General features: G+C 63.1%; 139 protein-coding genes and 2 pseudogenes. 75 read left to right on the top strand and 66 right to left on the bottom strand.

Annotated elements, in window-relative coordinates; all coding sequences use genetic code 11:
* Positions 1 to 1,652 (top strand): annotated as a pseudogene (locus tag QM672_RS09955) (vitamin B12-dependent ribonucleotide reductase); the annotation flags it as partial.
* Between the two features lie 180 nt (positions 1,653 to 1,832).
* Here QM672_RS09955 and QM672_RS09960 read toward each other — a convergent pair.
* A complete protein-coding gene (locus QM672_RS09960) occupies positions 1,833 to 2,855 on the bottom strand; it encodes an LLM class flavin-dependent oxidoreductase (protein ID WP_415082287.1) in 1,023 nt (340 codons plus the stop codon).
* 298 nt (positions 2,856 to 3,153) lie between these two features.
* Positions 3,154 to 3,807 carry a glutathione S-transferase family protein gene (locus tag QM672_RS09965; protein WP_311935101.1) on the bottom strand — a complete coding sequence of 218 codons (654 nt, stop codon included), beginning with the start codon at positions 3,805 to 3,807 and terminating at the stop codon, positions 3,154 to 3,156.
* A gap of 738 nt (positions 3,808 to 4,545) precedes the next feature.
* On the opposite strand from QM672_RS09965, the gene QM672_RS09970 reads away from it, so the two are divergent.
* Positions 4,546 to 4,890 (top strand): DMT family transporter, encoded by a 345-nt coding sequence (locus QM672_RS09970; protein ID WP_311935103.1) that lies wholly within the window; start codon positions 4,546 to 4,548, stop codon positions 4,888 to 4,890.
* A 78-nt stretch (positions 4,891 to 4,968) separates the two neighbouring features.
* Here the strand turns inward: QM672_RS09970 and QM672_RS09975 are convergent, their stop codons facing one another.
* The 3 genes from QM672_RS09975 to QM672_RS09985 all read right to left on the bottom strand — a co-directional run bounded on the left by QM672_RS09975 (position 4,969) and on the right by QM672_RS09985 (position 7,350).
* Positions 4,969 to 5,787, bottom strand: coding sequence for an enoyl-CoA hydratase (locus QM672_RS09975; RefSeq protein WP_415082290.1), 819 nt, complete (start codon positions 5,785 to 5,787; stop codon positions 4,969 to 4,971).
* A 71-nt stretch (positions 5,788 to 5,858) separates the two neighbouring features.
* Positions 5,859 to 6,545: a class I SAM-dependent methyltransferase gene (locus QM672_RS09980; protein WP_415082291.1), complete on the bottom strand. Its 687-nt coding sequence runs from the start codon at positions 6,543 to 6,545 to the stop codon at positions 5,859 to 5,861.
* A 388-nt stretch (positions 6,546 to 6,933) separates the two neighbouring features.
* Positions 6,934 to 7,350, bottom strand: a complete 417-nt coding sequence (locus tag QM672_RS09985; RefSeq protein WP_311935109.1) for a DUF2000 domain-containing protein — start codon at positions 7,348 to 7,350, stop codon at positions 6,934 to 6,936.
* A gap of 128 nt (positions 7,351 to 7,478) precedes the next feature.
* Here QM672_RS09985 and QM672_RS09990 point away from each other — a divergent pair, with 128 nt between their 5' ends.
* On the top strand, positions 7,479 to 7,961 hold the full coding sequence (locus tag QM672_RS09990) for an Lrp/AsnC family transcriptional regulator (RefSeq protein ID WP_415082293.1): 483 nt from the start codon (positions 7,479 to 7,481) through the stop codon (positions 7,959 to 7,961).
* Positions 7,962 to 8,027: 66 nt separating this feature from the next.
* On the opposite strand, the gene QM672_RS09995 is transcribed toward QM672_RS09990, so the two are convergent.
* The 10 genes from QM672_RS09995 to QM672_RS10040 form a co-directional block, all read right to left on the bottom strand.
* On the bottom strand, positions 8,028 to 8,372 hold the full coding sequence (locus QM672_RS09995) for a RidA family protein (protein WP_311935112.1): 345 nt from the start codon (positions 8,370 to 8,372) through the stop codon (positions 8,028 to 8,030).
* 25 nt (positions 8,373 to 8,397) lie between these two features.
* Positions 8,398 to 10,182, bottom strand: a complete 1,785-nt coding sequence (locus QM672_RS10000) for an alanine racemase (RefSeq protein ID WP_415082296.1) — start codon at positions 10,180 to 10,182, stop codon at positions 8,398 to 8,400.
* A gap of 4 nt (positions 10,183 to 10,186) precedes the next feature.
* A complete protein-coding gene (locus QM672_RS10005; RefSeq protein WP_367623073.1) occupies positions 10,187 to 11,434 on the bottom strand; it encodes a D-amino acid dehydrogenase in 1,248 nt (415 codons plus the stop codon).
* An 89-nt stretch (positions 11,435 to 11,523) separates the two neighbouring features.
* The gene (locus tag QM672_RS10010; protein WP_311935120.1) at positions 11,524 to 12,540 is read right to left on the bottom strand and encodes a C45 family peptidase; all 1,017 of its coding nucleotides are present in this window, start codon (positions 12,538 to 12,540) and stop codon (positions 11,524 to 11,526) included.
* An 8-nt stretch (positions 12,541 to 12,548) separates the two neighbouring features.
* Entirely contained in the window at positions 12,549 to 14,003 is a 1,455-nt protein-coding gene (locus QM672_RS10015) for a biotin carboxylase (protein WP_415082298.1), read from the bottom strand.
* A gap of 90 nt (positions 14,004 to 14,093) precedes the next feature.
* On the bottom strand, positions 14,094 to 15,539 hold the full coding sequence (locus QM672_RS10020; protein WP_415082299.1) for an aldehyde dehydrogenase family protein: 1,446 nt from the start codon (positions 15,537 to 15,539) through the stop codon (positions 14,094 to 14,096).
* Positions 15,540 to 15,547: 8 nt separating this feature from the next.
* Complete coding sequence (locus tag QM672_RS10025; RefSeq protein ID WP_415082300.1) at positions 15,548 to 17,170, bottom strand: 5-guanidino-2-oxopentanoate decarboxylase; 1,623 nt, start codon at positions 17,168 to 17,170, stop codon at positions 15,548 to 15,550.
* Positions 17,171 to 17,279: 109 nt separating this feature from the next.
* Entirely contained in the window at positions 17,280 to 18,239 is a 960-nt protein-coding gene (gene speB, locus QM672_RS10030; protein WP_415082302.1) for an agmatinase, read from the bottom strand.
* Positions 18,240 to 18,344: 105 nt separating this feature from the next.
* Positions 18,345 to 19,226 (bottom strand): universal stress protein, encoded by an 882-nt coding sequence (locus QM672_RS10035; RefSeq protein WP_394308323.1) that lies wholly within the window; start codon positions 19,224 to 19,226, stop codon positions 18,345 to 18,347.
* Entirely contained in the window at positions 19,223 to 20,719 is a 1,497-nt protein-coding gene (locus QM672_RS10040; protein ID WP_415082304.1) for an APC family permease, read from the bottom strand. The genes QM672_RS10035 and QM672_RS10040 overlap by 4 nt, the downstream gene beginning before the upstream one ends.
* Positions 20,720 to 20,976: 257 nt before the next feature.
* Between QM672_RS10040 and QM672_RS10045 the strand changes: the two genes are divergently transcribed.
* Positions 20,977 to 21,534, top strand: a complete 558-nt coding sequence (locus tag QM672_RS10045; protein ID WP_311935134.1) for an Lrp/AsnC family transcriptional regulator — start codon at positions 20,977 to 20,979, stop codon at positions 21,532 to 21,534.
* 21 nt (positions 21,535 to 21,555) lie between these two features.
* On the top strand, positions 21,556 to 22,473 hold the full coding sequence (locus QM672_RS10050) for a carbon-nitrogen hydrolase family protein (protein WP_415082309.1): 918 nt from the start codon (positions 21,556 to 21,558) through the stop codon (positions 22,471 to 22,473).
* Between the two features lie 5 nt (positions 22,474 to 22,478).
* Here the strand turns inward: QM672_RS10050 and QM672_RS10055 are convergent, their stop codons facing one another.
* On the bottom strand, positions 22,479 to 23,312 hold the full coding sequence (locus QM672_RS10055) for an aldo/keto reductase (protein WP_415082311.1): 834 nt from the start codon (positions 23,310 to 23,312) through the stop codon (positions 22,479 to 22,481).
* 498 nt (positions 23,313 to 23,810) lie between these two features.
* On the opposite strand from QM672_RS10055, the gene QM672_RS10060 reads away from it, so the two are divergent.
* A complete protein-coding gene (locus tag QM672_RS10060) occupies positions 23,811 to 24,119 on the top strand; it encodes a hypothetical protein (protein WP_068295966.1) in 309 nt (102 codons plus the stop codon).
* 173 nt (positions 24,120 to 24,292) lie between these two features.
* Complete coding sequence (locus QM672_RS10065) at positions 24,293 to 25,048, top strand: 2OG-Fe(II) oxygenase (RefSeq protein WP_311935141.1); 756 nt, start codon at positions 24,293 to 24,295, stop codon at positions 25,046 to 25,048.
* Positions 25,049 to 25,095: 47 nt separating this feature from the next.
* Here the strand turns inward: QM672_RS10065 and QM672_RS10070 are convergent, their stop codons facing one another.
* Both QM672_RS10070 and QM672_RS10075 read right to left on the bottom strand, forming a co-directional pair.
* On the bottom strand, positions 25,096 to 26,373 hold the full coding sequence (locus tag QM672_RS10070; RefSeq protein ID WP_394308316.1) for a polysaccharide biosynthesis/export family protein: 1,278 nt from the start codon (positions 26,371 to 26,373) through the stop codon (positions 25,096 to 25,098).
* Positions 26,374 to 26,532: 159 nt separating this feature from the next.
* A complete protein-coding gene (locus QM672_RS10075; RefSeq protein ID WP_311935145.1) occupies positions 26,533 to 27,636 on the bottom strand; it encodes a glycosyltransferase in 1,104 nt (367 codons plus the stop codon).
* Positions 27,637 to 28,581: 945 nt separating this feature from the next.
* Here QM672_RS10075 and QM672_RS10080 point away from each other — a divergent pair.
* The 4 genes from QM672_RS10080 (at position 28,582) to QM672_RS10095 (ending at position 33,945) form a co-directional block, all read left to right on the top strand.
* Positions 28,582 to 29,193 (top strand): sugar transferase, encoded by a 612-nt coding sequence (locus QM672_RS10080; RefSeq protein ID WP_376717656.1) that lies wholly within the window; start codon positions 28,582 to 28,584, stop codon positions 29,191 to 29,193.
* 164 nt (positions 29,194 to 29,357) lie between these two features.
* Positions 29,358 to 30,515 carry a glycosyltransferase family 1 protein gene (locus tag QM672_RS10085; protein WP_311935154.1) on the top strand — a complete coding sequence of 386 codons (1,158 nt, stop codon included), beginning with the start codon at positions 29,358 to 29,360 and terminating at the stop codon, positions 30,513 to 30,515.
* 341 nt (positions 30,516 to 30,856) lie between these two features.
* On the top strand, positions 30,857 to 32,551 hold the full coding sequence (locus tag QM672_RS10090; protein WP_415082315.1) for a cellulose synthase operon protein YhjQ/BcsQ: 1,695 nt from the start codon (positions 30,857 to 30,859) through the stop codon (positions 32,549 to 32,551).
* 671 nt (positions 32,552 to 33,222) lie between these two features.
* Complete coding sequence (locus QM672_RS10095) at positions 33,223 to 33,945, top strand: response regulator transcription factor (protein ID WP_311935158.1); 723 nt, start codon at positions 33,223 to 33,225, stop codon at positions 33,943 to 33,945.
* A 158-nt stretch (positions 33,946 to 34,103) separates the two neighbouring features.
* On the opposite strand, the gene QM672_RS10100 is transcribed toward QM672_RS10095, so the two are convergent.
* From QM672_RS10100 to QM672_RS10110, 3 genes are all read right to left on the bottom strand, one after another.
* A complete protein-coding gene (locus QM672_RS10100; protein WP_415082317.1) occupies positions 34,104 to 35,054 on the bottom strand; it encodes a diguanylate cyclase domain-containing protein in 951 nt (316 codons plus the stop codon).
* A 20-nt stretch (positions 35,055 to 35,074) separates the two neighbouring features.
* Positions 35,075 to 40,228 carry a PAS domain S-box protein gene (locus QM672_RS10105; RefSeq protein WP_415082319.1) on the bottom strand — a complete coding sequence of 1,718 codons (5,154 nt, stop codon included), beginning with the start codon at positions 40,226 to 40,228 and terminating at the stop codon, positions 35,075 to 35,077.
* A gap of 192 nt (positions 40,229 to 40,420) precedes the next feature.
* Entirely contained in the window at positions 40,421 to 41,578 is a 1,158-nt protein-coding gene (locus QM672_RS10110; RefSeq protein ID WP_415082321.1) for a helix-turn-helix domain-containing protein, read from the bottom strand.
* Between the two features lie 600 nt (positions 41,579 to 42,178).
* On the opposite strand from QM672_RS10110, the gene QM672_RS10115 reads away from it, so the two are divergent.
* Positions 42,179 to 42,967: a response regulator transcription factor gene (locus QM672_RS10115; protein WP_311935165.1), complete on the top strand. Its 789-nt coding sequence runs from the start codon at positions 42,179 to 42,181 to the stop codon at positions 42,965 to 42,967.
* Between the two features lie 223 nt (positions 42,968 to 43,190).
* Complete coding sequence (locus tag QM672_RS10120; protein ID WP_367623084.1) at positions 43,191 to 45,413, top strand: EAL domain-containing protein; 2,223 nt, start codon at positions 43,191 to 43,193, stop codon at positions 45,411 to 45,413.
* Positions 45,414 to 45,778: 365 nt separating this feature from the next.
* Here the strand turns inward: QM672_RS10120 and QM672_RS10125 are convergent, their stop codons facing one another.
* The 5 genes from QM672_RS10125 to QM672_RS10145 form a co-directional block, all read right to left on the bottom strand.
* Positions 45,779 to 46,483, bottom strand: coding sequence for a response regulator transcription factor (locus tag QM672_RS10125; RefSeq protein ID WP_311935170.1), 705 nt, complete (start codon positions 46,481 to 46,483; stop codon positions 45,779 to 45,781).
* Between the two features lie 873 nt (positions 46,484 to 47,356).
* Complete coding sequence (locus QM672_RS10130) at positions 47,357 to 48,409, bottom strand: dienelactone hydrolase family protein (protein ID WP_415082324.1); 1,053 nt, start codon at positions 48,407 to 48,409, stop codon at positions 47,357 to 47,359.
* A 62-nt stretch (positions 48,410 to 48,471) separates the two neighbouring features.
* The gene (locus QM672_RS10135; protein ID WP_415082464.1) at positions 48,472 to 50,928 is read right to left on the bottom strand and encodes a condensation domain-containing protein; all 2,457 of its coding nucleotides are present in this window, start codon (positions 50,926 to 50,928) and stop codon (positions 48,472 to 48,474) included.
* Between the two features lie 5 nt (positions 50,929 to 50,933).
* The gene (locus tag QM672_RS10140; protein ID WP_415082326.1) at positions 50,934 to 58,988 is read right to left on the bottom strand and encodes an amino acid adenylation domain-containing protein; all 8,055 of its coding nucleotides are present in this window, start codon (positions 58,986 to 58,988) and stop codon (positions 50,934 to 50,936) included.
* Entirely contained in the window at positions 58,985 to 60,877 is a 1,893-nt protein-coding gene (locus QM672_RS10145) for an amino acid adenylation domain-containing protein (RefSeq protein ID WP_415082466.1), read from the bottom strand. Before QM672_RS10145 ends, QM672_RS10140 begins: the two co-directional genes overlap by 4 nt.
* 758 nt (positions 60,878 to 61,635) lie before the next feature.
* On the opposite strand from QM672_RS10145, the gene QM672_RS10150 reads away from it, so the two are divergent.
* Entirely contained in the window at positions 61,636 to 62,400 is a 765-nt protein-coding gene (locus QM672_RS10150; protein ID WP_415082328.1) for a 4'-phosphopantetheinyl transferase family protein, read from the top strand.
* 223 nt (positions 62,401 to 62,623) lie between these two features.
* Here QM672_RS10150 and QM672_RS10155 read toward each other — a convergent pair whose 3' ends face one another.
* Together QM672_RS10155 and QM672_RS10160 are read right to left on the bottom strand one after the other, a co-directional pair.
* Positions 62,624 to 63,262: an acyl-homoserine-lactone synthase gene (locus QM672_RS10155; RefSeq protein WP_311935179.1), complete on the bottom strand. Its 639-nt coding sequence runs from the start codon at positions 63,260 to 63,262 to the stop codon at positions 62,624 to 62,626.
* A gap of 76 nt (positions 63,263 to 63,338) precedes the next feature.
* On the bottom strand, positions 63,339 to 64,073 hold the full coding sequence (locus tag QM672_RS10160; RefSeq protein ID WP_082980089.1) for a LuxR family transcriptional regulator: 735 nt from the start codon (positions 64,071 to 64,073) through the stop codon (positions 63,339 to 63,341).
* 346 nt (positions 64,074 to 64,419) lie between these two features.
* Between QM672_RS10160 and QM672_RS10165 the strand changes: the two genes are divergently transcribed.
* From QM672_RS10165 to QM672_RS10175, 3 genes are all read left to right on the top strand, one after another.
* The gene (locus QM672_RS10165) at positions 64,420 to 64,587 is read left to right on the top strand and encodes a hypothetical protein (RefSeq protein ID WP_156771738.1); all 168 of its coding nucleotides are present in this window, start codon (positions 64,420 to 64,422) and stop codon (positions 64,585 to 64,587) included.
* Positions 64,588 to 65,436: 849 nt separating this feature from the next.
* The gene (locus tag QM672_RS10170; protein ID WP_367623090.1) at positions 65,437 to 66,048 is read left to right on the top strand and encodes a LuxR C-terminal-related transcriptional regulator; all 612 of its coding nucleotides are present in this window, start codon (positions 65,437 to 65,439) and stop codon (positions 66,046 to 66,048) included.
* A 170-nt stretch (positions 66,049 to 66,218) separates the two neighbouring features.
* A complete protein-coding gene (locus tag QM672_RS10175) occupies positions 66,219 to 67,127 on the top strand; it encodes a homocysteine S-methyltransferase family protein (protein WP_415082331.1) in 909 nt (302 codons plus the stop codon).
* Positions 67,128 to 67,191: 64 nt separating this feature from the next.
* Here QM672_RS10175 and QM672_RS10180 read toward each other — a convergent pair whose 3' ends face one another.
* The 5 genes from QM672_RS10180 to QM672_RS10200 form a co-directional block, all read right to left on the bottom strand.
* Positions 67,192 to 67,785, bottom strand: a complete 594-nt coding sequence (locus tag QM672_RS10180; protein ID WP_415082333.1) for a hypothetical protein — start codon at positions 67,783 to 67,785, stop codon at positions 67,192 to 67,194.
* A gap of 146 nt (positions 67,786 to 67,931) precedes the next feature.
* Positions 67,932 to 68,846: an efflux RND transporter periplasmic adaptor subunit gene (locus QM672_RS10185; protein ID WP_367623093.1), complete on the bottom strand. Its 915-nt coding sequence runs from the start codon at positions 68,844 to 68,846 to the stop codon at positions 67,932 to 67,934.
* Positions 68,843 to 69,052 (bottom strand): DUF1656 domain-containing protein, encoded by a 210-nt coding sequence (locus tag QM672_RS10190; protein WP_068295920.1) that lies wholly within the window; start codon positions 69,050 to 69,052, stop codon positions 68,843 to 68,845. The genes QM672_RS10185 and QM672_RS10190 overlap by 4 nt, the downstream gene beginning before the upstream one ends.
* Entirely contained in the window at positions 69,049 to 71,142 is a 2,094-nt protein-coding gene (locus QM672_RS10195) for an FUSC family protein (protein ID WP_415082336.1), read from the bottom strand. The genes QM672_RS10190 and QM672_RS10195 overlap by 4 nt, the downstream gene beginning before the upstream one ends.
* Positions 71,139 to 71,594 carry a MarR family winged helix-turn-helix transcriptional regulator gene (locus tag QM672_RS10200; RefSeq protein WP_311935193.1) on the bottom strand — a complete coding sequence of 152 codons (456 nt, stop codon included), beginning with the start codon at positions 71,592 to 71,594 and terminating at the stop codon, positions 71,139 to 71,141. The genes QM672_RS10195 and QM672_RS10200 overlap by 4 nt, the downstream gene beginning before the upstream one ends.
* Positions 71,595 to 71,729: 135 nt before the next feature.
* Here QM672_RS10200 and QM672_RS10205 point away from each other — a divergent pair, with 135 nt between their 5' ends.
* From QM672_RS10205 to QM672_RS10250, 10 genes are all read left to right on the top strand, one after another.
* Positions 71,730 to 72,425: a helix-turn-helix transcriptional regulator gene (locus QM672_RS10205; protein ID WP_311935195.1), complete on the top strand. Its 696-nt coding sequence runs from the start codon at positions 71,730 to 71,732 to the stop codon at positions 72,423 to 72,425.
* A 67-nt stretch (positions 72,426 to 72,492) separates the two neighbouring features.
* Positions 72,493 to 73,785 (top strand): SDR family oxidoreductase, encoded by a 1,293-nt coding sequence (locus tag QM672_RS10210; protein WP_415082339.1) that lies wholly within the window; start codon positions 72,493 to 72,495, stop codon positions 73,783 to 73,785.
* A complete protein-coding gene (locus tag QM672_RS10215; protein ID WP_394308292.1) occupies positions 73,782 to 74,255 on the top strand; it encodes a DUF2269 family protein in 474 nt (157 codons plus the stop codon). Before QM672_RS10210 ends, QM672_RS10215 begins: the two co-directional genes overlap by 4 nt.
* 82 nt (positions 74,256 to 74,337) lie before the next feature.
* Entirely contained in the window at positions 74,338 to 75,249 is a 912-nt protein-coding gene (gene panE / locus QM672_RS10220) for a 2-dehydropantoate 2-reductase (RefSeq protein WP_415082341.1), read from the top strand.
* 111 nt (positions 75,250 to 75,360) lie between these two features.
* Positions 75,361 to 77,514: a hydantoinase/oxoprolinase family protein gene (locus QM672_RS10225; protein WP_415082343.1), complete on the top strand. Its 2,154-nt coding sequence runs from the start codon at positions 75,361 to 75,363 to the stop codon at positions 77,512 to 77,514.
* A 179-nt stretch (positions 77,515 to 77,693) separates the two neighbouring features.
* On the top strand, positions 77,694 to 79,889 hold the full coding sequence (locus QM672_RS10230) for a hydantoinase B/oxoprolinase family protein (protein WP_415082345.1): 2,196 nt from the start codon (positions 77,694 to 77,696) through the stop codon (positions 79,887 to 79,889).
* Positions 79,890 to 79,896: 7 nt separating this feature from the next.
* Complete coding sequence (locus tag QM672_RS10235; RefSeq protein ID WP_415082347.1) at positions 79,897 to 80,403, top strand: acetone carboxylase subunit gamma; 507 nt, start codon at positions 79,897 to 79,899, stop codon at positions 80,401 to 80,403.
* A complete protein-coding gene (betC, locus tag QM672_RS10240; RefSeq protein WP_311935207.1) occupies positions 80,400 to 81,914 on the top strand; it encodes a choline-sulfatase in 1,515 nt (504 codons plus the stop codon). The genes QM672_RS10235 and betC overlap by 4 nt, the downstream gene beginning before the upstream one ends.
* Before the next feature lie 9 nt (positions 81,915 to 81,923).
* A complete protein-coding gene (locus QM672_RS10245; RefSeq protein ID WP_415082350.1) occupies positions 81,924 to 82,748 on the top strand; it encodes an SDR family NAD(P)-dependent oxidoreductase in 825 nt (274 codons plus the stop codon).
* A gap of 237 nt (positions 82,749 to 82,985) precedes the next feature.
* Positions 82,986 to 84,038, top strand: a complete 1,053-nt coding sequence (locus tag QM672_RS10250; protein ID WP_415082352.1) for a response regulator transcription factor — start codon at positions 82,986 to 82,988, stop codon at positions 84,036 to 84,038.
* Between the two features lie 230 nt (positions 84,039 to 84,268).
* Here the strand turns inward: QM672_RS10250 and QM672_RS10255 are convergent, their stop codons facing one another.
* From QM672_RS10255 to QM672_RS10270, 4 genes are all read right to left on the bottom strand, one after another.
* Entirely contained in the window at positions 84,269 to 84,904 is a 636-nt protein-coding gene (locus QM672_RS10255) for an NrsF family protein (RefSeq protein ID WP_415082354.1), read from the bottom strand.
* Entirely contained in the window at positions 84,901 to 85,446 is a 546-nt protein-coding gene (locus QM672_RS10260) for a sigma-70 family RNA polymerase sigma factor (protein ID WP_415082468.1), read from the bottom strand. The genes QM672_RS10255 and QM672_RS10260 overlap by 4 nt, the downstream gene beginning before the upstream one ends.
* A gap of 71 nt (positions 85,447 to 85,517) precedes the next feature.
* Positions 85,518 to 86,783, bottom strand: a complete 1,266-nt coding sequence (locus QM672_RS10265; protein ID WP_415082356.1) for a D-tagatose-bisphosphate aldolase, class II, non-catalytic subunit — start codon at positions 86,781 to 86,783, stop codon at positions 85,518 to 85,520.
* Between the two features lie 29 nt (positions 86,784 to 86,812).
* On the bottom strand, positions 86,813 to 87,817 hold the full coding sequence (locus tag QM672_RS10270; protein WP_415082470.1) for a LacI family DNA-binding transcriptional regulator: 1,005 nt from the start codon (positions 87,815 to 87,817) through the stop codon (positions 86,813 to 86,815).
* 463 nt (positions 87,818 to 88,280) lie between these two features.
* Here QM672_RS10270 and QM672_RS10275 point away from each other — a divergent pair, with 463 nt between their 5' ends.
* The 3 genes from QM672_RS10275 (at position 88,281) to QM672_RS10285 (ending at position 91,124) form a co-directional block, all read left to right on the top strand.
* Positions 88,281 to 89,258, top strand: a complete 978-nt coding sequence (locus tag QM672_RS10275) for an ABC transporter substrate-binding protein (RefSeq protein WP_068295883.1) — start codon at positions 88,281 to 88,283, stop codon at positions 89,256 to 89,258.
* Between the two features lie 88 nt (positions 89,259 to 89,346).
* Entirely contained in the window at positions 89,347 to 90,384 is a 1,038-nt protein-coding gene (locus QM672_RS10280; protein ID WP_415082358.1) for an ABC transporter permease subunit, read from the top strand.
* Positions 90,381 to 91,124: an ATP-binding cassette domain-containing protein gene (locus QM672_RS10285; protein ID WP_149251239.1), complete on the top strand. Its 744-nt coding sequence runs from the start codon at positions 90,381 to 90,383 to the stop codon at positions 91,122 to 91,124. The genes QM672_RS10280 and QM672_RS10285 overlap by 4 nt, the downstream gene beginning before the upstream one ends.
* A 226-nt stretch (positions 91,125 to 91,350) precedes the next feature.
* Here the strand turns inward: QM672_RS10285 and QM672_RS10290 are convergent, their stop codons facing one another.
* A complete protein-coding gene (locus QM672_RS10290; RefSeq protein WP_415082361.1) occupies positions 91,351 to 91,575 on the bottom strand; it encodes a hypothetical protein in 225 nt (74 codons plus the stop codon).
* Between the two features lie 365 nt (positions 91,576 to 91,940).
* Here QM672_RS10290 and QM672_RS10295 point away from each other — a divergent pair, with 365 nt between their 5' ends.
* The 3 genes from QM672_RS10295 to QM672_RS10305 are packed head-to-tail and all read left to right on the top strand — an operon-like array spanning position 91,941 to position 96,939.
* Positions 91,941 to 92,345, top strand: coding sequence for a FixH family protein (locus QM672_RS10295; protein ID WP_415082363.1), 405 nt, complete (start codon positions 91,941 to 91,943; stop codon positions 92,343 to 92,345).
* Positions 92,342 to 93,769, top strand: a complete 1,428-nt coding sequence (locus tag QM672_RS10300) for an efflux RND transporter periplasmic adaptor subunit (RefSeq protein WP_415082365.1) — start codon at positions 92,342 to 92,344, stop codon at positions 93,767 to 93,769. Before QM672_RS10295 ends, QM672_RS10300 begins: the two co-directional genes overlap by 4 nt.
* Positions 93,766 to 96,939: an efflux RND transporter permease subunit gene (locus QM672_RS10305; protein WP_415082367.1), complete on the top strand. Its 3,174-nt coding sequence runs from the start codon at positions 93,766 to 93,768 to the stop codon at positions 96,937 to 96,939. The genes QM672_RS10300 and QM672_RS10305 overlap by 4 nt, the downstream gene beginning before the upstream one ends.
* A 28-nt stretch (positions 96,940 to 96,967) precedes the next feature.
* On the opposite strand, the gene QM672_RS10310 is transcribed toward QM672_RS10305, so the two are convergent.
* A complete protein-coding gene (locus QM672_RS10310; protein ID WP_415082369.1) occupies positions 96,968 to 97,402 on the bottom strand; it encodes a MarR family winged helix-turn-helix transcriptional regulator in 435 nt (144 codons plus the stop codon).
* 107 nt (positions 97,403 to 97,509) lie between these two features.
* Here QM672_RS10310 and QM672_RS10315 point away from each other — a divergent pair, with 107 nt between their 5' ends.
* The 4 genes from QM672_RS10315 (at position 97,510) to maiA (ending at position 102,347) form a co-directional block, all read left to right on the top strand.
* Positions 97,510 to 98,853 (top strand): MFS transporter, encoded by a 1,344-nt coding sequence (locus QM672_RS10315; RefSeq protein WP_415082371.1) that lies wholly within the window; start codon positions 97,510 to 97,512, stop codon positions 98,851 to 98,853.
* Between the two features lie 52 nt (positions 98,854 to 98,905).
* Positions 98,906 to 100,264 carry a homogentisate 1,2-dioxygenase gene (gene hmgA / locus QM672_RS10320; RefSeq protein WP_415082373.1) on the top strand — a complete coding sequence of 453 codons (1,359 nt, stop codon included), beginning with the start codon at positions 98,906 to 98,908 and terminating at the stop codon, positions 100,262 to 100,264.
* Positions 100,264 to 101,571, top strand: a complete 1,308-nt coding sequence (gene fahA / locus QM672_RS10325) for a fumarylacetoacetase (protein ID WP_415082375.1) — start codon at positions 100,264 to 100,266, stop codon at positions 101,569 to 101,571. The genes hmgA and fahA overlap by 1 nt, the downstream gene beginning before the upstream one ends.
* A 140-nt stretch (positions 101,572 to 101,711) precedes the next feature.
* On the top strand, positions 101,712 to 102,347 hold the full coding sequence (maiA, locus tag QM672_RS10330; protein WP_415082377.1) for a maleylacetoacetate isomerase: 636 nt from the start codon (positions 101,712 to 101,714) through the stop codon (positions 102,345 to 102,347).
* 26 nt (positions 102,348 to 102,373) lie between these two features.
* Here maiA and QM672_RS10335 read toward each other — a convergent pair whose 3' ends face one another.
* Together QM672_RS10335 and QM672_RS10340 are read right to left on the bottom strand one after the other, a co-directional pair.
* A complete protein-coding gene (locus QM672_RS10335; RefSeq protein ID WP_415082379.1) occupies positions 102,374 to 103,639 on the bottom strand; it encodes an AGE family epimerase/isomerase in 1,266 nt (421 codons plus the stop codon).
* A gap of 51 nt (positions 103,640 to 103,690) precedes the next feature.
* Complete coding sequence (locus tag QM672_RS10340) at positions 103,691 to 103,948, bottom strand: hypothetical protein (protein ID WP_415082381.1); 258 nt, start codon at positions 103,946 to 103,948, stop codon at positions 103,691 to 103,693.
* Between QM672_RS10340 and QM672_RS10345 the strand changes: the two genes are divergently transcribed.
* Both QM672_RS10345 and QM672_RS10350 read left to right on the top strand, forming a co-directional pair.
* Positions 103,947 to 104,762 (top strand): phytanoyl-CoA dioxygenase, encoded by an 816-nt coding sequence (locus QM672_RS10345; protein WP_415082383.1) that lies wholly within the window; start codon positions 103,947 to 103,949, stop codon positions 104,760 to 104,762. The two genes, QM672_RS10340 and QM672_RS10345, sit on opposite strands and share 2 nt — an antisense overlap.
* Before the next feature lie 66 nt (positions 104,763 to 104,828).
* Positions 104,829 to 105,281 carry a GNAT family N-acetyltransferase gene (locus QM672_RS10350; protein ID WP_415082385.1) on the top strand — a complete coding sequence of 151 codons (453 nt, stop codon included), beginning with the start codon at positions 104,829 to 104,831 and terminating at the stop codon, positions 105,279 to 105,281.
* A 16-nt stretch (positions 105,282 to 105,297) separates the two neighbouring features.
* Here the strand turns inward: QM672_RS10350 and QM672_RS10355 are convergent, their stop codons facing one another.
* The 4 genes from QM672_RS10355 to QM672_RS10370 all read right to left on the bottom strand — a co-directional run bounded on the left by QM672_RS10355 (position 105,298) and on the right by QM672_RS10370 (position 109,360).
* Positions 105,298 to 105,798 (bottom strand): DUF523 domain-containing protein, encoded by a 501-nt coding sequence (locus QM672_RS10355; RefSeq protein ID WP_311935256.1) that lies wholly within the window; start codon positions 105,796 to 105,798, stop codon positions 105,298 to 105,300.
* A gap of 642 nt (positions 105,799 to 106,440) precedes the next feature.
* A complete protein-coding gene (eno, locus tag QM672_RS10360; protein ID WP_311935258.1) occupies positions 106,441 to 107,742 on the bottom strand; it encodes a phosphopyruvate hydratase in 1,302 nt (433 codons plus the stop codon).
* Entirely contained in the window at positions 107,739 to 108,752 is a 1,014-nt protein-coding gene (locus tag QM672_RS10365) for a phosphotransferase family protein (RefSeq protein WP_415082388.1), read from the bottom strand. Before QM672_RS10365 ends, eno begins: the two co-directional genes overlap by 4 nt.
* An 11-nt stretch (positions 108,753 to 108,763) precedes the next feature.
* Positions 108,764 to 109,360 (bottom strand): TetR/AcrR family transcriptional regulator, encoded by a 597-nt coding sequence (locus tag QM672_RS10370; RefSeq protein WP_415082390.1) that lies wholly within the window; start codon positions 109,358 to 109,360, stop codon positions 108,764 to 108,766.
* Between the two features lie 68 nt (positions 109,361 to 109,428).
* Between QM672_RS10370 and QM672_RS10375 the strand changes: the two genes are divergently transcribed.
* Both QM672_RS10375 and QM672_RS10380 read left to right on the top strand, forming a co-directional pair.
* Positions 109,429 to 109,857 (top strand): VOC family protein, encoded by a 429-nt coding sequence (locus QM672_RS10375; RefSeq protein ID WP_415082472.1) that lies wholly within the window; start codon positions 109,429 to 109,431, stop codon positions 109,855 to 109,857.
* A 153-nt stretch (positions 109,858 to 110,010) separates the two neighbouring features.
* Positions 110,011 to 110,538, top strand: a complete 528-nt coding sequence (locus QM672_RS10380) for a DUF1269 domain-containing protein (protein ID WP_311935263.1) — start codon at positions 110,011 to 110,013, stop codon at positions 110,536 to 110,538.
* Between the two features lie 84 nt (positions 110,539 to 110,622).
* Here QM672_RS10380 and QM672_RS10385 read toward each other — a convergent pair whose 3' ends face one another.
* Positions 110,623 to 111,162, bottom strand: a complete 540-nt coding sequence (locus tag QM672_RS10385) for a GNAT family N-acetyltransferase (protein ID WP_415082393.1) — start codon at positions 111,160 to 111,162, stop codon at positions 110,623 to 110,625.
* Between the two features lie 267 nt (positions 111,163 to 111,429).
* On the opposite strand from QM672_RS10385, the gene QM672_RS10390 reads away from it, so the two are divergent.
* Together QM672_RS10390 and QM672_RS10395 are read left to right on the top strand one after the other, a co-directional pair.
* Positions 111,430 to 112,485, top strand: a complete 1,056-nt coding sequence (locus QM672_RS10390; protein WP_415082395.1) for a hypothetical protein — start codon at positions 111,430 to 111,432, stop codon at positions 112,483 to 112,485.
* Positions 112,486 to 112,852: 367 nt separating this feature from the next.
* Complete coding sequence (locus QM672_RS10395; protein WP_311935268.1) at positions 112,853 to 113,674, top strand: DeoR/GlpR family DNA-binding transcription regulator; 822 nt, start codon at positions 112,853 to 112,855, stop codon at positions 113,672 to 113,674.
* Positions 113,675 to 113,728: 54 nt separating this feature from the next.
* On the opposite strand, the gene QM672_RS10400 is transcribed toward QM672_RS10395, so the two are convergent.
* A complete protein-coding gene (locus tag QM672_RS10400) occupies positions 113,729 to 114,664 on the bottom strand; it encodes a LysR family transcriptional regulator (RefSeq protein WP_415082397.1) in 936 nt (311 codons plus the stop codon).
* A 95-nt stretch (positions 114,665 to 114,759) separates the two neighbouring features.
* On the opposite strand from QM672_RS10400, the gene QM672_RS10405 reads away from it, so the two are divergent.
* From QM672_RS10405 to QM672_RS10415, 3 genes are all read left to right on the top strand, one after another.
* Positions 114,760 to 114,948 carry a hypothetical protein gene (locus QM672_RS10405; RefSeq protein WP_068295838.1) on the top strand — a complete coding sequence of 63 codons (189 nt, stop codon included), beginning with the start codon at positions 114,760 to 114,762 and terminating at the stop codon, positions 114,946 to 114,948.
* Between the two features lie 45 nt (positions 114,949 to 114,993).
* Entirely contained in the window at positions 114,994 to 115,404 is a 411-nt protein-coding gene (locus QM672_RS10410; protein ID WP_311935273.1) for a DoxX family protein, read from the top strand.
* 235 nt (positions 115,405 to 115,639) lie between these two features.
* A complete protein-coding gene (locus QM672_RS10415; RefSeq protein ID WP_415082400.1) occupies positions 115,640 to 116,239 on the top strand; it encodes a nitroreductase family protein in 600 nt (199 codons plus the stop codon).
* A gap of 112 nt (positions 116,240 to 116,351) precedes the next feature.
* On the opposite strand, the gene QM672_RS10420 is transcribed toward QM672_RS10415, so the two are convergent.
* From QM672_RS10420 to QM672_RS10435, 4 genes are all read right to left on the bottom strand, one after another.
* A complete protein-coding gene (locus tag QM672_RS10420; protein ID WP_415082401.1) occupies positions 116,352 to 117,527 on the bottom strand; it encodes a CaiB/BaiF CoA transferase family protein in 1,176 nt (391 codons plus the stop codon).
* A gap of 43 nt (positions 117,528 to 117,570) precedes the next feature.
* Positions 117,571 to 118,965: an amidase gene (locus tag QM672_RS10425; protein ID WP_415082403.1), complete on the bottom strand. Its 1,395-nt coding sequence runs from the start codon at positions 118,963 to 118,965 to the stop codon at positions 117,571 to 117,573.
* 108 nt (positions 118,966 to 119,073) lie between these two features.
* Positions 119,074 to 120,537, bottom strand: coding sequence for a cryptochrome/photolyase family protein (locus QM672_RS10430; RefSeq protein ID WP_415082405.1), 1,464 nt, complete (start codon positions 120,535 to 120,537; stop codon positions 119,074 to 119,076).
* 32 nt (positions 120,538 to 120,569) lie between these two features.
* Entirely contained in the window at positions 120,570 to 121,856 is a 1,287-nt protein-coding gene (locus QM672_RS10435) for a 3-phosphoshikimate 1-carboxyvinyltransferase (protein WP_311935281.1), read from the bottom strand.
* Positions 121,857 to 122,275: 419 nt separating this feature from the next.
* On the opposite strand from QM672_RS10435, the gene QM672_RS10440 reads away from it, so the two are divergent.
* Positions 122,276 to 123,511 (top strand): TCR/Tet family MFS transporter, encoded by a 1,236-nt coding sequence (locus tag QM672_RS10440; RefSeq protein ID WP_311935283.1) that lies wholly within the window; start codon positions 122,276 to 122,278, stop codon positions 123,509 to 123,511.
* A 29-nt stretch (positions 123,512 to 123,540) separates the two neighbouring features.
* Complete coding sequence (locus tag QM672_RS10445; RefSeq protein ID WP_415082408.1) at positions 123,541 to 124,095, top strand: lysozyme inhibitor LprI family protein; 555 nt, start codon at positions 123,541 to 123,543, stop codon at positions 124,093 to 124,095.
* A 22-nt stretch (positions 124,096 to 124,117) separates the two neighbouring features.
* Here the strand turns inward: QM672_RS10445 and QM672_RS10450 are convergent, their stop codons facing one another.
* Together QM672_RS10450 and QM672_RS10455 are read right to left on the bottom strand one after the other, a co-directional pair.
* A complete protein-coding gene (locus QM672_RS10450; protein WP_415082410.1) occupies positions 124,118 to 124,948 on the bottom strand; it encodes an alpha/beta fold hydrolase in 831 nt (276 codons plus the stop codon).
* A 153-nt stretch (positions 124,949 to 125,101) separates the two neighbouring features.
* Positions 125,102 to 126,631: a UxaA family hydrolase gene (locus tag QM672_RS10455; protein ID WP_415082412.1), complete on the bottom strand. Its 1,530-nt coding sequence runs from the start codon at positions 126,629 to 126,631 to the stop codon at positions 125,102 to 125,104.
* Between the two features lie 159 nt (positions 126,632 to 126,790).
* Between QM672_RS10455 and QM672_RS10460 the strand changes: the two genes are divergently transcribed.
* A complete protein-coding gene (locus QM672_RS10460; protein ID WP_415082414.1) occupies positions 126,791 to 127,654 on the top strand; it encodes a GntR family transcriptional regulator in 864 nt (287 codons plus the stop codon).
* 11 nt (positions 127,655 to 127,665) lie between these two features.
* Positions 127,666 to 128,718: an aldo/keto reductase gene (locus QM672_RS10465; RefSeq protein ID WP_394308226.1), complete on the top strand. Its 1,053-nt coding sequence runs from the start codon at positions 127,666 to 127,668 to the stop codon at positions 128,716 to 128,718.
* Positions 128,719 to 128,814: 96 nt separating this feature from the next.
* Here QM672_RS10465 and QM672_RS10470 read toward each other — a convergent pair whose 3' ends face one another.
* Both QM672_RS10470 and QM672_RS10475 read right to left on the bottom strand, forming a co-directional pair.
* Positions 128,815 to 129,720, bottom strand: coding sequence for an EamA family transporter (locus QM672_RS10470; RefSeq protein WP_415082416.1), 906 nt, complete (start codon positions 129,718 to 129,720; stop codon positions 128,815 to 128,817).
* Positions 129,717 to 130,376 (bottom strand): nitroreductase family protein, encoded by a 660-nt coding sequence (locus QM672_RS10475; RefSeq protein WP_415082418.1) that lies wholly within the window; start codon positions 130,374 to 130,376, stop codon positions 129,717 to 129,719. Before QM672_RS10475 ends, QM672_RS10470 begins: the two co-directional genes overlap by 4 nt.
* Before the next feature lie 122 nt (positions 130,377 to 130,498).
* Here QM672_RS10475 and QM672_RS10480 point away from each other — a divergent pair, with 122 nt between their 5' ends.
* Complete coding sequence (locus tag QM672_RS10480; RefSeq protein WP_415082420.1) at positions 130,499 to 131,470, top strand: LysR substrate-binding domain-containing protein; 972 nt, start codon at positions 130,499 to 130,501, stop codon at positions 131,468 to 131,470.
* The gene (locus QM672_RS10485; protein WP_367623131.1) at positions 131,467 to 132,066 is read left to right on the top strand and encodes a hypothetical protein; all 600 of its coding nucleotides are present in this window, start codon (positions 131,467 to 131,469) and stop codon (positions 132,064 to 132,066) included. Before QM672_RS10480 ends, QM672_RS10485 begins: the two co-directional genes overlap by 4 nt.
* A gap of 40 nt (positions 132,067 to 132,106) precedes the next feature.
* On the opposite strand, the gene QM672_RS10490 is transcribed toward QM672_RS10485, so the two are convergent.
* Positions 132,107 to 132,697, bottom strand: coding sequence for a hydrolase (locus QM672_RS10490; protein WP_311935304.1), 591 nt, complete (start codon positions 132,695 to 132,697; stop codon positions 132,107 to 132,109).
* 386 nt (positions 132,698 to 133,083) lie between these two features.
* Between QM672_RS10490 and QM672_RS10495 the strand changes: the two genes are divergently transcribed.
* The 7 genes from QM672_RS10495 to QM672_RS10525 all read left to right on the top strand — a co-directional run bounded on the left by QM672_RS10495 (position 133,084) and on the right by QM672_RS10525 (position 138,664).
* A complete protein-coding gene (locus tag QM672_RS10495) occupies positions 133,084 to 133,854 on the top strand; it encodes a GNAT family N-acetyltransferase (RefSeq protein ID WP_394308219.1) in 771 nt (256 codons plus the stop codon).
* A 171-nt stretch (positions 133,855 to 134,025) separates the two neighbouring features.
* A complete protein-coding gene (locus QM672_RS10500) occupies positions 134,026 to 134,328 on the top strand; it encodes a DUF2849 domain-containing protein (RefSeq protein WP_068289934.1) in 303 nt (100 codons plus the stop codon).
* Positions 134,328 to 135,995, top strand: a complete 1,668-nt coding sequence (locus QM672_RS10505; protein WP_415082423.1) for a nitrite/sulfite reductase — start codon at positions 134,328 to 134,330, stop codon at positions 135,993 to 135,995. The genes QM672_RS10500 and QM672_RS10505 overlap by 1 nt, the downstream gene beginning before the upstream one ends.
* Positions 135,979 to 136,746 (top strand): phosphoadenylyl-sulfate reductase, encoded by a 768-nt coding sequence (locus QM672_RS10510; protein WP_415082425.1) that lies wholly within the window; start codon positions 135,979 to 135,981, stop codon positions 136,744 to 136,746. The genes QM672_RS10505 and QM672_RS10510 overlap by 17 nt, the downstream gene beginning before the upstream one ends.
* 59 nt (positions 136,747 to 136,805) lie before the next feature.
* Positions 136,806 to 137,306: a DUF934 domain-containing protein gene (locus QM672_RS10515; RefSeq protein ID WP_367623134.1), complete on the top strand. Its 501-nt coding sequence runs from the start codon at positions 136,806 to 136,808 to the stop codon at positions 137,304 to 137,306.
* A gap of 112 nt (positions 137,307 to 137,418) precedes the next feature.
* Positions 137,419 to 137,769 (top strand): hypothetical protein, encoded by a 351-nt coding sequence (locus QM672_RS10520; RefSeq protein ID WP_311935319.1) that lies wholly within the window; start codon positions 137,419 to 137,421, stop codon positions 137,767 to 137,769.
* Positions 137,770 to 137,836: 67 nt separating this feature from the next.
* The gene (locus QM672_RS10525) at positions 137,837 to 138,664 is read left to right on the top strand and encodes a class I SAM-dependent methyltransferase (RefSeq protein ID WP_367623135.1); all 828 of its coding nucleotides are present in this window, start codon (positions 137,837 to 137,839) and stop codon (positions 138,662 to 138,664) included.
* A 29-nt stretch (positions 138,665 to 138,693) separates the two neighbouring features.
* Here the strand turns inward: QM672_RS10525 and QM672_RS10530 are convergent, their stop codons facing one another.
* The gene (locus QM672_RS10530) at positions 138,694 to 139,611 is read right to left on the bottom strand and encodes a LysR substrate-binding domain-containing protein (protein ID WP_415082428.1); all 918 of its coding nucleotides are present in this window, start codon (positions 139,609 to 139,611) and stop codon (positions 138,694 to 138,696) included.
* A 157-nt stretch (positions 139,612 to 139,768) separates the two neighbouring features.
* Here QM672_RS10530 and QM672_RS10535 point away from each other — a divergent pair, with 157 nt between their 5' ends.
* The gene (locus QM672_RS10535; RefSeq protein ID WP_415082430.1) at positions 139,769 to 141,193 is read left to right on the top strand and encodes an MFS transporter; all 1,425 of its coding nucleotides are present in this window, start codon (positions 139,769 to 139,771) and stop codon (positions 141,191 to 141,193) included.
* A gap of 32 nt (positions 141,194 to 141,225) precedes the next feature.
* On the opposite strand, the gene QM672_RS10540 is transcribed toward QM672_RS10535, so the two are convergent.
* A complete protein-coding gene (locus QM672_RS10540) occupies positions 141,226 to 144,624 on the bottom strand; it encodes a DUF3971 domain-containing protein (protein ID WP_415082432.1) in 3,399 nt (1,132 codons plus the stop codon).
* A gap of 319 nt (positions 144,625 to 144,943) precedes the next feature.
* On the opposite strand from QM672_RS10540, the gene QM672_RS10545 reads away from it, so the two are divergent.
* The 5 genes from QM672_RS10545 (at position 144,944) to QM672_RS10565 (ending at position 150,271) form a co-directional block, all read left to right on the top strand.
* Positions 144,944 to 145,414, top strand: a complete 471-nt coding sequence (locus QM672_RS10545; protein ID WP_311935333.1) for a peroxiredoxin — start codon at positions 144,944 to 144,946, stop codon at positions 145,412 to 145,414.
* Positions 145,415 to 145,536: 122 nt separating this feature from the next.
* Positions 145,537 to 147,639, top strand: coding sequence for a molybdopterin oxidoreductase family protein (locus QM672_RS10550; protein WP_311935335.1), 2,103 nt, complete (start codon positions 145,537 to 145,539; stop codon positions 147,637 to 147,639).
* A gap of 4 nt (positions 147,640 to 147,643) precedes the next feature.
* The gene (locus QM672_RS10555; protein WP_311935337.1) at positions 147,644 to 148,003 is read left to right on the top strand and encodes an MmcQ/YjbR family DNA-binding protein; all 360 of its coding nucleotides are present in this window, start codon (positions 147,644 to 147,646) and stop codon (positions 148,001 to 148,003) included.
* A 204-nt stretch (positions 148,004 to 148,207) separates the two neighbouring features.
* Positions 148,208 to 148,747: a formaldehyde-activating enzyme gene (fae, locus tag QM672_RS10560; RefSeq protein ID WP_311935339.1), complete on the top strand. Its 540-nt coding sequence runs from the start codon at positions 148,208 to 148,210 to the stop codon at positions 148,745 to 148,747.
* Positions 148,748 to 148,990: 243 nt separating this feature from the next.
* Complete coding sequence (locus QM672_RS10565; RefSeq protein WP_415082435.1) at positions 148,991 to 150,271, top strand: cystathionine gamma-synthase family protein; 1,281 nt, start codon at positions 148,991 to 148,993, stop codon at positions 150,269 to 150,271.
* Between the two features lie 7 nt (positions 150,272 to 150,278).
* On the opposite strand, the gene attM is transcribed toward QM672_RS10565, so the two are convergent.
* Positions 150,279 to 151,070, bottom strand: coding sequence for an AttM family quorum-quenching N-acyl homoserine lactonase (gene attM / locus QM672_RS10570; protein ID WP_415082437.1), 792 nt, complete (start codon positions 151,068 to 151,070; stop codon positions 150,279 to 150,281).
* A gap of 117 nt (positions 151,071 to 151,187) precedes the next feature.
* On the opposite strand from attM, the gene QM672_RS10575 reads away from it, so the two are divergent.
* On the top strand, positions 151,188 to 152,045 hold the full coding sequence (locus tag QM672_RS10575; protein ID WP_311935346.1) for a LysR family transcriptional regulator: 858 nt from the start codon (positions 151,188 to 151,190) through the stop codon (positions 152,043 to 152,045).
* Positions 152,046 to 152,123: 78 nt separating this feature from the next.
* Here the strand turns inward: QM672_RS10575 and QM672_RS10580 are convergent, their stop codons facing one another.
* Complete coding sequence (locus QM672_RS10580; protein ID WP_415082440.1) at positions 152,124 to 153,611, bottom strand: hypothetical protein; 1,488 nt, start codon at positions 153,609 to 153,611, stop codon at positions 152,124 to 152,126.
* Between the two features lie 211 nt (positions 153,612 to 153,822).
* Positions 153,823 to 155,328 carry a hypothetical protein gene (locus QM672_RS10585; protein ID WP_415082442.1) on the bottom strand — a complete coding sequence of 502 codons (1,506 nt, stop codon included), beginning with the start codon at positions 155,326 to 155,328 and terminating at the stop codon, positions 153,823 to 153,825.
* 194 nt (positions 155,329 to 155,522) lie between these two features.
* On the opposite strand from QM672_RS10585, the gene QM672_RS10590 reads away from it, so the two are divergent.
* A complete protein-coding gene (locus QM672_RS10590) occupies positions 155,523 to 157,103 on the top strand; it encodes an alkaline phosphatase D family protein (RefSeq protein ID WP_415082444.1) in 1,581 nt (526 codons plus the stop codon).
* Positions 157,104 to 157,307: 204 nt separating this feature from the next.
* Here the strand turns inward: QM672_RS10590 and QM672_RS10595 are convergent, their stop codons facing one another.
* From QM672_RS10595 to dctP, 5 genes and pseudogenes are all read right to left on the bottom strand, one after another.
* The gene (locus QM672_RS10595) at positions 157,308 to 158,825 is read right to left on the bottom strand and encodes a malonate--CoA ligase (RefSeq protein ID WP_415082446.1); all 1,518 of its coding nucleotides are present in this window, start codon (positions 158,823 to 158,825) and stop codon (positions 157,308 to 157,310) included.
* Between the two features lie 10 nt (positions 158,826 to 158,835).
* Complete coding sequence (locus QM672_RS10600) at positions 158,836 to 160,260, bottom strand: malonyl-CoA decarboxylase (RefSeq protein ID WP_415082448.1); 1,425 nt, start codon at positions 160,258 to 160,260, stop codon at positions 158,836 to 158,838.
* A 39-nt stretch (positions 160,261 to 160,299) separates the two neighbouring features.
* Positions 160,300 to 161,643 carry a TRAP transporter large permease gene (locus QM672_RS10605; protein ID WP_367623430.1) on the bottom strand — a complete coding sequence of 448 codons (1,344 nt, stop codon included), beginning with the start codon at positions 161,641 to 161,643 and terminating at the stop codon, positions 160,300 to 160,302.
* Between the two features lie 96 nt (positions 161,644 to 161,739).
* Positions 161,740 to 162,165 (bottom strand): annotated as a pseudogene (locus tag QM672_RS10610) (TRAP transporter small permease); the annotation flags it as partial.
* A gap of 90 nt (positions 162,166 to 162,255) precedes the next feature.
* Positions 162,256 to 163,296 carry a TRAP transporter substrate-binding protein DctP gene (gene dctP, locus QM672_RS10615; protein WP_415082450.1) on the bottom strand — a complete coding sequence of 347 codons (1,041 nt, stop codon included), beginning with the start codon at positions 163,294 to 163,296 and terminating at the stop codon, positions 162,256 to 162,258.
* Between the two features lie 161 nt (positions 163,297 to 163,457).
* Here dctP and QM672_RS10620 point away from each other — a divergent pair, with 161 nt between their 5' ends.
* The 8 genes from QM672_RS10620 to QM672_RS10655 all read left to right on the top strand — a co-directional run.
* Entirely contained in the window at positions 163,458 to 164,117 is a 660-nt protein-coding gene (locus QM672_RS10620) for a GntR family transcriptional regulator (RefSeq protein WP_311935360.1), read from the top strand.
* Between the two features lie 568 nt (positions 164,118 to 164,685).
* Positions 164,686 to 166,566 (top strand): autotransporter domain-containing protein, encoded by a 1,881-nt coding sequence (locus tag QM672_RS10625; protein WP_415082452.1) that lies wholly within the window; start codon positions 164,686 to 164,688, stop codon positions 166,564 to 166,566.
* Between the two features lie 163 nt (positions 166,567 to 166,729).
* Positions 166,730 to 167,464: a FadR/GntR family transcriptional regulator gene (locus QM672_RS10630; RefSeq protein WP_415082454.1), complete on the top strand. Its 735-nt coding sequence runs from the start codon at positions 166,730 to 166,732 to the stop codon at positions 167,462 to 167,464.
* Positions 167,461 to 168,312, top strand: coding sequence for an inositol monophosphatase family protein (locus QM672_RS10635; protein ID WP_415082456.1), 852 nt, complete (start codon positions 167,461 to 167,463; stop codon positions 168,310 to 168,312). Before QM672_RS10630 ends, QM672_RS10635 begins: the two co-directional genes overlap by 4 nt.
* Before the next feature lie 124 nt (positions 168,313 to 168,436).
* Positions 168,437 to 169,411, top strand: a complete 975-nt coding sequence (locus QM672_RS10640; RefSeq protein WP_415082458.1) for an MBL fold metallo-hydrolase — start codon at positions 168,437 to 168,439, stop codon at positions 169,409 to 169,411.
* A 33-nt stretch (positions 169,412 to 169,444) separates the two neighbouring features.
* Complete coding sequence (locus QM672_RS10645) at positions 169,445 to 169,909, top strand: tetratricopeptide repeat protein (RefSeq protein WP_415082460.1); 465 nt, start codon at positions 169,445 to 169,447, stop codon at positions 169,907 to 169,909.
* A 110-nt stretch (positions 169,910 to 170,019) separates the two neighbouring features.
* A complete protein-coding gene (locus tag QM672_RS10650) occupies positions 170,020 to 170,466 on the top strand; it encodes a DoxX family protein (protein ID WP_311935371.1) in 447 nt (148 codons plus the stop codon).
* A 226-nt stretch (positions 170,467 to 170,692) separates the two neighbouring features.
* The coding region (locus QM672_RS10655; protein WP_415082462.1) for a hypothetical protein at positions 170,693 to 170,894 on the top strand (202 nt) is incomplete at its 3' end.

Here is a 170,894-nt window from a genome sequence, read left to right on the forward strand (position 1 = left end):
AGTTCAAGAAGCTGGCCGGCGGCGGCTACTTCAAGATCATCAACCGCGCCGTGCCTGCGGCCTTGCGTACCCTCGGCTATTCGGAAGCGGACATCGCCGAGATCGAGGCCTATGCCGTCGGCCATGCCTCGCTGCGCCAGGCACCGGCGATCAACCACACCTCGCTGGCCGCCAAGGGCTTCACCGAGGAGAAGCTTGCCGTGGTCGAGAAGGCCCTCGCTTCGGCCTTCGACATCAAGTTCGTCTTCAACAAGTGGACGCTGGGCGAGGACTTCATCACCGGCAAGCTCGGCGTGCCGGCCGAGAAGCTCAACGAGCCGTCCTTCGACCTCCTCGCCCATCTCGGCTTCGCCAAGGCGGATATCGAGAAGGCCAACATCCATGTCTGCGGCGCCATGACCCTCGAAGGCGCGCCGCATCTTAGGGACGAGCACCTGCCGGTGTTCGATTGCGCCAATCCCTGCGGTCGCCTCGGCAAACGCTTCCTCTCGGTCGAAAGCCACATCCGCATGATGGCGGCGGCGCAGCCCTTCATCTCGGGCGCGATCTCCAAGACCATCAACATGCCCAACGATGCCACGGTCGAGGACTGCAAGGCCTCCTACATGCTGTCCTGGCGCCTGGCGCTGAAGGCCAACGCCCTCTATCGCGACGGCTCCAAGCTCTCCCAGCCACTGAACTCGCAGCTTCTGGCCGACGAGGACGAGGCCGATGCGGTGGAGGAACATCTCGAGCGTCCGGTGCCCGCCCGCGCGGCCCAGGTCGCCGAGAAGATCGTCGAGCGCATCATCGAGCGGGTGGAAGTGGCGCGCGAACGCGAGAAGATGCCCGATCGTCGCAAGGGCTACACCCAGAAGGCGGTGGTGGGCGGCCACAAGATCTATCTGCGTACCGGTGAATATGACGATGGTCGCCTCGGCGAGATCTTCATCGACATGCACAAGGAAGGGGCCTCCTTCCGCGCGATGATGAACAATTTCGCCATCGCCATCTCGCTCGGCCTGCAATATGGCGTGCCGCTGGAGGAATATGTCGAGGCCTTCACCTTCACGCGCTTCGAGCCCTCGGGCTTCGTGCAGGGCAACGACTCGATCAAGAACGCCACCTCCATCCTGGACTATGTGTTCCGCGAGCTCGCCATTTCCTATGTCGGCCGCTACGACCTCGCCCATGTCGTGCCGGACGAGGATGGCCATGCCACGCTCGGCCGCGGCGACGGCGAGAGCAAGGCCCCGGCCCAACCGGTGACCGTGCCGGTTTCGCGCGGCCTGGTCCGCTCCAAGACCGAGCGCTTCGTGGTGATGCCCGGCGGTGCCACGGCGGCTTCGAACACGCTCGCCCCGGTCTCCAGCGATGCCCGCGGCGCCATCACGGCGTTGTCGAGCGCCGTCAACACCGGTCGCGGTGTCGTGGCGGGACCGGGAGCCCAGACCATCGGCGCCACGGCGCTGAAGGAAGAGCCCGCGCTCGACGCCCTCGCCTGGGAAGCACCGGCCGCCCCCGCGGTCAAGCCGGCCTCCGAGCGGCGCAAGGAAGCCAAGCTGCGCGGTTATGAAGGCGAAGCCTGCCCCGAATGCGCCAACTTCACGCTGGTCCGTAACGGCACCTGCCTGAAATGCGACACCTGCGGCGGCACCACCGGCTGCAGCTGAGGATGGATGGAGAGTGTGCCACGGTGCGATGGATGTCCTTGAACATCCATCGCCGCTGACGAAGATGGCGTAATTTCAAAGCCTTGAGCAATTCGGATAATGCACCCGCCAAACCTGTTTAGCGGGTGCTTTTTTGGAACAACGCCCGATTGTGGCCCTTACAACAACGGCCTGTCCTGCTCACCGCCAGCCGAGCGCAGGCGCGACCTCGGTCAAGATCGTCTCGATGACATGGGCATTGTAGGCGACGCCGAGCTGGTTGGGGACGGTGAGGAGCAGCGTATCGGCCTCGGCGATCGCCTCGTCCTGCTTGAGCTGCTCGATGAGCACCTCGGGCTCCGCGGCATAGCTGCGTCCGAAGATCGCGCGCGTCCGCTCGTCGATGAAGCCGATCTGGTCCTCTCCATCGCCTCCCCGGCCAAAATACATCCGGTCCTCGTCATTCATCAGCGCGAAGATGCTGCGGCTGACGGAGACCCGGGGCTCGCGCGCATGGCCGGCCTCCTTCCACGCCGCCCGATAGGCGCGAATCTGCTTGGCCTGCTGGATATGGAAGGCCTCGCCCGTCTCGTCGTTCTTCAGAGTCGAACTCTGCAGGTTCATCCCGAGCCTGGCGGCCCAGACCGCGGTTGCATCCGATGAGGCGCCCCACCAGATCCGCTCGCGCAAGCCTTCCGAATGCGGCTCGAGGCGCAGCAGGCCCGGCGGATTGGGAAACATCGGCCGTGGATTGGGCTGCGCGAATCCTTCTCCACGCAGCAGGTTCAGAAAGACCTCGGCATGCTGGCGGCCCATGTCGGCATCGCTCTTGCCCTCCGCGGGCTGGTAACCGAAATAGCGCCAGCCATCGACCACCTGCTCGGGCGAGCCGCGGCTGATGCCGAGTTGCAGGCGCCCTCCTGCGATGAGATCGGCGGAACCGGCATCCTCGACCATGTAGAACGGGTTCTCGTAGCGCATGTCGATCACGGCGGTGCCGATCTCGATGCGCTTGGTCCGGGCACCGACGGCCGCCAGCAAGGGGAAAGGCGAAGCGAGCTGGCGCGCGAAGTGATGGACGCGAAAATAGGCGCCATCCGCCCCCAATTCCTCCGCCGCGACGGCCAAGTCGATCGACTGCAGCAACGTATCGGCAGCAGATCGCGTTTGCGATTGACTTGATGGTGTCCAGTGCCCGAACGAAAGAAAACCGATCTTCTTCATGCGAAATGTCTGCCTGCTGAATGCCCAGATGCGTCCGGCAGCGGGAAAAAGGGGCCGGCGCGTTTCAGATATAGGGACTCCAGATCCATTTCAGCAGCCCCCTACCCGAACCGGATGACCAGTCGGAGACCCGTAACGGCAAATGGGCCTCATCAAGAAGACAGACCTCATCCGGCGATCTCGAACCGGCTTTGCGCGCTGACGCTTTTTGCGATTTGGCGGAATCGCCGAGAATCGCAAAGACGCGTCGAACCAAAGAGTGAGAGCAAACGGCGTTTCCGTCTGAACGCGTTTTGCTCTAACGCTCCCACCCCTGATTGAACGGGAAACGCTCCGCCCAGAGGGCCGTCAGCCGGGGATCTGCATCCACCCGGCGTATTGTCTCCGCCAGACCGGGTGCGGCCTCATAGAAGCGCCGCCGCCCGGGCGACCAGCGTGAGGCCGTTGCCACATAGAGGTCGAGAACCGATAGATCCTCGCCGAGGAGATACTTTCCCGGACGCAATTGTGCCCCCATCAATTCCCAGCAGCGGGCGATGCGGTCGAACAAACGAGCCTTGAGGCCGGTGTGGTGCTCGGCGTGGTCGAGGATGCGAGAAGGATTATCGGCGACCCAATAGAGGGCATAGATGGCCGAAGACACGAAGGTCATCCAACGCAGGAACGTCGGCCGCGCCGGCTCGGTCAATGCCGGCGCTAGCCGTGCGTCGGGATAGCGATCGGCCAACCAGATCAGGATCGCGGCGCTTTCGCTTATCACCTCCCCCGTCGGCAGTGCCAGGGCCGGCACCTGCAGCATGGGATTGATAGGGGCGAGTTTGTCTGCCTCCTCTTGCCCTTCCCAGGGAGAACATTCCTGCACGCGATAAGGCAATTCGAGTAGGTCGAGAGCCGCCTCGATCGGAACGGATCCTGAGCCGGCTGCTCCATAGACGACGAATGCCTCGGTCACCGCTGTTCTCCTCCCAGGACACGCCCAAGCGCCGGCCAACAAACTCACATGGCCCGAATCAAGACTCAGGGTTCATGGACTCCGGAGTGCCTTCATTGAGAGGATTTGCCAATATCTTGGGCTCCAACGGAAGATATTCTGGGTTGTAAGCTCAAAAAAGGGGCATTTCCGGGCCAGTTTCTGCCCTTCTGACCTCGAGCTCTTTACATCCCCGGCCATCGCCGCCATGCTCAAAGGGTTCGCAACCCACGAAAGGAGGTGATCCAGTGTCTAACCTTACGAAGATCCTGGAAATTTGCGCTGGCTCAGCCAAGGTGGTCTCCGCCACTTGACGTTCCAGCTACCGAAAATCTGGATCATCCCCGGATGAAAGGGTGAGCGCTTCGGTGCTCCCGTCATCCGCAAGAACCGGCCGGCGCGCGAAGCAATTCGCGCGCCGGTGCCGTTTTAGAGCCTCGTTGCTCCCCTCGCTGACAACCCCAGGGCAAGATCGATGCGGCCTTCTTTGAGAGCGCGGGCATGCTGCCGCCACCTCGAAGCATCTTGTTCGCCGAGACGACGAGCTCACGCCCTCCTCCGCCTCTCGAACGGCACTCTCTCGGACGCATGGTCGCAGAACGGTTCCACGGCAGGGCCGATCCTTTACAGAAGAAGGCGCCTTGGCTATCGCAGGTCTCGCGGCCCTGCCCCGCGCTCCCCAACGCAGCGTCGGCGACGCACCTTTCCGAGGACCTCCCATTGAGCCCAGCCGTCACGACCTACGCAGCCCTGGTGATCGCCGTGGTTCTCGAAATCATCGCCACCTCGCTCCTCAAGGCCTCGGAGCAGTTCACCCGGTTGTGGCCGACGGTGATGATGGGGCTGTGCTATATGGCCGCCTTCTATTTCCTCTCCTATACGCTGCGCACCATGCCGGTCGGCATCGCCTACGCGCTATGGAGCGGCATCGGCATCGTGCTGATCTCGCTGGTCGGCTTCGTCGCCTTCAACCAGTCGCTCGACTTGCCGGCCATCATCGGCATCGGCCTGATTCTCGCCGGTGTGGTGATCATCAACCTGATGTCGAAATCGATCAGCCACTAGGGCGTTTTGAGATTTGGCGGAATCACCAAGAATCGCAATGCGTTTCCGTCTAGACGACGCGCTCTGCTCCCGGCGAGCTCAAGCGCCCCACCGTGCAGGCCGCTTCTCCAGGAAGGCCTCGACGCCCTCGGCAGCATCCTCCTCCATCATGTTCCGCGCCATCACCTCGCCGGCAAAGCCGTAGGCCTCGCCAAGCGCCATCTGGCGCTGGCGGTAGAACATCTGCTTGCCATAGCGCACCGCTGTGGGGCTCTTGGCCAGGATATCCGCCGTCTTGGCCGCAATGGCGGCATCGAGGTCTGCTTCGGCCACCGCCTGGTTGATCAGGCCCCAATCTGCCGCCGTTTCAGCATCGATGAAGCGGCCGGTCACCAGCATGTCGAAGGCGCGCTTGGCCGAGACATTGCGCGAGAGGGCAACCGCCGGCGTCGAGCAGAACAGCCCGACATTGATGCCGGAAACAGCAAAGCGCGCCGCCTGCGAAGCGATGGCGAGATCGCAACTCGCCACCAGCTGGCATCCCGCCGCCGTGGCAATGCCATGCACGCGGGCGATCACCGGCACAGACAGCGCCTGGATTGCCTGCATCACCCGGCTGCATTGCGCGAACAGGGCCTGATAATAATCGAGCCGACGGTTGGCATGCATCTGGCGCAGATCATGCCCGGCACAGAAGGCCTTGCCGTTCGCCGCCAGGACGACGCAGCGTATGGTGCGCTCACCAGCGATCGCGTCGAGTGCCTGCTGCAGCGCCTCCAGCATACCCCCGGAGAGCGCATTGAACTGCTGCGGCCGATTGAGGGTGAGAGTCGTCACCCCACCTTTGTCCTCTCGCAGCAGGATCGGCTCCGAGGGACGCTCCAACGGCGCGTTCTGGATCGAGGCGGCGACAGTCATGGCAACACTCCGCAACAGGGCGGCCAGTCTACGCGCTCGGCCGCCACGCCCGCAATGTCAGACTGGTTTTCTCAGGCCGGCTTGCGGATACGCAGAACGGTGAACAGGCGCGCGGGCGCCACTTCACGGCGCTCGAGCAGCTGCGCCTCGGGGCGGCTGGCCAGCCAGTCGGTCATCACCGCATAGGGGAAATAAGGCCGCCAGCCGAGCCAGCCGCCCGCGCCGATCAGCGCCTTCTCCGCCCGTACGCGCCAGCCGTCCTCGGCCGAGAAATGGTTGAGAATGATCATCTCGCCGCCCGGCCGGGTTACCCGCCACATTTCCTCGAGCACTTGCTGGGGCGAAGGCGCCACGCTGAGAAGATAGGGCGCCAGCACCACGTCGAAGCGGCCTTCCTGGAATTCCAGGGCCTGCGCGTCCATCACCCTGAGGGCCTTGACCTGGTCGAGCCCCTTGCGCTTGACCCGTTCGCGGGCGATGTCGAGCATGGGGCGGGCGAGATCGATGCCGAGGATGCGCAGATTATCCGGCATCAGCGCAAGCTCGAGGCCCGTGCCGACACCCGTGACCAGCACCTCGCCATTGTTGCCGGCGGCCTGGGCGACGGCCCGCGCCGCCGCCAGGCGCCCGGGATGGAACGGCCAATCGAAGAAGAGGTCGTAGAAACGAGCCCAACGATAATAGGTGCGTGCGTAGGACGGCTCCGCAGCCGTATTGCTGTCTCTCCCAGCCCATTCCATCGGGAAAAGCCCTTTCACCTTGCCGACCACGGCACCACCCGGCCCAGCCGAAAGGTGTTCATGATCTTTGGCGCAAAACGTGCTTCGTTGAAAACGACGCCTTGCCGCCCCCTTGTTTCGACGTCTCACCGATTAAGCCAAATCGCAAGACGCTTTCGCGGGTGATGACCGGTTCCGTCCGGCGCCCGCCTCCCGAGCCGAATGCCGATTTCCGAGGCATCCGAATGGCGCCTCCTGCACGACGGCATGGCACCTAGTCTGTTTACGCCCCTTTCTTTTCAAAATATGCCGCGGAGAGTCAAGGATTCGAATGCTCGCCCTGCCGATCCAATGTCGCAGCCCGGCCGATTATTGGAAAACTCGCGGAGTCATCTGCAGTTCCCTGTCGAGACTGCCGCCGCCCGGCTCAGCGCAGGAGCTTCAGCGATCCGGTCAGTGAGCGGATCCATTTCGTGGGACCCGCAAGGCCGAGGCCATCGACCTCCTCCTCGGCGAGATCTCGCGCGGGCATGGAGATGCCATAGTCGGCGAAGACATGCAGACTGCGGGCAAAGGCGGGAAAGGGCACCACTGCCCGTTCATCGGCGGCGGGCAATGCCTTGAGCATGATCGCGCGGATGGTTTCACCATCCGCCTGCAGCACCGGCACGGGCCGATTGGCGCTGACGTCGATGCGCCGCGCCTGACGGTCGGCGAGCTGGGTCGCCCCCAGCACCGGCATCCGGGCTCCGAGACCAACACAGACAGCACCGACAGTATTGGCAACCAGGCCAATCGGCAGAGCGGGGTTGACGATGATGGCCAGGCGAATGTCGTCGCTCACGGAAGTCTCCTCGCTGATCTCGAAGAGGCAGGGATAGCGCAATTCCGCCGACCAATTTCACCTTTCTGTTCTATATTTTTGATAATTTTGGTAGCTCGTACCCCATTTTCTATATCACCAGGTAGATCATGCCTCATCCTGACCTTGAACCCGCCGATACCCGAATCCTGACAGCCTTGCAGGAGGACGGGCGTCTCACCAATCAGGACCTGGCCGACAAGGTCGGACTCTCGACCTCGCCCTGCTGGCGACGCGTACGAAAATTGGAAGAGGACGGCGTCATCCAGGGCTACAAGGCCGTGCTGGACCGCCGCAGGCTTGGGCTCGGCGTGCTCGCCTTTATTCGCGTCAAGATCGACAGCCACAGCGAGGCGGAAGCCGAGGCCTTCTCCAACGAGGTCCTGCGGCTTGAGGAGGTCATAGCCTGCTATTCGATCGCCGGCGACGCCGACTTCCTGCTGCAGGTCGTAGCGACGGATCTCGACGCCTATGCGCAATTCGCCATGGCCACCGTACGCCGCCTGCCCCGCATCAAGGAAATGCAGACGACCTTCGTGCTCAAGGAAATCAAGCCGCTCCGTTCCCTGCCGGTCGGGCTGGCGGCACCTTGAAGCCTGCTTGTCTCATCCGGTTTGCAAGCCTCCCGCCGATGCCGGGCACGGGCGGGAGGAACTGCTTTAGACGACTGCGCTGACTTGAATCTCGACCAGCAGTTCGGGCGCGGCCAGGCGCGCTTCCACCGTGGCGCGCACCGGCAAATTGTCCTTGTCGACCCATTGGTCCCAGACTTCGTTCATCTGGTCGAAATGGGCGATGTCCCGCAGCCAGATGCTGGCGCTGATCAATTTGGACTTGGAGGTGCCGGCCTCGGCCAGCAGCGCGTCGATCTGGGCAAGAATGTCGCTAGTCTGGCCGACCGTATCGGCGGTCTCATCGCGGCCGGTGATGCCGGCGGTGGTGATGATACCGTTGACGATGACGGCCTCGCAGAACCGCTTGCCGGGGTGCAGACGCCTGATCATGGAAGTCTCCTGTTGGGATGAGCGTTCAGAGAATGGTCTTGCCGAAAGCCGAGAGGATGAAATTGGCGCATTCGGCACCGATGGTGGGGGGCAGATCGCTATCGATGCCCGAGACGCTGAGCGAGCGCAGCCGAGCGCTGAGCGCCGCCATTTCCATGGCCGAATGGGTCTCGCGCACAGTGATGCCGCCGATGCCGCCACTCCAATCCGACATGTCGGTGGCGGTCGGCGAGTAGCACAGGTGAAAGCCTCGCGTGCCGGCACAGGCAATGGCGATCGCCTCGCGCATGGCATGGCGCAGACCAACCGCGTCTATCTCTGCCATCGTGAAGATGCGCATACGCGAGGCCTTCAGCGCCTCAACCTCCAGCGGATCGGCTTCGCGCAGGCCGAGAAGAACCACGTTTTCCGCCGTGATATGAGGCGGCAGACGGGCGAGCAGATGCCGCAGCACCGCGTTCTCCGCAGGCTTTGCCTCCCCCACGTCCGGCATCATCGCCGCGTCGGAATCGATCCAGATCAGCCCCAGCGCATCGTAGCGGCGTCCGGCCGTCTCGATTAAGGGCATGATGTCGGCTCGCCTTGCGCCGGTGGACAGCACGATAGATGCCTGCGCTCCACCTGCCTCGAAACCGAGCCGCTCGATGCGTGCGGCGACATTATGGGCAGAAAGCACCGCGCCGCCGACCTCATCCGTTTCGACCGCATAACTCCGGCTCTGCCCCTGCTCCATCACGTCCCGCATCGGAACCTTCTCCACATATTCCGACGTCATCACCGTCAGCAGCGCACCATAGTTCAGCCGGAAGCTGACATCCTCGCCCACCTTGAGCGGCGGATCGGCCTCGGTGAGGTCGAGCACCAGATGGTCGCTGGAGGCCCCCAGCACCCTCACGCCGGCCCTAGTCGGCATCAGGCCCTCGGCGATGACATCCTCGCGCCCGATATTGGCGATGCCCCTCAGGCGGTCGCCCTCGTCGATGAAGACGGGTACGTTGCCGAAGGCGTCGATGCCGGATTTGCCGATCGGCATGGATGGCTTCACTTTCACTTCCAGCAATTCGCCGGTGAGTTCGAAGGCATCGCGATCGAGCGCCTCCCAGGGCTGTTCCAGGAAAGTGTCGCGGCCGCCCTGCAGGATGGCCTCGCCGATCCTCAGATTGTTGACGCCCGCCGGCATGCCGCCCGCCAGCAGCAAAGGCAATGAGGAGGAGTTGCCGCCCGACACCCAGTCGAGATGCCGTCCGGTGACGCTTTCGACCTTGTAGGCATGGGCCACCAGCTGGTCGAGATTCTCTTTGGTCGGAATGATGGCGCCGAAACAGGTGAGATTGGTGCCGACGCCGGCAATGCGTATGCCCGGCAATTCCATCACCGCTTCCACCGTCGGGATCAGGTCGCTCGGCCAGATCCCTTCCCGGAGATCGCCGAGATCCACCATCAGGATGACGTCGTGCACCCGCCCCAGCCGCTCGGCCACGCGCGAAATCTCGCGCATCAGCTGGAGTTCCGATTGCAGGCTGATGTCGACCGTGCGCACCAATTCCTCGACCCGCGAGGATGGCGGACTGCGCAGCAGCATGATCGGGCAATCGATGCCGGCATCGCGCAGGCGGCGAATGTTCTCGAAGCGCGACTCTGCAATGCCGGCCACGCCGCCGCGCAGCATGGCACGCGCCACCTGTGGCATGCCGCAGGTGCCCTTGGTCACGCCGAACGGCGTGATGCCTGCTTTGGCGCAGGTTTCGACGATGGTGCGGGCATTGTGCTCGATCCTGGCGAGATCGATGGCAATCTGAGGATCCGGCATCGCTTCAGTTCCGGTAGAGCAGGCCTGTGGTGTCGATCTCCGGGCGGCGCCCGGCGACAAGGTCTGCGGTGAGTTTTCCCGAGCCGCAGGCCATCGTCCAGCCGACATGGCCGTGGCCGGTATCGAGATAGAGATTGGCGTAGCGCGCCCGGCCATGCACCGGCACCGAACCCGGCATCATCGGCCTGAGGCCAGCCCAGAGCACGGCCTTGCTCTCGTCGATCGCGCCGGGAAAAAGATCGTGCGCCGTCTTGAACATGGTGGTGAAGTCAGCCGGCTTGTGGCTTCGGTCATAGCCGGCGAATTCGGCGGTGGAGGCGATACGCAGCCGGTTGCCGAGGCGCGAATAGGCGATCAGCCGGTCCTCGTCGACCCCGCCCATGGTCGGTCCCTTGTCGTCGTCGACCGGGATGGTGGCGGTATAGCCCTTCACCGGATAGACGGGCACGTCGATGCCGATCTTGCGGGCAAGCAGCGAGCTTTCGGGCCCGAGCGACACCACCACGGCATCGCAGGCCACCGGCCCCTGGTCGGTCAGCACGGCCTTCACCCGGTCGCCCTCGACATCGAGGCCGGTCACCGTGGTGTTGAAGCGGAATTGCACGCCATGCCGCTCACGCGCAAGTTCGGCAAGGCCGCGGGTGAACAGGCAGGAATCGCCGGTCTGGTCCATCGGCGAATAGACGCCGCCGGCGATCTGGTGCTTGACGGCGGCGAGGCCCGGCTCCAGCGCGACCAGGCGCTCCCTGTCGACGATCTCGATCTTCAGACCGCGTTCGGCGATGTAGCCCATATGCTTGGCGCCGGCCTCAAGGCTCTGCTGCGAACGATAGAAGTAGAGAATGCCCTTGCGCTTGTCGTCATAGGCAAGGCCCGTTTCGTCCTGCAGCACGTTGATGCATTCGCGGGCGTAGAAAGCGAGCCTGAGCTTCACTTCCGTGTTCGCATTGGCGCGGGCCTGCGTGCATTGCAGCAGGAAGCGCCAGGTCCAGGCCAGGAAATTCGGATCGAGGTTGAAACGGACCTTGATGCCCATGTCGGGCTTGTAGAGCGACTTGATGAAGGTCACGAGCGCGGCCGGCGACGCCCAGGCGGTCGAGTCGCCCGGCGATACAAGACCGGCATTGCTCTGGCTGGTCCCGCAGGCGACATCGGCATGCCGCTCGATCAGCGTGACTTCGTGGCCGTCCTTTGCCAGATACCAGGCCGCAGCCGTACCGACGACACCGCCCCCCAGAACGACAACCCTCATTACGCCTCCCCTACGGAGTTTTCCTCCGTATTATCAACTTATTATCGCACCAGGTGGATCTTATTCCTTATCCTTGGCAGGAGACGCGGTCAGCTCACAGTCCCCTGCTTGAAGGTCGGCGCGAAACCACCGGAATCGCCGTCATTGAAGCGAATGACGCGCGCCTCCTCCTGGAACTCGGCACAGGACTGCCGCCAGATCACCCCGGGCCAAACCAGTTCGACCGAAGCGTCCTGCGGCCGATAGAGCGCCGTATAGAGCGTGCCGTAGCCTCTGCCATACGAGGTCTGGTAGACGGGCGGGCGCAGGAAGCCGGCCAGGACGTTCTCGGTGCTCTGGTGTATGGCCAGCGCCTTCTCCAGCGCCGCCTCCCGTTCCACCGATTTGGTGGTCTGGGCATGGCGCGCCCATTCCACGCCATGCTGGTGGTTGGTGCTGACGCGCTTGGCCACCACCTCGGCCGGACGGTCGGGATTGACATAGACGGTGGCGTGATGACCTTCGCGATCGATCAGCGCCACCGAATAGGACATGTGCACCGGGATGCGCCGCAGCATCTCGATCGCCTCTGCGGTATCAGAGGCGAATTCCAGCACATAGCGCAGCACGATCGGAATACCGAAGCCCGGTCCTGCCGCGGTCCGCCCACCGAAGGAGAGCGAGACGGCAAGACCATCCTCGTTGATGCCGTCGAGCACGCCCCACAGGCAATCGACCACCGCCACCACCCGCTTGCCGTTGAGGCGGGTGGCGAGCCACGAGCCCTCCAGCAGGCGCGGGCTGTAGTCGTAATTGCGGATGAGTGCCGGTTCGGGATCGGTGATGATCGCTTGGGAGCAACCGCCGACATAAACAGGCGGGCACCACATCGACAGGAAGCGGGCTTCCAGGTCGCCGTCGCCTGCCGCAGACACGATCGCCTCATAGGCCGGCAGAAGCTCAGGCATATGGGCACGCATCGCCTTCAGGCTTGCCAGATAGGTCGGGCGAGCCCTGATGCCGTCCCGCATGAACCAGCGGCTATAGGCGTGCCAATGACGATCGAACAGCTGGCGCCATTTGGCACCCGGCTGGTCCTCGTCCACGGCTTCGAACAGGAGATCCATGATCGCGCTTACAGGATCTTGAAGGAGCCGGCCGACGGGGTGTCGTCGCGCTGGACTTCCGTCAGGGGTTTGGTGGCATAAAGCCGCTTGATGCCCTTGATCCAGTTCAGTGCCCGCTCGTTCAGGTCGAACTCGTCGTTCATCACCCTACCACGCGTGATGAGGATGCCGAGATCGGCGCCCTCATAGCGGTAATCGCCGGGTCCGGTGATGCGCAGGAAGAAGGCCTCCTGCTCGTTCTCGATCGCCTGGCGGTGATAGTCGAAGCGGTCATAGGAGACGCTGCCGTCGGGCGCCATGCGATAGATGCCCGACGAAGGCGCATGGGTGACGATATCGACGATGTTGTCGGTCGCCTTGATCACCACCTGCGACCAACTATCGATGAATTCCTTCTGCGCCCAGCGATTGTTCAGTTCCTCGACATCGATCTTGTACTTGATGCCGGAGAACTCCATCAGGTGGAACATGAACAGCGGGGCGTCGGCATAGGCGAAGGCGGCGTGGTTGGTCATCGAAGAGGCGCCGCAGATGCGCGGATTGAGCTCGCCCAGATAGACCTCGTTGTCCTTGATGTCGATCAGGAAATCGAGGTCGAAATAGCCGCGATAGCCTTCCTTCACCAGCTGGTTGCCGAAGCGATAGGCCATGTCGCGCGCCTTGGCGCGGATGGTCTCGGAGAAGGCGCCCGGGAAGATCTCGTTGCCGCACCAGCCGCCCTTGTAAGGCGTCAGCTCAGGCTGGCCGACGACTTCGGTGAGCAGTGGGCCGACCAGCGTGCCGGACTTGGTGGCGCAGGCCTCCATGGTCGCGCCACGGCACTTGATCCGCTTCATGATCTTGACCTCGTCCTCGGCCGAGATCTCCTTGGCATGCTTGTTGTAGTCGTCCTCGCTGGCGATGAAGAAGGTGGTGTGGCCGCTATCGCCGAAAGCGGTCTGCACGACGAGATCGGTGCCAATACCGGCTTTCTTGGCGGCAGCCAGCAGTTCTTCATAGCTCTTGGCGCCGGCCAGCGTATTGGGCACGGACGGCACCTTGGCCTTGTTGCCAATGCGCACGGTCTCCATCTTATTGTCGCAGCGCTGGCGCAGCGACGCCTTGGGGAACCAAACCTCGATGCCGAGGTCGTTGCAGATCTCCTCGGTCGTCTCGTCGAACATCAGGAAGGTTGCAACCGCGCGCCCGCCGCGGCGCTTGATGTAGTCGATCACTTCCTTGTGCTGAAGAAGATAGTTGTTGATGTCCTCGATACTTTCGAATTCAGCGTGAGGGATCTCGCTGGGAACGAAGACATTGGGGTGGCGTCCGTCGAAACAGTCGATATAGCTGATGAATTTGAAGTTTCTGACCCATTCATCAATGCCGATCAGGTTGAAATTCGTCGCCGATATGAAATAGATCGGCTGCTCGTTGCGATGCATGACAACGCGCAGATCGGCGACATTCCGAATGGTCTTCATTGCGAACCCCTTATGCTTTCCTGATCTTATCTTGTGCTTCTTCTTATGCTTTTTCTTCGGCATACAGTCAGAACCTAGCAAACTTGCTCGCTATCGTGTCAAGCGCGTCGTGACGTGCTTCACCTCCAGATAGGACGACATTCCCCAGGGCCCGAGCTCGCGCCCGATGCCGCTGGCCTTGAAGCCGCCCCAGGAGGTCTGCACGAAGATCGCCTGCGGACTGTTGATCCAGACATGCCCGGACTCGATCGCATCGGCGACGCGGTTGGCCTTGTCGAGGTCTTCGCTGACCACGGTGGCGACCAGGCCGAAATCGCTGTCATTGGCGAGTGCAATGGCTTCACTTTCACTGTCGAAGCTGCGCATGCACAAGACGGGACCGAAGATCTCCTCCCGCCAAAGCGGACTGTCGACGGGAACGTCCCCGAAGATGGTCGGCTCGACGAACCAGCCCTGATCCAATCCTGCCGGCTTGCCGCCACCCGTGAGCAGCTTCAATCCATCCGCCTTGCCACGCTCGATATAGGACAGCACCTTGTCATGCTGGGCCTTCATGGTGATCGGGCCGATCTGCGTCCCCTCGTCAAGCGGATCGCCCGGCTTGAGGGCACGCGCGGCCGCCACCACCGCCTCGATCAGCCTGGGCGCGATCGAGCGCTCGACCAGCAGGCGCGAAGTCGCCGAGCACATCTGGCCGGCATTGAAGAAGATGCCGCCCAGCACGCACTCCACCGCCTGGTCGAAATCGGCATCGTCGAAGACCACGATCGGCGACTTGCCCCCAAGTTCCAGGCTGACCGATTTGGTGCCGGGCGCCCCGGCCGCCATCACCCGGGCACCCACGGCATTGGAGCCTGTGAAGGAAATCTTCGCCACGCCGGGATGCACCGTCATCGGTGCCCCAACCCGCTCGCCGGTGCCCGTGATGATGTTGAGCACGCCGGGCGGCAGGCCGATCTCGGCGGCGATGACGCCAAGCTCGAGCTCGACCACCGGCGTGATCTCGGACGGCTTCAGCACCACGGTGCAACCGGCTGCCAGCGCGGGCGCCACCTTCCAGGAGGTCGTTACCAGCGGGAAATTCCAAGGCACGATCAGGCTGGCGATCCCGGCCGGCTCGCGGCACAGGCGCGCGCCGAAGGCTGCATCCGGTACGGGGACAGTTCGGTTCTGGCTGGCCTCGAGATCGGCAGCCAGTTCGGCGTAATAGGCAAAGGACGCGGCCGCATCCGCCATGTCGATGCGCGCCTCGCCGAGCGGCTTGCCATTGTTGCGCGAGGAGATGCGGGCAAGCTCCTCCGCCCTTTCGGTCAGCCTGCCGGCAATGGCCTTGAGATAGCGTCCCCGTTCACGACCCCCAGCGGCACGCCAGGCCGGGAAAGCTGCCTTCGCTGCTTCGACCGCCTTGGCGACATCGGCCGGGCCGGCAGCCGCGACCTGGTGATAAGCGGCCCCCCGATAGGGATCGAAGACCGGGATCTGCCCGGGCTCGACCGGATCCTGCCAGCGACCGTCGATGAAGAGCTGGTGCTGCATGGCCGGCCTCACTGGGCCAAGGCAAGGGCGAGCGGCGAGCCGGCCCGGATCTCGATCACCGTCGGCACCTGGCGGCCCGAGGAGGCGGCCAGTTCGCGCGTCAGTTCCTCGATGGTTTCAGGCAAAGCCGCGGCGCAGCCGAGCGCGCGGGACAGCCCGACGAAATCGGGCGTGAAGATGTCGACGCCGATCTGCGGGATGTCCCTGTCGGCCATGAAGGCCTTGATCTCGCCATAGGAGGTATTGTTCCAGATGATCACCACCGTGGCGATCTTCGCCTCCACGGCGCTCGCCATTTCCTGCAGCGAGAATTGCAGGCCGCCATCGCCGATCAGGCAGACTGAGGGCCGGTCGGGCGCACCGAGCTTGGCACCGAACGCGGCAGGCAGGCCGTAGCCGAGCGTGCCATAGCCGGTGGAGGAGTTGAAATAGGAGCGCGGCTGCGGTGCCTGGTAGAACTGGTTGACGGCATAGACCGGCTCGGTCTGGTCGCCGGCGACCACGGCTTGCGGCAGGGTGCGCGTCACGATGTCCATCAGCTTGCCGTGGGTCCGGCAGGCCGGCCACAGCCCCTCCTCGACCTTGGCGCGCACCGCGCTGGCACGCGCCTTGCCCTCGCCGGCCGGCCGTGCCTCGCCGAGCGCCGCGAGCAAGGCCGCAGTTGCCAGCTTGGCATCGGCGGCGATGGGCAGGTCGCAACGCAGTCCGGCGGCGAGCTGCAGCGGATCGATGTCGATGCGGATCAGCGGCCCGCCGAATTTGAGCGGCTGGGGTTCGGGATACATTTCCGTCTCGCCGAACTCGGTGCCGATGGCCAGGATCGCATCGCTGGCTGCGAGTTCGGCCAGGAGCGGAGCCATGCCGAGATTGCCGTTGAGGGCTAGCGGGTGGCCGGGCTCGAGGATGCCACGACCATTGATGGTGGTGAAGACGGGCGCGTCGAGCTTGCCGGCGATCGCCGCGATTTCAGCCGCCGCATCGGCGGCCCCACCGCCCGCCACGATCAGCGGCCGCTTGGCGGCCTTGAGAATGCCGGCCGCCTTCTCGATGGCGGCGCCGCTGGCGGCAGCCTTGGCCGGCAGGGGCCAGGCCTCACTCGACAGATGATCGGCGGGTGCGACGATGACGTCGAGAGGGATCTCGATATGCACGGGGCGCGGGCGCTGCGAATTGAACACGGTAAAGGCGCGTGCCATCACCTCGGGAAGCTGGTCGGGATCGAGCAGCGTATGGCTGAAGGCGGCGACGCCGGCCACCAAGTTGCGCTGGGAAGGCAGTTCATGCAACCGCCCCTGCCCCATCGCGAGCTGGTCGCGGGCATTAACCGCCGAGATGACCAGCATCGGCACCGAATCGGCATAGGCCTGGCCCATGGCGGTGGCGATATTGGTCATGCCCGGACCGGTGACGATGAAACACACGCCTGGCTTGCCCGTCACCCGGGCATAGCCGTCGGCCATGAAGCCGGCGCCCTGCTCGTGGCGCGGCGTGACGTGGCGGATCTTCGTGGCCGGCAGGCCGCGATAGAGTTCCACCGTATGCACGCCGGGTATGCCGAAGATCAGGTCGACGCCATAGGACTCCAGCAGCCTGACAAGGTATTCGCCCGTGGTGAGGGACTGGCCTGACATGTGATGTACCGTTTGCAAAAGCATTTTCCAGAAAAGTCGGCAGACTTTACGATCGAGAAAATGCGTCAAGACAGGGAGCTAGGAAGAATTGCGAACTCGCAATTCGCCCCTAGGCGTTGCGCCTCTGTACGCCCGGAAGCACGCAGAGCATTTCGAACAGGAGATTGGCCGCGGTGATCGCGGTGTTGCCAGCCGGATCATAGGGTGGCGACACTTCGACGAGGTCGCAGCCGACCAGGTTGAGGCCCCAGCAGCCGCGGATGATCTCGAGCGCCTGGATGGTGGTGAGGCCGCCGATTTCCGGCGTTCCCGTGCCAGGAGCGATCGAGGGATCGAGGCTGTCGATGTCGTAGGTCAGGTAGACCGGGCCGTTCCCGACCTGGGCGCGGACTTCCTCCATCAGCGGCGTCAGCGACTTGTGCCAGCACTCCTCGGCCTGTACCACGCGGAAGCCCTGCTCGCGCGGCCAGTCGAAATCGTCGGCGGCATAGCCGGTGCCGCGCACGCCGATCTGCACGCAACGCTTGGTATCGAGCACGCCTGCCTCGACCGCCCGGCGGAAGGGCGTGCCATGGGCGATCGCCTCGCCGAACATATGTTCGTTGATGTCGGCATGGGCATCGACATGGATCAGGCCGACGGGGCCGTATTTCTCAGCCATGGCCCTAAGGATCGGATAGCTCAGCGTGTGGTCACCGCCCAAGGTGAGCGGCCGACAGCCATTCTTGATGATCCCCCGATAGGCATCGGTGATGATGTCGACGCATTTGGGCAGGTTGAAGGTATCGATGGCGACGTCGCCGATGTCGGCCACCTGCAGGCTGTCGAACGGGGCGGCCCGGGTCGCCATGTTGTAGGGGCGGATCATGCAGGATTCGGTACGGATCTGCCGCGGCCCGAAGCGCGTGCCCGGCCGGTTCGAGGTCCCGATATCCATGGGGATGCCGACGAAACAGGCGTCCAGCCCGTCCGTGGTCGGCTGGGTCGGCAGCCGCATCATGGTGGCGGGGCCGCCGAAGCGCGGCATCTCGTTTCCACCGAGCGGCTGGTTGAAGGATTTGGCTGTCATGACTTCCTCCGATGGAGCCGGCGCTCGCCACTCCCGCGACCGCCCGCATCCTGAACTTCGAGTAACTGGGAACAAGGCCCCCAGTTTCTGGTAGCCGGTAATCCCCTACTCGTCCACGCGCGGCAGGATGAGGCAGGGCACCGGGGAATTATGCGCGATCTTGCTGGAATTTGAGCCGAGGAACACCCGCATCACGGGCCCGAGGCTGCTCGACCCCACGACCAGCAATTCGGCATTCGCCCAAAGCAGCGAATCGAAGGCGGCCTTCCAGTTCTTGCCGTCGCCGATCTCCCCCGAAATCGCGACGGGACCGTCCCAATGTTCGAGAACGGCAGCCTGTGCGGCGCTCGCCTGTTCGCGCAGGGTGTTGGAGACGATGTTCTCGGCATCATAGCCTGCCCCGGTCGGATACATCTGCTTGTCACGCACCACCAACGTCACCAGGCGCAGGGGAACGCCGAGCAATTGGGCCAGGTCGGCACTGCGCCGCGCCAGCCCCGGCGAGGTGGTGCTGCCGGCAAAGGCGCAGCTCAGCCGCCGCACCTGTGTTCTCGCATCGGCCGAATAGCCCCTCGGCGCCACGGCAACCGGCAGATGGGCCGAGCGCAGCACATCGGTTGTCACATGTCCTTCCCCGAAACGCCCCAACGGGGCGGCACGGGTCGACCCCAGCACCAGGCAATCGGCATCGATGTCGGAAGCGACCTGCAACAGGCCTTCACGCGCCGACGGGGCAGAGACGATGACGAATTCGGCCTGCACGTCGGGAGGCAGGCTCGCTCTGGCTTTCTCCTGCGCCTTGGTAGCATGCTGGTGCAGGAAACTGCCGTATTCGCCATCCACGCGGGCCGGCGACGGCGGACCCCAGGTGTCGGGCGTGACGGTACATACGACCAGGGAGGCGCCGCAGGAACGCGACAGCACCGCACCGAGGGCGAGCGCCTCGCGCCCGCCCTGATCGGCGGAAAGGCCAACCAGATATTTCATTGGGCTGCCTCGCCGACTGCGTTGTCAGAAGCCTCCAGCCGCGAATGGCGGGCCGAATAGGTGAAGTATAGCAGCGCGGCGATGGCGATCCAGACGCCGGTAATGGCGAAGACGATGCCGCTCAGCCTCAGGATGAGATAGATGCAGGCGATGATCGAGAGGATCGGCAGGACCGGACCGAACGGAACCCGGTAGCCGCGCTGCATGTCGGGCTGGGTATAGCGCAGGATGAGCACGCCGGCCGAGACCACGGTGAAGGCGACCAGCGTGCCCATGCTGGTGAGATCCCATAGCAGGCCGGCCGGGACGAAGGCCGCGATCAGCGCAACGAAGACCGAGACGATGATGGTGCAGGCGACCGGGGTCATGGTGCGTGGGTTCACGTCATGAAAGATGGCCGGCAGCATACCGTCGCGAGACACCGCGAACAGGATGCGCGACTGGCCATAGAGCACGATCAGCGTGACCGAGAAGATCGAGATCACCGCGCCGGCCGCCAGGAGATTGGCGGGCCAGGCTGCACCGGTGATGTTCTGGAGGATGGTGGCAAGGCCCGCCTCCTGCCCGCCGAACTGGCTGGCAGGCTGCACGCCGAGGGCAGCAACGGCCACCAGCACATAGAAGCTGGTGACGATCACCAGGGCCGAAATGATGGCGAGCGGCAGGTTGCGCTTGGGATTGACCACTTCCTCGCCCGCCGTCGACACCGCGTCGAGGCCCACGAAGGTGAAGAAGATCGAGGCCGCAGCCGCCTGCACGCCGTTGAAGCCCTTCTCCCCGAAGAAGGGCGTGAAATTGGCGGCGTTGAAGGCACTGCCGGCAATCACGATGAACAGCGTCAGCACCGCCAGCTTGATCAGCACCATGATGGCGTTGGTGCGCGCCGATTCCTTGGAACCGCGCAGCAGCAGTAGGCAGCACAGAGCCACCAGGATCACTGCCGGCAGGTTGATCAGGCCTGAACCATCACCGAAGAAGGCCATGGCGAAGGGGTTGTCGCTATCGGGAAGGGTGATCGGTCCCTTGGTCATCCAACCCGGCAGCACGATGCCCGTCAGGTTGCTCAGGAGCTTTTCGACATATTCGGCCCAGCCGACCGCCACCGCTGCGGCGGAGATGCCATACTCCAGTACCAGGCAAGCCGCCACGAAGAAGGCAACGCCCTCGCCCAGCGTGGCGTAGGCGTAGGAATAGGAGGAGCCGGAGACCGGGATCATCGAGCTCATCTCGGCGTAGCACAGCGCCGACAGCCCCGCCGTGACGGCTGCGATGACGAAGGAGATCACCACCGCCGGGCCGGCCACGGGCACCTGCTCGCTCAGCACGAAGAAAATGCCGGTACCGATCGTGGCACCCACGCCGAACATGGTGAGTTGGAACAAAGTAATGGAACGGCCGAGATGACCGTGGCCATCGCCGCTGTCGGCGGTATCGGCGACCAATCGACTGACTGGCTTCTTGCGGGTGAGCCGCTCGATGAGGGATGACGCCATGCTTTCACTTCCCCTGGATTGCCCTTGCGGTGCCTTCTTATTGTGCGCCAGTGTAGCTCCCGGCCCAGCAAAAGTGCTGCCAAATTTCCGTCACATTTCAACACTTGCTGCTGCCGGAGCATGGCGACACGCAAGTTTGTGCCGCTCGGGGCCCGCGCTCCGTCTTGACGAGATCACCCGCAAGGTATCCTCATGCCGCCTTGAAAGCGGGCCCGCCGGAATCGCGGCGAGAGGTCGAGCGGCAGGGAGCGAAGCATATGAAAGACGATGATGGCTCGATCCGGCTCGACCAGGTCGACCTGCGCATCCTGGCGCGTCTGCAGGCGGATGCCCGCGCCACCAACCAGGAACTGGCCGATGCGGTGGGCCTGTCGCCCAGCCCGTGCCTCCAGCGTGTCAAACGCCTCGAAAAGGCCGGTGTGATCTCAAGCTACCATGCCAGCATCGACATCGCCAAAGTCTGCCGGCATGTCGACGTCATCGCCGCCGTGACCTTGAACAGTCATGGCCTCGACGACTTTCTCACCTTCGAAAAGATGGTGATGGGCATGCGCTATGTGGTGGAATGCACCAAGGTGAGCGGCCCGATCGACTATCTGGTACGCTTCGTCTGCCCCGATATCGGTTCCTACCAGATGCTGTCCGATGAATTGCTGAAGCTCGGGCCCAAGATCGGCAATCTGTCGAGCTATATCGTGCTGAAATCGACCAAACCCTTCAAAGGCGTGGCCCTCGACGATCTCGTCGCTCCACAGCCGCGTTCCATGCTCCGCTTGGATTCCGCCGCGAAAACGGCTACCCGGCAAGTGGAGTGAACCCATGAGAACCGGAAAAACATGTCAGGCCTTCACCCCGAGGTGAACGACGCACCGGCACCGCCTCCACGGCGGGACAATTCCCGTTTCCTGATCGCCGGCATCCAGATGCCCGTGCCGGTCACCGGCCAGAACATCGCGGCGATGGCGGCGCAACTGGAAAAGACAATGGCGCTCTATCCCGGCGTCGACATGGTGGTGTTCAGCGAGCTTGCCGCGCATGGACCGCTGCATGCCTGCGCTTCAGCCGATCCCCTGGCCGACGAGGCCATCTTCCAGGCGCTGGCTGCCAAGCATCGCATCTGGATCATTCCGGGCAGCGTCTTCGTCGAGCGCGACGGCAAGACCTTCAACCATGCCGTGGTGATCAATCCTGCCGGCGAGATCGTCGGGCGCTACGACAAGATGTTTCCCTTCATGCCGTTCGAGGCCGGTGTCACCGGGGGCAGCGAGTTCCTGGTCTTCGACGTGCCCGAGGTCGGTCGTTTCGGCCTGTCGATCTGCTACGATATCTGGTTCCCGGAGACCACGCGCACCTTGACCTCGGCGGGCGTCGAGGTGCTGATCCACCCGGTGCTGACCGGTACCACCGATCGCCAGGCCGAGCTTGCCATCGTCCAGGCTACCGCGGTGATGTTCTCCTGCTACGTCTTCGACGTGAACGGCCTGGATGGCGGCGGTGTCGGCCGCTCGCTCGTCGTCGATCCGACCGGTGTGGTGCTGCATCAATGCGGCCAGGCCACCGAGATCTTCCCGATCAATATCGATCTCGGCCTGGTCAGGCAGGTCCGGGCCGAGGGGGCCAATGGTCTCGGGCAGGTCCTGAAGTCCTTCCGCGACAAGAATGTCGTGCTGTCGACCTATGCCGACAATGGAAGCTCGGCCTATCTCGACAGCCTCGGTCCCCTGGTTCCGATGCGCAAGCGCGACTGGTCCTGACCGGCTCAGAGCATCTCCAGACCCTGCTTGCGGCGTGGTGGCGGGAAGGCCGCATCGAGGCTGGCGCGATCGGCATCGCTCAGCTTGATCGCCAGCGATCCTAGATTCTCCTTCACCCGTTCGGGATGACGGCTCTTGGGAATGGCGACGATCCCGGGTTTGTCGAGTACCCAGGCGAGCGCGATCTGTGCGGGGGTGGCGCCATGGTCGCGCGCGATCGCGTCCAGCACCCGGTGCCTGGCCAGTGCTCCCTGCTCGATGGGAGAATAGGCCATGATCGGCATGGACCGCTCGCGGCAATAGCCCGTCAGGTCATATTCGATTCCGCGCCGCGTCAGATTATAGAGCACCTGGTTGGCCTGGCAGTCCGGGCTGATCGCTTCGATCTCCTGCATATCGTCGACGTCGAAATTGGAAACGCCCCAGCGCAGGATCTTGCCGGCCTGCTTCAGGTCCTCGAAGGCCGCAATCGTCTCTTCGAGCGGCGTCGAGCTGCGCCAATGCAGGAGATAGAGATCGATGCGGTCGGTGCCCAGCCGCTTGAGGCTCTCCTCGCAGGCGCGAACCGCCTGGCGGCGGCCAGCATTCGAAGGCAGGACCTTGGAGACGAGATAGGTCTGATCGCGCCGTCCCGCGATTGCCTGGCCGACCACCTGTTCGGCACCGCCGCTACCATACATTTCGGCGGTATCGATCAGGCCGATGCCGAGATCGAGCCCGGCACGCAAGGCGGCGACCTCGGCTCCGGCCTCCCGCCTCGCCTCGCCCATGCCCCAGGTGCCGAGCCCGAATACGGGCACGGCGGAACCATCCGGCAGCCTGGTGGTGGAAATCGTCATGGTCTTACTCCTCGTAGCGGCACCAGGAACACTGCGGTCCCTGCCGCAGCGACGATCCTATCGTCCGCTCCGCCGGATTTCGACCCTTGCCCGCCGATCACCGTCCAAGATAGGAAAATCGATGTAAAAATCGGCGCTTACCCTCCCATCTCGCCTCGACACCGCCGGTTTCCCATACCTCTTTGCGGTAGATGAGGAGGAAAAAAGGGGTGACGGAAAGGCCATGCCGGCGATAGGAACCGACAGGCTAAGACAGCCGTTAAACTCCTGCCGGCCTCTCCTTACGTCATCCGGCACTGTGACGGCAGCATGACAGCTACGTCTCCTAGCCGCATGGTGGAATGGATTGCTACTTTCGGCCGAGGCGAAAAACGTATTTCCCGCACCACCCCAAAAATACCCCGCAAATTTGCCGGTCTGCATTTTGAGATCGATTTCATTAAGTTGTCTGGGAGCAATCTACCTTCCATTTGAACGACCCCAGTGAGCTAGGCATCCATGAAAGAGCCGAAAGACCCGGCCATCGCAGCGGCACTCGAATATGAGTTCGCGACGCATGACGCGATGGCCAATCTCAGGGACCGTAGATCCCCGGCAAAGGTCAAGGCCTGCCTCCGCTGGGCCGACGCCCTGTTGCAACTCGAAGCCCTACCCGAATCCGACCATCGCCGCGCCGGCGATTTCCTGGCCATGCGTGGCAAGATTCCGATCGAGGCCCGCAGGATCATCACCGATGCCATGGTGCGCCTGGACGCGGCCGCCATGGCAGCCGAGTGCCGCTTCGCCAAGACACAGACCAAGCACTGATCCCGACACGTCCGAACGTCTCCGAACCGCACCGCGCGCCCTTGCACGCGGTGTCGTCATGTTTGATGGCCTATGGTGGAGTATAGAGGCAGGCAGCAGAGATCGGAATGTCGGTTCGGCCGGGCCGACCTAAAGTCATCGTGAACCCATCATGATGACGAAAGGACAAGCCCATGTCCGGCCTGCCACGCCCCCAGCCTGCTTCCCTGCCTGTTCCCAACGCCTATGGTGTCGACCGGGTCGCGGCCTATGATTGGCAGGGGCTGACCCGCGAACTCGATGATTATGGCTGCACCGTGCTGGATGGCCTGCTTTCGCCGGAGGAATGCCGGGGCATCGCCGATCTCTATGCGCGGGAGACGCATTTCCGCAGCCATGTCCATATGGCGAGGCACGGCTTCGGCCGCGGCGAATACCGCTATTTCGCCTATCCCCTACCGGCGCTGATCGGCGAGCTCAGAACCGCACTCTATCCGCATCTTGCCGCAACCGCCAACGCCTGGAACCGGCGCATGGGAATTGAGGCAGGCTATCCGGCCGCACATGCCGATTTTCTAAAGGCCTGCCACGCAGCCGGTCAGAACCGCCCGACCCCGTTGCTGCTGCAATATGGGCCCGGAGACTTCAATTGTCTCCACCAGGATCTGTATGGCGACCTGGCCTTTCCGATCCAGGTTGCCATTCTCCTCTCTGAGCCCGGCCGCGATTTCACCGGTGGCGAATTCGTCCTCACCGAACAGCGGCCTCGCATGCAGAGCCGGGTCGAGGTCGTGCCCCTGCGCCAGGGCGATGCCGTCGCCTTCGCCGTGCATAACCGGCCGGTCCAGGGCAGCAGAGGGTCCTATCGCGTCAATCTGCGCCACGGCGTCAGCCGCGTTCGCTCGGGACAGAGGCACACATTGGGCCTCATCTTCCACGATGCCCGATAAGACGGCACCGGGAAGGCGGCATGCTCCGCCTTCCCGGTGCCTGGCAATCAAGGTTGCGCCGAAGCGGAAGAGCGCGGCACGATCTCCTGGCCGTTGGGTGCTGCGCCGATGCGATCCACTCTCACCACGTCGCCGGGATAGACCGGGTCGGCTTCATTCGCCTCGATCGTCTGCGTCTTGTCTCCGACCCGCCGGATGATGGCAAAGGTCAGCTTGCTGTTGATGTTGCCGATCTGGGAGACGACAGCCTGCGGCGCCTGCACCTCGGCGTTGTAGATGAGCCCCTGCGTCGTCGTCGTCTTCTCGGCATTCACCGAGATCTTGCTGCGGACGTCCGAGATCTCGGTCAGAATGTCGTTGCGCCGCTTGTTGTGCAGGTCGACGACATCGCGTTCGGCCTTCGAGATATCCTGCTGCGCACGCAAGATCAGCAGATCGATATCCAGGCGGTTGCTTTCGAATTGCGAGACGTTCTGATCCAGCGCCAGTTTGCGCGAGGCGACAGCCAAACCCTTGGACACCAGGCCATTGACGTTATCCAGTTCCTGCTTGGCCAAGTCGAGCTGGCGCTCCAGGGACTGGCTCTTGGCCTTGAGAGATTCGACCTCCGAGCCGAGCAGCTTCTTGGTCTGGTTGATCGCATCCTCCTGTGAGCGCAATGCCTGCTTGCGTGCCTCAAACAGGAGTTGCTCCTCCTTCATCATCTGGGCGATCTGCGGCGTGTCGGCCTGGCTCATCAGCTCCTTGGGGAAGGTTATGGTGTCGCTATCCCGCAATTCGGCATCGAGGCGCGCCTCGCGCGCCAGCAGCCCCAGCCGTTCCACCGCCAGGGTCCGCAGATCGCCGCGATTGACCAGGCTTTCACGCTGGAAGCTGAGAAGCCCGAAATCGGAGACACGCAGCACACCCCCCGCCGTACTGATGGCCTGGAGTACGGTGAGGCCGGGCTTATAGGGATATTGGCCGGGCGTGGTCACCATGCCCAAGATGTAGAAGGGCCGGTAGGTCGACACTTCCACCGAGGCATCCGGCCGATTGGAAAGGCCGATGCTGGCCTGCAGCTTCTCGCCGATCAGGACAGACAGGTCGCCCGTGCTCTTGCCGGCCGCCGGAACCTCGCCGATGAGCGGCAGGGATACGTTGCCGGACGCGCCCACGACGAATTCGCCTGTCAACGCAGCCCATTCATGCACCTCGCTCGAGGAAGCGCGCCAGTCATAGACCCTGATCTTGAGCTTGTCTTCCGGCCCGAGCAGATAGGGCTCGGCCAGCGCCGTCGTCGCGATCCCCATCGTGGCAACCACTGCGGTCAGCAGGCCTGTCACCAGGCGACGCAGGCTTGCACGTCGTGATTTGCGGCAAAACGAGGCCCTGTGAAATGCTGAGAAACTCATGGGTTTCAATACCGTCCTTCAATGAACGGGCCTTACGGGAAGGCCTGATCCGGTCTGCTTTGAAATAACGCAGTGATGCTCTCACATCGACTATGCCTGCGTGCTTTTTTCATGCACGCGCCGCTCGACATAGGCGCGCATTTTTTCAGTGAAGACTTCCTTGCCGAAACCCGCCGCATGGGCCGTAATCGCCGAGGGGTCGATATCCGTCTTTTCCAGGCGCTCGATCGCATCAATGATGGCTTCCACGCTCTGGGTTTGAAAGAACACCCCGGTCCTGTCGGCAATCACGGTTTCCGTCGCCCCTCCCCGCCCATAGGCGATCACAGGACGCCCGCTGGCCATGGCCTCCACCGGCACGATGCCGAAATCCTCCTCGCCCGGGAACACCAGAGCCCGGCAACGGGCATAATGATGCTGCAGCGCGCTGAAGGGCTGCGGCCCCAGGACCGAGACGGTCGGCCCCGCCATGGCCTTGACCTTGGCGAACATCTCGCCGCCGCCGATGATGACGAGTTTCCTGCCGGTTCGGTTGAAGGCCTCCACCGCCAGGTCCGGCCGCTTGTAGCTGACCAGTTCACCCACCATCAGATAATAGTCTTCGAGTTCGGACGTCTCGACGGGGCGAAACGCCGCCGTATCGACGGGCGGGAATATGACATCTGAATCGCGTCGATAATAAGACTGGACGCGGCGAGCCACGGTCTTCGAATTCGAGACGAAATGATCAACGCGTGACGCAGAGGCTGCATCCCAGTTGCGAATATAATGCGCGATCGGGGGCATCATCATGCGAGTCAGGAAGCCACTACGCTCGCGGTAGTCGTGGAACATGTTCCAGATATAGCGCATGGGCGAATGGCAATAGCAGATATGAACTGCATCCGCCGGCGGAACGATGCCCTTCGCAGGCCCGGATTCGCTGCTGATCACCAGATCGTAGCCGCGAAGGTCGAGATTCTCGAGGGCCATCGGCATCAGGGGCAAATAGGACTTGTAGAGGCGATGGGCGGCTGGCAAGCGGCTGATGAAGGACGTCGATACCTTATGGCGTCGGATCACCGGCGACACGGCGTCGGGCCGATAGACATGGGTGAAGATGTCGGCCTGCGGGAAAAGCTCGCAAAGCGCCTCGATGACCTTTTCGCCGCCGCGCATGCCGACGAACCAGTAATGTACGATTGCAACTCGCATTGCACCAATTCTTCCTGCGGGCCCCAAGTCGAATGCCCAATTCAAAGCACAAATACAGTTTTCGCAGCTCGCACCAAAGCATTCGGGCGTACGACGAAGGGGGTAATCCGCCCCATCCCGCCGGAGCGCGAAACGCCCGGCAAACTGCGACGGGGTGACCGCAAGCTTTGCGGATTAGCACATGCGGGCCGGCCACGATGTGCGTTCTAGCACACATCCCGCCTGGGTGGGCTATTCGGCCATTTTTGGCCTGAAACCCGCCAAATTCCTAGCGAGTCCCCGCGAGATTGCGCTTTCGATACTATCCTTTCTCTCCCTTTGAAGGCGCCTCCCATGACGATGATGCTCTCCCGGCGGTGCCGAAAGCGGGGCGATCCTATTCGAGAGTCTAGGATAGGCTACCCATACACTCCCCGAGGATAGGGAAAAATACGGCGGAGAAGCAGAAAATTAAGCCAGCCAACCTTCCAAAGAGATAGACCTAACCCGTTTCTGCGATGCAGCATCCCCCTTCACCTACCTCCTAAACGGTATGGATTTAATCAAACTCTATCCTTTTTGGATAGGGGTATGCCTCTAACTCAACGCAACGGTAGGTACTAACCCCCCCAAATTCCAACAGCCCTAATCCTTGATTTCCAACACGAAATTCAGCAATTCAGGATCAATAAATTCATCCAAATCAAAACACGCTTCGGCTTGTGTTTACAAACGCCGGCAAAAACTTCCAAACGCCGCACCAAGCCCGATTTTGTTTTGGTTGCCGCAGCGCAACATGCTGAACGGCAACTCCACCCGGGATGAATAACATAGCGTAACGCAGCACTCTGACCGAGGCGAGAGATGGAAAACTTGGCTAGCTCGAACAGTCTTAGCCGTATACCCGGCAAAGACGATGCTTCCTTGTTCAAATCAAACAAGCAAAGAAGCGGCCTATCCCTTGAAATGGCAAAGGGAGGCAAGCGCGTGCTCGACATTGTCACTGCCTCGGCCGCACTCGTCTTCCTGCTGCCACTTTTCATGCTGCTGCTCGGCGTGCTGCTCGTCCTTCAGGGCCGGCCTATCTTCATTCGGCACAACCGCGTTGGTCGTGGCGGCGCACTCTTTCCGTGCCTCAAGTTCCGCTCGATGGTGACGAACTCGGACGAGGTGCTGCGCGAGCATCTGGCCGCCAATAGTGCGGCCCGCCAAGAATGGGAAGAGACCCACAAGCTCAAGAACGATCCGCGCATCACCCCGCTCGGCCAGTTCCTGCGAAAGTCCAGCATCGATGAGCTGCCCCAGCTCCTCAACGTCATCCGTGGTGACATGAGCCTCGTTGGTCCCCGGCCGATCGTCCGCGACGAAATGGTGCGCTATGGCGCCCATATCGAGGACTATCTCAAGGTGCGGCCCGGTCTCACCGGCCTGTGGCAGGTCAGCGGCCGCAGCGATGTGTCCTATCAGCATCGTGTCAGCCTCGATGTCCGCTATGTGCGCGAATGGAGCCTGTGGAGCGACATCGTCATCATCCTGAAGACGATCCCGGCCGTGTTGCGTCCCTCCGGCTCCTATTGAGCTTGGTTCAAGAGTCGGCCGCAGTTCAAGCGATCGAGTAACTGTCAGCCTTGCGCCCGAAGCACCACCGACTTCGGGCGTCTTTTTTTGACCGCTGTGGCTTGTTCAGCCGACGCCTCGCACGCTGGTCCTCAGGTCGCTTGCATCGAAAGGGAAGGCCTGCGATGAACGTCGACACATTGCCGCAATCGAGCGCGATTGACCCGGCTCCCGCCTCACGAGCTCTTTCGGCAACCATGATCGATCCGCTTTCCTTTGCGATCAACGGGCGCTTCCTCACCCAACCGGTCACCGGCGTGCAGCGCTATGCGCGGGAAATCACTGCCCATCTCGACGAACTCCTGCATCAGCAAGGAGGGCAGGCCAGCCTCTATCTGCCGGACAGCAGTGACGTTCCCGCCTACCGCGCCATCCAGGCCAGACGATCCCAACGCTTGCGCGGGCATTTTTGGGAGCAGATGGAACTGCCCCTGCTCGATCGCCGCTTCCTGCTGAATTTATGCAATCTGGGACCGGTCGCCCGCAGCAGGCAGGTCGTCTGCATCCATGATGCCAATGTCGCCAACATGCCGACGAGCTACAGCCGGGCCTTTCGTGCCGTTTACGGGACGCTCCTGCCCCTGCTGGTTCGGCGCGCCGCCGCGATTACCACCGTCTCGCATTTCTCGGCGGGAGAGCTTGCCCGTCATCTGCCGATCGCCCGCGAAGATATCGTCGTTCTGCCCAATGGCCACGAGCATGTCTTTCGCTGGAACGCATCCCGCTCCTCGATTCGCACCAAGCACCGGTTCGAACGGCCCTATGTCTTCATCATCGGCAGCCGCGCCCGCCACAAGAATGTCGCGATGGTGCTCGATCTCGCCCAAGCCCTCGACGAGCGCGGCATCGACATTGTCGTGACTGGCGGCCAATCCAGCATTTTTGCCGCGGAAGAACACCGGGCCCCCGCGCCGAACGTACGTTTCATGGGCTTCGTCGATGATGACGACCTGGCAGCCCTGCTGCAGGGCGCGTTGTGCCTGCTGTTTCCCTCCTTCACCGAGGGTTTCGGCCTGCCGATCGTCGAGGCAATGGCGCTCGGCTGTCCCGTGATCTCATCCGATCAGGCCAGCATGCCGGAGGTGTGCGGCGATGCGGCATTGCTGGCGCCGCCCGACCAACCTGCTGCTTGGCTCCGCCATATCGAGAGTCTGGCCGGCTCAGATACCTTGCGTTCCACGTTCTCCGAACGAGGGCGCAAGCGCGTCGAGGCCTATTCATGGCGGAAATCGGCCCAAGGTTATCTCGACCTCATCCGCGAGAGGCGGTCCGGAAAAGCATGACGTATTCCTGGAAGTCATGCCGTCGCCACAACATGTTTCCACCGTATGATTTGAGCTTGGCTTGCCGCGAACGGGGGTGAGCCAAACCTTCCACCATCATGACCAATAGTATTGCGAGCCAAGCATTGCGACTTGCCTTCCCTAACTCTATAAGCGCGATATTCGACCTGAACTCTGCATTGCCTGCGCGGAACCGGCCGCGCGGCAGCGCACTGCCTCCAGGCTTTCCGCAATGTGACATGTTCGAGCGCGCTCGAACCGGATCGTTGGGATTGCCCGCGATCCCGTCGTTCCAATGTCGCCCTGTTCATGGATTTTGTTGAAGGTTCGAGGCCGCTGACATGCTCTATCTCAGGCCGCTGAATGATCAGCCCACGAGTTTCGGCTTGCGCGACATTCTCGTCGAGATCATGCGCTATGCCCGCGGCCTGGTGCTGTGGTTCATCCTCTGCGTCTTCGCCGCGATCATCTACATCGTCAGCACCCCGCCGGAATATTACGCAGCCTCCTTCGTGATTCTGGAGCCCAGAAGCTCCTTCTCAAGTTCCCAGGGGGTGGATCCCGGCCTTCTGCAGACCAATCTCGACAATTCGCAGATCGAGAGCCAGATTCAGATCGTGAAATCCGAACGGGTTCTGCGCCTGGTGTTCCAAACGCTGAATCTGCAGAACGATCCCGAATTCGTCGGCCCGCTGCCGGCCCAGGGCGTGACGCCGGATCTGGTCAAACGCCATGATGCAGCGGCCTTCACCACTTTCAGCGACCGCGTCACGGTACGTCGAATCGGGCAATCCCTGGTGCTCGAGATCGGCTATCGCTCGAAATCCGCCGCCAAGGCCGCCTCGATCGCCAATTCGATCACCGCCGCCTTCATCCGCGACCAGATCGATGCCAGGTCTCTGTCCATGCAGCGCAACAATGAATGGCTGCAAGGGCGCATCGACGAGATCAAGGGACAGCAACAGGCCATCGAGGAAGCGGTACGCAAGGGTGTCCTGCCTGATCGCCAGTTCTCCGCCTCCGACGCCCGTATCATCAGTTCTGCCGCCGAGCCCCTTTCGAAAGCCTATCCGCAGACGAAACTGATTCTGCTGCTGGCGGCTTCCTTCTCCCTGCTGACGGGTCTCGGTGCGGTCAGTATTTTTCACACGCTCAACCGCACGCTGCGCGCCAAGCGGCATGTGCAGCGCGAGCTCGGTCTCAATTGCATCGGCATCATCCCCTTTGCGACCGACGAGCGCGGCTCCGGCCTGCCGCACACCCTTGCAGACCTCCGCCGTGATCTCGCCAAGCTGCCGAAAACGCTGGTTGCCGCGATTAAATCGCTGCGGCTATTCAGGCGGCGCCGAACCGATTCGGATGACAACCACTTCGCCTATGCCACCTCGAAGGCGGGCATGCTCTCCCCCTTCGCCGAAAGTCTCAGAGCCGTGCGCACGGCGATCATGGGCAAGGAGCAGAGTTCCGGCGCGCGAGTCATCGGCATTGCATCGTGTCTGCCCCATGAAGGCAAGTCCACCATCGCCGCCAACCTGGCCCATCTGTTCGCCGCGAGCGGCCGCCACACCATGCTGATCGACTGCGATCTGCGCGACGACGCACTAAGCCGTCACTACGCCCCGGATGCCCGTTATGGCCTGAGCGAAGTTTTGCAACAGCGTGGCAAGCAGATCACCGCCTCCGCGATCAATCTGGTTCCTCGTCTCGACTTCATTCCCGCGAACAGGGCTGGCGGCTCGGTCGATATCGATCTCTTCATCGGTTCATCCGTCATGCAGGAACAGCTCAACGCGCTGAACGCCTATGATTGCGTCATCGTCGATCTGCCTGCCATGAGCCTGTCTTCCGACGTCAAGGCAGTGGCACCGCTCCTTGATACGATGATCTTCGTCATCGAGGCGGGCCGCACCACCAGCGACGACGTGACCGAGGCGCTCGATACCTTGCAGCAGGCCAATGGCAAGGTGATGGGCGCCGTGCTCAACAAGGTGCCGAGGCGCGACTGGCCGGTGCTCCTACGCCGCCCGCGCGCCTGACCTGGCACACCGGGGTCTATCGGGGCCGCTCCCTCAGCGTTCGCCTTTCATCAATTCAGGGATGCTGCTTCGCCGTCCTTACGATCCAGGCCAGCTTCCCTCTCGGGGGAGCCTGCTCGTACGACCGAGGCAGCAGGAAACCAACCCGCTCGCCGTTTGGCCGATGGCTACTGGTTGCGACGCCATTTGCCATCGCAACCGAGCCAATCGGCTTTCCCATTTACCCCAACGTTCGCCTCGGTTCATTTCGGGGTACCGCCTTTGAGTTAGAGAGTACCTAAATCGGTCCCGACTTTCACTCGCTTCCTATCAACATTGCTAGATTGAATCAGAGCAGAGCTTGCAACATTCTGCAGATGCTCATGATGGCATTGCAGTGCTCTAGACCAAGGAAATACCAGAGTGAATCGTCGAGGTGGCGGCAATTCACAAGTCTTTCCTTCGCGGAACATCCTGGTTTTGTCAGGCATGACCAACGGACATCGGTCGAATTCATGATCCAGGGGACGCGTTCTTCATTCTGTCATCCCTGACAGTAGCTGTCTGTTTCCTGGCCGGAATTCAGTCTTACCTTATCCGTTTATATGTTGTGTGAAGTGTCCGAATTGCAATCTACAGATCTATCTCCCTCGGTGCCCTTGAGGCAGCTTGGTCAATCATATGGCCCCACCATGGTAGTAAACAGTCCACCAGGACAAATCGCCCTTATAAACCATAGGACATTACAGCGCGACTGCATCAGCCGTGTCCTGGCGGTAGAGTTTCCTGAACGAAAAATTTTGCCATTCGCCCGTCTGGACGAATGGAATGCTGTTGCCGATGAGCATGAGGAAGTCTCGCTCGTCATCATCTGCGAGGGTGACGATCCGAGTGATCTGACCTTGCTGGCCGCAGCAACCGGGCATATGCCCTCAGCCGCAATCATCATTCTATCGGACTCCGAGGATCCAGCCAGTATCTTCCGGGCTCTCGACCTCGGTGTGAAAGGCTACATTCCCAGCACGCTCGGTGCAGAGGTGGCCATCGAGGCAACACGCCTGGTCATCGCGGGCGGCGTCTTTGTGCCCGCCGCCAGTCTGATCCGGGCGGCGACCGAACCTGCCCTCGTCCGCCAGGAGCAGCCCGGCCGGAACTACCCGCGCATCTCCCCCCGGCAATTGTCGATCATTGCCGCGGTCAGTCGCGGCAAGTCCAATGCCGCCATTGCGACGGAGCTCAATCTGCGCGAAAGCACGGTCAAGGTTCACATCCGCAACATCATGAAGAAACTAAAGGTGAAGAGCCGGACGGCAATTGCCCACAAATCGCGTGATATTCTGCGCGCTGAAGGCTATGAGCTCAATAGTGCTTCGGACATGCAGCGCCTCACCTTGGACATCGCACGGTCTTCCTGACAGGCAGCCGCTTTTCTTCGCCCCGTCGGGCCAGAGAGGGGCATCCGGCGGCGGAACTCGATGATCACTGTTCCGTCCGCCATCAGAGCCGCAGGCTTTTGGCGGCGGGCTCTCCCCTACTCTCGCCGTGCTGGTGGTACCGGTTACCCGGTACTGCCTCACAGCGGCTTTCCTGGTGGCTTACTTGTTCCACCCTGTCCCACGGGAAGGAAGAGGCCTTCCTTCTGCCCCTGCCAGACCAGCACCCGGTTGCGGCCCTGCTGCTTGGCCCGATACAGCAACTTGTCGGCCCAGCCCAGCAATGCGGCAGGCTTGTCCGTCTGCGACACGAACGCCACCACTCCGCCGCAGCTGATGGTTACCGCTTCGGCAGTACGTGACCTGGCATGCGGCAGATCGAGATCGAGCACCGCCTGCCTCAGTCTCTCCAGCAGTGGCTCCAATTCATGCAGTCCCGGCAGCAGCATCACGAATTCCTCGCCGCCATACCGGGCGACGACGTCATAGGGGCGGCCGGCGGCCCGCGCGAGGGCCTGGGCAACCTGCCTCAGCGCTTCGTCGCCGGCGCCATGACCGTAATGGTCGTTATATTCCTTGAAATGATCGACATCGATCATGGCCACGCTGAGCGGATCGCCGGAGCGGACGGCATGCCGCCAGGCCAGCTCGAACGCCTTGTCGAAATAGCGCCGGTTCGCGATTCCGGTCAGGCCGTCCTTTTCCGACAGGCGCTCCAGTTCATTGCGTTGCGCCACCAATTTGAGATGGTTGCGCACGCGGGCCCTGACGATGGCGGGACTGATCGGTTTGAAGACATAGTCGGCAGCGCCCAGCGAAAGCCCGCGTTCTTCGTCCTGTTCATCCGTAAGGGCAGTGATGAAGATCACTGCGATATTGGCGGTCTGGGGCTCGGAACGCAGTCGACGCAAAACCTCGTAGCCGTCCATACCCGGCATTGAGACATCAAGCAGGATCAAGTCGATGCTTCGTTCGTCCTGTGCACGCTGCAGAGCGCTCGGCCCATCCTTCGCCAGGAGTATTCGACATTCACGCTGCAGCAGCTCCGCCAGTATCGTCCGATTGATCCGGTCATCGTCGACGATCAGCACCGTCTGCGGAAAAGCATCGCTCACTCTTGAGATCTTTCAAACACCCGTTGTTCCAGATCGGCGTTCAATTGCTGCAATAGGGTTTCTGCCTCGACCAGTTCAAGTTCCTCGAAATGGCCCAGGATCGCTCTTGCTCTTTCGGCCTCGACGGTTCCGGAGAGCTCGGCGATAACCTCATCCAGAATGGCATAAGCGGCATAGTCACCGCTTTGCAACAAGGGTTTTGCGGCTGCGATGAGGTCAAGAACCTTGCGCAGGCCGCCCCTCACTGGCCCTGACCCTCCAGCCGTAGCTTGTGCGGCAACACGATCGAGCTGGCTGAGCAGCAATGCGAGGTCATCCCGGAACGCGGGAAGAAGAAGCCGGACCTCATCGACGTCCCCACCGCGAGAAATCTCCTCGATATCAGCTGCTGCCGCACACAACTCATGGGCATCCAGATAGGAAGCAGCCCCCCTGACGGCATGCGCGAGCGCCGCAACGGCTGCGGCATCCCCTCGCAGTGCCGCCTGATCAAGCTGCGCGGGAGCCGCCCTGAAATCGCGAACGAACCCTTGGAGCAGGCGCTGCAATCGCTCGCGGCTATTGCCCAGGCGTTTCTGGGCCGCGGATAGATCCACCCCGCTCATTGACGCGAAAATATCCCCCGAAACACGCCCTTCCGCCATGTCTGGCGTCTCGTTTTCGGCATCCTGTGCGAGGGAGGGCGCAGGGAGCAATTCCATCAATGTCCTATAGAGAGCCAATTCGTCGATCGGCTTGGTCAGATGCGCGTTCATGCCTGCCGCGAGACTGGCTTCACGATCCTTGGTAAGGGCCTGAGCGGTCAGGGCAATCAGGGGCAGGGAAGCCCAGCGCTCTTGTGCGCGAATCCTGCGTGTGGCCGTCAGACCATCCATTTCAGGCATGTGGACGTCCATCAGGACAGCGTCGTAGGCCGCCGCTTCCAGCTTGTCCAGAGCGTCCCGGCCATTCACCGCCGTGTCCACATGCATGCCAGCCAATTGCAGGAAGTCGCCGACGACCTCCCGATTGAAGGCATTGTCGTCCACGACCAGAATACGCCGGCCCGCGAGTGCCGCCAGGATCTCGTCCTGCGCCTGCGGCGGCAAGATCTCGCCCGCTTCCTCGCCAAGAACGACAGGGGGCCCATTCGCGGCATCGTGAAAGACCCCGACGATGGTGTTGAACATCACCGACACGGTGACCGGCTTGACGAGCACACCGTGCAGACCGAGCTGCTCGGCTCGTCGAAGCACCTCTTCACGACCATAGGCCGTCACCATCAGAACGGCCGGCGTGCTCTTGAGCCTTGCATCGGTCTTGATCCGCGCTGCGGTTTCCAGGCCGTCCATGCCGGGCATGCGCCAATCCATCAGAACGACTTCGAAGGACCGTCCCTCTTCGCGGGCCTGGCTCAGCGCCGCCAACGCGGCCTTGCCGGAATCGACGACATGGCTCTCCATGCCGAAATCATGCACCATCCCTGCCAATGTTTCGCGGGCACTGGCATTGTCATCGACGATCAGGACCCTTTTGCCCTTCAATTCCCCCGAACGCAGGGTCCCATCATGGGAGGCAGCGCGCCGCGGTGACCTGAGCTCGACCGTGAAATAGAAGGTGCTGCCCTTGCCCAGCGTGCTCGATACCCAGATCTGCCCATCCATGCCTTCGACGAGGCGCTTGCAGATGGCCAGTCCCAGGCCGGTTCCGCCATATTTACGCGAGACGTGCCTCTCCGCCTGGGCGAAAGCCTGGAACAGGCCGGCGACCTGATCGGCGCCGAGGCCGATCCCCGTATCCTGCACGGCAAATTGCAGCCGGACGGCGTTTGAGGCAGCCGCCTGCTTGGCGTCGACCGACACCACGATCTCGCCCTTGTGGGTGAATTTGACGGCATTGTTCACCAGATTGATCAGCACCTGGCCGAGCCGGAGCGAGTCACCGACGAGGCGCGATGGCACATCCGGCGCCACCGCATAGATGATCTCGATGCCTTTCTCCTCGGCTTTCATGGCCGTCACGGCGGCGACTGATTCAAGCACGGCCTCCAGCCTGAATTCGCTTTCCTCCAACTCGAGCTTGCCGGCTTCGATCTTCGAGTAGTCGAGAATATCGTTGAGGATGGAGGTCAGCGTTTGCGCCGATGCGCTGATCTTATCGAGATAGTTGCGCTGCTTGGGGTCCCGCTCGGCCTGCAGTGCCAGCCGGGTCATGCCGAGCACCGTATTCATGGGCGTGCGGATTTCGTGGCTCATCACTGCCAGGAACTCGCCCTTGGCCGCCTGGGCGGCTTCTGCGGCCTTGCGAGCCTGGATCAGAGCCTGGGCCGTGCGCCGCTCCTCGGTGACATCCTGGTTGATGCCCAGAGCGCGCAGTACCGAGCCGTCATCGGCACGAAAGACCTCGGCCTGGCCTCGAATATGCCGGATGGCGCCATCGGGGTGCACGATTCTGAATTCGCTTTCGAACGTTCCCGTCCTGGCGATGGCCTCCTGCCATTGTGTCAGCACGCGGTCGACGTCGTCGGGATGGAGCAACGAAAGCCAGCGCTCGAGGCTACCGTCGAAAGCGTCGTGCTCCAGCCCGTAGAGGACATACATCTGGTCATCCCAGATATATTTCTGGTCCTGGGCGTTCATGTCCCATATGCCGACGCCGCCGACCTTGATCGCAAGCTCCATACGCTCCTTGAGGGCGACGATGAGATCCTCGGCCTGCTTGCGGGCGGTGATATCCTGCATGACACCATCCCAGATCACCGTGCCATCGGCCTGGTAGCGGGGAGCGGAACGGCAATGGAGCCAGAGAATCCGGCCGTCCCGCGTGCGAGATCTGAACTGGCAGTCGAAGACGCTGCCGCGCGAGAGCGAATCTTCGAGTAATGCGTTGTAGCGAGGCAGATCGTCTTCATGGATCGTTTGAACGAAGGCCCCTCGCCGTTCCATGATCTCGCTGGCCGGCACGCCGGTCAGTGCCAGGATACCGGCGCTCACATAGGGCAACGACAATTTTCCATCGGGCGTCTGCACCAGGCGATAGACGGCCCCATGCGGCAGGTTGTCGACAAGGGAGCTGAGCTGGGCTTCCAGCTCCTTGCTCTCCGTGATGTCGCGCATGAGCCAGATGGCGTGATCGCCAACCTGGGTTGCAGCCACTTCCGCCAGGCGCGGCGCTCCGCCCCTGCGAAAAAAGCCGTATTGCCCGGTGCGATAGGTCCGGCCGGCCCGATCAGTGCTCGAATCGGAGACAAGAGCCTCAAATAGATCGCGACCGAAAAGCCGCGACCACGCATCGGGAATCGACAGTTCTTGCCTATCGTACCCGGTGAGTTCTTCGGCAGCACGGTTGACCAGGATCCGGTCATCGGTCACGAAAGCGGCTCCGATCGGCAGGTTTTCCATCATCTCGGACAACCACCGAACACGCGCCGACAATTCCATTTCGATCTGCTTGCGCGCCGTAATGTCGGTGTGGGTTCCGATGATGCGCAGAGGCGAACCATCCTCATCGCGCTCGATGGCCTTGCCACGATCGAGAATCGTGCGCCAGGATCCGTCCTTGGCCCGCATGCGCAGCTCAATGACGAAGTCCGGAGCCTCGCCGCTTATGTGCCGTTCCACCGCTGCCCAGCTCGCCTGCAGGTCATCCGGATGGATGCGATCGATGAATTCTTTGAGCGTAGGCCCGATTTCGTTCTCGGCATGCCCCAGCATTGCCTTCCATTGCCGGGAGTAGAAGACATTCCCGGTGCGCAGGTCCCAATCCCACAATCCGTCGCCTGCACCATTGAGCGCGAATTCCCAGCGCGCCTCGCTATGGCGCAAAGCCGTCTCGGTGGCGCGGACATCCGTCATGTCACGGGAAACGCCGATCAAGCCGATCACGTCGCCCTTCTCGTCGCGCCTTGGAACCTTGGTCACGAAGAAATGGCGCCTGGTGCCGTTGACGACGAAGGTTTCCTCCATGGTCACGACCTTGCCGCGCGCCATGATCTCCCGATCGGTCCGCAGGATACGGGTTGCATTTTCCGGATCGATCACGGCCGTAAGATCCCGCTCCAGAATTTCGGACGCAGGCCGTCCCAGGAAACGGGCCGTCGCCTGGTTGAGCATCACGAAGCGGCCTTCCAGATCCTTCAGGAAAATGGCATCCGTGGTGCCATCGAAAACCGTCTGCAGCAGATCGGTGGTCTTGCGCAGTTCGGCCGTGCGCTCCGCAACCCTGATCTCGAGCTCGGCGTTGTGCCTGCGGTTGGCATTCTCGGCCTCGACCCGCTCGCTGATGTCGCGCACGGTGGCAAAGAAGGTCTTCCGGGCCTGATAGAGATGGCACGAAAGCCGAACCTCGACCGGAAAAACCGAACCATCCTTGCGGCGATGCCTGGCATAGAGTGTCGTCGCGACGCCCGGCTCGGCCTCGGCCCACACGCTCCTCGCCCATGCCAGGTCGAAATCCTCGACGATGTCGGGCACCGACATCCGCAGGAGCTCTTCCCTGGTGAAACCGGTGCTGAGGGTTACGTGATGGTTGACGTCGAGGAATCTTCCCTGATCGTCATGGACGAAGAAATCGTCAGCCACATGTTCCAGCAGCAAGCTGAAACGATTGTCGCCAAGGCGCTTTTCGGTTTCGATCCGCTTGCCGTCGCGCTGCATCTCGCTCCCGCTGAGGAAGAGCAGCTTCACATCATGCTCGATCTCGTTCCGGAAACGGATGAGCAGGCGCTGGTAGGCTGACGAGAACCCCGCCTCACCTTGCTTTTGAACCATCAGCGTGCCGAAGACCTCTCCCTTCGGTCCACGGATCGACGCGCCGAGGAAAGCCTGCCCTGCCGCTATGTCGATGACGGTCCCTGCTCGTCGGCTTTCCCGATCGGAACCGTCTGGTGCGTGTTCGCCGGCTCCGCGTGCAACCGCGATGCTGAAACGCTGCAGAGCAATCTGGCTTGCCGTCGAACCGGCTCGATGTGCCTGGCCCGGCCCGTGGCTGACAGCGATGATCTCGCCACCTTCGCCGATCCCTCGCATGACAAAGGCAGCCGCGTGCTCCAGAAGACCAACCAAGATATCGGCGGCAGCGGCCCATCCTTCGAGAACAGCGGCAGGAATGGCCAGCTTGCTCTCGTCCGCGCTATCTCCTTGCCGATCGTTGCTTCGCCTGTTCGAAGACATGCCTGCTTCCCTTTGAAACGCACTGCGCAGAGAAGCTGCCCATCACGCGAGGCACGGCGTCAGGGCCAATCGATCACGACATCGAGCCATCGCCATCCGGAGCAAAACGCCTTCAAGCCTGAATGCGCCTTGCTCCACCCCCCTGTGTGGACGCATCCTTTTCCAGGCGGCTGCATCAAATCGCAAAATGTTTCAGCTTCCCAAGGCCCTGAGCCAACGCTCGAACGACGGCAGGCCGTCTGCGTCCCGGGTTCCCTCCTTCATCAGACGGCTCGGCGCGGGCGCGCTGCGAGCTTGGCGAGGACTGTAGCTGAACTCCCGGCTGAAAGCGCGGCTGAAATCGGCTGCGGAGGCAAATCCGAAACTCTCGGCAATCTCAGCAATCAGGCGACGATCCGAGGGATCGCTGAGGGCAGCATGGGCAGCAAGCAGGCGTTGCTTCTGGATATAGTGAACCACACCGCCGCTCGGCTCGAACAATTGGTAGAGATGGGTCCGTGATATGCCGAGTTCCCGGCACAGCAGCTCAGGGGTAATGGCGGTCGTCTGCAGATTGCTGCGGATGAAGCGCCGGGCACGTTCCATGGGTGCCACCGTTCCCTGCTTGGTGGCCACCATCGCCCGCTCTTCGGTGGAAGCCACGCAAGCCAGGATCATATCCCTGGTGGCATTGACCACGCCGAGCAGGTCATCCTTGCTGAACTCGCTCAGCCGTGCCTCCACGCTGTCAACATGACTGACCAGCAGGCCAGCAAGGTTGCGCGACAAAATCCGGTTGTTGTTGGCATCGAGCACCGCAGTGGAATCGGCAAAAAGATCACGAGGCAAATACAGCGCCAGGCTCTGCGATTCGAGCATCCTGCCCCGGAAAGCGTGGCCCAGGGAACGGATCTCGACCGTTCCCGGCTGGCTCTCGGCGACACGCCCACCGACTTCGGTCCAGGCTTTTCCCTCGCGCCGGAAGATGATCACCCAGTGGTCGACGAGACTGGAACGAAGCTTGGCCGCGGAACGATGGTAGCTGTGGGCAGCCGCCTTCTGCTGCACAACCAACATGCCACCGAGATTCCAGGCGACCTGACGTGCGGCAAACCCCTCCTGCACCGTTACGCCGTCGGGCAACGTCAGATCGGCAAGCGGCGCATTGAGCACCTGCCAGGCATCGAACTGCTCGCCAGGTGGCAATTCCTCGGTCGAAAAAATCAGGGGCGTCAGCGCGGGAGGTGGCGGTGGACCGTCACTTTGCGATGAACTGGGCTGCCGCGACCAACGACGGCGCTCCCTGCCGGAACGCGACGCCTGGGCTCCTGAAGCCGGCTGCTGATCGTTGCGGGACGCGCCATCGTCCATTCTGCTTTCCTCGCTTTCGCGGCAGGCTCACCCAAAAGCGGGAGCTCACATACTTTGCCGACGGCGCCTCGAGGTGGCGGCCGCACTTGTTATTATGAACAACAACGGAAATCTTCAAAAGAGACTTTTCAGCACGCTTCGCCCACCCTCCTTTACCTTATGCACAAGTGAATTGCCGCATCCAGCCTGTTGCCCGAGGCTGCATGTCGCACGGTAAGGTTGCGTCTTGCCCAAGGGATATTTCATAAAATCATACCGCTCTGACTGACAGATCATAGAAATTCTTATCGATTATACGGAAGCGCAAATCCGTCGCAAACTCCGCCCGCCCCCTCGCCGCAGTCACTGATGGTGCAGGCGAACGGGAGGTAGATATACGGCAAAAGAGCTCGAATCCTCGATCTCCTATTCCGCACCAGCACTGGCAAGGCGTAGGGGGCTCCTACGCCGTTGGAGTCACTTCTCTACCAAGTCCGAGCCTGATTGCCTCGGAATTTGTACTCACTGCTATGTCTGCGGACTCCAAGCTAACGACCAAATCATCGATCTCGCATAACTTGCCCCTTAGTCAGCATAGTACCAACACGTTGCGGATTGAACATGAACATCGCCCTCACAGACGCTTCCACCATCCTCGACAGGCGGCGGCCCCTGCAGTACCAGCGCGACAGGCGGGTCTTCGACGAGCGCGGTGTCGAAGCTCCTTCCGTCCGCAAGGACAAGGACGTCGCGGCAGAAAAAGCCACGATCAGCATTATCAACGACAACACCTTCACGCGCGACTGCTTGACCCGCTGCCTGGGCGATGCCGTCAGCGAATTTGAAGTCCGTGCCTATGGGAGCATCCGCGAATGGCAGGATGCAGCGGCCAAAACCGCTGCACCGATCATCCTGCTGTGCGCCACTGGGCGCCAGGCAACCGAAGCCGCGCTTCACCAGGGCCTGGATAGCATTCTGCAGGCGGCAGCCGACGCCAGGGTGATCGTGATCTCCGATGTCGAGGATCCCTCCGGCATGGTCGCTGCGTTGGAACGGGGCGCCAAGGGCTATGTCCCGATGAGCCTGGATCTCGACGTGACCATCGGCGCCGTCAATCTCGTCAATGTCGGCGGCACGTTCATTCCCGCCAGCAGCCTGCTTTCCGCGCGGAGCGCCAGTTCGCCTGCTGCGGAAACCAAACCGCAGAGGCGTGCCTCTGCTTTGCTGACCGAACGGCAGCTGACCGTGCTCGAAAATCTTCGCAAGGGTGATCCGAACAAAGTCATCGCTCACAAACTCAACATGAGCGAATGCACGGTGAAAGTTCACGTTCGAAACATGATGAAAAAGATACAGGCTCGCAACAGAACCGAACTCGTCTGCATGACCAGCGAGCTCTTTCAGTCATGAAAACGCGATCAAGACCTGACAACTGCCGACATTGAAAGTCTCGAATAGCCTGACAAACACTGCTCTGACCTCGGATTCTGATACGCCCAATGCCAATCACCGATGAAGTCTTAACAAGACCGCTGGAGTGCTATAGCATTATTGGCTACCTGGATTTCGTTGTCTGCTGCACCGAGATGCTCCAATGATCGTCAGGCATGACAAGGGCACATTGGGAACAAGCATGCCACTTACGCGTGACAGAGGTATTCACCTCCTCGGACGCTCTGTTCAGGAGAGCGATAAGGCGGTAGCGGTCCTCAATGCCAGGCGCGAAATCGTTTGGATCAACCCCAGCTTCAAAAAGATGCTCGGATATCAATCCGAGGACGTGATCGGCCGTCCGCTGGTTTCAGTGCTCGTCAGCAAGGCCACCCCTTCGGCGACTCGTCTCAGCCTCGAGCGCCTCGTCAATGCCAAGCGAGGCGGCCTGGAGGAAATCAACGGTCACGACAAGTTCGGCAATGAAATCACGCTGCTGATCTATACCGATCATATTCGCGACATCGATGAGAACGTCACGGAGACGATCGTCACCATTCACAGCAATACCCCTGCACGCATGATCCAGACACTCCAGAACACGGTGCTGGAGGAACTGGTATCCGGCGCTTCGCTGGAGAACGTATCGGAATTCATCTGCAAGAAAGCGGAGTTCATCACGCGGGACGTCATCTCGACCATTCTGAGGGTGGATCAGAACGGCCTGCTGCATCCCCTCGCCGCCCCGAGCCTGCCCCAATATTATTCGGACGCTCTGGACGGGATCGCAATCGGTCCCAGCGTCGGCTCGTGCGGGACGGCGGCCTATTTCGGCGAACCCGTGCTCGTCGACGATATCGAGACCAATCCGCTTTGGGCGCCCTACAAGGGCCTGGCGCTGCCCTTGGGCCTGCGTGCCTGCTGGTCCGTTCCCATCAAGCTGCGGGATGGTCGGGTTGCCGGCACTTTCGCCTTCTACTTCCGCGAAAAGCGAGGCCCCAGCTATCTGCACGAGGAGATCGTCTCGGCCTGTGTCCATCTCTGCGCCCTGGCGATCGAGCAACATGAGGCCAAGGAGCACATCAATCGCCTTGCCTATTTCGACATGCTGACGGGCCTGCCCAATCGCCGGCAGATCTACCAAAAGGCCGGCCAGACGATCGCAGAAGCCAGCGAGAAGCAAGGCAAGATGGCGCTGCTGCGCCTCGACATCAAGCGCTTCAAGGACATCAACGATACCTTCGGCCATTCCACGGCCGACCAGATCCTCGGCCAGATCGCCACCCGCCTGCAGAACCAGCTTCGGCCCATCGACATTGTCGGGCGCTTCGGTGGCGATGTCTTCGTGATCATCCTGCCCGACGCCGACAGCGCCTATGCCACAATGGTCGCCAGGAAGCTCGTTGACGCTGTCGCCAAACCCTTTGCGATTGCGGATCTGCTGCTGCCGATCTCCATCAGCATCGGCATCAGCCTTTATCCCGACAACGGCACCGATGTCGAAACGCTGTTGAAACGAGCCGATTCCGCCGCCTGCAAGGGCAAGGCAGCCGGGCACGAAGCCGTTTTCCTGTATGAGCATGAGGTTGTCGACGGCGCGCAGGAGCGGGTGATCCTCGGTGCGGCCTTGCGCGAAGCAGTCTCGCAGGAGCAACTACGCTTGCTCTATCAGCCCCAAGTCAATCTCGCGGACGGCACTCTACACGGTGTCGAAGCTCTCATCCGTTGGGCACATCCCGTCCTGGGCGACATTTCCACCAGCCGTTTCATCATGATTGCCGAGCAGATCGGCCTGATCGATGAAATCGGGATCTGGGCTCTCAGCGAGGCCTGCCGCCAGATGGCTGTCTGGCGCGCTGCCGGCCACCACATCCCGGCGATTTCGGTCAATCTGTCCCCCTTGCATTTCCGCAACCGAAATCTGCCGGACGTGGTGGCCCATCTGATGCGCCAATACGATATTCCCAAGCATACTTTGATGCTCGAGATCACCGAGGGCGTGATGATGGACGATCATCCGACCACCCTGGCAACCATCGCCGCCATCCAGGCGCTCGGCGTCGGGTTGTCGATGGATGATTTCGGTACAGGCTATTCAAGCCTGAGCCGCTTGACGCATATCCCTTTCTCCGAGCTGAAGATCGATCGTAGCTTCATCGAGGGAATGGTAACCGACCCCAGTGCGCTTGCCGTGGTGACGGCAATCAACAGCATTGGCCAGAGCCTCAACATCGCGGTCGTCGCGGAAGGCGTGGAAACCGAAATGCAGCAGCAAATGCTGCAGGAACTGGGTTGCGAAATCGCCCAGGGATATTTGCTAAGTCATCCCTTGAAAGCCGCCGATCTCGAAGTCTGGCTGCAGGACAGGCAAGGCGGTGCGCCGCCCGCTTCGCGACGGATGAAAACAGAGACCCTGCCCGCATAACTTCGCCCGCATAACTTGGACCGCATAACTTGGCCGGTCCGAGTTGTCCGGCCGTGAGAAGTCGAACCTTCAGACCGGCGACTGATGCGGAACTGCTCGGCCACCGAGATGCCGTCCCCTCCCGCCGCAAGCCTTCCCGATCCGAGTTGGTGCACCGCGCACGCTTCTTATCAGGGCTGGTAACCCGTACATCAAAACAAATCCGCCCCGATGCCTTTACGGCATCGGGGCGGTGTATCGACGTCGGCGCCTGGAACAAAGCGCGCTCATGACCGAACGCGAATTTGCTCCAGCTCTTTGGTTTGACGCGTCCTTACGATTCTTGACGACTCCATCAAATCACAAAACACGATAGGCGCCGCATCTCAGAACAGCTCATTGGTCAAGAAAGCAATCTCGGTGCGATTGCGTGCCTTGATTTTACGCATGATGTTACGGACATGCACCTTGACGGTGCACTCTCCCATATTGAGCTTGTAGGCAATGAGCTTGTTCGACTCGCCTTGGCGCAAGCGATCGATCACCTCGAGCTGCCTTTGCGTAAAGACGGTCTGACGGGAACGACCGCTGGTCTCGCCTTCCTCATTCGCCTGGACGCTTTGAGACCGCGACGACAGCAGGCCACTAGCCGGAACAAAAGTACCGCCAGCACGCACCAGTCGAATGGCGGCAATCGCAACATCGAGATTGGAGCTCATCGCGATATAGCCTTTCGCGCCCCGTTCCAAAGCAGCCACAATCTCCGTCGGTTCCTCATAGTCGGAAACAAGGATGACCCGGGCTTCCGGCGCCGTCTGGATGACTAGATCCAGATCGCGCCGTATGGCCGTGTCCGTGGCCTTCCGTCCCGTCGCGCAGAGAAGGACGATCGGCATGGTCACAGCCGCGCCGGCTGCTTCCCAATCCGCGATACGCGAATATCCTTCCGTAACGAAATTTCCCTCACTCGCAGCAAGACAACGCATCAGACAGCTGCGCGACAGAGCATTCTCATCAATGATGACGATCCGGGTTTGCAAATCCTGGTCGAGTTTGCCAGAAGCGGAGTCATCTTGAAGGCTGTCTTCCATACATCCCTCCCTCCTAAGCTCAACTACAGAGGAAGATGACTTCAACGGCAGCACTGAACCTACCGCAAATGGCATCAAAGCTTGGCTACTCGCGGAATAATCAGTCACAGTCTCAATCTCCAAACAAGTCATCCGACAAATACCACGCGCGTGCTTGAAAAAGCAGCACCATGGCAGTCAATATTCTGGCAACCAGCGCACTCAATTCTGAGCATTTTTATTCTATGCTTGGATTAGAATAACCATATGCCGCCAATCAACGCAGCAACAGTCAAGCATAGTTTTTCAAGCTACTTACTACTATGTATCGGCCTCTTTGTAAACTCCATAAGAATGCCAAGTAGCACATGGAGTTTTGTATGATGCGTTACGTTAGACCCCAGGCTCCGTGACACCGACGTGATACTTTTAGGAGGCCAATCCGTCCAAAGTACGGCGTCGACGTATTAGCTCGCCTTATGCCGTTAGGGAAGCACTGTGTTACCTATCGAACAGGTATAATTGCACTCCTCACCAACAACAGATTCCTGCTTGTCGAAGGCACAGCACCAAGCATACGAACGGGCTCGATCTACGGAGCCGCGTCGCACACCATTGAGAAACGCTCTTTCCTTTCAACAGGTTAGAAGAAAAACCTTCCAGAATCGCCGCAGGAGCTTCCAGGCTTTGCTCGTTTGATTGCCCCCGCCAACCACAGACTTTGGGGAATATGATATCCTCCATTTCCGACATCGGCGCGCCTGCCGTCGACAGCAGAGGCGCCCTCGGACCGGAATATGTCGCTTCGTGGCGATTTCGTGACCCGCGAACGCGAACTGCGAATCACATCCGCGCATCGATCGTGGCCCCGGCGAGGTATGGCTGGCCGCTCTCTCATTGCGTCACCTCCATCACCGGTGCCTTGGCGAATACAATCTTGACGCGACTATCCCGTGAAGCGATGAGCTTGCCGAGATCGGAATTTTCACCGGCGACATACTGGTCCAGAAAGGCGCCGGCATAAGTGTTCACGGCCGCAACCGTGTTTCTGGCGCTCGGCAACAGGGACGCCATCCGCGCCAGGAACGACCGTTGGGAGACGTCGACGAAGCTCTGGTGCCGACTCCCCGCCATGACGAGGAAATATCCGCCATATCGTTCCATATTGGCCAGAACATGCGTGTAGTCTTCGTCCGTCAATTTGGACGTCATGCGCAGCACGGTATCGCTCGAATTGAGGTCGGCTGCCGTCGGCAACGGGCTATCGTCACTGATTTCGAGAAAAGGCCGGCTCAAGCCGAGCCTGCCGACATCCCCGAACAACCAGCCATCGAGATTGACTGCCGCCTTGAAACGCGGGTCCTGCCTGCTGGTTTCCGCGGCGACCGCACCACCAAACGAATAGCCCATGATGCCGATCCGCTCGAAATCGAGCCTCCTCAGCACGGAGGCGACATCGCCGTCCTCAGCACAGGGGGCAGCTGCCCGCAGGATGTCGAGGACGATGCTATTGTCCTTGGCAAAGGCACCGGCTTTGAGGTTGACGGCCGCCCGGGTGCGCACGAATGCCTCCTCGCCCGAAAAATCGACGAACTGCCTGTAGGCTTCGGGATCTTTCTGATCGACTCCGATCACCACATAGCCGCGGTGAACCAGGGCGTCGATCTGGTTCATATGGCCCTCGACACTGCCCCCCCAGCCGGCATTGAAGAATATGACGGGCGATAGAGGCATAGCCCCGGCGCCGGCGCCGGCGACCTGCTTGGCATACCAGGCTCTGACAGCAAGGCGACCGGCGACACCGCTCGGCAGAGCGGCGGATTTGTCGCCACACAACCCCGACAATGGCACCAGCGTAACTGCAACCTCGGGATCGCCGGCCCGCGCGAGGCTTGCGACACCGAGACCGACCGCGAGCAATACCGCCCCAAGGCAAAGCACTCCCACGAGCCCCTTTCTTCTGCTCGACCATACCGGCGATCGGATGAGAGAGGCTGGCATGGAGATCCTCAGCGGCCTGAGAACTGTTTGAGTGTTGCGTTGATGACGTCGCCGATCGTCCTGGAGGCCGTGCGGCGAATAAGCTCCTCATGGGTCGCTGCCACCGAAACCATGGTGACGCCCTTCGATGTCAGGGCATTCCAACCCATGGTCCTGTCGAGGAAATAGCCGAGCGGCATGTTCTCGTTGTGGAAGGCGAGGATCGGCATGGGAAGCGGCGTGCCGCCTTCGTCTCTGCCGGCCTCGACCACCCAATGGCCGATCCGTGCATCGTCATCCGGCCCATCCTCGAACGATTTCCGGCCGAACACCGCTTTCAGGAAGAGGCGAATGCGCCTCAAGGCGTGTCGGCGCTGTTCCGCACCACCGACGAGGCAACGAGCATAGTAGAGCCCTGACTGGATCTGATAGGAGTATCGTCCCAGCATTCCCTTCAGCCGCGACTGACGCTTCGAATAGCCGGGAGCCCAGGCATCGAGCGTCACGAACAGTTCGATTGTGTGCCCCCTCTCGATCAAACGCCGGGCGACGGCGACATTGAGCCGAGCCGCGGCGCAAAAGCCGAGCAGGATGTAGGGGCCGTGCGGGCGCACTTCTTCGATGATGCGCACGCAGTGTTCCACCATCTCCGCCCGGCTGGTTTCCGCGCCTCCCTCGACGAAGGCCGGCAACGGGACCGAAATGAAGGGCTGATCCTCCCCCAGATGGTTGACCAGCTCCTGGTAAATGAAGGTGTCGTGCAAAGCGAAGATGGGCGTGCTCGCGCCATGCGGCTGCATGACCACGGCCCCCTTCGCCTCCGTGATAACGGGCCCGCCCAGAAGTTTGGCCAACTCGCCGATGGTGGGGTGGCTGTGCAATTCGTCAAAGGAAATGCGTTTGCCGAAGACCTTCTCGACCCGCGAAAGCATGCGGAACGCCGAGAGTGAATGCCCGCCAAGCGCGAAGAAATTGTCCTTCAAATTGAGGATCGGTACCTTGAGGATGTTGACCCAGATGTCCGCAAGCTCGGCTTCCACGCGCACATGACCATCGGGAAGCCCGGGTGCGCGCGCAGATGCCAGCTGCGGGGCAGGCGCGCGAACGGGCGCCGGGCTGGCCCCCTCGCCCACCGGCCGGTCCAGATCGGCAACGAGGCCGTCGATCAGGTCCTGCAACTGGGCGAGATACCCCTCCACCGTCTCCTTGTTATAGAGCGAGGTGTCGTATTCGCAGGACATGCGCCAGCCATCGGGGCGCTCGACGAAGAAGAAGTTCAGATCATAAAGCGCGCCCGGCGAAACGGACGGCATGTCGATCAGGCTGAGTTCCGGGCGCTCATCGGTGGGTATGAACGAACGCTGGCAGATCAGGTTGACGGAGAATAGCGGATTGCGACCGGGCTCGCGCACCGGTTTGGCAATAGCGATGATGTCTTCGATCGGCATATGCTGGTTGAGCAGCGCGCCCTCGATGACGTCATGCATATGGGCCAGCAATTGCCGGAAGCTCGGATTTCCAGTGATCCTGCTGCGCAGGGGCACGGTATTGATGAAGGGGCCGACAATGTTGTTGAGCTCGACCCGATCTCGCCCGGCGATTTGCGTGCCGACCGTAATGTCCTCGGAGCCGCTGTGGCGATGCAGGAGACACATCAACGCGGCTGCCCCGACCATGAAGAACGTGCAGCCCTCCACCGTTGCCAGGGCGGACATCGCATCGGTCAATGTGCGGGGCAACTGACGCCCCACAATGAGCGCCGGCGCAGCCCCCGTTCCCCCGCGCGGCTTGTCGGAAAAAAGATCGAAGCGCTTGAATCCGGCCAGTTGCGAGGTCCAATAAGCCCGCTCGTTTTTGAGCGCGTCCGCTTTCATCCATTCGCTCTGCCACGCCGCGAAGTCGGCATATTGCAGAGGAAGATCGGCCAGTTTGGGCGCGCGCTGCCGCAGCCGGGCCTGGTAGAACTCCATCATGTCACGCGCGATGATCCCCACCGACCAGCCGTCACAGGCGATGTGGTGGACGGTAACCAGGATGATGTGCTCCTCGGCCCCGACTTTCAGCAGGGTCGCACGAAGATTGGGCACCCGCGTAAGGTCGAAAGGCTTGCGTGCCTCGATCTGGCTGATGCGCTCTCTTTCCTCGTGACGGCTCGCTTCCGGCAGCAAGGTCAGATCGATGACCGGAAGCTGGATCGATGCGTCGGGATGAACGAGTTGCTCGGGCTCTCCATCGACGTCGCGATAGCTGGTGCGCAAGATCTCGTGACGGTCGATCACCGCATTCAGCGCCTGCTGGAGCACGGCGACGTCGAGCCGGCCGCGCAAGCGCCAACGCACTGCAACGTTCAGCGCCGGGTCTTCCGGGGTGATCTGGTCCAGGATCCAGAAGCGGGCCTGGGCCAGCGAACAAGGAAAGGCATAGAGGTCCGTGTCGGCCTCCTGGGCGCCGATACCGATGTCGTTGCCTGTTTCAGAACCTGCCATCGGCTTCACCGTTCCGGAGACTGCAGAGCGCTGGCGGCAACACGGCGGCTGCTCCTGGCAACACGAACGAGCTGCGGGAGCTCGGAAGGTTCCGCGGCCGGCGACACCCCCGCGAGCGTGGCTGCCGCCTTGGCGATACTGCGCTGCTGCAGCAGGGTCTTGGCCGACAGGTTCAGCCCGGCCTGGTTCGCACGCGCCACGATCTGGAAGATATGGATCGAATCCGCGCCAAGCATGAGCAGATCGTCCGCCACACTGATTCTCCCCTGTCCAAGAACCTCGGCACAAATGTCCGCCAGGATCGTTTCGGCTTGATTGCCGGGCGCGACATAAGTGCCCGACAACTCGTTCGCGGATGTCTCGCTCGGCTTGGGCAGGGAACGGCGGTCGAGCTTGCCACTCGACCCACGCGGCATGGCGTCAAGGCGGACCCACTGGCTGGGTATCATATAATCAGGCAGGTCCCGGCCGAGGGCATTGCGAAGAGCCTCGATGCTGGGTGCGCTGGAGGCAGGCGCCTCGTAATAGGCCACGAGCCTGGGATCCCCTGGATTGTCTTCGCGCAGGATCACCGCATTGACGTCGAGGCCAGCCTTGCCGAGCGCGGCCTCGATCTCGCCGAGCTCGATGCGAAAGCCTCGCAGCTTCACCTGATGGTCGTTGCGCCCCAGAAGCTGAAGGCGGCCACCCGGCATGAGGCGGGCGAGATCTCCCGTACGATAGAGCCGCGCGCCGGGCGTGCCCGAAACACTGTCCGCAATGAACTTTTCGGCAGTCAGGTCGGGCCGGTGGAAATAGCCGCGGGCGACGCCGTCGCCGCCGATATGGAGTTCGCCCACCACGCCGAGCGGCTGCACGCGATCGAACTTGTCGAGCACGTGGAACTGCGTGTTGGCGATGGGGTGGCCGACCGTGATCGGATCCGGGCCCGGACGGATATGGGCGACCGACGACCAGATCGTCGTCTCGGTCGGTCCATACATGTTCCACAGCTCGCCATCATTCTGGACCAATTGATCCGCCAGGCTGCGCGGCATCGCTTCGCCGCCGCAGAGCATCTTCAGCTTCGGCGAAGGCTTGAAACCGGATTCCAGCAGGATCACCCAGGTGATCGGCGTTGCCTGCATCACGGTGGCGCCGCAGCCTTCCAGACGCTTGAGCAGGGCCTGGCCATCGGCCGTCTCGCTCTGGGGTGCGATGACCACGCTGCCCCCGCAAGCCAGCGGCAGATAGAGCTCGAGCGCTGCGATGTCGAAGGAGATCGTGGTGACGGCCAGCAGCCGGTCTTCGGCGGTGAAGCCCGGCACCTGGCGCATCGAGGCCAGGAAATTGGCGACGCAGCCATGCGTCACTTCGACTCCTTTGGGCTTGCCCGTCGAGCCGGAAGTGAAGATGACATAGGCGAGATCCTCGCCGGTCGCCCTGGCCACCGATGCGGGCAAGGGCTGGCGTGCAGCAATCGCGTCACGGTCGCGATCGACCAGGACCGTCACGGCCGCCGCAGCCGAAGCAATGTCTTCATAGGCTGCCTGGGTCACCACGGCGGCGACTTCAGCTTCAGCCAGAATGCCATTGAGCCGGGCTGTCGGGTGATTGGTCGCGAGCGGAACATAGGCACAGCCTGCCTTCAGCACGGCCAGCAGTGAGACGAGCATGTCCAGCGAGCGATCGACCAGCACGGCAATGCGTGCGCCCTTGCCAAGACCGCGATCATGCAAATGCGCAGCGAGCTGGCCGGCGCGCCGGTCGAGTTCGCCATAGGTGAGTTGCTGATCCTCGAAGAGCGCGGCGATGCCCCCCGGATTGGCCACTGACTGGGCTTCGATCAGACCATGAATGGTGAGCAGGTTCGGATCGGAAGGCGCAGGCAAGGACGGTCCGGCCAGGGTGGCCGGCACATCGCCGGCGGCCAGCAATGGCAAACGCTCGATCGGCGTGGTCACGTCATCGGCGATCGCCTGCAGCAAGGCACGGTAATGCCCCAGCCAGCGGCGGACCGTCGCCTCGTCGAAGAGATCGGCATTGTAGTCGCAATCGATGCGCAAGCCGTTGGCGGATTCCGTCACATTCGCAAAGAGATCGAAGGTGGAGAAGCGCTTGGGGTTGGGAACGACTTCGGTCGTCAGCCCCGGAAACGCCAAGTCTCCGCCCAGGCGCTCCACGTTGAACTGGACTTCGGCGAGCGGCAGCCGGCTGGCATCGCGCGGGAGCGTCAGCTTGCGCAGGATCGTGCCGAGCGTGCAGCTGCGATGGTCATAGGCCTCCAGCACGCTCTGCTTGGTGACGGCCAGAAAATCGGCAAAGCTCATGCCGTCCTGCCAGCTCGCATGCAGCGGCAGCAGATTGACGCAATGGCCGACCAGTGCCCTGTCGTCCTCGATCAGCGATTGGCCAGCGGCCGGTATGCCGACCACCACTTCATTCTGGCCGGCAAGACGGCCCATCAGGATCTCGAAGGCAGCGAGCAAGGTAGCAAACAAGGTGCTGCCGCGTTTGGCTCCGGCCTTGCGGACCGCCTCATAGAGCGGCCTTTCGATGGCGAACTGGACCGATCCACCGTTGAAGGTCTTGATCGGCGGCCGCGCGCGATCACAGGGCAGCTCGAGAGGCGGCGGCGCGGTGCGGAACTGCCCGACCCAATAGGCTTCGTCATCAGCCACTTCCTGCACGGTCTGGGCGTAGCTGCTGAAGGGGAGCGGTTCGGCCAGTACGGGCTGGCTGTTCTCGACTTTGGCTCGATAGAATTCCGAGAGTTCGCCGATCAGCACATTGATCGACCAGCCGTCGCAGATGATGTGATGGGCGGTAAAGACGAGGACGTGCCGATCCGGCGAGAGCCGAACCAGTTCGCCGCGCACCAGCGGGCCGCCGACCAGGTCGAAAGCTCTCCTGGCATCCTGTTCGATCCGCATCTTCAGCGCCTGTTGCGGCGAGGCCTCCCGGGAAACATCCACCAGCGGCAGCTCCAGACGAAGCTCAGGTGCAAAGCTCATGCGGGTGCCGGTCGTATCGAAATGGATACGCAGCGCATCGTGTCGCGCAATGACGTCGTTGAGCGATGCGCGCAGGGCTTGCGTGTCGAGGGCTCCCTCGAAACTCAGGCTGATGGATTCGTTGAAGGCACAGGAGGCCTCGTCGCCGAGCTGCGCCGAGAGCCAGACCTCGGTTTGGGAAGCGGTCGGTGCAATGGGACCGGTCGGTGAGGCCATTTTGGCTGCCGCTCCGGTCTTGCCGTCGCCGCCCGCAAGCGGAGGGCCACCGGGCAGCATGCCGTCGGCCTGCATGGCTTCGATGCTCTCGCGGAAAGCGTGCACGATCCGAGCGACATCCTCGTCCGTATGCTCGGTGGTCAGGAAGCAGGGGAAGCCCTCATGCACATAGATGCCGCGGGCGCGCAGATGATAGTAGAGCAGGCTGCCAAAGCGGTAGTCATGGCTCGGATTGATGTAGAATAGGCTGCCAAAGCTCGGGACCGGCAGGGACAGGCCGCACGCGGCGAAACAACCAGACAGCTGTTCGGCCAGGCGCCCCATGCGGGCCGAAACCTCCTCCTGCAAGGCCGGCCCCCTGGCCTTCAGATGCTCGAGCACCGCCTCGAGCGCGGCCAGGACCAGCGGATGGCGCACGAAGGTGCCGGCAAAGAAGGTGACCCCGACTTCCGGATAGGACTCGTCGCCATAGCGCCAGTCGCCGCCGTCGAGCGCGTCCATGAAGCTGGCCTTACCGGCCAGCACGCCCACGGGCAGCCCGCCGCCGACCACCTTGCCGTAGCAGGCGAGATCGGCCTTGATGTCGAACAGGTGCTGCATGCCCGCTGGGTGCATGCGGAAGCCCGTGACCACCTCGTCGAACACCAGCGCAGTGCCGGACGCTTCGGTCACGGCGCGAACCTGCTTGAGGAATTCGACCGGGCGCAGGTCCGGGCGGCGGCTCTGTACCGGCTCGACCACCACGGCGGCGAGTTCTTCCGCATGCTCGCGGATCCAGGCCAGAGCCTCCTCGGAGCCGTATTCCAGCACGGTGACGTTCTCGACCGACTGCGGCGGAATACCCGGTGCCACCGGCAAAGTGCGATGTTCGCCCTGACGGACCTGCCCCCTGACCAGCACTTCGTCGAACTGGCCGTGATAGTCGCCGGCGAACATGACGACGCGCTTGCGCCCAGTGACCGTACGCGCCACCCGCATGGCTGCCATCACCGCTTCCGAGCCGGTGTTGCAGAAGGTGGCGCGCTCATTGCCGGTCATCTCGCAGAAGAGAGCCGCAACCTTGCCCGCCCTTGCGGATTGCGGGCCGATGGCGAAGCCTTCCTGCAACTGTCTGTCGACCGCCTCGACCACGAAATCCGGGGCATGGCCGAACATCGTCTGGCCATAGCCATTGACCAGATCGATATATTCGTTGCCGTCGACGTCCCAGATCCGCGAACCCTTCGAGCGGGCCGCGATCACGGGATAGACCATCTCCTTCCAGTCGGGATTGAAGCCGGAGGCTGCGCGTGGGTCGGCCAGGACGTTGCGATAATCCTGCGTCAGCTGCTTGGAGCCGGGGCTGCGGGCATTCCAGAGCGAGGTAAGCGCCTCGATATGGCTGCGCTGGCGGGCATCGAGCCCCTGATCCTGCGACTTCTGGCTGTTCTTGTAGACGGCGAAGCGCGACGGCAATTCCTTGACCGGGGCCGCATCTGCCTGGGGTGCTGCGGCAGGCTGCGGGGCGGCCGTGGCCTGAAGCGCAGGCGTCGGGGAAGGAACCACGGGGGATGCCATCACGGCCTGGACAGCCGGAGCCTGCAATACCGCCCCACCACGCAGCACTTCGAGTTGCTGCTGCATCAGATGCGCCATGACCTGAAGCTGGTCGCGCATCAAGCCCTCCACGCCAGCTCCCGTACCGGCAAGCGGCAACGCAGTCGAAAGGAGAGGCGCAGATTGGCCAACCGGCGAAACAACATTGGGAGCCGGTGCGGCGACCGGAGCCACTGCAACCGAAACCGGCGCCGGTGCAGGTGCGAATTTTTCGGGCGGCAACGCCGCTGCGACATGTTCCGTCAGGGCCTCGATGCTGCCGAGATCCCCCAACAGGGCGCGGAAGGTGATCTTGAGGCCGAACTTGTTCAGGAGCTCCTGGGCAGCCTGGGTCAGGAACAGGGAGTCGAAGCCCATTTCCAGGAAGGTCGTGCCGGGTTCGGCAGAGGCCACGTCCTCGCCGGACAGGTCGGCGAAGATCGAGATAATGGCGGCCTTGATGGTGTCGGTGCGGGCGGTCATATCGGACATCACGGTTTGCGCGGGGAGCGGCATTGCGAGGATTTCGGCAGGCGGCGTATTGGCAGGAAGCGCCGGTTCGGATCGCGGAGCGACCGGCGGACTGGCCACAGCCGCGGAAGCAGGCTGGCGCGTGGGCGGCTCTATCCAGTGGCGCGTGCGCTCGAAGGGATAGGTCGGCAGAGGCACTCTGCGCCGCGTCGCCTCGCTCGACTGCAAGGCCCAGTCGACGGCCACGCCGGCGGTCCACAACCGGCCCACAGCCTCCGCTACGGTATCCTGGTCGGGCCGCTCGCGTGCCGAGTCGGGCAGGCAGGAAACCACGGTCCGGCCCCGCGCCGCACCCTGCAGCGACAGCGTGGTCAAGGTGTTGCCGGCACCGACTTCAAGCAGGATCGCCGCCGTATCGCCGAGCAGAAGCGACAGGCCGTCGGCAAAGCGTACCGGCTCGCGGAAATGCCGCGCCCAATAGTCGGGCGATGTTGCAGCCTCAGCCGTGATCCATTGGCCCGTGACGCCGGAGACATAAGGAATGGCGGGCGCCCTCAGTCCGATCTTGCGCACCTCCTCGGTGAAGGGGGCGAGGATCGGGTCCATCATGGGGGAATGGAAGGCATGCGAGGTGTGGAGTCGGCGACTGACGACACCGCGTGCCTTCAGCTGCGCTTCCAGCGCATCGATGGCGTCGTCCGGCCCGGATGCGACACACAAGGCTGGGCCGTTGATGGCAGCGATGGCAAGATCGGCGCCGAGCAAAGGCACAAGCTCCGCCTCGGGCAGCCTCACCGCCAGCATCCCTCCCGGCGGAAGGTCCTGCATCAGGCGACCACGGGCGGCGACGAGCGGCAGCACCTCTTCGAGCGTAAAAACCCCGGCCAGGCAGGCTGCGACGAATTCGCCGACGCTGTGCCCGATCATCGCGCGCGGCACGATCCCCCGGGCGATCCACAAACGGGCCAATGCATACTCGACCGCGAAGATCGCAGGCTGGGCATAGCAGGTGGCAGCCAGCTGCTTGTGATCATCGGCCTCGCGCCTGCCGGGATAGAGCAGGTCCTTGAGATCGCGCTCCAGATGCGGCCGCAGGATCGCCGCACAACGGTCGATGTCGGCCCGGAAGCCTGGTTCGGCCTCGTAGAGACTACGCCCCATGTCGGGATATTGCGATCCCTGTCCGGGGAACATGAACACGACGCCAGGATCGCTGGCGGCCTTGAAGACACGCGCCGCCGGGTCGTTCAGGGCCGCGACGGCTGCCGGGATATCACTGGCAGCGGCGGACCAGCGATAGTCGAAAGCCTTGCGTCCGAGCTGCAGCGTGTGCGCGACATCCGAGAGTTCCAGCCCGGGATTGGCAGACAGGTATCCGGCCAGCGCCGAGCGGGCCTTGCCCAAAGCTGCTTCGCTGCGGGCCGACACAGTGAGGATCTCGACGCCCTTTGCCGCTGGACGCGGCGTCGGCATCGGCGCCTCTTCCAGCACCACATGCACATTGGTGCCACCGACGCCGAAGGCGCTGACGCCCGCCCGGCGCGGCTCCGGCCCCTCCTGCCAGTCCCTCAGCGCCGCATTGACGAAGAATGGGCTGTTTTCGATGTCGAGACGCGGATTGGGCTTCTTGAAGTGCAGGGTCGCCGGCAACTGGCGGTTTTCGAGGCTGAGCGCCGTCTTGATGAAACCGACCACGCCAGCAGCCGCGTCGAGGTGGCCGACATTGCTCTTGACCGACCCGATTGCGCAATACTGCCTGCCCGCGTCGCCCGTGGCGCGGAAAGCCTTGGTCAGGCCCGCAATCTCGATCGGGTCCCCGAGCGGCGTTGCGGTACCATGGCATTCGACATAGCTGATCGAGCGGGGATCGACCCCGGCATTGGCATGCGCCATCATGATGGCGGCCGCCTGGCCATCGGAGCTCGGCGCGGTGTAGCCGACTTTGGCCGAACCGTCATTGTTGACGCCGCTGCCGCGCACCACGGCATAGATATGATCGCCGTCGGCAAGCGCGTCCTCGAGCCGCTTCAGCAGCACGGCGCCGGCGCCGCTACCGAAGACGGTACCTCTGGCGTCGGCGTCGAAGGTGCGGCAATGGCCATCCTCCGACACCATGCCGCCTTCCTGGGTCAGATAGCCGCGCTTCTGCGGGAAGGTGATCGAAACGCCGCCGGCAATGACCATGTCGCTCTGGAACAGCAGCAATTGCTGGCAAGCCTGCGCGATCGCCATCAGCGAGGTCGAGCAAGCCGTGTTCAAGCTGAAGCTCGGTCCGTTCAGGTTGAATTTGTAGGACACTCGCGTCGCCAGAAATTCACGACTGGCGCCGAGCAGCATCGGATATTGCCCGACCTGGAAGGCATTGGTGAAATCCTCTGACACGTTGCGATTGCCGACAACGTGATGGAGGAAATAGGTGTTCATGCTGCAACCGGCGATGACGCCGATGCTGCCGGGATAGCTCGCCGGATCGTAGCCACCGTCCTCGAGCGCTTCCCAGGCGCATTCGAGGAAGATGCGATGCTGCGGGTCAGTCAGTTCTGCCTCGCGCGGATACATGCCGAAGAACTCGGCGTCGAAAAACTCGACATCGGGCAGGATCGGCCGCGCCCGCACGAAATTGGGCGCCCGCCGAATGTCGGGCCCGTACGTATCTTCGAGCTCACTGTCCTCGAAACGGGTGATCGATTCCACGCCGTTGCGCAGATTCTGCCAGAATTCACCGACGGAGCGGGCACCGGGAAAGCGGCCCGCCATGCCGATCACCGCAATGGCGTTGAGTGGAGGGTCGGGGATGGAGCTCACCTTGCCGCTCCCATCTGGCGCTGGCGCATGCGCTGGAGCGCCTCGGCCTGCTGGCGGGCGCGCAGATTCTCCGGCCTGGCGGCCGGGCTCGCGGCAGGCGCGGAACTCGAGCGGATGAAATTGGCGAGAGCCGTGATGGTGGGACGCTCGAACACGTCGCTCAAACGAAGCTCAGGATGGATACTCTCCTGGATTTCGTTGAGAACAGTCAGGATCTGCAGCGAACTTCCACCCTGATCGAAGAAATTGATCTTGGTGCTGACGTCGGGCACGGACAGAACCCGCGACCAGATGGCCGCAATCTTCTGTTCAATCTCGTCGCGCGCCTCCGGCACGATCGGGCTGGCCACGAAAGTCGGGCTGGGCAGCGCTTTGCGGTCGAGCTTGCCATTCTCGGTCATCGGCAATTCGCCGAGGTCGACGAAGGCGAAGGGAAGCATGTAGTCCGGCAAGGTCTGGGCCAGATGTGCCTTCAGGGTGGCGGCATCGGCCGACGTGGCCGAAGGCACGATATAGGCGACCAGCTTCGCCTCCCCGGGGCCATCCGTGCGAGCGATCACGGCACAAGCCGTTACGGCAGGATGGCGCATGAGCTGGTTTTCGATTTCACCCGTCTCGATGCGGAAGCCGCGGATCTTCACCTGGTGATCGCCGCGCCCGAGATATTCGAGGTCACCGTCCGCCGTACGCCGGACGAGATCGCCGGTCTTGTACAGCTTCTCGGCTGCCTGACCTTCCGAGGGCTGCCAGTCGATGAAACGCTCCGCCGTCAGCTCGGGACGGTTCAGATAGCCCAGGCACACCCCCGCCCCGCCGACATAGATCTCGCCTTCCTCGCCCACCGGGACAGGCCTGCGGTTCTCGTCGAGCACATGGATGGTCAGATCGGGGATCGGCACGCCGATCAGGCTTGCCCGGTTGCTGTCGAGCTCGGCTGCAGACACGGGACGATAGGTAACGAACACGGTGGTTTCCGTGATGCCGTACATGTTGATGATGCGTGGCTTGGCATCGCCGTAGCGGTTGAACCACGGCCGCAGCATCTGGAACTCGAGGGCTTCGCCGCCGAGGATCACGTAGCGCAGGGCCAGGGCCGAGGCCTCTGGGCGGCGGCGCTCCACCTCGATCAAAGTGCGGAAAGCGGATGGCGTCTGGTTGAGCACGGTCACCTGCTCTCGAACGAGCAGGTCGAGGAAATCCTCAGGCGAGCGGCTGACGCGATGGGGCACCACCACCACGCGCCCGCCATAGACCAGCGCTCCCCAGATCTCCCACACGGAGAAGTCGAAGGCATGCGAATGGAAGAACGTCCACACATCCTGCGGGCCGAAGCCGAACCAGTGGTCGGTTGCGTGGAACAGCCGCACGACGTTATGGTGGGTCAGCCGGCATCCCTTCGGGCGGCCGGTGGAGCCCGACGTATAGATGACGTAGATGAGCGATTGGGGATCGATGGCGATGTCCGGATTCGTGACCGGTTCAGTGCCGAGGCTATCGGCGTCCTGATCCAGCAGAATCATCGGCAGATCGCTCGGCGGCAGCGTCGGGCGGCCGCTGGCCGTGGTCACGAATGCCAGGGGCCGGGCATCCTCCAGCGTGAAGGTCAGGCGCTCGCGCGGATAGCTCGGATCGAGCGGCAAATAGGCAGCACCCGATTTCATGATGCCCAGCATGCCCACGACCATGTCGATCGACCGCTCCAGGCCGATGGCGACCAACGTGTTGGGCTTCACGCCCATCTTGAGCAGGCGATGAGCGAGCTGGTTGGCGCGCGCGTTCAACTCACCGAAGGTGATCGAAACGCCGTCACAGGTCACCGCAAGGCTGTCGGGGCGAAGCGCGGCCTGCTCGCTGATCAATTGATGGACGGAAAGGTTGGTTTGAAACATACTCACGGAGCCCCCATGCAAAATCGTGTATAGTGCCCCGGAGGATCGTTCCGCCGCAGGCCGTGCCGCCAAGCCGCCGTTGCCGACGCCTGCAGCACCGATGTGATATCCATTGCTTTCCTTCGGCCCGTCGGGACGGCCAGAGGTGCCGAGCTTACGATTGCGCGCGAACCGGAATATCCCGGCTTTCGGACGCTTCGTGTGCGTTTTCACACATTCCCCAGCAAACCAGTCCCATAATTGCGCCGAACATTCCCAGATCAGCTATTGCCTTTCTCATTCCAGATATGCGTGAGAAATACTTCAATATCGACATAAACATATGTTTCGAAAACATGCGTGAATTTACCGTGAAACGAAAAAATCTTCGCACGTAGATTTAAAAAACTACAAAGCACACTACATTCTACGAAGGAATTATTGAGGTGGTATACCTCTTTCGCTCTCTTGACGCCGAAAAACCAAAATGACCTTTGCGGAAACCAAGAAAACAGTTGAAGCTCAATGCAGACCCAAAGAACCCATCCAGCGAAACACTGCGATTATTGTAGAGTTTGAAGATCACGGCCTCAATTCGGGAAATTGAATGCCCTCCCCCCACCCGATAGGCAAAATCGGACCAAAAGGAGTAGGCTCCATCGATCCCGGAGACTCACGCCCCTACCCCGATAGCCGTAAGGCACAGGGCTGAAGGTGGGAGTGACGGCTCAAACGCCTCCGCCATCGCTCGACCCGGGAGAGGTTGCGCGCCGGCCTCGATGCTGATCGAGTGGAATCAGTCAACCGCCACGCCAGTTGAATCCAAGCTTTCGATGCCGCTTCCCCTGCTCACCCCCCCTACTCCACACGACGTTCATGTCTGGCAATGGAGCCTTGACGCCGACGAAGACGACTTCGAGCGCAACTGGCAGGTCTTGTCGGGGGAGGAGCGCGGTCGCGCTGACAAATTCCGCTTCGAGCGGCATCGTCGCCGCTTCGTGGCGGCGCGCGGAAGGCTTAGGCAAATTCTTGCCGACTATCTCGCGGTATCGCCGCAAGCGGTTGGTTTCGGCTATGGCGCCGAAGGCAAGCCCTTCTGCACAACCCAGCCTTCGGAATGGCGGATCTGCTTCAATCTGAGCCATAGCGAAAACACGGCCGCCCTCGCCGTCGCGAACGACTGCGAAATCGGCATCGACATCGAGCATATCCGCCCGATCGAGGACAGCATCGCATTGCAGGTATTTTCACCTGCCGAGCACACACAATTCGAGGCACTGCCAGCCGGCGTGCGGCAAGGCGTCTTCTTCGAGAATTGGGCGCGCAAGGAAGCGTGCCTGAAGGCGCTCGGCACGGGCTTTGCTCACCCGCCAACCCATTTCGAATTCGATCTTGCCATCCGGGGCGACACGGCACCCCGCTTCGTCGGTGGCGATCCCGACGAAGCGAAATGTTGGCGTATTCACGCTCTGAGATCCGCTATGAACCGCACTGGCTCGGTGGCAGCACGGCGCCTCGATTGGTCGATCGTCGAAATGGCTTGACGGACAGCATCAGCCACACTGCCGATACGCCAGACAAGCAGCATGCCGAGGGCTTGCGGCCCTTGGACGCCCTATGACACCTCAGAATGTGGCGCCGGCTCCTGGCGACGGCATCCAGCCCACATTCCCAAGGCGACGGGGATGAGCCCGGAGCCTTCCTGGCCTCGGGCATCGAAATTTGCGCTGCTCCAGCCAATTGGCTCGCAAACTCAACGATTGCGGCTTAAGCTGCAACCGCGTGGACTTGCGTTTCGGAACGCAGGACCGAACCTGTGATCTGGCCGGCTGCAGCGATCCCGGCGCGCATCTCCTCGCTGATCTCGAAGAGACCGGCATAGGTCATCACGCGGCCGATTCTGGTCGGCACACCAATGACGTCCGCCGGGCAGTTGGCCAGCTTGAAGATGCGGGCCATGCGGGCATCGTAGACAGACACCACGAAATCGATGCCAGCAAGCATGCCGACCTCGACGATGCCGCACAGCAGCTCCGTCGTCACCGAATGCAGGCGACGGTTGCCGTCATTGGCTAGGTCGGGGTCGATCGCGAAGCGGGAGCTTTCCCAAATGAGCGGGCTCTCCACAATTTCGCCATCCGGCAACAGTACTGAGAAGACATCGCGCAGCATATTCGGGCCGGTCGTCGGCAACAGGCGCAGACCACCTTCCACACGACCCGTGTATTGATTTCGCGATATCAAGTAGACAGGATCACAATCGTCGAAATAGTCTATCTCGCGACCGTTTGAAACATTAACGTCCCAATCAAGCCTGTCTTTAAAGACCCTCGCACGCATCTCGTAAAGTGCATCCAGGGTTTCGGTATGTAAATGACGTTCGTAACTTTGAATGACTTCAATCATCGAACAGACCCTCCGTCGGAATCTGCTCGAATTTATTGGTCACTTATTCCCTTAGAAATACGGCGTATTTGACGGGTTACCTCGATCCGAAAAAAATGCTCATATTCATTGCCTTGGCGACGGCATGAGTAACATTGGTTGCATTCAGTTTTGCTCGAGCCAGGTCGAGGTAAAACCGCACCGTCCGATCCGAAAGGGAGAGTATCGTCGCAGTTTCCGAGACCGTCTTGCCGCGGGCAACCCATTTCAGGCATTCGATCTCACGCGGAGAAAGATGGACTTCCTCTTCTTCAACCGCCTCCGTACGCAGGATGGCATTGTGGATATGGTAGGCCAAGACCTGGAAGTCGCGCTGGAAGGCCCCCAACGTCTGATCCCATTCCTGATCGGAGACGTCGCTGGTGATGGTGAAGAGGGCGCGCTCGCCATGGCGGCCGCGGATAGGGAAGGTCAGGCCCTGACGCCCCAGCCCGAATTCGGCGGCCTCGCCGAAAAAGGCTCGGAGCTTCGACCCCTTCAGGTCGAATTTGCGCCAGTCAATGGGCAGGACGGCCGAAAACCCCTCCCTTAGAACCGGATCTATTCTAACGTAATTCTCGCTCTTATAGTGTTCAACCCAATCATCGGAGTAAGTAACGGCCAAATAGGGATCGTCACCATTAGAGCTAGGAATATTTACAGCAAAATAGGCCGCCGTACGCAGCCCGTAACTCTGAACAACACGATTCAGCATCCCTTTTACGTCACGAGACGTCGGTACACTGCCAATTTCATCGACAATATCATAATATATCTTGTCGAGCGCTCTCATATGCCGCCCCCTAAACCTCGGGGCGGTATGATAGTGCAAAACGTAGCGGGATGCTAGTTCCTAGATTACTTCTTGGGTGCCCGGCGGGATAGAATGAAGACTTGGATTATATACTTCGATGTCTCTTTAAATCTCGAAAGAAGAATGGCAGCACTCTGAGTTCATTTCAGTCCGATGCCAGTTAGTAACCAACCAACCAAGGTTGATCGGTTGAATATCTGTCAAGAAACGACAACCGTTTCAACCTTCGATACGACGATGTTTCGCCATTCCCGCGAACGGTGGGGTCGAACCGATGATAAACAAGGGTCACGACGCAATGCCTAAAGTTCAACAAGGTCAATCGATGGTCACCATCGATGACGACACCGGCACGATCACCATCGATCTGGTGGCTTATGGGCCGGTGCGAATCGTGATGACGGCCGATGGCGACATCGAGGTCGAGGGACGCAGCATCCTGAACACGGCTCATTGGACGAGTTTTGGCAACGAGCTTCCCAAGCGGGCCTGAAAGTCGCCGCCGGAAACCTGGCTGAGATCGACACACTCTGCTGAATGACATGAAGCCCGGGCGGTCATGCTGCCGCGGGTTTCCGTCATGTCTTGATCTGCAGGGCACCGCCAAGGATGCCCACGTGGCAGGTCCCTCCTATGGTCATCGGCAAGGCCGCCATGCGCGGATATGTGTGGCCAGCGTCGCTCCTCGATGATTTCCAAGGGCAGCGCGACGCCATCGTCTTTCCGCAAACATCCAATCCCGCCGGCACTCTATCCACGAGGACACCCCAAACCGAGCTTCTGGGCTTGGCTCATCGCGCTCTATTGCTCCTGCCCCAAGCGCTGTCACATACCCGCATAGGCGCAATGCTATCGACAGATAGCAATCTCATGGCTTCCATGTTGCGGATACGGCACCACCACGCTTGCAGTGCCTAGAGGCGCGCCCGGCATGGCTGCGCCGACTTGCCGATCGCGCGCATGGGCCGCATGGCCTGAAGGCAATGTGCGAAATCGCACATCGCAGCCCTGCGCCATGGTGTTTCTCACTGAGAGGATGGGTGTCCACCCATCGTGTTGAGGAAGAGTGTCGAATCCAAGTCATGCCGCGCCAATTCCACGCGCCACGACGCCGGCGTATTGAATATTTCCCCAAAAAGGAAACTGTCTCCGCCTTGGATTGCGAGAATATGGAAGTTTGACATTTCGCTGAAAGTCCTTGCCTATTTCGCGATTGAAGGAGGGGAAGCAGGTGAGATCGATCGGTGAAAGTGGCCTGACACACGAGGGAGAGCGTTACTTGAAGATCCCCGTTTGTGTAATCGACAAGCGAGCCTTCTGGCGCGATTGTCTGACGATGTGCTTGACGGCCTCTTCCGCAAACCTTGCTGCCGTCGGCTATGACACCATCGATGATTGGCTGACAGCCTCCACGCATGCCCCTTCGACGATCATCCTGCTATGCGCCACCAGCGAGGAAGGCACGGCCCGAGCCATACAGTCCGGGCTCGATCGCATTCTCTCCAGCGTGCCGGGCGCGCGCGTGGTCCTCCTATCCGATATCGACAATCCGGCGACGATGGTCTCCGCCTTGGAACGCGGGGCACGCGGCTTCGTAACCATGAGCCTCAGCCTGGAAGTGGCGATCGAGGCAATCCGCATCGTGAATGTCGGCGGCACCTTCGTTCCGGCCAGTGGCCTGTTGTCGGCACGCCAGGGCTTTACAGCCCAGCTCGATGGCCAACCGCCCGCTGTGGAGGGGCGGCCGCATTTCACCGAACGGCAGCTGGCAATCATCGCCTGCGTACGCAAGGGCGAGCCGAACAAGATCATCGCCCACAAGCTCAATATGACCGAAAGCACGGTCAAGGTTCACATCCGCAACATCATGCGCAAGATCAAGGCCAAGAACCGCACCGAAGTTGCGTTTCTGACCAACGAGTTGCTGCTTCCCAACGAAAACTCGAACGACTGAGACAGTCGCCGCAGCAGCGGATATGGAATGGGCTGGAACAGGATCGCTTCCTGGCGGTGCCGGCGCCTCGTCTTGCAAACGCAACTCCCCGGCCCTCCTCCTTCAGCGACGTCTTGTTCTCCTGATCGAGGATGGCTACTGGCTTGTCCATCATCGTTGGAGGACGTGACATGCCCGGAACCATCCGGATTCTCGACGGCGGCATGAGCCGGGAACTGCTTCGCCTCGGCGCCGAGCTGCGCCAACCCGAATGGTCCGCGCTCGCTTTGATGGAGGCTCCCGACATCGTCCGCCGGGTTCATGCCGAGTTCATCGAGGCTGGAGCCGAGGTGATCACCACCAACAGCTACGCCCTGGTCCCCTTCCATATCGGTGAGCAGCGCTTCCGCGAGCAGGGACCGGCCCTGATCGACCTCGCCGGCCGCCTCGCCCGGCAGGCCGCCGACAGCAATTCCGGCCGCAAGGTGCTGGTGGCAGGATCGCTGCCGCCGATCTTCGGCTCCTATGAACCCGAACGTTTCGATCCTTCCCGCGTCCAGGGCTATCTGGAAGTGCTGGTCGCCGGCCTCGCTCCCCACGCCGATGTCTGGCTCGGCGAAACCCTCAGCCTGATCGCCGAAGGCGAGGCCGTGCGCCAGGCCGCGGCCGCCACCGGCAAGCCATTCTGGGTCTCCTTCACCCTGGCCGACGAAGTGGGCGCCGAGGACGGCGAGCCGCAGTTGCGCTCCGGCGAAAGCGTGGCCGATGCCGCTGCCTGGGCGGCCGGATCAGGGGCCGAAGCGCTGCTCTTCAACTGCAGCCGCCCCGAGGTGATGGGCAAGGCCGTGCGCGTGGCTAGGGATGTCCTGCGCGAGCGGCAGTCCGATCTCGAAATCGGCGTCTATGCCAATGCCTTCGAAGAGCAGGAGGAGGACGGCGCCGCCAACGAAACCCTGCACGGCACGCGCGAGGATCTGACGGCAACGGCTTATTCCCGCTTTGCCTGCGACTGGGCTGAAGCTGGCGCCACCCTGATCGGCGGCTGTTGCGGCATCGGCGCCAGGCATATTCACGATCTCGCAGCGGCCTTAGGGCGCTGAACCTGGCGCCAGGAGCGACGGCTCGCAGGTCCCCGGTGGAAAGGTCCGCCGCAAAATCACCGGCTTACCCAGCTCGACCCAAGGCAATGGCCGATCCGGTAAAAGGCAGGACGAGATCGTACCCCTCTGGCGGCGGCGAGATCGGCACGGTCGCCGCGGTACCGAACTGGGTGATGCCGGCTCCGACTGCTTCGGCGAGATCGTAGCGCTTTCCTGCGAATTCGAATGGATGGCTTGCGATCAGGCGCGCCGAGAATACGTTGGTGCCAATGATGGCTGCGCTTGCTGCCGCAAGGGAAGTGGCGACCGTGGTGCCGACCACCAGGCTGGTGCGGCGGAAGGTGGCGATGCATTCGCCCTTCGCGAAGGAGGCCGGATCGGCAAAGCTCGCCGCCGGGGCGCGCTGCAGATACAGGGAGAATTCGCCGACCGGATCGAGCCCGAGCGAAAGCGCACCATTGTCGATCCCATCCGCCTTGAACGGCGTGGCGGCGAAGGTGAAATGAGCACTCGTCTCGGCCGGCTCGCCGGCGAACAGCGGCGCGTCGGCAAACGGCAAATGCAGGAAGTAGCCGTAATCCGCCAGCGCGCCGTCATGCGTGCGGTAGAAGCGCCCGGTGGCGTACCAGGCAAGTTCGGCTGTCAGGAGGGCGGTCATGAAGAGTCCTCTGCGCGAAAGGCACACGCCTCTATAGACCGGGAGCAAAACCCGTTCACGGCTGAACGCTTGTTTGCCCAGAATTTGGTTGCTCGAAGGATCGGGGGCGGCACCGCCTCAACGAGGAGATGCTGTCCCATTTTTCCTCAGGACTTACGCGTTCCGGCTGCCCCCCCGGCACTGGCCTGCGACGGCTTCGACTTGACGGTGACGGTCGCCGTCTGGCCCGCGACCAGGCGGAAGCCATCCGGCAACTTGTCGAGTGCCACGCGGATCGGCACGCGCTGAGCCAGGCGCACCCAGGAAAAGGTCGGGTTGATGTTGGCCAGGAGGTTCGAACCATCGCTGCGTTCGCGATCCTCGATACCGCCGGCAATGCTCTCGACATGGCCCGTGATGACTGCCGGCTGCCCCATCAGATGAATGTCGACAGGGTCTCCCACCGCGATCCGGGGCAGCTTGGTTTCTTCGAAATAACCTTCGACCCGCAATGAATCCGTGTCGAGCAGCGCCGTCACCGCCTTGCCGGCCGCGACATAGTCGCCGGGATTGAGGTTGAAATTGGTGATCACGCCATTGACCGGCGCCTTGATCTCCGAGCGTTCGAGATTGAGCTTGGCTACGGCCTGATTGGCGAGAGCCTGCTGGTAATTGGCGCTCGCGACGTCCTGGCTTGCCAGTGCCTGCTCGATCTTCTGCGCGGAGGCCACGTCCTTGCCCAGTTCGCTGTAGCGGACATAGTCGCGCCTTGCCTGTTCCAGCGTGGCCTTGGTGCCGGAGACGGCCGCATCGGCCTGCTGCAGGGCGAGTTCGAAGCGTTTGGGATCGATGCGGATCAGGACGTCGCCGCGATGGACTTCCTGATTGTCGCGGACCAGCACTTCACTGACCAGCCCGGACACGTCCGGCGTGATACCGACGATATCGGCCCGGACATGGCCGTCCCGGGTCCACGGGTCGTTCATGTAATAGTCCCACAGCCGCCAGCCGAAGCCGGCAGCGATGACGACGACGATCAGGGTGATGAGGACTCGCCCCAGCGAGGCAAAAAAGCGTTTCACGACACGAACCGTTGAAAAATGGAAAACAACCCGCTGAGCACGATCACGAACAGTGCGAGATCGAACAAGGAGCGGTGCCAGACCAGGCGATAGACGCCAGCCCTGGCCAATACAGAACGAAGCAGAAGATTGGCGATGATGGCGACGAGCGCGAGGATCATCAGGCTCGGTACATAGACGCCAAAGATATCGATGTCGGCGTTCACGATGCGAGCTCCAGTCTGGGAAGGACGGGCATGGCCACGGGGGCAGCCAGGTTTACGGGCGCCGGTGCGGCGGGAAAGAGGGCGCGCCGCAAACCGACGAGCGCCTGCACCGCGTTCCGACGCACGCTCGGCTCGACGCCCTGGGCGAAATCAGAGAGGGCCTCGTCGATGGCACCCAGCAACGAAGGCGGCGGATCGACCGCCCTGCCCGTCGCCGCCCGCGTGCCATAGAAGCGGGCAATGGCATCGAGCACTTGCTGCAGGCGCCGACGTTGCGCCGATGACAGCTTGCCGCGCAGCCTCTGCAGGTCGAGCACGTTGATGCCGACCCGCAGTTCCACCAGGAGATCGGCCGCCGCAACGTCCTCGCTGACACCCTGTGCCAGCCGCGGCACCAATTGACCGAGCCGATCGAAGACTCGGCCGGCGAAGGCCTCGGCATCGGCGTTGCGCCCACCGCGCGAGGTCGCGGCAATATCCGCCCAGCCGGCCTTGACCAGGCGCTTGGCGACCATGGCCGCCCCGAAGGGCCTGGTGGCCAGGGTCCAGACCAGGGCGAAGGCACCGCCGAGGATCGAGGCGACGGACGAGTTCATGAATGCCGCGAACTCGGCACTGTAATTGGCCTGCAGCCCGACGAAGGACGCCGTGTTCACCGCGAGCAGCATGGCGATCATGTTGAACTGCGGGCGCGACACCAGCGTCCCGACAAGGATGAAGGGCACGGCAAACATCACCACCAACCCGACATAATCATGGGCCAGCGGCAGCAGGGCGAAGAGGTACACCGCCGACAAGCCGACGCTGATGGTCATCCATATCGTGAAGCTGCGGATCTGGCTGACGGGATTGTCGATAGCGGCAAAGAAGGAGCAACCGACCGCCGTCATGATCACGCAGCCCGAACCCTCGCTCCAGCCGGTCCATATCCACATCAGGCCGGACAGGATGGTGGCGAGCGCCACGGAGCCGACCTGGAAGGCCAGCAGTGCATAATCATAGTGGCTGACCTTGCCGACGGTCCGACGCATGCGGAAGGTCGGGCGCCAGCGGCTGATACGGTCGCCGAGTTCGATCTGCCGCTGCAACTGGCGGCAATCTTCCCATAGATCGACCAGTTCCTTCATGCGCTCCAGAGTGCTCGACAGCACCAGGGCCGGCCATTGCGCCTCCTGGGCATCATCCGGGTCGACCTTCGGCTCCAGTGCGGCAATCGCGGCGAGCAATTGATCGGCCTCACCGCGTTCATTGCCCTCGCCCGAGCGCATCCAGTCGAGCAGGCGGGCACGCAAGGCCTCGATGCCGACGATCTCGCCGCCCGCCTCACGCAAGGCAGCCAAGCGGTCGTCCAGGGAAGACAGCAGAGGCAGCAGCAACGCCATGCGCCCCCGTAGCTCATGGGCGACGCGCACGGTGGCCTGGTTCGCGGTGTCGTAGCTGAGCTGGCTGATCAGCATGTCCATGGCGCGGATGTCGCTGGCCAGGCGCTGGCGTTCGAGCGTCGCGCCGGCTCCATTGTCGTCGGTCAGTACGGCGCTTGCCCAGGCTCCCGCATCGCGCAGCCACCCCTTGATCTGCTGCCCGAGCACCGGCCCGATCCGGGCCGGGAAGAACAGGGAATTCACCAGGGCGGCACAGACGATACCGAGCGTGATCTCTTCGGCGCGCGAAACAGCGACGTCGAAGATGGTCTCGGGCGCGCTGACGGCCGGCAACGCGATCAGGGGAAGCGTATAGCCTGCGAGCATGAAGACATAGCTGCGCGGCGTACGGTCCAGCAGGGAGACGAACAGGAAGACACCGGTCCACAGGCCGACCACGATGACGAACAATTCCGGCGCCGACGAGAAAATGGGCAGCAGCAGGATCGATCCGGAGGCGCCGATGAAGGTGCCGAGGGCCCGATAGAGCGCTTTCGACGTCGTGGCGCCAGCCAGGGGGTTGGCAACGACATAAACAGCCGCCATCGCCCAGTAGGGGCGCTCCAGCCCGGCAGCCAACGCGATATAGAGTGCCAGCATCGAGGCCGAAAAAGCCTTGAGCGAGAAGATCCAGTCCCGAACGGTTGGCAGGGTGAAGCCGGCGGTCATGTCGCCGCCTCCGCCTGTTGGCGGGCCGACGCCTCCTCGATGGCGCGGAACACCCGGAGCGTTGCCTCGATGTCGTCCTGCGAAAGATGACCGAGAATGCGGGTGCGCAAGCCGACGAGTTCCTGCTCGATCACGCTTGTCACTCGTTCGCCCTCGGCCGTGAGCCAGAGTGTCTTGGCCCGGCGATCCGCACCTTCGCGCCTCTCGATCAGGCCGCTGGCGCAAAGCTGGTCGAGCAGGCGCACCAGGGAAGCTCCTTCGATGCCGATCGCATCGGCGACCTCGGTCTGATTTACGCCGCCGCCCATGCGCTCGATCTGGATGAGCGGCACCGCCGCGGCGTCCGAGACGCCATGGGTCGCGACGATGTCATGCACCAGGCGGCGCCAATGGCGGCCGATCTGTTGGGTTTTGCCGGTCAATGCGAAGCGCAAGGCGTCAATCTTTTCCATGTCTAATAATTAGCATCCTAATTAAAAGCATGCAAATTATTTATTGCAACAGATATCGCCGCCAAAGAGAAAGCCTCCTGACATCATCTGTCAGTCAGGCGTATAGAATGATGGCTCCACGTCAGATGAGACGCCATGGCCAGAACGAGCCGCCTCCTCTCGCTCCTGCAGATCCTGCGCGGCAAGCGCCGTCCGGTGACGGCGGCTTCCCTGGCCGAGGAACTCGCCGTCTCAGAACGAACGCTCTATCGTGACATCGCCGAACTGGTCGCGCAGGGCGCTCCCATCCAAGGCGAAGCCGGCATCGGCTACATTCTGCGCCCCGGCCTGTTCCTGCCCCCTCTGATGCTCTCGGAAGACGAGACCGAGGCCATCGTGCTCGGCCTGCGCTATGTCGAACAGCGCGGCGACGACACGCTCGGCAAGGCGGCGCGCGAGGCACTTTCCAAGATCGAGGCGGTGTTGCCGCCCGCTGCGCAGGAAATCGCCCGCAACCCCGTCGCCCTGCCGGGCCCCAGCCGGAATGCCTTTCCCGACAACAAGGTCGCTATCGAGGTATTTCGCAGTGCCATCCGCGCCCAGGCCAAGCTTCGCATCGACTATGGAGACCTCAATGGCCAGGCGACCACCCGCGTGATCTGGCCGATCGCCATCGGCTTCATGAACGAGGCGCGCATGCTGGCCGCCTGGTGCGAGTTGCGTGAAGACTTTCGCCATTTCCGTACCGATCGCATCGCCGCAGCCAGCGAGATCGGCGAGCGCTATCCGGGGCGACGCAGCCAGCTGGTGAAGGCCTGGCGGGCCGTGATGGACCAAATCGCCAAGCGCTAGCCTCGCTGGCCGGTACCGGCTCTTCTTCTTCCTTGCCTCGCTCCGGCAAACCGGGCAAACGGCCCTCATGCGCATTCTCGTTCCAGGCGGCTACGGCTTGATCGGCTCGGCCATCGTTTCGGCCCTGCTCGCGGCCGGCCACGAGGTCACGGGTCTTGGTCGTTCCGTCGGCCAAGCGCGCCTGCGCGAACCCCGCGCGCGGTGGCTTCAGCACGATCTCCAGGACCTCGTCAGCGCCGAGGCCTGGCGTCCTCTCCTTGACGATGTCGATGCCGTGATCAATGCAGCGGGCGTGCTGCAAGACGGCCCCGGCGACGATGTCATGGTGACCCAGTCACTCGCCATGGTCGCGCTTTTCGAGGCCTGCGAGCAGGCCGGTGTAAAACGCTTCGTCCAGATCTCCGCCGTCGGCGCCTCGCCCGATGCCGCCACCGTGTTCATGCGCAGCAAGGGCATTGCCGACGAGGCGTTGGAAGGCTCGTCGCTCGACTGGACCATCCTGCGGCCCGGCCTGGTGCTGGGCTCGTCGGCCTATGGCGGCAGCGCCCTGCTCCACGCCCTGGCCAGCCTGCCCGGCTTCATTCCGCTGCCTCCAGCGCCATCGATCCGCAGTGTAGCGCTCGATGACGTCGCCGCAACGGCGCTGGCCGCGGTGGAAGCACGTCTGCCGCATCGGCGCATCTACGATCTCGTCGAGGACAGGGCTCATAGCCTCCAGGACATCGTCGCCGCGCTGCGGGCCAGGCTCGGCCTGCCTCCCGCCCGTTTTGCCCGCTGGCCCTTGTGGATCTTCCGGCTCGGCTTTCGCCTCGGCGATCTGGCGGGCCTGCTGGGCTGGCGTCCGCCGATGCGTTCGACCTCGCTTGACCAGATCCTGTCCGGCATCGACGGCGATCCGACACCCCTTGGAGCGGCAAACGGCCGCTCGCTCAAAGCCCTGCCGGAAATCCTCGAAGCCGTCGGTGGCACCGTGCGCGAACGCTGGTTCGCCCGCCTCTTCCTGCTCAAGCCGGTGATCATCGCGACACTGGGCTTGTTTTGGCTGCTTTCGGGCCTGATCGGCCTCTTTGCGGCAGATCAGGCCGAAGTCGTGTTGACGATACGGGGCTTTTCGCCCGCGATGGCGGCTCTCTTCGTGCTTGGCGGCGCCATCGTCGACATTCTTCTCGGCGCCGGCATATTCAGGCGACGAACCATGCCGGCCGCCGCGACGGGCATGATCGGCGTCACCCTGGCCTATCTCCTCGCCGGCAGCCTGTTCACGCCCGATCTCTGGCTCGACCCGCTCGGCCCCTTCCTCAAGACGCTGCCGGCAGCCGTTCTCGCTCTGGTCGCGCTCGCCATCAAGGATGCGCGATGACCTATGCCGACCTGCTCCTCTGGCTCCATGTCATCGGTGCCACCGTGCTTCTGGGCACCGGCGCGGGCATCGCCTTCTTCATGCTCGTCGCCCATCGCACCGACGATGCCCGGCTGATCGCCCATGTTGCCGGCACCGTGGTTACGGCGGACCTTCTGTTCACCGCCACTGCCGTCGTGCTGCAGCCCCTCACCGGCGCCTTGTTGGCCCAGGAGATCGGCTGGCCGTTGAGCTCGCCCTGGATCGTGCTGTCCCTGGGGCTCTACGTCTTCACAGGGCTGTTCTGGCTTCCGGTTGTGGTCATCCAGGTCAAAATGCGGAATCTTGCCAGAAAAGCCGTGCAAGAGAATTCCTCTCTGCCGCCAGACTATTACAGGCTTTTCCGCATCTGGTTTGCCTGCGGCTTTCCGGCCTTCATCGCCGTGCTCGCCATTCTCTGGCTGATGCTGACCAAGCCGCAATTCGGATAGTACAAGCCTGGCTTGCTTGTCTGCGAACCCGCAGAGACCTATACCCTCAGGCACGAATACGGCCACCAATGGCGGAGGGACCATGCGCATCCTGGTTGTCGGTGCCGGAGCGACAGGCGGCTATTTTGGCGGCCGGCTAATGCAAGCGGGCCGTGACGTCACCTTCCTGGTTCGCCCCGCGCGGGCGGAAAAGTTGCGGACGGAGGGCCTCAGGATCGTCAGCCCCTTCGGCAATGCCGAGCTGGCACCAAAGCTGGTTACCAGCGGCGGTATCGCCGAGCCCTACGACCTCGTGCTGCTTACCGTGAAGGCCTACGGGCTGGAGGCCGCGCTCGATGACATCGCACCCGCCATCGCTTCCGAAACGATGATCCTGCCGGTTCTCAACGGCATGCGCCACGTCGATGTCATCAAGGCCCGCTTCGGCGAAAAGGCGCTGCTCGGCGGCGTCTGCCTGATCGCCGCCACCGTCGACGACGAGGATCGCATCGTACAGCTCACGCCCATGCACAACCTCATCTATGGCGAGATGAGCGGCGAACGGTCCAAACGCATCGAGACGGTCGATGCGACCATGCAGGGGGCCGGCTTCAACGCCAGGCTTTCCGAGGATATCGAGCGCGACATGTGGGGCAAGTGGATCACGCTCGCCAGCCTGGGCGGCATCTGCTGCCTGATGCGCGGCTCGGTTGGCGAGATCGAGGCGGCACCCGGCGGCCTGGCCTTCGTGCTGCGCTTCTTCGACGAGGTGGTGAGCGTGGTGAAAGCCGTGGGTAAGCTGCCGGGCGAGCCCATCCTGAACATGGCACGCTCGATGCTGACCCAGAAGGGCTCGGCCATGGCTTCCTCCATGTATCGCGACCTGCAGAAGGGCGCGCCGATCGAGGCGGACCAGATCATCGGGGATCTGCTGGCGCGCGCGCAGAAGGCTGGAATGGAAACCCCATTGCTGTCAGCGGCTTATACAAATCTGGCGATCTGTCAGAACAGGTAGCCGAGAGCGAATATCGGCCGACGTCCGCCCGAATAGTGACCGCAGGCACATGGCGGATCGCGCCGTCCCCCGCCTAGCCTGTTCCCAACCTCATCTGGGACGGGAACAGCGATGACAACGGCAGGCGCGCAGACAATCGGCAATCCCATCGTCATCGGCATCGATGCCGGCGGCACCATGACCGACACCATCCTGGTCGACGGCAACGGCCACTTCAAGATCGGCAAGGCGGCGACCACGCCGCGCGATGAATCGGAAGGCTTCATTATCTCAGCCGCCGATGCGGCCGAGGCCTGGGGCATCTCGCTGGACGATCTGTTCTCCGGCATCGACGTGGTGCTCTACTCCGGCACCGGCATGCTCAACACCCTGCTTTCGCGCACGGGACGCAAGCTCGGCCTGATTACCACCAAGGGCCTGGAGGATATGATCCTGATGGGCCGCGGCCTGCAGGCCTGGGCCGACTATTCCTATGCCGATCGCCTGCATGCGATCACCCACCACCACCCGGATCCCCTGGTGCCGCGCCGGCGCACCCATGGCGTGACCGAGCGTGTCGACCAGTTCGGCGATATCATCATCCCGCTCTACGAGCACGAAGTCGTGGCGTCCGTACGCAAGCTGATCGCCGACAAGGTCGACGCCATCTGCATCATGACGGTGTTCTCCCACGTCAATCCCACGCACGAAAAGCGCATCGCCGAGATCGCCCGAGAGGAGATCGCCAAAGCGGGCGCCGAGATCCTGGTCTATACCAGCCATGAGGTGCGCCCCGTCATCCGCGAGCAGTCCCGTCTCAACTCGGTGCTGATCGAGGCCTATGCCACCTCGCGCGGGCGCAAGCAGTTGAAAGGTATCGAGGACATCTCGAAGAAGCACGGTTACCGCTATCGCGTGCAGACCCTGCTCTCCTTCGGCGGCCTCACCTCGATCGATCATCCCCGCCTGCACGAGACCATGATCTCCGGCCCGATCGGCGGCATTCTCGGTGCCGCCTATGTCGGCAAGTTGATCGGCAACGACTCGCTGATCTGCTCGGACATGGGCGGCACCTCTTTCGACATGGGGGTGATCACCCGCGGCCAGACCCGCATCGAGAACGAGCCGATCATGGATCGGTTCAAGCTCAACGTGCCGACGCTGCATCTCGATACCATCGGCGCCGGGGCCGGCATGATCCTCAAGGTCGACCCGCTGACCCGGAAGATCAGCCTCGGTCCCGAGAGCGCCGGTTCCGATCCCGGGCCGATCTGCTTCAATCGGGGCGGTACCCGCCCGACCATTGCCGATTGCGACGCCATCCTCGGCCGTCTCAACCCCGACTATTTCCTCGGCGGCAAGGTGAAGCTCGACGTCGAGAAGGCGACCAAGGCCTTCAAGGAGCAATGCGCCGACGTCCTCGGCGTGCCCCTGCATGAAGCCGCCGAGGGCATGATCCACATGCTGGAGGACGACGCCAACAACGCCTTGCGGCGCGTGATCTCCGGCCAGGGCATCCACCCTTCCGAATTCACTTTGCTCTCCTATGGCGGCTCGGGGCCACTGCACCTGGCCGGTTGCAGCCGCGGTATCGGCTTTCGCGACATCATCACCTTCCAGTTCGCCGCCGCCTTCTCGGCCTTTGGCTGCACCACGGCCGACTATATGCGCCGCCACTCGATCTCCACCCAGATCGACATTCCCAGTGCCGCCGGCGAGGACGAACTGGCCGCTCATGCCGCACGCATCTCAGGCGTCTGGAAGGAACTGCGGGAAGCCGCGATCGCAGAGATGGTGGCCGATGGCCATCCGCGCGAGAAGGTCCGCACCGTTCCCTTCCTGATGATGCGCTATACCGGCCAGCTCGAAGACGTCGAGGTCGCCGCCCCGCTCGACCAGGCCCAGACCGCCGACGACATGCGCCGGATCATCGAGGCCTTCGAAACCGTCTACGGCAAGATCAACCACCGGGTCTCGCGCTACGGCGCCGTCGGCTATTCGGTGATGGAGCTCGGCCTGATCGCCACCGCCGACAAGGTCAAGCCGGTGCTGGTCAAGCGCCTGCTCGGCGGCACCTATCCCGCTGCCGCGCATAAGGGCCGCCGCGAAGCCTATCTGGGCGGACGCTGGCACAAGGCGGATCTCTACGAGATGGACGATCTGCAGCCCGGCCACGAAGTGAAGGGCCCGGCAATCATCGAACACCCCGCCACCACCCTGGTGGTCCACCCCGGCGACAGCGTCTTCGTCGACGAATGGACCCTCCTGCATTACCGCCACGGCTGACGTCTCTACCCTCCCCTGGAGGGGGAGGGTCGGACCGAAGGTCCGGGGTGGGGTGAGAACCTCCACCCGTCGAGCAAGCAAGATCCATGCGGCATCTTGGATATGTCGCCCCGCCACCCCACCCCGAGGCTTCGCCTCGACCCTCCCCCTCCAGGGGGAGGGTGGAAGATGAGGACACCATGCTGGACCACGTGAAAGCCCACATGCCGCTTCGCGAAAGGATGCTCGAATCCGAGCGTCTGATGGAGGAGACCGGCTGCTATGACGGCATCACCGCACTGCAGCTGCGCAGGCAGGATCCGCTGAAATTCGAGACCCTCCACACCAAGCTGCGCGCCTTCTGTGTCTCCGCCCGTGAAATGGCGCGCCGCATCTCCGCCTCGCCCGGCGTGCGTGAGGTCGGCGAGATGGTGGTTGCCATCTACACGCCGGAGGGTGATGCCATCGCACTCTCCAACGGCATCATGGTGCATGTCCACACCATGAGCCGCTTCATCAAATGGATGATCCGCGAGGGTTACGAGGCCAATCCCGGCATCCGCCCGGGCGACATCTTCGCCAACAATGACGCCTTCATCGGCACGGTGCAGGTGCCCGACGTGATGGACGTAGTGCCGATCTTCCATTCCGGCGAACTGATCGGCTGGGCTGGCGCCGTCTGCCACGAGCTTGAAGCCGGCGGCATCACCCCCGGCGGCGACGTCTGCCTCGCGCAGGAGCGCTTCACGGAAGGCCTGTTCGTCTGCGCCGAAAAGATCGGCGAGAATGACGAGATCCGGCGCGACTACGTCATCCGCTGCGAGCGCAATCTGCGCATGCCGATCTACTGGGTGCTGGACGAGAAGGCCAAGGTCGCTTCCTGCATCGACATGCGCGAGAACCTCATCGCCCTCGTCGACGAGATCGGCCTCGACTACTGGAAGCAGATCTCCAAGGAATTCATCGAGGAAGGCCGGCTTTCGCAGCTGGCCCGCACGCGCCAGCTCACCGTGCCCGGCATCTATCGCGGCCACACCTTCTATGGCCATGTCACCGAGGGCAAGCCGGGCTTCCAGCCGCTGGCCGACCCCAACTGGCTCTACAACATCCCGGTGGAGATGGAGATCACCACCGAGGGCAAGATCAAGCTCGACTTCGAGGGCACTCAGCCCTGGGGCTATCATTCGATGAACTGCACGCCGGCCGGCATGGATGGCGGCATGTTCGTCACCCTCACCCAGCACATGAACTTCGAGGGGCTGGTGAATGACGGCGCCTGGCTCGCCACCGAGCTGAAGATCCCCAAGGGCACCTGGACCAATCCCGACAATGAGATGGTGGCGACGGCGACGTCCTGGGCCCTGCTGCTGCCCGCCTATGGCGTGTTCCAGCGCCTGCTCTCGCGCGGCTTCCTCGCCCGGGGCTTCATCGAGGAGGTGTTCGTCGGTCAGGTCAACTCCCCGATGATCGAGATGGGCGGCGAAAGCCAATACGGCACTTTGTTCGGCATGGCTCATTTCGAATGCGCCGCCGCCGGCTCCGGCGCTCTCGCCATCAAGGACGGGCTCGACACCGCCTATGTCGGCTGGAACCCCGAATCCGACATGGGCAATATCGAGATCTGGGAACAGAACATGCCGATGCTCTATATCGGCCGTTCGATCCTGCCCAACTCCGGAGGCGCCGGCAAATATCGCGGCGGCTGCGCCTTCATCTCGACCTGGCTGGTGAGCAAGTCCAACCATCTGCGCCTGGTCACCTCCGAGCATTCCTCGCGCGTCTTCGACAATGGCGGGCTGTGCGGCGGCTATCCCGCACCGACCTGCCAGATGCACCGGGCCGTGCGCGATACCAATCTCGCCGAGATCATCGCCGAGAAGCGGCCCCTGCCTCATACCATCGGCACCGACCCGGCCCATTCGGACCTGGAAAAACTGGTCGAGGGCCGGCACGTCACCGAGGAAGGCCCCTACATCACCGCGCCGCACAAGTCCGGCGATATCTTCACCCACTCCTATAATGGCGGCGGTGGTTACGGGGACGTACTGGAGCGCGATCCCGTCAAGACCACACAGGATGTGGAGAACGGCTTCCTCACCCCGGAGGCGGCCGAGCAGGTATTCGGCATCGTCATCCGAGAAGTCCCGCAGACGGATCGGCTGGAGGCCGATCTCACCGCCACCGCCGCCTTGCGCGAGAAGATGCGGGCCGAACGCATCACGACTTCAGTGCCTGTCTCGGCCTGGATCGCCGAGGAGGCCAAGCGTGTCGCCGCCTGCGACTTCGCGCCCGAGGTCGCCAAGATGCATGCCAATGCGATGAAGCTCTCGCCGCGCTTTGCCGCCGACTTCCGCAAGTTCTGGGGCCTCGACGCCTCCTTCACGGTTCACTACTGAGGTCAGCATGTCCAGCTATCCCAAGGAAACCATTCGCGAACTCGTTGCAGGTACCCTGCCCTGGCACCAGACCCGGCAGATCATGAGCGCCTACAAGGACGATGACCGTTTCCAGACCTATATCCAGGTCCTGCAGGAGCGGATGGCCTGGAAGGACCCGATCCTGCTGCCGATCGGCGACCACCTGTTCATCGCCGACACGCCGAATGGCCGTGTCACCAAATGCGAATGCGGCCAGGAGTTCGGGCATTACAAGAAGAACTGGAAGCTCGGCGCCCATATCCGCGTGCGGCGGACCAAGGAGGCCCTGCGCGAGATCTATCCCAATTCCGATATCCCCGATCCGGAATGGATGGAAATACGCGAATTCCTCTGCCAGTCTTGCGGCACCCTTCACGAGGTCGAGGCGGCCGCTCCCGGCTATCCCATCGTCCATGACTTCGAACCGGATCTGGAAGGCTTCTATCGCGACTGGCTCAGGCGCCCCCTCGAACCGGAGGGAGAGAGCCGGTGAGCAAGCGGCCCAATATTCTCATTCTGATGGCCGATCAGCTTGGCGCTCCGGCGCTCGGCGTCTACGGCCATCCGATCGTCAAGACCCCCAACCTCGACCGCATCGCCAAGGGCGGTGCGGTCTTTGACAATTTCTACTCCAACTTCCCCCTCTGCGCCCCCGCCCGCTTGGCCCTGATGACGGGACGGCTGTGCTCGAACATCCAGGCCTGGGACAATGCCGCGCAGATCCCGTCCGATGTTCCCACCTTTGCCCACTACCTGCGCGTGCTCGGCTACCGGACCTGCCTGTCCGGCAAGATGCATTTCATCGGGCCAGATCAGTTGCACGGCTTCGAAGAACGGGTGACGACCGATATCTGCCCGTCCGACTTCAACTGGACGGCCGACTGGGACGATCCCTGGCGGACCATGGACTGGTTCCACAACATGAAGAACGTCAGCGATGCCGGCATCGCCGAACGGGCCCTGCAGCAGGACTATGACGAGGAGGTCGCCCACAATGCCCGGCGCTGGCTGTTCGATCAGGCGCGCGATAGCGACGATCGCCCCTTCCTGCTCGTTGCCTCCTTCACCCATCCGCACGATCCCTATGTGACGCCGCAGCGCTTCTGGGACCTCTACGATCACGACAAGATCGACATGCCCTGCGTGCCCTTCATTCCGCCGGCCCAGCGGGACGCCCATTCCCGGCGCCTGTGGGAACAATATGATCGCGGCGAGTTCGGCGTCGGCGACGAACATGTGCGCACGGCACGCCATGCCTATTACGGCAGCGTGTCCTATCTCGACGAGCGTGTGGGCGAGGTGCTCGATGCGCTCGAACGCTCCGGGCAAGGCCGGGACACCATCGTGATCTTCCTCGCCGATCATGGCGACATGCTCGGCGAGCGCGGCCTTTGGTACAAGATGAGCTTCTACGACTGGTCGTCGCGCGTGCCGCTGCTCGTGGCCGGTCCTAACGTGCCGGCGGGCGCCCGCATCAAGGCGAATGCTTCGCTCGTCGATATCCTGCCGACCCTGGTCGAGATCGCCGCCGGCCCGGAATGGAACGATTACCCCGAGCGCCCCGACGGGCGCAGCCTGCTGTCCCTCCTAAGGCAGGATGCAGACGATCGCATCGCTGTCAGCGAATTGATGTCGGAAGGCGTGGCGGCCCCCTATGTGATGCTGCGCAAGGGCCGCTACAAATTCACCTATGTCGAGCACGATCCGCCCCAGCTCTTCGACATGAAAGCCGATCCGGACGAGATGCATGACCTTGCGGGAGATAGTGGTCATGCGGACGTGGTGCGAGACATGCTCGGCGAGGTCGAGCGCCGATGGGACATGCCGAGGCTCAAGCGGGAAATCATCGCCAGCCAGCGTCGGCGCCGCCTCGTCTACAAGGCACTGACCACCGGCAAGGTCACGCCCTGGGATTATCAGCCCTGGAGCGACGCATCGTTGCAATATTATCGCGGAACGAAGTCGTATCACGAGGCCGAGGCCCGTGAATTCATTCGGCCATAAGGAAAGACCATGACCAGCTTGAAAGGGCGTGCCGCCCTGATCACCGGCGGCCTCACCGGCCAGGGCCTTGCCATCGCCCAGGCTCTAGCTGGAGCCGGTGCCAATGTCGCGGTCGGTTCCTATATCGGCGAAGGCGCGCGCCAGGGCGATGCCGCCGCCTATCCCGCTGAGGCCGAGCTGCAGCGCGTACGCGCCATGCTCGAGGCCGAGGGCGTCAAGGTGCATGCCGGCCATCTCGACGTGCGCTCCAGCGAGGTCATCGACGCCTTCATCCAGGCCGCACAAGCCGCCTGCGGCCCCATCGACATCCTGGTGAATGCGGCCGGCACCACGGCCGAGCAGCCTGTCAGCGGTCATTCCGACGCGCTCTGGGAGAAGATCCTCGACACCAACCTCACCGGGGCCTTTCGCACCACACGCAGCCTCCTGCCGGGCATGATCGCGCGTGGCTGGGGGCGCATCATCAATATCGGTTCGACGGCCGCCAGTGTCGGCTGGAAGGACAACCCGGCCTATTGCGCCTCCAAGTCCGGCCTGCTGGGCCTGACGCGCTGCGTGGCACTGGAAGGGGCACCGCATGGTGTCACGGCCGTGATGATCTCGCCGACCTGGGTGGAGACCGAGCTGATGCGCCGCAACGTCGCCCAGGTCGCCGAACGCGAAGGCAAGAGAGAAAGCCTGGAAAGCGCCATGGCGCGGATTGCCGGCCAGAACCCGCAGCAGCGCATCATCCAACCCGGCGAAGTGGCTGGTCTCGCAGTCTTTCTCTGCAGCGAGGCTGCGAAGGGCATCACCGCCGAAAACATCCAGATCACCGGAGGCGCGCTCTGGTAGAGAGCTTCAGGGAACGCTACCCTCCCCTTCGGCTACGAGTTCGCCGGTCAATAAACGTATTGAATTGGCTCGGCCTTTGTCATTGCCGGGCTTGACCCGGCAATCCAGCCCCCTTCCGGTTATCGAAGTCGGGGCCGCTGGATGCCCGGGTCAAGCCCGGGCATGACAAAGGCAGCGTCTCACTTATTGTAAGATAACGCTTATAGCCGAGCGTCACTTCGGCGTGGAAGGCTGCGGATGAAATCGACCCTGATCGCCTCCGGCCTGCCGCTTGCTACCGTCAATGCCGCTATCGGAGAGGCCGCCCGGCTGGTGGGAACATCCGACTTCTATGCCGCCCTGCTCGCGGCCTTTCGTTCCCTGGTCTCGCACGACATCGCCACCATGGTGCGCTACTCGGCGGTCGGCCGGCCGAGCTTCCTCATGCATCACGGCTTCTCGGATGCCCTGGCCCGCCAATATGAGACGACCTTCCACGTCTTCGACCCGTTCCATCGCTATTGGGTGCAAACCGAACGGCCGGGCGTGGTCAGCCTCGACATGTTCCCGGCCACGGCAACCCGGCAGAGCCGCTATGTCCGCGAATTCCTGCAGGAATCCAGCATCACCGACGAACTCGGCTACTTCCTGCCTGCGATGGGACGGGCCAGCGTCGCCCTGTTTCTCGAACGCCGTATCGGCCGTTTCCTCGAGAGCGAGCGAGCGGCGATGGAGGATTTCTACCCCCTGTTCGCCGGGCTGGAGAGCGCGCATGTCAATGCCGTCCTCGCGGCCGCGATCGGGCGCGGCGCAGGCGGCGTCTCGCTGCCGCTGGCCATCATGCTGCGCGATCTCGAAGGCTGCGTCATTCACGCATCCGAGGCCTGGCGGGACTTGGAGAGCCGGAATACCAACCTGCGGCGCGCCGTCGAACGGCTGACGGCCGAGAATGCCGGCGAGGCTGTACTGGACGACGCCACCGTTCTGCACAGGACTCGGATCTCGCCGGCCCATAGTTCCGCGCCGGAGGGCTGGCTTTTCACGGTGGAGAAATCGGCGTCCTCTTCAACAGATTACGACCAGGCGATCATCTCCGAGCTCAATCCGACCCTCACGCCTCGGGAGATCGATATCGTCAAGCTGGTGCTCGAAGGACACCCCACCGCCACCATCGCCCAGCGTCTCAAGCTGCAGCGCGGCACGGTGAAGAACCACCGGCTGCGCATCTACGAAAAACTGGACATCACCTCGGAGCGCGAACTCTTCCTCACCTATATCCAGGCGCTGCAGCGGCATCGAGCGAACGGCTAGACGCTTCAGAAAAAGCCAGTCTTTACGACATGACAACCGTAAAACTCGAACCAAATCATCCGCTTCATGATGAGGCGGCGAGGCCACCCGGCGATGATTTCCGGCGAACTCCCTCGTCGTCGAGGACAGATTTTAAATCGAACCAAATTCAACAATATCAATATATTGCTTGAATGTTCGGAAGAATCACATCGCCGCGACGGCTACCGATGTCACGGCGTGATGCCCGCTTACCAGCGCAGCAGACGACGACCGGCGACATATCCGACGATAGTGACGATGGCGGTGGCCAGGCTGTACCAGGTGGCGACGAAAAGCGGGCTGTCATCCACGCAATGGCTGGCATAAAGGGTCGCCGCGATGCCGCTCGCAGCAAGACCCGCTACCGCCCCGGCCCTGCCGGGATTCTCCGGAGCACCCTGGCGCAGGGCGTAGAGAATGCAGGCCAGCGGCCCGAGCGCCAGCAAGGGTATCAGCATCAGGCAGTAACGGGCATTGACGCCAATCCAGCGCGCTCCCCAGCTCGCGGACGGCATGACCATCAATTCCACAGCGACTGCGGCGGCCAGGAGCAGGGGCGCAACGATCAAGGCAAGGCGCCATCCCCCTGATCCGGCACCCGGCCGGACCAGGCGCAGGATCAGGCCACCGGCCGAAACGGCCAGGGACGCCGTCACCACAAATTTGAACAGAAAGCGCCACGTCTCGGCGGCTGCAGCGATATCGGGACGGGGTCGGAACCCCACGAAGAAAAGCACGGCCGAAAAAGCCGTACCGACGATCACCGCCAACGCAAAAATCCTGCCGAGGGACCATCTGATCGGCGCATCCTCGGAAATGGCATTGATGAGATCGTCGGTCTTCACGACTGGTCACTCCGATAGAGCGCTGCGAGCTTCTTGAGGCCCCGATGCAGGGCGACGCGAACGGCTACCTCCGTCATCGACAGCCGTGCAGCCATCTCCCGGATGCTGACGCCACCGAGGGAGATGCCTTCCACGATGTCCCGCTGCGGTGGTTTCAGATGCGCCAGCATTTTCTCGGCCTCATGCTGTGACAGTCCTGATGCCGGCTCCTCCGCCTCGAGAACCTCGATCACGTCCTCGATCGGCACCATCACCTGCCGCCCCCTGCGGCGCATGGTATCGATCATCTTGTTGCGCACGATCGCCGACAACCAGGGACCGAGCGGGCGCGAGGAATCCCAGGTTCCGCGCTTGAGGTGAATGGCGAGCATCACTTCCTGGACGACATCCTCGATTTCCGCCGGCGGCGCGCCGAAGCGCTCGCAATAACGACGCGCCGTCCCGCGTAGATAGGGCGTCACAGCCTGCAGGAACCGCCGATAGGCCGGTGCATCCCCGGCGATCGACTGCCGCAACCATGTCGCCCACTCCTCTTCGCGCATGGGATTATGCACGCGCCATCCTCTCTACGGTCGGTCTCACGGCTTTGTTACTACCGAATACCGGCACCGACTCACTGTGCCGCTGTCGCCTCGGCATAATCATCCAGTACCGCGCGTATGGCCAGAGAGAGGCAGGTCGCCATGTCGAGCGGGCCTTCATGCCCCGTCACGGCTGGCACGAACTGATGCACCAGGGTCGGCGGCAAGGCGCGCCCCGCCAGCGCCTGCGACAAACGTGCCACAGCGGCGGCCGCGACCGGATGCGGCCAGTAATAGCGGATGCGGTCGCTGTAGCTGTAGTGGCGCAGCACATGCTGGCTGGCGGCATTGCCCGGATAATAACGTTGCCAGTAGCCGGGCTCGGCCAGCATCAGGGCTTCCATCGCCTTGGCCAGCGAGCGCTCGCCATAGGAGGCATCGAGTTCCCCGGCGATGAGATCGAGGCCATAGAGCGCCTCGCGCCAGGCAAAGGTCAGGCCGGGCCCGACCTTGAGGATGGCGAAGCCGTCGGCTACCAGCCTCGTCAGCTTCTCCCGCGGCTGGTAGTCGGTGGAATGGGCTTCGAACACGAGGGAAGGTTCGTTGTCCAGCACGCCAACGAGGTCACGGGCCTTGTCGGGCTGGTAGACCACCACCTCCTCATGCCCGAACTCGACGCCGGGCTGCACCACCAGGCCGATCACGCGGTCGAGCGCCGCCTCGACGCCTTGCTGGCGAAAGATGGTCCGGTGGGTTTCGATGGTCTGGCGCGCCGCGCCCGCGGCGGTCGGCTGCAGGCCGTCGAGCGCGTGCCAGGCGCCGCCCGGCACCGGCACTTCGGTGCCGATGATATAAACCGGCGGGGGCAGGCCGTTGTCGCGCGCGGTCTGTTCCGCCACCCGTGTGAGGCGGGCAGCGCGCCCGGCGGTGGTTTCGTCGTCGAGCGCCTCGGGCTCTCCCTTGCAGCCCATGCTGGCATCGAGATGGATCTTGCCGAAGCCCGCCGCGACATAGGCCGCCATCATCGCCTCGGCCTTGGCCATCGCCTCTTCCGCCTCGAACTGGCGCCAGGGATTGGGGCCGAGATGATCGCCGCCAAGGATCAGCTTGGCGGTATCATAGCCGGCCGCTTTCGCCTTCTCGAACACGAAACGCCTGAAATCGGCCGGCGTCATGCCAGTATAGCCGCCCTCCTGGTTCACCTGGTTGCAGGTCGCCTCGATCAGAACCTCGCGTCCGCGCTCGCGGCCATGGGCCAGCGTCGTCCCGATCACGTCCGGATGAGCCGAACAGATCGAAGCGATGCCCCGTGGCTTTCCGGAGCGCCGTGCGGGAGCCAGGTCGAGAAGGGTGGTCATGTCGGGTCTCCGTGAAATGAGGATCGCAATCAGGCCGAGGCCCGCATCATCAATTGGGCACCGAGCCGCAATTGCTGCTGCCCCTGTGAAGGTTCTTCGCCCTCGACCTGGGCGAGCAACAGTTCGACGCCGAGATTGCCGAGGCGGAAAAAGTCCTGCGCCACCGTGGTCAAGGGCGGACAGCCGAAGCGGCTATAGGGCTGATCGTCATGGCCGGCGACGCGCAACCGGCAATCGGCTTCGCGCCCGACCTTCAGGCCGCGCTGGAAGGCGGCGGCCATCACCCCCACGGCGATACGGTCATTGGCGCACAGCACCGTCGAGGTCGGAAACCCCGCTCCGTCGATCACCTGCAGGGCCTCGCCATAGGCGATTTCCTCGAAACGCCAGTCCGGCTTGCCTGCGACGGTGACGATCTCCGGCTGGAAGCCGAGCCGTTCCATTGCCTGGACATAGGCATTGCTGCGCTCGGCGGCATTGTGATTGACCGCAGGCATTTCAAAGAAGCAGGGGGGCGTCCCCGTGCGGCAGAGATAATCGGTGATCAGGCCGATGCTCTGCTCGTTGTCGGTGCCGACGAAGGGCGAGCCGTCCTGCAGCGAGGAATCGAGATAGACCACGGGAATATGGGCGCGCAGGGTCTCCATCCGCATCGCATCGGTATAGGCGCCGAGGGGGGCAATGATCGCTCCGGCAATCTTGAGCGACAGCAGCGTCTCCACCGAACGCGCCTCATGCAAGGCATCCCCTCGCGAGGAGAGCACCAGCACGAAGTAACCGTCCTGCGCGCAGCGTCGCTCGATGTGACGCACCATCTCCGAATAGAACATGTCGGAGGTATCGGGCACGATCACGCCGATGATCTTGGGCCGCTTTCGATTGAGGTTCACCGCAAACAGGTTCGGCCGATAGTCATATTTAGCCAGGGCTCGCTCGATGCGGGTGCGGATCGATTTGCGCACGCTGCCTGGGTCATTGAAATATTTCGACACGGTCGGCCGTGAAATGCCACTGAGCTCGGCGAACTCGGCCATGTTCCTGATCTTTCGCACCAACCGCCGCTCCCTGTCGCATTCAGTTCGCCTTTAATTTTTACACAGGCAAACAATTTTATTTTTTACATGCCATAAAATTGGTCACTCGGAATTTTCATCCGATCATTGCTTTCAAAAAATATATTATTCTAATTCAATATGATAATGCCAAAACCATTCCTCCAAACAAGGTTCGTTTTGTCAATTTTTCCATGCGCAATATCTTTAATTGACGCTCACAGCGCAAAACCATAGTCTGACAATTAATAAAAGACAAAAACAAATTCAGGGAGGGAGAAGACGAGGGCGTGCGGCGCGACTTTGCTCGCGTTTGCCGCAATCAAAATCCCTTTCCTCACCTTGATCGGCGGCCTTTCCCGCCATGACCGGCCGGCGACCTCCCGTCAGAAGAGGATCCGTGCCGGAGGGATCGATCCGACTTACGTCAAACCGAGGAAACGACATGAGGAAACTGCTTACGGCCCTTGCGGCTCTTGCCATCGGGGCCAGCGTGCTCGCTGCTCCGGCGCAGGCCCAGGACAAGAAATACACCATCGCCCTCATCCCGGGCCTGACCACCGACGCCTTCTATATCTCCATGCGCAAGGGCGCCGAGGCGGCCGCCAAGGTGGTGGGAGCCGAGCTCGTGTTCCAGGGCGCGCCTGACTTCAACCCGGTGACGCAGACGCCCGTGCTCGATGCCGTCATCGCGCGCAAGCCCGACGCCATCCTGATCGCACCGACGGACAAGGTTCAGCTCGTTCAGCCGCTGAAGAAGGCCGCCGATGCCGGCATTCCGGTGATCACCGTCGATACCTTCATCGGCACCGGCAAGTACCAGACCGGTGCGGGTGACGCCGACTTCCCGCTCTCCTATGTCGCCTCGGACAATATTCTGGGCGGACGCATCGCGGCCCGCGCCCTTGCCAAGGCCATCGACGAGAAGGGCAAGGTCTATGTCTCCAACGTGAAGCCGGGCATCTCGACCACGGATCAGCGCGAGGAAGGCTTCAAGGACGAGATGAAGAACTATCCCAACATCACTGTCCTTGAAACGCAATTCAACGACAACGATGCCAACAAGGCCGCTTCGCAGATGCAGTCGGTCTTCGCCCGTAATCCCGACCTCGCCGGCGTGTTCGGCGCCAATCTGTTCTCCGCCCTCGGTGCCGCCAACGGCGTGCAGCAGGCCGGCCAGAGCGGCAAGGTCCGCGTCGCCGCCTTCGACGCCCCGGCCACCATCGTCGACAACATCAAGTCCGGCCTGGTCGACATCGCCATCGCGCAGCATCCGGCGGAGATCGGCTATTTTGGCGTACTTTCCGCCTATGCCCATCTCACCGGCCAGTCGATCCCTGCCTCGATCGGCACGGGCTTCACCGTGATGGACAAGTCCAACGTCGACAAGCCGGAAGTGGCCGCCTTCATCTACAAGGAATGAGGCCTTCCTCGCATCTGCGCCGCCGGAGCCCTTGGAGCAGGACGCTCCGGCCCGGCGGCCTCTTCATGACCTCTCAACGGAGCGCCTGATGTCGGCAGCCCAATCCTCCCTCAGCCGGGCGCAGCCCGCGGCAGGACCTCATCCCATCCTTCTGCGCATCGCGGAGCTCAGGGCCTGGCTCTTCCTCGTCCTGCTCCTGGTTTTCTTCGAATGCTGGGCCAGGATCGCCTACGGCTCGACCTTCGTGTTCTCGGTCCCGACGCTGCAATCGATCTCGATCTATGCCGTCGCACCGCTTCTGCTGGCCCTCGGCTCGACCTTCGTGATCATTTCGGGCGGCATCGACCTCTCGATCGGCTTCATCATGGGACTGTCGGCGGTGGTGGCAGCCCACACGGCCAATCTCATGGGCGCCTCCATGCCGCCCTTCCCGGCCATGCTGGTCGGCATCGTGGCCGGCGTCGCCGTCGCCACCATCCCCGGCTACATCAACGGCCTGCTGATTTCGAAACTCAGGGTCCCTCCCTTCATCGGCACGCTCGGCATGTATGGCGTGGCGCGCGGCATCGCCTATCTGCTCGCCGGCGGCACCACGGTTCCGGTTTCGAACGCCTGGTTCGCGGCGCTCGGCAATGGCCGCCTCTACGGGGTGCCCATCGTGGTGATCGTGGCCGCCCTCTTCCTGATCGCCATGCATTATCTGCTTTCGCAGACGCGCTTCGGCCAGCATACCTACGCCATCGGCGCCAGCGAGCAGGCCGCGCTTCGGGCCGGCATTAATGTCTCCAGGCACACCCGCAAGCTCTATGTCCTGTCGGCCGTCTGCGCCGGCATCGGCGGCGTGCTCTATGCCGCCCGTTTCACTGCCGGCGCGGCGCAAGCCGGCGAACCGCTCCTGCTCGATTCGATCGCCGCCGTGGTGATCGGCGGCGCCAGCCTGTTCGGCGGCTCAGGCTCGATCTCGGGCACGCTGGCCGGGGCGCTCGTCATCGCCGTGATCCAGTTCGGCCTCGTCTACATCAATGTCGAGCCGTTCTGGCAATTCGTCTCGGTCGGCGTCGTCATCATCGTTTCCGTGCTGGTCGACCAGGCGCAGCGCAGCATCGCCGGAGGCCGCCGTTCATGAGCACCCAGCCCCTCCTCGACATACGCGACGTCTCCAAGCATTTCGGCGGCGTCACCGCCCTCAACGGCGTCTCACTGCAGCTCAATGCCGGCGAGGTCGTGGCTCTCGCCGGCGACAATGGCGCCGGCAAGTCGACACTGATCAAGACGATCTCCGGGGTCTACCAGGCCGATGGCGGCGAGATCCGCCTGAAGGGCGAGGTCGTAAAATTCGCGACGCCCGAAGCGGCGCGCGGCCACGGCATCGAGACGATCTACCAGGATCTCGCTCTGGCCGACAATCTCTCCATCGGCGCCAACATCTTCCTGGGACGCGAGCCGATGACCAAGGCCTTCGGTTTCCTCCCGGTGCTCGACCGCAAGAAGATGGCCGAGGCGGCGCAGGAGACCATGGCGCAGCTCGATTTCCACGTGACGCGCCTCGACGCTCCCGTCGGCAACTTCTCCGGCGGCCAGCGCCAGGCTGTCGCCATCGGCCGCGCCGTCTACTGGAACGCGCAGGTGCTGATCATGGACGAGCCGACCGCCGCTCTCGGCGTGCCCGAGCAGCGCAAGGTCGTTTCCCTGATCAAGACCCTCAAGGCCCAGGGCCGCGGCATCATCTTCATCTCGCATAATCTGCAGGACATCTTCGCGGTCTCCGACCGCATCGTGGTCCTGCGCCGCGGCACCCTGGCGGGCGAGCGCAAGATCGCCGAGACCAACCATGACGAGATCGTCAAGCTGATGGTGGGCGGCTAATACTACAGTTGCGTTTGCATAATGGGGCGCGAGACATGTGGAGTGTCAGCCTCCTGGCTGACATCTTACTTGTCGGCAAGCACTTCGTTTCAAGATGTCAGCCAGGAGGCTGACACTCCAAATCCCCTTCGAATAAAACCGCAACTATACTACTAAGAATGGCAGAGCGGGTCACCGACGAGAATGTGATCAGGGCAGGACTTCTCATTTCCCCCAGCCCGTGACATCACTCTGGCGTGACCTGCTGGCATCTCCTTTCCCGCATGCTCTCGATCGTCATGATCGCAAGCCTGCTGAGCGCTCCGATGGCGCCCTTCTCGGCTGCCATGGCGGCCGTGCCGTCGCACGCGGTGAGCCAGGCCGCCATGGCTTCCGACATGCCGTGCTGCCCTGAACAGAACCCCTCGCTGCCCGGAGGGCAGAAGTCCTGTCCGGTGGCGATCGTCTGCATGGCCAAATGCGCCCCCGGTGATCCGATCGCGATAATGGCCCAAGCACCTCTCTTCGAGACCGGCCGCCTCGCCCCACCCGGCAACGACCTGGACAGGACGCCCTTCATCACGGCGCCGCCGGACCGTCCTCCCCGCACCTGAATTCATCCGCGCCCCGTACTGGGGCAGTCCGTCCGGCGCCTTCGGGGCCGGACAGCATTAGCAGCCGTCAAACCTCCTCCAGAGCAAAGCGGGTCCACGCGAGAACGCCTGTCGATCCCGGCTTTCGCTCCGACGCGACCTTGCGTTCTTCGTCGATTACGGCGGATCGCAAAAGGCCTGGGAGACGTTCGTCGGCCAGGGATGAATCCGGAATATTTCAGACATGACGTCATTTGGCACCAACCGCATCACCCTTGCGGCAGTGATCGGCCTTTGCTGCGCAACCGCCTCCCCCGCGCGGGCCGATATCGCAGACTACGAATTTCAACTCGTCCAGCCCGAGATCAAGCTGAACGAGACATCGGAAATCGCCGTACGCCTCGTCGACAGGCACTCTGGCCAGCCTGTCCCCAACGCGGTGATTTTCGCCCAGCGCGTCGACATGGCGCCGGACGGCATGGCGGCGATGAAGGCCCCGATCGAAGCCATCGCATCCGATGAACCCGGCATCTATCGATTCAAGGCAAGGCTGAGCATGGAGGGCGGCTGGCGGCTGTCGCTCGCCGCCAAGGTCCAGGGCGAAACCGGAACGCTCGAAAGCAAGCTCGTCTTCAAGGCCGTGCCATGAACCGCGTCGGTCGAACAAGCCTCCTCCTCATCGCGATCGTCGCGGCAGGAACCGGCGGCTATTGGGCAGGCCGGCATGGCACGGCCCTTTCGGCTGCAGCTTGGCGGCAAATGCTCACACTGACCGGCGGGCCTTCGTCGCCCATGGCGACTGCGGCAGCAGGGCCGGTGATATATTATCGCGCGCCCGATGGATCTCCCGCCTATTCGGCAACGCCGGCGAGGACAGCCGATGGCCGCGACTTCCTCGCCGTCCACGTCGGCGAGGAGGTGAGCTTCGACGAGAAGCCCGCCGACGCCGCCCCGGCACCCGCCGTCGCAGCCCCCCGTCCCATCCTTTATTACCGCAACCCCATGGGCCTTGCGGACACGTCACCGGTTCCGAAGAAGGATTCCATGGGCATGGACTACATCCCCGTGCATGCCGGGGAAGAACCGGAAACGGGAACCGTCAAGGTCGCAGCAGGCAGGCAGCAGCAGACGGGCGTCCGTACCGAGATCGCGGCAATGCGCGCCCTCGTCCGGCCCGTGCGCGTCCCGGGCAGCGTGCAGCTCGACGAGCGTCGCATCAGCGTGGTCGCCACGCGATCGGACGCCTTCATCACCAAAGTCTCGGATGTGACGACGGGCGATCGGATCGCCAGGGGCCAACCTCTCCTTCAGCTCTACTCGCCCGAAATCGCTGCTGCCGGCGCCCAGTTCCTCACCGAGCTTGGCAATGGCGGGCGTGGCGGAACAGGCGGCGCACGGCAGCGGCTGGAAAATCTCGGCGTCCCCCAAGAGGCCATCGCCGAACTCGAACGAAACCGGAAGGTGCCGCCGGCAATGACATGGCGAGCCCAGCGAGATGGCATCGTGCTCCAGCGCAACGCGACCGAGGGCATGAAGGCCGCGCCCGGCGACATCCTCTTCCGCCTCGCCGACATCTCGACCGTGTGGGTGCTGGCCGATGTGCCCGAATATCAGCTCGGCGCTATCAGACCCGGAGCCCCTGCGACCGTCCGGATCCGCAGTCTGCCCGGCCGCGTCTTCGAGGGACGGATCGCGCTGATCTATCCCGAAGTGGTCAAGGAGACGCGCACCGCCAAGGTGCGGATCGAGTTGCAGAACCCGGAAGGCCTTCTGCTGCCGGACATGTATGCCGATGTCGACATTGCAACCGGCGATGCGAAGGAGGCGGTGACAGTCTCCGACAGCGCGGTGATCGACACCGGCACGCGTCAGACGGTCATCCTTGCCAAGGGAGACGGGCGTTTCGAGCCGCGAGAGGTCAAAGTCGGCGCCCAGGGCGGCGGCTTCGTCGAGATCCGCGACGGCGTTGCGGCCGGTGACCGCGTGGTGACGGCCGCAACCTTCCTCATCGACGCCGAAAGCAACCTCAAGGCCGCGCTGAACGGCATGACCAGTCCGGAGGCCACGCCATGATCGCCCGGCTGATCGCCTGGTCTGCACGCAACCTCGTGCTGATCCTCGTCGGCACCGTCTTTGCCGTGGCATCCGGGCTTTATGCCTTGAAGACGCTGCCCCTCGATGCCATTCCCGATCTCTCCGACGTCCAGGTCATCGTCTACACCGATTATGCCGGCCAGGCGCCGCAGGTCGTCGAGGACCAGGTCACCTATCCGCTGACGACGGCGATGCTGACGGTCCCGAAGTCGAAGGTGGTGCGTGGCTTCTCCTTCTTCGGCGTCTCCTTCGTCTATGTGATCTTCGAAGACGGCACCGATCCCTACTGGGCGCGCAGCCGGGTTCTCGAATATCTCAATGCAGCGGCGCAGCGCCTTCCCGCCGGCGTAACGCCAAGCCTCGGTCCCGATGCGACCGGGGTCGGCTGGGTCTATCAATATGCCGTCACTTCCAAGGACATGTCGCTTGCCGAACTGCGCTCGCTGCAGGATTGGAAGCTGCGCTATGCCGCCTCCAAGGCGGAAGGCGTGGCCGAGGTCGCCGGCGTCGGCGGCTTCGTCAAGCAATACAGCATCGTGGTGGATCCGTTGCGGCTGCAGGCCCAGGGCATCTCGCTGTCGACGGTGCGCGATGCGGTCAGGGCCAGCAATCGCGACGTGGGCGGGCGCACGCTGGAACTGTCCGAATTCGAATTCATGGTGCGCGGCCGCGGCTACGTCAAATCACCGGCCGACCTCGAGAACATCGTGCTCAGGACCAGCGCCGGCGTACCGCTTCGTCTCAGGGACGTCGCCCGCGTCGAAATCGGGCCGGACGAGCGCCGCGGCATCACCGAACTCAACGGCGAGGGAGAAGTGGCTGGTGGCATCGTCCTGCAGCGCTTCGGCGCCAATGCCCTGACCGTCATCGACAATGCCAAGCAACGCCTGGCGGAGATCGCCGCAAGCCTGCCCAAGGGAACCGAGATCGTCCCGGTCTATGATCGCTCCCACCTGATCGAGGCGGCGATCGAGACGCTCAAGGGAACGCTGTTCGAGGAAAGCGTCATCGTCGCCCTCGTCTGCATCGTGTTCCTGCTTCACCTGCGCAGCGCCCTGGTCGCCATCCTCATGCTGCCCGTCGGCATCCTCATGGCGTTCGGTGCCATGAAGCTGATCGGCCTCGGCTCCAACATCATGAGTCTCGGCGGCATCGCCATTGCCGTCGGCGCAATGATCGATGCCGCCATCGTCATGATCGAGAACGCGCATAAGCATCTCGAACGCGCTGCGCCCGGCCAGTCCCGTATTCAGATCCTCGTCAATGCGGCAAGTGAGGTCGGTCCGGCCCTGTTCTTCAGCCTGCTGATCATCACCGTCTCCTTCCTGCCCATCTTCACGCTGGAATCGCAGGAGGGACGCCTGTTCGGGCCGCTCGCCTTCACCAAGACCTTCGCGATGGCCGCCGCCGCCCTCCTGTCGGTCACGCTGGTGCCGGCGCTGATGGTGATCTTCGTGCGCGGCAGGATCATTCCCGAGCACAGGAATCCGATCAACCGCCTCCTGATCTGGCTCTACCGGCCGGTCATTCGCGGGGTCCTGAAAGCCAAGACCTTCACCATCATTCTCGCCGTGGCGGCGCTGGCCGTCAGCATCTGGCCCGCACGCCAGCTCGGCTCCGAATTCATGCCGTCGTTGGACGAGGGAACCCTGATGTATATGCCGACCACCCTGCCCGGCATCTCGATCACCAAGGCCGGCGAATTGCTGCAGATGCAGGACCGCATCATCAAATCGTTCCCCGAGGTTGCCTCGGTCTACGGCAAGGCGGGACGCGCCGCGACGGCAACCGACCCCGCCCCCACCGAAATGTTCGAGACCATCATCAATCTCAAGCCCAAGCAGCAATGGCGGCCGGGCATCACCCTCGACGGCCTCAAGTCCGAGATGGACAAGGCCCTGCAATTTCCCGGCGTATCCAACGCCTGGACCATGCCGATCCGCGCCCGTATCGACATGCTCTCGACCGGCATTCGAACACCGGTCGGCGTCAAGGTCTTCGGCACGGATCTCGCCGAGATGGAAAAGATCGCCCGCCAGATCGAGGCCATTCTCAAAACCGTGCCGGGCACCTCCAGCGCCTATGCCGAGCGGGTCATCGGCGGCTACTATCTCGACATCGTGCCGGACCGGGACGCACTCGGCCGCTACGGGCTCGCCGTGGGCGATGTCCAGGACGTCATCGCCACGGCACTCGGCGGCGAGACCGTGACCACGACCGTCGAGGGGCGGGAACGCTACGGCGTGAACATCCGCTATCCGCGCGATCTGCGCTCCAGCCGCCAGGCCATCGCCGCCGACGTGCAGGTTCCCCTCCCGGGTGGTGGCACGATCCCGCTGGGCGAGGTGGCGAAGGTCGAACTGACGCGGGGTGCGACCTCCATCCGCACGGAGAACGGCCAGCTCGCAACCTATATCTTCGTCGACATCGACGGGCGCGATCTCGGCGGCTATGTCGCCGAGGCGCAGAAGGCCGTGGCTGCGAAAATCGTGCTGCCGCCGGGCTATTCGGTCGGATGGAGCGGCCAATATGAATATCTTCAGCGGGCCGAAGCCCGGATGAAGATCGTGGTGCCGGTCACGCTGCTGATCATCTTCCTGCTGCTCTATCTCAACTTCCGCAGCCTGACGGAAACTCTGATCGTCATGCTGTCGCTGCCCTTTGCCCTGGTCGGCGGCATCTGGCTGATGTGGTGGCTCGGCTTCAACATGTCCGTGGCCGTCGCCGTCGGCTTCATCGCGCTGGCGGGCGTGGCGGCTGAGACCGGCGTCGTCATGCTGATCTACCTGCAGCAGGCCCTGGCCGAGGTGAAGGCGGAGCGATCCCGCAAGGATCAGCCCTTTACCAGGGCGGATCTTCGGCAGGCGATCATGCTGGGTGCCGTGGAACGGGTTCGTCCCAAGATGATGACGGTCATCGCCATCATGGCCGGGCTCATTCCCATCCTCTGGAGCACGGGGGCCGGATCGGAGGTGATGCAGCGAATCGCGGTTCCCATGATCGGCGGGATGGTGTCCTCGACCCTGCTGACCCTGGTGGTCATTCCCGCCATCTACGGCATTATCAAGGGATGGCGCCTGCCCGCCGGCCGGCAGCAGGAGATGGATGCCGTGACACCCGCCCCTGCAGTCGAGCATCGGGCTGCATAAGGACGCGCCAAGCTTCGGTCAGGCGCGCTCAACGCAGATCCATGCTGGCTTCGAGCTTGTCGAGGCCCTGCAACAGTGCCTCGGCCTCCGGGCCGAGGGCTGCCAGCAAGGCTGCTTCGAAAGCCAGCGCCCGCGGCACGATCTCGGCATAGACCCGCCGCCCCAGTATTGTGAGGCTGAGGATCTCCTCGCGCCTGTCCTCGGCGCTCTCGCGGCGCTTGAGCCAGCGGCGTTCCTCCAGTGCCCGCACGGCCCGGCTGACCTTGGTCTTGTGCATGGAGGAATGGGCACCGATCGCCTTCGCGCCCATCTCGTCGAATTCGCCCAATGTCGCCAGCACCCGCCACTCGGGCACGGTCAGGTCGTGCTCCGGGCCATAGACGGTGCGAAAATCGCGCGACACGGCGGCGCCGATGCGGTTGAGCCGGTAGGGCAGAAAGTTCTCGAGCGTGAGCTTGGCCATGCTTTGATAGTTACATTATCGACAGTTACAACTGCAACTTCATAAACGAGCGGCCGCTTCTCGACGTGTGGTCGCATAACCAAAGATCCGCGACCGGGAGGATGAAGATGGCTTCGATGGCGTCCCGCCTGAAGGTGATGCTTGCCGCCACATTGGGCTCGACACTGGAATGGTATGATTTCTTCATCTTCGCCGCGAGCACTGTGCTCGTCTTCAACAAGGTGTTCTTTCCAGCCGACGATCCCTTCGTCGGCACCCTGCTCGGCCTCGGCACCTTTGCCGCCGGCTTCCTCGCCCGCCCCTTCGGCGGCGTCGTCTTCGGCGTGATCGGCGACCGGCTCGGCCGCAAGAACACGCTGATCGTCAGCCTGTTGATGATGGGCGTGGCCACCGTCGCCATCGGCCTCCTGCCGACTTATGAGACCATCGGCGTCGCCGCTCCCCTCCTACTCCTGCTCATCCGCATCTTCCAGGGCGTTGCGGTCGGCGGCGAGGCAACCGGCGCGCTGACCATCGTGGCCGAATCCATGCCAGCCCGGCATCGCGGTTTCTGGACCAGCTTTCCGATGGCAAGCGGCCCGGCCGCCAATGTCCTCGCCCTCGGCATTCTCGGCCTCGTCCAGCTCTGGCTCGGCGAGGAGGCGTTCCTGGCGTGGGGCTGGCGCATTCCCTTCCTGCTGTCGATCGTGCTGATCGCCCTCGGCTTCTGGGCCCGCCGGCAGGTCGATGAATCGCCAGCCTTCCTCGAGATCAAGGCTGAAACCGAAATCGCCCGTGCCCCGCTGGCCGAAGCCTTTGCCACCCAGAAATCCTCGATGGCCAAAGTCTTCTTCGTCAAGGCAGCCGAGAACACACTGCTCTATCTGTTCTCGACCTTCGTCCTGCTGCTGGCAACGACCCGGCTCGGGCTGAGCCGGGCCCAGGCCATCGATGTCGTCCTCGTTGCCTCGCTCGCCTCTTTGCCCGTCATCCTCGGCTCGGGCTGGCTCAGCGACCGTATCGGGCGCCGCCCCGTGATGATCGCGGGTTTCATCGGTGCCACGATTGCCGCTTTTGCCCTGTTCACCCTGGTGCAGGGCGCGGCGCCATCAGCTCTCTACCTTCGAGCCGTCCTGGCCCTGTGCACCCACGGGTTCCTCCTCGGCGGCCTTGCCCCCTATGTCACCGAGATGTTCCCGACACGCGTGCGCTACACCGCCCTTTCCGCTTCCTACCAGGCTGCCTCCGTGCTCGGCGGTTCGGTCGCGCCGCTGATCGGTGCCCTGCTGATCGAACGCACGGGCACGCCGATGTCGGTCGCCATCTATGCGGCCTTGATGGTCGTGCCGGCCCTGCTGGTGCTCATATTGACGCCGGAGACCCGTGGTAGAGCTACGGATGGCGATGCCTCCAGCCCGCCTGGCGCCGGCCCCTTCGGGCAGGAGGACCTGCGGCACAGGCCGCAACTTTGATGGTTACAAACGCAACGATTATATCAGGAACGTTCGAATTCAGGAGGTGATCATGAATCTCCAGTCTCCCCGACCAGACAACGATCGAAAAGGCGAGGCCGTCAGTGCCATCCAGGCCGGCTACATGTCGGGCTTCGGCAACGGCTTCGAGACCGAGGCACTGCCGGGCGCCCTGCCCCTTGGCCGCAATTCCCCGCAGCGCTGCGCCTATGGGCTCTATGCCGAGCAGCTCAGCGGCTCGCCCTTCACGGCGCCGCGCACCACCAATGAGCGCTCCTGGCTCTACCGTATCCGCCCGACGGTGAGCCATTGGGGTGCATTCGCCAAGGCCGATATCGGGCTCTGGCGCACCGCACCCGCCCCCGAGGTCGAAGTTCCGATCGCGCCGCTGCGCTGGGATCCGCTCCCGATCCCGGCCGAACCGGTTTCCTTCCTCGACGGCGTGCATACGCTGACCACGGCCGGCGATGCCGCCAGCCATGCCGGCATGGGTGCCCATGTCTATCTGATCACCCGCTCGATGGTGGATGAGTATTTCTACAATGCCGATGGCGAACTTCTCTTCGTGCCGCAGCAGGGTTCGCTGCGCCTCGCGACCGAGTTCGGCATCATCGATATCGAGCCAGGCGAGATCGCCGTCATTCCGCGCGGCGTGAAGATCCGGGTCGAGCTTCAGGATGGCCCGGCCCGCGGTTATCTGTGCGAGAATTACGGGGGCGCCCTCACGCTACCCGAACGAGGACCGATCGGGGCCAATTGCCTGGCCAATCCGCGCGATTTCCTTACACCCGTCGCCGCCTATGAGGACCGGGAGGTGCCCTCGCGCCTCTATGTCAAATGGGGCGGTACATTATGGGCTGCTGCCATCGGCCAGTCGCCGCTCGACGTGGTGGCCTGGCACGGCAACTACGCGCCCTACAAATATGACCTCAGGCGCTATTCGCCGGTCGGCCCGGTGCTCTACGACCATGCCGATCCGTCGATCTTCACCGTGCTGACCTCGCCCTCGGAAACGCCGGGTACCGCCAATATCGATTTCGTGATCTTCCCGGATCGCTGGCTGGTGGCCGAGAACACCTTCCGCCCGCCCTGGTATCATATGAACGTGATGAGCGAGTTCATGGGCCTGGTCTACGGCCAATATGACGCCAAGACCGGCGGCGGCTTCGTGCCAGGCGGGGCATCCTTGCACAATATGATGCTGCCGCACGGGCCCGATCTCGACGCCTTCGAGAAGGCCAGCCATGTCGAGCTCAAGCCCCACCGGCTGGAAAATACCCTGGCCTTCATGTTTGAATGCCGCTTTCCGCAGCGCGTGTCCGCCTTCGCAGCCGGCTCCGACGCGTTGCAGAAGGACTATGGCGGCTACGGCCACAAGATGACCAAGCATTTCGATCCGAGCAGGCCCTGATGATTGAGCTAGACCAGACGCACGACCCTAAACTGACCAGTTGGGTCGCCTCGGCGAACGGCCATGCCGATTTCCCGATCCAAAACCTGCCGCTTGGCATCTTCAGCCCGGGGGGCGCGACACCGCGCGCTGGCGTCGCCATCGGCGATGCCATTCTCGACCTGCGTGCCGTCCTCGATGGCGGCCTGCTCAGCGGCGCCGCCGAACGGGCCGCCGAAGCGAGCCGGGGCAATGACCTCAACGGTCTGCTGGCCTTGGGTCCCGGCCCGCGGCGTGCCCTGCGCCAGGCGCTTTCCAACCTTCTGGCCGAAGCCAGCTCCCTGCGCGCCCGGCTGGAGCCGCTGCTGTACAAGGCATCCGACTGCCTTCTCCATTTGCCGGCGCGGATCGGCGACTACACCGACTTCTATGTCGGCATCCACCACGCCACCGCCGTGGGCAAGCTGTTCCGGCCCGACAATCCACTCCTGCCCAACTACAAATATGTGCCGATCGGCTATCACGGCCGCGCCTCTTCCGTCCTTCCCTCGGGAATCGCGATCCAGCGCCCGCTTGGCCAGTCGAAACGGCCGGAGGCGGAGACGCCGACTTTCGGCCCGAGCGCGCGACTGGATTACGAGCTCGAGCTCGGCGTGTGGGTGGGACCGGGTAACGATCTCGGCACCCCGATCGGAATATCGGCCGCAGGCGACCAGATCGCAGGCCTCTGCCTGCTCAACGACTGGTCGGCCCGCGACATCCAGGCCTGGGAATATCAGCCTCTCGGGCCCTTCCTCGCCAAGAGCTTCGCGACCACCGTCTCGCCCTGGATCGTCACGGCCGAAGCGCTCGCCCCCTTCCGCATTGCACAGCCACCTCGCCCCGAGGGCGATCCTGCGCCACTTGGCTATCTCACCGATGCCGGCGACCAGGCCCAGGGCGCCTTCGATATCGAACTGGCGGTCCTGCTGACGACTGCCGAATTACGAAGCCGGGGCTTCCCAGCCCATTTGCTGGCTCGCTCCAATGCCAGGCATATGTATTGGACTGTAGCGCAGATGCTGGCCCATCACAGCTCCAATGGCTGCAATCTGCGCCCGGGCGATCTCATCGGTACGGGCACCATTTCGGGGCCAGGACAAGACGCCTGCGGCAGCCTTCTGGAAGCCAGCCAGGGCGGCAAGAATCCCATCCGCCTCGAAACGGGCGAGGAGCGCCGCTTCCTCGAGGATGGCGACGAGGTTATCCTCAAGGGGCACTGCCGCCGCAACGGCTTTGTTTCCATCGGCTTCGGGGAATGCCATGCAGTGATCCGGCCGGCGCTGTAGTTTCGTCGCAAGGATGGAGGCTGGCGCACGTTTGGTGTGCCGATCTCGCTCCGTCACGTGATGGAGTTGAGGAGATTTGCATACCGGATCTCGCGCGTATCGCGCTCTGCGCATCGCCATGACAGGAAGGCAACGCGACCATGAAACTCTACACCTATTGGCGCTCCACTTCGTCCTATCGGGTCCGGATCGCCCTTGCCCTCAAGGGCCTGGAAGTGGAACAGGCCTTCATTCATCTCGTGCGCAATGGCGGCGAACAGCATGGCGAGGCCTATCGGGCTCTCAATCCGCAGGAACGTGTGCCCACGCTGGTGCTCGATGACGGCACGGCTCTGACCCAGTCCCCGGCCATCATCGAATATCTCGAAGAAGCCTATCCCGTACCGCCCCTGCTGCCTGCCAACCCCGCGCAGCGCGCCAAGGTGCGGGCGGTCGCCGCGATCATCGGCTGCGATATCCAGCCTCTGCACAATCTCGGCCCGCTGACCTATCTGCGCCGGACGCTCGGCCAGGCCGAGCCGGAGGTCGACGCCTGGATCGCGACCTGGGCCGGCTCGGGGCTGAAGGCGGTCGAGGCGCTGATCGGCGACGGCCCCTATTGCTTCGGCGAAACACCGGGGCTGGCCGATGTCTACCTCATCCCGCAGCTCTACGCCGCCCGCCGCTTCGGCGTGCCGCTCGACGCCTATCCTCGCATCCGCCGCGTCGAGGCCGAGGCCGAAGGGCATCCCGCCTTCGTCAAGGCGCATCCGGCGAACCAGCCTGACAGCGAGTAGAAAGAGGTAACGAGCGGCACACTGCCCTAGATCTTTACGCCCTCGGTGATCAGCCCGCGCGTGATGCTGCCGGTGGTAGGCAGCAGCGGAATAAGGCAGGCCTGGAGGGCGTGGTAGATGTCGACCTTGCCGTAGAACGGGCCGGTGTTGGGCTTGAGGTCATCGCCGAGCTGGGGGAACCAGCCGCCATGCACCTTGTCGATGAAGCGTGCGGCGCTGAAGTTCCAGATATTGCGGTACCATTCTTCGTAGAAACCGTCGCCGTCGGTGGCGTTGAGGAAAGCCGCCGCGCCGATCCCCTCGCAGCAGGGCCACCAATAGCGATCGCGAATGCGCGCCGCACCGGTCCAGTCGAGCGTATAGTAGAAGCCGCCTTTTTCATGGTCCCAGCCATCCTTGACGGCCTGGCGGAACAGGTTGGCGGCGGCTTCAGGCAGCCAGGTCAGCTTACGCTCGCCCAGTTCCCACAGCTGCAGCAAGAGGCGCGCCCATTCCAGCCAATGGCCCGGCGTGGTGCCGTAGGGGCGGAAGACCGGGCTGCCGGAATAATCCTTGTTGAGCTGCCAATCCTGGCTGAAATGCTCGGGCAGGTGCCAGCCATTCTCGGCGGCGTGGCGCCGCACGATCAGGTCGGCGATGCGCTCGGCCTTGTTGAGATAGCTGCTGTCGCCCGTTGCCTCGAAGGCAGCCATCAGGGCCTCGGTCAGGTGCATGTTCGAGTTCTGGCCGCGATAATTGTCGAAAGGCTGCCAGTCCCGCGTGAATTCCTCGGCCGTGGCACCGGGCCCTTCCTCCCAGAAATGCTCCTCCAGCACGGTGGAGATGTCGGCGAGCAGCCGGTCGGCGTCGGGATGACCGGCGACCTTGGCGCTGGAGGCTGCCAGCAGCACGAAGGCATGGCCATAGGCCTGCTTGGTGTCGTCGGTCGGCCCTTCATAGCCGACACCCCAGAAATAGCCGCCCTTGTCCTTGTCGCGATGACCGTTCCAGATGAAATCCATGCCGTGATCGATCATCACGTCGGCACCGGGGCGACCCATCAGATGGGCGATGGCAAAGCAATGCACCATGCGCGTGGTCGAATGGATCTGTCGGGTGGGTCGGCTGCCGGGCGGTTGTCCGGGCACGAAGGGTTTGCAGGCCATGTCGAGATCGTAGAAGCCGCCCAGGGGATTGAGGCTGTTCTGTTCGAATACGGAGAACAGCGTATCCGCCTGCTGCAAGAGCCAGGCTCGGTGGCTTGATAACGTCACCCATTTCGGCGTGGCAGAAGCGGAAGCGGCGGACGTCATCTGAAGTCTCCTCGATACGGCACATATTGGGGCGTCGAGCCCGTTCCCTGCTTAGAACAGCTCGGGCGCACGCGCCACTGATTGGTAGGAAGAAATAGCGGCCGCCAAGGTTGACCCAAGCAAGCGCATGCCTATGCTGCCGCGATCATGATGATGCAGACACTCAACATCGCCACCGTCTTCTTCCTCGTCCGCTAACCGAGGAAAGACTGGATGCCGGTCCGCTCCGGCGGACCTGTCGCCGTGAATCATACGGCGGTTGCCGTTCGCCCGTGGCGGCGCAACGGCGCGATGATTGAGATTTCTCATGCCCACACTCCCACAAGAGCGCGCTCTCGATGCCGCGCAGATCGAACGATTCATCGAAGACGGCTTCGTGAGGATCGATGGCGCCTTTTCCCGCGACCTGGCGGTGCACGCCCGTTCCATCCTGTGGCGGGACATCCCCTGCGATCCCGACGATTCCGCCACCTGGAAGAAACCCGTGATCCGACTCGGCGGCTATGGCGGAGGCCCGTTCCGGGAGGCCGCCAACACACCCGTGCTCAAATCGGCCTTCGACCAGCTCGTCGGCAAAGGGCGCTGGCATCCACGGGACGGCCTCGGCAGTTTCCCGATACGCTTTCCCCACCCCGACGATCCCGGCGACGCCGGCTGGCATGTCGACCTTTCTTTTCCTGGCGAGGACTGCGACCCCGATGAGCGCACCGACTTTTCGGCCTGGCGCGTGAACGTCACCTCACGCGGGCGGGCCCTGCTGATGCTGTTCCTGTTCTCCGACGTGGGACCGGACGATGCGCCGACCCGCATTCGCATCGGCTCGCACCTCGACATGGCGCGCTACCTCGCTCCGGCGGGCGAAGCCGGGCGTTCGCGCATGGAGCTGGAACAGATGGGTGTTCGGCGCCAACAGACGCTGGCAACGGGCGAGGCCGGTACGGTCTATCTTTGCCACCCCTTCCTGGTGCACGCCGCGCAGAAGCATCGGGGCTCCACACCGCGCTTTCTGGCGCAGCCTCCGTTGATACCGAGGGAACCTTTCCGGCTGCAGCGCGACGATGGGGACTACTCGCCCGTGGAGATTGCCATCCGGCGTGCCCTCTCGGAGACTGGGCCAACCTGACGATGACCGCTCTCCCCGGAGAACCGAGGAGAGCGGGAACACCGCTCACCCCTTCCGGAGGACATTATGGTCCAAGCCCTGCGCCTCGCGACCGCCGCCGATCTTCCGGCCATAGAGCACATCGTCGAGGCAGCCTACAGGCCTTATGTCGTGCGCATCGGGCGCAAGCCCGGGCCCATGCTCGACAACTACGCCGCGCTGGTAGAGGCAGGGCATCTGCATGTCCTCGTCCTTGATGGCGATATCCAGGGCATACTCGTCCTGATCCCGCAAGCGGATGCGATGCTCCTGGACAATGTTGCGGTCGCTCCCGCCGCGCAGGGGCGAGGACTGGGTCGCCGCCTGCTCCTGGCGGCCGAAGACTTCGCCCGTGAAGCGGCCTATCGCCGGATCCGGCTCTACACCAATGAGGCGATGACGGAGAATATCGCGCTCTACAGCCGCTGCGGCTATGCCGAGACACATCGCATCGAGGAAAAGGGCCTGCGCAGGGTCTATATGGAGAAAGATCTGGGCTGACGCGCTCCGTTCCCCTTCAGTCTGCGTCGACGCTTTCCAACCTGGCCTCGAGAGCTCCGATTTCCGCCGGCGTGAAAACCTCGAGGCCCTCCGCCCGCAGGAGCGCGGCCGTGACGCCGGCACCGGCATGTTTCCGCCCTGCAAAAGCCCCGTCATAGATGAAGGCACCGCCGCAGGATGGGCTGCCATCGATCAGGAGCGCGAAGCGGCACCCCTCCGTCTGCGCCAAAGCCAGGGCGTTCCTGGCGCCGTCGAGAAAGAGCGCGGTGACATCGGCGCCGGTGATATCGACCACCCGCGCAGCGCCCGCCAGGACGTCGTGGCCCGACAGTCCCCCGGCGATCTCGGCCGGGGCCCGGGGTACGCTGAATCCTCCGGCGAGTTCGGGACAAACCACGACGAGACGCCCTTCGTCGCGCCAGCGCGTGAGAGCCGGGTGATCGAGCGTCTTCGCCGCACCGTCGTAGCGAACAGGCCGCCCGACGAGACAGGCGCTCACCAGGATCTTGGCCGTCATTGCCGCCCCGTATCGCTCTTGAGCATCAGCGCTGTGATAGGACCAAGTGCCGGCTGCGACAACCGTCGACTTCGGCTCCCGGCTTACCGGCTGTCAATGCCCCAGCGCTGCAGCCGGATAAGTTACCGTTGGTACGGTCCTGGTATCAGTCCAGTCGCATTCTGGTTCTATTCTTGACAGGCATGCAGTGGGGATTCGCGGATACAGGTGAGCTCGAAGAGCACGAATTGTCTTAAGATTCTCACATATTGAGGCGTTCATGTCAGACAATTTTCGACCATCCAAGCAGTTAATCGATTTATCCGATGATGGCATCGGACATGCTTATTTTTTGTATTGATGAGCGTAGCCAGCTTTGTTACGGGATGGCGCAAGCTTGCACTGAAGTTATGAAGTCGCAGACGCCTTATTTGCCAGGAGATGCTTAAATTTAGCATCCAAGCGCAGATTTCGATTGCAATAACTTAACGTCATGCAAGTAAATGCCCGCCGGAGGAGGAAGACAGGCGCTTCCTCCTCCGGCTTTTCTTTGCTTGATACCCCGCCAGGTCTACCGACCAGCCGACCTCCCCCCGCACCTGCAGGCAAGCAAGCTCATCGACCTCACCCATGCAGGACCCCGGGAAGCCCTGCCAGCGGCTCTCAAGTGACGCTCTGCCGACGCTTGAAGGGCAGGCTGTCGATACCCGCAAAGCGGGCCTTGGATCCGAGGGCTTCTTCAATACGCAGGGCCTCGTTCCATTTGGCCATGCGTTCGGAACGGGCGAAGGAACCGACCTTAAGCTGTCCGGCATGCCAGCCAATCGCGAGATGCACGATGGCGACATCCTCTGTCTCCCCGGAGCGAGCCGACACAATCGTGCCGAAACCGGCGCGTCGTCCCGCCTCGCAGGCAGCCTTGGCCTCGCTGACCGTGCCGGCCTGGTTGACCTTCACCAGCACCGCATTGACGGTTTCGTTCCTCGCCGCCTGTTCGACCAGCCCGGCATTGGTTACCAGGAAATCATCGCCGATGACCTGAATGCGGTGGCCCACGGCCGCAGTAAAGCGGGCAAGCCCTTCGGCATCGTCCTCGGCGAAAGGGTCCTCGATCGACAGGATGGGATAGCGCTCGCACCAGCCCAGGAGATAGTCCGCCATGCCGTCCCGGTCGAGCTCGCGTCCCTCCAGGCCGAGCCGGTAACGCCCGCCGCGGCCGAATTCGGAGGCGGCGATATCGAGCGAGATCGCGGCGTCGTCGCCCGGTGTGAAGCCGGCTCGCTCGATGGCCAGCACCAGCGTGTCGAGCGCCTCTTCGTTGGAAGCAAATGCAGGCCACCAGCCTCCTTCATCCGCAACGCCCTGCAACAGGCCGCGCTCGGCCATGATCCTTCCAGCCGCCAGATAGACCTCGGCCGTGATCTCGAGCGCCTCGGCAAAGCTCGCCGCCTTGGGCGCCATCACCATGAAATCCTGGATATCGGTGCGGCGGCCGGCATGCGCGCCGCCGCCGAAGATCTGGATTTCCGGAAGGGGAAGGGTAACGCTCCCCTCACCCGCCAGATATTGCCACAGCGGCTGGCCCTGACTGGCGGCTGCCGCATGCAGCACAGCGAGCGAGACCGCGACGGTGGCATTGCCGCCGAGCCTTTGCTTGGTCGGCGTGCCGTCCAGCGCGATCAGCGCCGCGTCCAGCCCCGCCTGGTCGAACGGGTCGCGGCCGATCAAAAGCGGCGCGATCTCCTCACGCATGCCAGCGAGGGCTCCCTGGACGTCGAGGCCACCCAGCCTTTCGCCGCCATCCCTGCGCTCGAGCGCCTCGCGGCTGCCCCGGGAGGCGCCAGCCGGAGCAATGCCCCGCGCGATAGTGCCGTCGCTGAGCTCGATTTCGGCTTCGACGGTGGGACGGCCGCGTGAATCCCAGATGCGGCGCGCATCAAGTCTACGGATGAATATATCGGTCATTGGCGGGCCCAGGCATTGGCGATGGCAATCAGGTCTTGCTGCGGGTCGGCGATCAGCGGTCTGGCAAAGTGGCGCACGGCTTCCCGTTCGTCCTCTTGTGTCAAATATTCGACAGGCGACTTGCCATCCACACGCGCCAGGAACAGCACCGGCAGCAGGGCAGCCGTCCTGGCCTCGAGAGCAGCACGGTCCTCCCAGTCGATCCTGGCGAAATAGGTGCCGACAAGGGCTTCGAAGGCATCCCGATAGGCCGCGCGTGGCACGCCTCGCCGCGCCCCTTTCAACAGGAGATGATTGAGGCAGAAGGCGAGATCGAAGGCCGGGTCGCCAAAACAGGCACATTCGGCGTCGAGAAAGACAGGCCCCTTCCGTCCGCACAGGATGTTCTTCGGGCTGACGTCGCCGTGGATCAGCGCCTTCTTGCTGGCAAGCGTGCGGGCGGCGATGGCCTCGATCCTGCCGGCCAGATCGGGATGCGCGCGGGCCGTGGCCATGAGATAGGGCTCGATGCGGATCGGCCCGAAGGTCGTGTCATTGGCAAAGCGCAGAGCAAGCTCTCCCTCCCGGGCGCTGGCTGCATGAATGAGGCCGAGATCGGCACCGACACGCGCCGCGAACGCGCTGTCGACCCGCTGTTCCAGCAGATGCTCCTTCCACACCGGGTTGAGTTCGGGAGCCAGAAAGGCCATGGCGAACAGGCCGAGTTGCTCGTCCTCGCCAAGCAAGGCGGGCACGCCATCCGGCAACCACTGGCCTATCTGGCGAATCCAGGCTGCTTCCGCCGCGTTGCGGTTCGTTGGCGCCTCCCAGACGGCCGCTACCTTCAGGCGGGCCAATGCCCGCTTGACGCAGAAGCGCCGGCTCGCGGTTTCGACCAGATGGATGTCGGAAGAAACCCCACCCGTCAGGGCTGAAAAGCGCGCCGTCTCCCCCGGTCCGAGCAACCCCATTCGGCGCAAAGCCGCAGGGATCGTCAGCGAGGCATCATCGGATTGGTGATTGGAATGCATCCTCTGATCCTTCATCCAGCCGGAACGCGCAAGCCATCGAGCACGCGCCGGATGAGCGCCCGCCATTCCTCTCCGGCCGCTCCCGCGGCCATCGACAGTGCCGCCCTGTCATAGACGGCCGACAGGAGCAGCGCCGCCGTTTCGAGGGGTACCGGTCGTAACAACCCGCTTGCGACCGCTGCGGCGATACCTTCTCGCAGCGTGCGACCACCATGGGCGGCGTCGATGGCATCCACCGTCTCGCGCCCCAGCACGGCCGGGGCCTCGATCAGCAAGAGCCGGGTACGCCCGGGTTCGGACATGGCGGCCAGAAAAGCCTCGCCGCCGGCGATCAGCGCCTCCATCGCACCGAGTTCTTCCGGTGCCGCCCGTTCGATCTCAGCGGCCAGGGCAGCATTCTCTGCCTCGACGACAGCACGGAACAGCGCCTGCTTGTCGACGAAATGATGATAGAGCGCACCGCGCGTCACGCCCGCCTCGGCCACCAATTCGGGCGTTCCCGTATCGGCATAGCCCTTGGCGACGAACAGGCGCCGCCCAGCCGCGATCAAGGCCGCCCGCGTTCTGAGCGTGCGATCCTGGTTGGAGCGTCGGCCGTCCTCTTGCATGCATACAGCCTGTATGTTATCAAAAAACATTCAGACTGTATGTTTATAGGGGAGGCGCAGGAATGTCCATGAAGATCACCAGCTATTATCCCGTGATCATGACTAGGCAAGTGGCCGCGACTGCGGCCTTCTATGTCGAGCATCTGGGCTTCCGGATCCTGTTCGAGGCGGACTGGTATGTGCATCTGCAATCGGCAGCTGACGAGACGGTCAATCTCGCCGTGCTCGACGGCGGTCACCACACCATTCCCGAACAGGGGCGCGGTGGGCAGGTCGGCGGTCTTCTGCTCAATTTCGAAGTCGCCGACGTCGATGCCGAATATGCAAGGCTCAAACAGGTGGGCCTGCCGATCCTGCTGGAATTGCGCGACGAGGCGTTCGGGCAGCGTCATTTCATCACGGCCGATCCCAATGGCGTGCTGATCGACGTGATCACGCCCATTCCACCCGCTCAGGAATTCGCCGGCAACTATGCGCCCGATGCCGCGCCGCAGTGAAGGCGAGCCCGGATGGGCATCTATGCAGACGTTTTCACGACGTGCCGGAAGCACGATCCGTGCCCGACAATGGTCACATGGATTCCATAGGCTTGCTGGATAAACGTCCTTCATGGCGCAACACGCCATGACAGGTGAACACAGGAGTTCTTGATGTCCGATCTTATTGTCGTCGGCTTTGATTCCATCGATGAGGCCGACAAGGTCCTGCTCAAGCTGGACGCGCTCAAGAAGGAATATCTGGTCGATCTCGAGGATGCGGTGGTGGTCACCCGCAATGCCGAGGGCAAGGTTCATCTCAAGCAGAGCATCAACCTGACCGGCATCGGTGCGAGTTCCGGCCTGCTCTCCGGTGCGTTGTGGGGCGGGCTTGTCGGCCTGCTCTTCCTCAACCCGCTGGCCGGTTTCGCCATCGGAGGCGCCGTCGGTGCGGGCGTCGGCGCCCTCTCCGGTTCGCTCGCCGATTACGGCATCGACGACGACTTCATCAAGTCGCTCGGCCAGACCATTCCCAACAATTCCTCCGCCCTGTTCGTGCTGGTCCGCAAGGTCCAACCCGAGAAGGTCCTGGCCGAATTCAGCGGCCTCAAGGGACGGGTGATCAAGACCTCGCTGTCGCCGGAACAAGAGCAGAAGCTGCAGGAAGCCCTGTCGGCAGCACCTGCCCCGACCAACGGCTAAGTCCCGCTTTCTGTCCTGTAGCGGCCGGCCGACAGCCGGCCGTTGCAGGCCCTTACCTCTGCTCCCTAGCCGGGGCTGGGTGTCTCAGCGTCCGGTCGCTTCGAGCGAAGCGAAATCGCTTCGCGTCATCTGGAAGCGCTTCCAGGTCGCGCCTTGATCATCGCGCATGCCGGCATCGCTGAGGCCCAGCTTCTGCGCGACGCGCAGCGAAGCGGCATTGCGGGGAGCGATCTCGGCTACGATCCTGTCTGCCTCGAGCGTGGCAAAGGCATGCCGAACCACCGGCACGGCCGCTTCGGTCGCATAGCCCTTGCCCCAGGCCTTCCGCACCAGCCGCCAGCCGATCTCGATCTCAGGCCCGGTTCCGTCGGCGGGAATGAGCAGGATCCACCCCAGGAAGCGATCGGGATGAAACCTGTCGACGACAGTCCCGTAGCCCAGCCCCGGCCCATAGTCGGCCTGCATGCGCTGCCTGACGAACGCCTCGTGCTGTTCCGGATCGTGCCAGGGCCCCGGAATATGCTTGGTGACCTCGATATCGCGATCCATGTCAAGGCAGGCTTCGAAATCGGCCATGGTGCGCGGCCGTATCAGCAGGCGCTGCGTTTCGAAATTCGGCAGCACGACATTTCTCCTTCACACCGATGCGATTGGCAGACTCTTCGTTCCTTCTCCCGCAACGCAGCAGCAAATGGCAAATCTCATCCATGCGAATTCGCGTCGCCCTCCACAAGGATTCCTGCCCTGCGGATGCCAGCGATAATCCTTGTGAACGGAAAATTTTGCACTGGTTTGAAAGATTTTGATCGTATATGAGTGTCATTGAAATGAATGCGACTCGCCGCAGCGAGGAAGCGGCGGCATTCATCGCCAGTCCAAGGAGCATGTGCGATGGCCTACCCCCAAACCCGTCTCGACCAGAAATTGCGCAATATCAGAGCGGGCAACTACAAGCGTTCCGACTTCATCATTGCCGATGCCAAGGACGGCGACATGGGCTCCGGCCTCGCGGCAACCGGCTTTGCCCGCAGCACCGACGGCGGCCAGGGCCGGGTGCGCACGCGCGCCGAATTTCTTGACCAGATCCAGGCCATCGTCGAGCAGGATATCGTCGACATCATGCTGGTGTCGGCCTCCAATCTCGAACTGCTGCACGAGCGCGGCGTCTTCCGCACTTCGGCGGTGAAACCCTCCATTCGCGCCAATGACACCACCGATTGCTGGGGTGGCGTGCGCCACCAGGCCTATACCAAGCATCCCTCCCGCCATTTCCGGACCGCCAACCTTTCGCGCGTCATGTACGGCACCAACGAGCCGGCGATTGGCGCGCCCGTGACCGGCACCGATCTCGGCCTCTATTCGGTGACCTTCCTCAACGACATCGATCACGATTATGAAGCACTCGACGCCTTCGCCGCCTTCCGCGAAGAGGCCGCCGACAACAATTTCAAGTACTTCTTCGAAGTCTTCAATCCCAATGTCGACTGCGGCCTCGATCGCCAGCAGATCGGCGAATACATCAATGACAGCATCCTGCGCTGCCTGGCCGGCGTGACCAAGGCGGACCGCCCGCAATTCCTCAAGATCGTCTATAATGGACCCAAGGCGCTCGAAGAACTGTCGAGCTTCGATCCCGACCTGGTGGTCGGCGTACTTGGCGGCGGCGCCGGCACGACCCGTGACACCTTCGAATTGCTGCACCAGGCCGAAAAATATGGCGGCCGCGTCGCGTTGTTCGGCCGCAAGATCAACCTGGCCGAGGATCCGCTTGCGCTGCTGGTGCTGATGCGGCAGGTCGCCGACGGCACTATCGCACCGGACGAAGCCGTCAAGGCCTATCATGGCGAATTGTCCAAGAGCGGCCTCAAGGCCAAGCGCAGCCTGGAAGATGACCTCGCGATCACCGAGGATGTGCTCAAGCCGGCGGCCCTGAAGAAGGTCGCCTGACGGTTCCAATGCAGTTCCCTTAAGGAGGAAACACTCCGAATTGTCATAGCCGGGCTTGACCCGGCTATCCAGAAGCCCCCGCGCAACGGGGCTAAAGGCTGGATTGCCGGGTCAAGCCCGGCAATGACAAAGGTCGTGCAAACTCGAAGACGCTTCAGTGAGCTGCATTGGCCTGACGGTTCCGCCATTCGATCAGACAAGGCGGGTCGTTTCGATCCGCCTTTTGTCCATCTGGGAAGCAACGCGCTTCAATGGCAGAATCTGCAAGATTGTGCCTAAGTCGAGCCTGTATCGTCTGACGGCACCGAGGGTCTGTGCATCTCGGGGCCGCGTCGATGATCTGCATGCTCAAAGGAGTCCGCCTTATATGGAAGCCCCCACCAAACGCGTCGAGATCATCCCCGCCAAAAGGCGGGCGCTCATTCTGGAGCATCTGCGCATCAATGGGGCGGCCTCCATCCAGGAACTGGCCGACTCGATCGGCGGGTCGCAATCGACCATTCGCCGCGATCTCGAACATCTGATGGAAGGCGGCTATCTCGAACGCACCCATGGCGGCGCATTGCTGGTGCCGCCGCTGCAAGCGACCTTCGAACGTGAATCGCAGATCAATGCGCATATGCAGCGCGCCCAGAAGATCGCCATCGGCGCCGAAGCGGCCCTGCGCATCAACAATCGCGAGAGCGTGATCTTCGAAGCCAGTTCCACCGTGATGGAAGTGGTACGGGCCGCGGCCCTGCGTGACCTTTCCCTCACCGTGGTTACCAACAGCCTGGAGATCGCGCAGGTCAGTTCCGACGTACCGAGTTGGAGGGTGATCATGCCGGGCGGCACCATCCGGCCCGGCGGCTGGCGTTCGCTCTGGGGCGAGCCGGGCGAGAGCTTTTTCAACACCGTGCACGCCGATGTCTGCGTCACCGGTGCCTATGCCGTCAGCGGCAATGTCCTCACCGATGCCGCCCTCGAAGTCGCTTCGCTCAAGCGCAAGATGATCCAATCATCCCGTCGCACCATCGTGGTGGTCGACAGCTCGAAATTCTCGGCACCGTCCTTCTCGACCTTCTGCGAGCTCTCCGCCATCGACGAACTGATCACCGATGACGGCATCAAGCCCGAATATCTGGAAGCGCTGAACAACTATGGAACCAAGGTCACAGTGGTGCCGATGAAGGGGACGACACAGCGATAGGCCGCCTTCATCCGCGCACCCGGTGCCCTTGCCTGCCCAGCTTCCTGGCGACGCCTATGCCGCGCTGCGCGCAGCGGCAAGCGCCTCGCCGGTCTCGTCCAGCGCCGCCTTCAGCCTGGCAAGCAGCCAGCTCGCAGCGGGGCCGAGGGCGGTGTCCGTGCGCCGGATGCTCTGCAGGGGATAGAGATTGCGGTCCCAGCCCGTCATGGCCAGGCGCACCAGCCGGCCCGCTACGATATCGTCGTTCACCATGTCCTCCGGCATGCTGCCCCAGCCTATGCCGGAGCGGAGCAGCATAAACTTGGCGCCGAGATCGGCAATGCGCCAGGTCTTCGAGCTGACCACGCCGAATTCCTGACCTTCGGTGAATTTGGAGCGATCGGTCAGGACGAGTTGGACATGTTCCTGGGCCCTGACATCGGCCTCCTCGCTGCCGAGCCCGGCCAGAGGATGGGAGGGAGAGGCCACCGGAATCAAGCGGATCGAGCCGATGCCGCGGCGCTCGATGCCGATGATGTCCCGCGAGAGCGGACCGCCGACACCGAGATCGGCGATACCGTCGAGCACATGCTGGGTGACCGCCCCGAGCGCCTCGACGTGCAGGCGCAATGACACCGTGGGAAACTCCGCCTGGAAGGCGTTGAGCACCCGCACCAGGGCGCAGGGCGGCAGCATGACATCGACCGTCAGCGTGACCTCGGCCTCCAGGCCCGAGGTCAACCCCTTGGCCTTGGCGATCAGGCTGCCGATGCCGCGCGCCACGACGCGCGCCTCGGCTAGCATGGCCTTACCCCCTTCGGTGAGCTGGGGCTTGCGGGTGGACTGGCGATCGAAGAGCTCCAGGCCAAGCTGGGCTTCCAGATTGGCGATGGTGTAGCTGACGACGGAGGTGGCTCGCCCGAGTTGGCGGGCCGCGCCGGCAAAGCTGCCGGCCTCGACAATGGCAAGGAAGACCTGCAGCTGGTCAAGCGTGGGGCGCGGATCAGACATATCAACTTTCTCGAACGTATTTGTCTATATTATCCATATTTTCCTGAACATCAATCTCTGAGATAACAGCGCCAAGTTCAGATGAGGTGCTCGCCATGTTCATCGCCACCCTGTTCGATCGCATCCTCGGCCGAAAAGCCAACCCAGCCTTGGCGGCTCTGCTGCTCAAGGAGCAGGCCCAACCGCTGCCGAGAATCCATATCGTGGCCCTCGCCCCCTCGGGTGCCACGGATGCGTTGGCCAAGGCTCTGGAAACCGCACACTTCACCGACATCAAGGCCTGAGCGGACAAAGCCGCTCACCGCCCTCAACCAAAAAGAGAAACTGCCATGTCCTCAGACGTTCGCTACACCCCCCTGCTCGGCCGCGTGCTGATCGCGGCGATCTTTCTTCTCAGCGGCTTCGGCAAGCTGACGGCTCCGGCCGCCACTGCCGGCTATATCGCGGCTGCCGGTCTGCCGCTTCCCTATCTCGGCGTCATCCTCGCCATCCTGGTCGAGCTTGTCGGCGGCATCCTGCTGATCGTCGGCTACCAGACCCGCCTCGTCGCCCTCGCCATGGCGGTGTTCTCCGTCGCCGCCGCCGCCTTCTTTCATAACAATCTGGGCGACCAGAACCAGTTCATCCATTTCTTCAAGAACATAGCCATGGCAGGCGGCCTGCTCCAGGTCGTGGCCTTCGGTGCCGGCAGCCTCAGCGTCGACGCCGCCCTCAACCGGAAAAACGTTGCGACCGCCTGAGGAGGAAGGCCGGGCCAGCCCGGCCTTGCGTCGCCAACTGCCAGACGGATCGAAAAGATCCGTCTGGCCTTTTGGCAAAACCGACCGAAGCGCTACGACATCTCAACCTTTTCGCATCTAACCATCGAAATTATCCAGATTTCCATCCCGTCACATTCGAGGCATGGAGGGCTGCGATAAGAAGTGCCGCAAGCGACGGCCCTCCTCGACGTCACACAGATAGAGAAGACTCCTCATGTCCAAGACCTTTATCGATCATATCAAGACCCGCCGCACGCAATATGCCCTGGGCAAGACGCTGCCCAAGAGCGAGGAAGAGATTTCACTGCTGATCCAGGACGTGATCAAGCATGTGCCTTCCTCCTTCAATTCGCAGAGTTCGCGCGCCGTGATCCTGTTCGGCAAGCAGAGCGACAAGTTCTGGCACCTGACCAAGGAAATCCTGCGCAAGATCGTGCCCGCCGACAGCTTCGCCTCGACCGAGGCCAAGATGGATTCCTTTGCCGCCGGCGCCGGCACCGTGCTGTTCTTCGAGGATCAGGACGTGGTGAAGAGCCTGCAGGACAAATTCCCGCTCTATGCCGACAATTTCCCCATCTGGTCGGAACAGTCGGGCGGCATGGCGCAGTTCGCCGTGTGGACGGCCTTGGCCGAGCACGGCATCGGTGCCAGCCTGCAGCACTATGCCCCGCTGGTCGACGAGGCCGTGCAGAAGGAATGGCATGTGCCCAAGTCCTGGAAGCTGCGCGCCCAGATGCCCTTCGGCTCCAACGAGCAGCCCTTCCCCGAGAAGAGCTTCATGAACGACAATGATCGCTTCAAGGTCTACGCCTGAAGACACAAGGATTGGTGCTGGTCCCGGACTGGTCCGACCCATGGAAAAGGCCGCTCCAGCAGCGGCCTTTTTGATTCATGCATCATGATTGGAATTGGTGCAGAACCAGTCCCTACTCCTTCGGCAGGTCCGGGCTCGCTGTCCGCGCCACCATCGGTTCGCCGTCGATCAGGATGGGCGTGCGTACGGACGGAATGGAGCCGCCCTTCACGCCGGGATGCGGCAGGTCGACGATCATGCCGCGATGGGTAGCCTGGGGATCGTGCAGGGCGTCGGCGACCGAATTGATCGGTCCGGCCGGCACGCCGACCTTTTCCAGAGATGCCAGCAGATCCGCCCTCGTCCGCCGCCCGGTCAATCCGGCGATCAGGGCCGCCAGGGTATCGCGGTTGCGCACCCGGTCCTTGTTGGTAAGATAATCGGGATGAGCGGCGATATCCTGGATGTTGAGCACGCCGCAAAGCTTGACGAACTGGCTGTCATTGCCGCAGGCGATGATGATGTGCCCGTCGCTGGCGGGAAAGACCTGATAGGGTACGATATTGGGATGGGCATTGCCCATGCGCGTGGGGCTCTTGCCGGAAGCGAGATAGTTCATCGCCTGGTTGGCAAGCACCGCGAGCTGCACGTCGAACAGCGACATGTCGACATGCCCGCCCAGCCCCGTCATCTCGCGGCGGCGCAAAGCCGCCTGCACGCCGACCACGGCATAGACTCCCGTGAAGACATCCGCGAAGGCGACGCCGATCTTCTGCGGTTCCCCGTTCGGATCGCCGGTCAGGTCCATGATGCCGCCCATGCCCTGGATCATGAAGTCATAGCCCGCCCTGGCGGAATATGGACCATCCTGTCCAAATCCCGTGACCGAGCAGGTCACCACACGGGGATTGATCGCCTTCAGGCTTTCATGGTCGAGGCCGTATTTCTTCAGGCCCCCGACCTTGAAATTCTCGAGCACGACATCGGCCTCGCGCACGAGCGCCCGGACCTGATCGGCCCCTTCAGCCGTCTCGAAATTGAGGGCGACCGAGCGCTTGCCGCGATTGCAGGAATGGAAATAGGCAGCGCCCAGATTCTCGCCATCCTCCGTGGTGATGAAGGGAGGTCCCCAGGTCCTGGTATCGTCGCCCTGCCCCGGCCGCTCCACCTTGATGACCTCGGCACCGAGATCGGCGAGCAGCTGTCCGGCCCAGGGCCCCGCCAGGATGCGGGCGAGTTCGAGCACGCGCACGCCATGCAGCGGCTTGGGCGGATTGTGGGCGGGAAGGTCCGACAGAGGTGTCCACATGATGGCTTGCAGGGCTTTCTTGAAGGATGTGTTCTGGAACGTGTCAGGCGGCGGACGGGAAAGCCGGAGGCCTGAGCCCCTCGACCCATTTGGCCAGCGCCAGCACGCCGCGATCGTCATGGCGATGACCGACGATCTGCACGCCGGCCGGCATGCCGCTGGCGCCGAGACCCATCGGCACGGAAATGACGGGGCATGAACTGGTCAGGTTGAAATGGCCTGTCATGTCGACAGACTTGAAACGACCGTCGGGCAGGATTTCGTCACGCTCGCGCCGGGCCGGATCGGCAAAAGGTGCAGTCGTGCAGGTGGTGGGGCACAGCAGGGCATCGTACCCCTTGAGCACATCGGCAAAGGCCCGCCACAGAGCGGTACGCCGGTGCTCGATGGCCCGCAGCTTGACGGCATCGAGCTTGCGACCGGCCTCGATCAGCGCGACCACGTTCGGATCGAGGTCGCCGCGATGCTGTTCGAGGAGATAGCCGACATCGCCCGCAAAGCAATAGGCCCACAGATCCTCCCAATCGAGGACCGACTGCACGCTGAACGGCGTCTTCACCCAGGTGATCTCGGCACCGGACCGGGAAAGATCGTCGATCAGGCGATGAAAGAGGTCGGCGACCTCATCCGAGATCGCATGGGTGTCGAGATCGAGCGACACGGCAAGACGCGGCCGGGCCGGCGTCGATGCGACGGGAAAAACCGGCGGCAGGGCAGGCAGCGACAGGGCATCCGCGTCATCCGGCCCCTCGCTGACGGCGAGGAACAGGGCGGCATCGTCGACGCAACGCGCCAGCGGTCCGAAATGGGCGAGCGTGTCATATTGCGTGCGCAGGATATCCATCGGAATGCGGCCGAAGCTCGGCTTCAGCCCGACTACGCCGCACAGAGAAGCGGGAATGCGCACCGAGCCGCCCATGTCGGTGCCTTCGGCCAGCATCACGCAGCCGGCGGCGACCGCCGCCCCCGAGCCGCCGGACGAGCCGCCTGCACTGAGTTCGGTATTCCAGGGATTGCGGGTGATGCCCCACAGCGGGCTCTGGGTATTGCCGGAATAGGCGAATTCCGGCGTGGTGGTATGGCCGACGATCACGGCACCGGCCGCCTTCAGCCGGCGCACGATCACCGGATCGTGCTCGGCGACATGGTCGCGGAAGACCTTCGAGCCGAAGGTCGTCAGCTTGCCGGCGATCGGCGTGAAATCCTTGATACCAACAGGCACGCCGCACAGGGCCAGTGCCGCCCGTTCGGCTAGGGGCAGAGCATCGATGCGGGCGGCCTGCTCGCGTGCCTCATCGGCATAGATCTCGGTGAAGCAATTGATCCTCGGCTGCGCCAGGGTCGATCGCGCTAGGCTCGCTTCGACGGCTTCGAGCGCGGATGCCTTGCCGTTCCTGATCGCCTCGGCCAAGGCGACCGCGCTGTTCAACTCCGTCATGGCTCCCCCCCTCAGACTCAGCGGCCTCAACCTAGCGGCAGAACCGTTGCCGCGGTAGGGGCTGCGACGTCACTGCAGATCGTGGTTCCGGCTTCGGTCATACAAGCCCTAGCTGCGCAGCGAGCGCCATGCCGCCAACGCCCTTTCGCGAGCGATCTTGTGATCGACGATCGGAAGAGGATAGGTCTTGCCGAGGCGGATGCCAGCCGCATCGAGCTGTGCGGACGAGGCGGTCCAAGGCCGATGAACGAAGGGAGCGGCCAGGCGCTCGAGCTCCGGCAGCCAAGTCTTCACGAAAACTCCCTCCGGATCGAATTTCTCGCCCTGGGTCACCGGATTGAAGATGCGGAAATAGGGTGCGGCATCGGCACCCGACCCGGCGACCCATTGCCAGCTCGCCGGATTATTGGCCGGATCGGCATCGACCAGGGTATCCCAGAACCAGCGCTCCCCCTCGCGCCAGTCGATCAGCAGATGCTTGACCAGGAAGGAGGCCACGATCATGCGGGCGCGATTGTGCATCCACCCCGTGGCCCACAACTGGCGCATGGCCGCGTCGACGACAGGATAGCCTGTCATGCCCTGCTTCCAGGCAACGAGATCCTGCTGGCTTCGGCGCCAGGGCATGGCGTCGAAATCCGGTTGCAGGTTGCGCTCATGCAAGGGCGGACAGTGATAAAGGAGGGAATAGGAAAACTCGCGCCAACCGAGTTCCGATTTGAATTTCTCGACGTCGCGATCGCCAGCCGCCACACCGCCATGCTGCCGTGCCGAGAGGGCATGCCAAAGTTGCCGCGCGGATACATTGCCGGCATGCAGATAGGGGGAAAGCCGCGACGTCGTTCTCCTGTCGAGACGATCGCGATTGTCGGCATAGCCGGCGAGATCCTCGTCGAGGAAATCCTGGAGGCAGGCAAGGCCCGCCGCCTCGCCGCGCGTCCAGTCGGCGCGCATCGCCACGGCCCAATCGGGGCGCTGGGGATCGGGCTCGAGACCGGTTGGATAGCTGAAGTGCTGGGCAGCCTCTTCCGGAAGCGGCGCAAAGGCGCATGCGGGCGGTGCCGGCAAGGGAGGTTCGACGGTTCTTTGCTGGAAAGCCCGCCAAAAAGCCCCGAAGACGCGATAGGGTTCACCCGATTGAGAGGAAATCGTCCAGGGTTCGCTCAGGAGCGAACCATTGAAGCTATGCGCGTCGACGCCGCGAGCCCGCAGGTCCGCTTTGATCTGCGTATCGATGTCCCGCCCTGCCGGATCATAGCGCCTGTTCCAGTAGACGGCGCCGGCATCGATCTTGTCTACAGCCGTTTTCAAAACCTCGCCGGCTGCGCCGGCGAGGACGTGCAACTGTCCGCCTCTTGCACGAAGGTCTGCATCCAGCGCGGCAAGCGAGCCGTTCAGCCACCAGAGAGCCGCGCCTTCAGGCCGCCGTCCTTCGCCCGCTGGTTCGTGGATATAGAGGCAAATCACGGGAACGCCGGCCTGGCAGGCGGCATGCAAGGCAGGATTGTCGCGCAGGCGAAGATCGTCGCGAAACCAGACGATGGCGGGCTTGAGCACGGGGGAAGTCGTCATCGTCACGCCATTGCCCCCGCTTCAGCCTGCTTTCACGCGCGGCCTTCCTCCAATTGCACCCCGAGCGAGGCCAGCGCCTGCCAGTAGCCGGGATAGGTCTTGGCGACACAGCCCGGATCCTGGATGGAAATGCCGTGGATCTTCAGCCCCGCCAGGGCGAAGCTCATGGCGATGCGATGATCGGCATAGCTGTCGATCGAGGCAGGCAATGTCTGGCCCGCGAGCCCAGGATCGGAGGCGACGATGAGGTCGTCGCCCTCCTCGCGGGCGAGATCGGGACGGATGCGGGTCAGGCCGTCGGCCAGCGCGGCCACCCGGTCGCATTCCTTGACGCGCAGATTGGCGATGCCGGTGAAGCGCACCGGCGTCTGGTTGAAGGCGGCCAGAACGGCCAGCGTCGGCACGGCATCCTGCATCTGCGAGCCGTCGATCACCGGCGGCAGATGCGGGTAGGCCGCGATCAGCGCATGGGCTTTGGCGTCCGGCTGGGTAAAGGCTTCGGCAGGTACGCCAAGGTCGATGGCGCCCCCCGTCAACACCTCGGCGGCCCACAGATAGGTCGCGGCGGAGGCGTCCGGCTCGATCAGATAGTCGGTGGCGCGATAGCCCGTCGGCGACACGCGCCAGGTCCGGGCATCAGGCCGCTCGATCTCCGCCCCGAAAGCCCGCATGGTGGCCAGTGTCAGGTCGATATAGCCACGGGCGCCGATCTCCTCGCCTTCCTTGCCGCCCGCCAGCACGATGTCGACCGGCTCCTTGCCGCAGGCGGCGGCCATCAGCAGGGCGGACACATATTGGCTCGACAGTCCCGCGTCGATCTCGACCCGCCCTGCCCCGAAACTGCCCTTGCCATGTACGGTGACCGGCGGGCAGCCTGTCGGCGCCTCCGCCGCGATGCCGAGGGTACCGAGGGCCGTGACCAGCGGCGCGATCGGGCGCTTGCGCATATGGGCATCGCCATCCACCACGACATCGCCGTCGACCAGGGCTGCCGCGGCGGCGAGGAAGCGAGTGGCCGTCCCGGCATTGCCGAGGAAAAGGGGCGCTGCCGGCTTGGTCAGACGGCCGGAGCTCGTGACGGTGAAACTGGTTGCATCGGGCTCCTCGACGGTGACCCCCATGGCCTGCAGCGCCACGGCCATGTAGCGGGTGTCGTCGCTCTTGAGCGCCCCGGTCAGGCGGCTGGTTCCCTTGGCCAGCGCCGCCACCAGCAGGGCTCGGTTGGTGATCGACTTGGAGCCCGGCGGCACCACGCGCCCGCGCAGCGGGTGATCCGGCGGAATCACCGTGGTCAGATCTCCGCTCCAATCCGTCGACATCCTCTATTCCCTCGTTCCAAGAGCAAAGCGCGTTTAAACGGAAACGCCTCCGTGCTCTAGATCTTTGTTTCCAAGCCAATCCGACGGATTGGGCAGGGCGTCTTTGCCATCCTTGGCGATTCCGCCAAATCACAAGACGCTCTTGCCTCGCTGCAGCGGCAGACAGACGCAATCGCGCTCTCTCTACGATTGTTGCGCGATTGCGCCAAGCAAGAACCAATCCCACGGCCTCCAGCCTTGTCGATTGCGCGGTTCGCCCACCGGCAGGTAGAAGGACAGCCCTGATATGGTCGGGTTCTTGCCGGTTCCGCGATACGGCGGGGCAGCCCAGCACGACAGTTGCATTTTGATTTGCCTGCGTCTTCGGCCGCCACCACAAGCGCAACCGAATTGCAGCTGCCGCTGAGATAGGCGTCATCATGAGCGAAGCCAAGACGATTGAAACCCGGAGCAGTCCTCACGCCCTCACCTTCGTGCTGATCACGGTGCTGATCGACATGATCGGCCTCGGCATCATCATTCCCGTGCTGCCGCGCCTGATCGAGGGTGTCGCCCATGTCGACATCGCCCGGGCCTCGGTGATCGGCGGCTGGCTTTTCGTGGCCTATTCGGCCATGCAGTTCCTGTTCGGCCCGATCCTCGGCAATCTCTCCGATGCGCATGGGCGCCGACCGATCCTGCTGCTTTCCATCGGCGGCCTCGGCGTCGACTATCTGCTCACGGCCTTCGCCCCGACCATCGCCTGGCTCTTCCTCGGACGATTGATCGCCGGCATTTGCGGAGCTTCCTACAGCGCGGCGAATGCCTTCATCGCCGACATCACCAGGCCCGAGGAGCGCGCCAAGGCCTTCGGCATGATCGGCGCGGCCTTCGGTGTCGGCTTCGCACTGGGTCCGGCGCTGGGCGGACTGCTGGCCGGGCTGGGTCCGCGTGCCCCCTTCTTCGCTGCGGCAGCCCTGTCGCTTGCCAACCTCGTCTATGGTTATTTCGTGCTGCCGGAGACATTGCCGCCCGAAAAGCGCCGCCCCTTCGCGCTGTCCCGCGCCAACCCGCTCGGCACCCTGATCGCCTTCCGCCACCATCCCTTCCTGCTCGGTGCCGGCCTGGTGCTGTTCCTGCATTTCCTGGCCAACAATGTCTACCCGGCCATCTGGGCCTACTACACGATCTACCGCTATGGCTGGAGCGAGTTCGATGTCGGCCTGTCGCTGGCGGCCTTCGGCGTGATCACCGGCATCGTGCAGGGCGGCCTGGTCGGCGCCATCATCCGGCATCTCGGCGAATGGCGCACCGCCGCGATCTGCCTGGCGCTCGAGGCGGTGGTGCTGGTCGCCTATGGCCTGGCCAACCGGGGCTGGATGATCTACGCGCTGCTGGGCTTTTCAAGCCTCGCCGGCATTGCCATGCCTGCCATCAACGCGATGATGTCCCATCAGGTCGACGACGATGCGCAGGGCGAGTTGCAGGGCGCGATTTCCGGCCTGATGGGCATCACCGCCATTCTGAGCCCGGCCATGGCGACCCAGCTTTTCGGCGTGTTCGCCGGCAAGGAGGCGGTGATCGAACTGCCCGGCGCGCCCTTCTTCGCGGCCGCCATCATCGCAGCGCTCGCTTTGCTGGCCTTTCTGGCCGTGCCGGAAAAGCGTGAGACGTGATCGCGGAGTCGCCCCCGTGCCAGGCTCCTATGACAGAAGAGAGAAAGAAAAAGAGGCAGGCTCTCAAGTTTTTAGCAATGAACGGCATTGAAAAAAGTGCATCGATGAGCGAGTTTTACGCCGCCAATTGCAGGAGACAGACGATGCGCCAACGCACTGCGCGGCTTGCGACCATCCTAGGACTTGCGGCTTTCACTCCGCTTTCGGCCGCCCAGGCCGATGATGCCTGCTACAAGAAGGCTCAGAGCCAGGCAGAGCTCACGGATTGCTCCGCAAAGGATCTCAAAGCGGTCGATGATAATCTGAACAAGCTTTACAGGCAGATGGAAGCGCGCCTGAAGGGCGACGACGACACCAAGAAGCTGCTCATCGACGCCCAGAAGAAATGGGTCGCGTTTCGCGATTCCGAATGCACCCTGTCGACAGTACGCTCGGCCGGCGGCAGCATCAACCCGATGAACTTCAACACCTGCGCCGCCGGCCTGACACAGAGCCGCGTCAAGGATTTCCAGGCTTATCTGAACTGCGGCAAGCAATCCGGTGAACAGGATTCCGACGACTGCGCGATCCCGCCGGCGCAGTGACAGGTCTTCGACAACATCAAGATCAAGCCCGATAAGGCGGGGCTGTTCCCTTCAGGCGCGTATCGCGCCTGAAGCCCCCCCCCGGCGTCGGCTCGCTCCCACCCTCACCACGTACCCCGATATCGAGCCTGGCGCGAATTGCGCGAGCCCCTTCGGGAGCGTGTTCATAGACGACGCTGTTATGGTTTCCGGCGGTCCAGATCATCTCCAAGCCTTGGCGATCGGCGAAGGCCTGCATGTGGCTGCCCCGAATGTCACCCCTGCCGCACCAAAGCAGCAATGGTATCCGGATCGACGCCAGCGTCTGCGCCAACCCGTCCAACTCGGCGAGCGCATCCCAGCTCGCCCGCAAACCCGGTTCATCCTCGGGCCTCACCCACGAGACCAGATCAGGCACCATCGCCTGCGCCAATTCGAGTACCTGGTCGAAATGCAGCGGTCCCTCGAAGCCGGGCGGAAAGGCGGCGGCAACACCCTTGACCGGGTCCCAGCCACCGAGCGTCAGGGATCGCAGCCGATGAGGGAATTGCCGTGCGATGCCGGCCCCCGTCCAGGCCCCCATCGAGTGGCCGATGACATCGGCTGTCTCGAAGCCGATCGCATCCATGACGGCGACGACCCTGCCCGCCTGTTCCTTCAGGCGATAGGCTGCAGGATTTGCCGGCTTGTCGCTCTGGCCGTGGCCGAGTGCGTCGATCAAGGCCACCGTGTGGTCACGGGTGAACACCTCAGCAAAGCCGCCATCGAGCCAGCATTGCGAGCCGAGCAGGTGCCCGTGCAGCAGCACGACAAGCGGGCCGGAACCGACCGTCCGGTAAAAGGTACGATGACCATTATGGGCGATGAAAGGCATGGCAGATGTCTTTAAGCGGAGAACGGCGCGGAATTTGTCATACCCGGGCTTGGCCCGGGTATCCAGAGGCTACCAGATGCAAGCCTGAGGCACTGGATTGCCGGGTCGAGCCCGGCAATGACAAGCCACGTGCAATCCCGCCCGATCCGAAAATCACATCGTCGCGCCGACCTGCCAAGGCACGAACTCGTTGGAGCCGTAGCCGAGTTCTTCCGACTTCGACTTTTCGCCCGAGGCGACGGCCAGGATCTTGTCGAAGATCTCCTTGCCCTTCTCCTCGATCGAGATGCCCTCCAGCACATCGCCGCAATTGATGTCCATGTCGTCCTGCATGCGGCGATAGATGTCGGAATTGGTGGCGAGCTTGATCGACGGCGTCGGCTTGCAGCCATAGGCCGAGCCGCGGCCGGTGGTGAAGCACAAGACATTGGCGCCACCCGCAACCTGCCCGGTGGCAGACACCGGATCATAGCCGGGCGTGTCCATGAAGACGAAGCCCTTCTCCTTCACCGGCTCGGCATATTCATAGACGGCGGTCAGTGTCGTCGTGCCGCCCTTGGCCGCGGCGCCAAGCGACTTTTCCAGAATGGTGGTCAGGCCGCCGGCCTTGTTGCCGGGGGACGGATTATTGTCCATCGAGCCGTTGTTCTTGGCCGTATACTCTTCCCACCACTTGATGCGCTCGACCAGCTTCTCGCCGACCTCGCGGCTGGCGGCGCGGCGGGTGAGCAGGTGCTCGGCGCCATAGATCTCCGGCGTCTCGGACAGGATGGCCGTGCCGCCATGATGCACCAGGCGGTCGGCGGCAGCACCGAGGGCGGGATTGGCGGAAATACCGGAATAGCCGTCCGAGCCCCCGCATTGCAGCGCCAGGATCAGTTCGGACGCAGGGATCGTCTCGCGCCTGGCCTGGTTGGCCAGCGGCAGCATCGCCTTGATGCGCTCCATGCCCTGCTCGATGGTCTTGCGCGTGCCGCCGGTGTCCTGGATCGTCATGGTCTGGAAATGGTCGCCCTCGACGATGCCATATTCGCTCTTCATGCGGCCGATCTGGAAGACTTCGCAGCCCAGGCCCACCAGCAGCACAGCGGCAATGTTCGGATTGGAAGCGTAGCCCCATTGCGTGCGCTTCATGATCTCGAAGCCCTCGCCCTTGTCGGCCATGCCGCAGCCGGTTCCGTGTACGAAGGGCACCACGCCGTCGATGTTGGGATAGTCGGCCAGGATGCCGGACTGGTTGAAGGCATCCGCTATGAAGCGTGCCACCGAGGCCGAGCAGTTCACGCTGGTGAGGATGGCGACATAATTGCGCGTGCCGGCCTTGCCGTTGGGGCGGCGATAGCCCTGGAAGGTCGCCTGCTGATCGAGCGGCAGGACCGCTTCCTGCCGGGCATCCTCGGCGAAGGCATAGTCACGCTCGAAGGCATGGAACTCGCAATTATGCGAATGGACATGGGAGCCCGGCACAATCGCCTGCGAGGCGAAGCCGATGATCTGGCCGAATTTGACGATCGGCTCGCCCTCGCCGATCGGCGCGACGGCGATCTTGTGCCCCTTGGGCACGCGCTGCAGCGCCGCGACGTTTTCCACCACTGCTCCGGGCTCGATCACATCGATGGCGACGAGCACATTGTCCTTGGCATTGAGGCGCAAGGTCCGGGCGGTTTCGGGAACGATCTGCATGACGACATCCAGTTGAAGGGAGCTGTAGCGTTTTGCGATTTGACGGAGTCACCCAGAATCGCAAAGACGCGTCGAAACAAAGAGCTAGAGAAAAAGTGCGGTTCGGAGAAACCGCGCTTTGCTCTAGGCAAAGCCAACGGGCATTGCTAACATGTTAGCATGCCAGACGTTGCCGTCAAAGCCTCTTATGCCTTCCTCGAGCCACTCGGCCTTACGGGCCGCGGCGGCACGACGGAACGCGTGCTGGCGGTTCTGCGGGAAGCCATCATCGGCTTCGAACTCGCGCCGGGGGAAGACATCGACAAGCTTGCCATCTGCGAAAGGCTTGGCGTGTCGCGTTTTCCGGTCTCCGAAGCCTTGGCCCGCCTGCAAAGCGAGGGCTTGGTGGAGATCCTGCCGCAGCGCGGCACCCGAGTCTCGCGTATCCGCCTCGCCGAAGTGCGCCAGAGCATGTTCATCCGCCGCGCGCTGGAGTCGCAGGCAGTGCGTACGCTCGCGCTGGGGTATCGGGCAACGCCTGTGGGTCATGTCATCCCCGGCGAAGCCGAAGGCCTCGGGAAGGGGATCCAGGGCCCAAAAGAGATCACCTGCGCCCTTGGATCCCCTTCCCTCGCGGCCACGAGCAAAGCTCATGCCCCGCTCGCCGGGAATGACAAAGATGCGCTGCTCCAAAGCCTCGAACGCAATCTGCGCTACCAGCAGGCGGCTGCCGAGGCCGGTGACCGCCGCGGCTTCCATCTGCTCGACCTCGAATTTCACCTCACCCTGCTCGACGCGCTCGGCTTTGCCCGCGTCAAGGCAGCCGTCGAGGCGGCCCGCGCCAATCTCGATCGCGTCCGCCGCCTGCTCTCCTCGCCCCGGCACATAGCCCTTACTTTGGTCGACCACCAGGCCATCGTCACGGCCCTGCGTGCCGGTGACGCCGATGCCGCGGCCAGCGCCATGGAAGCGCATCTCGATTCCGTCATCACGGAACTGGTGGCCTTTGCCGCTGAAAATCCCACCCTGTTCGAAGATCTGTGAAGAGAGAGGCCATGACAAGTAAATCGCCCGACAGCAAATTCGCCATCCGCAAGCATACCAGCCGTTCCGGCGCGGTGATCCCTTTCACCGAGCTGGGCTTCGGCACCGCTCCGCTCGGCAATCTCTACCGGGCCCTCGACGAGGACGTCGCCGCGCTAACCGTCAATGCCGCCTGGGATGCCGGCATCCGCTATTTCGACACCGCGCCGCTCTACGGCCTCGGCCTCGCCGAAACGCGGCTCAATCCCTTGCTGCGCCGGCGCAAGCGCGAGGACTATGTCCTCTCCACCAAGATCGGACGCCTGCTCAAGGTCGTGCCGCCGGATCAGCGCACCGGCATCGGCAAATTCTTCGACACCCCTTCGCGCCAGCAGATCTACGACTATTCCTATGATGGGGTGATGCGTTCGGTGGAATTCTCGCTCGAGCGCCTCGGCATCGACACCATCGACGTGCTGCTTGCCCACGACGTCGACATCTTCACCCACGGCTCGAAGGAAGCTTCCGACCAGCGCATCAAGGAGCTGATGGAGGGCGGCTATCGCGCGCTCGAGCAGTTGCGCAGCGAAGGTACGGTCAAGGCGATCGGCGCCGGCATCAACGAATGGCAGGTGGCCGAGACCCTGGCTCGCGCCGGCGATTTCGACGTCTTCCTGCTCGCCGGCCGCTATACCCTGCTCGAACAGGATGCCCTCACCAGCTTCCTGCCCTATTGCGTGGAGAAGAAGATCGGCATCGTGCTCGGTGGCCCCTATAATTCCGGCATCCTGGCAACGGGCCCGCGCCCGGGCGCCTTCTACAATTACGATCCGGCGCCGCCCGCGATCCTCGACCGGGTCGCCCGGATCGAGCAGGTCTGCGCTGCCCATCACGTCAAGCTGGTCGAGGCCGCGCTGAAATTCCCGCTCGGCCATCCCCAGGTGGTTTCCGTCATCCCCGGCGGCCAGTCGCCCCAGGAAGTCACCCGCAACGCCGAGATCATGGGCGCCAAGATCCCCGCGGCGCTCTGGGACGACCTCAAGAGCGAAGGCCTGCTGCGCGAGGATGCGCCCGTGCCGGCCTGATCGGCGCGTCGCGCCAACGGATCTGCAGACGGCAAATGGCGGCCACCGGCCGCCATTTCGCTACTGAATACACTTGTATACTGCAGGGCTACTCCGTCATGTCCTCGCAGGTCCGGCCTGGACCATCTGGCTCAGCCAAACGCTGCCAACCACCACGGCCATGCCGAAAAGTTGCAGCAGGGTGAGTGACTGGCCGAGCAGGCCCCAGCCCAGCACCACGGCCGTCAGTGGACTGAGGAAGCTCAGGGAAGCCACGGCCGAAGGTCCGAGCCGGGCGATGCCGCGAAACCAGAGCATGTAAGTCAGCGCCGCGCCGATCAGGGTGAGATAGGCAAAGCCCGCCACGTTCTGCAGGCCGAGCGCCGGCAGAGGCGGCTCGAGCCACAACGCCACCGGTATCAGCAGGATGCCTCCCGCCGTGAGCTGCCAGGCGGTGAAGGTCAGGGTCGAGACAGGCGGTTGCCAGCGCCGGCTCATCACCGTGCCCAGCGCCAGGGAGACCGCTCCGGCCAGGCCCGCAACGATGCCGATAGGATCCAGCACCACGCTCCTGGGCGCGATGAGCAGCAAGGCGACCCCGGCAAGACCGGCCAGGGCTGCCGCGATCGCTGCCAAGCGCACCGGCGTGCCCAGCACGGCGCGTGTCAGAAAAATCACGATCAGGGGCTGGATGGCGCCGATGGTCGCTGCCACACCGCCCGGCAGGCGATAGGCCGCGATGAACAGCATTGTCAGGAAGAAGGCGATATTCAGGGCACCCAGGACCACGACCCGCCACCACCAATGCCCTGCCGGCAATTGCCGGACCAGCATCATCAGCAGCAGGCCAGCGGGAAGCGCCCTCAGCATCGCCACGGTAATGGGATAGCCCTGAGGCAGAAGCTGCGTGGTGACGATATAGGTACTGCCCCACACAGTTGGCGCGATGGCCGTGAGCAGCACGTCGAAAGAACGGCCATAGCCCATGATGCCGCCCGAGGAGGCCTGGCTGAGATTGCTCATGACAGCACCATCACTTCTTCCAGGGGACGCCTCGGCTTCTGTGGCCCGTTGCCGTCAGCGGCCCGGCCGACGACAACCAGCATCACCGGAACCTCGTCCGGCTGGAGGCCGAACGCCGCCCTGACCGCCTCGGCATCGAAGCCCGTCATTGGCCCCGAAGCGAGACCGGAAGCCGAAGCGGCCAGGATCAGCATGGCCGCTGCCAGGCTGGCGGAACGGATCGCCTCGTCGCGTTCGGCCTGGGCGTTGCCGGTGAACTGCCGGCGGACGGCCTCCACCCAGCCCTCCGCCATGGCAGCAGGCATCAGACCCGCCTCGACCGACGGACGCAGCCTTGCGCCGAGATCGACGCTCCCCGCCAATGTGCCGCAGACGATGAAGGTGACGGCCGCCTCGCTCACCTTGGCCTGGCCATAGGCGGCTGCGCGCAGGCGTTCCTTGGCTGGCCTCTCGCGCACCGCGATGAAGCGCCAGTTCTGCAGATTGTAGGCAGAGGGCGCCAGAGTCGCCAGCCGCACCAATTCACCGATTTCGGCGTCCGACAGGACATGCGAAGGATCGAAATGATTGGCCGAAACCCGGCTTTCGATGGTGGATTTCCAATGAGCCTCGATCAGCGAGGCCTCGGCAACGGGGATCCTGGCAAGAAAGGTCATGGCGTACCTGCATCACGGAATGGGGATCGCATGCGGCGATCGATGCAGTGAATTTATATGCTCACCATCACGTGATAATATGCCATGAGATTACGATATTAACTACCAATGGTGTTCAATAGATGGATCAGCTGACGGCTTTCAAGGCTTTTCGCCAGGCGGTCGAGCGCGGCAGCTTTGCCGAGGCGGCTCGTGCCCTCGGCCTGTCGCCGGCAGCCATCAGCAAGAATATCGGCGAGCTCGAGGCCCAGCTTTCGGTGCGCCTGTTCAACCGCACCACCCGCCGGATGAGCCTCACCGAGGCAGGTTCGCTCTATTACGAGCGGGTGCGCCAGATTCTCGACGATATCGACGATGCCGGCGCCTCCATCGGCGCGCTCATGCTGGCACCGACCGGCCTCCTGCGTGTCAGTGCTCCCATGACCATGGCTCTTCGGCATCTCACGCCGGCCCTGCCCGCCTTCCTCGAGGCCAATCCCGGCCTGTCGCTGGATCTCAACCTGGACGACCGCCGGATCGACATCGTCAGGGAAGGCTATGACGTCGCCATTCGCGGCAGCGACGTGCTGGAGGATTCCAGCCTGGTCGCCCGCAAGCTGATGGCCGTTCCCCATATCATCTGCGCGTCCCCCTCCTATTTCGCGCGAGCGGGCCTGCCGTCGGTGCCGGACGATCTGCGCCAGCACAATTGCGTGCAATTCAGCCTGTCGGGCCACGTCAATCATTGGAGCTTCGCCAAGAATGAGGAAATCGTCGGCGTGCCGATCAAGGGGCGCTACAAGGTGACATCGAGCGTGGCGGTGCGCGAGGCGCTGCTGGCCGGCTTCGGCCTCAGTCTCATTCCCCGCACCTATGTGGAGGAAGACCTGCGCACCGGCCGCCTGCAGCAGGCGCTGGCGGACTGGTCCGGGGTGGAAACGGCAATATTCGCCATCTATCCCTCCAAGCGCCATCTCGTGCCCAAGGTCCGGGTTTTCCTGGATTTTATCGTCGAGCAGTTCGCCCGCCCGTCACTTCTCGATATCGAGGGAGGCAGGACAGCCGGACCCGAGATAAAGATATCGCCTCCATCAAACGTGACAGCGGATCCATGACGACAAGACCGTCCGCCTTGCTTCTGCTCGGCACCTCGCATGTCGGCAAATCGACCTGTGCCGCTCGCATCGGCCGCGCCGCCGGCTGGCCCGTGGTCTCGACCGACCAGTTGGGACGCCATCCGGGTCGGCCCTGGACGGGTGTGCCCGAGCCGGTCACGGAGTTCTATCTCCGCCTGACGGACGATGCCATTCACTGGTTTCTCCGGGTCCACCACGAGAATATGCGGCCGATCATTCAGGGCAGGATAAAGGCGCTGTGCGAGGCAGGCAGCGGCTTCATCCTTGAAGGCGCTGCCCTCCGGCCGGAGTATGTTCCCGACTGGGGAATCGGCGAGGCCGTGGCTGTCTGTCTTCACGTCGAGCCGCAAGTTCTGCGGGAGCGCATTGCCCGAGAAAGCCACTATTCTCGACGGGACGGCCGGCTGAAAACCGCCATCGACAAATTTGCGGAGCGATCCGTCCGCGAAAACGAGGCCTTCATCGAAGCTGCGATTCGGCACGACATTCCCTTGATGGATGTCACCGATCCGGAGGCGGCCGATCGTCTGGCGGTCGAGCTGACGTCGCGCCTTGCCGGTGCGCGAGAACTTTGACCGGCCAGAGTGCGGCGCCGCAACCAGACTACCTGACCACTCAATCCTTCATGGCTTCCTTGAGGGCGTCGATGATCACCGCACTCGACCGGATGCGGGCAACGCGCGGCAGGACGTGATCGATCGAGAAGCGATGCATCTCCGCCGTCATGCTGCTGGTGGCATCCTCGGCCACGATCGCGGCATAATTATTGGCAAAGGCATCGCGTGCCGTCGCCTCGACGCCGAAATTGGTGGCGATACCGCTGATGATGACGGTATCGATGCCACGGCGGCGCAATTGCAGATCCAGTTCCGTGCCGTGAAAGGCGCTCCACTGGCGCTTGGTGATCACCACATCGGCCTTGGACGGGTTGATCCTCGCGTCGAAGGCAACTGCCTCGGGAGGCATCTTGTCCTCGGGGAGGATCAAGGGCGCATCCACGGGAACCTTCACCACGTCCCCATAGCCATCGGAAAAAGCCACACGCACCAGGATGACCGTGCCGCCCGCTTTGCGCAGCGCCTTGCCGATACGCAAAGATCGCTCGATGACATCCCCGCCCGAATGCGGTGCCACCGGCCGGCCGACGATCCAATTCTGCAGATCGATCATCACGAGGGCGGTATGGCGGGGATCCAGACGCAACATGGCAAGCTCCGATAAACGTCAATGCACTGGAGCAAAGCGCGTTCGCGACTGAACGCTCGTCTGCCCCAGTTCCTTGTTTCCAAGCCAATCCACCGGATTGGCCAGGGCGTCTCGCGATAATCGGCGAACCCGCCCTCTCGCAAGACACCATGGGCGCCGCGGGGCGCCATCGGCACGTGTCGTCGGGAATGGCTTTTCGACAGTCCATTACCGACGACACGTGCAGGATAGCCAGCCTTGTAGAGGCAGCCAGCCGCAAAGCTCAAGTCGACCAACCGGTCAAGCCTGGGCTACAAAAGGATGAGTAGCCGAGCCTGAAGACAAACGCCTCGCCGGCGGTCTACATGGCGGGTTGGCAGGGCTCGGCAGACAGGTAGAGTGTAAGCATGGCAGACAACGAGGACGTTCTCGCCCGGCGCGTTGAAGAGGCGTGCCTGAACGGCTGGCCGGCCCTGAAGACGATATGGCTAGACGGCTGGCTGCTGCGCTTCTCACATGGGCATACCAGGCGGGCCAACTCCATCAGCCTGCTCTGGCCCGGCACGCGGCAGCCAAGCGAGCAGATACGTTCGGCTGAAGCATTTTACAGCCATCACGGCCTGCCGACCATCTTTCGCCTGTCGAGTGTCTCATCGCAGGATATCGGCAGCGCCTTGGACGAGGCCGGATACGGCCCGGGCGAAGACGAGACTTGCGTGCTCTACCGCGACCTCGATGCTGCACCGTCCCAAGGCGAGCGCGGTGCGGCCTTCGTGCGGCCCAACCTCGACGATGCCTGGTTCGGGGCTCATGCCCGCCTTCAGAAATTCTCCGCTGCGACCGCCGCCCATGCCCGCGCCCTGTTCGGCGCGGTCGCCTTGCCGACCGGATATGCCATGTCGCCGGCCAGTGACGGCAGCCCCGCGGCGCTGGCCTTCGGCGCTGTGCATGACGGTATCGTCTGTATCAACGCGGTGGCGACGGATCCCACCTTCCGGCGCCAGGGCCATGCCCACAATGCCGTCAGCGCCCTGCTCGCCTGGGCTCGCGACGATCAGGGTGCGAAAGGGGCCTGCCTGCCCGTGGTGGCCGGCAACGATGCCGGCCGGTCTCTCTACCGCTCACTCGCCTTTTCTACAGAAATCAGCCGTTATTCCTATCGTCGCAAGGTTGCATGACCGCCGATCAGCGTTGCCCAGGATGCATGCCTTTTTAGCCATCACATTGATCGATATATCGAATTTTCATAACGAGCTCTAATTACATTATTTGTATGTATTGAAATCTATTTGACAAATTGCGCGCGAGAACCGATATCGTGGACGAATTCCAATCAGGGGTTTTTCGTCATGCCGCTCGCTATCACAGCCAACCGCCTCAAGGATGGGCGTGTGGTGTTCCGCACCCCCAACGGCAACTGGTCGCTCGACGTGGCCGACAGCGCCATCGAACCCGATCAGGCCACCGCCAATGCGATCCTTGCCAGCGTCACCGCCGCTGCCAATGAGCAGGACGTGGTCGAGATCTATGCCGTCGAGCTCGACGTCAGCGGCGAGAAGCCCCGTCCCGCCAAGCTGCGCGAGGCCATCCGGGCGCTCGGCCCGACCATCGCCTACCTGCCCAAGACCGAACTCGCCGAGGCTGCCGAATAATGGGTGCCCTCTACCGTTATGACGAGTTCGACCACGCCTTCGTGAATGCGCGCGTCGCTGAGTTTCGCGACCAAGTGCAGCGCCGCATCAAGGGCGACATCACCGAAGAGGAGTTCAAATCCCTTCGGCTGATGAACGGCGTCTATCTCCAGCTGCATGCCTATATGCTTCGGATTGCCGTGCCCTATGGCACGCTTTCCTCCAAGCAGTTGCGCACGCTCGCGACCATCGGCCGCCGCTGGGACCGTCATTACGGCCATTTCACCACCCGCCAGAACCTGCAGTTCAACTGGATCGCCCTCAAGGACGTGCCGGACGTGCTGCAGGCCCTGGCTGACGTCGAGATGCATGCCATCCAGACTTCCGGCAATTGCATGCGCAACGTCACGGCCGACCATTTCGCCGGCGCCGCTGCCGACGAGGTCGCCGATCCGCGCGTCTATGCCGAAATCATGCGCCAGTGGTCGACGGCCCATCCGGAGCTGTCCTATCTGCCGCGCAAGTTCAAGGTCGCCATCACCGGCGCCGAGGAAGACCGTGCCGCGGTCAAGGTCCACGACATCGGCTACCAGATCGTGCGCAACGAGGCCGGCGAGGTCGGCTTCCGTGTGTTCGTCGGCGGTGGCCAGGGCCGCACCCCCATGGTCGGCAAGGCCTTGCGCGATTTCCTGCCTGAAGCAGATCTCCTCACCTACACCGAGGCGATCATGCGCGTGTACAATCTCGAGGGACGCCGCGACAACAAGTACAAGGCGCGCATCAAGATCCTGGTGCATGAGAAGGGCCTCGATCCGATCCGCGAGGAAGTGGAAGCCGAGTTCGACCGTATCCGTGACGGCGCGCTCAAGCTGACGCCGGATTCGGTGGCGGCGATGCAGCAATATTTCCTCGCAGGCCCGTTCGAGACGATCGGCGAGACGCCGGTCTTCGACAAGGCAAAGGCCGGCAATGCCGATTTCGCCCACTGGGTGTCGGTAAACGTGCATGCCCACAAGCAGCCGGGCTATGGCATCGCCACCATCTCGCTGAAGCCGATCGGCGGCATTCCAGGCGACGCCTCCTCCGACCAGATGGACCTGGTGGCCGATCTCGCCGATCGCTATTCGCTGGGCGAGATCCGCATCAGCCACCTGCAGAACCTCGTGCTGCCGCATGTGAAGCTCGATGACCTGCCGGCGCTGTTCGCGGTGCTGCAGGAAGCGGGCCTCGCCACCGCCAATGAAGGACTGATCACCGACATCATCGCCTGCCCGGGCCTGGACTACTGTTCGCTCGCCAATGCCCGCGCCATTCCGATCGCGCAGGGCCTGTCCGAGCGCTTCGGCTCGCCCGCACGCCAGGCGGAGATCGGCAGCCTGCCGATCAAGATCTCCGGCTGCATCAATGCCTGCGGTCATCATCACGTCGCGGCGATCGGCATTCTCGGCGTCGACCGCAAGGGCGTGGAAAACTACCAGATCACATTGGGCGGCTCGGCCCGCGAGGATTGTTCGATCGGTGAACTGGTCGGCCCCGGCTTCGGCAGCGAGGCCATCGTCGACGCTGTCGAGAAGGTGGTCGACACCTATCTGGGCCTGCGTCTCTCCCCTCAGGAAACATTCCTGGAGGCGGTGCGCCGTGTCGGCCTGCCGCCCTTCAAGGAGGCACTCTATGGACAGCGTGCTTGATTTTTCGGCCGCTCCCGTGAACGTTGGTTTGGCCAGCCCGGCTATCGATCCGGAAGCACAGGCGCTCGCTTTGGCGGCGCAGTATCACAATGCCGATGCACAGACGGTGCTGCGCGCGGCACTGTCGCTCTACAAGGGCGGCATTGCCCTGGTCTCCAGCTTCGGTGCCGAGTCGGCCGCCCTCCTCCACATGGTGGCGGAAATCGACCGTGCCACGCCGGTGATCTTCCTCGACACCGGCCGGCTGTTCAGCCAGACCCTGCTCTATCGCAACGAACTCGCCCGCCGGCTCGGCCTTACCGATCTGCGCACGGCCTCGCCGCGCCAGGTGCTGGTACAGCAGGAAGATCCCGATCGGCTGCTTGCCTACAGCAATCCGGACATGTGCTGCTGGATCCGCAAGGTCGACCCGCTCGACACTGCGCTGGAGTCCTTCTCGGCCTGGATCACCGGTCGCAAGCGCCATCAGGCTTCGACCCGTGCAGCCCTGCAATATTTCGAGGCCGATGCCGGGCGCATCAAGGTCAATCCGCTGGCGGACTGGACCTCCAAGGATGTGGCGGATTATCTCGAACGCCACGATTTGCCGCCGCATCCCCTGGTGGCGGACGGCTATCCCTCGATCGGCTGCATGCCTTGCACCAGCCGCGTCGCCGAGGGCGAGGATGCCCGGGCCGGCCGCTGGCGCGGCAAGTCCAAGGTCGAGTGCGGCATTCATGTTTCGCCTGAAAAGGCCGGAAGTGGTATCTAAGAGACAACTTCCACACTGTTGAAAAGCCTGCGCTTTGCGCGGGGATCTAGGAGAGACCTGTGCCCCTCTGGAAGAATGGCCGTTTCGAGGCAGACATCTACAAGCTGGCCGGCGACGAGGACACGCTGCCGGACGGTGCTGTCATCGTCTCGCTGAAACGCTTCCTGGCCGAGAAGGACAGTCTCGCCGCCCGCAATGCACCGGTCGGGGTGGTGCTGCAGCCGGCCGACGATATCGAGCTGCTGGCTGACGCGCTGCCGAGCCTGCCGCTGCTGGCCCTCGCCTTCCCCAAATTCGGCGACGGCCGCGCCTTCTCGCTGGCGCGCATTGCCCGGGAACGCTACGGCTTCGCCGGTGAGCTCAGGGCCGTCGGCGACATCCTGTTCGACCGTATCGCCTATATGATCCGCTGCGGTTTCGACGCTCTCGACATCAGCAACGCGCCGACGATCGCCGCGCTGGAAGCCGGCAAGGTACCGATCTCGCACACGCGCTATCAGCCGACCGGCGGCGACGGAACGAAGCCCGACAAGCTCAAGCCCTGGCGGCGGCTGGGATAGCAAAGGCCACGCGACGAGAAGCCTCGATCGCCCTCGCGCAGCGATGGCCCGCAACCATCGCGCTTGCCCTCGGCGACATATCGGCCCAAACTGACCGGGAATCGGAGGCTGCATGCTCTCATTCCAGGTGATGTTCATTCGGGCCATGTCTTCGGCCTTCGAAACCAGCCAAGCCAGTGCCGTAACCATCGGCCATCGTATGCCCATACTGGCGACGCTGCCATTCTGGCCCCATCCAGACAATCTGATCGAAGCCAGCCGCATGGTGACCGAGAAATTCGAGGCGCTTGCGGAGGGAGCGGTTGCGGCAACCGACGAAATGGCTCAACTGGGCCTGCGTGCCGTCTTCGGCAAAGCCGATGCGCATGATCTGGCCTCCGGCCTGATCTCCGTCGCCGTCGCGGCAGCCCGGCCGGCCCAGCGACGGGTCCGGGCCAATGCCAGACGCCTCTCGCGGCATTGATGCCATGCGCTGGTGCTCGGATAGCCCGCAAGCGGCTTTACCGGCTCTCTCATAGCGTGCGCGGGCCATGGAAAAGGTTTCTCTGAGCCAAGAGAAGGCAACCCTTCTCATCACCCTCTACGCCAAGGGCGAGGAAAGCCGTCTGCCCGACTCGCTCCTGCAGGACCGTTTCGCGGCTTCGGCGCTCGATCGGATCGACTACGATTTCTCGCGCCTCGGCATCAACCGCGATCTCATGATCGGTCTGGCGATGCGGGCCCACATCCTCGACAACTGGGCCCGCGCCTTCCTCGCTTTCCACCCCGAGGCGATCGTGCTGCATCTGGGTTGTGGCCTGGACTCCCGGGTTTTCCGTATCGATCCACCCGCCGGCGTGCGCTGGTTCGATGTCGACTATCCCGAAGTCATCGAGCTCCGGCGCCGGCTCTATCCCGAGCGCGCAGGTTACCAATTGATCGGCACATCCGTCACCGATCCCGCCTGGCTCGCAACGATCATGCCCGAGGGCCGCCCGGCGCTGATCATCGCCGAAGGCATGTTCCCCTATCTGCAGGCCGATGAAGCCATCCCGCTGCTCGCCCGGCTGGCTGGACACTTCCCCAGCGGCGAAATCGCCTTCGATGCCTATAATCGTCTTGGCCTGCGCCTGATCCGCAAACAGCATTCGGTTCGCGTCACCGGTGCGCAGGTGCATTGGAGCCTTGACGACGCCCATGAGATCGAACGCCAGGTGCCGCGCCTCAAGCTGATGCAGGAACTGCTCTCCTACGGTCGGCAGGGCTATCATGCCGCCCAGATCGCCAGAATGTCCCTGTCCGCTCGCCTTGTCATTCCGTTCTTCAGGGCCATTCCCGCACTCGGCCGCATCGGGCGGCTGCTACGCTATCGTTTCTGAAACGGACATCACGCGCTCGCCGGTTTTGCTTAACCGCTGCCCTGCTGCTGCGCTTCGATCGCCGCGAGCATCCAGTCTCGAAAGGCCAGGATGGCCGGGTCTTCGCTGCGGTCGTGCGGATAGACGAGATGATAGGTCTGGTTCCCTGCCACCGGGACCTCGATGTTGAATAGGCGCACCAGTCGCCCCTCGGCAATATCATTGGCGATCATGGCAAGATCGGCCAGGCCGATTGCCCCGCTATCGAGCACGGCCTGTACGACATGGCTGGTATCGGCAAAGGCGACGCAGGCGCTATCGTCGAACGTGTCGACACCGGCAGCCTGCATCCACATGCGCCAATCCGGCCAGGTCAGATCGCCCCGGCGCCAATCGCGATAGCATAAAGTATGACCGATCAGATCAGCCGGCATCGTAAAATGCTGGCCGGCCTCGAGCAATCGCGGGCTGCAGACCGCCACCATGACCGTATCGAACAGCCGCACCGAATTCAGCCCGTCAAAGTTTCCGTCGCCGAAACGGATGGCCAGGTCGATATCGTCAACCTCGAAATCGCGGATCTCGTCGGTGATGTCGAAGCGCAGCTTCAGCCGAGGATGGGCCACCTGGAAGGCTGAGAGCCTCGGCAGCATCCAGTTGGTGGCGAAACGCGCGCCGAGCGACACGCAGAGCTGCCCCAAGGCGCGCTGCGACCTGCTGGCCCGGCTGACGGCGCGCTGTAGACCATCCAGCGCCTCGCCCACCGCCTCGAACAATACGCCTCCCGCAGGTGTGAGCCGGATGCTGCGGCTGGTCCGCGCAAAGAGCACGATACCAAGCTGATCCTCGATCTCCTTGATCTGATAGCTGACGGCAGCCGGCGTCAGGCCGACCTCCTCGGCCGCACGGGTGAAGTTGAGATGCCGGCCGGCCGCCTCGAAGATCTTCAGGGCCCGGGTCCCTGGCATCGTACGCTTCATCGACTTTCAAGCCAATTTTGATGTTCTATCGAGAATTACTCGTTTTTCAATCTCTTATCAATCGAGCATGACAGTCAGACTTGACAATCAGGGAGCCTGGAGCTGGGCGACGACCCGCTTTCGTGCTCCGTTTCGGAGTGACCTCATGCCCGTCAACACCGCCCCCCGCGAGGCCAGCCCGGATGATCTCGCGCGCGCCTCCCCGTCAGGTCCAAGCACAACGTTTCGCTGGCCGGCCCGCCTGTGGATCGTCCTCCTCGTCTGCAGCGGGGTCATCCTGCTCGATGGCCTCGACGTCTCCATGATCGTGGTGGCGATACCGCAGATCCAACGGGAATTCGGCTTGAGCGCCGCGACAGCGCAATGGCTGGCTGGCGCCTATATCCTGGCTTTCGGCAGCTTCCTGCTCCTGGGTGGACGCTGTGCCGATCTGTTCGGCCGGCGTCGCATGCTGGTCGCCGCCATGGCCGTGTTCATCCTCGTCTCTGTGTTCGGAGCCTTCACCAGCAATCCCGTCCTGCTGATCGCGTCGCGCTTCATCAAGGGCGTGGCGGCAGCCTTCACCGCACCGGCGGCGATGTCGCTGCTGACAACCACCTTTCCCGAAGGTCCCCAGCGCAACAAGGCGTTCGGCATCTTCAACGTCTTCGAGGCCTCCGGCTATTCCTCCGGCCTGTTGATCGGCGGCCTGCTCACCACGCTGAACTGGCGGGCCATATTCATCCTGCCGGTGCCGATCGCTCTGCTGATCCTGTGGGCAGCGCTGCGCTATGTACCCGCCGATCCGCGCTCCGACCGGCCGATACGGCTCGACCTCGGCGGCACGCTGACCTTGGTCAGCGGCATGTTGACCCTGGTCTTCGCACTCGTCTTCGCCGCCGAAATCGGTTGGCTGTCGCCATGGACCGTCGGTGGCCTCGCTGTCTCGGCTCTGCTGCTGGCTGCCTTCGCCGCCATCGAGAGCCGTGTCGAGGCGCCCTTGATCCGCCTTGGCCTGTTCCGCAATCGCAGGCTGGTGGCCGCGAACGCGAGCGCCGCCCTGCTCTATGGCGGCGCCATGGGCTTCCAGTTCCTGCTCGGCCTTTACCTGCAGAACCTCCTCGGCTGGCAACCCTGGCAGATGGCGCTGGTGCTGTTGCCGGCAGGGTTGATGGTGGTTGCGATCGGTCCCAAACTCGGCGGCTTGATGGACAGGTTCGGGGTCGCGCGCATCCTGGTCGTCGGCCTCGCCGCCTTCGTGCCCTGCTATCTGCTGGCGCTGCGCCTCGGCCCCGAGCCGGACCTGTGGACCCTGTTGCTGCCGGTCTCGCTGCTCTGGGGCCTCGGCTTTGCCCTCAGCATCTCGGCCTTGATGGTGGCCGGCACCAGCGGCGTCGCCGACGAGGAACAGGGCGTCGCCGCCGGCCTCCTCAACAGCTCGCTACAGGTCGGCGGTGCCTGCGGCCTTGCCGTGGTCACGGCGGTCATCATGCCGGCAACGGAATTGGCCATGCTCTCGTCCGGCGTGGTGGTCAGCCTGGTCTTCGCCTTCCTTACCCTGCTGGTTCAGTTGCCCTTTCGGCGCGGCTGAACCCACAAGGTCAGCGTGAAGCCGGGTTCTCCTCAATTGGTCTGTTTCTGAAACTCGAAGATCTTGCGCAGGAAGCCGGGCGCGATGGCCGAGAGAGGATTGACCGTGAGCACTGGCGCGTTGACCCGTCCCGATACCTTGAAGTTGATGGCGAACAGGCCGCCATATTGGCCGCCGCTGAGCAGTCCTCCGATGAGAGGGATCTTGGAGAAGATGTTGTTCAGGGCGTAAGCGGGCACGAAGGTGCCGGTGAGGTTGACCCTGTCTGTGCCATAGTCGAGATCGCCCGAGAGGCTGACGCCGACATCCGGCCCCCAGACCACGGAATCCAGGATGCCGATCCGCGAGGCCGTTCGGGTGAAGGCGAGTTCGAGCCTGGTGAACTGGGCTGAGTCGCCGCTGCCGGGGGCGTAGGAAGACAACTTGCCGGCGTTCTTCAGCGTGTCGCGGTATTGCCCCAGGGCCGTCTCGTTCTCCACCGAGAAGCTGCGCATCACCAGGCGGCCGCGCATATTGTCGATCACCGGCGAGAAGCGGGCACCGAGCGCCCCGCCACGAAGGCGGGTGTAGAGATCCAGGAAACGCATGACGGCGCCGGCATTGGTGGACTGCACCGTGACCAAATTGCCGCTGCGCCCCTCATTGCCCAGCGAGGCAGTGACCTGGCCGTTGGCCAGCCTGCCGCTGAGATCGAGCTTGCGGATCGTCGTACCCTTGCTGTCGAGCATCAGGCCCAGATCGGCAAGAGATTCGTCGTTGAAGCCGACCACCTGGCCGAGCCTGATATCGGCATTGATGCTGGCGCTGGCGCTGCTGCCCTTGGCGCGCTTCTGCAGCATCGACAGCAGAGGGCGGGCATCGAGCCGGTTGCCGCGCACGAAGACCTTCCAGCCACTGCCGAGCGGTTCGAAAACGCCCTGGAAATCATCGCCCGGCGACAGGCTGATCACATCCATCATCGCCTTGCGCAGCTTGTTGTCCGGGCCGAGTGTCACCGTGCCGCGCAGCGAGACCGACCCGCTCTCCACCGTCAGCTTGTCGAGCGTGCCACCGCCCTTGTCGGCGGGATCCCAACTGAAGCTGACCCGCCCCGGAACGCCGGCCGCCTTCTGCCAGCCCGGCAGCAGATCCTTGATGCGCACGGCCGCCAGATCGATATCCACGTCGTAGCGCGGGTCGCGCGGATCGGCGACCGGATGGATGTCGGCCTGGATCGGCCCGGTCAGCGCATCGCCGAAATCGAAGCCCTTCCGCTTCCTGGTGGCGTCGTCCAGGATGACGCTGAGGGCCATCTGCGGTTCCTGGCCCTCGGCCTTGCGCAGGTCGAAATTGGCGGGCAGGCCATCGAACACGCCCTTGCCGGTGAGCAGCATCAACCCCGGCTCGAGCGAGAGCTTCATCGTGCCGCTCTGCAGGCTGCTGCCGGCGACGTGGTCGATCGACATTCCCTGTACGCCGCCCGTGATCGCATATTTGATGTCTTCGGGGCGAGGATGGTCGATCAGCGGCAGGTCGAGCTTGACCTTGAGATCGGCAGTGCCGTTGACCTCATCGGGCCTGATATCCAAGCCCTTGGCGGCATCGGCCAGCGGCGGCATGGTCATCAGCCTGGCCACGGCCTGCGCCGGGCCCTTCACCCCGAAAACCGCGGACTGGTTCGGCGGCTTCTGGGCAAAATCACTGATCGAATAGGTGCCATCCGCAAGCGCGAGGGTGCCGGCATCGCCGGTCTCGACCGACGCGCTGTCGACATTGACGCTAAGATGGCGCCCGGAGAAATCGACCCTGCCCTCGACGTCGCTGATCGGCGGCAGCGTATCGATGATCTGGACGATGCCCTTCGACATCGGCACCGAGCCTGAAAGTGCTTCGTCCGGCAGGGGCGGCGTCTTGCCATTGACCGAAGCCAACGCTCCTTGCGGAATGGCGAGCTTGAGCGTCGCTCCATCGACGACACCCGCCTTGATATGGTCTTCCAGCCAGATCTTGACCTCCGGCACCGAGAAGACCGGCCACACCCGGTTCAAGGCCACCGCCGACAGGGTCTTGGCCTTTGCGGTCAGGTCGATCGCCGGGGTCTTGCCGCCGAAGCCGACGGCACCGTTGAAATCGATGGCAACCGTCGGTCCCAGCACCTCGCCCTTGTCCAGGCTGAGGCGGTTGGTGGCCGGATCATAACGTCCGGCAAGATCGATGCGGTCGAGCTTCAGCGGCGGACGTTGCTCGCGGCGGCTTGCCAGCAGCACGTTCGGTGCTTGCAGGTCGTAAGTCCACACCGGCCCCGTCGTATCGGAAGGCGGAACGACCTTTCCCTTGAAATCCAGGACGCCCTCGCCCGACTTGACCATCGCCTGGCCGATCTGGACGACACCGGCCGTCTTGTCCCAGTCCAGGCTGATCTGCGCGCCGTCGAATACGAAGGGAGGCTCCTTCGGCTCGACATTCCAGCTGCCTCCGGCACTGGCAATGTTGACCTGCGCCATCTCGACAGAACCATCGGGGTTGATGCTGGCCCGGGCCAGCACATCGAAGGAGGCCTTGACCGATGGCTGCTCGACACTCGGCGCCAGTGCTGCCACGAGTTCGGTGACGCCGATATTGCTGGCCTTAATGTCGATCGAGCGCGGTTCGCCGTCGCCGCCTTCCGTGGTGGCATTGATGGAGCCTCCCGCTGCGGCGAGAGCCACCGACAGGCCACCGGCCGCGGCGGTGCGGCGAACGGTCAGGTCGATGCCACGATGGACGATGTCGTGGCCGATCGCCTGGTCGTGCACCGCCAGCGCGGCGTCACGCAGTTCGACCCTGTCAATGGAGCCGATCGAGGCGATCATGGTGTCGAAGCCGTTCAGAACCGCCGCAAGCGACAGGGCTCCCCCCGCAGGCGGGGCCGTGCTGTCGACCCCGGCCTGGAGCGTGAACCGGCCGTCGATGCTGACATTCACGGTCGCAGCTGCCCCCTCGACCACGATCGAGCGCGCCGTGACGTCGCCGAGCAGCAGCGACGCCAGATCGAACCCGGCATAGATGCGCGGCGCCGAGGCGATGACGACGTCATGATCCCTCACGGTCACACCGCGGATCATCGCAATCAGCCCTTCCGGGCGCCGCTCGATCGCGACATCGTCCAGGCTGAGGCGATAGCCCGGCGGCAATTTGGCAGCGATGGCTTGGTGCACGGTCTGGGTGATGAAGGGCAACGATAGAGGACCATTGCCGAGCCGCCAGTAGAAGATGCCGATGGCAACCCCGACCACCACCGCCGCCGTAGCAGCCACGGAGACGGCGCTACGCAGCAATACCCGGCCGCTGCCGGGCCGCCGCCGGGGCGAAGAATCCGCCGGAGGCTCTTCCGCGGGATAGTCGTACGGCAACTGGTCCGCAGCGGTCTCCAGGGACGCCTGCTCATCGGCGGCAGCCGTCGCTTCATGCATTGCGTTGTGTGCGTCCCTCGCCATCAACGATTCGCCAGCCCCTTGCGATAAATCCTTCATGCCCCACGGCAATGCCGGCGAGATGATGGCCTCACCCAGGTTGCCGTACCGTTAAGGAGACGCAGTAGGATGAAGATGCAAATTGTTGAGATAAGCCGACAATTCCAGATCGCCTTATCCGCGGATACGCTGGGCAAACACACATCGAAGCAACTCGTCGCGAAAGACGGGCGCCCGGATGCAGAACGGCCTGGACCGCGCCTGTCCCGAAACATACACGATTGTGCTGTGACGTACCATTTTGCCGAAAGGAAGGCATATGCATCCCCTGCAGGTCGGCGAGGTCGCTCCCGCCTTTTCCCTCCCCCTCGCCGATGGTGGCACGGTCCGGCTCGAGGACTTTCGCGGCCATAAACTCGTGATCTTCTTCTATCCCAAGGCAGATACCCAGGCCTGCACGCGTGAAGCCGTGGAGTTCTCGGCCGCCAAGGCGGATTTCGCCGCCGCCGGCGTACACCTGCTCGGCATCTCGCACGATCCTGTGCGCAAGCAGCAGAAATTCGTGGCAAAGCACGGATTGACCACGGCTATCGCCTCCGACGAAAGCCTCGACATGCTCAACGCCTATGGCGTCTGGGGCGAAAAGCAGATGTATGGCCGCACCTATCTCGGCATCGAACGCACCACGCTGCTGATCGACGGCAAGGGCATCGTCGCTCGCGTCTGGTCCAAGGTGCGTGTGGCCGACCACGTCGCCGAGGTGCTGGAAGCCGCCCGGACCTTGGCTTGATGATGCGCATGCGAACCATTCCCCGCGTGAATGGATTGATCAATTCTCGCAATGCCCGCACGTAAGGCTGGTTCTTGTGCCCCCCTCGCCCTACGATGCGGCGGTCAGATGACGAGATCCCGATGAACAAACCGCTTGGCCCGATCCGCAGAGCCTCCGCCTGCCCGCATGATTGCCCCTCGACCTGCGCCCTCGAAATCGAGGTGCTCGACCGCAACACCATGGGACGGGTCTATGGAGCTGCCGACAACAGCTTCACCAAGGGCGTGATCTGCGCCAAGGTCGCCCGCTATGCCGAGCGCGTGCATCACAAGGATCGTCTGCTCCATCCCCTGATGCGTACCGGGCCGAAGGGATCGGGCCAATATAAGCGCATCAGCTGGGACGAGGCACTCGACCGCACCGCCGAGGCGATGCTGGCGGCCGAGCGGGATTTCGGAGCCGAAAGCGTCTGGCCCTATTACTATGCCGGCACCATGGGCCTGGTCATGCGCGACGGTATCAACCGTCTGCGCAATGCCAAGCGCTATTCGGGCCAGTACTCCACCATCTGCACTTCGCTGTCCTGGTCGGGCTATCTCGCCGGCCATGGCCGCATGACCGGCACCGACCCGCGCGAGATGGCGCAATCCGACTGCATCGTGCTGTGGGGCACCAATGCCGTGGTGACGCAGGTCAATGTGATGGCCCACGCCGCCTCCGCCCGCAAGAAGCGCGGCACCAGAATCGTGGCCGTCGACGTCTATGACAACGCCACCATGCAGCAGGCGGACGTCAAGATCATCCTCAAGCCCGGCACGGACGGGGCGCTGGCCTGCGCCCTCATGCATGTGCTGTTCCGCGACGGCCATGCCGACCGGGCCTATCTCGCTAAATTCGCTGACCATCCGGCCGAATTCGAGGCCCATCTCGCCAGCCGCACGCCGCAATGGGCTTCGGATATCACCGGCGTGCCGGTGGCCGATATCGAGGCCCTGGCCAGGCTGCTGGGCGAGCGGCCCCGGACCTTCTTCCGCCTCGGCTATGGCTTTGCCCGCTCGCGCAACGGCGCGGCCTCCATGCACGCGGTCAGCGCCATTCCCGTGGTGATGGGGGCCTGGCAACATGAAGGCGGCGGCGCGCTGCACTCCAATTCGGGCATGTTCGGCTGGCGCAAGACGCTGATCGAGGGCCTGGACGTGCGCGATCCCAAGGTGCGCGAGCTCGACCAGTCCCGCATCGGTCCCATCCTGACCGGCGATGCCGAAGCGCTGTGCGGCGGCGGCCCGGTGAAGATGCTGCTGATCCAGAACACCAATCCGATGTCGGTCGCGCCCGACCAGGACAAGGTTAAGCAGGGCTTTGCCCGCGAGGACCTGTTCACCGTGGTGCATGAGCAGGTGATGACGGATACAGCGCGCATGGCCGACATCATCCTGCCGGCGACCATGTTCGTCGAACATGACGATGTCTACCAGGGCGGCGGGCAGCAGCACATCCTGCTCGGCCCCAAGCTGATCGAGCCGCCGGGCGAATGCCGCAACAATCACGAGGTGATCAGCGCCATCGCTGCCCGCGTCGGCGCCGAACATCCCGCCTTCGCCATGGATCCGCGCGAGTTGATCGACCGCACCCTCCAGGCCTCCAATCGCGGCACGCTGGCGGAGCTCGAGGAAAAGCGCTGGCTCGACGTGCAGCAGCCCTTCGAGGATGCCCATTTCCTGAAAGGCTTCGGCTGGCCGGACGGCAAGTTCCGTTTCAAGGCGGACTGGCCGAAGAACCCCTATGCGGCGCCCGCCAAATTCGGGCCCGTGCATGACATGCCCGCCTTCCCCGACCATTGGACGGCGATCGAGCTGGCCGACGATGCCTTCCCCTTCCGCCTGACCACCAGCCCGGCGCGCAACTTTCTCAATTCGAGCTTCACGGAAACCCCGACCTCGCTCGCCAAGGAGGAACGGCCGGATGTGCTGATCCATCCCGACGATGCCGCCACCCATGGCATCGAGGACGGCGACAAGGTCGAACTCGAAAGTCTGCGCGGCAAGGTCCGGCTGCATGCCAAGCTCTTCGAGGGCCTGCGCCGCGGCGTCCTGGTGGCCGAGTCGATCTGGCCGAACAGCGCCTATGAAGACGGCAAGGGCATCAACACCCTGACGGGAGCCGACGCGCCCGCGCCGGTCGGCGGCGGCGCCTTCCACGACAACAAGGTGGCGATTCGCAAGCTGCCGGCGGCCGCCGCCTAGAGACATGACACACGAAGAGTACAACGCCTTCTGCGGCGCGCTGCCCGCCACCAGCCATGTGGTGCAATGGGGCGGAGCCCATGTCTGGAAGGTCGGCGGCAAGGTTTTCGCCATCGGCGGCCAGCAGGACGGTGTGCCGCGCTACAGCTTCAAGGTGAGCGAGATCTCCTATGAGGTACTCAAGGAGCAACCTGGCCTGCGTCCTGCCCCCTATCTCGCTTCGCGCGGCATGAAGTGGATCCAGCACTACGCCGAGCCCGGCCTGAGCGACGAGGAACTGCGCGACTATCTGCGCCAGTCGCATTTCATCGTCTCGCGCGGCTTGTCGAAAAAGGTACGGGCGGAGCTCGGCCTTCCAGCCTGAGGCGCTTCGGGGTCGGTGGAACCACCAATCCTGGCGAGGGCTCAGCGAAACGCAGGTCTGAGGCAAATTTGCGACTCCCCCCGGTCAACTATGCGTCCTTTTTTCACAAGCCCCGAGGCTTGCGATTTTGAGGACCGCCGGCCCATCATCCGCTGCCGCAGAAAGGGTTCATCGTGCCGATGGGCTTGGAACAGGAGCAGTGACTTGACCGACATCATCTTTCGCACCGGCGAAGCCACCGTGCTCGCCAAGGAAGGCCAATACACAGACGCCATGCCGGAGGTGCTGATCGGCTCCGTCGACGGGCCGGTCGGCCACGGCTTCGCCGCCATGCTCGGCCAGACGGTCGGCCATACCCGCATGTTCGTGGTGCGCGACCTCAACCAGCTCGTCCGCCCGGCCACGATGATGACGACAAAGGTGACGATCCACAATGCCGCCTATGTCGAGCTTCTCGGCGGCGTCGTTCAGGGGGCGACCGGCGACGCGATCGTCGACTGCGTCGTCGAGGGCGTGCTGCCGAAGGACCAGACAGACAAGATCTGCATCATCATCACGATCTGGCTCGATCCGCGCTGTCCGGCAGATCCCAATCTCGACAAGGCCGACCTCTATCGCACCAACTATGAGGCGACCAAGCTCGCCATTCGCCGTGCCATGACCGGGGAGCCCACCATCGACGAATTGATCGCCAACCGGAAGACCATCAAACATTATGCACTCGACGGCGTCGTCGAATATTGAGCCGGCATGAGGCGCCCCCGCCGCACTTCGGAAAGAGCGGTTAACTGATCATCAGGCTGTCATCCCCGGCCGAGCGCAGCGAGGGGAAGGGGATGACAATATTTCGGTTCATTCATACTTCGTGGGCTCCGAAGGAGTCGGCCGGTCGAGCGACCGACTCCTTCCCTTTGACAGACGTCATGGCCGACCGCACCATACGCGCCACACCACCGCTTCCGAGGTTGCACGTGAAAGGAGCCGGTCATGGCCGTCGATCGCAGCCACAAGCACACGCTGGGCAATCATCCCCTGCATCCTGAAACCTTGATGCTGGGCTATGGCTACGATCCGGCCCTCTCGGAGGGCTCGGTGAAACCGCCGGTATTCCTCACCTCTACCTTCGTGTTCCAATCGGCGGAGGACGGGCGCGACTTCTTCGACTACACCTCGGGCCGGCGCACGCCGCCCGCCGGCAGCGCGGCGGGGCTGGTCTATTCGCGCTTCAACCACCCCAACACCGAGATCGTCGAGGATCGCCTCGCCATTTATGAAGGCGGCGAAGCGGCTCTGCTGTTCTCCTCGGGCATGGCCGCCATCTCCATGGCCGTGCTGGCCTATGCCCGCCCCGGCGACGTCGTGCTGCACAGCCAGCCGCTCTATGGCGGCACCGAGACGCTGCTCGCCCGCACCCTCGCCGATTTCGGCATCGGACATGCGGGCTTCATGGACGGCCTTCATGCCGCCTCGATCAACCAGGCTGCCGACAAGGCGATGGCGGCAGGCCGGGTCAGCACCATCCTGATCGAGACGCCCTCCAATCCGGTCAACACGCTGGTCGACTTCTCCCTCATCGGCGCAGCCGCCGATCGCATTGCCGACATGCAAGGTGCACGACCGGTGATCATCTGCGACAACACGCTGCTGGGGCCGCTCTTCCAGCGGCCTCTCGGCCATGGCGTCGATATCGTGGTCTATTCGGCCACCAAATATATCGGCGGCCACAGCGACCTCATCGCCGGCGCGGCGATCGGCAGCAAAACGGCGTTGAAACCGGTGCGGGCGTTGCGCAGCGCCGTCGGCACCCAGCTCGATCCCCACACCTGCTGGATGCTCGGCCGATCGCTCGAAACCTTGTCGTTGCGCATGCAGGCGGCCGCGCGCAATGCCGTGGCCGTCGCCGATTTCCTGGCCGCCCATGCCGGCGTCACCGCCGTGCATGCCCTGCATGCTCTGCCGGAGGACAGCCCGGCGCGCCGGGTGTTCGAGCGGCAATGCACCGGCGCGGGCTCGACCTTCTCCATCGAGATCAAGGGCGGCCAGGCCGAGGCCTTCCGGCTGCTCAATGCCCTGAAAGTGTTCAAGCTCGCTGTCAGCCTCGGCGGCACCGAGTCCCTCGCCAGCCATCCCGCCTCGACCACCCATTCGGGCGTGCCGGCCGAGCTGAGGGCCCAGCTCGGCGTGACCGATGCCACCATCCGGCTGAGTGTCGGCATCGAGAATGCCGAGGATCTGATCGCCGATCTCGCCCAGGCGCTGGAGGCCTGAGCGGCGGTCAATCGTAGAAATGGGGCGCCTGCCTGAAGCCGGCCCAGGCTTCGGGATCATGGCCCGGCACCACGGTCGCGCTCACCCGATCGGCGAGGAAACGCAGCTTGCGCACCGAGCGGGCCACATCGCTGGCCGAACTCATCAGGCCCGGCAGCGCCTTCTCGTTCCAGTGGTCCCAGGTATAGGCGGCATCGATCGCCAGCAGGAACGGACCGCTGTTCGGAAGATCGACCATCACGGATTGATGGCCGGGCGAATGGCCCGGCGTGAACAGGATCCGGATGGTGCCATCGCCATAGAGATCGAAATCGTCCGTCGCCTCGCCGTCCAAGAACTGCCAGACAAGACCCGGCCGGTCGAAATCCCGGCGGACATAGGCCGCCGCCGTGAACCAGTCCGGCGTGAAGGCATATTCATATTCCCGGCGTTGCACGATGTGAGTGGCATTGGGAAAGCGCCCGATGGCGCCGGTATGGTCCGAATGCAGGTGCGAAAGCAGCACGAAGCGGATATCGCCGGGCCGGATGCCGAGCGCTTCAAGCTGGGTGAGGCAGCCTTGTTCGGGTGCCATCACCGGGCGGAAGACCTCGACGCTGCCGCCCCAATAGGCCCTGGGATCGGCAAGGCCCTCCGCCGCCAGGCCACCGTCGATCAGCACTGCACCTTTCGGATGCATCACCAGGAACCAGGGCACCGGGATCTCGCAATCCTCCCCCTCGCCCTGATTCATCTTGATGTGGTGCAGCTTGCAGCGCTGGGTGCCGGACTGGAACATATACAATCGTAGACTAGACATTTGAAACTCCGACGGTCCGTCGGCTCCTTCAACGCGGATCGCAATTGTATAAGGGCGCGCTTCCAATCGGAAAATCGGGAATATATGATATCATCCATCAGGAAAGCAGATGGATAAATGCGCCCCTTCGACCTCGATCTCCTGCAGACCCTCGTCGCCATCGCCGAGACAGGCAGCCTGTCGGCAGCAGCGCCACGGGTTCATCGCTCGCAATCGGCCGTCAGCGAACAGATGCGCAAGCTCGAGCAGCATTGCGGCGTGACCTTGCTGGTGCGCGGCAAGCTCGGCGCCAGCCTCACATCCGCCGGCGAACGCCTGGTCGTGCACGCACGCCGGCTGCTGGCACTCAGCGAGGAGGCTTTTCGCGATGTCCTGGGTATGCCGCTCGCCGGCGATCTGCGCCTGGCCATAACCGACTATTTCCGCCCGGCGACGATCACGCTCCTGCTCAAGCGCCTGCGCGAGCGCTATCCGCAGCTCAAGCTGCATGTCGCGACCCGCCAGAGCCTGATGATCGAAAACCGCCGCGACTTCGACATCGGCCTGTCCATGCGCCTTCTCGACGACGACAGTGCGTCCGACGAGGACGGCCGCATCCGGCTCGGCCGCGAGCCCTTGTCCTGGATCGCCTCGCCCGCCCTTGCCCTTGATGCGGCCCGGCGTCTGCCGCTGGTCGTGCTTCCCGAGGCCTGTTCCCTTCAGCGCCTGATCATCCGCACGCTCAACCAAAGCGATATCGACTACGAGATCGCCCATTCGGCCGCCGGGGTCGCCGGTCTGCATTTGGCGCTCGCCGCCGGCCTGGGCTTGGCCTGCCTCAACCGTTCCGCCATACCGGCCGGCATGGCCACTCTCGATGGCGATTTCGGCCTGCCGGCCATGCCGGACATCGAATTCTCCATCCTGCCGCCCCAGGCCGGCGAATCCGCCCTTGTGGCGGAAGTCCGCCATTTGCTGGCCAAGGAGCTTGCCTGATCGGGCTGCTCCAAACGCGAAGAGGGCAGCCTTTCGGTAAAGCCGCCCTCGGAATCCTGCCCGCCGTTTGGGAGCGCTCTATTTCTGCGCGCCCGGCCCGAAGGACTGACCGTTCACCGTAACTTTGCGGGCAAGACTGTCGAAGTCGATGTCCCAGGTCAGCCGGCCGTCCGGCCCGGTCTTGGCCAGCCCCTTGAGGAAGGCGATGCCCATGGCCGCACGCTGCGGCCCGGGATCGGAGGCACCGGCCTTGCCGAGAGCGGCGGCGATCTCATCCAGGTTGGAGGCCGAAACCGTCGCCTTGCCCTGCTGCGCCGGCAGCAGCGACGTCTCCCCCTGCCCCTTCACGTCGAAGGCGGGCGCCGTCAGGCTCTGGCCGAAAGCGAGCTTGGGCTGGCCCGCCAGAAGCAATGGCATCAGCGCCGCCTTGAGCGCATCCGGTTGAGCCGGTTTGGTGTCGGTGCCAACCTCGATCATCTTGCCGGCGATCGTCTCGAGATCGAGCCCGGTCAGGTTGAAATCGAGCGTCGCCTTTTCCGGCACCAGAGACTTGGCCCAGTCGGGCAGCATGCCATCCGGCAGGGCAAGGCCGCTCATGGCCAGATTCAGGCCGACATTGCCCGTCTTCACCAGGCCGTTCGAAGCGAGGTTGGTATCCACCGTGGCAATCCTGATGATGCCCTTGGGCGTCCCCACCGTCATGTTGTCATAGCGGATCTGCGCGGACAGTGTTTTCCACAGCGGCAGCACGGCCTTCAGCTTGGCCCGCGCCTGCTCCTGGGCCGCCTTGCCATTGTCCCCCACCTTGCGGGCCGCGAAATAGGCCAGGGCCTGCATGAATTGCGCGCCACTGGAGCCATTGGCCACGAAAGTCTCGTGCACGCGATCCGCACGCAGCACCATCGGCGGCGCCGGATTGGCGGGATCCTTGACGGTAACCGTCTCGACGAGGTCCAGCAGGTCGCCCGTCACGTTCAGATCCGTCGTGCCGGCCTCCCCCGTTTTGCCGGTGATGGTGAAATCGATCTTGCCGACGGTGGCGTCGATGTCCTCGAGCGGCGAACGCATCGTCAGGGCGGCGGACTCGCAACGCATGGCCTGTTCGGTGAATTGCTCGGCCTTGGGATCATAGACGCCCTTTCCGGTACAATTCTTCAAGCGCTGGACCAGTTCGCTCTGCGGTCCGGCCTTGCCCGATTTGTAGACCATATCGAGCGCAGGACTGTTCTGCTCAAAAGCATATTTACCGTCCCCCTGGGGGATCAGGCGGGCGGTAAACGGGCCGAAGCTGAATTGGGCGCCATCTGCAGGCAGGCCGAGCTTGCTGCTGCTGACATCATAGGTGAGATCATAGCTCTCGCCATTGGGTTTGACCGTGACGATACCCTTCTCGAACACTTTCGGGCCGAGATAGCGGGCGATCTCGTCGCGGATCGCCTTGGCGCCTTGCTCGGTGGCGGGTTCAGCCAGGGCCTGTGAGGAGACCTGCGTGACAAGCGCCACGCTGGCCAGAATGACCCGGCGCCGAACACCGTATTTACGCTCAGATTTCTTCAGGAAAATCATAAAATACCCGGTCTGCCATGTGAAAGATTTCGTCCCCTGGAGCAAAGCCATTTGGACGGAAACTCTACTTTGCTCCAGCTCTCTGGTTCGGCGTGTCTTTGCGATTCTTGACGTTTCCGCCAAATCTCCCAACGCTTTGTGCCACAGGTGAAAGCGTGCTGCCTGTGAAATTTTGCTGCAAGCTATGTGTTTGAATCACCAGACAGCGTTGCTACTGGCGCGTCCCGGGCCCAAAGGACTGGCCGTTCACCGTGATCTTGCTCATCTGCCTCTCGAACTCGACATTCCAGATCAACCGGCCATCGGACCCCGTCTTTGCCAGGCCCTTGAGGAAGGCGACCCCCAATGCAGCGCGCCGGGACATGGGATCGGAAACAGCCGCCTTGGCGAGAACTGCGTCTATGGCATCGACACCCGCAGCCGAAATGATAGCCTTCCCTCCTTGCGAGGGGAATATCGACGTCATCCCCTGCCCCTTGATGTCGTAGCCCGAGGCCGTTGCCGTCGCATCAAATGCGAGTGTCGCCCGATTATTGCTGAAGACACGCAACAAAAGAGCATGCATTTCCCCTGGCACCGGCGAGCCGCCCCTGGTAGCCACCTCGATCGCGCCATCGACAAGGCTTTCCAGATCGAGATCTTTCAACCTGGTATCGAGCGTGATCTTCTCCGGCACCAGGATGGCGGCCCAACTGGGTAGCACGGTTCCGGGTACCTGCATGCCGGAAACACTTAAGGTCCCATCCAGGTCGGTATGCTCGACCAGGCCCTCATTCTTCATGGCTGCGTCGATGACGGCGAACTTGATCGGCCCACGAGGCGTGCCCCAACTCAGATTCTCATAGTGCGACTTCAGCGAGACATTGCTCCAAAGCGGCATGACGCCCTTGGCGAGCGCCTCAATCTCCGCGCGCGTTGCAGTGCCAGGCCCGCGGAGAAACCGATCGGATAGAAAAGCAAAGGCTGTCGTCAATCCAGTCTTCCTCAGGCCCGAAACGGAAAAATCGTGACGAATTCCGTCGACTTTGGTGGTCATCTCCGGTTTCGGCAGCGACGTCGGCAAGGCATCGCCAATCCTGGCGCCGAAGGTTTCGACAAAACTCGATACCTCATAGGATATCCGGCCATCGATGTTGCCGTCCGCCACCGCCGTGCCGGCCAACTTGAGACTGATGAGCCCTGTCTTGCCCTCCCCTCCAAAGACACCGACGGAGTTGGAGGCGGTGCTGCTTTCGCATTGAAGATTGCCCTCCGAAACCAGGAAGGCATCCAGATCGAGCAAGCCTTCACCGGAACAGTTCACCAAGCGACGCGATCCTTCTTCGCTGAAAAACAAGGCTGGGTTCCTGTAAGTCAGCTCGAGTGTGGATTTGGGAAGTTCGAAGGCAAAGCGTCGCTCTCCCTTCGGCGTGAGCCGGAGGGTGAAAGGCTTCAGGCTGAATGTCATCCCATCGCCGGGCAGGCCGAGCTTGGCACTACCGATGGCGAGTGCGAGATCGTAGCCCTCGCCATCGGGCTTCACGCTGATGACGCCCTTGTCGATCCAGACCTTGCCGAGATTGCGGCCCAAGGCGTCGGTGATCTCCCTGGCACCGCCATCTGTCGCAGGCCCGGCGACGGCCGGCTTCCCCGGCAAACCGATGGCCAGCATCATACCGGCTAGCAGGGTCGTTCTAACGGTCTTGTGCCAAACGCCGAAACAGCTCGAAGCAACCATCGATTCCTCGACTAACTGGACGAATGCCGACCTTTCCTATGCCACATCACCGGCCGCCTGACTCATGAATCCGTCTGGTGAAAGCGTGGGAACGTTCGATGCCGACAACCCTCTTTATAATTCCTCCAACCATTTGACATGCCACTGTCATGTCGATGGCCAAGAAGGAGCGCATTTCAAGCTGGAGAGTCGCCATGCGCTTCATCGAAAGACCTCTGTCACGCCGCCGCTTCCTTACCGCAACCGCCTCAACCGGCCTGCTCGGGGCCACGGGTACGTTCGCCATGCCGGGCCTGTCCCGCGCCGCCGACCGCCCCGAAGTTACGGCCGGCCTGCAGTCGGGCGACGTCGCCGGCAACAGGGCCGTGCTGTGGTCGCGCACGGACCGCCCAGCCAATGCGATCTTCGAATGGTCGACGACCGAGAGCTTCAAGACGGTGAACCGGCTGCCGACGGTGACCGCCTCGCCCGAGACCGACTACACCGTGAAGATCCTGGCCGAAGGCCTGCCGGCCGATCAGGAGATCTTCTACCGCGTGCGCTTCCAGGATCTCGCCCATACCAGCGTCGAGAGCGAAGTGGTCACTGGGCACCTGCGTTCGGCCCCGGCCGGACTGCGTGACGTCTCCTTCGTCTGGTCCGGCGACACGGCCGGCCAGGGCTGGGGCATCGATGCCGACCGCGGCGGCATGAAGATCTATTCGGCCATGCTCAAGCACAATCCGGATTTCTTCATCCATTCGGGCGACAACATCTATGCCGACGGCGTGATCAAGCCCGAGGTGAAGCTGCCGGACGGCACCGTCTGGAAGAACATCGTCACGCCGGAAAAGTCCAAGGTCGCCGAGACTCTCGACGAATATCGCGGACAGTACAAATACAACCTCATGGACAAGAACTTCCGCGCTCTCTACCAGCAGGTTCCGGTCATCACCCAGTGGGACGACCATGAGGTGACCAACAACTGGTCGTCCTCCAAGGACCTGCTCAGCGACGATCGCTACAAGGAAAAGTCGATTGCGGCCCTGGCGGCGCGCGCCGCACAGGCCTTCCACGAATATATGCCGATCGCCACCACGCTGGCCGAGCCGCGCCGGGTCTATCGCAAGATCCCATACGGCCCGCTGCTCGACGTCTTCATGCTCGACATGCGTACCTATCGCGGCCCGAACGGCGCCAATCTGCAGACCACCGAAGGCGGGGAAGCGGCCTTCCTCGGCGCCGAGCAGCTTGCCTGGCTCAAGCGTGAGCTCGCCAACTCCAAGGCGACCTGGAAGGTGATCGCCGCCGACATGCCGCTGGCTCTGGTGGTGTGGGACAAGGCCGAACAGAAGAAGGGCTTCGAGGCCGTCTCGAACAACGACAATGGCAAGCCGCTCGGCCGCGAGCTCGAATTCGCCGATCTCCTGCGCTTCATCAAGGCGGCCGGCGTCAAGAACACGGTATGGCTGACGGCGGACGTCCACTACACCGCCGCCCATTACTACAACCCGGACAAGGCGGCCTTCCAGGATTTCGACCCCTTCTGGGAATTCGTCTCCGGTCCGCTCCACTCGGGCACGTTCGGCCCCAACGACCTCGACATGACCTTCGGGCCCGAGCTCAAATATGTGAAGGCGCCGGAAGGCGGCCAGCAGAACCTGTCGCCCGCGGCCGGCCTGCAATTCTTCGGCCATGTCGCCATCGCCGCCGACACGCGGGTGATGACCGTCACCCTGCGCGACGCCGCCGATGCGGCATTGTGGTCGACGCACCTCGAGCCGAAGCTGGGCTGAGGCCGAAAACCTTCTCCCCTTGCGGGAGAAGGTGCCGTAGCGTGGTCCCATAAGGACCACGCGTTCAAGTAAAGAACGTGGGGGCGGATGAGGGGTGTCGGCGCATGTCTTGGAAGGTCATGCTTCTCCCCTCATCCCCCTGCCGGGACCTCTAGTCAACTCAAGAGAGTTGACGATACCCGCGGGGGGAGAAGGCCACCATACTCATCCCCGCACGTAAAGATCCTTGTAGGTCGTCTGCAGCACGTTCTTCTGGACCTTGCCCATGGTGTTGCGCGGCAATTCGTCGACGAAGAGCACGCGCTTGGGCTGCTTGAACTTGGCGAGACGCCCCTCCAGGGTCTGGAGGATCGTCCGCTCCTCCACCGTGGCGCCGGGCTTGCGCACCACGACCGCCGTCACCCCCTCGCCGAAATCGGCATGCGGCACGCCGATGACGGCGCTTTCGAACACGCCGGGAATGCCGTCGATCTCCGTCTCCACTTCCTTGGGATAGACGTTGTAGCCACCTGTAATCACCAGATCCTTGCCGCGCCCGACGATATGGACATAACCATCGGCGTCGATCTTGCCGAGATCGCCGGTGATGAAGAAACCATCCGGCCGAAACTCGGACCTGGTCTTTTCCGGCATGCGCCAATAGCCCTTGAACACGTTGGGGCCCTTCACCTCGATCATGCCGATCTCGCCCTGCGGCAAGGGCTCGCCCGTCTCGGGCTTCACGATGCGCAGGGAGATACCCGGCAAGGGCATGCCGACGGCGCCGGCCACGCGCGCGCCGTCATAGGGGTTGGAGGTGATCATGTTGGTTTCGGTCATGCCGTAACGCTCGAGAATGGCATGGCCCGTACGCGCTCTCCATTGCTCATGAGTCTCCGACAGCAAGGGAGCCGATCCCGACACGAACAGCCGCATATGGGCGGTCGCCTCGGGCGTGAGGCCCTCCTGCTGCAGGAGGCGCACATAGAAGGTCGGCACGCCCATCATGGAGGTGGCCTTGGCCAGGTGGTGCAGCACTTCCGCCGCATCGAAGCGCGGCAGGAAGATCAGCGAGGAGCCCGCCATCAAGGTGGTGTTGATGGCCACGAACAGGCCATGCGTATGAAAGATCGGCAAAGCGTGCAGCAGCACGTCGGCCTGGCTGAAACGCCAATAGTCGGCCAGGGTGACGGCGTTGGACGCCAAGTTGCCATACGTCAACATCGCGCCCTTGGAGCGCCCCGTGGTGCCGGACGTGTAGAGCAGCGCCGCCAGGTCGTCCTCGCCGCGCGCGACGTCGTCGAAACTTTCCGGTGCGCCTTTCGCCGCCTCGGCGAGCGACCCGTCGTCATGGCTTCCCAACGTCGCGACGGCGGCACCGAGCCGGGTGCCGATCTCGCCGAGTTCGCCCGCCTTTTCCGGTGCGCAGACCAGCAGGCGCGGTTCGGCATCGCCGACGAAATAGTCGAGCTCGGCCTTGGTATAGGCGGTGTTGAGAGGCACGAACACCGCACCGGCCCGCACACAGGCAAGATAGAGAAACACCGCCTGCGGGCTCTTCTCGACCTGGACGACCACGCGATCGCCAGTCTCGACCCCATAGCCGCGCAGAGCGTTGGCATAGCGACCCGACCAGGCGAGCACGGCGCCATAGTCGAAGCCGCTGCCGTCGGCGAGGGTCAGGAAGGGTTTCCCCGGTTCCGGCATCCGGGAACGGATCAGGGTGAAGAGATGGTTCGACACGCAAATTTCCTCAGGGATTGGATGACGGCCGGCCGGCCGTTTTGGAGTTGGCAGCGGGCGGCGGCAAGGCCGGTACGGCCGGCTTGCGACGCGCGGGCTTCGCTTCCACGGTTTTCAGGAGCTTGCGCACGGCCGGGCTCGCGGCGATGACGCCCTGATTGGCGAAAGCCTCGTGATTGGCCTCGATGGCATCGAGATCGTAGAGGTAGTTGACCATGAGGCCGCCGGCCTGGCGCAGCCCGTTCGGCGAAACGTCGCCGCGCCAGTTGATGCGTTCGAGACGGGCGCCATTGCCGAGATGGAAGCGCGCCACCGGATCGACCGGCGCGCCCGACGATGTTCTTGCAGCGAGGAAATAATGGGCGGCAGCCGCGAGCTGCGCCTCGCGCATGGTCTCCGTCGGCCCGGTGCCACCCTGCTCGGCCGGCCTGAACAGCCCCTCCAGCACCGTCAGATCGGCCACGCCAGGAATATGCGGCTCGTCCTTGGCGAGTTCGCGCTTAAGCCAGCCCATGAAGCCGGGAACCGGCGACAGGGTGACGAAATTCTTCAGCTTCGGCAGGTCGCGCCTCAGTTCCTCGACCACCTGCTTGATCAGGAGATTGCCGAAGGACACGCGGCGCAGGCCGACCTGGCAGTTGGAGATCGAGTAGAACACCGCGGTGGTCGCATCCTCGGCCCGGATCGGCTTGCGTTCGAGATCGAGCAGAGGCGCGATCGTCCCCGGTATGTCCTGCGTCAGGGCGACCTCGACGAACACCAGCGGCTCATCCGCCATCTGCGGATGGAAAAACGCGAAGCAACGCCGATCCGAAGGCTCCAGCCGGCTGCGCAGATCGTCCCAGCTATGGATGGTATGCACCGCCTCATACTGGATGATCTTGGCCAGGATGTTCGCCGGTGTCGTCCAGTCGATCCGCTTCAGCATCAGGAAGCCCCGGTTGAACCAGGACGAGAACAGATGGGCAAGATCCGCATCGAGGGCCTCCAGCTTCCCATTACCCGGCAGGCCGGCGAGTACGTCCTCGCGCAGCCGTACCAGGGCAGCCGTGCCCCCGGCGGGGCGGTTGAGCCGGCGGAAGAGCTCCTGGCGTCTCGGCTCGGCGGCCACGCTGAGCTCGGCCATCGCCCGGGGCGACTTGTCCTGCAGATAGGCCTCTATCGCCGCATCGAGGCGCGGCTGGTCAGGACCGAAGCCGTCGGCCAGCGCCGCCAGATGGTGCCGCCTTTGTTCCTCATCGGCCGCGGCATAGGCGTCGAGCCATTGCTGTGCCAGGGCAACACCGGAAACTTCGCCCCGGCCGGTCAGCAACGCATTGCTGAGGGCCAGCAGATCGGCCGATCGCACCGGGGATGCGGGGCGTTCGAGGCCGATGAGGCCCCTCCCCCGTTCGGCGACCGCTTCCAGGAATTCCTGCAGGAAGTTTCTGCTCATCGCTGTTCACCATACCCTGTCAAGGTCGAGTCATTGGGATTACCCCATGATCAGATCGGGCAGCCAGGTGGCGAGGCCTGGGATCAGGCAGGCCAGCACCACCGCCAATGCCATCAATCCGACGAAAGGCAGCGTACCGCGCATGATATCCCCGAGCGGGATATCCGGCGCGATATTCTTGATCACGAAGATGTTGAGCCCCACCGGGGGATGGATCAGGCCCATCTCCATGACGATGGTCATCACCACGCCGAACCAGATCAGGTCGAAGCCGGCCGCTTTCAAGGGCGGCAGGATGATCGGCGCCGTCATCAGGATGATCGAGACCGGCGGCAGGAAGAAGCCGAGGACGACCACGAAGAGCAGGATGGCGGTGAGCAGCAGCCATTTCGACAGGTTCAGGCTGATGATCCAGGCTGCCGCCGACTGGCTGATCTGGAGATAGCTCATCACATAGGAATAGAGCAGCGACATGCCGATGATCATCAAGAGCATAGTCGATTCCCTGAGCGTGCCCGAGAGGATCGGCATCACCTTGGAGGGCCGCCAGATACCGTACATGGCCGAGATCACCGCCAAGGCGAGCACGGCACCGACGCCGGCCGTCTCGGAGGGCGTCGCCCAGCCGGCATAGAGCACCACCATCACGCCGGCGAGGATGGAAACGAAGGGCACCACCCAGCCGATCATGCGAAGCTTCTGGGCGAAGGTATAGCTCTCCTCGTGCAGGATGGCAGAGCGAATGCCGGTGCGCTCGGCCTGCACCAAGGCCTGCTGCTTCTCCTTGCGGTAGTGCAGCATGGCGTAGACGGCGAACATCGTCATCAGGAGCAGGCCCGGGCCGATCCCGGCCAGGAAAAGCTTGCCGAGCGAGACCTCAGCCGCCACCGCATAGAGCAGCATGGTCACCGAAGGCGGCAGGAGGATGCCGAGCGTGCCGCCGGCCGCGATGATCCCGGCGGCAAAGCCGCCCGAGTAGCCGCGAGCCCGCATCTCCGGAATGCCGGCAGCGCCGATGGCGGAGCAGGTGGCGGGCGAGGAGCCCGCCATGGCGGCGAACAGGCCACAGGCCACCGTGTTGGCAACGCCCAGCCCGCCGGGAATGCGATAAAGCCAGGCATGCAAGGCCGAATAGAGGTCCTTGCCGGCATTGGAACGGCCGATCGCAGCCCCCTTCAGGATGAAGAGCGGGATGGCGAGAATGATGACATTGGCCAGTTCCTCGTAGAAATTCTGTGCCAGCGTGTCGATCGAGGCCGCTGGCATGAACAGGATCATGAAGGTCAATGCCACCACGCCAAGCGCGAAGGCGATCGGCATGCCCGAGAACAGCACGATCAGTGTTGCCGCGCAGTAGGCGACGCCGATGCCCCATTGGGGCAGGCCGGTCAGCAGCGGCAGCGGCGGCCGCGACCATAGGCCGAAGGCAACCACCGCGAGCAGCACGATGATGCACACCGGAAGCGATCGTTCAGCCACCTGCAGGGCGACCTGCGCAGCCAGCAGCACCATGCCTGCCGTCAGCAGGGAATAGGGAATCCACAGAGGCGGGCCCCAGGCCGAATGCGAGGTCTGCTCGTCCACCCAGGCTTCGTGCAGCAGCGAGCCCGATTTCCAGGCGAACAGCACGCAGAAGAACAGCACTAGCGCATCGACCACCAGCCGCCTGGTGCCGGCGGCAGCCGGCAGCCAATGGTCAAGGATGTCGATGCCGACATGGCCGCGCACCGCCTGCACCGAGGCCGCCGACAGGAAGATGGCGCCGGCGATCAGGTAGATGGTGACCTCATCCTGCCAGAGCACCGACTGGCGCGTCACATGCCCGGTGATGACACCGAAGGTGAGGACAACGGCCGCTGCCAGCAGAGCCACGGCCGACAGCCGGAAGGCGACGGCGTTGACCATCCCGAACACCCGCCGCACCCCACCTGCCTGCTCCGCCGGGCCGGCTTCGTCGGCGGCAAGGATGGCGTCATGCTGGATCGAGCCGCCATCTCACGCCACCTTCTGTGCGAGCTTCAGCAACTCCGCAGCTTCGCTCGAGCGCGCCGCATAATCCTTCCAGGAACTGGCTTCGGCGATCTTGCGCCACTCGGCGAGGTCGGCCGCACTGAAATCCGCGACTTCGACACCCTTGGCCGCATAGACCTTGGCGACCTCCTCGTCGTCGTGCTGCGCCTGCTTGGTGGCCCAGCCTTCCATTTCGGCGCCGACGTCGAGCAGCACCTTCTGCTGATCGGCCGGCAGGGCGTCGAAGATCGCCTTGGACATCAGCAGCGGTTCAAGCATGAACCAGAAGGAGCCTTTCCGCGCCGAGGTCAGCGATTTGGCGAGTTCCTCCAGGCGGAACGAGATCAGGCTGGTCGACGAAGTCACGGCCGCGTCGAGCGCACTGGTCTGCATGCCGATATAGATTTCGTTCGAGGGCATGGTGGAGACCTGCGCCCCGGCAGCGGTGAACATCAGGTCCATTTCGCGGCTGCCGCCACGGATCTTCAGCCCCTTGGAGCTGTCGGGCGTCAATACCGGCTTGCCGCGCGAGGCCACGCCGCCGCCCTGCCAGACCCAGGCGATGATCTTGATGCCCTTGGCCTCCAGGATGCCGGAGAGCGCCTTGCCGATCTCGGCATTCTTCCAGGCCGCACCTTGCTCATAGCTCGTCACCAGGCAAGGCATCAGGCCCAGATTGGTGGCATGCAGTTCGCCGCCGGCATAGGCGACCGGAAACAGCGACATGTCCAAGGCGCCGCGGCGCATGGCCGAGAATTGCGCATTGGTCTTCATCAGCGAAGCATTGGCGTAGACGTCGAACTTTAGGGCCCCGCTGGTGCGCTTGTCCACCTCGGCGGCGAAGATGCGGCAGAGACGGTCCCGAAAATCGCCCTGCTCCGCCGTGCCGCCGGGAAATTGATGCGACATCTTCAGCGTGGTGGCGGCGCGGGCAGCGCCGGCGGACCGGATGACCAATGGCGTTGCAAGTGCGGCAGTCAGGATCTGCCTCCGGGTAAGCGACATCTGCCTCAAGGCACGTGACATGGCGTTTTCCTCTTCAATCCATCCGAGGCTGGCTGGTTCCGCCTGCGGTTGCATTCATCATTATTGCAGTTTTGAAACAGTTACAATAAAATTGTATACAAGTTTTGCGTGATTGACTCCGTTGTCCCGGGAGTCGTACGAAATTGCGGAGGATATCGGCCATGAACGAAAAACCCGCGACGCGCCTGCGCAATCAGATCGAGGAAGAAATCGCCACCGGGGTATTCAAGCCCGGCGATCGGCTTGACGAGGTCTCGCTGGCAGCCCGGTTCGGGGTCTCGCGCACGCCGATCCGCGAGGCTCTCCAGCAATTGGCGGCCGCCGGCCTTGTCGAGATTCGCCCCCATCGTGGCGCCATCGTCAGTGCTCCCGATCCCAAGCGCCTGATCGACATGTTCAGCCTGATGGCCGAATTCGAGGCGATCTGCGGGCGCCTCGCTGCCCGCCGCCTGCTGCCGGGCGACGAGGCCGCGCTGAAAGAGACACTGGAAGCCTGCCGCAAGGCGGCCGACAGCGGCGACATGGATGTCTATTACTACGAGAACGAGCGCTTCCACCGCGCCATCTATGTCGCCAGTGGCAACGACTTCATCGCCGAACAAGCCACCGCCCTGCACAAGCGCCTCGCCCCGTTCCGCCGGTTGCAACTGCGCGTACGCAACCGCATGCGCACCTCACTGGCCGAGCATGAGGCCATCGTCGACGCTCTGCTCGCCGGTGACAGTACCCTCGCCTCCACGCGCCTTTATGATCACGTCGCGGTGCAGGGCGAGCGTTTCACCGACCTGATCGCCTCGCTCAATCGGGCGGCGGCCGAGTAAATCCGGCGTTTCAGCACCATCACCGATCTCCCCTTCAGCACCCGTCGCCCTCGGCAGACAGGGCGGGTATCCGCCCGTCCTCTCGAGCCACAGGCGGGCCATCTCTATTCTTCATATTATTCATACTAATGTCACGAGCCGGCCCTATGAAGCCCACAACGCGCTCGCCGTCGAGACTCATGCCGAATTGATCGGGCAAAAGTGTCCAAGCGGCCAACCCGTGACCAAGCATAAGTTACAATTGACAGGATCCAAGGCTTAACGCGCTATTTCGTTGAGATCATAGTGTACGCTCTGCGGATGACGGTACGAACCGGCAACCGAATGCTTTGTTTGTACCAGGCACACGTCGGCATGGAATTTTCCATACTGGCATGACTTCCATATCTGCTTCCCATTATCCAGGGCGAGGCCATTGTCCGGCGCCCATCGGGAGGCCATGGCCCGGCGGCAGCCGCCACCGGCCGAGCTAGCTCGTCACCCACCCAATCCGAACATCATCGCCGGCTTGCAGGCCGGCGAACGCTGCCGCGCAACCACAAGAACCTGCCCACGAGAGAACGAGACCATGTCCTCCATCGCCCTTGATAGGCCCAAGAAACAGCCTGATCTGTTCCGCAAGCTTGCATGGCCCTGCCTTGTCTGTGCTCCGCTTCTCGCCGCCGCCAGCCTGCCGGCCCTCGCGGTCGAGCCCTGGATCATGGTCGAGAAATCACTGTTCTCCGGCGTAGACGCCTCCCGCGGGCAAGGCGTCACCACCGATGGCACCAATTGGTATTTTTCCGGCACCAATGCCCTGGAAATGACCAACGGCGCCTTCGATCCAAAATTGCTGGTTACCCCCGCCATTCCGGATGCCCTGAAGAACCCTTCGCAATATTCCGATATCGGGCTCAACCATATCGGCGACATCGACTATGCCGATGGCAAGCTCTACATCTCGCTCGATACGAGCAACCGCTCGCCGACCACCAACGGGAAATATGAAAGGCCGGTCTTCGCGATCTATGACGCCAAGACACTGACCTATCTCGGCCAGGCCTTCGCCCTCAGTCCTCCCCATGGCACGCATGACGTCGCCAGTTGGGTGGCCGTCGACGCCAAGAACGGCGTCGGCTACGGCATGGCCTACGAGAACGCCAAGGAACTCGCCGTCTACAACCTTTCGGACTGGTCGTTCCAGAAATACATTCCCTTGTCGCAGACCATCGATCAGGCACAGGGCGGCAAGATCTTCAATGGCTGGATGTATTTTTCGACCGATAACGACCAGAAGCTGATCTACCGCGCCAATCTGCTGACGGGCCAGGTCGAACTCATCGGCAATCTCAAGATCGATGGCGAGCAGGAGGTCGAGGGCCTGGTCTTCAAGAACACGCCCGACGGTTGGTCGATGCATATCCTGAACCGGGAGGAAGACCCGAACCATCCGGGCGAGACTGCGATCGGCTTCTACCGCTATGTACGTCCCTACGGGAATGCGCTTTCGGGCGAAATCCATGCCGATATCAAGGGCGCCTTCATCGAAGACAGCCGCTACCCGCGCGATGCCGCCAACCGGCGCCTGCGCTCGGCCTTCGGCGGCATCGTCGGAACGTCGGGCGGGGCCGCCACGGGCAGCACCGACGGCATCGTGGTCTGGGGCACGCCTTTCGCCGCCACCGGCAGAGCCAAGGGTTCGGGCGAAGCGGCCTCCTTCGATCGCACCAGCGGCGGTTTCATCGGCGGTATCGACGCGCCGGTCGGGGACTGGCGTCTCGGTGTTCTCGCCGGCTACAGCCATACGAGTTTCGACGTCTCTGCCCGGACCTCCGATGGTTCCAGCAACAATTATCAGCTCGGCCTCTATGGCGGCACGCAATGGGGACAGCTCGGCTTTCGCACCGGCGCCATCTATGGCTGGCATAATGTCGACACCAAGCGCGACGTTGTATTCCCGGCCTTCCGCGAGAGGCTTTCGGGGCAGTACGATGCCGCGACGGCGCAGGCCTTCGGTGAACTCAGCTACCGCTTCGATCTGGGCCGGAGCGCCTTCGAGCCTTTCGCCAATCTCGCTTATGTCCATCTGGACACGAATGGTTTTGCCGAGAAGGGCGGCACCACGGCCGCGCTGACAGCCCAGAAGAGTTCGGCAGACACCGTTTACACCACATTGGGCCTCCATGCCTCGACCGGCTTCGACCTCGCCGGGACCACGCTGACCCTGCGCGGCACGCTCGGCTGGCAGCACGCCTTCGACGACGTCACCCAGAATGCAAAGCTCGCCTTCAACAACGGCTCGTCCTTCACGATAGCGGGCGCCCCGCTTGCCAAGGATGCGCTGGCGATCGAGGCCGGCGTTGACATCGCGCTTGCCCCCAACACAACCTTGGGCGCCTCCTATTCGGGCCAGCTTGCCAGCCACACCCAAGGCCATGCCTTCAAGGTCAATCTCGACATGAAGCTGTGATCTGAAGGATCCCAGGGCGGTGGGGATTGGACGCAGCGGCTTTACCAAGGCAAGCTCGCCATGCCACCTCACCGCCATCGCCCCAAGGTGCTTATCAGCGGCGTGATACGCAGCTAACAGGAATAGAATGAAGAATGCAGCCTTTCCTTCCAAGGTTTCACCCATGAGCTCTCTGGGAGGGAACGCCACCGGCACCAGCCTCTATTCGCGCCTCCTCAACGACATCGGCCAGAGTATCGTACGGGGTGACCTCGCCCCGGGCGACCAGTTGCCCAATGCCGATGACTGGAGTGCCGCCCACGGCGTGAGCCGCACGGTGCTGCGGGAAGTCGTCAAGGTGCTCGCCAACAAGGGCATGGTGGAGATGCGCCCCAAGGTGGGCACGCGCGTTCGCGCCCGCGAAGACTGGAACTTCCTCGATCCCGACGTGCTGGTCTGGCGCTACGGACCAAGAACCACGGCCGAGGAGGCTCGCTCCCTGTTCGAGCTCCGGCGTGCCATCGAGCCGATGGCCGCCGCCCTGGCGGCCGAGCGGGCCAGCGAGGAGCAGGTCGCGCAGTTGCGCCTCCTGCTGGCGCGGATGGAGCAGGCCGGCGACGACAGCGAACGCTTCGCCGTGCCGGATCTCGCCTTCCATCAGGCTATCCTGCGCATGTCCGGCAACGAATTGATCGGCTCGCTTGCAGCACTGATCGAGACAGCCCTGATGATCAGCTTCCGCCTGACGGACGACAATCCCGGGGGCCAGAGCCACTCGCTCGCTTTGCACCAGGCCGTCGTCGACAACATTGCAAGACGAGATCCGATCGCCACCGCCAAGGCCATCACCTCCCTGCTCGACGAGGCGGAGGAGGACGTCAAGCGCTCCCTGGTGGCAAGGCGCGAACGGAAATCATGACCGGCGGCGACATCGACCGGCGGCATCGCTTTGCCCAGGACTGCGCCCGGCAGGCCGGGGCGATCGCGCGTCACTACTTCCGCTCCGGCGAGGCCCTGTCCAGCGCCGAAAAAGGCCGGCACGATCCGGTGACCCAGGCCGATCTGGAAATCGATCGTTTCCTGATCGATCAACTTGCCGGAGCGTTTCCGGCCGACGGCATCCTGACCGAGGAAACCGGCGGCGCGCCCGCACGCCATCTGTGGGTCATCGACCCGATCGACGGTACGCTGAACTTTGCCCGCGGCATCGCCCATTTCGCCGTGTCGATCGCCTTTTGCGTCGACGGCCAGACGGAAAGCGGCGTCGTCTACGATCCCGTCAGCAACGAGATCTTCACCGCCCGGCGCGGCCAGGGTGCCTTCTGCAACGGCAGGCCCATCCGGGTTCGGGCGGCACGCGGCCCCTCTGATGCGATTGTCGATGCGGGATATTCGCTCCGACATCCTGCCGCCGACTATCTCGGGTTGATCGGCAACCTGCTTGGCCAGGGCTATGCCTTCGTCCAGAACGGCTCCGCGGCGATGGGACTGGCAGCGGTCGCCTGCGGGCGCATCGACGGCTTCTGCGAGCTTTCCCTCAAGAGCTGGGACGTTCTCGCCGGCCTGCTGCTGGTCGAGGAGGCCGGCGGCTGGACCAGCGATTTTCCGCACGGTCCCGGCCTGCTGGAGGGTCACAAGGTCCTCGCCTGTACCCCTTCCATTCGCCAATCCCTGCAGGATCTCATGCTGGCGGCGACGACACCACGCCGAAAGACACTCCTCTCGTCCCACGAGATCAGGCGCGGAACAGCCTCAGCGCGCCCATAGGCTTTTTAAAAAACTTTGCGGCGGGCGGGAATAATTCCGCACGCCGCCGGGTCTGGTCACTCAACGGAGGCACTGACAGCCCGTGCCGCCGTCCGGCATGAGCCGTTGAACAGGAGTGACCAGAATGCTGAAGATGACGCGCCGTACGGTGCTGGGTTCTGCGGCGGCAGCCGCAGCGTTCGGCCTGGCGGGAAGACTTGAATTCATAGCCCCTGCCCTCGCCCAGACTGCGGTCGAGCCCAGCGTGGGCTTCTACAAATACAAGGTCGGATCCATCGAGGTGACAGCCATCTATGATGGCATCTGGCGCAAGCCCCACGACCCGACCTTCATCAAGAACGCCTCGGTGGAAGATACCAAGGCGGCCTTGTCCAAGGCCGGCCTGACCACCGAATTCATGCCGATCCCCCTCACGGTTGTCGTGCTCAAGGTCAATGGCAAGTTGATCATGATGGATGCCGGCTCGGGCGTCGGGCAATGGCAGGCCAATGCCACGCATCTGCCGGCCAACATGGCCGCAGCCGGCATCGACTACAAGGCGATCGACACCATCATGATCTCGCATTTCCATCCCGACCATGTGTGGGGCTTGATGGAAAAGGGCACCAATGCACCGGTCTTCCCCAATGCGGAACTGATCGTCAGCGCTGCGGAATATAATTGGTGGACCGATCCCTCGCGTGTCGAGAAGCTCGCCGAAGGGCGGCGGCCCGCCGGCAAGCGCATCGTCGAGAACTTTCCGAAATGGAAGAACTGGAAGCTGGTGCAGGACGGAGCGGAAGTCGCGCCCGGCATCCGGATCCTGTCGGCACCCGGCCACACGCCGGGGCATTCGGTCTATCTTGTCGGCTCGGGCAACGAGCAGTTCATGGTCTCGGCCGACATCATGTATGTGCCCGCTCTGCTCGCCCCCCATCCGGATTGGCAAGGCGCCTATGACCAGGATGGCCCGATGGCCATCGCGACCCGGCGCAAGCTCATCGACCGGGTGATCGCCGACAACATCCGGATCTGCGGCTCGCATTTCCCGTTCCCCGGCAGCGGAACCTTCGTGAAGGACGGCAACGCCTATGGCTTCACGCCGACCGCACAGCTCTGAAACCCGACATTCCTGCCTCCAGGAGAGAAAATCATGCTGAAATATGCAGTCGCAACCGCGGTGGCCACGCTGGCATTGGCCGCGGTCACCACCACGTTGCTCTCGATACCGGCCTATGCCGTCGACAACATCGAATCCACCGACGCGCCGGACCTGACCTCCGTCAAGGCCAAGATCGAGGCCAAGAACTATACCGGCGCCTTGGAGGAACTGCGGGGCCTGGCCGAAGATACCCAGCAGGCCGATGTCTACAATTTGCTCGGCTTCACGCTGCGCAAGACCGGCGACTACCAGACGGCGCTCACCTACTACACCAAGGCGCTGGAACTGCAGCCCGGCCACAAGGCCGCCCGGGAATATCTCGGCGAGCTCTATGTCGAGACCGGCGAGGTCGACAAGGCCAAGGTGCAATTGTCGGAACTCGGCAAGCTGTGTCCCCAGGGCTGCGAGGAACTCGAAGACCTGCAGAAAGCCATCGACACCAAGGTGACGAAATGACCTGGGTGACGAAATGACCTGGGTGACGAAATGACCTGGGTGACGAAATGACGTGCGAGCCGGCGGGCGCCAAGGCTCCTGCCGGCCTCCTTCCGTCGGAGGTGGCTGCAATGACCCCAATCAGCAAGATCAAGCCAGGGCTCGCCGATGCCGTGCTGCTCGCCGGCCGGCTGCTGCTTGCCCTGATCTTCATTCACGAAGGCACGACCCTGGCGCTGCATTTCATGCGCACCGTTGAGGCCATGGCCGTGGTCGGCATCAGCGCCCCCCTGGTCGTGGGCGTCATCGCGCTGCAACTGGGTGCAGGCTTGGCCCTCGCTTTGGGTGTGTTCGCCCGCATCGGTGCCATCATGCTCGGCCTGTTCTGCCTCGCCACGGCAACGCTCTTCCACATGGACTTCTCGAGCCAGAATGAATTGCTGCATTTCGAGAAGGACCTTGCCATCGCCGGCGGCATGTTCGTCCTGTCGATTGCCGGATCCGGCGGATTCTCCCTGGATCGGCTGCTGCGGCAAATGCCCTCGGTGCCTGGTCCTTTGAGACGGATCCTGTTCTAGAGCGTGTCGTTTGATTGCCAACCCGGATTGTCGTCATTGCGAGCGTAGCGAAGCAATGACGGCTACTTCACCGCGTGAACATGGAATCGCAACTGAAATACCGGAACAAAACACATTCCCAGCAGACCGCAACCAGCCGGTCTCGCAGCCAGCCTGTTCCCAAGGGGCCGCAAGTGCCGTAAACCCCGGGCATCGGAATTGCGACTGGAACGAAATGATGGTGAGTGTGAAACGTGTGCAAGGCCCGACAGCCCTGCGCGTCGTGGGGCGTACCTTCCTCATCCTGGGCTTCGTCGGACTGCTGGCTGCCCCGGTGCTCGGCATGAACGAATGGCGCAGCCCGCGCACGGCCTCCGCCGCGGGCACCATCGTCTCGGTCAATCCCTATCCGGTCGTCAGCTTCTCGACACCGCAGGGCAGTGTCATCC

The sequence above is a fragment of the Labrys sp. (in: a-proteobacteria) genome (genome assembly GCF_047605565.1).
Lineage (GTDB): Bacteria > Pseudomonadota > Alphaproteobacteria > Rhizobiales > Labraceae > Labrys > Labrys neptuniae.

Coding starts and splice junctions, on each gene's coding strand:
- QM672_RS10260 (WP_415082468.1), bottom strand. CDS start 85,446: ATGCGCGAAGAGGAGTGGGCGACATGGTTGCGGCAGTCGATCGCCGGG.
- QM672_RS10295 (WP_415082363.1), top strand. CDS start 91,941: ATGACGTCATTTGGCACCAACCGCATCACCCTTGCGGCAGTGATCGGC.
- QM672_RS10540 (WP_415082432.1), bottom strand. CDS start 144,624: ATGCATGAAGCGACGGCTGCCGCCGATGAGCAGGCGTCCCTGGAGACC.
- eno (WP_311935258.1), bottom strand. CDS start 107,742: ATGACCGATATATTCATCCGTAGACTTGATGCGCGCCGCATCTGGGAT.
- QM672_RS10530 (WP_415082428.1), bottom strand. CDS start 139,611: ATGCCAGGGACCCGGGCCCTGAAGATCTTCGAGGCGGCCGGCCGGCAT.
- fahA (WP_415082375.1), top strand. CDS start 100,264: ATGATTGAGCTAGACCAGACGCACGACCCTAAACTGACCAGTTGGGTC.
- QM672_RS10410 (WP_311935273.1), top strand. CDS start 114,994: ATGTCCTCAGACGTTCGCTACACCCCCCTGCTCGGCCGCGTGCTGATC.
- attM (WP_415082437.1), bottom strand. CDS start 151,070: ATGTCTAGTCTACGATTGTATATGTTCCAGTCCGGCACCCAGCGCTGC.
- QM672_RS10270 (WP_415082470.1), bottom strand. CDS start 87,817: ATGGCCGAGTTCGCCGAGCTCAGTGGCATTTCACGGCCGACCGTGTCG.
- QM672_RS10480 (WP_415082420.1), top strand. CDS start 130,499: ATGGATCAGCTGACGGCTTTCAAGGCTTTTCGCCAGGCGGTCGAGCGC.
- QM672_RS10035 (WP_394308323.1), bottom strand. CDS start 19,226: ATGAAATATCTGGTTGGCCTTTCCGCCGATCAGGGCGGGCGCGAGGCG.
- QM672_RS10525 (WP_367623135.1), top strand. CDS start 137,837: ATGGAAAAGGTTTCTCTGAGCCAAGAGAAGGCAACCCTTCTCATCACC.
- QM672_RS10005 (WP_367623073.1), bottom strand. CDS start 11,434: ATGAGGGTTGTCGTTCTGGGGGGCGGTGTCGTCGGTACGGCTGCGGCC.
- QM672_RS10175 (WP_415082331.1), top strand. CDS start 66,219: ATGCCCGGAACCATCCGGATTCTCGACGGCGGCATGAGCCGGGAACTG.
- QM672_RS10110 (WP_415082321.1), bottom strand. CDS start 41,578: ATGGACGATGGCGCGTCCCGCAACGATCAGCAGCCGGCTTCAGGAGCC.
- QM672_RS10455 (WP_415082412.1), bottom strand. CDS start 126,631: ATGCAGATCGTTCCCGAAACCGCCCGGACCTTGCGCCTCAATGCCAAG.
- QM672_RS10550 (WP_311935335.1), top strand. CDS start 145,537: ATGAACAAACCGCTTGGCCCGATCCGCAGAGCCTCCGCCTGCCCGCAT.
- QM672_RS10300 (WP_415082365.1), top strand. CDS start 92,342: ATGAACCGCGTCGGTCGAACAAGCCTCCTCCTCATCGCGATCGTCGCG.
- QM672_RS10405 (WP_068295838.1), top strand. CDS start 114,760: ATGTTCATCGCCACCCTGTTCGATCGCATCCTCGGCCGAAAAGCCAAC.
- QM672_RS10200 (WP_311935193.1), bottom strand. CDS start 71,594: ATGGAAAAGATTGACGCCTTGCGCTTCGCATTGACCGGCAAAACCCAA.
- QM672_RS10075 (WP_311935145.1), bottom strand. CDS start 27,636: ATGCGAGTTGCAATCGTACATTACTGGTTCGTCGGCATGCGCGGCGGC.
- QM672_RS10155 (WP_311935179.1), bottom strand. CDS start 63,262: ATGATTGAAGTCATTCAAAGTTACGAACGTCATTTACATACCGAAACC.
- hmgA (WP_415082373.1), top strand. CDS start 98,906: ATGAATCTCCAGTCTCCCCGACCAGACAACGATCGAAAAGGCGAGGCC.
- QM672_RS10335 (WP_415082379.1), bottom strand. CDS start 103,639: ATGACGTCCGCCGCTTCCGCTTCTGCCACGCCGAAATGGGTGACGTTA.
- QM672_RS10460 (WP_415082414.1), top strand. CDS start 126,791: ATGCCAGACGTTGCCGTCAAAGCCTCTTATGCCTTCCTCGAGCCACTC.
- QM672_RS10565 (WP_415082435.1), top strand. CDS start 148,991: ATGGCCGTCGATCGCAGCCACAAGCACACGCTGGGCAATCATCCCCTG.
- QM672_RS10485 (WP_367623131.1), top strand. CDS start 131,467: ATGACGACAAGACCGTCCGCCTTGCTTCTGCTCGGCACCTCGCATGTC.
- QM672_RS10235 (WP_415082347.1), top strand. CDS start 79,897: ATGTCCAGCTATCCCAAGGAAACCATTCGCGAACTCGTTGCAGGTACC.
- QM672_RS10430 (WP_415082405.1), bottom strand. CDS start 120,537: ATGACGACTTCCCCCGTGCTCAAGCCCGCCATCGTCTGGTTTCGCGAC.
- QM672_RS10275 (WP_068295883.1), top strand. CDS start 88,281: ATGAGGAAACTGCTTACGGCCCTTGCGGCTCTTGCCATCGGGGCCAGC.
- QM672_RS10365 (WP_415082388.1), bottom strand. CDS start 108,752: ATGCATTCCAATCACCAATCCGATGATGCCTCGCTGACGATCCCTGCG.
- QM672_RS10575 (WP_311935346.1), top strand. CDS start 151,188: ATGCGCCCCTTCGACCTCGATCTCCTGCAGACCCTCGTCGCCATCGCC.
- QM672_RS10135 (WP_415082464.1), bottom strand. CDS start 50,928: ATGGCAGGTTCTGAAACAGGCAACGACATCGGTATCGGCGCCCAGGAG.
- maiA (WP_415082377.1), top strand. CDS start 101,712: ATGAAACTCTACACCTATTGGCGCTCCACTTCGTCCTATCGGGTCCGG.
- QM672_RS10625 (WP_415082452.1), top strand. CDS start 164,686: ATGTCCTCCATCGCCCTTGATAGGCCCAAGAAACAGCCTGATCTGTTC.
- QM672_RS10150 (WP_415082328.1), top strand. CDS start 61,636: ATGCTGATCGAGTGGAATCAGTCAACCGCCACGCCAGTTGAATCCAAG.
- QM672_RS10215 (WP_394308292.1), top strand. CDS start 73,782: ATGACCTATGCCGACCTGCTCCTCTGGCTCCATGTCATCGGTGCCACC.
- QM672_RS10425 (WP_415082403.1), bottom strand. CDS start 118,965: ATGACGGAGTTGAACAGCGCGGTCGCCTTGGCCGAGGCGATCAGGAAC.
- QM672_RS10370 (WP_415082390.1), bottom strand. CDS start 109,360: ATGCAAGAGGACGGCCGACGCTCCAACCAGGATCGCACGCTCAGAACG.
- QM672_RS10400 (WP_415082397.1), bottom strand. CDS start 114,664: ATGTCTGATCCGCGCCCCACGCTTGACCAGCTGCAGGTCTTCCTTGCC.
- QM672_RS10080 (WP_376717656.1), top strand. CDS start 28,582: ATGGCAAAGGGAGGCAAGCGCGTGCTCGACATTGTCACTGCCTCGGCC.
- QM672_RS10125 (WP_311935170.1), bottom strand. CDS start 46,483: ATGGAAGACAGCCTTCAAGATGACTCCGCTTCTGGCAAACTCGACCAG.
- QM672_RS10060 (WP_068295966.1), top strand. CDS start 23,811: ATGAAAGAGCCGAAAGACCCGGCCATCGCAGCGGCACTCGAATATGAG.
- QM672_RS10025 (WP_415082300.1), bottom strand. CDS start 17,170: ATGTCAGGCCAGTCCCTCACCACGGGCGAATACCTTGTCAGGCTGCTG.
- QM672_RS10160 (WP_082980089.1), bottom strand. CDS start 64,073: ATGAGAGCGCTCGACAAGATATATTATGATATTGTCGATGAAATTGGC.
- QM672_RS10290 (WP_415082361.1), bottom strand. CDS start 91,575: ATGCAGACGATCGCCACCGGACAGGACTTCTGCCCTCCGGGCAGCGAG.
- QM672_RS10285 (WP_149251239.1), top strand. CDS start 90,381: ATGAGCACCCAGCCCCTCCTCGACATACGCGACGTCTCCAAGCATTTC.
- QM672_RS10580 (WP_415082440.1), bottom strand. CDS start 153,611: ATGATTTTCCTGAAGAAATCTGAGCGTAAATACGGTGTTCGGCGCCGG.
- QM672_RS10420 (WP_415082401.1), bottom strand. CDS start 117,527: ATGTGGACACCTCTGTCGGACCTTCCCGCCCACAATCCGCCCAAGCCG.
- QM672_RS10165 (WP_156771738.1), top strand. CDS start 64,420: ATGGTCACCATCGATGACGACACCGGCACGATCACCATCGATCTGGTG.
- QM672_RS10120 (WP_367623084.1), top strand. CDS start 43,191: ATGCCACTTACGCGTGACAGAGGTATTCACCTCCTCGGACGCTCTGTT.
- QM672_RS10505 (WP_415082423.1), top strand. CDS start 134,328: ATGGGTGCCCTCTACCGTTATGACGAGTTCGACCACGCCTTCGTGAAT.
- QM672_RS10415 (WP_415082400.1), top strand. CDS start 115,640: ATGTCCAAGACCTTTATCGATCATATCAAGACCCGCCGCACGCAATAT.
- QM672_RS10390 (WP_415082395.1), top strand. CDS start 111,430: ATGGCCTACCCCCAAACCCGTCTCGACCAGAAATTGCGCAATATCAGA.
- dctP (WP_415082450.1), bottom strand. CDS start 163,296: ATGTCACGTGCCTTGAGGCAGATGTCGCTTACCCGGAGGCAGATCCTG.
- QM672_RS10245 (WP_415082350.1), top strand. CDS start 81,924: ATGACCAGCTTGAAAGGGCGTGCCGCCCTGATCACCGGCGGCCTCACC.
- QM672_RS10065 (WP_311935141.1), top strand. CDS start 24,293: ATGTCCGGCCTGCCACGCCCCCAGCCTGCTTCCCTGCCTGTTCCCAAC.
- QM672_RS10490 (WP_311935304.1), bottom strand. CDS start 132,697: ATGTTGCGTCTGGATCCCCGCCATACCGCCCTCGTGATGATCGATCTG.
- QM672_RS10305 (WP_415082367.1), top strand. CDS start 93,766: ATGATCGCCCGGCTGATCGCCTGGTCTGCACGCAACCTCGTGCTGATC.
- QM672_RS10350 (WP_415082385.1), top strand. CDS start 104,829: ATGGTCCAAGCCCTGCGCCTCGCGACCGCCGCCGATCTTCCGGCCATA.
- QM672_RS10510 (WP_415082425.1), top strand. CDS start 135,979: ATGGACAGCGTGCTTGATTTTTCGGCCGCTCCCGTGAACGTTGGTTTG.
- QM672_RS10465 (WP_394308226.1), top strand. CDS start 127,666: ATGACAAGTAAATCGCCCGACAGCAAATTCGCCATCCGCAAGCATACC.
- QM672_RS10340 (WP_415082381.1), bottom strand. CDS start 103,948: ATGAGAAATCTCAATCATCGCGCCGTTGCGCCGCCACGGGCGAACGGC.
- QM672_RS10535 (WP_415082430.1), top strand. CDS start 139,769: ATGCCCGTCAACACCGCCCCCCGCGAGGCCAGCCCGGATGATCTCGCG.
- speB (WP_415082302.1), bottom strand. CDS start 18,239: ATGACAGCCAAATCCTTCAACCAGCCGCTCGGTGGAAACGAGATGCCG.
- QM672_RS10315 (WP_415082371.1), top strand. CDS start 97,510: ATGGCTTCGATGGCGTCCCGCCTGAAGGTGATGCTTGCCGCCACATTG.
- QM672_RS10020 (WP_415082299.1), bottom strand. CDS start 15,539: ATGCAGCACCAGCTCTTCATCGACGGTCGCTGGCAGGATCCGGTCGAG.
- QM672_RS10050 (WP_415082309.1), top strand. CDS start 21,556: ATGTCAGGCCTTCACCCCGAGGTGAACGACGCACCGGCACCGCCTCCA.
- QM672_RS10650 (WP_311935371.1), top strand. CDS start 170,020: ATGACCCCAATCAGCAAGATCAAGCCAGGGCTCGCCGATGCCGTGCTG.
- QM672_RS10180 (WP_415082333.1), bottom strand. CDS start 67,785: ATGACCGCCCTCCTGACAGCCGAACTTGCCTGGTACGCCACCGGGCGC.
- QM672_RS10280 (WP_415082358.1), top strand. CDS start 89,347: ATGTCGGCAGCCCAATCCTCCCTCAGCCGGGCGCAGCCCGCGGCAGGA.
- QM672_RS10345 (WP_415082383.1), top strand. CDS start 103,947: ATGCCCACACTCCCACAAGAGCGCGCTCTCGATGCCGCGCAGATCGAA.
- QM672_RS10445 (WP_415082408.1), top strand. CDS start 123,541: ATGACAGAAGAGAGAAAGAAAAAGAGGCAGGCTCTCAAGTTTTTAGCA.
- QM672_RS10555 (WP_311935337.1), top strand. CDS start 147,644: ATGACACACGAAGAGTACAACGCCTTCTGCGGCGCGCTGCCCGCCACC.
- QM672_RS10440 (WP_311935283.1), top strand. CDS start 122,276: ATGAGCGAAGCCAAGACGATTGAAACCCGGAGCAGTCCTCACGCCCTC.
- QM672_RS10470 (WP_415082416.1), bottom strand. CDS start 129,720: ATGAGCAATCTCAGCCAGGCCTCCTCGGGCGGCATCATGGGCTATGGC.
- QM672_RS10000 (WP_415082296.1), bottom strand. CDS start 10,182: ATGCCGGATCCTCAGATTGCCATCGATCTCGCCAGGATCGAGCACAAT.
- QM672_RS10380 (WP_311935263.1), top strand. CDS start 110,011: ATGTCCGATCTTATTGTCGTCGGCTTTGATTCCATCGATGAGGCCGAC.
- QM672_RS10630 (WP_415082454.1), top strand. CDS start 166,730: ATGAGCTCTCTGGGAGGGAACGCCACCGGCACCAGCCTCTATTCGCGC.
- QM672_RS10375 (WP_415082472.1), top strand. CDS start 109,429: ATGAAGATCACCAGCTATTATCCCGTGATCATGACTAGGCAAGTGGCC.
- panE (WP_415082341.1), top strand. CDS start 74,338: ATGCGCATCCTGGTTGTCGGTGCCGGAGCGACAGGCGGCTATTTTGGC.
- QM672_RS09995 (WP_311935112.1), bottom strand. CDS start 8,372: ATGATCAGGCGTCTGCACCCCGGCAAGCGGTTCTGCGAGGCCGTCATC.
- QM672_RS10010 (WP_311935120.1), bottom strand. CDS start 12,540: ATGGATCTCCTGTTCGAAGCCGTGGACGAGGACCAGCCGGGTGCCAAA.
- QM672_RS10115 (WP_311935165.1), top strand. CDS start 42,179: ATGAACATCGCCCTCACAGACGCTTCCACCATCCTCGACAGGCGGCGG.
- QM672_RS10145 (WP_415082466.1), bottom strand. CDS start 60,877: ATGTTTCAAACCAACCTTTCCGTCCATCAATTGATCAGCGAGCAGGCC.
- QM672_RS10620 (WP_311935360.1), top strand. CDS start 163,458: ATGAACGAAAAACCCGCGACGCGCCTGCGCAATCAGATCGAGGAAGAA.
- QM672_RS09960 (WP_415082287.1), bottom strand. CDS start 2,855: ATGAAGAAGATCGGTTTTCTTTCGTTCGGGCACTGGACACCATCAAGT.
- QM672_RS10585 (WP_415082442.1), bottom strand. CDS start 155,328: ATGGTTGCTTCGAGCTGTTTCGGCGTTTGGCACAAGACCGTTAGAACG.
- QM672_RS10090 (WP_415082315.1), top strand. CDS start 30,857: ATGCTCTATCTCAGGCCGCTGAATGATCAGCCCACGAGTTTCGGCTTG.
- QM672_RS10635 (WP_415082456.1), top strand. CDS start 167,461: ATGACCGGCGGCGACATCGACCGGCGGCATCGCTTTGCCCAGGACTGC.
- QM672_RS10040 (WP_415082304.1), bottom strand. CDS start 20,719: ATGGCGTCATCCCTCATCGAGCGGCTCACCCGCAAGAAGCCAGTCAGT.
- QM672_RS10230 (WP_415082345.1), top strand. CDS start 77,694: ATGCTGGACCACGTGAAAGCCCACATGCCGCTTCGCGAAAGGATGCTC.
- QM672_RS10055 (WP_415082311.1), bottom strand. CDS start 23,312: ATGACGATTTCCACCACCAGGCTGCCGGATGGTTCCGCCGTGCCCGTA.
- QM672_RS10500 (WP_068289934.1), top strand. CDS start 134,026: ATGCCGCTCGCTATCACAGCCAACCGCCTCAAGGATGGGCGTGTGGTG.
- QM672_RS10475 (WP_415082418.1), bottom strand. CDS start 130,376: ATGACCTTTCTTGCCAGGATCCCCGTTGCCGAGGCCTCGCTGATCGAG.
- QM672_RS09975 (WP_415082290.1), bottom strand. CDS start 5,787: ATGACTGTCGCCGCCTCGATCCAGAACGCGCCGTTGGAGCGTCCCTCG.
- QM672_RS10310 (WP_415082369.1), bottom strand. CDS start 97,402: ATGGCCAAGCTCACGCTCGAGAACTTTCTGCCCTACCGGCTCAACCGC.
- QM672_RS10225 (WP_415082343.1), top strand. CDS start 75,361: ATGACAACGGCAGGCGCGCAGACAATCGGCAATCCCATCGTCATCGGC.
- QM672_RS10645 (WP_415082460.1), top strand. CDS start 169,445: ATGCTGAAATATGCAGTCGCAACCGCGGTGGCCACGCTGGCATTGGCC.
- QM672_RS10395 (WP_311935268.1), top strand. CDS start 112,853: ATGGAAGCCCCCACCAAACGCGTCGAGATCATCCCCGCCAAAAGGCGG.
- QM672_RS10640 (WP_415082458.1), top strand. CDS start 168,437: ATGCTGAAGATGACGCGCCGTACGGTGCTGGGTTCTGCGGCGGCAGCC.
- QM672_RS10195 (WP_415082336.1), bottom strand. CDS start 71,142: ATGACCGCCGGCTTCACCCTGCCAACCGTTCGGGACTGGATCTTCTCG.
- QM672_RS10045 (WP_311935134.1), top strand. CDS start 20,977: ATGAAAGACGATGATGGCTCGATCCGGCTCGACCAGGTCGACCTGCGC.
- QM672_RS10210 (WP_415082339.1), top strand. CDS start 72,493: ATGCGCATTCTCGTTCCAGGCGGCTACGGCTTGATCGGCTCGGCCATC.
- QM672_RS10600 (WP_415082448.1), bottom strand. CDS start 160,260: ATGAGCAGAAACTTCCTGCAGGAATTCCTGGAAGCGGTCGCCGAACGG.
- QM672_RS10590 (WP_415082444.1), top strand. CDS start 155,523: ATGCGCTTCATCGAAAGACCTCTGTCACGCCGCCGCTTCCTTACCGCA.
- QM672_RS10265 (WP_415082356.1), bottom strand. CDS start 86,783: ATGACCACCCTTCTCGACCTGGCTCCCGCACGGCGCTCCGGAAAGCCA.
- QM672_RS10450 (WP_415082410.1), bottom strand. CDS start 124,948: ATGCCTTTCATCGCCCATAATGGTCATCGTACCTTTTACCGGACGGTC.
- QM672_RS10085 (WP_311935154.1), top strand. CDS start 29,358: ATGAACGTCGACACATTGCCGCAATCGAGCGCGATTGACCCGGCTCCC.
- QM672_RS09990 (WP_415082293.1), top strand. CDS start 7,479: ATGCCTCATCCTGACCTTGAACCCGCCGATACCCGAATCCTGACAGCC.
- QM672_RS10015 (WP_415082298.1), bottom strand. CDS start 14,003: ATGAAGACCATTCGGAATGTCGCCGATCTGCGCGTTGTCATGCATCGC.
- QM672_RS10250 (WP_415082352.1), top strand. CDS start 82,986: ATGAAATCGACCCTGATCGCCTCCGGCCTGCCGCTTGCTACCGTCAAT.
- QM672_RS10545 (WP_311935333.1), top strand. CDS start 144,944: ATGCATCCCCTGCAGGTCGGCGAGGTCGCTCCCGCCTTTTCCCTCCCC.
- QM672_RS10495 (WP_394308219.1), top strand. CDS start 133,084: ATGGCAGACAACGAGGACGTTCTCGCCCGGCGCGTTGAAGAGGCGTGC.
- QM672_RS10435 (WP_311935281.1), bottom strand. CDS start 121,856: ATGTCGACGGATTGGAGCGGAGATCTGACCACGGTGATTCCGCCGGAT.
- QM672_RS10355 (WP_311935256.1), bottom strand. CDS start 105,798: ATGACGGCCAAGATCCTGGTGAGCGCCTGTCTCGTCGGGCGGCCTGTT.
- QM672_RS10105 (WP_415082319.1), bottom strand. CDS start 40,228: ATGTCTTCGAACAGGCGAAGCAACGATCGGCAAGGAGATAGCGCGGAC.
- QM672_RS10520 (WP_311935319.1), top strand. CDS start 137,419: ATGCTCTCATTCCAGGTGATGTTCATTCGGGCCATGTCTTCGGCCTTC.
- QM672_RS10095 (WP_311935158.1), top strand. CDS start 33,223: ATGGTAGTAAACAGTCCACCAGGACAAATCGCCCTTATAAACCATAGG.
- QM672_RS10205 (WP_311935195.1), top strand. CDS start 71,730: ATGGCCAGAACGAGCCGCCTCCTCTCGCTCCTGCAGATCCTGCGCGGC.